The organism is Martelella endophytica, from assembly GCF_000960975.1.
Taxonomy (GTDB): Bacteria; Pseudomonadota; Alphaproteobacteria; order Rhizobiales; family Rhizobiaceae; genus Martelella; species Martelella endophytica.
In genome coordinates, this window is sequence record NZ_CP010803.1 from 2,800,916 (window position 1) to 3,024,419 (window position 223,504).

The following is a 223,504-nucleotide window of genomic DNA, read 5'->3' on the forward strand; positions in this document are numbered from 1 at the left end:
TCGCCTGGCTGGAGGCCTATCTGGCGCTCGTGACGGACGGCAATCTTGATCGCGATCTGGCACCGCGGCGGCCGCTGGTCAATTCCAAGCTCGGGGGAGACCTGACCCTGATCTACCGCAACAATCCGCGTATGCAGCCGGGTTGCTTTTCGGTTCGCAAGACGCCGTCGACAGACTAGACCGGGTTACGGGCAGCGGGCGAGCTGCTGCTCGTAGATCTGTGTCATCTTCTGGGCGCGGGCCGCGGCGCTCATGGCCACCGGCCGGCTCTTCCACACGCCGCGCGAGTAGCCGACATGACCGGAGTGATAGGCCAGATAGAGGTTGTAGGGGTCGTTGAGGGCGATGCCGTTACGGATATGGCTCTGGTAGTGGTACCAGGCGATGAAGTAGATGGCGTCGCCGAAATCGGTACGGCTTGCACCACGCTGGCCGGTGCGGGCCCTGTATTCGTCCCATGTGCCGTCAAGCGCCTGCGAATAGCCGAGCGCGCTGGACGCCCGCTTGCCGGGGATGAAGCCCAGGATTTTCTTGCGCGGCGGACGCGCATGGGAATCGAAGGAACTTTCGACGTAGATCGTCGCCATCAGCACGGAAACCGGCACGCCGTAATCGCGAGAGGCCTTCTGCGCTTCGCGGCGCCAGTTCTCGAAAAGACCGTCCTTCTGGGCAAAAATGGCACAACTGTTTCCGACGTTGCTGACCGTGGTCGAACAACCCGAAAGAAACGCGATGCAGAGCAGAGCTGCTATGGCGGACAGGCGCGAAATAGTCATGGGCAAACTGTCTAGAGGTTGGAGTTTAAGAAAAGGTTTTTAAAAATGGTTAACGGCGGCCGGCGTATTTGCCTCCGGTCCGTCGCGCGCATTGTGGCGGCTTCGGTTTGCAGCGCATTTTTGCCTTTGACAGACGGGCTGCAGGACGATAAGGGGACCGCCTTAGAAGAGGCGCGGAATGCGCCCGGCATGCCAGCCATCAACCGAAACATGAGAGGGTTTGATCGTGGCGAAAGCGGATCTTGGCACCAAAAGAACATGTCCCGATACGGGCAAGAAATTCTATGACCTGAACAAGGACCCGGTGGTTTCTCCCTACTCCGGTAATTCCTGGCCGCTATCCTATTTCGAGGACACGGCCTCGATCGCCGCCGTCGAGCGGGAGGAAGAGGAAAGCGAAGTCGCGGAAGTCGATTCCGAGAACAATGAAGCCGAAGTTGTTTCGCTTGAAGCCTCCGACGACGACAGTCCCTCCGACAACATGCCGGATGTCGACAGCAACGATGATGATGACGACGTCGACCTTTCCGACGATGACGACGACACCTTCCTCGAGGAAGATGACGATGATGATGACGACGTCTCGGGCATCATCGGCGTATCCGACGACGACGAGGAAAACTGAGTTTCGCGTCTTCCGATAGGCGTAGATCCGACCGAAAACCGCCGACGTCCGCGTCTGGCGGTTTTTTGTTGTGCGCCATGCCAAGGGACTGGAAAGGCGGCCGTTTCGAGCGCGGCCCGTGATTCCCCGGAGGGCCGCATTGTCGGCACAACTGCTGCCGTGAGCGGCAAAAACGGAGGCCGGCGATCTCCGATCTCGGACCATTAAAGCTGCACGACGCCCGGTTTTCCGGGACCGCGTCACTTTTTTTTTAAACAGCGCTTTTTCGGGCTTGCATCCACCCGGAAACCACAGTAACAAGCCGCCACCCGACGGAAACACCGTCGCTTCGAACCGGCCCAGAACGGTTCAAAGGATGGGGCTATAGCTCAGCTGGGAGAGCGCCTGCATGGCATGCAGGAGGTCAGCGGTTCGATCCCGCTTAGCTCCACCAAGTCTTTTCTTCTCTTCCCGCAAAACCCGTTTCCTTTACAAGCCCGTCTTCTGCGATGTAGTGATCTTGGTATTGCCGTCGCGATGGGGAGAGGACGCCCGTACGCGGGTGGGGGAGACACATGGAAAAGCCTGATTACAAAAATGCCGGCCTGAGCATTGAGGTACGTATCTCGGATTTGCTGAAGCGGATGACGGTCGAGGAGAAGATCGCCCAGCTTCATGCCGCCTGGTTGGTTCTGTCCGAGGATGGCGAGCACCGCGCACGCGCCGATGCGTTCACCGGTTCGGCCGACCCCGAGACGCTGCGGACCATGCTCTCTAGCGGCCTTGGCCAGATCACCCGCCCGCTCGGCACACGCAGCATCGACGCCGCGCACGGTGTGAGGGCGCTGAACAGGCTGCAGAAATTCATGCTCGAAGAGACCCGGCTCGGCATACCGGTGATGTCGCACGAGGAATGCCTTTCCGGGCTGATGGCGAAGGGCGCGACGCTGTTTCCCTCGTCACTTGCCTATGGCGCCACGTTCGATCCGGCGTTGATCGAGCGCGTCGGCAAGGCGATCGGCGAGGAGGCACGGGCGGTCGGCTGTCACCAGGGCCTCGCTCCTGTGCTGGATGTCGCACGGGACGCTCGCTGGGGGCGTACGGAGGAGAGTTTTGGAGAGGATCCCTATCTCGCGGGCATTCTGGCGACGGCCTATGTGAAGGGCCTGCAGGGCGAAAGGCGCGAACTGCTGGCAACGCTCAAACACTATGCCGGCCACTCGGCCAGCGAAGGCGGCCGCAATCACGCCCCGGTTCACATGGGCTGGCGCGAATTGAACGACGTGTTCCTTCTGCCTTTCGAAATGGCGGTCAAGCTCGCCAACGCCGGCTCGGTGATGCCGGCCTATCACGATATCGACGGCGAGCCCGTCCATGCCTCCTATCATTTGCTGACCAGGGTCCTGCGCGAAGACTGGGGTTTCGACGGGCTCATCGTTGCCGACTATGTCGGTATCAGTCTGCTCTACCAGCATCACGGCGTTGCCGCAGACAGGGCATCGGCAGCGGCGCAGGCCTTCAATGCCGGGCTCGATATCGAACTGCCGGGCGACGATTGCGCAAGGGACCTGAAGCAGGCGCTGGAGCGGGGGCTGATCTCGCAGGACAAGCTCGACGAGATCGTCCGCCGGATTTTGGCCGAGAAATTCCGCATCGGTCTGTTCGAGAAGCCCTATGCGGACGAGGGCGCGATCGTGCTGCAATCGGCGGAGGCTGTCGCGGCCGCCCGCACTGTGGCCGAGCAATCAGTGACGATCCTCGACAATGACGGTATCCTGCCGCTCGCGCCTGGCCGGAAGGTCGCCGTCATCGGCCCGACTGCGGATGACCCGCTGGCGCTTCTCGGCGACTATGCCTTTCCGGTGCACCTCATCCTGTCATCCGAGGAGGAGGCCGTCGAGAACGTCGTCACCCCGCTCGCGGGTTTGCGGGCGGCGCTTGGAGAGGCGCAGGTGACCTATGCGCGGGGCTGCAATATCCTTGATGAGCGCAAGGCCGGTGCCCCCGTCTTTCCGGGCGATGTCGACGACAGCACCTCGCTCGAGCAAGCCTCGGCCTTGTCTACCCGGACGGACATGATCGGCGAGGCGGTCGAGACCGCGCGCAAGGCCGATGTGGCAATCGTCTGCGTCGGCGATCTTTCCGGTGTGTTCCAGACCGGCACGGTGGGGGAGGGGTCGGATGTCGACACGCTCGACCTGCCAGGCGTGCAGCAGCTGCTGCTGGATGCCGTGCTTGAGACCGGCACGCCGGTGATCGTGGTGCTGTCTTCGGGGCGGCCCTACAATCTTGGCGGCGCGGAAAACCGGCTTGCCGCGCAGGTCATGACCTATTTCGGCGGCCAGGAAGGCGGCACGGCGCTCGCCGCCGTTCTGACCGGCGCCGTCGAACCGTCTGGCCGGCTGACGATCTCGGTGCCACACAATGCCGGCGCCTCGCCCTACTACTATAATCATAGCCTGAAGAGTTCCGGGACGCCGATCGCCCGTCATTTCGGCAGTCGCTATCCCTTTGGCCACGGTCTTTCCTACACAAGCTTCGAATATGCCGATGCCGCTCTCGAAAGCGAAAGCGTCGATATCGAGGCCGGCCTGGTGAGCCTTTCCTTCACGGTCACGAATACCGGAAAGCGAGCCGGCATTGCCGTGCCGCAGCTTTATGTGCGCGACGAACTCGCCACGGTCGTCCGGCCTGTCAAGGAGCTGAAGGCGTTCGGCCGGGTGAGCCTCGCGGCCGGAGAGACGCGCCGCTGCCGCTTCGCCGTGCCCACCGACATGCTCAACTTCACCGGACATGAGGGCCGCCGCATTGTCGAGCCGGGTTTCTTCACGCTGATGGTCGGCGCTTCGAGCGGCGATACCAAACTGACGCAACGGGTCAGGCTGACGGGCGCCTGCCGCACGCTGCCGCATGATTGGCGAATGACCAGCGGCTTTGCCGGCTGAGGGATCGTTGGCAAGGCCTTTTGCCTGATTTCTGTGGCTTCCGCGCAAGCCCTGGAACCTGCATTTTCGAATATGACGAAAATCAGGCAATTTATCTTGACAGAAATAATCATGTTTTCTAACGATCGGGCACAAGCCGGCCGCTAGGGCCGGGGAAACAATCTTGCCCAGCCAGCCAGTTCGTCCCGGTAACACCGCGCGCCAGCCAGCCAGGTTCTCCATGAACAAAGGGATATGGTCATGCGTATGGGGTCCTCGCGGACGATTCTTCTGGCGTCGTGCACGGCGCTGATGTCGGCGGCATTTGCGAATGTTGCGCTCGCCCAGGAAGCTGCAACAGACGGTGCAACGACGGTTCTGGCGCCCGTCAGCGTCACGACGGTCGATGGTCGCGATAACAGCGGTGTCGCCGATACGCCGCTCTCCACCGAAGTCACAGAGCAGGAGCTCGACCAGAACATGGTTCAGTCGGTCGACGACCTGAGCCGCATGCTGGTTCCGGGCGTTGCCATGACGGGCGGAGACGGCGGTTCGATCAACATCCGCGGCCTGCAGGGCCCGCGTGTGCTGACCACGATCGACGGCGTTCCGATTCCCTTCCTGGATCCCGGTGCACGCAGCGGTTCTGAAGGCGGCAGCGCCGGCGGCGGTGTTGATTCGTTCGACTTCAATTCCTTTGCCACCATCGACATCGTCCGCGGCGCTGATTCGAGCCGTGCCGGCGGCGGCGCCATGGGTGGCGCTTTCCTGATCAATACGCTGAACCCGGAAGACCTTATCGAACCGGGCAAGATGTATGGCGGCCGCGTGCGCGCACTCTATAACAGCGCCGATGAAAGCATCACCGGCGATGCCGCCTTTGCCGTGCAGTCGAAGAGCGGCACTTCGGCCTTGTTCCAGGGCATCTACACCAATGGTCACGAGACCGAGACCAATGGCGATGTCGGCGGGATCGGCTCGGCGCGCACCGAGGCCAACCCGGCGAACTATGACGAGGACAACTTCCTGTTCAAGCTGCAGCAGCAGATCGATGATGCCACCAGGCTGGGACTGACCATCGAGCGCTACGACTTCGACAAGGACATCAACCTGATGACCGCGAAGGGCGCGACCTACGATCCGAACGACTGGAACGGCATCGAGGACAAGCACCGCGACCGCGTCTCGCTCGACTATACCTACAACGCGTTCTCGACCGATGGCTGGGTCGATGCCGCCTGGGCCACTGTCTACTGGCAGCGGAATCAGCGCGTCTCCGGTACCGATGGCAACCGCCTGACGTCGCCAAAGGGCTCCTACGGCCGCGTATCCAAGATCACGCAGGAGGATTACGGCTTCACCGGCTGGGCCTCGAACACCTTCTTCACCGGCGGCCTCGAGCATACCGTGACGATCGGTGGATCGTTCGACTATGCCACGTTCAACCAGTACAATTCCGGCCACGACAGCTGCGACGTCACCTATTCCTACGCCTGCAATTTCTATCACAACAATCAGGCGGACACGCCCGAGGTGAACTCCTATGACCTCGGCCTCTACATCCAGGACGAGATCGTTTTCGGCGATAGTGGCTTTGCGCTGACGCCCGGCATCCGCCTCGACGCCTATTCGCGCGATCCGCAGGATACGGCGGGCTACGAGAACAACCCGATGTACGCGGCCTATGGTCTGCCACAGTCGCAGGACGGCGTGCACGTCTCGCCGAAGATCCTGGCGACCTACGACCTCACCGATGACATCGAGCTCTTCGGCCAGTTCTCGACATCGTTCCGTGCGCCGACCGCGCCGGAGCTCTACCTCGCTTACGGTGCCCCGGGCAGCTATCTTTCGATCGGCAACCCGGATCTCGATCCGGAATCAGGCTGGGGCTTCGAGCTAGGTTCGAACTTCGGTGATACCGAAAACGGCGCTCGCGTCGCGGCCTTCTACAATCGCTATTACGATTTCATCGATACCCGCAACCTGACCGATGCGGAAATCACTGCGATCGGTCTCGATCCCGCCGACTACATGTTCGTTTCGCAGAACGTGAATATCGCCAATGTCCAGATCGCCGGCATCGAACTTTCCGGTCAGCGGACGTTCGACAATGATTTCAGCGTCCGCGGCTCGCTTGCCTTTGCCCGCGGTTGGAACATGGATGATGGCGACAGCTTCCTGGCATCGGTGGCCCCGCTGAAGGCCATTCTGGGCGGCGGCTACAACAAGGAGACCTGGGGCGTGAACGCCAACTGGGTTCTCTCTGCGGCCGTTTCCGACAAGACCGATGTTGGCGGCAGCCAGGCCTATCAGTGGCCGGGTTACGGCATTGTCGACATGACCGCCTGGTGGGAGCCGGAGCAGCTCAACGGCTTCCGGGTTCAGGCTGGCGTCTTCAACATCTTCGACCAGACCTATTACGAAGCGCTCGACAACCAGGTCTCCTCGATCAGCCAGCCGGAGGAGTACTACTCCCAGCCGGGTCGCTCGTTCCGCATCTCGCTGACACAGCGCTTCTGATCCACTTACCAGACCACAAAAAAAGCCGGGCGGAGACGCCCGGCTTTTCTATTTCAGTGCTGTTGCGACGGTCAGACGCCGGAGCGGCCGTCCATGCCGATATAGGCGATGCGCAGCATGTTGGTGGCGCCCGGCGTGCCGAGCGGAACACCGGCGGAGATGATCACCCGGTCACCCGGCTTGCCGAAGCCCTCATCGACCACGATGCGGCAGGCGCCGTCGACCATGGTGTCGAGGTCGGTCGGCTCATCGGCGACGACGCAGTGCAGGCCCCAGACCACCGAAAGCCGGCGGGCGGTCTTGACGACCGGCGACAGCGCGATGATCGGAACATTCGGCCGCTCGCGGGCGGCGCGAAGTCCGGTGGTGCCCGATGCGGTGTAGCAGACCATCGCCGTCAGCTTCAGCGTTTCGGCGATCTCGCGCGAGGCGAGCGAAATCGCGTCGGCGCCAGTCGCTTCCGGCTGCGGGCGCTGGGCGTACAGGATCGTCGGGTAAAGCTTTTCCTGCTCGATGGTGCGCGCGATGGAGGCCATCGTGGACACCGCTTCGACCGGATACTGGCCGGCAGCCGATTCGGCCGAAAGCATGACGGCGTCGGCGCCTTCGAAGACTGCGGTGGCGACGTCGGAGACTTCCGCGCGGGTCGGAACCGGCGAGGTGATCATCGATTCCAGCATCTGGGTGGCGACGACGACGGGCTTGCCGGCGGCGCGGCACAGGCGAATCAGCTTCTTCTGAAGGCCCGGAACCGTTTCGAGCGGCATTTCGACGCCGAGGTCACCACGAGCAACCATCAGCGCGTCGCTCATCTCGATGATTTCCTCGATGCGCTCGATGGCCTGCGGCTTCTCGATCTTCGACATCAGGCCGACCTGGCCACGGGCGATCTTGCGCACTTCGGCAAGGTCGTCCGGACGCTGGACGAAGGAAAGCGCAACCCAGTCGGCATCGCCGGTTTCCAGAACGGCGTCGAGGTCGGCACGGTCCTTCTCGGTCAGCGCGCCGACGCCGAGCAGCGTATCGGGGAGGGAAACGCCCTTGCGGTCGGAGATCGTGGTGCCGGCGATCACCGTGCACTCGATGCTCTTGCCGTCGCACTTTTCGGCCCGCAGCTGCAGCTTGCCATCGTCGATGAGCAGGCGATGGCCGGGCTGAACGGCCTGCAGGATTTCCGGATGCGGCAGGAATACGCGCTTTTCATTGCCGGGCTCGTCCCGGTCGTCGAGCGTGAAGGTCTGGCCGATTTCGAGTTCGACCTTGCCGTCAAGGAACTTGCCGACGCGCAGCTTGGGGCCCTGCAGGTCGCAGAGAATGCCGATCGGGCGGCCCGAGCGGGCCTCGACGTTGCGGATGCGCTTGATGAGCGTGCGCATCAGGTCGTGGCTGGCATGGCTCATATTGATGCGGAAGAGATCGGCTCCGGCTTCGTGGAGCTTCTCGATCTGCTCTTCTTCCGATGATGCCGGGCCGAGCGTAGCAAGGATTTTTACTTTTCTAAGACGTCTCATCAGTTCTGACTCTCTTGGGTGCTGGGCGTGTCGGAAAGCTGAACGGTCCAGCTCTCCTCCCGCCCTGTGTCATATTCGCTAAAACCCATCTGCTGATAGCCACGCGCGAAACAGTCCTGGACTCCGACGATCTCGAATTCCTCTTCGGCGACGCACATATTGGTGTATCCGGTCCAGCGTCCGCTGCCGGACGCGTCTTCGGCGTAGAGATAGTAGTAGCGAGATTTGAGGGGGCCGGGCACGACGGTTGCACAGGTGGTGGCCGGGAGTTGCCACCATCCTTCCGATGTCCAGCCTTCCTGGGCGCGATAGCCGACGGCGACGCCGACCAGATTAGCCGTGTCGTTGCAGACACGGAATTCCGCATGCGCCTGATGCGGTGAAACGAAACCCGCTATAACAAAGCCGCCGAAAACGGCGGCTGCACCGGCCAGAGCGGCGCGGTTTTTGCGGGACGAGGTGCGGCGAAAGCCGGACGCGAATTTTGTCGGTTTCAAAAACATGTGTGCCATATCTTGTTCTGCCGCAGGCAATATCGGAATGCCGGCAAGCATTCAATCGATTTACAGCCTCTACCATATCGCCCCGCGACAGGCGAGGCAAATGGATGATGGTTACGGCTTGCCGAAGGAACCCAAGCTATGCCATCACCCACATTATTGTTAATTCTGCGGCGGATATCCATGCCGAACGTCAACGCATTCGAGATATTAGACGGCGAATATGACAGAGGCTTGGTGCTTCTGGCGGACCATGCCACGGCGAGAGTGCCTGAAAGCTATGGTAATCTAGGCCTCGACCCGTCGGTTTTTACCCGTCACATTGCCTACGATATCGGCGTCGAAATGCTGACGAGAAAGTTGGCGGAAACGCTGTCCTGCCCGGCGGTGATGAGCACGTTCTCGCGGCTTTTGATCGATCCGAACCGCGGCGAGGACGATCCGACGCTGGTGATGAAGATCTCCGATGGCGCCATCATTCCGGCCAACCATCCGCTCTCCGAAGAAGAGCGCCACTACCGGCTCGATCATTTCCACAGGCCTTATCACACGGCGGTCGGGGGCGTTCTGGAGCGGGTGGCGCGCCAAAGCGGCAGGGTGCCGCTGGTGCTGTCGATACACTCCTTCACCCATGCATGGAAGGGCGTCGCCCGACCCTGGCATGCCGGGGTTCTTTGGGATGGCGACCCGCGCATCGCCCGGCCGCTCATCGACCGGCTTGCCGCAATCGAGGGCGTGGTCGTCGGCGACAACGAGCCCTATGACGGCGCGCTGAAGGGCGACACCATGAACCGCCATTGCATGGAGACGGGTATTCCGCACGCGCTTCTTGAGGTGCGCCAGGATTTGATTGGCGACGAGGCCGGCGTTAACCTGTGGGCGAAGCGGCTGGCGCCGATCTTTGCCGACCTGAACGACGATCCGGCGCTGCACGTGATTCGCCGTTACCCGTCACGCACCTGACCCGAGGGACCCGATGTCCGACCTGACAGACGAGCAGAAACGCGATTTCGAAGCCGCCGCCTTTCGCAGGCTGGTCGAGCACCTGCGCGAGCGCAGCGATGTCCAGAACATCGACCTGATGAACCTTGCGGGCTTCTGCCGCAACTGCCTCTCCAACTGGTACCGTGATGCTGCCGAGGCCGACGGTGTCGGCTTGAGCAAGGATGCCGCGCGCGAAATCGTCTACGGCATGCCCTATGACGAATGGAAGGCGCGCCATCAGGGCGCGGCATCCGATGCCCAAAAGGCCGCATTTGACGTGAACAAACCGCGCGATTGACCGGCGACATAAAAACGCCGCTTGACCTTGCCCCCGCTTCACGGCAGGCAGGGCCCGTGATTTTTTCTGGCTAACAGGAGTTGACCATGTCCGACGCACACTCTGTTGCGCGCGATCATTTGCGTTCGTTCGTTGAGCGGATCGAGCGCCTTGAGGAAGAAAAGAAGACCATCGCGGACGATATCAAGGATGTCTATGCGGAGGCCAAGGGCACCGGTTTCGACACCAAGGCCCTGAAGCGCATCATCGCGCTGCGCAAGAAGGACGAGCAGGAGCGCATGGAAGAAGAGGCCGTGCTCGACACCTACATGATCGCGCTCGGCATGATGGCGGCGCCGGAGGACGAATAGTCCTCCCCCTCACAGCCCGTCGAGGACCAGCTTCAGGCCGGTGAGAAACGCCATGACGTACATGAACGGATAGAACACCTCCATCCGCATGCGCTTGACGATCATGCCGCCGCCGATTGTGGCAACGATCGCGAAGGGCACCAGCGTCGCCGAGGCGACGAGGTTCGATATCGCGAGCTCGCCCAGCAGATAATAGGGGACGAGCTTGACGATATTGACGATCGCAAAGAAGCGGACGCTGGCGCCGGTATAGGATTTCGGATCGAGCTGCAGCGGCAGGGTGTAGATCTGGTAGGGCGGGCCGCCCGAATGCGAAATGAAACTGGTATAGCCCGCGATCGTACCCCAGAATGCCCCCGCGATCGGCCGCTGCCCGGCCGGTGGTTTCGGCGCCCGCAGGCCCGGCCGCCAGCGATCGAAGAAATATTTCGCAGCAAACAGCACCACCGCAAGACCGATCAGCAGCCTGATCAAAGCGAATGGAACAACGCTGAAGGTAAACCAGCCGAGCACGATGCCGATCATGGCGCCGGGAAGCAGGCTTTTCAGCGTCGGCCAGTGATTGTGCTTGCGCCAGGTCCACAGCGCCACAACATCCATCATGATCAGGATCGGCAGCATGATCGCCGCTGCCGTTGCGGGATCGACGACGAAGGACAGGATCGGAACGCCGAGCAGCGCCAGAGCGCCGCCCATTCCGCCCTTTGTCAGGCCGACAAGGACCACGGCGGGGATTGCCGCAGCATAAAAGATGGGATCGGGTAGCATGAATACGAAGCACCTGTTGAAACTCCGCTCTAACGGATTTATCCGGAAATGGCGAGTAGGCGGCCGCTTCTCGCGTCAGGATTTGCCGGTGGCCGATGGGCGCCGGATTTAGGGAGCGAGCATGGAAATCGAACAGGAACGTTGTCGTCTGGTGCTGGTCGTGCCGCGCTTCGAAGAGCTGAAGACCGAGGAGAAGCTGCTGGGGGATGCGCTTCGGGGCGGTGATGTCGCCTCCGTCATCCTGCCGCAATATGACGAAGGCTTTGATGCCTTTCAGACGCGGGCCGAACGGCTGGTGCCGATCATTCAGGATTATGGCGCTGCCGCGCTGATCTCCGGCGATACCCGTGTCGCCGGCCGCGCCAGGGCTGATGGTGTTCACGTGGCGGGAAGTGCCGCGGAGCTTGGCGATGCGATCGAGCGTTTCACGCCGCGTATGATTGTCGGTGGCGGCAATCCGAAGGACCGCCATCAGGCCCTTGAACTCGGCGAACTCAATCCGGACTACGTCTTCTTCGGCAAGCTCGATGGCGACACCCACGCCGCTGCCCATCCGAAGAACCTCGAGCTCGGCGAGTGGTGGGCGTCGATGGTCGAGATTCCCTGCGTCGTCATGGCCGGCAGCGATCCGGCAAGCGTCGTCGCGGCGGCGCTGACCTGGGCGGAATTCGTGGCCGTCGGCAAGGCGGTGTTCGAGGCTCCGGGCGGTCCTGCCGCCATGGTCGCGCAAATCAATGCCGTTCTTGACGAAAAAGCGCCACGGTTCGACTATTGATTGGATCCATGAACGCCGTCGCTCGTCTCACGCTCATCGCTGCCTGCCTGGCGGCCAATCCGCTTGTCATTGCCAGCCGGGCAGGGGCTGAACCCGCTCCTGCATCCGCAACAGTGGCCGATGACGCCGGTGTCGCCAGTCCCAAGAGCGGCCGGCTGGTCGCGCCCGGCAAGCTGGAACAGCATTCGGGCCTCGAACTCTATAGCCGCATGGGCGCCGACCTGCCGCCGCTTCCGCCGGAAAAGGCCTATGACGGGCCGGTCGATCTCGCCTACGGTGCCTATCAGCGCGGCCATTTCGAGGCAGCCTATGAAGCCGCGCTCGAGCGCTCGCAAAAGGGCGATCCGGATGCCGAGACGCTGATCGCCGTCATGGTCGACAAGAATCTGATCGGCGCCGACCGGGCCGGACCGGCTTCCGCATGGTATCGGATGGCGGCCGACAGCGGCGAACCGGCAGCGCTCAACCGCTACGGCATGTATCTCCTGCAGAACGGCAAGGACGACGCCGAGAAGAAAGAGGGGCGCGAGCTCCTGGTCAAGGCGGCGGAAGCCGGCGATCCGCTGGCGGCGTTCAACTATGCCAGCCTGCTGGTGGCCGAAAACCCGGGCAAGGAGGGCTTGCAGCAGGCCCTGCCGTGGTTCGAGGAGTCGGCCGACGGCAATGTCGCCGATGCTCAATATGCGCTTTCGCGGCTCTACCGCGTCCTCGACGTGCCGGAAGCGAAGCAGCGAAGCGTGATCGTCTGGCTCGAGCGGGCCGCAGAGGGCGGCCACGATACCGCGGAACTGGAACTTGGCCTTGCCTTCATCAACGGCGATGGCGTGCCGCGCGACATCCCCTCGGGCATCCGCTGGCTGAACCGCTCGGCGCTCCAGGGCAATCCCGCCGCTGCCAGCAAGCTTGCCTATATCTACATGAAGGGGATCGGCGTCCCTGCTGATGCCGAAACGGCGGCTGCCTTCTATCTCAGCGCCCGGGCTGTCGGGCTCAAGGAGCCCGAAATGGAGACGTTTCTGGCCTCCCTTTCTCCCGCAGTGCGGGAAAACGCCGAAACGCGCTCGCGTTCGATAGTAAAGAACTACTGACTCAAGCTCTTTCCGCTATTCTTTCTGTCCTAATGTGTGTATTTTTTTCCCGGAGAGACGAGGAAACAGCAACAGGATCGCGCGCCTCCAGAGGCCGGTTTTCCGGGGATTGATTGTTCTTGCAGCAACTTGAGTTCATAGGGGAGCTGGTGACAAGTTTCGGCTTGGGGGCCCTGATTGTCATTGGCTATGGCTTGGTATTGCGGCATCTGCGCGGCCATGGGATGGAAAGATATGCTAGCGCTATCTTGTTTTCTTGTGGTGCAATCGCGGCAATGATGAACCCTGTTACTTTGAACAGCGGCTACGTCTTCGATGCGCGGGCTGTATTCATAGCGCTCGCCGGCCCCTTCGGCGGCGCCATTGCCGGGGTGATCACGGGTGTGGCCGCCGGTCTGACGCGCTTCCTGATCGGTGGCAGCGGTACTTTCGCCGGCATAGCCGGCATCGCCGTTGCCATGGCCGCGGGCGTCATCTTCGCCCGCTTCGGGCCGCGGCGCCAGACGCTCCGCAGCCTCGCCATTCTTGGCCTTGGCACGGCGACAATGGTGTTCTCGCTGCTACTGACCGATATCGACACGGCCGGTTCCCTGTTCCGCCGCGTCGGCTTGCCGCTCACGCTCGTCAATATCCTCGGCGTTATGCTGCTCGGCTATGTGCTGGAGGGGACGAGACGCGGGACGGATCATCTGAGGGTGGTGGAATTCAATGCCGACCGGGATCCGCTGACCAACCTCTTCAACCGCCGGGCGCTCGCCCAGTTTGCGCAGAACCTCCGCCGACAGGAGACCGGTGATACCGCGCACGGCTGCGTCGTGCTGTTCGACATCGATCGCTTCAAGTCCGTCAACGATCGCTATGGTCATGCGCGCGGCGACGTCGTGTTGCGCACCGTCGCCGATACCATCACCCACCGTGTCCGCCGTTCCGATGTTGCCGTGCGTTACGGCGGTGAGGAAATCGCCGTCATCCTCATCGGCACGGCCATCGACGACGCTCGACGCGTTGCCGAGCAGATCCGCGGTGTGGTGGAGGAACTGGTCTTCGAGCACGAGAACCAGCATTTCAGCGTCACTGTAAGCGCCGGCATTTCGGCCTTCGATGCCGATGGGACGCAGCTTGAACATGCGCTCGACTTTGCCGACCGGGCGCTCTACAGAGCCAAGAATGCCGGTCGCAACCGAACCGAAACGCTTCTCGTTCCGGGTCTCGAAGTGGTTTCGACGGGCTCTACCGCGTCATAACCCTTGAATTTCCTCCTGTTCTGTGGTCATGAACCGCCGATACCGCAATGTGCGCCGGCGAGATGGCGTCTATATCCGGAAAACGTCGAGGATTTCAGCTCATGGCTCGTTCAGCCCTTCTCAATGTCATGGTCCAGGCCGCTCTCAAGGCAGGCCGGTCGCTGACGCGTGATTTCGGAGAGGTGCAGAACCTGCAGGTTTCGGTGAAGGGACCGAGCGACTTCGTGTCGCAGGCCGACCTCAAGGCCGAAAAGATTGTCCGCACCGAGCTGATGCGCGCACGTCCCACCTACGGCTTCCTCGGCGAGGAAGGCGGCGAGGAAGAGGGCACCGACGGTCAGCACCGCTGGATCGTCGATCCGCTCGACGGCACCACCAACTTCTTGCACGGCATCCCGCAGTTCGCCGTCTCGGTCGCGCTGGAGCGTTCCGGCGAGATCGTCGCGGGCGTCATCTTCAATCCGGCGCTGGATGAACTGTTCGTCGCCGAAAAGGGTGGCGGCGCATTCTGCAACGACCGTCGTATCCGCGTTTCGGCGCGCCGCAACCTTTCCGATGCCGTCATCGGCTGTGGTGTTCCCCATCTCGGCCGCGGCCATCACGGCAAGTTCCTGGTCGAGCTTCGCCACGTGATGGGCGAAGTGGCCGGCATTCGTCGCATGGGTGCCGCCTCGCTCGATCTCGCCTATGTCGCTGCCGGCAGGCTCGATGGTTTCTGGGAAGAAGGCCTTGCCCCCTGGGACATGGCCGCAGGCCTGATCATGGTCCGCGAGGCCGGTGGTTTCGTTTCCGACATGAAGGGCGGGCAGCAGTCGCTGGCCACCGGCAGCGTCGTTGCCGGCAACGAAATGATGCGGATCGCCCTCTACGACCAGTTGCAGCGACGTCTCGAAAAGTAAGCCTTGATAGGGCCCGCTTTTCCGCGCTTCGCTCTTCAAATCGCCGGCATTTTCGAATAGAGCTTGGTGGCCGTCGCCTCGGCGGCTTCTAGGACGATTGCGCGCGCCCAGCCGGGCGACGAGCGGAGGAAATGGCGAATGTCGGATTTCGAACTCGATCACAACGAACCGCGCGACCTGCCGCGGCGCGGATTTGCGCAGAAGATGTCGAGCCCGATGACATTCGTCTGGACGATGGTGATCTTCCTGATCCTCATCGGCTTCTGCGTCGCCATCCTGTTCCGCCAGGCGCATGCTGCCTTCATGACCAATCCGGGCCTCAACGGCCTCATTCTCGGCGTGCTGCTCATCGGCGTGCTGATGGTGTTTGCGCAGGTTCTGGCGCTCCGGCGCGAGGTGAGCTGGCTGAACTCTTTCCGCGCCGCCGGCAGCGCCGATCGTGTCGGCGTGGAGCCCAAGCTGCTCGCCCCGATGCGCTCGCTGATCGGCAGCCGCCAGACCATGGCGCTGTCGACCTCGTCGCTGCGTTCGATCCTCGATTCCATCGCCACCCGCCTTGACGAGCAGCGCGACACCTCGCGCTACCTTGTCGGCCTTCTTGTCTTCCTCGGCCTGCTCGGCACCTTCTGGGGCCTGCTCGGCACGATCGGTTCGATCGGCGACATCATCCAGAACCTCGATCCCAATTCCGGCGATTCCGGTGATGTGCTCGAAGCGCTGAAGTCCGGTCTGTCCGGCCCGCTTTCCGGCATGGGCACGGCCTTTTCCTCGTCGCTGCTCGGCCTTTCCGGCTCGCTGATCCTCGGCTTCCTCGACCTGCAGGCGGGCCGCGCCCAGAACCGCTTCTACATGGAGCTCGAAAACTGGCTGTCGACGATGACGGATGTGACCTCTGACCTCGTGCCCGCACTCGAAAGTGCGGCCGGCGGTTCCAGCGAACAGTTCGAGGTCCTTGCAACCGAGCTTCGCCGCATCGCCGAGGCCAGCGGTTCGGGCGGTTCTGTTCCGGCCATGGCCCAGCTTGCCGAAGGCATTCAGGGCGTCGTCAAGAACATGCGCAACGAGCAGCAGATGCTGCGTGACTGGATCGAGGCGCAGCAGGATGAATCGCGCGAGATGCGCCGCACGCTGCAGAAACTGACCGACAAGCTCGAGGGGCGCTGACCATGGCGCTCGCCCGCAACCGCCGCTCCAACCGCGGGGTCGATTACTGGCCGGGCTTCGTCGATGCCCTGTCGACGCTGCTGCTCGCCATCATGTTCCTGCTGACGGTCTTCGTCATTGCCCAGTTCGTGCTGACCCGCGAGATTTCGGGCAAGGACGAGGTGTTGAACCGGCTGAACAGCCAGATTGCCGAGTTGACGCAGCTGCTGGCGCTTGAGAAAAGCAACAGTCAGGATGCCAACGATCTGATTGCTTCGCTGCAGGCCTCACTGGCCACTGCCGAAGAGGCGAAGTCGCGGCTGCAGGCCCTGCTCGATCAGGGCTCCGGCGCAAGCGAAGCGGCCAATGCCCAGATCGGCTCGCTGACCCAGGACCTTGAGGAAGAACGCCAGCTTTCCGCCAAGGCGCAGAACCAGATCGCGTTGCTGAACCAGCAGATTTCTGCCCTGCGCGCCCAGCTTGCCGCCGTCGAGGAGGCGCTGCAGATTTCCGAGGCCAAGGACGACGCCTCGCAGGCACGTATCGCCGATCTCGGCCGCCGCCTCAATGTCGCGCTGGCCCAGAAGGTGCAGGAACTCAACCGCTACCGCTCAGACTTCTTCGGGCGCCTGCGGCAGATCCTTTCCGACCGGGAGAATATCCGCATCGTCGGCGACCGCTTCGTGTTCCAGTCGGAAGTGCTGTTTCCCTCGGGCTCCGACGAGTTGAACGACGCCGGCAAGACGGAGCTTTCCAAGCTTGCTGATGCGCTGCTGGAGATCGTTCCTGAAATCCCGGATGACATCAACTGGGTGCTGCGTGTCGACGGCCACACCGACAATGTGCCGATCCGTTCCGGCGGTCAGTTTGCCGACAACTGGGAACTGTCATCGGCTCGTGCCGATGCCGTGGTGCGCTACCTGGTTTCCGAGGGCGTCCCCCCCAATCGCCTGGTCGCTGCCGGCTTTGCCGAATACCAGCCGATTGCCGAGGGCGACAGCCCCGAAGCCCGCGCCCAGAACCGCCGTATCGAGTTCAAGCTCACCGAGCGGTGAGGGCGGGTTATCGCGACGAGGCCGCCCGCCCGTCGGAGGGCGGTGCCCTCCCATATGGCTCTCCGCAAAGCTCCAAAAAGCCTTCTCTCCCGCAGGCGGGAGAGAGCAACTGGAGCAAGCGGCAAGATCCATAGGCGATGACGCGACGTCGGAGAAAGACGCGGGCAAAGGCACGGCTGCAGGTTCCGCCGTCGCCCCCCCCTTGCCATTCCATCGCGCTTTTCCTATCCTGCGGGCTCCGCAAGGGTGGCGTGGCTTTGCCCCTACCACCGCGCCGGTGAGGCGCTGTTCTTCCTGACAAGCGGACGAGGGCACCTCCAGGAAGCATCAAACATCGAACGGATGCTGTTCCAGGAGAGTACCATGTCTGTCGACTTATCGTCGATCAGGACGCGCTGGCGTCCTGATTCCCGCTTCATTGCAATCCTGCTGATGATTGCGGGCGTTGCCGCCTTCACCTTCGTCGATACGATCTCGAAATCGCTGACGGCGCGGTATCCGCCGGTGATGCTGATGTTCCTGCAATATGGGCTCGCGGCGGCCATCATGCTGCCGGTGGCGATGAGGCTCGGGGTTTCCGGTTTCCGCCTGCGGGCGCCGCGGCTCCTGCTGATGCGCAGTATCCTCGGCGTGTTGGTCACATTCCTGATCGTCACCGCGCTGTCGATGCTGCCCTTTACCGTTGCAGCCGCCCTGTTCCAGCTCGAGACCTTTTTCTTCATCCCGATGGCGATGATCTTGCTGAAGGAAAAAGCCGACTGGCGCCGCTGGGTCGCGGTCTGTTTCGGCCTTGCCGGCGCCTTTCTGATCCTTCGACCAGGAACGGAAGCCTTCCAGGCCGCCGGTCTTGTCGCGATCGGCGCGGCCATAGCGCTCGCTGCGAAGAATGTGGTGCTGAAGCGGGTGGCGATGAGCGAGGCGACGGTTCCGGCGCTTTTCTGGATGTACACGCTGATGACGGCGATCGCGGCGATACCGGCTATGCTGCAATGGACGCCGCTGACGCTTGCCGATTTCGGCCTGTTCCTGCTCTCGGCCTTCCTGGTGAATGCCAGCAATTACTGCATGCTGAAGGCGTTTGCGATGGCCGATGCGGTGCAACTGACGCCGGCCTTCCACACCGGCCTGCCGATCGCGGTGCTGGTCGGTCTCGTCGTCTTCGGCGAATGGCCGCAGCCGATTGTCTGGGCCGGTATCGGCCTCATCTTCCTTGCGACCTTCATGCCCTCAGGCAAGCGCGCCTGAGGCGACATCGGTGTTGAACTGCAGGCGGGCAAGGCGGGCGTAGAGCCCGTTCTCCGCGACCAGCGTTTCATGCGTGCCTTCCTCGACGATCCGCCCTTCATCCATGACGACGATGCGATCGGCCGAGAGCACGGTGGCGAGGCGGTGGGCGATGACCAGCGTCGTGCGGCCGGTCATCAGCGTGCCGAGCGCCTGCTGCACCAGCGTTTCGCTTTCGGCATCGAGCGCCGAGGTCGCCTCGTCCAGAAGCAGGACCGGCGCATCGCGCAGCACGGCGCGGGCAATCGCGATCCGCTGTCGCTGGCCGCCGGAAAGGGTGATGCCGCGCTCGCCGGCCAGCGTGTCATAGCCGCTTTCGAGTTTTTCGATGAAGCCGTCGGCTTGCGCTGCGATCGCCGCGGCGCGGACCTCTTCTCGCGTTGCATCCGGTCTCCCGAGCGCGATGTTATCGTGAATGCTGGCGGCGAAGATCGCGACATCCTGCGGCACCAGCGCGAAACGGCGCCTGAGCGCCTCCGGATCGGCATCGCGAAGGTCGACACCGTCGAGGCGGATTGTGCCCGCGTCGGGGTCATAGAAGCGCAGGAGCAGCGAAAACAGCGTGCTCTTGCCGGCGCCGGATGGGCCGACCACGGCGACGGTTTCGCCCGCATTGACTGTCAGCGATATGCCGTTGAGCGCGCCGGCCTTGGTGCCGCCGGTCGGATAGCGGAAGGCGAGAGTGTCGATAGCGATCGCGCCACGCGGTGGCTCGGGCAGGGCGGCCGGGTGCGAAGGCGCGGCGATGCCGAGGGGTTCCTCCAGCAGTTCGGAGAGCCGTTCGGCGGCACCCGCGGCTAGCGAAAGCTCGCCCCAGACTTCCGAGAGCTGGCCAAGCGCACCAGCGGCCAGCACCGAATAGAGGAGGAACTGGCCAAGCGTGCCACCGGACATCGAGCTCGAAAGGACATTGCGTGCGCCGAACCAGAGGATGGCGGTGATGCTGCAGAAGACGAGGCTGATGGCGACGGCGGTCAGCCCGGCGCGGGCACGAAGGGCCGAGCGGGTGGCATTGAAGGCCTTTTCCACCGCACCGGCATAGCGCGTGCCGGCCATTGCCTCGGCGGTGAAGGCCTGCAGCGTGCGCGTCGAGGAGATGGCCTCGCCGGCAAAGGCCGTGGCATCGGCGAGCTCGTCCTGCGCCTTGCGCGAACGGCCGCGCACATTGCGGCCCGCGGCAATCATCGGCAGCACGATGATCGGGATCGCGATGATCACCATCACCGAAAGGCGCGGCGAGGTGTAGATCATCATTCCGAGAGCGCCGAGCCCCATGATCAGGTTACGCAGCGCAATCGACGCGGAGGCGCCGAAGGCGGACTTGATCTGCACCGTATCCGCCGTCAGCCGCGAGACGATCTCGCCCGATTGGTTGACGTCGAAGAAGGCCGGCGAAAGCCGGATCACATGGGCGAAGACGTCGCGGCGCAGATCGGCGACCACTCGTTCGCCCAGAATCATCACGAAAAAATAGCGGAGCGCGCTTGCGACGCCGAGCGCCAGCGCCATGACGCCGAGCACGAGGAAGTAATTGTTGACGAGCGTGGCGTCATCTGCGGAAAAGCCGTGGTCAATCACCCGGCGCACGGCCACCGGCAGCGTCAGCGTCACCGCAGAGGCGATGAGAAGGAAGGCAAGAGCGCCGGCCACGAGGCCTTTATAGGAGGCGAAATAGGGCAGGATGGCTGCAAGCGGGCGGAGCTGCGAGGCCCTTCCACGCTTCGTTTTTTCGTTCCGGCTCAAGGGGATTTCCTTCGGTATCGGCAGGCCGTCATAATGGTGGCGGCGGCTCTTGTTATTCCTGCCACGTTCCTGTATAGCGACCGCAACCTTTTGGGATAGCCGTGGCCCGTAATCTGGTTTCACGGCTTTGTTTATTCAATAGGTCCGGCCGGCGCAATGGCTGCCAGGCGAGACCAAGCGCGCAGGAACAGAGTTATGAAGGCTGATATCCATCCCGATTATCACACCATCAAGGTCGTCATGACCGATGGCACCGAATACGAGACCCGCTCCACCTGGGGCAAGGAAGGCGATGTCCTGAACCTCGACATCGACCCCACCTCCCACCCGGCATGGACCGGCGGCTCGCAGCAGCTGATGGACCGCGGCGGTCGCGTCTCGAAGTTCAACAAGCGCTTCGGCGGCCTCGGCATCTGATATTTTGCGTTTTTGCGCAACGCGAAAAACCCGGCCTTGCGCCGGGTTTTTTGTTGCTTGAAAGCGAAAGCCGGAGCGCATGGGGCTCCGGCGTGGCTCTAGTTCAGATCTGAAGAGGGGACGGACTCAGCGGCGGCCGAAAGCGGTCTGAAGCAGGTCGATCTGGGCGATGACCTGGTTGCCGGCGCCGGCCTCGGGCAGGAGATTGTCGCGCATCAGGCTCTCGTCAAGCTTGCGGATGCGCACCTCCAGGCGGCGGGCCTGTTCCAGCAGTTCGCGGAATGCGGCCGGAAGCTCGGCGAAATCCGCTGCCGAAGGCGCGCTGCGGCTTTCCTGGCCAAGCGCAAGCTTGCGGCGCTCCTGCATCACCTGTTCGCGCGACATCTCGCCCGTATTGAGCGAGCGCTGCAGCAAAAGCCAGGAGGCGAGCTGCATCAGCCGGGTGGTGAGCGCCAGGGATTCACCGGCATAGAGCGCTGCCGCGGGTGCGCGGAGCTTGCGGGCAGCACTGCGGCCCGGCCCATCAAGATAGGCGGCGGTGGTCTCCACCAGCGACATGCCTTCGGAATAAAGCGCATCGAACTGCGGCGAATTGGCCGCGTGGCCAGCAAAGCTGATGGTTTTCGCCCCGGACGTGGTGGTCATTGACACTCTCTGAATTCATCCGACTGTGCCGCTCTCGTTCGCCTCGTTGTCAAACGAATGCGACCGATTGATGAACGGCTCTATACTGCGCTCAACAAATATACCTGTAGCTGAGTTCCGCAAGCGGTTTCTTAACGAAAGGTTAATACCCACTGCCGAATGCAGGAAGACAAAAAAAGAGCCGCATTTTGGGCGGCTCATAGTCAAAGGGTGATGAAGGGAACGAGAGAATGTGTTCCCATGTCCGCTGAACGGATGCCCTATAACACCTTGGAAAGGTTAATATAGGGTTAACGCAGTCTACTTGCGGAAGAAGCTCTCCGCGGCGCTGCGGCCCTTGCCCTTGCGGGCGATCGCCTCTTCGACGCGTTCGATCTCGCGGCGTAGGTCACCGACGAAGCTGTTCAGCGCCTCCACGGAGTGTTCCTCGAGGTCTGCGCCGATGATGTATTGGCCCTTCGGCGGCTTCCTGTCTTCTTCTTCGTCACGCGGCATTGTCATCCCTCCTTTCGCGCTGTTCGTTCTCGACGGACTGGGCTTCGCGGTTGCCGGCCTGGAAGTGGACGCCCTCGGGCGTCGAAACCGGGGTGGAAGCATCGGGCATTGCGGTGAAGCTTTCGCGCTCATCGACGGGCACGGCCGCACGCATCCGCGAACGGATGATGGCATAGCTGAGGATCAGGACATGGGCTGTCGCGGTGATCACGAACAGCGCATAGGGGCCGAAGGCGGACATGACGGGACCACCGACCGTCGGCCCGATGATGGTGCCGATGCCGAACAGGAACAGCAGGCCGCTCGAAACTTTCACATAGTCCTCGGGTCTTGCGAAGTCGTTGGCGTGAGAGGCCGTGATCGGATAGAGCACGTTGGCAGTGGCGCCATAGACGGCAATCAGTGCGATCAGCGTGTGGCTGCCCGGCCGCAGCACAAGGATGATCAGCGCTGCCGTCGCCGCGATGCCGGCGAGTGCGGCGATTACATAGCGCCTGTCGGTCATGTCGGAGATCCGGCCGAACGGGACCTGGGCAATCGCGCCGGCGAGGATAGCGGCCGTCACCAGGAAGGCGACCTCGCTGTCGGGCAGTCCGGCGCGGGCGGCAAACACGGCAACCAGCGTACCGAAAGCGCCATTGGCGATGCCCGTCAGCAGAACCCCGAAGAAGGCGACGGGCGAGTTGCGGAACAAGAGCTTGAGATCGATGCGCACCGCCTGCAGTGGGCGCGGGGAGGCCGCGTTGGAGACCGTCGTCGGCAACATGGCAATGCAGTAGACGATGCCCGCGACCATGAACAGGATCGGCGTATTCGGGTTGCCGAAGCCGACGGTCAGCTGGCCGAGGACCACACCGGATAGCGTGATGCCGGTATAGGTCGTGAACACGACGCCGCGGCTTGCATTGTCGACGCGTTCGTTCAGCCAGCTTTCGATGATCATCTGCGTGCCGGCCATTGCGAAACCGGTCGCGGCGCGTAGCGCGATCCAGGCGTATTCGTCGACGAAGATGCCGGTGATCAGCGCCACCATGCAGATCATCGCGATGAAGCTCGAGAAGGCGCGGACATGACCGATGCGCATGATCAGGCGCGGCGCGAAGATACAGCCGAGCACGAAGCCGGATGCCCAGGAGGTGCCGATGAAGCCGAGTGCGGTGTCGCTATAACCCTCCGCCGTGCCTCGCAGCGGCAGCAGAAGACCGTGCAGGCCGTTGCCGAAAAAAAGGAAAAGCGTGCCGAGCAGCAGGGCAAAGACCGGAAGAAGATTGCGTCTCATCAAAAAGCCTTGGTGAATTTCAGTCGCTTGGAAGGTTAAGGCTCAACGCCGCGGCATCGCGGTATGTTCCGCCAATTCTATCACGCTCCGATTAAAAATCTGCTGCCAATTTCAATCCTTTCGCGTGGGGTGACGCGAACGGCGCATCATTGTAAAGGTGGAGCGGGATCAGGATCGGAGAACCATGTCCAAGCTCATCGCCTTTCTGTTCATCGTCGCCATGGGCGTCCAGATCGTCAAGCCGCTCGGCCTGCCGGGCCTGAAGCGGCGCATGGATTTCTGGAAGATAGCAGTGGCGGCGCTTGCGGCGACGATCATCGTGCTGATGCTCCGGCCCTCCTGAGGCGCAGAAAAAAGGGGCAGCCGCCGCCGCCCCTGATGCTTCCGGCGGACCGACCGGACTTACTTTTCCAGAATCGCGACGCCCGGCAGGACCTTGCCTTCCATCCACTCGAGGAAGGCGCCACCGGCGGTCGAGACGTAGGTGAAGTCGTCCTTCACACCCGCGTGGTTCAGCGCCGAGACCGTATCACCGCCACCGGCGACCGATGTCAGCTTGCCGGCCTTGGTCTGTTCGGCGGCGAACTTGGCAGCGGATACCGTTGCGGCATCGAAGGGCTGGATTTCGAAGGCGCCGAGCGGGCCGTTCCAGACCAGCGTCTCGGCCTTGCCGATCCATTCGTTGACGACCTTGACCGATTGCGGGCCGACATCGAGCATCATCGCATCAGCCGGAATGGCATCGATGGCGACGGTCTCGTTTGCGGCGTTTGCCTTGAACTCGCGGGCAACGACGCCGTCGACGGGCAGCACGATGCTGCAGCCGGTCGTCTCGGCCTTCGCCATGATGGCGCGGGCGGTGTCTGCAAGGTCGTGCTCGCAGAGCGATTTGCCGACATCGATGCCCTTGGCGGCGATGAAGGTGTTGGCCATGCCGCCGCCGATGACCAGCGCGTCGACCTTCTCGATGAGGTTCTGCAGCAGGTCGATCTTGGTCGAGACCTTGGCGCCGCCGACGATGGCGACCACCGGGCGCTTCGGTTCACCGAGGCCCTTCTCCAGCGCTTCAAGTTCGGCCTGCATGGTGCGGCCGGCATAGGCGGGCATGTGATGGCCGAGACCTTCGGTGGACGCATGGGCACGGTGGGCGGCTGAGAAGGCGTCGTTGACCCAGATATCGCCGTTCTTGGCGAGTGCCGCGACGAAATTGGGCTCGTTCTTTTCCTCGCCCTTGTGGAAGCGGGTGTTTTCGAGCAGCAGGATATCGCCGTCATGCATGGCGGCAATCGCCTTGGCGGCGGCATCGCCGATGCAGTCATCGGCGAAGGCGACGGCATGGTCGAGCACTTCCTCGACGGCGGGAACGATCTGCTTCAGCGACATGTCGGCGACGACTTCGCCCTTCGGCCGACCGAAGTGAGCCAGCAGGATGACCTTGGCGCCGTCGCCGGCAAGCTCCAGAATGGTCGGGGCAACACGTTCGATGCGGGTGGTGTCGGTCACCTTGCCATCGCTCATCGGCACGTTGAGGTCGACGCGGACCAGAACGCGCTTGCCGGCGATGTCGTTGAGGTCGTCGAGGGTCTTGAAGGCAGCCATGGAACTCTTCCTCTTATGTTGATGCCGCAGGCGGCGCGGGCGGCCGGATGGCAGCCTCTCGGGGGACGAGAACCCTGCATCCGCGCTTCTTGAAATCGGTTTCGGCGCTTCGGTCCGGGTGGGCGTCCGGCCGGCGCTGACGATTCCTATTCAAAAACACCGGTTCCGGCAATGACAGAGGTCAGAAAAGCTGCGGTGGTATCGCTTCGCCTGCAACTATCAGCCGGTCCGCTTGTGCCTCCGGTTCGCGCGGCGCGTGAGCGCCCGGCGTATCGGATCGAAAAGCGGCGGCTTCGGGTCGCCGTCCGGGTTCTTCCAGATGCCGACGGAAACGATGTTGTTGTCGTCGTCGATATCGCGGACGATCAGCGACAGGCTGCCGATATGCAGCCGATCGGCGACCACAGCGCGGCCGCCAAGCTCGCGTTTCATGTAGTCGGCGATCGGCGTTTCGGCCTCGCCGGGCGGGATCTCGATGCTCTCGTCAATGCCGATGAGTTCCTTCAGAGGGCGCTCCGGCACAAGGACATGGCTTCCCAGCAGAACCCCGCCGCTGTCATCGCCGCCATCGCCGGAGAAAATCCGGTCGAGCAGGTAGGACATGCCAGGTGCGACAAATAGATAGAGATAGTCGCCCGCCTTCAGGCTGCCGGCATAGAAGTAGCGCATAGACCGTCCGTCGCGGACGACGAGCGAGGGGATCGCCCAACGCGGAATGCGGGCGCCCTCAAGCACCGGCGCGCCCTCGCCGAGACGGTAGACCACCAGTTCGTGCTTGGCATTGCCGGCAAGATCGATCTCGACGCTCTCCAGCGTACCGCCATGTTTGTGCTGCACCAGACTCAGGAAGCGGGCCACCGGCGCCAGCGTCCAGCCCTGCAGCATCAGCGACATCAGAACCATGATGAAGACGATGTTGAAATAGATGCCGGCATTCTCCAGCCCGTAGAGGCGTGGAAGAATGGCAAGCAGGATGGAGGCCGCCCCGCGCAGGCCGATCCACGAGATGAACCCCTTTTCACTCAGCGTGTACTTGAACGGCCAGAGACAAAGCCAGACCGCGATCGGGCGTGCCACGAAAACCAGAAACAGTGCGAGCGCCAGCGCTGGCGCGGCGATCTCGGGGAAGTTTCGCGGCGTTGCGAGCAGGCCGAGCAGCAGGAACATCACGATCTGCGCCAGCCATGTCATGCCCTCCTGGAAGTGCCGGATCGAGCCGGAATAGCGCACGCGCCGGTTGCCGGCCAGCAGTCCCGCGACATAGACCGCCATGAAGCCGCTGCCACCGGCAGCCCCGGTCGCCGAGAAGATCAGTAGCGCCATGGTCAGCACCAGGATCGGCGCGAGGCCGCGATTGCGGCCGAAGTGATTGGCGACCAGCACTGTCAGGACGCCACCCAGCAGGCCGAAGACGATGCCGAAACCGATCTCGCGCAGAAAGTGGAGCGTGAGCGAGATCGCGCCTTCATCCGTCGGCCCGTCCGCCGAGAGGATGGTGACGAGAGTGATCGTCAGGAAGATCGCCATCGGGTCGTTGATGCCGGATTCGACCTCGAGCGTCGAACTCACCCGTTCGAGGACCTTGATGCCACCGATCCGCATCAGGAAGAACACCGCCGCCGCATCGGTCGAGGCAACGATCGCGCCGAGCAGCAGGCCCTGCAGGGGATCGAAATCCAGGATCACGGCCGCCGCCACCGCCACAAGCCCCGCCGTCATCGCCACGCCCAGCGTCGCGAGCAGCAATGAGGGGCCGGCGCTGGCGCGGAAGGTTTTCAGCGAGGTTCCGAAGCCGGAATCGAACAGGATCACCGCAAGCGCCAGCGAGCCGACGAAGAATGTCAGCGCATCATTGTCGAAGCGGATGCCGAAACCGGAAGAACCGGCGATGAGGCCGACCCCCAGGAACAGCAGCAGCAATGGTGCGCCGAAACGGTAGGCAAGTGCACTCGACAGCGCGGCAAGGAGGATCAGTGCCGAGAAGATGAGAACGGCCAGATAGAATGTCGTCAAACAGATATCCCTTTCGCACAATCGGAAGCGGCCGCCGACATGCGATTGTTTCGGACACTATAAATAAGCGGAAACAATTGCGAATTACATTCAAGATAGGATTCATCCGGGCCAATTCAATTCATGGCCGCTGGGGACGCTTGAGGGGATTGCAGAATGGCTGAGGGAGACCTCATTTCCGCCGCGCGACGGCCGGCGACCGTGTCGAGCCTTGCCGCCGAGCTTGCGGCTGCCGATATTGCAGCCGGAGATACGGTCATCGTTCATACGTCGCTGAAAGGCGTAGGCTGGATTGCCGGAGGGCCGCAGGCACTGATTGCAGCGATCCTGTCGGCGATCGGAACGGAGGGGACGCTGGTGATGCCGTCCTTCAGCGCGCATCTCACCGATCCGGCGTTCTGGGCCGCGCCACCGGTGCCGGCCGACTGGGTGCCGGTCATCGAGGCGGAGATGCCGGCCTTCGATCCCGCCCGCACGCCAACGCGCGACATGGGGGCAACGGCGGAGCTGTTTCGCACCTGGCCTGGCGTGCTGCGCAGCAACCATCCGACGAATTCCTTCGCGGCCTTCGGCCCGAAGGCTGCCGACATCCTCGGCGATCAGCAGCTTGAACATCCGATGGCGGCCGGATCGCCGCTGGAGAAGCTTTACGAGTTTGGCGCCACGACGCTGCTTCTCGGCATCGGCTTCCTGCGTTTCACCATGCTGCATCTGGCCGAAGCCCGCGCCTGGCCGCGCTGCCCGCGCGAAGCCCAGGCCTCACCGGTGATGGAAGAGGGGAAGCGCGTCTGGAAGCGCTATACGGTCGAACATGCCGGCGAGACCGGCCACTTCGTGCCGCTCGGCCAAAGCCTGGTCGAGGACGGTATTGCCCGCGAGTTCGCCTTCGGCGCGGGCGAGGGGATCGCAATCCCGTGCCGTGAGGCCGTCGATCGCGCGGTGGAACGCTGGCGCAAGGAATAGGGCCGGCCAAAAGCAAAGAGGCCGCACAAGGCGGCCTCTCGCTATGATCAGGATCGATCGAACGATCAGAGCAGCTTGCCCATGGCGACGGCGACGTCGGCCATACGGTTGGAGAAGCCCCATTCGTTGTCGTACCAGGACAGGACGCGCACGAGCTTGCCTTCCAGAACCTTGGTCTGCTTTGCAGCGAAGATCGAGGAATGCGGATCGTGGTTGAAGTCGCGCGAGACGAGCGGCTCCTCGGTATATTCGAGAACGCCCTTCAGCTTGCCTTCGGAAGCTTCCTTGATCGCGGCGTTGACCTCTTCTTCCGTGACGTCGCGCTTCGGCACGAACTTCAGGTCGACGACCGAGACGTTCGGGGTCGGGACGCGGATCGAGGAACCGTCGAGCTTGCCCTTCAGTTCCGGAACGACGAGGCCGATGGCCTTGGCAGCACCCGTGGACGTCGGGATGATCGAGAGCGCTGCCGCGCGGGCGCGGTAGAGGTCCTTGTGCATTGTGTCGAGCGTCGGCTGGTCGCCGGTGTAGGAGTGAATCGTGGTCATGTAGCCACGTTCGATGCCGAACTTCTCGTTCAGCACGTAGACGACCGGCGCCAGGCAGTTGGTGGTGCAGGAGCCATTGGAGACGATGATGTCGTCCTTGGTCAGCTTGTCGTCGTTGACGCCGAAGACGATGGTGGCATCGGCGCCGGCGGACGGAGCCGAAACAAGCACGCGCTTGGCGCCGCTGGCGAGCAGCATCTCGGCCTTTTCCTTGGCGGTGAAGATGCCGGTGCATTCCAACGCGATGTCGACGTCGCTCCAGGGCAGTTCCTTCGGATCGCGGATGGCGGTGACGCGCATCGGGCCGAGACCGGCATCGATGGTGTCGCCGTCGACCTTGACGTCATGCGGGAAGCGGCCGTGGACGGAATCGTATTTCAGCAGGTGAGCGTTGGTCTCGACCGGGCCCAGATCGTTGATGGCAACGACTTCGATGTCCTTGCGGCCGGATTCGAGAATGGCACGCAGCACGTTGCGGCCGATGCGGCCGAAACCGTTGATGGCAACCTTTACAGTCATGGTAGGAGCTCCCTATTCGCGAGTAGGATTCACAAAAGTCTCAAAGCCGCCGGATGGCTTCTGGAAGGCGCTTACTCCGCCTTGGGAGCGGAGGCAACGGCTGGCCATCTTTGCATCATGCAGGCAGCCCAGATATAGGCATTGTTTGCCGGATTTTCAGCACGTTCCGGGGAAGGTGACAGATCTTCCGGTGGTGGCCGCCCGGCGGGACCGGGCAGCCGAATTCATGTCGATCGGCCTCAGCCGCGCTTCTTTTCGACAGCGTCGACGATCGCGCCGGTAGTGATGCCGAAGTGCTCGAACAGCGCTTCGCCGTTGCCGGACGCGCCGAAGCCGGTCATGCCGATGAAGATGCCATCTGTGCCGATGAAGGCGTCCCAGCTCATGCGCACAGCGGCTTCAACGCCGACCTTGATCGGCGAATTGCCGATGATGGCCTTCTGATAGGCTTCCGGCTGGTCGAAGAACAGCTCCATGCAGGGCACGGAAACGACGCGGGTGGAAATGCCCTTGCCGTCCAGGATCTTCTGGGCTTCGACAGCAAGGTTCACTTCCGAACCCGAAGCGAAGATCGTCACTTCGGCGTCGTTTGCCGGAACGAGATCGTAGGCGCCGGCGCCGCAAAGGTTCTTCTCGGTATAGTCGAGACGAACGGCGGGCAGGTTCTGGCGGGTCAGCGCGATGCCCGACGGGCGATCCTTGCTTTCCAGCGCAAGCTGCCAGCATTCCGCTGTCTCCATGGCGTCCGCCGGGCGGAACATCAGGAGGTTCGGAATGGCCCGCAGCGATGCCATCTGCTCGACCGGCTCATGGGTCGGGCCATCTTCGCCGACGCCGATCGAATCGTGCGTCCAGACGTGGATGACGCGGATGCCCATGAGGGCCGCCAGACGCACCGAGGTGCGGCAATAGTCCGAGAAGATCAGGAAGCCGCCGGAATACGGGATCAGGCCGCCGTGCAGCGCGATACCGTTCATGGCGGCAGCCATCGCATGCTCGCGAATGCCCCAGTGCATGTAGCGGCCGGAGAAATCGTCAGGCGTGATCGACTTGGTCTGGCTGGTATTGGTGTTGTTGGAACCCGTCAGGTCGGCGGAGCCGCCGAAGGTTTCCGGAACAACGCCGTTGATGACCTCGAGCGCGTTCTGCGAGGACTTGCGCGATGCAAGCTTCGGCTTTTCGCTGGCCAGTTCCTGCTTGTACTTCTGGATCGCACGGTCGAAGGCGCCGGGCAGCTCGCCGGAGAAGCGGCGGTTGAACTCGGCCTTGGTTTCTGCAGGCGCTGCGTTCAGGCGCTCTTCCCATTCGACGCGGGCCTTGGTCGAGCGAAGACCGGCGACGCGCCAGCCGTCGAGAACGTCCTCGGGAACCTCGAATGCCGGATATTCCCAGCCAAGTGCCTTGCGGGTTTCGGCGATTTCCTCGTCGCCAAGCGGCGAGCCGTGGGCCTTGTTGGTGCCGGCTTTCTTGGGAGCGCCGTAGCCGATGGTCGTCTTGCAGGCGATCATCGTCGGCTTGTCGGACTTCTGGGCCTCTTCGATGGCGGCTGCGACCTGTTCCGGGTCGTGGCCGTCAATGTCGATCGTGTGCCAGTGGCAGGCGCGGAAGCGTGCATGCTGGTCCGTCGAATCGGCAAGCGAGACGGCGCCGTCGATGGTGATCGAGTTGTTGTCCCAGAACAGGATCAACTTGTTGAGCTTCAGGTGGCCGGCAAGCGAGATCGCTTCCTGGCTGATACCTTCCATCAGGCAACCATCACCGCAAAGTGCGTAGGTGTAGTGGTCCATCAGGTCGCTGCCGAACTCGTCGGAGAGCTTGCGCTCGGCGATCGCCATGCCGACGGCATTGCCAATGCCCTGGCCGAGCGGACCGGTGGTGGTCTCGATGCCCGAGGCATGGCCGTATTCCGGGTGACCGGCAGTCTTGGAGCCGAGCTGGCGGAACTGCTTGATATCCTCGATCGTCATGTCCTCGTAGCCGAGGAGATAGAGAAGCGAATAGAGCAGCATCGAGCCATGGCCCGCAGACAGCACGAAGCGGTCGCGGTTCGGCCAGTCGGGGTTCTTGGGATCGAAGGTCATGAACCGGGTGAAAAGGACCGTGGCGACATCGGCCGCGCCCATGGGCAGGCCCGGATGTCCGGAATTGGCTTTCTGCACGGCGTCCATGGAAAGGAAGCGGATCGCGTTGGCCATCCGGTTGTGTTTTTCAAGAGAAGTCATGTTTCCTTCGCTTTTCTTGAGTCTGTGGGATTGCATTAAACAGTCAGGATATCCGGACGTAGTGCCCGGGCGGCTCAGCTGCCGGCTAAATTACAATGTTGCCCGGCCGAATCAAGGCGCCGGATGGCGTAATCGGGTACAGGGCCTGAAGACGCGTGGAGCCTACACCATTTTATTTTTGCCTGCCACAGCTTAATCCTGCGCACCCAGAACCTCACGTTTCACCAGTGCCGCCGGCCTTTAACGCGCCTCCAAAGCCATGGCCAACCGCTTTCAAGCCTGCGATCTAAACGATTAATACGGCGTTTTGTCGCGGGCTTCATTGTTTTATGACAAGTCGGCTCAAGCCCGCCACAAATCGCACTGCCGCGATTGGCGCCTTGAACAGTGGCGAAATGGTCGAGGCCGCCCGCCGCTCTCACTTTCCTCTTGACAACGACTGCGCTCAGTTGACCCCGGCTCTTAACTCTTCCTAAGATCATGATGAAATCTGAAGCGTCTTGCCGATTCGCGTGTGTTTGCGCGGCCTTTCCAAGTAATGAGCCGGGCCACGCACGGAGCGCTGGGGAGTTGAACGGATGGCCTCTACATCAGACCGGCTTGGCAATGCCGTCAAGGCGCTGGAACAGGCGCTTGCAAGCCTGGAAAATGCCGTCGATGCGCGCAGCGAGCGGCTGCAGCATCGCGAGGAACTCGAAAACGAGGTGCGTCTCGTTCACGAGGACCGTGCCGGGCTTGCGCGCGAGCTCGATCAGGCGCAATTTCGGGCGAACCGGCTGGAAGAGGTCAACCGCGAGGTTTCTCGCCGGCTGGTGAACGCGATGGAAACCATCCGTTCGGTTCTCGCCCATGAAAAATAGGTCAGTGGCGCAACGGGCGGGACTTTCCGACGTTCGACCCGAGCCGACGGAAGGACGCTGAAAATGGCGCAAGTCACCGTCAACATCGATGGCAAGGCGTATCGCATGGCCTGCGAGGCGGGGCAGGAGGATCACCTGTTCTCGCTCGCGGCGAAATTCGATTCCTACATCTTCAACCTGCGCGAACAGTTCGGCGAGATCGGCGATCTGCGGCTGACGGTGATGGCCGGAATCATGATCATGGACGAATTGAGCGACCTGCAGGCCAAGCTCGATGCCGACAGCGCCGAGCTTACCCGGCTGAGGGGCGAGGCGGAAACGGCGGGCGAAACCCGCGCGGCCCACGACGACCAGGTCGCCGAAGCTCTCGAAAGCCTCGCCGGGCGGATTTCAACGCTCGCCAAGAAGGTTTCAGGCGCCGAGAAATGACGTCCTGAAAGGCGCAATCGGCGTTATGCACAGGCGTCCGGCAGCCGATTTCATTTTTGCCGTTGATTGCCTCTTTCAGGCGCTATCACGACGCTCTATATATGGGATCGGTCTGCGCTTCCCGACAGGAGTCATCGAATCCCCGGGGCCTTACTCGATCCTAAGGGAGCTGTCCCTGACCCGGCCCGTGGGCTGGGTTATATGGCGCCCACCTACTTCTGTAGGCGCCCAGGATCCAAACGACGCCATCGGTCGCCGTGGACCACCTTTCAGCGGAAGGAACTTTCTTGCCCGCTTTTCCCGATACCAAGCCCGAACTGCGCCAGCGGAGCCTCGCGCGACGCGATGCCCTGTCGGAAGATGCGCGCCGCGAAAAGAGCCTCGCCATTGCCACCCACGGTGCCGATGCGCTGTCGCACGGCATCGGCGGACTGACGGTCGCGGGCTACCATGCGATCCGCTCGGAGGCCGATGTCGGCTTTCTGCTCGGCCTTCTTGAACAGGCCGGCGCGCAACTTGCCCTGCCGGCGGTGCTCGACCGCGAAACCATCGTCTTCCGTTCCCATCTTCCCCACGTGCCGCTTGTCGCTGGCGGCTTCGGCACGATGGCGCCGGGCGAGGGGGCGGCGCTTGTCGAGCCGGACGTGCTGCTGATGCCGCTTTCGGTCTTCGACGAGAAGGGCAACCGCATCGGCTATGGCGCCGGCCACTACGACCGCGCAATCGACCGGCTGCATGCGATCGGTCGCAGACCCGTGCTCATTGGCGTCGCCTTCGACCTGCAGGAAGTGCCCTCGGTACCGGCCGAGCCGCATGATGTTCCCCTCGACGGTATTGTCACCGAAAGCGGCCTGCGCTGGTTTTCCGCGATACCCACATCTTTTGCCTGAAACAAAAGGGCGAGAAAACCATTTGCATGTCAGCCGTCCGGGGGTAAACGGAGGCGTGCGCGGCCTGCCGCATTCTGTCGCCCGCGCCTTGAGACAGATTGGATTTTTCATGCGTTTGCTATTTCTGGGGGATATGGTCGGCAAGACGGGCCGCAAGGCGGTGTGGGAGCGCCTGCCGGGCCTGATCAGCGATCTGAAGCTCGATTTCGTCATCGTCAACGGCGAGAACGCCGCCGGCGGCTTCGGCATCACCGAGACGATCTTCCTGGAAACCATCAATGCCGGCGCCGACGTGGTGACCACCGGCAACCATGTCTGGGACCAGAAGGACGCGATCATCTTCGCCGATCGCCACGAGCAGTTCCTGCGTCCCGCAAACTATCCGCCGGGCACGCCGGGCAGGGGATCGAGCATCCACTATGCCCGCAACGGCGCGCGGGTGCTCGTCGCCAACATCATGGGCCGGGTATTCATGCACCCCGAACTGGACGACCCCTTCAAGGCCGGCGAGACGATCCTCGAAGCCTGCCCGTTGAAGGAGCAGGTCGATGCCATCGTCTTCGATTTCCATGCGGAAGCCACCAGCGAGAAGCAATCCTTCGGCCATTTCGTCGATGGCCGCGCCAGCCTCGTCGTCGGCACCCATACCCATGTTCCGACCGCCGATTGCCAGATCCTCAACGGCGGCACGGGCTACATGTCGGACGCCGGCATGTGCGGCGATTACGATTCGTCGCTCGGCATGGAAAAGGAAGAGCCGCTCTCCCGCTTCGTTTCGAAGATGAACAAGTCCCGCTTCGAAGCCGCCAGCGGCCCCGCCACCATCTGCGGCCTCGGCATCGACATATCCGACCGCACCGGCCTCGCCGAAAACATCGCTCCGCTAAGGCTCGGGCCAAGGCTTGAGGAGACGGTGCCGGCGTTCTGGACGTAAGAGCTAGCTTCTGCCTGAAGGCTATGCCGTTGTCGGGGCGGGCCGCGGCGCCTGGTCCTGCCGAAGGGCTGCGACCTCGCTGCGCAATGCTCTGACTTCGTGCAAAAGCTCCTGCATTTCAGGCTCTCTTGCCTGCCGATCTTCCTCGCGCAGTTCCTCTTCATGTTCCTTCTGCATCGCCGAGACGATGATACCGATGAAGAGGTTGAGGACGGTGAAGGCGGTCGAGAGGATGAAGGGCACAAAGAACAGCCAGGCATTGGGATAGACTTCCATGACCGGCCGGACGATGCCCATCGACCAGCTTTCGAGCGTCATGATCTGGAACAGCGAGTAGATGGTCGCGCCAAGCGATCCGAACCATTCCGGAAAAGCCTCACCATAGAGCTTGGTAGCGATGACGGCGAAGATGTAGAAGACAAGCGCCATCAGAACGATGATCGAACCCATGCCCGGCAGCGCGGCGATCAGGCCGCCGATGACGCGCCGCAGCGACGGGATCATCGATAGCAGCCTGAGCGCACGGAGGATGCGCAATGCGCGCAACACCTGCAGCGGTCCGCTTGCCGGCAGAAGGCTGATCACCACGATGGTGAAATCGAAGATGCTCCAGGGATCCCGGAAGAAACGCAGACGATGGGCATAGATGCGGATCGCGATCTCGACGACGAAGATCACCAGGACGGCCCTGTCGAAGAGGCGGAGCGCGGGTCCAGCAAAACTCTGCATGATCGTTTCGGACGTCTCGAAACCCAGAGTGATCGCGTTGATGATGATGACAATGAGGATGAAACTTTCCCATTCGCGGGATTTCGTCAGAACCAGCATCTTCTCGCGCATGCATTCTCCGTCGGTTTTGGCTTGGGCGGTGTTGAGATGGGTCGCAAAGGCGTTCCATGCAAGGGTTCGCCGCCGCCGAATGGTCACTTCGCTTTCCATTGTGTTGCCATGGTCGCTGAAACCGGCTCACGAACGTGTGAACGCCTGGGGCGTTGGCGTGCATGGACCTTTCGCCACCCGTCCCGCATGCTGTCATCATCCGTAAAATCCGGAGGGAATGGCAGTGCTTCGTCTTTTCGCGATGCTCATCCCGGCAGTTCTTGTGTTTGCGACCTCCGGCGCGCAGGCGCAGTCTCGGCCGCCCGTCAGCCAGTGTCAGGCGATCGCGGAGCGGCTTCCCGATGTGAAATTCGCGAGCCTGGCGCCGGTTGCCTACGAGGCCCCGGAAGTGGCGATCACCTTCGTCGGGCACTCGACCTTCCTGATCGAGACGCCGGGCGGCCTGCGCATCGCGACCGACTATTCAGGCTTCAGCCTGCCGGGTGGGGCGGCCGATGTCGCGACCATGAACAAGGCGCATGAAAGCCATTTCACGCTCATGCCCGATCCCGAGATCGAGATCGTTTTGCACGGCTGGGGCGACACGCCGGGGCAACCGGCAGACCACGATCTCGTCGTCGAGGACACCTATATCCGCAATGTCACCACCGATATCCGTTCCTGGGCCAGCGATGACGGCTTCGAGCATGACGGCAACTCGATCTTCATCTTCGAGGTCGCCGATCTCTGCATCGGCCATCTCGGCCATCTGCATCACGAACTCACCGACAAGCATATTGCCGAGATCGGCCGGCTCGATATCGTCATGGTGCCGGTCGATGGCGGGCTGACGCTCGGCGCGGAAAGCATGCGCAACGTCATCGAGCGGCTGCATTCATCGCTGGTGCTGCCGATGCACCGCACCGGCCCCAGGGTGCGCGATTTCGCGGCGATGTTCGCGGATCAGTACGAGATCGTCTATTCGGAAGATCGAACGGTGCGCGTCTCGCTCTCCTCACTGCCGCGGCCTCCACGGATCCTGTTGCTTCAGGGCGTCTGGTAGCGCCGTGCCGTTTCGGCGCGTGCGGACTTGAACGAAAGGCCTCTCGCCCTTATAAGGCGCCCATTCTGACAAACAAAAACAGGGCGGGGCTCCATGGCTGGCCATTCACAGTTCAAAAACATCATGCACCGCAAGGGCCGGCAGGATGCGGTGCGGTCGAAAATGTTCTCCAAGCTGGCGCGTGAAATCACCGTCGCCGCCAAGATGGGCACGCCGGACCCGGACATGAACCCGCGTCTGCGCCTCGCCATCCAGAACGCCAAGGCGCAGTCGATGCCGAAGGACAACATCGAGCGCGCCGTGAAGAAGGCCGCCGGTGGCGATGCGGAGAACTATGACGAGGTCCGCTACGAAGGCTACGGCCCGGGCGGCGTCGCCGTCATCGTCGAGGCGCTGTCCGACAACCGCAACCGCACCGCCTCGAACGTCCGTTCGATCTTCGCAAAGGCTGGCGGCGCGCTCGGCGAAACCGGCTCGGTCGCCTTCTCCTTCGACCATGTCGGCGAGATCGTCTACAAGCCAGAAGCCGGCGATGCCGACACCATGATGGAAGCCGCCATCGAAGCCGGTGCCGAAGACGTTGTTACCGACGAGGATGGCCACACCATCTACTGCGCCTTCGAAGACATCAACGAAGTTTCCTCCACCCTCGAAAAGGCGCTCGGCGAGGCCGAAAGCGTCAAGGCCATCTGGAAGCCGCAGAACACCATTCCCGTCGACGAGGAGCGCGCCACCTCGCTGATGCGTCTGATCGAAAACCTTGAAGACGATGACGACGTCCAGAACGTCTATTCGAACTTCGAAGTCGACGACGAAGTGATGGCCAAGCTTTCCGCCTGATCTTTCGAGTAGTACACATTCCAAGGCCGCCGGTGTCGACGCTGGCGGCTTTTTGCATTTCAAGAGCCTGTGGCGCTCGGTGGTAGAGTGCTGCGTGTCTGGTGGCTGATCTTGCCAAGTAGCTTGAGCTTTTCCAGCTTTGTATTCTTCGCGAAAAAAAAGGTGGAGATGTGTGATGGTGGGCGTGTATCGTGAAATCGGCTTAAGTGCATTTTCTATATTAATTAATAAATGTAATTTAATATTTTAAATCTATTTTTCGGTTTATATCGAATTGGTGATATTTATAATTAATGTTTCTTTGTTTGATTTAATTATTAATAGTCTTCTCAGGGGTGTATTCATGAAATCGCATGAGTGAAATTATTCTGGGAGGAGTAGTGCATGCGGTTTTCACAATTGGCGCCGCTGACAACGGCGATATTGCTGCTTTTTGCGAGGGGCGCTGCGGCGCAGGACGATGGTGGGGCTGCGAGCGAGATCACGAAGAAGCTGGCCAATCCGGTTGCTTCCATGGTCGTCCTGCCGCTGGAAATGAACTACGACACCGGATACGGCCCAGAGGGTGGTGATCGGTTCGATCTCAAGTTCAAGCCAATCATTCCTTTCCGACTGAATGACGACTGGAATTTGATTACGCGAACAATCATTCCGCTGGTCTCGCAGAACGACGTTTTTGGTCCGTCCGGAGAGCAATTCGGCTTTGGCGACACGACCACGAGCCTGTTTCTATCCCCACGCGACAGCGGCATAAACGGGTTGATCTGGGGCGCCGGGCCGATATTCCTTCTGCCGACCGCAACCGATGACCTGCTTGGTGGCAGAAAGTGGGGTGCCGGGCCGACGGCCGTGATTGCCGATCAGACTGGACCGCTGACGGTTGGTTTTCTCGGCAGCCATATCTGGTCGTTTGCCGGCGACGATGACAGAAAGGATATCAGCTCGACATTTCTCCAGCCCTTTATGACCTACCGGTTCGCGCATGTCTGGAGCCTGGGGCTGACAACGGAAACGACCTATGACTGGAAGGGCGATATCTGGGCAGTTCCCGTTGAGCTGACGCTGAGCAAGCTGGTGAAATTTGGCGAACAACCCGTCAACCTGACTGCTGGCGTCCGGTACTGGGCGGCAAGGCCCGATGGGGGGCCGGACCGCTGGGGCGCTCGTCTCGGGGTAGCTTTCGTCTTTCCAAAGACCTGAATTGTGTCGGTCTATCGGGGCTTTTGCCCGATGCCAGCTGATTTTCAAGTGACTTCCGGAGAATTTCCGCTTGTAAAGGATTGCAACCGAAAGCTCTTTAAAGTTGAATCACTCTGAAGTTCGCTTGGGAGGATAAGATGCGAGTCTTTTTGGTAACGTGGTGTCTGGCTCAGGCGCTCGCAGTCGGTTCTGCGCTGGCTGACGAGCCTTCTTCGAAGGCGGCGCTCGCCAAGCAGCTGTCAAATCCGGTGGCGCCGCTGACGGTGCTGCCCTTCCAGTTCAACTATGATCGCGGCTATGGGCCGGACAAGGGCGACCAGCTTCAGCTCAATATCCAACCGATTGTCCCCTTCAAGCTGAATGAGGACTGGTATCTGATCACGAGGACGATCGTTCCGATCGAACAGCAGACCGATATCGCAGGGCCCTCGGGGAGCCAGTTCGGTATCGGCGATACGTTGATGTCGCTGTTTCTTTCGCCGGTCAATCCCGGCGTCAACGGGCTGATCTGGGGCGCCGGGCCGGTCTTCCTGTTCCCCACCGCGACGGATGATCTGCTCGGGTCCGAGAAATGGGGCGCCGGCCCGACCGGCGTCGTGGCGTTCGAGAACGGTCCGTGGACGACCGGGCTTCTTGCCAACCACGTCTGGTCCTTCGCCGGCGCGGATGACCGCACCCGCATCTCGACGACGATGACCCAGCCCTTTGTCTCGTACAACACGAAATCCGCCTGGACCTTCTCGCTGACGAGCGAGGCGGAATATGACTGGGTCGCAGACGACTGGATCGTGCCGATCGATTTCACCGTCGGCAAGCTGGTGATGGCCGGCAAACAGCCTGTGAGCCTGTCGCTCGGCGCGCGTTATTGGGCGACGGCGCCCGACAACGGCCCGGAGGGATGGGGTCTGCGGGCCGTGGTCAGTTTCGTGTTTCCGAAGTAACGGGTCTACGCCGCCTGCTTCAGCGCGCCGCGCATTTCGCCGAACATCGCGACCGATTTCAGCCGTGCTTCCACCGAATGAACCGGTACGGAGATGATCACCTCGTCGGCCTTGGTGTCGGCGACGAAGCGCTCCATCTTGGCCTTCGCCTTTTCCGGCCCGCCGACGATGGCGAACTGGAAGGTGTGCTCGATCGACATCTTCTCCATCTCGGTCCAGAGGCCATCCATGCTTTCGACAGGGCGGGGCGTCTTGCCGCGGGCATTGCGGCGCAGCGCGACGAAGCTCTGCAGCGCGGAGGTGAAGTGATAATCGGCTTCCTCATCCGTGTCAGCCAATGCCGCCATCACGCCGACGATCACATACGGCTTGTCGAGCTGGTTCGAGGGGCGGAAGTTGCTGCGATAGATGTGAAGCGCCTCGAACAGCATGTCGGGGGCGAAATGCGAGGCGAAGGCATAGGGCAGGCCGAGCATGGCGGCCAGATGCGCGCTGTAGGTGGATGAGCCGAGAATATAGATCGGCACATTGGCGCCGGCGCCTGGATTGGCGATCAGCCGCTGGCCTTCCTGCGGTTCGCTCATCAGCGTTTGCAGCTCGACGATGTCGTTGGGGAAGGTCTCGGCGCCTGCCTCGAGATTGCGACGAAGCGCGCGGGCGGTGTTCATGTCCGTGCCGGGCGCGCGGCCAAGGCCGAGATCGATGCGGCCCGGATAAAGCGCCTCCAGCGTGCCGAACTGCTCGGCGATCACCAGCGGCGAATGGTTGGGCAGCATGATGCCGCCGGAGCCGACGCGGATGGTCTTTGTGGCGCGCGCGGCTTCCGAAATCACCAGCGAGGTCGCCGCACTGGCAATGCCGGTCATGCCGTGGTGTTCTGCGAGCCAGAAGCGGGTGAAGCCGGAGGCCTCGGCCTGCCGCGCCATCTGCCGCGTGGCGTCAAGCGCTTCGGGAACCGTGCCGCCTTCAACCACCGGGCAGAGGTCGAGAATCGAAAAAGCCGTCATGGGAAAATCCTGTCTGAAACAAACCTGTTTTGCTTCAGTTAGGAATTGATCAGTTGATTTGCAAAACAAACCCTCCTCAGGAGGCCACTTTCCTGTCGGCGGCGGCGCGTTCGGCGGCGACGTGATCGATGAAGGCGCGCAGCGGCCGCGGCGTCAGTCGGCTGGAATAATAGAGGTAAGGCCCCTCGAAGGGCGGGCACCAGTCTTCCAGCAGCGGCACCAGCGCGCCGGATGTGAAATGCGGTTCGAGCCAGTTGCGGAAAGTGTAGATCAGGCCGTGTCCGGCAATGGCCAGTCGCAGGGCACCGTGCCAGCCGGTGGTGCCGACGATCAGCCGCGCCGTCGGATCGAGCCGCAGCGTCTCGCCCTCCTGCTCGAATTCCCACTCGGTCAGCGCGCCGGAGGCAAAGCGCATGCGGATGCATTCATGGGTCAGCACGTCACGCGGATGCGCGGGAACGCCGCGCCGGGCGAGATATTCGGGCGATGCGCCGAGCGCCACCCGTTGCGCGCGCGGGCCGATCGGAACCGCGATCATGTCCTGCGCCAGGTGCTCGCCATAGCGGATGCCGGCGTCGCAGCCTGTCGCGATCATGTCGGTGAAGCGGTCGTCGACGAGAATTTCGAGGCGCACTTCCGGATTCTTCTGCAGAAAACCGTCGATAATCGGCGGCAGGATGTCTTCCATCACCGCGCCGGGCACCTGGATCTTGAGCCGGCCGCGGACAACGCCTTCGCTGCTGGTCGCATCGGCGATCGCCGAACGGGTCTCGGAGATGACCGGCTCCAGCCGTTCGGCGAGTGCCCGGCCGGCTTCCGTCAGGTGGACGCTGCGGGTGGTGCGGATGATCAGCGGCACGCCAAGCTCGGCCTCGAGCCGCGTGATCGTCTCGCTGACGGTCGAGGGGGAGAGGCCGAGACGCCGGGCGGCGGCGCGGAAACCGCCGACACGCGAGATCACGATGAAGGTGAGCAGGTCGTCGAGCGACGGCAGGTAATTATTGTTCGGCATGGCGATCAGCGTATTCGAATTTGTGCGGATTATCAATCAGGCGTCGAGACCCTATCTTCCCGTCACCAACTCAGGAGAACCACCATGACCAGCACAACGCCCGCCTCCGCCGCAGGCCGTTTCACCTTTCCGGGTACCGATATCTCGGTCAACCGCATGGGCTTCGGTGCCATGCAGCTTGCCGGCCCGCATGTCTTCGGCGAACCGAAGGACCCGGAAGAATGCCGTGCCGTCCTCAGCGAGGCGATCGCACTCGGCATCGACCATATCGACACCAGCGACTTCTATGGCCCCTACGTCACCAACCGGCTGATTGCGGAGACGCTGCATCCCTATCCGGAAAACCTCACGCTCGTCACCAAGATCGGCGGCTGGCGCGATGACGAGGGGGGCTGGAACATGGATCACAGCCCCGCTTTCCTGCGCAAGTCCGTCGAGGACAATCTGGAGCGCCTGAAGCTCGATCAGGTCGCGATCGTCAATCTGCGCATGGGAAGCGCGACCGGTTTCAGCGATGACAGCGAGATCGAAGAACCGATGCTGGAAATGCGCCGGATGCAGGAGGAGGGGCTGATCGCCCATATCGGCCTGTCGACGGTGACCGAGGCGCAGATCAGGATCGCACAGGATATCGCGCCCATCGTCTGCGTGCAGAACCACTACAATCTGATCCATCGCGACGACGATGCGATGATCGACAGCCTGGCCGAACAGGGCATCGCCTACGTGCCGTATTTCCCTCTCGGCGGCTTCCTGCCCTATCAGGCAGAGGTGCTGGACAAGGTCGCCTCGGAGCTCGGCAGTTCGATCCAGAAGGTGTCGCTGGCCTGGTTGCTGCAGCGCAGCTCCAACATGCTCGTCATCCCCGGCACATCGTCACGCGCGCATCTTCGCGACAATATCGCCGCGGCCGAACTAACGCTCGGTGAGGATCACCTGAAGCGCCTGGACGCGATCGCCGCGAAGGGTTGACGCAATCAGGGCACGCGCCCGAACAGGGCGCGGCCCAGCGGGAACAGGAAGAACCGCCAGCCGAGGCGCAGGAGGCGCCAGCCGAAGAACGCAGCGCCGACAAGCCACAGCGCGAGCGAGACCGTCCAGCCGGCGGCCGCGATCAGATAGCCACCAAGCGTTACCGCGCCGGAGCCGAGCAGGAACAGGATGGCACGGAAGCGCTTGCCGAACCGGGTGGAGAGCTTGCTCATCTTGGCGAGGTCCGCTGGCGTGTCGGCGACCTTCAGCATCTCCGTGCCGGCCTTGAAGCCCTGCTTGCGCATCACCGTGCCGACATCGACTGCGGCATCCTGGAGCTTCACCAGCGGCTTGGTATCGAGCGAGGTGGCCAGTGTCCGGCGGGCGGCCGTCACATTGCCGCGCTTCAGTAGCGGCAGCGCCTCGCCAAGCGCCTTGCCGTTGACGGCGCTGCCGGTGAGGCGGATGAAGGAACGGCGCAGAGGCGCCGCGATCGCGCCAGCCTTGCCGGCTGCCTTCAGCGCGCTTGTCCCCATCTTGGCCGTGGTCGCCGAGCCGGCGGTGGCGATCACAGCGCCGGTAATGGCAAGACCGGCAACCGAAAGTCCGAGGATCAGCGGATCGTAGTCATCGCCGTCCAGATACGCGCCGCCCTCATTGATGATGTCACGGACATCGCCGACCGTGGTGAGGTCGGTCGCGATCGCGCCGATCAGACCGGCGGTGCTATCGGGATTGCCGCTGACGGCGCCTTCATAGAGTTCTGAAAGCTGATGGGTGAGGCTCGCTTCGCGGCTGACTGCCATCTCCACCTGTTCGCGCAGTGGTCCGCTGATCGCGACGCCACGGCTTTCTGCCAGCAGCATCAGGCTTTCGGCAAGCCCCGCATCGTCATCGGAAAGGGCTTCAGCGATGGCGCGGCGGTAATCGTCGGCGGTGAGCGCGCTCAGGCGGTAATCTGCGATGGCTACGGGATCGTTGCGTTCCGCGATCAGCCGGACGGATTCCAGTCCGCTGGGCACGACGAAGGGCGACGCGACGATCAGGGCAGCCGCGAGCAGAACGGTGCCGGCGCGCTTTGCACCGGCTCTGGAGAAGGCAGGTCGCTGCATCTCGATGTCTTCCAACAGATGGGCCTTTATACCAGAACGCGAAAAAAGCGCACCAGGGTGCGACCCCCGTGCGCTTTCTCGTTCTTCGCGGCGATGCAGCCGTGCGACCTAGAGCTGGCCGAGGATGGTTGCGGCAGCCGAGACCGTTGCCTGGCCCGAATTCTCCTCGACGTTCAGTTCCTTCACCACGCCGTTGTCGACCAGCATGGAGTAACGCTTTGAGCGCTCCCCGAGGCCACCGCCGGAGAGGTCGAGTTCCATGCCGAGTGCCTTGGTGAACGAACCGTCGGCGTCGGAAAGATAGCGGATCTTGCCTTCGCCGCCGGTGGCCTTGGCCCAGCCACCCATGACGAAGGCATCGTTGACCGCGACCACGGCGATCTCGTCGACGCCGCGCGAAAGAATGGCATCGCGGTTTTCGAGATAGGTCGGCAGATGGTTGATCGAGCAGGTCGGGGTGAAGGCGCCGGGTACGGCGAACAGCACCACCTTCTTGCCCTTGAAGATGTCGTCGGTCGAAACCTTCTCGGGTCCGTTTTCGGTCAGCTCCCTGAACGTCGCGGACGGCAGTGTGTCTCCCTTGGCAATCGACATGATCATTCTCCCTTGTTTGAAATATGATACGCGCCCGGACAGGCTGTTGCCCGATCTCGCATCAGACGCGCGTAAAGACAAAAGGGAAGTTAGGGCTGGCCTTGGTCAAAGACAAGCGGCGTTTCGAGCGTTCGTCCGCCGGATTTGGCGAGAAGCAGCCAATCGCCCTCGGCGGCATCCTGGCCTTCAGGGAGGCTCGAAAGCGGTATCGTCAGGCGATAGGCGTCGTCTTTCCAGTGTCCCTTCGGGGCTTCGACGATATAGCCTTCGCTGTTGGCAAGCGTGATTTCCGGATGGCTTTCAGTGCCACCGGGCATTGTCAGACCGAGGTCGAGGGCGTGGCTGGTGCGGCGCGCCGCGTCGATGCGGAAATCCGCGGTCGGCTCCTCCGGCAAGGTCGAGCGGGCGGCGGCGAGAATGGCGGCGTCGATCGGGCCGGTGGCCCAGGCCGCAGGGTCTGCGGGGATATCGAATGTGGCCTGGAAGGGGATGCAGATATCCTTGCACAGGCCGATGAAGGCACTGATTTCCAGCGACGGCAGCGTCCCCGGTTTCGACGAAAGCGTCAGCGGAAAGGTCACCGGCCCGTCATAGGCCATGTCGGTGTTGCCGGCGATGTCGATGCGTTTCGGCACGGGATAGGCGATGGTTTCCAGCGCGACGTCGTCGCTGCCCGATATCGTGATCTGCGGCGGGATACCGCTTTCGCCCGGCTCGCGCCAATAGGTGATGAAGCCGTCCTCCGGCTCCACCTGCAGCGCGGCCCTGATGGTGCCGTCCGCCTCCGGCGGCGTAACGATCACCCGCATGCGGCCACCGGGGTCTTCGGCCCAGCGGGTCGGCTCCGCATGGGCGGGAAGCGCTGTCAGCGCCAGGCAGGCAAGGATGAGTGCGGTCTTGATCATGCGCCACTCCATACCCCAGCCGAAGGCCCTTCGCCACGGGATGGTAATGAAAAACCGGACAATTTGAGTTGAACATGGCGTGACCTTGCTCCATGTTCAAAGCATGCCTACGATGAATTCTCGAAGCCGCGCCAAATCTTTGCAGGAGGCTGACTTGCTGGAGAAGCTTAAGGACGCACATGAGAGGGGGCCTTTCGACGGCCAGTTCCTGATCGCCATGCCGCAACTGGCAGAGAGCGATTTCGAACGAACCGTGATCTACATCTGTGCCCATTCGAATGAAGGCGCGATGGGCTTCATCATCAATCGTGCCCAGACGGTTTCGCTTCCCGATGTGCTGAAACAGCTCAACCTCGTGACCGATGAAACCGCGTCTGCAGACGATCTGGATGATTTCCCCGTCCTCTCCGGCGGCCCGGTGGAGCCGGGGCGGGGCTTTGTGCTGCATTCCGACGACTATCTGAGCGATTCCAGCATCCCGGTCAGCGATGACCTGCTTCTGACCGGCACACTCGATGTCCTGCGCTCCGTTGCCAAGGGCAGGGGGCCCGCCCGCGCGGCCCTGATCCTCGGCTATGCCGGCTGGGCACCGGGCCAGCTTGAGGCCGAGGTTGCCAACAACGACTGGCTGACCTCGCCCGCCGTCGAGGACCTCGTCTTCGATTGCGCTTTCGACAGCAAATACGACAGGGCACTGCTCGCCATGGGCGTACGCGCATCCTCGCTTTCGACGAATTTCGGGCACGCCTGAAACAAACATGCCGTCACAACCGTTTATGCGGCGCTGCCCGTCGTCGGCGGCCGGTCGAGGTTGTGCCGGAAACCGCGGGCTGCATGAACACATTGCATCGCCTGTCGCGATGCTGGAAAGGGCCAGATGCGTATCTTCGAATGCGACCATTGCGGTCAGACCATCTATTTCGACAACAGTGTCTGCGTGGCCTGCGGCCATCGCCTCGGCTTTGCGCCGGAGGATACTGCGATGTATGCGCTGGAAGACGAGAAAGACGGGATATGGCACAAGGCCGATGATCCCTCTCGGCGCTTCCGCCTTTGCGCAAATGCCGGGCTCGACGTCTGCAACTGGCTGGTGGACCCGGAGAGCGACGAGGAATTTTGCCTCTGCTGCCGGCACAACAACCTGATCCCCGATACCACCACCGACCAGGGCCTCAATCGCTTTCGCCGCATCGTCGGGGCGGAACGGCATCTGTTCTATTCGCTTCTGCGCTGGGGCATCGAGACGCCCACGCGCAAGGCCGATCCGGAAACCGGCCTGGTTTTCGATTTTCTCGAAGATACGGTCGATGCCAGCGGAAATGTCACGCCGGCCATGACCGGTCACGACAACGGCAAGATTTCGCTGCGCGTGGCCGAGGCCGACGATGTCACCCGCGAGATCGTCCGCGATCAGATGAACGAGCCCTACCGGACCCTTCTCGGCCATTTCCGCCACGAGGTCGGGCATTATGTCTGGGACCGGCTGGTGCGCGATGGCGGCAGGCTGGAAGCGTTCCGCACCATCTTCGGCGACGAGCGGCAGGACTATCAGGAAGCCCTGGAGCGGCATTACAAGAACGGCCCGCCGCCCGGCTGGCAGGACAGTTTCGTCAGCGCCTACGCCGCCACCCATCCGTGGGAGGATTTCGCCGAGAGTTTCGCGCATGCGCTCCACATCGTCGACACGCTGGAAACGGCGATGGCCTTCGGCCTGCTCGTCAGCGATGCCAACCTGCACGCGCTCGGCGATCCTTATCGCTGCTCGAGCGGCCAGCAGCTTGCCGATGCCTGGGTGCCGCTGACGCTTGCCATGAACGCGATCCACCGCAGCATGGGCCAGCGCGATTTCTATCCCTTCGTGCTGGCGCCGGCGATGATCGCCAAGCTGGATTTCGTCTTCACGCTGTTGAGCGGGGCGCGGGACAAGGCCGCGGCATAGGAGGCGGCCTCAGGCCGCCGCCGGACCGTTGGCGCGCAGCAGCCTGAGCGCTGCCGGCGCGCTGATCGACGGGCCGTAGAGCGGTCCCGTTGCATAGACGCAGCCGGCTTCCGCCAAAGCTGCCGTCTCGACCTCGCCCGTCACCTCCGTCACGCCGATGCGCACGCCATAGGTGGAGGTCAGCGCCGTGAAGGCCCTGACCGTTTCCGCTTGCGTTTCCTGGTTCTGCCGGAAGATCCCCGCGCTGATATAGGCCGCATCGAAACGGAAGTTGCGCAATAGCGTCAGCGAGCCATGACCGCTGCCGAATTCGGAAAGCGTCAGGCCGGCGCCGATCGAGCGCAGATGCTGAAGTGCGAGCTTCGCCTGCTCCGGCGCTTCGAGCACAACATTTTCCGGTATTGCGAACACCACCTGCCGGGGCGCGACCTCGGACTGACGGATGATGTTTTCGAGCTCGATCAGCGTGCTGGTCCGCAGCGTCTCCGTGGAGTTGAGCTGGATGCTGACGAAGGGACGCGCCTTCGGCAGCGCCTGCTGCCACGATACAAGGTCTTCCAGCGCCTGTCGGACGGTGTAGAGCACCAGATCGGCGGCCTTGCCGTTTTCCCGGCTCATCTCGATGATTTCGCCCGCCGGAACGTCGCCATGCTGGGGATGGCGCCAGTTCAGGAAGCAGGTGAAGCCGATGACGTCAAAACCCTCGATGCGTACGACAGGACGATAGAGAACCGACATCTCGCGGCGGTCGATGGCGCGGCTGAGGTCGGCGCGAAGCTGCCGGCGTTCGTCGCTGAGCATGCGCAGGGCAGGGCGGTAGGTTTCCACCGCATTGCCGCCCATGCGCTTGGCTCTCAGCGTTGCAAGCCGGGCGTCCTCCAGAAAAGCTTCGGCGGTTTCATGCTCCTCGTGCCACGAGGCGATGCCGATCGAGGCGGTGAGCGAAATCTCGCGGCTTTCGAAGGCGATCGGCATGTCGATGGCCGAGGCAAGCTGATCGGTAAAGTCCGCCACCTCGCCGGGATCGCTCTGCGACAGCAGAATGATGGCAAAGCTGTTGTCGGAAAGCCGCGACAGCGTGTCCTCCGGCTTCAGGAGCCGCTGGATGCGACGGGTGAGCGCGATGAGGATATTGTCGCCGGCGGCAAAACCGAGCGTCTCGTTGATGTCGCTGTAGCGGTCGATATCGGCGACGATCAGTGTCGGGCGGAAACCATTGCCGGCACGCGACTGGACGATCAGCGACTGCAGGCGGTCGAGGAAGATGGTGCGGTTCGGCAGGCCCGTCAGATTGTCGATCACCGCATCCTGCAACAGACGCTGGGTGCTGACCTTCTGATCGGTGAGATCGGAGAGCGTGCCGACGCAGCGGATCACCTCGCCATCGGTCGACAGTACCGGCCGGGCGCGGATCAGCATCCAGTGATAGTGGCCGTCATTGGCACGCATCCGGAATTCCATCTTCAGCCGTCCACGCCGCCATTCGAGGAACAGGTCGAGCGTGGAGCGGAAGCGGTCCCGATCGCCGGGGTGGATATAGCGCAGCCAGGTGCGCGCCGCCCCGTTCAGGGCGCCGGCGGAAAGGCCGATCTTTGGGGCGAAGTCGGGTTCGGTGACGATCCGGTCACGGCCGACATCCCAGTCCCAGACCGTGCCGTCGGTGCCCAGCAGCGCCAGCGCCTGGCGTTCGAGATCGGAGAACAGGCCCGGCTGATAGGCGCCACCGGAAAAGGAGTGCTGGATCACCGTGAAGCCGAGCAGCAGCACGATCAGCACTAGGCCGCCGTCGAGAGCCGGCTGGACGATGTCGTTGTCGAGCCGCCCCGACACCGTCATCCAGGCCGCAAACAGCCAGGCCGCGATCAGCGCCCAGGCCGGCATAAGCAGGATGGCGCGGTCGTAGCGGCGCAGGCTGAGGTAGAAGATCAGTCCCGTGCCGGCGGCCACGGTTGCCGCGAAGGAGAGGCGGGCGATGCCGGCGGCGGCCGGCGGGTCGAAGATCGCAAGCCCGAACAGACCCATCAGCGCCAGGCCCCAGGCGGCTGCGGCGTAGCCCAGTTGCGCATGCCATCGGGCGAGATTGAGATAGGTGAACAGGAACACGACAAGGCTGAAGGAAATCGCCACATCCGCGCTCGCCCGCCAGATCCGCAGGTCCGCGGCCGCAAGCGGGATAAGCTTGTCGAGGAAGCCGAAATCGATCGCGACATAGAGCAGCACCGACCAGGCAAGCATCGCGGTTGCCGGCAGCAGTGACGTTCCCTTCACCACGAAGAGAATGCTGAGGAAAACCGCTAGAAGCCCGGCAATGCCGAGCACGACGCCGTAGTAGAGCGTGAAGGCGTTTTGCGTGTCCTTGTAGGCCTCGGGTGACCAGAGATAGAGCTGTGGCAGTTCGGGGCCGCTGAGTTCGACAACGAAGGTAATGACGGCCCCGGGATTGAGCGTGATCGCGAAGACATCCGCGTCGTCGCTGTTTTGCCTGCTCAGCGCGAAGCCTTCGCTCGGCGTGATGGCCGCGATGCGCGAGGACCCAAGGTCCGGCCAGAACATGCCGGAGCCGGGAAGGCGGAAATGCGGAGCGACGATCAGGCGATCGAGCTGCTCGTCGGAGACGTTTGCAAGCGAGAAAACCGCCCAGTCGCCGCTGTGGGCGCCGTCGCTGGAACGCACCTCGATACGGCGTCGGATGCCATTGGAATCGGGCACGGTCGAAATCTGGAAGGTGTCGCCTTCATTGGGGTAGATGTCGACATGGCCGGTCAGATCGATCGCGATATCGCCACGCGAGACCTCGACCGGTTCCAGCGCGAGGGCCTGAACGGCGCTGGCGAAGAACGCAAGAACAAGAAGAAGCGGCAGGACCAGGTCCCGGTGAAGGCGGCTGGGAGCGGGTCGCATCTTTGGTTTTCAGGTCCTTTTGGCGTCATTTTCATCGTTCAGCAGGGCGTAGAGATGGTGATCCTGCCACACACCGTTGATGCGAAGGTACCGGCGCAACAGCCCCTCCCTGCTGAACCCGGCCTTTTGCAACAGCGAAGCGCTGCGTTCGTTGGTTGGGATACAGGCCGCCTCAATGCGGTGCAACCTCAGTTCATCGAAGATAAACGGAATAACCAGTTGAAGTGCGGCAAACATATGGCCCTTGCCGGCATATTCCTCGCCCATCCAGTAACCGAGCATGCACATCTGGGCGACACCGCGGCGGATGAGACCGATGGTGATGCCGCCGACCAGCGTGTCGCTCTGCCTCAAGAAGATGAAAAGCTGGATGCTCGTGCCAGCATCGTAGTCCAGATTGACGCGCCGGACCCTGCGGCGGAAGGCGCGCTCCGTCATGTCATCGACGCTCCAGAGCGGCTCCCACGGCTGCAGGAAGGCGCGGCTCCTGATTCGCAGCATCTTCCAGGCCTTGAAGTCCGAATTGCGCGGCAGGCGCAGCACATGCTCTTCGGACTGAAGGGAAAAGCGGCTTCGCTTCAACGCCTTGGGAGAGACGAGGTTGGCTATCAATGTCCCGCCTCCACTCAATCCGGCCTGGGGGCGGCCCTGGAAGGGGCCGCCTCACCGAAAGCGTGCGCAAAACCCGGCATGGTGCTCAGGAGCCCGCTTTCACGGCTTTGTGGACATTGAGCGAAAGCTCTTCGATAATGGCGTCAAGCGGCGAAAGCTGCTCGAGCGGACCGATCGCCGAAAGGGTCGGCATGGCATCGAAGAAAGTGCGCCCGGCAAGATCGGTGAGCCGCTTGGGCGTGATGTTCTCGATGCGCATCATCATTTCCTCGTTCGGGATCGGCCGGCCCCAGAGCATCACCTGCCGGGCGATCTGGCCGGCTCTCGCCGCAGCGCTTTCTTGCCCCATCAGAAGCTGGGCGCGGATCTGCGCGCGGGCGCGATCGATCTCGGTCACGTCGACGGTGTCGGCAGCGCGGTGCAGCTCGTCGATGATGACGGGAATGAGTTCGGGAAGCTGCTCGCCGCCAGTTGCCGCGTGCACTGCGAAGACGCCGGAGTCGGAAAAGCCCCAATGGAAGGAATAGACCGAGTAGCAGAGGCCGCGCACTTCGCGGACCTCCTGGAACAGGCGTGACGACATGCCGCCGCCGAGTACATTGGCGAGAATCTGCGAGCAGTAGAAATCCTGCGCGTGATAGGCCGGGCCCTCGAAGCCGAGGATGACCTGCGCGTCCGAAAGCTGCCGGGTCTCGCGCACCTCACCGCCGGTATAAGCGGCGGCCTCCATCATCGGCGGTGTTTCCGGTTTCAGGGGCAGGGCGGCAAACCGGTCCTCGACCATGCGCACGAACTCGTCGTGGCGCACCGCACCGGTGGCGACGATGAAGATGCGGTCTGTCGTGTAGTTGCGGGCGAGATAGCGGCGGATGTCATCGGGCGTGAAGGCCATCACCGTATCGGGCGTGCCGAGGATGGGGCGGCCGATCATCTGGTCGCGATAGGCGGCGCCGGCGAAATTGTCGAACACGACATCGTCGGGAATGTCATTCGCCGCGCCGATCTCCTGCATGATGACGTTCTTCTCGCGGGCCAGTTCCTCCTCGTCGAAACTCGAATTTGTGAGGATGTCGGCGAGAATGTCGACGGCAAGCGGCAGATGGTCCTTCAGCACGCGGGCATAATAGGACGTCGTCTCGGTGGACGTCGCGGCATTGACCTCGCCGCCGACGTTCTCGATCTCCTCCGCGATCTGGCGCGCCGTGCGGCGGCCGGTACCCTTGAACGCCATGTGCTCCAGAAGATGGGCAATACCGTGTTCATTCCTGAGTTCGTTGCGCGAACCGGACTTGATCCACGTGCCAATGGCCACGCTTTCGATATGCGGCATGTTCTGGGTAACGACTGTCAGCCCGGAAGGAAGCCGGGTGTACTCTACGGTCATGCGAACCTGCTTTCGTCCTTTTGATCAGCTTTCAGTGGTCAACCGCGCGCGGATGAAAGCCTGTAGTTCATCCAGATCGGGGGACAGGACACTGAAATGCTCCTCCTTGTCCATCAAATGAGCAAGCCATGATGGAAGCGTCGGGTCAATACCACTTGCCGATTTTACCGCGGCGGGGAACTTTGCCGGGTGCGCGGTCGAAAGCACGACCATCGGGTTTTGATCGTCCTGATGCTCGCGCGCCACCGACACGGCGACCGCGGTATGCGGGTCGATGAGGACACCGGTTTCCTCAAGCGTCCGGCCGATTTCGGCGGCAACTGCCGTCTCATCGGTACGACCGGCCGAGAAAGTCTCGCGGATATTTCCGAGCGTTTTGCCCTCAATATCGAAGGCGCCAGACTGCTTCAGCCCCGCCATGGCACGGCGGATATAGGCGGCGTCGCGGCCACTCGCCTCGAACAGAAGCCGTTCGAAGTTCGAGGAAATCTGGATATCCATTGATGGCGAGGTCGTCGCCTTGACGCCGCGCATCTCGTAACGGCCGGTCTCGAGCGTGCGGGCGAGAATGTCGTTTTCGTTGGTGGCGATCACCAGCCGGCCGATCGGAAGCCCGATCTGCTTGGCCACATAGCCGGCGAAGATATCGCCGAAATTGCCAGTCGGCACGGTGAAATCGATCTCGCGGTCCGGCGCGCCGAGCGACAGGCCGGCAGTGAAATAATAGACCACCTGCGCCATGATGCGCGCCCAGTTGATCGAATTCACGCCGGAAAGCTTCACCTCCCTGCGGAAGCCGGCATCGCCGAACATCGCCTTCACCAGGTTCTGGCAGTCGTCGAAATGGCCCTCGACGGCAATCGCGTGGACGTTCTTCGCGCCGATCGTGGTCATCTGGCGCTGCTGGACCGGCGAAACCTTGCCGTGCGGGAACAGGATGAAGATGTCGGTGCGGCTGCTCGCCGAAAAGGCGTCGATTGCCGCTCCGCCGGTGTCGCCCGACGTGGCGCCGACGATGGTGGCATGTTCGCCGCGTTCGGCAAGAACATGGTCCATCAGCCGCGCCAGAAGCTGCATCGCCACGTCCTTGAACGCGAGCGTCGAACCATGGAAGAGCTCGAGCGTGAACCGGTTCGGGCCGCTCTGGACGATCGGAGTCACGGCGGAATGGCGGAACGTGGCATAGGCCCCGTCAATCATCGCCTTCAGCCGGTCTTCAGCGATTTCTCCGCCGACGAATGGCGTGAGGATAGCGAGGGCGATCTCCTGATAGCTCTTGCCGCGCAATGCCCTGATGTCGTCCGCAGACATCTTCGGCCATTCGCGCGGAAGATAGAGGCCACCGTCCTCCGCAAGGCCTGCGAGCAGCGCATCGGAGAAACCAAGGGTCGGCGCATCGCCCCGCGTTGAGATGTAGTCCACGCCAAGCTCCCTTTCGTGCTTGCCAGCTTCCGGAAATTGTCTGGCGCCAGCCAACGCGACCGGTTATGACGTTCGCTCAGGGAAGCGTCGCAAGACAATCGATTTTTGCGTTGGCGCTGGTATAGACTAAAGCCAGAGGGATTGAAAAGCCCTGCAGAAACCGAAGGGTCGGGAAAGCGCCCGGGAAGAGACCCTGAGAGAGGAAAGGAAATCCAGCCGTGTCATTCCGTCAGACAAGCCGCCTCACAAGCCTATCCGCGATAGCGCTCATCGCCGTGCTTTCAGCCTGCTCGACCAGCAAGCCGGAACCAGAGCCCGCACCTGCGCTTCCGGTCACGCCCGGCATGAACCTCACGGCGATGATGCGGCTGTGCCCGCAGGCAATGCTGGACGATGACGACACCTTCAACCGCGTCTATTCGCCGGCCGGTGCCGAAAAGCCGGAAAACCTCGTCTATCAGACCTCGCTCACCGATTTCAGCCGCGCCTGCACCGTGGCGCCGACCCAGGATGGCCTGCTGGTGCAGCTCTCCGTCGCCGGCCGGCTCGTCGGCGGGCCGAAGGCCCGTCCCGGCGTCTACAAGGTTCCGGTCCGCGTCGAGGTGGTCAGTGGCTCCACGGCGCTCTACGATCAGGTCATCACCAAGGAAGTGACCCTTCCTGCCGATGGCCTTTCCACCCAGTTCCTGTTCGAGGCCTCGAATATCCCGGTCCCGGTGACCGCCGGCGAGAACACCCGCGTGCGGGTCGGGATCGCGAAGTAGGGGATCACCGGCGGCACAGGCATGCCATGTCGACCTCCTTCATCCCCTGCTTGAAGGCAGGGCAATTGCAGATAGCTTGAATTTCGCTCCACTTACTCTCTCCCGCTTGCGGGAGAGATGCCCAGAAAGGGGCAGTGAGGGTGAAGCAGCATTTCTGTTTGTGAGGGCGCCCGTGTAGATAAGCTCGCCCCTCACTGTCGCTGTCGCGACATCTCTCCCCGCCGGGGCGAGAAGGTTTGGGGGCTGTGCGGTAACGCCATATGCGATAGCGCTTCACTCAAGGGGTAGATTGGCCGATACTCACGGGAAGGGCTGATCGGGCCAGACGAGGGCGGCGTTGAGGAGGGTCATGTATTCCTCCTTGGGGATGTCGATCGCGCCCATCGTCTTCAGGTGTTCGGTGGTGAACTGCGTGTCGAGCAGCACGAAGCGGTTGGCCCTCAACCGCTCCACCAGGTGAACGAGGCAGATTTTCGAGGCGTTGGGGCGGCGGGAGAACATGCTCTCGCCGAAGAAGGCCGCTTTCAGGGAGACGCCATAAAGCCCGCCGACAAGTTCGCCATCCTCGTAGGCCTCGACACTGTGGGCGTGGCCCATCGCGTTGAGCGCCTTGTAGAGGTCGCGGATCTCGCTGTTGATCCATGTCTGCGGGCGATCGGGGGCAGGGGCCGCACAGGCGGCAATGGTGCCGTCGAAATCGTGGTTGAAGCGGATATCATAGGGATGCCTGCGCATGAACTTGCGCAGGCTGTGGGAGATGTGCAGCCCGTCCAGCGGTATGATGCCGCGGATTTCGGGCTCCACCCAGAACAGCTCCGTATCCTCGGCGGATTCGGACATGGGGAAAAGGCCGATGCTGTAGGCATTGAGAAGCAGTTCCGGCGTCACGCCACTGCTGCCTTTCGCGGCACCTTTCCCCATGGGGTCCTCAGCTGTTTGCCTTGTTTTCCAGATAGTGTTCCAGCCAGTGGATATCATAGTCGCCATTGGCGATATCCTGGTTGGCAATCAGATCCTGAAAAAGCGGCAGCGTCGTGTCAATCCCGTCGACGACGAACTCGTCAAGCGCCCGCTTCAGCCGCATCATGCATTCGACGCGGGTGCGCCCGTGAACGATGAGCTTGCCGATCAGGCTGTCGTAATAGGGCGGGATCTTGTAGCCCTGATAGACACCCGAATCGATGCGAACGCCAAGGCCGCCCGGTGCATGGAAATGCGTGATCGTGCCCGGGGAAGGCCGGAAGGTCGCGGCGTTTTCGGCGTTGATCCGGCATTCGATGGCGTGACCGGAGAAGGAGATATCCTTCTGCGACACGGAAAGCCCGGCGCCGGATGCGACGCGGATCTGCTCGTGGACGAGGTCGATGCCGGTAATCGCTTCGGTGATCGGGTGCTCCACCTGCAGGCGGGTGTTCATCTCGATGAAGTAGAACTCGCCGTTTTCATAGAGGAACTCGATGGTGCCGGCGCCGCGATATTTCATCTTGCGCATGGCCTCGGCGCAGATCTCGCCGATCTCGAGGCGCTGCTCGACATTGAGCGCCGGCGAATTAGCCTCTTCCCAGACCTTCTGGTGGCGGCGCTGCAGCGAGCAGTCGCGTTCGCCGAGGTGAATGGCAGCGCCTTCGCCGTCACCGAACACCTGCACCTCGATATGGCGGGGCTTGTCGAGATACTTTTCCATGTAGACGGAATCATTGCCGAAGGCTGCGGCGGCTTCGCCGCGCGCGGTGCTCCAGGCCTCGATCAGGTCGTCCCGGGTGCGGGCAAGCTTCATGCCGCGTCCGCCACCGCCGGCGGTGGCCTTGATCAGCACCGGATATCCGATCTCCTCGGCCGTGCGCACGGCGTCTTCCTCGGTGTCGACCGCGCCGCCCGAACCGGGCACGACTGGAATGCCGAGCGATTCGGCCGTCGTCTTGGCGGTGATCTTGTCGCCCATCATGCGAATGTGTTCGCTGGTCGGGCCGATGAAGGTGATGCCGTGGGCCTCGAGGATTTCGGCGAACTTGGCATTTTCCGACAGAAAGCCGTAGCCGGGATGCACCGCATCCGCGCCGGTGATCTCGCAGGCCGCGACGATCTGGTGAATGTTGAGATAGCTCTCGCGCGAAGACGGCGGGCCGATACACACGCTTTCGTCGGCGAGCCGCACATGCATCGCATTGGCGTCAGCCGTCGAATGGACGGCGACGGTGGCGATGCCGAGCTCCTTGCAGGCGCGCTGCACCCGAAGGGCGATTTCGCCGCGGTTGGCAATCAGGATTTTCGAAAACATCAGCTCTGTCACCCGTTATTCGATAACGACGAGCGGTTCATCAAACTCGACCGGCTGGGCATCATCGACAAGGATTTCCACGATCTTGCCGCTCTTCGGGGCAGGGATCTGGTTCATCGTCTTCATCGCCTCGATAATCAGAAGCGTCTGGCCTTCCTTGACGTTGGCGCCGACTTCAATGAACGGACGGGCGCCGGGAGCGGGCGCCAGGTAGACGGTGCCGACCATAGGGGCCTTGATCGCATTGTCGAAGTTGCGGGCCGGTGCTGCGGCCGGCGCGGGCGCGGCGGCTGCCGCCGGGGCAGGCGCTGCTGCTGCTGCGGGTGCCGGAGCGTAAGCAACGGTCTGCGGTGCAGCCATCAGCTCACGGGCAACGCGGATGCGCAGGCCGTCCTGCTCCACCTCGATTTCCGTCAGCTCGGTATCGTTCAGGATCACGGCAAGCTCGCGCACCAGCTTCGCGTCGATTGCCTTCTTTTGTTCTGCCATGGGTGGTGTTCCTTTGTTCTTGTTATTCCGTGAGGGTCTTGAGCGCACGAAGCGCGAGAAGGTAGCTGTCCAGTCCGAAACCACAGATAACCCCCTTTGCGACCGGCGCAATCATGCTTTTGTGCCGGAAGGCCTCACGGGCATGAATGTTGGAGATGTGAAGCTCGACGACCGGAACCTCGATGGCGCGGATCGCATCGTGAAGCGCAATCGAGGTATGGCCGTAGGCACCGGGATTGAGCGCGACGCCGGCGGCCTTCTCATTGGCTTCATGCAGCCAATCGACAAGGACGCCTTCGTGGTTGGTCTGGCGGAAGTCCAGCGCAAAGCCCAGTTCCTCACCGAGCGAGTGGCACTCCGCCTCGATGGAGGCCAGCGTCATGGCGCCGTAAATGCCAGGTTCGCGCTGCCCGAGCAGGTTGATATTGGGACCGTTGAGGACAAAAATTCCGCGTGCCATACGTCAATTCCAGTTTCGCATACACCTATAGACGCTCATGTCGTGGAGGAAAAGCCCCTACGACAAGCCGGTCCAAGGCCTTGAAACACTGTGGTTAAGGGTTACGAGCAAACGCTCTTGCCGCAGTCGCGGACATTGTCGATGGTCTCTTGCAGCACATCGGCGCCGACAGCGCCGGAAATCAGCCGATCGCCGATGATATAGGCCGGCGTGCCGTTGACGCCGATGGCGCTGGCGAGCGCGAAATGCGCGCTCAGCGCCTCTTCGGCCGGGAACTGCTCCATCGCCGCATCGATCGCCGCGTCGTCGACGCCCAGCGCATTGGCGACAGCGCGGGCGGAGGCGTCGTTTGCGCGCGTGCCCGACCCCATCAGCGCCCGGTGGAAGTCTTCATATTTCTCCGGCGCGATCTTCAGGAACGCGTAGGATACCTTTTCGGCGGCTTCGGAATCGGGGCCGAGGACCGGAATTTCCTTCAGCACGAAGCGGACATCCTCATTGGCGGCGATGATGTCGTCCATGTCGGAGAGCGCGCGGCGGCAGTAGCCGCAATTGTAGTCGAAGAACTCGACGACGGTGATGGCGCCTTCGGGGTTGCCGAATTCGGCATCAAAGGCGGGCTGGTAGAGCTTGTCCTGGTTCTCGGCAAGCGCGGCTGAGGCGGCCTGCTGCTGGCGCTCGGCCTGTTTCTGCTGCAGGGCCGTCTGGACGTCGAGCAGGGTTTCCGGGTTTGCCACCAGATAGTCGTGGACGCGCGTGCCGAACGTGTCGTCGCTTGCCGTCTCGACGGCCGCGTCGGTCTCAACCTGAGCCTGGCTCGAGGCCGGCGGGGCGAAGTGATAGATCGCCGCGGTCGTTGCAGCTGCGGTCGCGATGGCCGTCGCGAAAACGGCGCAGATTGCAAGCGTCAGTCCCTTCGAAGACATGTCATCCCCTTCCATCATCGATCGTCCGGTCGTCTAGGCACCAATTGTGCGCAAATGGCGGCATTGTCCATAGGCTGGCGGCAATTCCCGCCGCTTGCCAATCAAAAATCCGTTTTTTTGCCGCCCGGGATTGCGGCCGGGTCCCGGATGGTTCATCCCAAAGGCTGAGATTTGCCCGAAAAGAGACCAGCATGCCGCTTTCATCGAACCGCAGTGCGATTGATTCCTTCATCGCCATGGATGTCCTGGCCGAGGCCAACCGTCGCAAGAAGGCCGGTCGCCCGGTGATTTCGCTCGCCGTCGGCCAGCCCTCGCATCCCGCACCGGATGCCGCACTGGTCGCCGCGCGAAAGGCACTTGAACACGGCCACCTCGGCTATACGGATGCCTTCGGCCTGCAGAGCCTGCGCGAGGCAATCGCCGAGGACTATCGCGCCCGCATGGGCGTTGTCATCGACCCCGCGCGCATTGCGGTTACCACGGGGTCGTCGGCTGGCTTCAATCTTGCCTTTCTGGCGCTCTTCGATGCCGGCGACGTGGTGGCGATCGCAAGGCCCGGCTACCCGGCCTATCGCAATATACTGCGGGCGCTCGACCTCAAGGTCATCGAGGTCGAGGCCAATGCCGCCCACGAATTCACCCTGACGCCGGAAGCGCTCGAGGAGGCCGAGCGGGTGCATGGGGTGCGGCTGAAGGGCGTGCTGCTTGCAAGCCCTGCCAATCCCACAGGCACCGTAACGGGACGCGCAGCGCTGAAACGTCTTGCGGACTGGTGTGCTGCGCGCGACACCGAATTCATCTCCGACGAGATCTATCACGGGCTTGTCTTTTCCGGCGAGGAAGCGACCGCGCTCTCCTTTACCGACGAGGCGGTGGTGATCAATTCGTTCTCCAAATACTACTGCATGACCGGCTGGCGCATCGGGTGGATAGTGCTGCCGGAGAAGCTTGTGCGGGTCTTCGAGCAGCTGGCGCAGAACATCTATATCTGCGCACCCGAACTGTCGCAGATCGCAGCGGAAGCGGCCCTTGGCGCTCGCACGCAGCTCGACGGTTACCGCGATATCTACCGCGCCAACCGCGATTATCTGAACGACGCCCTGCCGAAGATCGGCCTGCCGGTGGTTTCGCCCATGGACGGCGCCTTTTACGCCTATGTGGATGTCAGTTCCCATTCCAACGACAGCGTGGCATTTTCGAAAAAGATGCTGAGCGAAATAGATATCGCGGCAACGCCCGGCAAGGATTTCGATCCGCTGACCGGCGGGCGCTACCTGCGGCTTTCCTATGCCGGCACGGAGGCCGAGATCAGGGAAGCGGTGGAGCGGATCGGCAACTGGCTGCCGTAGTTCGGATTGCAGGGGGGAGGGCGATGACGGTGAAGATGCTGACGGGTCGATGCCTTTGCGGGGAGGCGCGCTACCGCGTTGAAGATGCCTTCGCCTATGCCGCCAATTGTCACTGCCGCAACTGCCAGCGCGCCACGGGCTCCGCCTTCAAGCCCTTCGCCGGCATCGAATCCGAGAAGTTCGCGATCGAGGCCGACGCGCCGCTGTTCTTCTACGGCGATGCGACCACGCACGACGCCCATTGTTCCCGTTGCGGGTCGCTGCTTTACTCGCGGGTGCGCGAAGGCGCCTATATCCATGTCACCATGGGCACGCTGGACGAACCACCGTCTATCACGCCGAGTGAGCACATCTTCGTCACCTCCAAGGCGCCGTGGCACCAGATTTCCGACGACCTGCCGCAATATGCCGGCCATGTCTTCGAAGGGCCGCCGCTGAACCGGTGAGGCATCAGACCCGAACGGAAACGAAAACGCCGCCGTTCGAAAACGGCGGCGTCTGAAATCAGTCAGATGCTTGAGGCTCAGAAGAAGCCGCGACGGTTCCACCAGCCGCGCTTCGGCTTGGAGGGCTCTTCATCGGTTTCCTGCGCGCCATTCGAGGTCACGACCGGCTCGGAGTGCGAAACGTTCGAGGCGCGGTTGGCGCGCTTCGGCGTATCGGTCTGCTCGGCAGGGGCTGCCTCAACGGCCGGCTCTTCGGCAACGGCTGCGGCGTCATCGAGTTCCGTGGCTGCGGTTTCGACGGCCTCTGTTTCCGCGGCGGTCTCCGCTGTCACCGGCTCCTCGGGGCTTTCGACAGGTGCTTCCTCGGGGGCTTCTGCCTCTTCCTTGGGCTTGCGGCGACGGCGGCGCGGCTTGCGGCCTTCGATTTCAGCCATGGCCTCATCTTCGCCAACGACCACTTCGGCCTTGGGCTCTTCTTCGGCAGCCGGCTTGGCTTCCTCGGAAACGGCCTCAGTCGTGCCTGCCACGGCGGGAGCAGCTTCTGCCGGCTCCTGCGCGGGAGCCTCGGCTTCGTTCGCTGCTACCGTGTCTTCAGCATTGTCGGTCTCGCCGGCTTCGTCATTGCTGGCCTCCGAGCCGTTCGTCTGCTCGTCGTCGCCTTCGCTGCGATTGCGGCGGCCGCCACGCTTGCCACGGCGACGCTTGCGCTTGGACGGGCGCTCGTCGTCGGTGGCAGCATCCGCAATGGCGTTCTGCTGGGCATCGTCATCGCCGTCATCATCATCGGATGCATCGGCCTGCGAACCGTTTTCGGCGTCGGCAGACTGCTGGCCGTTGCCGCTCCGTCCGCCACGACGGCGGCGGCGCTTGCGGCGCGAGCGGCTCTGCTCTTCGCCACCATTGTTGCCATTATCGTTGTTCGACGTCGCTTCCTCGGCTTCATCCTCGTCCGGCGTTTCCTCGATGATGTCAGCGACATCGTCTTCCGGTTCTTCGGCGAAGTTGAACAGCGTTTCGATCTTCACCGGCTCGGCGACGGGCTCGCCACGGTCGATCTCGAAATGGGTGTTCTCCAAATCGGCATCCGACGAAATGATGATTTCGAGGCCGAAGCGGTTTTCATAGTCGACGATCGTGTTGCGCTTCTGGTTCAGCAGGTAGAGCGCAATGTCGGGCGTCGTGCGCACGGTGATGTTGTGCGTGGTGTTCTTCAGCAGGTATTCCTCGACGCCACGCAGGACGTGCAGGGCAACCGAAGACTGCGACAGGACGTGGCCGGTGCCGCCGCAATGGCTGCAGACCTGCGTGGTCGATTCCAGAACCGAGGCGCGGATGCGCTGGCGCGACATTTCCAGCAGGCCGAAATGCGAGATGCGGCCGACCTGGATGCGGGCGCGGTCGTTCTTCAGGCAATCCTTCAGCTTCTTCTCGACGGCGCGGTTGTTGCGCTTTTCTTCCATGTCGATGAAGTCGATGACGACGAGGCCGGCAAGGTCGCGCAGGCGAAGCTGGCGCGCGACTTCCTCGGCCGCCTCCAGGTTTGTCTGCAGCGCGGTGTCCTCGATCGAGTGTTCACGGGTCGAACGCCCGGAGTTCACGTCGATCGCCACCAGTGCTTCGGTCTGGTTGATGATCAGATAGCCGCCAGATTTCAGCGTCACCTGCGGCTGCAGCATGCGATCGAGCTGGGCTTCGATGCCGGAGCGCGAGTAGATCGGGTGGACGTCGCGATAGCGCTGAACCACCTTGGCGTGGCTCGGCATCAGCATCTTCATGAAGTCCTTCGCCTCGCGGTAACCCTCGTCGCCGGAAACGATGACTTCATTGATATCCTTGTTATAGAGGTCGCGGATGGAGCGCTTGATCAGGCTGCCTTCCTCGTAGACCAGACAGGGCGCTGTCGACGTCAGCGTCTTGGTGCGGACGTTTTCCCAAAGGCGCATCAGATATTCGAAGTCGCGCTTGACCTCGGCCTTGGTGCGGTTGGCGCCGGCTGTACGCAGGATCACGCCCATGCCCTGCGGCACTTCAAGGCCCTTGGCCACTTCCTTCAGCCGCTTGCGGTCAGCCGGATTGGTGATCTTGCGCGAAATGCCGCCGCCACGCGCCGTGTTCGGCATCAGCACCGAATAGCGGCCGGCAAGCGAGAGATAGGTCGTCAGGGCCGCGCCCTTGTTGCCGCGTTCTTCCTTGGCCACCTGCACCAGCAGGATCTGCCGGCGCTTGATGACTTCCTGGATGCGGTACTGCTTGCGCACGCGGCGGTGCTCGTGCTCCGGAACTTCTTCCATCGCATCTTCGGCGCCGACGGATTCAACCGTGTCGTCATCGTCGATGTCTTCGGAGATCGTGTCGGAATCGACTTTCGCGGCCATGCTGGTCGGCGAGCTGTCGTCATCGTCGTCGGATGCGTCGCTCGCGGTCTCGGCATTCTCGGCCTCGCCCTCGGCAGCCTTGGCCTTGGTGGTCCGGCGGCGACGGCGCGGCTTCGGCTTTTCGGCCTCGGTCGCTTCGGCAGTGGCCTCAGCGGGGGCTTCGGCAGCCTCGGCGGTGTTCTCTTCGCCGGCGGTTTCGCTCTTGTCCGCGTCGGCCGTCTTGCCGCGCGAGCGTGCCTTGCCGCGACGGGTGCGTGGCTTCGGCTGATTGGCGGCCTCGGCCGCGGCTTCGGCCGGCTCGCTCGTCGTTGGTTCGTCGTCGCCATCATCGGCGTCGGCAGCCGCTTCACGCAGCAACGCCTCGCGATCGGCGAGCGGGATCTGGTAGTAATCCGGATGGATTTCGGAGAAGGCGAGGAAGCCGTGGCGATTGCCGCCATAATCGACGAAGGCCGCCTGCAGGGAGGGCTCGACCCGGGTCACCTTCGCCAGATAGATATTGCCGCGCAGCTGTTTCTTATGCTGCGATTCGAAATCGAACTCCTCTATACGATTTCCGCGTACGACGACGACGCGCGTCTCCTCTTCGTGAGAGGCGTCGATAAGCATTTTGTCTGCCATGAAAGAAGTGCTCCTCGGCGCTGTCGCACGCCGCTTCCCAGGCTGACAAAAGTTCTGCTATGGAAACGGTCATCTGCGCACGCGCCGGATGAATGACTGTCCGACGGGCGCAGCGACACGAAAGCGAAGCCTTCGCGAATCAGCCGGGTGCCCATCTCGGGGCGGCCGGCTGTCGGAAGAAAATGTCGCTTCGTTCTCATGTTAGACCAGTCGGAACCAAGTTTGACTTGCCCCGTTGAAAGGGGGCGATGAATACGCTCTTCGGGTCGTCCCGCAAGCGTTTGACCCTTCTGCCGCCGCGCCGTTTTCATGGGCACAAATCGGCCAAGATATACTGTCCTTTGGGTGGATCGACGGCGGTTCGCTGCATCTGGCGCCGCGGTATTACGGCTGCCGTGGGCGCGCGTCTTACCGGTCGCAATCTCCACCTATCTCACATTACTATGTATTCCCCGCTACAATAGCAAGAAAAAACCAATCATCTGTCATATTCGTGAGACGCGCCGAATCAGATCGACTGTGGAGGTCGCGACCTTGCCAAATGGCTGCAACGCAGGCATTTCACAGGGCTGACGCATCGCTGCCATGCTTTTGCCACCGCCTGCCGCTTTTCTGAGAGTCGGGGAAAGCATCTTTAGGTTGCGATTTTCGGCTGGAAGGCAAATAGACGATATGGCAGAAGCTACAGGCATGGTGTTCCGATTGCTGTCATTCCGGCCTGTTGCCCTCCTTGCGCTCGTCTTTCTTCCGCTGCTGTGCCTGAGTTCAGCCCATGCCGAAGAAGAGGCGGCGCCGCTTGTCGCCTACAATGCGCTGCTCGTCGGCGATGACGCAAGGGCGCGCTTGGTGATCGATTTCGACCGCACGCCCACGTTCACCTATCATTACCTCACCCACCCGGCGCGTCTGGTGATAACGCTGCCGGCAACGGCCTTCGGCTTTCCGGACGATACGCTGGAGGCGCGCGGCATCATCAGCGATATCCGCTACGGCGCGACGGGGCCCGGCCAGTCGCGCATCGTGCTGACGGCGACCGAGTCGATCGCGCTGACGCTTGCGGAAGTGCGCGACGAAGATGGTTCCGCCGCCCGCCTGGTCATCGATCTTGCCATGACCGATGCGGCGAAATTCGACACGCTCGTCGCCACCCAGCGCGCCAAGCTGGCCGGCGAGGCCGAGGGCGCCCTGCCGGAGGCCGCCGGCGACACGGCGACCGGTGCCATCGACGGCGATGCCGAGAGCTTCGTGGTCGCCATCGATGCCGGCCATGGCGGCGTCGACACCGGCGCGGTCGGCGAGGATACGAAGACGCTGGAAAAGGACATCACGCTCGATTTTGCCCGCACCTTTGCTGCGCGGCTGCAGGCCGAACCGGGCTTCGAAAGCTATCTGACGCGCGATTCCGATGTCTACCTTTCGCTTTCGAAGCGGGTGGAGCTTGCCCGCCAGCATGGCGCCGACCTGTTCATTTCGTTGCACGCGGATTCGCTGCCGCAGACGGATATCTCCGGCGCCACGGTCTACACGCTCTCCGACCGGGCGTCGGACCGGGTTTCGGCAGCGCTTGCCAGGCGCGAGAATCTTTCGAACGAGATTGCCGGCATCGATACGACGGACGAGCCGGAGGAAGTGACCGACATTCTCCTCGATCTGACCCGGCGCGAGACCCAGAGCTTCTCGACCAGCCTTGCCGACCGGGTCGTCGCCGCGTTCAAGGGCCGCATCGGGCTGATCAACAATCCGCACCGCTCGGCGGGCTTCATGGTGCTGATGGCGCCGGATATCCCCTCGATCCTGCTCGAGATCGGCTTCCTGTCGAGTCCGGAAGACGAAAGGCGCATGCTCGACCCGGATTGGCGCGACAGGCTGATCGCCCGCCTTGTCGAGGCGGTGAAGCAATATCATGATCCGCTGGTGGCGAGCGGCGGGTGAGATGAAATAGCGACGCCGGCACCCAAACTGACGTTCGCGTCGCAAAATGCGCACATTCATTGTAAAAAGGTGCACGGGGTGTTTCCATTGCCGCGGTCCGGCGCTATTTCCGTCCCGGCGGTCGGCAGGACAGCATTACCCGACAACAATTGATGCAAGACGTTCCTCGCGCGAGATACAGGGTTCAATAAACGTGAATGTGATTAAGCTCATCGGATATCTGTTCGGTCTCGCCTGCGCGCTTTTCGTCGTCGTGGCGATCGGCGTTGGTGTCTATCTGAACAATGTCGCGAAGGACCTGCCCGACTACGAGGTGCTGGCGCAGTACGATCCGCCGGTTACCACGCGCGTCTATGCTGGCGACGGCGAACTGATGGCCGAATATGCGCATGAGCGCCGCCTGTTTCTGCCCATCGATGCCATCCCGATGCGGGTGCGCGGTGCGTTCCTCTCAGCCGAAGACAAGAATTTCTACACCCATCCCGGTATCGACGTGATGGGCCTGACCCGTGCGATCATCACCAACGTCAAGAACATGGGCACCGGCCGCCGCCCGGTCGGCGCCTCGACGATCACCCAGCAGGTGGCGAAGAACTTCCTGCTGAGTTCCGACCAGACCATTGAGCGCAAGGTCAAGGAAGCAATCCTGTCGTTCAGGATCGAACGCGCCTATTCGAAGGACAAGATCCTCGAGCTCTATCTGAACGAAGTCTATTACGGCATGAATGCCTATGGCATCGCCGACGCCGCGCTGACCTATTTCGACAAGCCGGTCTCCGACCTGACGATCGCCGAAAGCGCCTATCTCGCCGCCGTGCTGAAGGGCCCTGCAAACTACGATCCCTATCGTCACGCCGATGCCGCGATCGAACGCCGCAACTGGGTGATCGACCGCATGGCCGAGAATGGCTACATCACGCCCGAGGAGGCCGAGGTCGCCAAGGCCGAGCCGCTCGGCGTCGTTTCGACCCACCAGAACCAGCCGGTGGAAGGTGACGAATATTTTGCCGAGGCCGTCCGCCGCGAACTGAAGGACAAGTACGGCGAGGAAATGCTCTACGAAGGCGGGCTTTCGGTTCGCACCTCGCTCGATCCGCAGATGCAGCTCGATGCGCAGACGGCGCTGCGCCACGGTCTCGTCAACTACGATGAAGCTGTCGGCTACCGCGGCCCCGTCGACACGATCGATATCTCGGGCGACTGGGGCGTGCCTCTGTCGAAGCTGCCGCCGCTCTGGGATGTCCGTGACTGGAAACTCGCCGTGGTGCTGAGCGTCTCCGGCGATGGCGCCGAAATCGGCATCCGCCCGCCGCTTGATGCTGCCGGGCGTGTCGACGATGCGCGTGTGAAAGGATTCATCCCGGCCGAGCAGATGAAGTGGGCCTATCGCTTCGCCGAGAAGGGCAAGAAGAATGCGACGAGCCCGGAAGGCGTGCTGAACCCCGGCGACGTCGTCTATGTCGAAAAGACGGGCGACAACTATCGCCTGCGGCAGGTGCCGAAGGTCCAGGGCGGTCTCGTCGCCATGGACCCGCAGACCGGCCGCGTGCTGGCCATGGTTGGCGGCTTCGCCTTCTCAGAGAGCCAGTTCAACCGTGCCACCCAGGCCTATCGTCAGCCCGGCTCCTCGTTCAAACCCTTCGTCTATGCGGCCGCGCTCGACAATGGCTATACGCCGGCTTCGGTGATCATGGACGCGCCGATCGAGATCGAATCGGGCGGCGAGCTGTGGAAGCCGCAGAATTACGGCGGCGACTTCTCCGGCCCGCAGACCCTGCGCACCGGCATCGAGAAGTCCAAGAACCTGATGACCGTTCGGCTTGCCAACGACCTCGGCATGGACGTGGTCGCCGACTATGCCGAGCGCTTCGGCATTTACGACCACATGGACCCGGTTCTGGCCATGTCGCTCGGCTCGGGCGAGACGACCGTGATGCGGCTCGTCTCTGCCTATGCCGTCATCGCCAATGGCGGCAAGCAGGTGAACCCGACGCTGGTCGACCGCATTCAGGACCGCTACGGCAAGACCATCTTCCAGCACGAGGATCGCGTCTGCGAGAATTGCGACGCGCCGGAGTGGGATGGTCAGGCCGAGCCGATCCTCGTCGACACCCGCGAGCAGGTTCTCGATCCGATGACCTCCTACCAGATTACCTCTATGATGGAAGGCGTGGTCCAGCGCGGCACGGCTTCGCATGCCGTCAAGCTCGACCGCCCAGTCGCCGGCAAGACCGGCACCACCAATGACGAGAAGGATGCCTGGTTCGTCGGCTTCACGCCCAATCTGGTGGCTGGCCTCTACATCGGCTACGACCAGCCGACGCCGCTCGGCCGCCACGGAACCGGCGGTGGGCTAGCCGCACCGATCTTCAACGAGTTCATGCAGTCTGCGCTCAAGGAGCTGCCGGTCGAAAACTTCATCGAACCGGAAGGCATGACCAATGTGGCTGTCAACCGCTCGACGGGCATGCGCGCCTCGGGCTCCGGTTCCGGCGTGATCATGGAAGCCTTCAAACCGGGCACCGGTCCCGCCGAGGCGCTCGATATCATCGACATGAGCGGTTATGTGCCTCCGGAGCAGATCCTGAGGGATTCCTCGCAGGCCAACAAGGCGATCTCCACAGGTTCGAGCGGGCTCTACTGAGCCGCGACGACAGGGACCGAAAAGGCAGGGCGGGGTTTACATCCCGCCCTTCGCCGCTTATTGAGCGGCCTGTTCTAAAAATTGAATTTGCGCATCGTTATGGCCGGGAAGCACTCCCGCCCTGATGCGGCCACCGCTTAACCCGAGAGAGTGCAATGCGAGCGGAAATCGAAGGGATTGTCGATGAAACCAAGCAGGCTATCACCCTGCTGAGGAGGCATCTTTGACTGGGATCAGGCAATCAAACGGCTGGACTGGCTGAACAACAAGGCTGAAGATCCGGCGATCTGGAACGATGCGATGGAAGCACAGAAGCTGATGCGCGAGCGCCAGCTTCTCGAGGAGGGCATTTCCTCCGTGCGCCGCATCGAGAAGGAACTCGAAGACAATGTCGAGATGATCGAGCTCGGCGAAGAGGAAGGTGACGACGAGATCGTTGCCGAGGCCGAAGCCAATCTGAAGAAGCTTCTGGCCGATGCCGAACGCCAGCAGGTCGAGGCGATGCTGTCGGGCGAAGCGGATTCGAACGATAGCTATCTCGAAGTCCATTCCGGCGCCGGCGGTACGGAAAGCCAGGACTGGGCCAACATGCTGCTGCGCATGTACACCCGCTGGGCCGAGCGTCAGGGCTACAAGGTCGAGGTCATGGAAGTCCATGACGGCGAAGAGGCCGGCATCAAGTCGGCAACCATTCTCGTCAAGGGACACAATGCCTATGGCTGGCTGAAGACCGAATCGGGCGTTCATCGCCTTGTGCGGATTTCGCCCTATGACAGCAATGCGCGCCGCCATACCTCGTTCTCATCGATCTGGGTCTATCCCGTGGTCGACGATTCGATCGAGATCGACATCAACGAGAGCGACTGCCGCATCGATACCTATCGGTCGTCCGGTGCCGGCGGACAGCACGTCAACACCACCGACTCCGCTGTCCGCATCACCCATATTCCGACCGGCATCGTCGTGCAGTGCCAGCAGGAGCGCTCCCAGCACAAGAACCGCGCCAAGGCGTGGGACATGCTGCGCGCACGCCTCTACGAGGCCGAGCTGCAGAAGCGCGAGGAGGCCGCCAACCAGGAGGCGGCATCGAAGACCGATATCGGCTGGGGCCACCAGATCCGCTCCTACGTCCTGCAGCCCTATCAGCTCGTCAAGGACCTCAGGACCGGTGTCGAGAGCACTTCGCCCTCCGACGTCCTCGACGGCGATGTCAGCCGCTTCATGGAAGCAGCCCTTGCCCACCGCATCGAAGGCGGCGCGGGTGCCGCGGTCGAGGATATCGACTGACGCAGCTCTCCTGAGCGGCTTTCGCTGAAACTAAAAAGCCGCGCGGGTTATCCGGCGCGGCTTTTTGTTTGGGAATTTCGGGCCCAGCGCGTCAGTCGAGGTCGGACCATTCCAGAAGCGCGGTTGCGACGGCGGGCAGGTCCTCCATGCGGTGAATGACGGTCTCGGCGCCGGCGTCGGTCAGCCGGTCGGCGTGGGACGGGTAGGTGTGGGCACCGCCGGTGAAGCCGATAACGCGCATGCCGGCGGCCTTGGCGCCGGTAATGCCATGGACCGAATCCTCGATGACGAGCGTCTTCTTCGGGGCGGCCCCCATCTTTTCCGCACCGTGGAGAAAGACGTCCGGCTTCGGCTTCACGCGGTCGGGGCCGAGGCTTTCGGCGGAGAAGATATTCGGGCGGAAGAGATCGATGAGACCGACCTTGGTCAGCATCATGTCGATGCGCTCCTCGGTGGAATTCGAGCAGACGCAGCGCGGTTCGGAGAGCTGGGAGACGGCAGCGCGCACGCCTTCGATCGGCTGCAGTTCGCGCTTCAGCCGTTCGCCGAGCGCCTGGTAAGCCTGGTCGAAGAGGGCGGCCTGCAGCGGGATGGCGGCTTCCTTTTCAACGGCCAGCAGGATGTCGCGCCAGGTCATGCCGGCGAACCGTTCGCCGATTTCGCCGGCGGTGATCGGATAGCCGGCATCGCTCAGGAGCTTGGCCTCCACCTGGGCTGCGAGAATTTCCGAATCGACCAGAACACCGTCACAGTCGAAAATGATGAGGTCAAAACGGCTCATGGGTAAAATCCTTTGGGTCTGTCGCCCCGCTATTAGTGGCAAATCGCGGCGAGTTCAAATCCCGCGCGGCTGTTTCGCGACAAAGGTATCGACAAGTTGCCGGAGCGTCGCGTCGAAAAGCGGCATACCACCCGTGCGCCAGCCGAGGGCGTTCAGCCGCGCCGTCGTCATCGCGCTCACGGTTCCGAGGTCGGCGCGTGCGGGCAGGGGATGGGCCGAGGCAAGGGCGGCCTTCAGCGCGGCGAGGATGGTGTGGTTGTCGGTGACGATATCGGAGACGTGGAAGGCCTTGCCCGTGACGCGAGCGACCGGCGCGCGGATGACGGCGAGGACGGCGGCGGCAAGATCGCGGCCATGCACCTCGCTGCCCGCCCGTGGCGCAATGGTCTCGCCGGCGGCATAGCGCTCGAAAAGCGCGTCCCACTTGTTTGGCGTGAGATCGCCATAGATGCCGGTCGCGCGCAGCGACACGGGAACGAAACCGGGGGCGGAGAGCGCCGAAAGCGCCTGCTCGGCTTGCCATTTGACCCGGCCGTAAAGGCTCTGCGGCTTCGGCGGCAGGCTCTCTTCCAGTTCCGTTCCGGCAGGGTAGCCGTCAAACACCGCGCGGCTCGACAGAAACACGGCGTGGTGGACGCCGGCACGAGCCGCCGCCTCGAAGAGCGCAATGCTGCCATCGACGTTGCGACGCACGAAGCCGGAGGGATCATCGCCCTCGCCACCGCGGTAAAGGCCCGGCAGGTGATCGAAGGCGGCGTGGACGAAGGTATCGATGTCGGCGAAGAGTTCGGGCGTTGCCGCCTCGGGCTCGAGCGTCAGCGGACGAAAACCGACTGGCGCCGGAAACAGCCCGTCAGCCGGTGGGGTGCGGCCGGCGACCGTCACCCGCGCGCCCTCGGCCAGGCATGCCTCGACGATGTAGCGGCCGGCAAACCCGGTCCCGCCGCTGACGAGCACATGCTTCATGCGGTCTCGGCCGGGTTCTTCAGCGTCGCTATTTCCGGAATGTTGTCGCCGTCGAAATAGGCCCACCACAGGTCGATCAGCGGCTTGAGCTGTTCGGCGCGGGGATGATCCTCTTCCCACGGCTTCTCATACTGGTAGTGCAGCACGCCGATATCGGTCCAGTTCCAGAGCTCCGGCATGTTGAACCAGACATATTGCAGCATGTTCATGAACACCGGCAGGCCGTGCCAGTCGGGAAAGAACGTCTGCAGGAAGGTCTGGTCGGTACGCCGCCAGAAGGCATCCGGCGCATCGAGCGCCGCAAGCATGGTCTCGTAGGTCTCGATGTCGGGCCGCGCAACGAAGACGCCGGAGTTCAGCCGATGGAAATCGGCGATGCTTTCGTAGACGTTCGGCGCTGCGGAGAATTCCGGATAGAAGAACAGCTTGTCGATGTTCTTCAGCACGATGGCATCGGCATCGATGAACACCGCGGCATGGTACTCGGTAAGCTGCCAGAGCCTGAGCTTGCAGAAGTTGTCGAGCGGCGTGTGGAAGTCCGGCTTGCGGCCCTTGGTGAAGGGCGCATTGCCGTGAACCTCGCGGCGCGCATGGCGGGCGTTGAAGGCATCCGACAGCGGCAGATGGTCGACGCCGATCAGCCGGCAGCCAAGCTCGGCAAGCGGCTCCAGCGCCGCCTCAGGCGTGCCGCCGGTGTGGAGCACCACGACATCGGCCGGCGTTCCGGTCAGGAAGATCGACCGCGCCAGCGCCAGGGCGCCCATGGCGTAGTCGTTGTTGGTGACGAGCGTCACGAAGGCGAAGGGGGATTTGGCGTCCGTCTGTCGACGGACGCCCTCGTTCAGGCCATCAACCATGAGATCACGAAACCGACTTCAGCGATTTGCCCTCGGGATCGCGGTTGATCGTCTTGGCAATGTCCTTGGTCCAGGCCGAGACGGCCGGCACACGCTTGCGGTCGACGCGATAGGCATATTTTTTGCCGATCTCGACGATCTCCTCGAGCAGGCCTTCCTTCAGCGTGATCGGGTTCAGGCCGAGAGCCAGGAACTTGTCGTTCTTCACGATCAGGTCGTTCTCGGCCGCTTCCTTGCGCGGGTTGGGCAACCAGGCGATCTCGACGCCGGCCATTTCCGAAATCATCTTCGCCAGATCGCGGACCCGGTGGGTCTCGGTCATCTGGTTGAAGATCTCGACGCGGGAGTTGCGCGCCGGTGGATTGTTAAGCGCGAGCTCGATGCAGCGGACCGAATCCTGGATGTGGATGAAGGCGCGCGTCTGGCCGCCGACGCCATGGACAGTCAGCGGATAGCCGATCGCCGCCTGGATCAGGAAGCGGTTCAGCACCGTGCCGTAGTCGCCGTCATAGTCGAAGCGGTTGATGAGCTGCGCATGGCGACGGGTCTGTTCGGTATGGGTGCCCCAGACGATGCCCTGGTGCAGGTCGGTGATGCGAAGGCCGTCATTCTTGGCGTAGAAGGCGAAGAGCAGTTGATCGAGGCACTTCGTCATGTGGTAGATCGAACCGGGGTTCGACGGGTAGAGGATTTCCTGCGAAACCTTCTCGCCGGAATTGGCGGTGATATCGACCGGCAGGTAGCCTTCCGGAATGGCGGCGCCGACGGTCGAATAGCCGTAGACGCCCATCGTGCCGAGATGGACGACATGGGCGTCGAGATCGATCTCGACCAGCGCGTTCAGCAGGTTATGAGTCGCGTTCACGTTGTTGTCGACCGTGTAGTTCTTGTGACGGTCCGACTTCATCGAATAGGGGGCGGCGCGCTGTTCGGCGAAATGGATGATCGCGTCCGGGCGCTCTTCGGCCAGCCACTGCTTGAGGATTTCATAATCCTTGGCGAGGTCGATGAGGTGGAAATGAATACGGCGGCCGGTCTCGGCATGCCAGATGCGGGTGCGTTCCTGGATCGAATCCATCGGTGTCAGCGACTGCACGCCGAGCTCGGTATCGATCCAGCGCCGTGACAGATTGTCGATGATATGGATTTCGTGTCCCGCGTCCGACAGATGCAGCGACGTCGGCCACCCGATGAATCCGTCTCCGCCCATAACCGCAATTTTCATGGAGCCACTCCGCTCAGTTTCATGGAATAGAAGGTCGGTGTTAATCCTACTGACTATGACATAATTGCAAGAGTTTTGTTACGCCTGCGTAATTTCTTGCCAGGGAAACCAACCGGCTTTGCTGTTTTCGAGATGATCGACGCGCCGCGCGACTGTCTTGGGCCTGCCGATCCGATGGTTTTTTTAGACAGCCCCAACAAGAATTTGCATCTTGACCTAAATATGGCCAGAAAGAGTGTGTCGGACGGTGGGAGCGGACGCTTCGTCGCGCAGGAACTGACTTTTTGGGATATTCGATATGAGAAGAACTGTTTTATGTCTTCTGGCCGGCTCCGCCTTTTTCGGCGTGCAGACGGTCGCGCATGCCCAAGGATTTTCGTTGTTTCCCGGATCGCAGAAGGCCAGTGGCCAAAGCCAGGTGGTTCAGATCCAGGCAACCGATTCCGGGCGGATCATGCAGCTTGAGGAACAGGTGCGGAATCTGACGGGGCAGGTGGAAGACCTCTCCTTCCAGATGCTGCAGATGGAAGAGAAAATTCGCAAGATGCAGGAGGATATGGAGTTCCGCCTGCAGGATCTGGAGAGCGGTGGCGCCGGCGGTGGCTCGCGCGATACCGGCGCGGCTGATGGTGGCACCAGCGGCAGCAGTGACAGCGCCGCCAATATCACCACTCCGCCGCCAGCCGCATCCTCCAGCACGTCTCCCAGCGTCGACATCGCCCCGGACTTGCCCGAAGCCGCCGAAAGCGGTGGCGATGACGCCACCTTCTATCAGACTGCCTATGACCTCGTGCTCTCCGGCGATTATCCGCAGGCCGAACAGGCCTTCGGGGAATTCGTGCTGAGCTATCCCGATAGCCCGCTGATGCCCGATGCCAGCTTCTGGCTCGGCGAATCGATGCTGGCCCAGCAGAAGTACAGCGATGCCGCCAAGACGTTTCTGAACGCCTACAAGGCCTACGGGAATTCCGACAAGGCACCGGAAATGCTGCTGAAGCTCGGCCAGTCGCTCGCCGGCATGGACAACAAGGATGCCGCCTGCGCCACCTTCTCCGAGGTGCCCACCCGCTATCCGGATGCAGCCCAGGCTGTCCTGTCGAAGGCAAGCTCGGAGATGACGAAACTGGGATGCTGATGGCTGAAGACACCAGCCGTACCGGATCGGAAGGCAGCGCCGCCGCGCTGGAGGCCGCGCGCCGTTTTGTCGTAAGCCTGAAGACCGATTGTCACGTTCTGGTTGCCGTTTCCGGCGGTTCCGATTCGCTTGGCCTGCTTGTTGCCCTCGGTCTTGCCCGCCAGCAGGCGGGAAGGCCTGATATCCGCATTTCCGCTGCGACCGTCGACCATCGTCTGCGGCGCGGCTCGGCCCAGGAGGCCGCGGTCGTCGGTCATTTCTGCCATAGCCGCGGCCTCGATCACCAAACCCTCGTATGGAGCGGCGAAAAGCCGGAAGCCGGCATGATGGATGCCGCTCGGCGCGCGCGCTACGCGCTGCTTGCCGCCCATGCCTCGCAGATCGGCGCCGACGTGATCGCGGTCGGTCATACCCTAAACGATCAGGTCGAGACCTTTGTCATGCGCATGCACCGGAGCAGCGAGGCGGTGACAGCCGTCATGGCCGATCATACGCTGCTGATGGGGCAAAACTGGCTGGCCAGACCCTTTCTCGACGTCCGGCGCGATGCGATCCGGGCGCTCCTGGAAGAGCGCGGCATTGCCTGGAGCAACGACCCATCCAATGACGACATGCGCTATGAGCGCGTGAGGGTGCGCAAGGCACTTGCGGATGAGGCCGCTGTCGAGGCGCTATCGGCCCGCGTCGGCGCTCAGCTCGAAGAGCGCACCCGCCTTGCCTGCAAAGCACTGGACCTGTTTGAGGGCTCCTGCCGCATTTATGGCCGCACGGTCGCCGAGCTGGATGTCGGCGCGATGATGGCCAGCCGCGACGCCGCGCGTTATCTCGCCAACGTCATCATCCGCGTTTTTGGCGGCCGCCCGCACGGGCCGGGCACCGAGGTGCTTGAGGATGCCTTGGCGCTTGCCGCGGGGCCCTCCGGGGAGAGGATGACCGCGGGGCGCTGCCTGTTCGAGAAGCGCGGCAACAGCCTCTTTATTCTGCGCGAGAAGCGCGACCTTCCGGACCTTTTCGTGCCCGCGGGCGCTGTGGAGCTCTGGGACGGACGTTGGCAGGTCGATAACCGGTCGCTTGAGCCTGTCGTGGTGCGGCCGGCGTCTGTGAACGGGCCTGGTGACGTTCCGCATGTCTTTGCCGGACTTCCCGCCCGGATCGGCAACCTTGCCGCCGCCGTGCAGCCCTCGGCAAGCGGGCAGGGGGCGCTTTCGGCGGTTGGCCTCAGTCCCGCCTTCGCGCCGTTCGACCGGTTTCTGCCGGGTGTCGACGTCAGGCTTGCCAATGGCATTGCCAGTCGCTTCGGCCATCCCGGCTATGCCCTTCCGCTCAGGGTCTATTTGCGTTGAGAAAACGAAACTTGACGGCCGCTCGTCTTGGCAAGACATGGGACGAACCCTATGTTAGGCGTAATTCTGCGACGGTGTTTCCGTCGAACATATGATTTCGGGGAGTTTAATGAACCCAAACCTACGCAATATTGCGCTGTGGGCCATAATCGCGCTTCTGCTGGTCGCGCTGTTCAGCATGTTCCAGTCGACGCCGTCGCACAATGCTGCGACATCGGTGGCCTATTCGCAATTCGTCAGTGACGTTGATTCCGGCAAGGTCCGCGACGTGACGATTACCGGCAACAACATCACCGGCACCTATGGCGGCGGCAGTGGCTCGACTTTCCATACCTATGCCCCCGTCATCGACGATACGCTGCTGACCAAGCTGGAAAGCAATAACGTCCGCGTCACGGCCAAGCCGGTGAGCGATGGTTCCGGCGGCATTCTGAGCTATGTCGGCACGCTGTTGCCCATGCTGCTGATCCTTGGTGTCTGGCTGTTCTTCATGCGCCAGATGCAGGGTGGCTCTCGCGGTGCGATGGGCTTCGGCAAGTCGAAGGCCAAGCTTCTGACGGAAGCGCATGGTCGCGTCACCTTCGATGACGTTGCCGGTGTCGACGAAGCCAAGCAGGACCTTGAGGAGATCGTCGAATTCCTGCGCGACCCGCAGAAGTTCCAGCGCCTCGGCGGTCGCATTCCGCGTGGCGTGCTGCTGGTCGGCCCGCCCGGTACCGGTAAGACGCTTCTGGCGCGCTCCGTTGCCGGTGAGGCGAATGTGCCGTTCTTCACCATCTCGGGTTCCGACTTCGTTGAAATGTTCGTCGGTGTCGGTGCATCACGTGTGCGCGACATGTTCGAGCAGGCGAAGAAGAACGCACCCTGCATCATCTTCATCGACGAAATCGATGCGGTCGGTCGTCACCGCGGCGCCGGTCTCGGCGGCGGCAATGACGAACGCGAGCAGACGCTGAACCAGTTGCTGGTCGAGATGGACGGCTTCGAGGCCAATGAGGGCGTGATCCTGATTGCCGCGACCAACCGTCCCGACGTTCTCGACCCGGCACTGCTGCGTCCCGGCCGTTTCGACCGTCAGGTCGTGGTGCCGAACCCGGACATCGTCGGCCGCGAGCGCATCCTGAAGGTGCATGCCCGCAACACGCCGCTGGCGCCGAATGTCGACCTCAAGGTCGTCGCCCGCGGTACGCCCGGCTTCTCCGGTGCTGACCTGATGAACCTTGTCAACGAGGCCGCCCTGATGGCGGCCCGGCGCAACAAGCGTCTGGTTACCATGGCCGAATTCGAGGACGCCAAGGACAAGATCATGATGGGCGCCGAGCGGCGTTCCACCGCGATGACCGAGGCCGAGAAGAAGCTGACGGCCTATCACGAGGCGGGCCACGCCATCGTGGCGCTGAAGGTGCCGGTGGCGGACCCCGTCCACAAGGCGACCATCATTCCGCGTGGCCGTGCACTCGGCATGGTCATGCAGCTTCCCGAGGGCGATCGCTACTCGATGAGCTACAAGTGGATGATCTCGCGTCTGGCGATCATGATGGGCGGCCGCGTCGCCGAGGAGCTGACCTTCGGCAAGGACAACATCACCTCCGGTGCGTCCTCCGATATCGAGCAGGCGACCAAGCTTGCCCGCGCAATGGTGACGCAGTGGGGCTTCTCCGACGAGCTCGGCCATGTCTCCTATGGTGAGAACCAGCAGGAGGTGTTCCTGGGCCATTCGGTCTCGCAGTCGAAGAACGTCTCGGAAACGACGGCGCAGAAGATCGACAGCGAAATCCGCCGCCTGATCGACGAGGCCTACACCGAGGCTACCCGCATCCTGAAGGAAAACCACGACGGCTTCGTCGCGCTGGCGGAAGGCCTTCTCGAATACGAGACGCTGTCGGGCGACGAGATCAAGTCGATCCTGCAGGGCGAGAAGCCTTCGCGCGACCTCGGCGACGACACGCCGCCCTCGCGCGGCTCGGCGGTCCCTTCCATGGGCGCCAAGAAGGAGCCCGGCGGCGCCAAGCCCGCCGATCCTTCCGGCGAAGGCAAGGGCGACGGGTTCAAGCCGCAGCCAAACTGAGAACAAAAGGAACCGCCGGTCTCGACCGGCGGTTTTTTGTTGTCGAAGTCAGCCCTATACCTTGCCTCGTCATCCTCGAGCATGACCTTGAGACCCAAGCCGTGCGCGTGCTGAAGGGGCTTCCTGACCAATGCTCAGGTGGGCGCTCGGCTCAAGCTAAAGCGTGTGGCAGGCGGAGGGGCGAGGAGCATGGAGAAGCCGAAGGTCTGTGAGGCCATGGTCGCGAAGATCCAGGACTACATTCGCGCCAACTTCCCCAAGCTACTCCCGCCGAGGAGAAATACGACTAGCCAATGCGTCAATAAAAATGCGGCTGCCGCATGATGAGCGGCAACCGCATTTTTTCGTTATACCGGGCTCGTTGGACTGGCGAGGCCGCGAAGCTAGTCGGTGTTCAGGCCACGGTGCGGCGGATGATGCTGCCGGGCTCGACGTTCGACATCCGCACCGGGCCGTTTTCCATTCTCTCGACCAGCAGGTTAAGCGCCATGCCACCCTCGTGGACCGAGCGGGCGTAGTCGCAGAGCTTCTGGCTGCATGCCGGGTTCGCGCTCGACTCGGCCAGCAGCAGTTCGGAATAGCCGAGCACGGTTGTCAGCGAGGTACGGATTTCGGCGGAAGTATTGGGGGCGTCGATAGTGCTATGGGCGGGTGCTGACTGCTCCAGTCGAAGGGAGAGCGATGCGCATTTCTGTTCGAGCCTGCGCCGGGAAGCTGCGAGTTCGTTGATCTTTTGGCGCAGCCGCTCCTGTTCGGCCTGCAGGCGGTTCTGCTCGTCCTTGAAGCGGGTGATGTCGGTACCGACGGTAATGCGTTCGCCGCCATCGGTCTCGCTTTCGCAGAGCTGCAGCCAGGCGCCGTTCGGGCTCAGCACTTCGCTCAACTGGTCGGCCCCGGCCTGCGTGCGGCGCACAACCACCGATGCGGCCTCCCGCTCGCCTTCGATATCCTCGCGGCGGATGTTGCTGACACCGCCGTCGAGCGCATAGGCCTGCCGGAAGGCGCGGTTGGCGGCATCAAGCCGGCCATCCCTGTGCCAGAGCGCCAGCGCCTGCGGCAGCGCATCGATCGCCGCCTGCAGCCGGCCGGCGCGCTTCGTCGCCGCGTCAAGCGCATGGGCGTGACGGCCTGCAGCGCGGATGGCGGCGCCAGAGATGAACAGCTTGCCGCCCCGGAATGCGGCATGGGCACGGACATGGACCAGCGTGTGGCGGCCGTCCGCCGCCTTCAGGCGCAGGCTCGTTTCGATCACACCGTCATCGCTGGGGCGAAGGCTGCGGCCGAGGCCGGCGCGGTCGGCCGGATGGACCAGGCCCAGCAGAGCACGATAGGAGAGGGCGCGGCCTGCCGAACCGAAGCCGAGAACGGCGCTCGCCGAACCATCCAGAGCGACCGATTTTGTCCGCGCGTCGAAGGACCAGAGACCGGCATCGCCATTGGCAAGCATGGCATCGCGCAGGCGGCGTTCCTCACCCATCCGCCCGGTCACGCCGTCAGCCCGGTTGAGCTGGCCGTAATAGGCGTAGGTGACGACAAGAAGCAGCAGCGCCATCGCCGCAAACAGCGTGACGTTGAGGTTCACCTCCGCGCGCCATAGCGCGTTCATCCGGTTCATCGCGTGAAGCGCCACGACCATGCCGCCCTCGTCGCCGGCGAGATGCATGGACACCAGATAAGGAGCCCCGTCGATGCGCGTTTCGCTGACGGCGCCGGATGCTGTCCGGTGGGCGGAGATGAGGCCGGGAAACACGGAGGCGAGCGTTCTGCCGGCAAGGCTGTCGCTGGCGCCAGTGGCAGCAAGAACCTGCCCATCGGTATCGATGATCATCAGATCGGTATCAGGGTCGGCAAACGTGAGCGTCAGCAGGTCCTTCAGTGCCGCCTTCGCCGCCGGTGCGGCGGTGGGCGCAAACAGGGACGACTCGTCTTCCAGCGCCTTCAGCGCCATGGCGGCTGAAAGCGCTGTGGCCTGGTGCACGGCATCTTCCATGCGGGCGTGGGAGGAAATCAGCGAGAAGCCGCGGGCCAGCGCCACGGAGATGAGGAAGGCGATGATCAGGATGGGAATGGACTTCTTGAGGACCCGCTCGACAACCGGACGGTCGATGCCCGCCAGGTCATAAAGGCCCGGAAAGGCAGTGTCCTGCTCCCGCTCGGCCACCTGCGATACTCCGGATCCAGAGCGCAACTTCCCGTTGACTGCGGGCTTTCCCCACATGTCCGACTGTTTCATCTGCTTGTTCCCTCATGGTGATTCGCCAAATCGCCACTGCGAATCTGCCCTAATGAATCATTCGTGATTCGGCTTGTCCAGCACCCACCGGGAACCTTTTGTTAACCATATATCAAAAAAGGATTTTTTGTGTCGCGCGTGTGGCGAAAGGCGCGCGGCGGCGCGCCTTTCGTTCGGCTTCGGTTGTGTTGCGAGGACTCGAAACCGCTATTTTGGCAAGCCGGAATTCAGCTTTTCAACATCCGGTCAATAATGTCGCGCAGGTTGCGGGAAAGCGTCTCGTGACCCGCTATGCGTTCGAGCTCGGTACGTGCTTTCGCCTGCCGCCCGACCTCAAGCGCCTCAAACGAGCGCATCACCGTCATCAGCCGCGCGGTCAGGGTCGGGTTGCGCTTGTCGGCGTCGAGGATGAAATCGGCGAAGAAGCGATAGCCGGCGCCATCCGGGCGGTTGAAGCCTGTCGGATTGGACGAGGCGAAGGCGCCGACCAGGGCGCGCACACGGTTCGGATTTAGGGCATCGAAGGCTTCGTCCTGCATCAGGCGCTTGACCCGTTCGAGCGCCTCTTCGCCCGGGATGGTCGCCTGGGCGCCGAACCACTTGTCGAGCACCAGCGGTTCGCCGGCGAAGCGGTGGCGGAAATCGTCGAGCACCGCCGCGGTTTCCTCCGCATCCGGGAACTGATGGGCGAGAATCCGGAGCGCTGCGATCATGTCCGTCATGTTGGTGGCGGCATCATAGGCGGCGCGGGCGGCACCCGGCTCGTCGGTGGCGCTGGCGAGATAGGCGAGGGCGGTGTTGCGCAGCGCCCGCCGTCCCGCACTGTCAGCATTTGGGCTGAATTCCGTATCGCCGGAAAGTGCGTCCACCAGTTGCCGGAACCGCTCGGCGCCTTCGCGGGCCAGTGAACCGAACACCGTCCGCCGCGCCGCGTGGATCGCATCGGGGTCGATGTCGCGACCAAGCTCCCGGCCGATATCGAGCTCGCTCGGCAGCGTCAGGGCAAGTGCCCGGAAAGCGGGCTCCAGCGTCTCGTCTCCGGCGGTCTCGATCAGCGCCTCGGCCAGCGCGGGATCGACGGAGATCGGAGTGCCCGCCCTGACGGCGGCCGTCGCCTCCACCAGCGCCTGCAGCGCCAGCCCGTTGATCGCGTCCCAGCGGGCGACGAGATCGGTTTCGAAACGTGCGATCGCCATCCGGTCGTCGCGGCTCTGCTCGAAGTTGACCTTCACCGGCGCGGAGAAATCGCGGTTGACGGAGATTGCCGGCCTGGCGCCAATGCCCTTGAAGACGAAGGTCTGTTCCGCTTCGGTCAGATGAAGCACGTCCTCGGTACGCTCGCCGCCCGAAACCGCACTCGGCTCCATGCCGTCGCCATTCGGGCCGATGAGGCCGACGCGCAGCGGAATGTGGAGCGGCTTCTTCTCCTTCTGGCCCGGTGTCGGCGGGGTCTTCTGCTGCAGCGTCAGCGACAGCGTCGACGCCGCCTCGTCATAGGCGCTTTGGACGGAGATTACCGGCGTTCCGGCCTGATGGTACCAGAGCGCGAAATGGCTGAGATCGCGGCCGGTCGCATCCTCGAAGCACTTCAGATAGTCCTCGATGGTCACCGCGCCGCCGTCGTGGCGCTCGAAGAACAGGTCGAGGCCCCTGCGGAAATTGTCAGTGCCGAGCAGCGTCGCGATCATCCGCGAGACTTCCGAGCCCTTCTCGTAGACCGTCGTGGTGTAGAAATTGTCGATCTCCAGATACTGGGTCGGCCTGACGGGGTGGGCGAGCGGGCCGCCGTCTTCCGGAAACTGGTTGGCGCGCAGGAACTTCACCTCGTCGACGCGCACAACGGGCCGCGTGCGCTGGTCGGCGGTGAACTCGTGTTCGCGATAGACGGTCAGCCCTTCCTTAAGGCTGAGCTGGAACCAGTCCCGGCAGGTGATGCGGTTGCCGGTCCAGTTGTGGAAGTATTCGTGCGCGACAACGGCCTCGATCCGCAGATAGTCGTCGTCGGTCGCGGTCTCGGGATCGGCCAGGATCAGGCGGTCGTTGAAGATGTTGAGACCCTTGTTCTCCATCGCCCCCATGTTGAAGTCCGACACCGCGACGATCATGAAGATGTCGAGGTCGTACTCTCGGCCGAAGCGTTCCTCGTCCCAGCGCATGGCGCGCTTCAGCGAATCCATCGCATAGTCGGCGCGGTCGGCCTTGCCGTGCTCGACATAGATCCGCAGCGTCACCGCGCGGCCCGACATGGTGGTGAACTGGTCCTCGATCATTGCAAGGTCGCCCGCGACAAGGGCGAAGAGATAGGAGGGCTTGGGGAAGGGGTCGTGCCACTTCGCCATGTGGCGGCCATCCTCGAGGTTGCGTTCCTCGATCAGGTTGCCATTCGAGAGCAGCAGCGGGCAGCTTTCCTTGTCGGCGATGATCGTCACGGTGTAGACGGCGAGAACATCCGGCCGGTCGTAGAAATAGGTGATCCGGCGAAAGCCCTCGGCCTCGCACTGAGTCGAGAACAGGCCGGAGGTCCGATAGAGACCGAGAAGCTGGGTATTGGCGGAGGGATTGATGCGGGTTTTCACCGTAAGCGTGAAACTTCCGCTTTCCGGCAGACCGTGGACAGTGAGCCCGTCCGCGGCAGCTTCATAGCGCTCCGGTGCCAGCGGCTTGCCGTCGAGCGCAAGTCCCGCAAGTTCCAGGCTGTCGCCATCAAGCGTGAGCGGGGCGTCGGCTGGGCTGCCGGGGCGGCGGGAAAGGCGGATTTCGCTGCCGACCGTCGTCATCTCGGCGCCCAGTTCGAAAATCAGGTCGACCGTCTCGATGATGAAGTCGGTCGGGCGGTAATCCTTCAGGTAGACGGTCTTGTCGGCACTCATGGTATTCCTCTTGTGTGTTCCGGCCCGCATCGGGGCGTCCGGCCGCGCATAACAAAGCGCCGAATGCGTGCGATTGCAAATTGTTGTCGCCAATATCCGGTTGTCTTTGCCATCTTTGTCAAAACTGGCGTAAGGATGAGGCAAAACAATGCCGGGCCGAGGCACGGCGAACCCCGAGAAGCACGTTTCTGATGCCCTTCGATCCGAACGCCGATCCCGTCCGCGGTATCGTTCTGAAGCTCCTGTCCATCATCGCGTTTCTGGGCATGCAGACCTGCATAAAGCTTGCCGGCGACGGGCTGGCACCGGGACAAGTCACGTTCTTCCGCTCGCTCTTTGCCGTGATACCGATTCTCGCCTATCTCGCCTGGCGCCACGAACTGGCGGGGGCCTATCGCACCGAAAGGCCGTTCGGCCATTTCCTGCGAAGCATTATCGGCATCACCTCCATGGGCATGGGGTTTTACGGGGTGATGCATCTGCCGCTGCCGGAGGTCATCGCGCTTGGCTACGCAACGCCGCTGCTGTCGGTCGCCTTCGCGGCCCTTCTGCTTGGCGAGGTCGTGCGTGCCTATCGCTGGACGGCCGTCGGCGTCGGCCTGTTCGGGGTGATGATCATTTCCTGGCCGAAACTGACGCTGTTCCGCCAGGGTGGGCTCGGATCGGAGGAGGCGCTTGCCGTGGCGCTTGTGCTGGTCGGCGCCATAATCGGCGCATTGGCGATGATCCAGGTGCGTCGCCTGCTGGTGACCGAGAGAGGGCCGACCATCGTTTTGTATTTTTCGGTCTATGCGGCGCTTCTTTCGCTACTAACCATCCCGTTCGGCTGGGGCAGCATGTCCTGGACGGCCATCTTGATGCTGATCGGTTCCGGGCTGTTCGGTGGCGCGGGCCAGATCATGATGACCGAGTCCTATCGCTTTGCCGATGCCTCGACGATCGCGCCCTTTGACTACACCTCGATCATCTTCGGCATCATCATCTCCTATTTCGTCTTTGCCGAAATACCGACCGGAAGCACGCTCTTCGGCTCCGTCTTCGTGGTGGGGGCCGGGATCTTCATCATCTTCCGCGAACACAGGCTCGGGCTGGAGCGACGCCGGCTGCGTCGCGTCTCGAATTCTTCAGGAAACTGATCCTATTCCGCAGCGGGGCGGTGCTCGCTCGGCGGATCGAGGCTTGCCGCGGCGTCTTCCTCGTAGTCGACGGCGATGCTGCCGGCGGGATCGGTGCCGCGCATCGGCAGGGCGATCGCATGGAAGTCTGCACGTTCTTCCGGCGATACGGTCGGATTGCCGCGCTTGATGCGCCATGCCGCGTAGCCGGCATAGATCAGGAAGCCGGCAGCGAGATAAAGGGTGAGGCCCCTTGGTCCGAAAACCTCCATGGCGCCGCCGCCGATGAGCGGCCCCGCGACGGTCCCGAGGCCGTAAAGCACCATCAGCGAGCTCGAAATCATCACATATTCGCTCGGATCGGCGCGGTCGTTGGCATGGGCGACATTGAGGGCATAGATCGGGTAGAGCATCGAGCCGACGATGAATGCCGTGCCATAGAGCAGGTAGGGCGTCGCGGCACTCATCAGCGACATGGCAAGGGCCGCGACGACGCCGATGGCGCCGCAGGCGACCATGACATAGCGGCGGTCGGTCCTGTCCGATATCCGGCCGATCGGGATCTGGCCCAGCGCGCCACCGGCAAGCACAGCGGCAAGCAGGGTGGCACCCTCGGCGGTCGAGAAGCCGCTCCCGGTGGTGTAGACGCCGCCGAGGCTCGCCCAGGTTCCGGAGAGAATGCCCGCCAGGATGGCGCCGACGAAGGCCACCGGCGAGCGGCTATAGAGCCGCCCGAGGCCGAGCTGGACCTGCGCGATCGGTGCCGGCGACTGCGCCGTCGACAAGGCTGTCGGCAGGATGGAGATTGCGAACACCATGCCGCAGATGATGAAAAGCGTCGTCGTGTTGGGGTCACCCAGCGGCACGAGATACTGGCCGCCAATGGCACCGGCGAGCGTGACGATCATGTAGATCGAGAACACCGAGCCGCGCGTGTCGTTGGTCACCCGCTCGTTCAGCCAGCTCTCGATGACGAGGTAACAGCCGGCGACGGCAAAGCCTGCAACCGCGCGAAAGGCGATCCAGGCCTGCCATTCGACGATCAGCGAGCTCGCAAGGATGGAGACGGTCAACAGCGTCAGCAGCGCGCCGAACACGCGAATATGGCCGACGCGGAGCACCAGCTTCGGGGTCAGCAGGCAGGAAAGCGTGAAGCCCACCGTATAGCCTGTCGCCGTCATCGAGATCAGGAACGGCGTCCAACCTTCGGCCACCGAGCGCACCGGTACGAGGTAGTTCATCAACCCGTAGCCGACCATCATCAGAAGGGTGGAAAGCATCAGGCTGGCAATGGAAACAAGGCTGACTAGCATCGGCGCGACTCATTCTGTGTGGCCGGGACTGTGCGCGGTGGCGCGGCGCTCGGGCGCCCGAATTTGCACGGCCGTATAAAGACTTCGTTGATGCCCTTCAAGCACGGATTTGTCACGGCAGGATAAATGTGCATTGTCAGCCAGGCAAATGACAGCGATAAAGGGACTCCCCAGTGCGCAAACCGAGCTTCGCCGACCATTTCTGACATGCCTATTCCGATCGAAGCCATCGCCTCGCATCCCCATTATCTGTTGCTATTATCCGAGTACGGCAAGAAACTTGCCGCGCTTTACGACGAAAATCAGCGTCTCGGCGCCAATCTCGGCTTCCAGCGGCGGTGGTTGATGAGCCAGGCGGCCCTTGCACTCGCCTGGGACGGGGAGAACCGGCTCACGGTCTCGAACCTTGTTGAGGCGCTCGTTCCCTTCAAGGTGGCGAGCCCCAACACCATTCGCGATTTCGTCGACGAATCTGTGAAGTATGGCTTCATCGAGCCCGACCCCGCGCGCGCCTCCATCCGTCCGCGCTACTGGCGGCCGACCGGCCCCGTCGTGGAGACGGTGGCGCAGTGGCTCTATGCCAATCTCGCCATGCTCGACGCCCTCGATGGCGGTGACCGCAGGCTGCGGTTTGCTGAAGATCCTGGCATCGTGACGCGCTTGCAGCCGCGTTTTGCCTGGAATTCGCTCCGCGACCCGCGTTGGCGGGAGCCACCGGCACGGATCGGCCTGTTGCAGCGCTCGATTTCCGGCGGCCTGGTGATGGACACGATCATCATCGATGTCGGTGATCAGCCGCGCGGCACGGAGCGCTTTATCATTCCGGCGATCGATGCCCGCGAAATGGCCGGCCGCATCCTGATTTCGCGAACCCATCTGCAACGTGTCCTGCGCAAGGTCATCAGCGCGGGTGGTCTCGGCTGGACTGGTCGAGCATTCGACAGTGACATGTGGGTCGATAGCGCTTTCATCGATGAATATTGTGGCTGGCAGGCCGTCAAGTCGCACTATATCGATGAAGCCTTCGAGTGGGCGACGCGTCCATAATTGAGCCACCGCTATTGCCGATCTTCTGGGCCGGGAAAAGGACGTGACAAAAAACAACTGGTTTCGCGCGTAGATTTGTATTCCTGTCGCTTAAGATGCAGTTTACCTTGCAGGGCTAGGATGGCAGCTCGACGATGCGGCGTTGGGGGCCTTCTGTCTTGCGAAGCCATCGACTGAACACACGGATGAGCATGATGAATTCTGAAGCGCCGCAAAACGCTGATCGACAACCCGTCGTTCAGACCATCAATCAGGCACCCGAGGCGGTGCTGCTGGTCGATCTTGACGGCGTGATCGAGGTTGCCAATGCGGCGGCCGAAACGCTTTTCGACACCGAAGGTAGCGAGCTTTCCGGCTATGCGCTGAATTCGTGGTTCGCCGGGGAAGATGCTGCGCATGTCACTGAGGCCGTTGCCAGGGTGGTTGCGGACGATCCCGGCAGTCGCCTCGAAGAGGTGACAGCCGACATGGCTGGAGCGCCGTATCGCCGCGTCCGTCTCTCGATCGCGCGGATGCGCCACCGCAACGGCCTCTGCGTCGTTCTCAACCGCGTCGCAGGCGCGGCGCCGGTGCGTGCGAAGATGCCGCGTGTGGCAGAACCGAACTTTGAACCTGAACCGCCCATGGCGGCCGCGACGAAGCCGCAACTTGCTCCGCAGTCGACGATTTTTGCGCATGAGCCGAAGCCAGCCGAAACGATGAAGCCTGCTGCTACGCCCCGCGCTGAGGCGGCGCCCGAAGCCGATCCAGCCCATCACGCGCAGCGCCATTTTGACGCCGTGCCTGTTTCGCGCCCTGAGGGCCCGGCCGCCGCACCGTTCACGCCGCCGGTCGCTCCCGGTCGACGCGATATCTATGCAGAATTTGAATCGGTCCGCGATCGCCGCGAGCGCGAGCATGAAATCCCCGAGATCTCGCCGGCGAAGTGCCTGCAGGAGGCCCTGCGCCAGAACCGCCCGCTGGCGGATTCTGAAAGTGTCACCTTGAGCGCGGCGGTCGATGATGGTGGTGTCCGCGTGCCGCTCGATGAGGAAGCGCTGATGACGCTCTTCCGCACGCTGGTCGAACGGCAGATCGTGGTGACGCCGCTTTATTGCGATGCCGGGATCAGGCTCGAACCGGCGGGCAGCGGCTTCGTCGCGCGCTTCAGCGATATTGGGCGCGGGCTTTCGGAGCAGGAACTCGACAAGCTCTTCCGCCAGCCCGATCTGGCGCTGGGCATTTCGCATACCGGGCTCGTCGAGGCGCGCACGGCCGCTGGCAGGCTCGGCCTCGGCTTTGATGTGGAAACCGCCATCGAAGGTGGCACTGCGGTCGTCCTGCGCTACGAGCGATAGGACCGCTCCGCCTTCCGACCCCTTAGAGGCCGTTTCAGCTGTTTTCTTGAGGCATTTCCACGGAGGCCATCAGGCGCTCCGGCGGGGGTGTTTTCAGAATCAAAAAGCCCCGCGAAGACGCGGGGCATTCCAGCTTCACTCATTCGGCCCTTGCAGGAAGGGTCGCTGATCTTGCGGCGCGCTCTTCAAGCGAGCCTGCAGGCGTATCAGACGCCCATCGCACGCAGTGCGGGGCGAAGCGCGCTCGCATCGTGGTGGCGACCGGAGCGGCAGAAGCCCTTGGCCATTGCCCGGTCGATGCCGCGCTGGCCATGATAGCCGTTGGTCGAGCGTCCGAGTTCCAGAGAAAGGCGTGCGTTCTGCATCAGTGAAGCGTCCATGTCTTCGTAAGGTTTCATTTGCCTTGGTTCCGTTATCCGTATCCTCCCAAGACATGTACCGTTATCCCTGATTGGGCGGTCGCGGGCAATGCGGTTTGACGAAACACAGCTATGCGCGGTGTGCATGCCAAAGGCGCAGGCGTTAACGATGCGTAAATATTTGGCAGTCAGCCGAGCGCCTTGCGAAAGGCGAGAAGGTCCTGCCAGGCCAGCTTCTTGTTTGCGGGAGCGGCGAGCAACTCCGATGGCGCGAAGGAGACGAGCGCCGTGACCTCGCTGCCGCCGATCTGCAGCGTCTGCCACTGGCCCCTGAGATCGAACACCGTCTTCTGACGGTCGATCAGCATGCGGCTGGCGAAATTGCCGAGCACCAGCAACAGCTTGGGTTCGGCAAGCGCGATCTGCCGCTCCAGGAACGGCAGGCAGATATCGGTTTCGGATGGCGTCGGGGCGCGGTCGCCGGGCGTGCGCCAGGGAATGGCCGTGGTCACGCCGACCGCATCGCGGGAGAGATCGATGGCAGAGAGCATCAGTTCGAAGAGCCGGCCCGCCTTGCCGGACATTGCTTCGCCGGCACGGTCGTCATCGCCGGTCGGAAAACCGCAGACAGCCATGATCCCGGTCTCGGGCAGGCCCTCGAGCGCGATGGTGGAACGGGCGTTGTGTCGGAGATTGCAGCCGCCGAAGCCTTCGAGCACGGTCCTGAGTTCCGGGAGCGAACGGGCGCTCTCCGCTGCAAAGCGGGCATCCGAGACCGCCTTGTCGTCGGGAACCGTTGTCTGCGCGCCCGGCGCAGTGACGATGGAGGCAGCCGGTTGCGGCCTCTCACGCGGCGGCGCCTGACGGCTGGGTGCGGCGCGTTCCTGGCGCGGCGGTGCTGCATCGGCCATCTCTGCGGCGGCCATCAGGTTTGCCGCCTCGTCCTCCATCAGGCATTCCACGCCGGCATCGGCGAAGAAGGCGAGGAGGGCTGCTGCTTCCCTTGCTGTCAGATGGTCTGCGCTCATCATGTGCTGTTCTACCATGCCGGAGCCGCCGGGCGAAAGCCCGGCCTCACACCGTGCGCGTCGCTCCGCCGTCGCAACGGATCATGCCGCCGGTGACATAGCTTGCCTGCTTCGAGCACAGGAAGGCTGCGACGCTTGCAAATTCCTCGACGCGGCCAAGGCGACCTGCCGGGATCGAGGCGAGCGAAGCCTTGCGGACCTCCTCCAGGCTCTTGCCGGAACGCGTCGCATTGGCGTCGTCGAGTTCATCGATGCGGTCGGTGTGGATGCGTCCGGGCAGCAGCATGTTGGCGGTGATGCCGGAGGCGGCCACCTCGGTCGAAAGCGTCTTGTTCCAGCCGACGAGGGCCGAGCGCAACGTGTTGGAGAGCGCGAGGTTGGGGATCGGCTCAACGACGCCGCCGGAGGCGACGGTGAGGATGCGGCCCCAGCCCTTCTCCTTCATCTTCGGCACGACCCTGTTGGTCAGCGTGATCACCGGCAGCACCATGGAATTGAAGAAGGCGGTGAGTTTTTCCGGCGACATTTCGGCGACGCCGCCCGGCGTCGGGCCGCCGCAATTGTTGACCAGGATGTCGATGCCGCCGAGCTTTTCCTCGGCCGCGGCCAGAAGCGTTTCGACGAAATTGCCGTCGGAAAGGTCGGCGACCACGAAATCGGCCTTGCCTGGCGTGGTCTCGTTGATCGCCTTGCAATTGGCCTGCAGCCGGTCGGGCGTGCGCCCGCAAAGCAGAACATGTGCGCCTTCCTTGGCCAGCGCCTCGGCGATACCGGCGCCAAGCCCGCGCGAGGAGGCCAGCACGACGGCCTTCTTTCCGGAAATACCGAAATCCATGGGTTCACTCCTGTTTTCGCAATTCGCACCGCCGGGGAAGGAGAGGGGCGGTTGTTCCCGCTGAACATAGACGCCCGCGGTGTCGTTATTCAATCATTATCGGACGCCTGAGCGGAGGCGCGTCAGTTCGCCTTGTGGAAACTTGCTGCGAAAGACGCTAGAAAGGTCAACCAAATCGGGGGGCTTCCCCGGTCATCAGGAAAGGGACGTCATGGCCGAGCCGGAACGCGAAAGCATGGAATTCGATGTGGTGATTGTCGGGGCCGGCCCTGCGGGGCTCTCTGCCGCCATCCGCCTCAAGCAGCTCAATCCGGAGCTTTCGGTCGTGGTGCTCGAGAAGGGCGCCGAAGTGGGGGCTCACATCCTCTCCGGCGCGGTTGTCGATCCCGTCGGCATCGACAGGCTCTTGCCGGACTGGCAGGCCGATGACAGCCATCCGTTCAAGACGCCGGTGACAAAGGACCGCTTCCTGCTGCTCGGGCCGGCCGGTTCGCTTCCGCTGCCCAATGTCTTCATGCCGCCGCTGATGAACAATCACGGCGCCTATATCGTCTCGCTTGGCAATGTCTGTCGCTGGCTCGCCGGCAAGGCCGAAGAGCTCGGTGTCGAGATCTATCCGGGTTTTGCCGCAGCCGAGGTGCTCTATGACGATGCTGGCGCCGTCATCGGCGTCGCGACCGGCGACATGGGGGTCGAGCGCGATGGCACCCATGGTCCGAACTATACGCCCGGCATGGCGCTTCTCGGCAAGTATGTGCTGATCGGCGAGGGCGTCCGCGGATCGCTGGCCAAGCAACTGATCGCGAAGTTCTCCCTCGACGAAGGGCGCGAGCCGCAGAAATACGGCATCGGCCTCAAGGAGCTGTGGCAGGTGAAGCCGGAGCATCACAAGCCCGGTCTCGTCCAGCATTCCTTCGGTTGGCCGCTCGACAGCAAGACCGGTGGCGGTTCGTTCCTCTATCACCTCGAGGACAATCAGGTGGCGGTCGGTTTCGTCGTCCACCTGAACTACAAGAACCCCTATCTGTTTCCCTTCGAGGAATTCCAGCGGTTCAAGACGCACCCCGCGATTGCGCCAGTGTTCGAGGGTGCCAAGCGGCTTTCCTACGGTGCCCGCGCCATTTCCGAAGGCGGCTACCAGTCCGTGCCGAAGCTCGCCTTTCCGGGCGGCGCACTGATCGGATGTTCGGCCGGCTTCGTCAACGTGCCGCGCATCAAGGGTTCGCACAATGCCGTGCTCTCCGGCATGCTGGCGGCCGAACGCGTCGCCGAGGCCATCGCCGCCGGCCGGGCCAATGACGAGATTGCCGAAATCGAGACCGACTGGCGCGACAGCGCCATTGGTCAGGACCTGAGGAAGGTCCGCAACGTCAAGCCGCTCTGGTCGAAGCTCGGCACCTATGCCGGCATCGCCCTTGGCGGCCTCGATATGTGGACGAACACGCTGTTCGGCTTCTCGGTGTTCGGCACGCTTGGCCACGGCAAGACCGATGCGGAGGCACTTGAGCCTGCGGCCAAGCACAAGCCGATCGAATATCCGAAGCCAGACGGTGTGCTCACCTTCGACCGGCTCTCCTCGGTGTTCCTGTCCAACACCAATCACGAGGAAGACCAGCCGGTGCACCTCAAGGTGAAGGACATGGCGCTGCAGAAGACGTCCGAACTCGGCGTCTATGCCGGCCCCTCGGCACGCTACTGTCCCGCCGGCGTCTATGAATGGGTCGAGGAGGATGGCGAGAGGAAGTACGTCATCAACGCCCAGAACTGCGTGCACTGCAAGACCTGCGACATCAAGGATCCGAACCAGAACATCAACTGGGTGCCGCCGCAAGGCGGCGAAGGTCCGGTCTATCCGAACATGTGATCGCAGCTCGGTGCCGGTGGCGCGGGAACGCACCGCCGCCTCTGCGCGTTATCGAACGGGTATCATGACGATACCCGTTATTTTGAAATCGCGCCCGCATCGCCGGGCGCAGCGGCAGAGGGCCAGACATGCATCTCAAGGGCATTTTCAATCGCGACGGCGGGACGTTCAAGACCACCGATATGGATGCCTTTCATGAAATGGCCACTAGGATATTCACCGATGCCGGCCATCATTTCGACTGCGATATCGTCTCCGGCAACGAAGTCGAGGATGCCATTCGCTCGACGGCCGATGCCCGCAGCTTCGACGGCATGATCGTCGGCGGCGGCGATGGCACGGTCTCGCTGGCAACCGGCGTGCTCTACGGCCATGACAAGCTTCTGGGCGTCGTGCCGGCCGGAACGATGAACCTCTTTGCCCGCAGCATTGGCCTGCCGCTCGATATCGAGGATGCGCTTTCCGTTCTTGCCAATGGCAAGCCCGCCAAGGTCGATGTTGCCACGATGAACGGCCGGACGTTCATTCACCAGTTCTCCGCCGGCCTGCATGCGACCATGATCAGGAACCGCGAAGGCATCGAATATTCCTCGCGGTTCGGCAAGATTTCGGCGAGCACGCGCGCCTGGATTGATTCTCTGATGTCGGTGCCGGAAATGCATGTCCGGTACGAAAGTCCGGAGAGGAGCGGGGAGGGCGTATTTTCCCTTGTCGGCGTTTCCAACAACCGCATTCACAGCAATGCCCTTCCGTTCACCGACCGGCCGCAGGGCGGCGTGCTTGCGGTCTACCTGGTGAAGGCGGTTGAGCTCGATACGGTGGCTGGTCTGGTGATGGACTTTTTCGCGGGCCACCTCGAGAACAATGAGAACGTCATCATGTTCGAGACAGACCGCATCGACATCGAATTTCTCGAGGGCACCATCGACCAGTCGATCGACGGCGATCCGCTGGACGAAGTCCGCTCCGTCAGCCTCGAGCAGCATCCGCGCGCCATCAATGTGATCGTGCCGGCGGATAGTGAATTGTCCTGACGGGTTTTACCCCCGGCGCCTGGTTCCTCGGGTCAAGCCCGAGGATGGCGCCCGTAAGAGGGTGAGCCGGTAACGGCCGGTCTACCAAAACGAAAGGCGACGTCACGGGACGTCGCCTTTGTGGTTTTGGCCTTGAACGGTGCGGGCGATGCTCGAGCGGTCAGTGCAGGATCTGGCTGAGGAACAGCTTGGTGCGCTCATGCTGCGGGTTGTCGAAGAACTCGGCCGGCGAATTCTGTTCGACGATCTGGCCCTGGTCCATGAAGATCACGCGGTTGGCGACCTGGCGGGCGAAGCCCATTTCGTGGGTCACGCACAGCATGGTCATGCCTTCCTCGGCGAGCCCCACCATGGTGTCGAGCACTTCCTTGATCATTTCCGGGTCGAGAGCCGAGGTCGGCTCGTCGAACAACATGATCTTCGGGTTCATGCACAGCGAGCGGGCGATCGCCACGCGCTGCTGCTGGCCGCCGGACAGCTGGCCGGGATACTTGTCCGCCTGCTCGGGGATCTTCACCCGCGTCAGGTAGTGCATCGCGATTTCCTCTGCCTGCTTCTTCGGCATCTTGCGCACCCAGATCGGGGCGAGCGTGCAGTTTTCCAGGATCGTCAGATGCGGGAACAGGTTGAAGTGCTGGAACACCATGCCCACCTCGCGGCGGATCTCGTCGATCTTCTTCAGATCGTCGGTCAGCTCGATATTGTCGACGACGATGTTGCCCTTCTGGTGTTCCTCCAGCCGGTTGATGCAGCGGATCATCGTCGACTTGCCGGAGCCGGAAGGCCCGGCGATGACGATGCGTTCGCCCTTCATCACTTTCAGGTTGATGTCGCGCAGGACGTGGAAATCACCATACCACTTGTTGACGTGGACAAGCTCGACAGCGACCTCGGTGTCCGAGACGGTCATATGGGAAGTGTCAACGGTGTGTGCCGTGTCGACCATGGTTGGAACCCCTGTTCTAGTGTCTGTGTCCGGTGTCGAGATGGCGTTCCATGAAGCTGGAATAACGTGACATACCGAAGCAGAAAATGAAGAAGACGAAACCGGCGAAGATAAGGCCGGTGATCGGCGTGACCGGAGAAGCCCAGCTCGAATCGGTGAAGTTGAACTTGATGATGCCCAGCAGGTCGAACATGCCGATGATCGAGACCAGCGAGGTGTCCTTGAAGATCGAGATGAACTGGTTGACGATCGCCGGGATGACCAGCTTGATCGCCTGCGGCAGGATGATGAGCCGCATGGTCTGCCAGTAGCCGAGACCGAGCGAAGCTGCGCCCTCGAACTGTCCCTTCGGCATCGCCTGCAGGCCGCCGCGGATCGTTTCCGCCATATAGGCGGAGATGAACAGCGACACGCCGACGATGGCACGCAGGAACTTGTTGATCGTCATGCCTTCCGGCAGGAACAGCGGCAGCATAACGCTTGCCATGAACAGGATGGTGATCAGCGGCACGCCGCGGACCACCTCGATGAACATGATCGAAAGCGTCCGGATCACCGGCATTTTCGAGCGTCGCCCAAGCGCCAGGATGATGCCGAGCGGCAGCGATACGGCGATTGCGAAATAGGAGAGGATGAGGGTGACCATCAGCCCGCCCCAGTCCGAGGTATCCACGATCCGAAGGCCGAAACCGCCGTAAAGCAGGAAGAAGGAGACGATCGGCAGGGCGATGAACAGCGCAAATGCGTTCCAGCCCTTGTGCGGCGCCTTTGGCATCAGCATCGGGATCAGCAGCAGCGTGAAGACGATGGCGACGAGAATCGGCCGCCAGAGTTCGGAATCCGGATAGCGGCCGAAGAGGATCTGGTCGAACTTTGCGCCGATGAAAGCCCAGCAGGCACCACTCCAGCCATCCGGCCGGATGCCGCCCTGGGCAAGGGTAGCGCAGGCGGTACGGTCCGTGCCCGTCCATGCCGCGTCGAGGAACAGCCAATTCACCATCGGCGGTACGGCCCAGATCAGGAAGATGATGGCGAGGATGGTGAGGAAGGCATCCTTCGGCGTTGCGAAAAGATTTCCCCTCAGCCAGTGGACGAAGTTGCCTTCTTTTTCCGGAGCAGGCTGCTGCGCCTGCATTTCCTTGCGCACATAGGCGATGTCATGGGCCATATCAGCGCTCCACCAGTGCCATCTTGGCGTTGAACCAGTTCATGAAGATCGACGTCAGGATGCTGAGCGTCAGGTAGATGATCATCCAGATGATGACGACCTCGACGGCCTGTCCGGTCTGGTTGAGCACGGTCTTGCCGACGGCGACGATATCGGCATAGCCGATGGCGACGGCGAGCGAGGAGTTCTTTGTCAGGCTTAGATATTCACTGGTCATCGGCGGAATGATGATGCGCATGGCCTGCGGCACGACGACGAGCCGGGTGACCTTGCGCGGATGAAGGCCGAGTGCATTTGCAGCTTCGGTCTGGCCCTTCGGCACGCCGAGAATGCCGCCACGGATGATTTCAGCCATGAAGGCGGCCGTATAGAGCGACAGGGCGAGATAGAGCGACATGAATTCCGGGCCGAGAACGGCGCCGCCGGTCAAGTTGAACCGACCCTTTTCCGGAATGTCGAAGCTCACCGGCATGCCGGCAATGAAATAGGCAATGACGGGCAGGAGGATGATGATGGCGACGCTGGTGGTGAAAACCGGAAACTGCTGACCGGTTGCCATCTGGCGCCTGTGCGCCCAGATCGACAGCGCGACCACGGCAGCGATGGCGACGAGGAGGGCAACGCCGATCAGCCACGAGCCTGCCTCGAAGACCGGGCTCGGAAAGGCAAGCCCGCGATTGTTGAGATAGAAGTCGAGCGGCAGCGAAATCGAATCGCGCGCGGCCGGCAGCAGCGAGAGCACGCCGGTGTAGAAGAAGAAGATGACCAGCAGCGGCGGAATGTTGCGGAACACCTCGACATAGACCTGGCTCAGCTTGGCGACCAGCCAGTTCGAGGAGAGACGACCGACGCCGACGATAAAGCCGATGATCGTTGCGGTGATGATACCGGCAATGGAAACGATGATCGTGTTGATGATGCCGACGATGAGCGCGCGGCCATAGGTCATGTCGTTGTTGTAGTCGATCGGGGTCTGGGCAATGTCAAAGCCGGCGCGATTGTCCAGAAAGCCGAAGCCCGAGGCGATGCCGGCAGCATTGAGGTTCCGGATCGTATTATCCGCGACCCACCAGACAAAGCCGACGACCAAGATCACCGTCAACAGCTGGTAGAAAAAGCCTCTGACGGCAGGATTGTAGATAAGCGCAGCGAAACGCGACTCCTCAAAAGGAGCAGAGCTAGTGGATTCAGCCATGTTTTCCCCGGTTGCCGTACAGGCTTTTTATTGTGACCCGAGGCGCGCTCGGCGCGCCTCGGGCATTTCGGAGATATTCCGTCGTCGATCGCCTTAGCGGATCGGCGGGCCGTACTGCAGGCCGCCATTGGTCCACAGAGCGTTCAGGCCGCGCTCGATCTTGAGCGGGCTGCCGGCACCAACGTCCTTGTCGAAGATTTCGCCGTAGTTGCCGACGAGCTTGATGACATTGTAGGCCCACTTTTCGTCAAGACCAAGGTCAGCGCCGAGCTTGCTGTCGGTTTCCGTGCCGATCAGACGCTTGATGCCCGGGTTGTCGGAGGTTTCAACGAATTCGTCGATGTTTTCCGAGGTGATGCCGAATTCTTCAGCATTGAGCATCGCGTAGTGGACCCAGGAAATGATGTCGCCCCACTGGTCGTCGCCCTGGCGCCATGCCGGGCCAAGCGGCTCCTTGGAAATGATTTCCGGAAGGATGACGTAGTTGTCCGGGTCCGTCAGCGTCAGACGGATGGCATAAAGGCCCGACTGGTCGGTCGTGTAGACGTCGCAACGGCCCTGGTTGAAGGCGTTGTTGACGTCTTCAAGCGCTTCGAAGACGACCGGGTTGTAGTCCATGCCGTTGGCGCTGAAGTAGTCAGCGAGGTTCAGCTCGGTGGTGGTGCCGGACTGAACGCAAACGGCTGCACCGGAGAGTTCCTTGGCCGACGATACGCCGAGATCCTTCGGTACCATGAAGCCCTGGCCGTCATAGTAGTTGACGGTGCGGAAATCGAGACCCAGCGAGGTGTCGCGCGACAGCGTCCAGGTGGTGTTGCGGCTCAGCATGTCGACTTCGCCGGACTGCAGCGCCGGGAAACGGTCGGTTGCCGTCAGAGCGACGAAATTCACCTTGTCGGGATCGCCGAAGATCGCTGCGGCGACCGCGCGGCAATAATCGACGTCCAGACCGGACCAGTTCCCCTCATTGTCAGGCGCGGAAAAACCCTGCAGGCCAGTGCTGACGCCGCAGGTCAGAGATCCCTTTGACTTGACGTCCTCAAGTGTCGTGGCCGATGCGGCGTGAGCGCCGAGGCCGAAGACTACTGCGCCGCCGATCGCGGCCGACAGAAGCGTCTTTTTCATTTTCCCAACCTTTGTTTATCATTGAAAATCAAACCGCCATCCCCACGATCAGAAATCAGGCGCCAGCGGCCACTGCCCGCAAACCCCTCGGTGCGAGCGCGGTTATCACAGTCGTAATTTTCCAGATGGTCAATACTCGGTGCGGAAAAATGGTATGAATTGTGAAAAAACGTCCATTTTAGGTCAAAATTTGAGCATGATTTTAAAAACTAAGCATATTGATGCTGGAAAAGACGGCAGCTTTCCTTGCTAATAGTTCAGTCTTTTCAGAAGGCTGATCGGCCCGCCGCCAACGACTTGACCGATGCCCGCCGAGGGTCGAAAACGCTGACTCTGAGCTTCCTCCCACCAACGCGCGAATGGAACCAATGGCAAAGAAGATAGATGCATCCTCCGGTCTCGGGGACAACACCACGCTCGCCCATAGCGGCTTCGCGCCGGCCGGGTTTCACGGCTTCGTCAATCCGCCGGTCGTGCATGCGTCCACGGTCCTGTTTCCGGATGTGGAGACGGCGGTTTCCGGCACGCAGAAATACACCTATGGCACCCACGGAACGCCGACAACGGATGCGCTGTGCGAGGCCATGAACGTCATCGAGAATGCCGCCGGCACGCTGCTCTATCCCTCCGGGCTCGCCTCCATCACCCTTCCGTGGCTCGCTTTCCTGTCGCCCGGCGATCATGCGCTCATCGTTGATTCGGTCTATGATCCGGCCAGGCGCTTTGCCGACAACTTCCTGTCGCGCATGGGGATCGAGGTCGATTACTATCACCCCGAGATCGGCGCCGACATCGAAGGCATGTTCAAGCCCAACACCCGGCTTCTGCACACCGAGGCGCCGGGATCGCATACGTTCGAAATGCAGGATATCCGGCTGATGTCGGATATCGCGCATGCCCACGATGCCATCGTCTCGATGGACAATACCTGGGCAACGCCGCTCTATTTCAAGCCGCTCGACTTCGGCGTCGACCTGTCGCTGAATGCCGCCACCAAATATCCCTCCGGACACTCGGACGTACTCATGGGGACGGCGTCTGCGAACGAGAAATGTTTCAAGCAGCTCGAGCAGAACTACACCTATATGGGCGTCTGCGCGGCGCCCGACGACAGCTATCAGATCCTGCGCGGCCTGCGCACGATGGGCGTCAGGCTTGCCCATCAGGGCAAGGCGGCGCTGCAGATTGCCGAATGGCTGGAGGAGTGCCCCGAAGTCTCGCGTGTGCTGCATCCGGCGCTGCCGAGCTTTCCGGGGCATGCGATCTGGAAGCGGGACTTCAAGGGCGCAAGCGGCCTGTTTTCGATCGTGCTTGCCGCTGACGAGGGCGCCTTCAAGGCAAAGCAGCACGCCTTCCTCAACGCGCTGGAAATCTTCGGGATCGGCTATTCCTGGGGCGGCTACGAATCGCTTGCGGTGCCCTCGAACCTTGCAAGCCGTACGGTCGCCAAGGCGCCGGAAGATGGTCCGGTGATCCGCCTGCAGATCGGACTTGAAGACGTCGAGGACCTGATTGCGGACCTGGAAAAGGGGCTTGCCGCCGCAAGGGCTGCATGAAGGTCTGAAACTGATCGCTGAAACGAAAACCGGCGGCCTTTGGGCCGCCGGTTGTCTTTTGTCGTGCGCCGTTAGCGGCGTTCGTAGTGACGCTCGCCCATGGGCGGGCGACGGTCGGGGCCTGGCCGTCCCTCGAAGGGGCCGCAGCCAGGACGGCCCGGCATGCAATCGGCCCTGCCGTGCATCTGGGCAGGAGGCGGGCCGCCATGCCCTGGCGGAGGACCGCCGTGACCCGGAGGCGGACCGCCAGGCGGAGGGCCACCATGCCCTGGAGGCGGGCCACCGTGACCGGGTGGGGGACCACCGTGTCCTGGAGGTGGGCCGGGCGGTGGGCCGCCATGGTAAGGCGGCGGCGGACCCCATGATGGGCGATAACCGGGCGGGGGGCGCCAGCCGGGCGGAGGGCCGCCCCAGGAACCGGGCGGATGCCAGCCGGGTGGCGGCGCATAGGGGCGCGGCGGCGGCGGCGGCGGATAGCGGCGCCACTGATTGTACCAGGGATAGCCGCGGTAATAGTTGTTCCAGTAGGCCTCCGAGAAGGCCGTGACCGCGATACCCGTCGCGAAGGCGATGCCTGGCGTCAGCACCTGCCGGCTGCCCTGGTAGGCGACCTGCATGTAACGGGCGGCGAGCCAGCCGCGATAGTTCGCAAAGGAAACATCGCACCAGCTGTAGTCGGCCAGACAGCCGTTGTTGGTGATGCCGGCGCCTGCGGGCACCACCGTGATTGCCGGATAGGATGTCGAGGGGCCGGCTCTCAGATTGACATTGGTGGTGGCATAGGCAGCAACGGGGGCCGCCTCGGCCTGAAAGGCGAAGAGCATGGCTGCAATCGCTATGCCCGTTGATTTCAAGACTCCGCTCAGTCGCATGACTTTCCGTTCAATGGTCCGTAATAGGATGCTCCGAACTAACGCAAAGAATCGTGGCAGAAAGAAGTAGCGGCCATCCGCCCAATGCTGTGCCCCAAGGTTTTATTTTGGCGGCGCAGCTAGCGTGCAGGACTGGTCAGAGCCGATCGAGCCCGTAGGCTTCGTAACCGTAGAGCCAGTCGAGATCGCGGGCGAGGCTTGCCGGCGACTTGATGCCGAGAAGGAAGTCGCGGCCGAGCCTGAACGGGCCGCTGGCATGATAGGCGAAGCGATTGAGCGCGGTGCGCTTCTGCAACCGCTCCAGTCGCGGCAGGCGATGCGCGACGAACGCATCGAAAGCCTCGTCCACCGGCTTCTCCGAGAGGAAGGCGGCAAGCTCGAAGGCGTCCTCGATCGCCATGGAGGCGCCCTGCGCGGAAAACGGCATCATGGCATGAACGGCATCGCCGATGGCGATTGTATCGGTGCCGTTATGCCAGCGTCCCTGGCCGACCTCGTAAAGCGGCCAGAAGGTGGGGCGATCCATCGAAAAGAGGCGCTTGAGCGACGGGTCCCAGCCCCGGAAATGGCGGTCGAGCGCCGATTTCCAGCTGTTGTCGACCTCGGTGTGCCAGGCCTCGCCGGCGCTGGCGCCCGCGGCGATGGCGACCAGGTTGAAGCCGCCGACATCACGCAGGGGATAGGCGACGAGATGGGCGCTTGGCCCCATGAAGGCGGTGACCGATTGCCGGTCGAGTACGCTCGGGGCATCCTCGGACGAGATCACGAAGCGCCAGGCGATATTGCCGGAAAACCGCGCTTCGCCCGCACCCGGTATCTGCCGCCGGGAATGCGACCAGACCCCGTCGGCGCAGATGAGGATCTCGGCGGTCCGGGTCATGCGCGGCTGCAATGCCTGAAGCGTCGCCTTGTCGATGCGGCAATCGAGGTGGAGGGTCGCCAGCGGCTCCTCTTCAACAGCCTTTTTGAGCGCCGCCTGCAGCGTCGCGCGGTGCAGCGTGCCATAGGGTGCCTTCCAGCGCTGGCGGGCTTCGCCGACCGGGACATAGGCGACCTGCCGCAGCGTGCTGCCGGAGGCGAGCGCGACACGGGCGGGCTCGCGCCACTGGTTCTCGATGCGGGCAAGAACGCCGACGCGGTTCAGGCAACGCGAGGCGTTCGGCGAAACCTGCAATCCGGCGCCGACCTCGACAAGGTCGTCGGCCTGCTCGAAAATGTCGCTGGAAATGCCGTGCCGGGCCAGAGCCAATGCAGCCGTCAGGCCTGCAATGCCGGCGCCGACAATGGCTGCGTGGGCAATCGTCATCTCGTCCTCCCGGAACCGCCGACGCTGAACCCCTCAGGCGCCGGGTTCCGACATGTCAGGCCGCCGCGATGTGATAGGCACATCCGGGCGGGTTGGTGTCGTCGCCGCTGAGCGTGGGCGAATAGCGATAAAGCGTCGAACAGTAGGAGCAGACGGCCTCGTTGTCGTCGCCCATGTCGATGAAGATATGCGGATGGTCGAAGGGCGCGGAGGCGCCTACGCACATGAATTCCTTCACGCCGACCTCGATGGCCGGGTGGCCTTCGTCGTTCTTGAAGTGGGGGATGCCGTGGCCAGCCATATTTGTCTCCGGTTCCTTGTCCTTTTCGGCCGGACACTATAACTGTTCGGCGCAAATGTGTAGTACCCCGATGCCATCCGGAGGCGGTTTTGGTAACCGAAACGCTCCGGCAAGGAACAGCCGATGAACCTGAACCTTCCGTCTTTCTCAAGCTTCACCCATGACGGGCTCGACCTCGCCTATTTCGACGAGGGCGAGGGCACGCCCGTGCTGCTGATTCACGGCTTCGCGTCGACGGCGAGCGTCAACTGGGTGCATCCGGGCTGGCTGAAGACGCTTGGGGAGGCGGGCTACCGGGTGATCGCGCTCGACAATCGCGGCCACGGCCAGAGCGACAAGCCGCATGACGGCGAATACTATTATCCGGAACTCATGGCGGGCGATGCCGCCGCCCTGCTTGATCATCTCGGCATCGAGCGTGCCCATGTGATGGGCTATTCGATGGGTGCGCGGGTGTCCGCCAATCTGGCGCTTGCCCATCCGGAGAAGGTGCGCACGCTGGTCTTCGGCGGGCTTGGTATCGGTATCTGCGATGGTGTCGGCGACTGGGATCCGATCGCGGAAGCGCTGCGTGCGCCCTCGCTCGACGACGTGACCGACGAGAAGGGGCGGATGTTCCGCGCCTTTGCCGAACAGACGAAGAGCGACCGCATCGCGCTTGCCGCCTGCATCGAGACATCGCGACAGAACATTCCGCGCGCCGAGATCGGCCGTATCGCCGCACCGACGCTGATTGCTGTCGGCACCAAGGATGATCTCGCCGGCTCGCCGCAGACGCTCGCCGCCCAGATGCAGAACGCCATCGCGCTCGATATTCCGAACCGGGATCATATGCTGGCCGTCGGCGACAAGGTGTTCAAGTCGGCGGTGCTGGAGTTTTTCGCCCGCCACGATGATGACTGACACGAAAAACTGAAGCCTGCCGCATTTGTATTCGCGCCGCGCTGTTCTATATTCGCCCGAACAGGCGCTTTGAAGACAGGAGGCCGCAATGGCCGCACATCCCGACAAGAGCAGTCATGACGCCGGTCTGAAATCGGTCGACCCGATCTGGGCGAGCCTCAGGGCCGAAGCCGAGGAAGCGCTGGCGAAGGATCCGATCCTCGCCGCCTTCCTCTATTCCACCATTCTCAATCATGCCTCGCTGGAGGATTGCGTCGTCTATCGCATCTGCGAGCGGCTCGACCATGCCGACGTGCAGGCGATCCTGTTGCGCCAGACCTTCGACGAGATGCGTCGCGACTGGCCGGAATGGGGCGATATCCTGCGGGTCGACATCCAGGCGGTCTACGACCGCGACCCGGCCTGCAGCCGGTTCATGGAGCCGGTGCTCTATTTCAAGGGCTTCCACGCGATCCAGACCCACCGGCTGGCACACTGGCTGTGGAACAAGGGCCGCCGCGATTTCGCGCTCTATCTGCAGAGCCGGTCTTCCAGCGTGTTCCAGACCGACATCAACCCGGCGGCCAAGATGGGCAAGGGCATTTTCCTCGACCATGCCACGGGCGTGGTTGTCGGCATGACCGCGACCATCGGCGACGACGTTTCGATCCTCCAGGGCGTGACCCTTGGCGGCACGGGCAAGGAGACCGGCGACCGGCATCCGAAGATCGGCGACAGCGTGCTCATCGGCGCGGGCGCCAAGGTGCTCGGCAATATCCGCGTCGGCAATTGCTCGCGTGTCGCGGCCGGTTCGGTGGTGCTGAAGCCGGTGCCCGCCAATTCCACCGTCGCCGGCGTGCCGGCCAAAGTCATCGGCACGGCCGGTTGTTCCGATCCGGCGCGCGCGATGGACCAACTCATCATTTCGGACGACTGACGCATTTGCATTCTCGCAATGCGCGTGTCACAAGCGCCCGACCCCAAGAAGACAAGACGGAGTTCATCCCTTGAAGCCAGAAGAAATCAAGAAACTCGACGCCTATTTCAAGCGCATGTTCGGCCCGTCCTTCGCCGTCCGCGCCCGTCCGCGCAAGGACGATTCCTGCGAAGTCTATCGCAATGACGAGTTCGTCGGCGTCGTCTATCTCGACGACGAGGACGGCGATCGTTCGTTCAACTTCTCGATGGCGATCCTCGACGTCGATCTCGACGCCTGATGAGGCGTACATCTGCCGAATACGAAGAACCGGTCGCATTTCGCGGCCGGTTTTTTCGTTGGGCGATAAAAAAACCGACCCGCGAGGGGTCGGTCGAGCTAGGCGAAACAGATACAGGTCATAAAAATCAGAGCGAAAATACGTTTCCTGAAAAGTGCGGGCGCAATACGAAATACGATCGGAAATCATGCTGTCCGGCGGTCAAGCACAGGGTCTCCACCGCCATTTGCCCGCGCTTTCGAATAGTGTAAGAACATCACGCTTTGATGACATTTCGAAGGTCGATGTCGTGCCATTTCAGTTTTTCCTGATATGCGCGCCGGCTCCATTTGCGAGGAAAAGATGCCGCCAATCCATGAGATCGTCGAACTCGTCGCGCTGCTTGCCATTGCCGGTGCGATCGCCGGCTTTCTTGCCGGCCTGTTCGGCATCGGGGGCGGTGCCGTGCTGGTTCCGGTGTTCTACCAGGCCTTCGCCATGGCCGGCGTTGCCGACGACATCCGCATGAAGCTCTGTGTCGGGACCTCGCTTGCCATCATCATTCCGACTTCGCTGCGCTCCTTCCAGTCGCACTACAAGCGTGGTGCCGTGGACATGACGCTGCTCAGGAAGTGGATCATCGCCGTGCCCTTCGGCGCGGTCGCCTCGACCCTCGTGATCGCCTATGCGCCGGGCGCCTTGCTGCGCGGCGTCTTTGCGGTGCTGACGCTGCTGATCGGGCTGAAGATGCTCTACCCGAAATCGGCCGAATGGCGCCTCGGTGACGATCTGCCGGAGAACCCGGCTCTCTTCGGTTACGGCTGGTTCATCGGCCTGCTGTCGGGACTCATCGGCATTGGCGGCGGGACGCTCAACAACACCTTCATGACGCTGTTCAATCGGCCGATCCACCAGGCGGTGGCGACGTCTGCCGGGGTCGGCGTGCTGATCTCGCTGCCGAGCTTCATCGGCAATATTGTCGGTGGCTGGGCAAAGCCGGGGCTTCCGGCGCTTTCGACGGGCTATGTCAACTGGGTGGCCGTGGCGCTGATCATCCCGATCACCTTTGCCATCGCCCCGCTTGGCGTCAGGGCGGCGCATGCGTTGACCAAGCGTCAGTTGAGCTTCGGCTTCGGCATCTTCCTGCTGATCATCTCGGCCCGGTTCTTCTACTCGTTCTTCTAGTCCGTCAGCCGCAATTCGTCGGCGCGCATGTCGACCGATGTGAGGGTCGAAAGAAAGCTCATGCCGAGCAGGCTTTCGTCCAGACGTCCTTGCGAAACGACCATGGCAGGAACGTTTCGCCGACTTATGCCGCCGACGGAGACCTCGTCGAGGGTCACCGGTGCGGCCATCGCTGTGCCGTTCGCCGTCTGCACCATGATCGTGTAGCTGAGCGCATTGGTGGCGACACCGGCCCGCTTCGCATCCCGCTCCGTCAGCGTCACGCGGCTTGCGCCGGTATCGACCAGCATGTGAACCGTATCGCCGTCGATCCGCGCGTCCGCGGCGAAGTGGCCGTCGCGTCGTTTATGCAGGATCACCTGGCTTTGACCGTCTGCCGTGGTTGTGGTCATCGCCATGCCGGGTATGAGCCCGCCAAACAGCCGGCTGCCGATCGCCTGGAAATCGTAGCGGAAGATATAGACGGCCGAGACCACAAGCAGGATCGCCGCCCAGATCAGCAATGTCTGGAAGACGAAGCCGAGGTTGCGGCGGCTGTGCAGGAAACCTGCGGAGAAAAGGAGCAGGAGAGGCACCAGCCAGACGGCGCTTGCGAAATCATCGCTGTCGACGCCGAGCGTGCGCCCGCTTCCGCCTGTCACCATCAGCAGGATCATGCCGACGGAGACGATGGCGATCAGTATCCAGAACAGACGCAAGCCGACACTCCCTTTCGTTCGCGATATCAACGCAATATCGGGCCTCAGATCAAAATCGCAAGGGCCGCGAGAAATGCCGTCTCGCCAAGCTCCGCCGTTGCGCCCAGCGTATCTCCAGTGTGGCCCTCGATCTTGCGGCGGGCAAACCAGGTGAATGCGGCGGCGATGGCGGCAGCGCAGAGGCTGGCGCCAAGGGCCGGCCCGATGAGGCCTGCAGCGCCAGCAAGGCCGGCGACAATCACGAGCGCGGTGAGGATGGCAACGGCCATGGGGCGGATGCCCGGCCGGCCGAGGCTTGCCGCCGCACCGTCAGGACGGGCGGGTGGCAGCAGGTGCCAGTGGGCTACCATGACGGCGCGGCCAGCGGCGGCGGCGGCCACGAACATCAGCGGCGCTCCGCCCGTGGCCGCGATATCGGCAAGGCTCACGGCCTTGATGGCGGTCACGAAGATCAGCGCCAGCGCCCCGTGACTGCCGATCCGGCTGTCTTTCATGATCTCCAGCGCACGCTCCTTCGTACGCGCGCCGAAGAGGCCGTCGGCGGCGTCGGCGAGCCCGTCCTGATGCAGACCGCCGGTGATGAGCACATAGACCGCGAGTGCGACCGGGACGGCGAGCAGGGGCGTCGCACCTGCCATCATCAGCCCTGCCAGAATCAGCGCCGGTACGGCGGCCGCAATTCCGCCGGCCAGCGGAAAGGCCCAGGCCGCCCGGGCGCCTGCGGGCTCAGCGCTGAACAGCAAGCCGGGCAGGGGATAGCGTGTCAGAAAGGCGAGCGCCTCGGCAAACTGGCCGATCGGCGGCGGAATTTTCATCGGCTTCGGTCCCGTTGTCGAAGGCGGCAGTTGTTGAGAGGCTTATTGCACTTTAAGAAGCGGGGCAAACATGTTCGCCGCGCTCCCTGCGCGAGGAAGGAATGACGATGACCGCGAATCCCTTTGACGATTTCCGTGCCTTGCTGGAAGGCCTGCCCGGCGCCGATACGCCGGCGCTCGCCGCCGCCCGCAAGCGCAACAGCCAGCTCACCAAGCCGGAAGGCGCACTTGGCAGGCTTGAGGAAATTGCGATGTGGCTTGCGGCATGGAGCGGGCGCACGCCCGCCGTTCACCGCCCGATGGTCGCCGTCTTCGCCGGCAATCACGGTATCGCGGCGAAGGGCGTCTCGCCCTATCCGGCAACAGTGACGAAGCAGATGGTCGACAACTTCGCCAAGGGTGGCGCCGCCATCAACCAGATCTGCGCGACGGTCGACCTCAGCCTGAAGATCTTCGATCTCGCCCTCGACTATCCGACGGGCGACATCACCGTCGAACCGGCACTGTCGGAGCGCGATTGCGCTGCGACGATGGCCTATGGAATGGAAGCCGTGGCCGGCGGCGTCGACCTGCTCTGCCTTGGCGAGATGGGCATCGGCAACACCACCATAGCTGCCGCCATCTGCCATGGCCTCTATGGCGGTGAAGCCGCCGATTGGGTCGGGCCGGGCACCGGTTCTGAGGGCGATATGCTGGAGCGCAAGATTGCCGCCGTTGCCGATGCCGTCGCCTTTCATCGCGATCACCTTTCCGATCCGCTGGAGCTGCTGCGCCGCCTTGGCGGGCGCGAGCTCGCCGCCATTGCCGGCGCGATCATCGCCGCGCGCATGCAGAAGGTGCCGGTGCTGCTCGACGGCTATGTCGTCACGGCGGCGGCCGCTGTGCTGAAAGCCGCCAATCCGTCGGCGCTTGATCATTGCATGATTGCCCATGTCTCGGCCGAGCCCGGGCATTTGAAGCTCATCCAGAAGCTCGGCAAGACGCCGCTTCTGGCGCTCGGCATGCGGCTTGGCGAGGGAACGGGCGCGGCACTTGCCGCAAGCCTGGTCAAATCGGCGGCCGCCTGTCACACGGGCATGGCGACATTTGCGGAGGCTGGCGTCTCCGGTCGCGACAGCTGAGGCAATTCGGAAATTGCTTCAAGGGTTTGCCTTGTCGCTTTTCTGTAACACACCGATGGCAGATTGCGCCGCATCGTGTCATCGGGGAGACATATGGCTGACGCCCCCATCGAAAAGGAAAAGGGCTTACGCCATCTCCTGGCGGCCGGCCGCTATTCGCTGCAGGGTTTCGTGCGCCTGTTGCAGGAGGAGGCGTTCCGTCACGAGTTGATCGGCTTCGTCGTCGGCCTTCTCGTGTTCTGGTTTGCCAGCGCGACCGGGGTCCAGTTCATGATCTTCGTGATCCTTATGTTCGCCCTGTTTGCCGCCGAATCGCTCAACACCGCGGTCGAGGAAATCATCGACCGCGTTTCGCCGGAGCGCTCGGTGGAAGGAAAGCATGCCAAGGATCTCGGCTCCTTCGCCACCTTCTGCCTGATCTGCTGCAACGTCATCTACGCGGTCTACGTGGTCTTCTTCTGAGGCTGATAAGCTCCAAAAACAACCGGCTTACGTTTACGCGTGGAACTCTGAAGGCAGGCCGCGCGTTTCTCCTGCAACCCAACCGAATGTTCAGGAGTCTTTCGATGTTTAAGGGAAAAATTTTCGCCGCCGCCGCTGCCATCATCGCGCTTGGCACCTTCCTCACCTCGTGCGGCAACACGATCGAGGGCATGGGGCAGGATACGGCAAACGCCATTGATGCGACACAGGATGCCGGTCGCAGCGTCGACAACGCCGCCAGCTACTGATTTCAGACAATCCGCTTCGGCAGAAAAGCGCCCGGGCCCCGCCCGGGCGTTTTGCTGTTTTCAGAAGGCTTTCTGCCAGCCGTTGTAGAAGGGGTGATCGGCCATGATCGGCAGCGCCACGGCGCTGTAGGTCTTGGCAGACCAGTAGCAGGCGGTGGCGAAATCAAGGCTCTGGCGGGCATCGGCAAGGGTCACCGGCAGCGGCGTCTTGTTGCAGATCGCCCGGTGAAAGTCCTGCATCTGTCCGGCAAAGCCGAGCGGCGGCGGGGTGAAGTCGGCCAGGGCCTTTTCGATCTCCTCAGCCACCGCATCATTGGCCGGCGTGAACCGCCAGTCGGCAGCACCCGGCCTGCAATAAGGGCGGCTATCGCTTTCGATGGTGACGTTCTCGAAGCAGAGACGAATGCGGCTCACCTCGTCGATCGAACCGGTCGTCGCCGTGACGGCGGCAATCGCGCCGCAGGTGAGTTCGACGCTGACGCTCGCGCAATCCTCCACCTCGATGCGGTTCACCCGTGTCGCGATGCGCGCAAACAGCGAGCGGACGGGGCCGAGCAGATAGAACAGCAGGTCATTGGTATGGATGGCGTGGTTCATCAGCGTGCCGCCCAGCGCATCCTCCCAATTGCCGCGCCACGGCTTTTCGTAATATTCCGAGGTGCGGTGCCAGTGGGTCTCGCAGGTGGCGAGATAGGGCTTGCCGGCGATGCCGAGTTCGATCAGCCGGCGCGCTTTCTGGACGCCCTCCTTGTAGCGATACTGCATGATCGGCATTACCCGGCCGGTGGAGCGCGATTCGGCATCGAGCATGTCGTCGATGTCGGCAAGCGAGCCGACCAGCGGCTTTTCGCAGATCACGTGCTTGCCGGCCTTCAGGGCGGCGAGAATCAGGTCTTTGTGCGTGCCGGGCGGGGTGCAGACATCGATGATGTCGATGTCTTCCATGCCCAGCAGGGCATCATATTCGGTGACAAGGTTGCCGATCGCGAATTCTTCGCCGCAGGCCTTCAGCCTGGCTTCGTCACGGTCGCAGAGGACCGCAACTTCAAAACGGTCCTTGTTGGGCAGGTAACCGTCAAGAATGTGGCTGCGGCCGACCCCGAGGCCGACGACCGCGACTTTCAATTTTCTTGTCATTCACAAATCCTGCAATTTCAGTGTGTCCATCGAAACGATGACGGATCAGCGCCACTGTGGCTGGTGGCCTTTAAGGAGTATGGCGCGCATCCGGCACGGACGCTGTGAGGCTTGTCAAATACGTATCGCAAAACCGAACCAATAAAAACCGGCGTGTGACCACAGACCTATTTTCGCGTGAACCTAGCGCATCGTCCTGGAAAGCGGAACCAATTTTCACATGCCGCGTGTGAGATGCGCCTGGACGTCAAACGCCGCATTGTCTGAGAAACCCGTCGACCATGCCGCGATAGCCCTCGCCGAAAAGCCGCAGATGCACGAGCGCCGGCCACAGGCTGTAGACCGCGCGCCGCTCCTGCGCACCCGGATCGAGCGGCGGGTAGGTCGCGTAGAAGTCCGGGCCCGGATTGCCGAAGAGGTGCAGCATGGCGAGGTCCACCTCGCCATGGCCGTGGTAGCAGGCAGGATCGATGAGCGCCGTGACCCGTCGCCCGTCATGCATGACATTGCCGGACCAGAGGTCGCCATGCAGAAGCGCCGCCGGTGGGGTGTCGGGGATGAGATCGCCAAGCCGCCCGGCAAGCGCTTCGAGCCGTCTTGCCACTGGCGAAGCGACATGCGGGACATTGTTGAGAAGGCGGTTGTCGCGCCAGAAGCCGACCCATGAAGGCGAGGGAGCGTTGCGGATGGCAACCTTGCCGAAGGCGTAGTCGGCGTCGAAGCCATAGGTGGAGCCCGTCGCACCGTGAAGCTTGCCGAGAACTTGTCCGAGGTCGCCGCCCGCTCGGCCGATCCCGCTTCCGCCCGGAACCTTCTCGATGACGAGAATTTCGGAACTGGTCGCGATGACGGCGGGAGCGGGCGCTCCTGTCGCCGCGATCCGTCGCAGCATCTCGCCCTCGACATCCGGTGCGGGGCCGCCCTTGGCGATGAAATGCCGTCCGTCCGGCGTCTCGACGCGCATGAGCGAGGAGAGGTCGCCGCTGGCGAAATGGGAGAGGCGGACGGTTTCGACGCCGAGCAGGTCGGCGATGGTGACGGAAATATCGGTCATGCTCGTTCTTGCTGATGCGTGAACACTTTACGCCGGCCCCTGTCGTCGCATAAAACGCCGCTTGCGCCCGGCCATTCAAGGCTAGGGCAAGACGGCAAGGGAGTGCAAGTTTTGGCGATCGAGGATGTGAAGAGCCGCCCGCGTGACAGCGAAGCGACGGCGAAGGTCATCGACCTTCTGAAGGAGCGGTTTTCCGACAGGGTCCAGACCGGCGAGGCCTTTCGCGCCCAGCACGCCCACACCACCACCTACCTGCCGCCGCAGCTTCCGGACGCCGTTTTCTTTGCCGAGAGCGTCGAGGATGTGAAAGCGGTGGTCAAGCTCTGCGCTGCGCACAAGGTGCCGATCATTCCCTTCGGAACGGGCTCTTCGCTCGAGGGCCAGATCAACGCGCCGGAGGGCGGCATTTCGCTTGACCTGTCGCGCATGGACAAGGTGCTGGAGGTCAACGCCGAGGATCTCGATTGTCGGGTCGAGCCGGGCGTAACCCGCGAGGCGCTGAACGAATATCTGCGCGACACCGGCCTGTTCTTTCCGATCGACCCGGGTGCCAATGCCTCGCTTGGCGGCATGGCCTCGACGCGGGCATCCGGCACCAATGCGGTGCGTTACGGCACGATGAAGGACGTGGTGCTGGCCGTGACGGCGGTTACTGCCGATGGTGAGGAAATCACCACCGCCCAGCGGGCCCGCAAGTCGTCGGCCGGCTACGACCTGACCCGGCTCTTTGTCGGTGCCGAAGGGACGCTTGGCGTCATCACCTCGATCACGCTGAAGCTTGCCGGTATTCCGGAGAAAATCGCCGGCGGCGTTTCGTCTTTCCAGACGCTCGAGGATGCCTGCAATGCGGTGATCATGACCATCCAGATGGGCATACCCGTTGCTCGTATCGAGCTTCTCGATGCCGTACAGGTGAAGGCCTGCAACGCCTATTCGGGGCTCTCCTTCCCCGAAATGCCGCTTCTATTGCTGGAATTTCACGGCAGCGAACAGTCGGTTGCCATGCAGTCGGAGCAGTTTGCCGAGATCGCGGCGGATTGCGGTGGTTCGGAGTTCGTCTGGACCGCCAATGCGGAAGAACGCGCGAAACTCTGGAAGGCCCGCCACAGCGCCTACTGGGCCGGCCGGGCGTTGGCGCCCGAGCTGTCGGGGCTTTCCACCGATGTCTGCGTTCCGATATCGCGGCTTGCCGAGTGCGTTGCCGAGACGCAGAAGGATGTCGAGCGCGAGGGCTTCCTGGCGCCGATCGTCGGCCATGCGGGCGACGGCAATTTCCATCTGCTGCTGATCTTCAACGACAAGGATCCCGGCGAAATCGCGCGCGTCGAAGATTTCACGGCGCGGCTTGCCCGGCGGGCGCTTGCCATGGGCGGCACCTGCACCGGCGAGCACGGCGTCGGGCAGGGCAAGAAAAGGCTGGTCGCCGAGGAAATGGGCGGCGCCATCGGCGTGATGCGGGCGGTCAAGAAGGCGCTCGATCCCGATGGTATCTTCAATCCCGGCAAGATTTTCTGATTTTGCGCATTGGGCGAAACCGGTGGGAGTGGCATGCTGGCGGCGAACTGGCCTCGCCTTGGGGGCCGTGCTAGGTTCGGGCGGGCCGGCTGACGCTGTCGCGCCCTGATGCGAATGAATTGAGGGAACCGCGAGATTGCTGGGACGGATACTTGTTTTCATCGGTGGGTTGCTGGTGCTCGTCCTGTTCGCGGCTCTCATCGTTCCCTATTTCATTGACTGGAGCAATTTCAGCCGCGAATTCGAAGCGCAGGCGAGCCGCGCGCTCGGCAAGAAGGTCGAGGTCACCGGTGACGTCGATGTGCGCATCCTGCCCTTTCCGTCGATCACCCTGCATGATGTCCGCGTCGGCCGCGATGCCGACGGCAAGCCGCTCGCGACGGCCGATGCCTTCTCGATGGATGCCGAGCTCGCGCCCTTCCTCAGCGGCGAGGTGCGGGTGTTCAAGATGGCGCTCGACAAGCCGGTGCTCAATCTCACCATAGATGAGGACGGCGTCCTGTCCTGGACCAATACCGGAGCCGCGGGCCTCGCCTCCCGCCGCGTCGTCTTCGAGGACGTCACGGTGCGCGATGGCGAATTACACCTCAACGACGTGCTCACCGGCAGGGTGCGCACGCTTTCCGATATCGATGCCTCGCTGTCGTCGAATGCGCTCGCGGGTCCGTGGCGGATGGAGGGAAGCGCCGCGCTTGACGACCATGCGGCGAATTTCGGGGTTCTGACCGGCAGGCCTGATCCCGAAACTGGCGCCATGCGGCTCAGGCTTTCGGTGACGCCGGAGGAGTGGCCGGTCGCGTCGACATTCGAGGGCGATGTCTCGCTGAAAGATGGCCGGCCGGTCTATGCAGGCACGTTCCGGCTGCAGGCGGATGAAAGCGAGACCGCGAATGCGGCCAATGACGCAGACGGTGATGCCGAGCAGGCTCCGCCGCCGCCGCGCGCGAGTGGCACGTTCGAGCTCACCAATGATTCCTTCAAGGTCTCCGAGTACCGGCTGGAGATCGGCAGCCGCGTCGACCCTTACGTGATTTCCGGAGAGGGCGATTTCGACACGCGCCCCGGCGGCTCGTTCCTGCTGACGGCGAACGGCCAGCAGTTCGACATCGAGCGGCTTTCCGACTACGGCGCCAACGAGAAGAAGGGGCGCGTCTCGTCTTCCAATGCCCGCCAGCGCCTCGATGCGCTGATCGGCTTCCTGCGGCAGGTGCCGATCCCGCAACTGCCCGGAAAGGTCACCTTCCGGCTGCCGGCACTGGTCGCCGGCGATACCACCATCCGCTCCGTGGTGCTCGATGCACGGCCGGACGGGGATGGCTGGCAGATCGAAAACGCCTCGGCCGAGCTTCCTGGGCGCACGCAGGTCGAGGCCTCCGGCAGGCTCGCGCTCGGCGAGGGTGACGCCACGGCCTTCGATGGCGCGCTGCTTGTCGCCTCGCGGCAACCGACCGGGTTGTCGCAATGGCTGACCGGCATGGTGGGCCCGGAAATCCGGGCGCTGAGCCGCGCCGGCTTTTCCGCCGATGTGTCACTCACCCGTGAATCGCAGGTGTTCGACAATCTGCAGGTCGTCGCCGGGGATGCGGTGCTGAACGGTTCGCTCGCCCGGCGTGACGATGGCTCGGCTACGCCGGAGCTCGATGTCGACCTTTCCGGTAATGTCATCGATCTTGCGGCGCTGAGGGCGCTGGCGGGCCTGATGATCGGCGGCGATGTCGATGCCGGCCTCAACCAGCACAAGATCACGGCTTCGATCAAGGCCGATACGCTGAATGCGTTCGACTTGACCGCCAAAGCCGTCGATGCCGCCTTCACCTATCAGGCAGGCTCCGTTGCCATCGACAATATCTCGATCGGCGACCTCGCCGGCGCGAAGCTCATGGTCACGGGGCAGGCGCAGACCGGTGACAGCCAGTCCGGCTCGGCGCGGGTCTCGCTGGCGGCTGCCGATATTTCCGCCTTTGTCGAGACGATCGAAGACCGGTTCGGCGACTATCCCGCCCTGACCATGCTGAAGGACAGTTCGCTCTGGTATCAGAACACCGACCTTTCCGCCGACCTTACCTTCGGCGATGACGGGAAGAGTGGGTCGGTCGTCTTCCGTGGTACATCGAACGGCAGCAAGATTGCCGGGTCATGGCGGCTCGACGGGCTTGCCGCCGATGCGGCGATGAGCGGACAGATCCAGGTGTCGAACACCGATGCTGCCGTCATCTTCGGCCAGGCGGGGCTTTCGCCCCTGCCGATCCCCGGCCCGGCAGGGGGGCAGTTCTCGCTGACGGTGGAACGGCCGGCCGGCGGTGCGCCGGCGACGCTCACCCTGCGTGCCAGCAGCGGCGATACCCGCCTGACGGCTTCGGGGGAGGGCAGCCTCGCGGCGGCGGATTTCCTGAGCGGCCATTACGATGTTTCGGTTTCGAGCCCGGACCTCGAGCCCTATCTGGCGATGAATGCGCTGGCGGTGCCCGGCACGGCTTTCGGCGTGCCGGTCTCGCTGAAATCGGCGCTCGATATCACTGCTGATGACTATCGCCTGACCGGCCTGACCGGAACTGTCGACAGCAACGGCGTTGCCGGCCAGCTGGCGCTTGCCCGGGGCACCCCCGTCACGCGCATCGACGGCCAGCTTTCGCTCGACAGCCTGGATCTCGCCTGGCTGATGGAAGCGATCTACGGTCCGAACTTCACCACGGATGCGGACGGGCTTTCCGGCGAACCATTTGGCGATGCCTATTTCGGTACGGCCGAGGCGCGCATCGACGTTCAGGCAGGCTCTTTCGATCCCGGCCTGTTCGGACCGATCACCGGCATGAGCGGAACCGTTGATTTCCGCGGCGGCGGCCTTTCGCTCGATAACCTCGCCGGCGGCTATCTCGGCGGAACGCTCGCGGGTGACATGCGGCTCGGCAACACCAATGGCGATGGCTATTTCCAAGCCCAGCTCAACATCGCCGATGCGGCGCTGCCGGACGCGGTCTGGAAGATCAACGGCACGCCGGTGGTGAAAGGCCGCTTCGATCTCGGCCTCGTTGCCGAATCGACGGCGAAATCGGCAGCAGGTCTTCTCGACAAGGTCAGCGGCTCCGGCATGCTGACGCTGAAGGATGCGACGGTGACGGGCCTCGATTTCGCCGTGGTCGAGCCGTTGCTGGAATGGGCCGACAAGCAGGGCACCGAGATCGATAATGAGGCGATCGAAGCCCAGATGCGCTCGCTGGTCTTCGATGGCAGCGCCTTCGATATCGCCTCCGTGGCTGTTCCCTTCTCGATGACCGATGGCGTGCTGTCGGCCCGCAACGTCTTCGTCGACCTGCCTGAGGCCCAGCTTTATGGCGCCTTGCGAAGCGACCTTGCCCAGAGGGACATCGACGCCACGCTGGAGGCGACGCTGAAGCTTGGCGACGAAGCGGAGGAAGGGGCGAGTGCCGGCTTCGTGCTGGGTTTCAACGGGCCGCTCGGCTCGCCGCTCCGCAGCTTCGACCTGACCGAAGTGAACAATTACCTGGCGCTGAGGGCCGTCGAAAGGGAACGCGCCCGGGTCGAACGGCTGCAGGCCGATATTCTTGAAAAGCAGCGTCTGCGCCGGGAAGCCTCCCTTTATCGCTATCGCGAGGAGCAGCGCCGCATCGAGGCCGAGCGCAAGGCGGCGGAGGAGGAAAGGCTGCGGCAGGAGGAAGAGGCGCGCCGGGCCGCGGAAGAAGCCGCCGAACAGGCCGACCGCGACACGCTGCTCGATTCCATCCTGAAGGGCGCGCAGGAATTCAAGGACGGCAATCCCAGTGCCCCTCCCGCCCCATAAATGCCCGTTTTTCCGGCAATATGCACCCGGAAAACGGCGCGATAGGCTGGGCATTCCGACCCGAATCGCGCGATGGAACTTGAGATGGAGGCAGTGAATTGCGGCGCATGATCTATCTGGCAATCGGCTGGCTGATGGTCGGGCTTGGTGTTGTCGGCGCTGTGCTGCCGATCATGCCGACCGTGCCCTTTCTTCTCGTTGCCGCCGCGGCATTTGCCCGTTCCTCGCCGGAACTTGAGGCGAAGCTGATGAGCCATCCGCGCTTCGGTGTTCATCTCAGGCAATGGCGGCATGAGGGTGCGATCGCGCTGCCCGCCAAGGTGCTCGCCGTCACGGCCATGGCGATCAGCTTCACCTCCGTCATGATCTTCGGCGCGGCCTATCTCTGGCTGCAGGCGACGATCGGCATGGTGCTTCTTGCCTCTGCCATCTTCGTCATCACCCGTCCCCAGCCGGCGCTGGTGCGCGAGAACGCCTGAGGCATCGCAGCCGGCCGTCAGTCGGTCGGCGTCAGCTTCGGCACCTTCGACCAGTCGGGCTTGCTGATGCTATGAAGGGGTCGCGAAGTCGGGTCCTCGATCCGCGCCAGCACGGCGCGGGCAAGCTCGCGTCCTGCCTGGCTGAAATCCTCGCTCATGGCAATGATCTCCGGGCTCACCCAATTCAGGAAGTCGGCGGGCTGCTTGGCGACGAGGTCGATATCCTTGCCGAGCCGCAAGCCGCAGGATTTGAGCGCCGCCATGATCGGGATCGCGCTGCTGCCGGAGCAGGCAATGATGCCGTCCGGAGGCGCGGCCGAGGTGAGGGCGGCAACGAAGCCGTTGCGGATATCCGCAAGCGGCGAATCCGTCGATATCGACGTCAGCGGCGTTTCCTGCAGGCCGAAACGGGCAAGACCGCGCTCGAAGCCGGTGCGGAAGTGGCGATAGTAGGTAAGGTGACCGGGCGGCTGCAGCGCCACCACGCGCTTGCGCCCGCGAGCAGCGAGTTTCTCCACCGCATCAAAGGCATAGGCGTCGTTGTCAAAGTCATGGAACGGGTAGTTGCTGCAATCTTCCGTGCGGCCGTGGGCGGCGAAGGGAAGATTGCGGTCGAGCATCAGCGCGATGCGGGCATCATCCGGCGCGATGCGTGAGATGATGACGCCATCGGCCGAGCCCGTGTCGAGAATGTAGCGGATCGGGGCCATCTGGTCGTGATGGATCGGCTGCGGCATCAGCACGAGGTGGTACGGCGTGTCGGCGAGCACGTCGGAAATGCCGAAGATCATCTGCCCCGACATGCCCATGATCTCTTCCTCGAGATTAAGCACGAGCGCGATCACGTTGGTCTTGCCGGTCCGCAGCCTGACGCCGGCGCGGTTCGGCATGTAGCCGAGCTGCTTGGCAACGAGGCGCACGCGCTCCTTGGTATGTTCGGCAATGTCCGGCGCATCCTTGAGCGCCCGCGACACGGTGGTCACGCCGAGGCCGGTCATGTAGGCAATCGTCTTCAGGGTCGGCCGCTCGCTGGCGGTTTCGCGTTTTCTGCCCGTCGTCGTCTTCATTGGCTGCAATCATCTCCCACGCCGCGCCCATTGCTGCGTGCGGCGACCCGGGCGCGGGCCCGTCTCCTCCATTGTGCCTGCAGGCAGGCTCCTCCCGTTGCCACGGAACGCAAAAGGGTTCACTCTGTGGCGCGCGCCGGCGACGCGAGGCCTCCACGGTCGAACCGGCCTTTGCAGTCTATAGGCAGACGGGCTGAAACGATACAGAAAAATTCAGATGCTTGCTGACGGTCGTTTCCGCTGAAGCGTTGCGCCGGGCGGAAAATGCTCCACGCGCTTCTGCTGCGCTTGCGAATAGTCTCTGGATGTAGCGCAAAATCAGCTAGATATAATAGTAATAACTTTTTCATTTCGTGTTTTTGCGACGCAGCATTTCGCGTTGTTCATCGATTGCCGTCTAGTTCGAAAGTATAAAACGCGGAAAAATGTCGATAAAAAGGTTGCGTGTATTTTAGCTTTCGCATACCGTTTTCCGGTAACGTTTCAGTTTATTGGGAGGATAGCATGAAACGCGTTTTACTCTCGGCTGCTCTTGCGGCCGGTGTTGCCATGCCTTTCACCGTCGCCAACGCAACCGATCTCGAAGTCACCCACTGGTGGACCTCGGGCGGCGAGGCGGCGGCGGTCAAGGTTCTGGCCGACAACTATGATGCGCTCGGCGATAACCACTGGGTCGACAGCGCCATTGCCGGTTCCGGCTCGACCGCAAATCCGATCATCATCAGCCGCATTCTCGGCGGCAATCCGATGGGCGCCACCCAGATGAACACCGGCCGCGATGCCGAGGAGCTCATCAAGGCGGGCCTTATGCTGGACCTGACCGATCTTGCCGAGGAAGAGGGCTGGCGCGATGTCATTCGTCCGGCGAAGCTTCTCGAAGCCTGCGAATACGAGGGGCATATCTACTGCGTGCCGATCAACATTCACTCCTGGCAGTGGATGTGGCTGAACCGCAAGGTGTTCGAAGACAACGGCATGGAGGTTCCCGCCAATTGGGACGAACTGGTCGCCGACGCGCCGAAGCTTCGTGAGGCCGGCGTCGTGCCGCTCGCCACCGGCCAGCCGTGGCAGGTCGACGGTATCCGCAACGTCATGCAGAGCGCCATTGGTGGCATCGACAACTATCTCGCCGTCAATGGCGACAAGGACCCCGAAGCCGTCATGAGCGACGAGAACCGGGCCATCTGGGAAGCCTTTGCCGAGGCTCGCGAGATGGTGGACGATGCCTATTCCGGCCGTGACTGGAATGTGGCCACCAACATGGTGATCCAGGGCGACGCCGCTGCCCAGATCATGGGCGACTGGGCCCAGGGCGAATTCGCCATGGCAGGCCAGGAGGCCGGTGTCGATTATGATTGCCTTCCCGGTCTCGGCATGAACCCGGTTCTCGATACCGGTGGTGATGCCTTCTATTTCCCGAAGACGGATGATCCGGCGATCACGGAGGCGCAGCTGCAGCTTGCCTCGATGCTGATCTCGCCGGAGACGCAGGTCGAGTTCAACCTCGTCAAGGGCTCGCTGCCGGTGCGCGGTGATGTCGATCTCGAGGCGGCCAATGCCTGCATGAAGAAGGGTCTCGACATCCTCGAGAACCCCGACAACGTCCTGCCGTCCACCGAGCAGTTGCTCGACTCCGACACGCAGGGCCAGATTACCGATCTCGCGCTTGAGTTCTTCTCCTCTGACATGTCGGTTGATGAAGCGATGGAGCGCCAGAAGGAAATCATCGAACAGGCCATGTAACAGCGGACCTGAAACGGGGAGGAGGCGGGCCGCGACGTCCGTGTCGCGTGGCCCGCCTTCTCTGTTCCGCCTGAAAACCAGAAACTGTTTGGGGAGCTGCAATGGCTACTGTCGCTCGCCGTCCATTCGCCCTGTTCAAGAATTTGAACGCGAAGATCGCGGCCATACCGATGATGCTCACCGCAGTGGTCATCTTCATCGGCTGCACCGCCTGGACGGTCATATACTCCTTCACCGACTCGCGCCTGTTGCCGAGCGAGAATTTCGTCGGCCTCGCCCAGTATGATCGCCTGTTCGGCACGACGCGCTGGAATGTCGCGATCATCAACCTGCTGATCTATGGCAGCCTCAGTCTTATCTTCTCGTTCGTGATCGGCTTCCTGCTGGCGACACTGCTCGACCAGAAGATCCGCTTCGAGAACACCTTTCGCACGATCTTTCTCTATCCCTTCGCGCTGTCCTTCATCGTCACTGGCCTCGTCTGGCAGTGGATTCTCGATCCGGGTCTCGGCCTGCCGAAATTCCTCGGCGAGCTCGGGCTGCCGGGCGGTGATTTCGCGTTGCTCGGCAACAAGCACACCGTCATCTACGCGCTGGTGCTTGCCGGTCTCTGGCAGGGCACGGGGCTCGTCATGGTGCTGATGCTTGCCGGTCTGCGCGGGATCGACAGCGAAATCTGGAAGGCGGCCAAGGTCGACGGCATACCGGCCTGGCGCACCTACATCTTCATCGTCATTCCGATGATGCGCGGCGTTTTCGTCACCACGCTGGTGATCGTCGCTTCCGGCATTGTCCGCGTCTACGACCTCGTCGTCGCGATGACGCAGGGCGGACCGGGCTTTGCCTCGGAAGTCCCTGCGAAATACGTCTACGACCTGATGTTCCAGCGCGGCAATATCGCCCAGGGGCTTGCGGCCTCGACTGTCATGCTCGTCACCGTCTTCATCATCATCGTGCCTTGGGCGCTGATGGAATTCAGGCAGAAAAGAAAGTGAGGAGGGCGTGATGGCTAACACAACCACGATCGAACCATCCGGACCGCGCCCGCAGCGCCGCTTCGCGCCATCCCGGATCATTCTCTATTCCATCCTCTTCGTTGCCGCGGTCTATTACCTGATCCCGCTCTACGTGATGGTCGTGACCTCGTTGAAAGGCATGCCGGAAATCCGCATGGGCAACATCTTCGCCCCGCCGGTCGAGATCACCTTCGAACCCTGGGTGAAAGCCTGGAGCCAGGCCTGTACCGGGCTTTACTGCGAAGGCATTCGCGTCGGCTTCTGGAATTCCGTGAAGATCACCATACCGGGCATCATCGTCTCGATCGCGGTCGCTTCGGTGAATGGCTATGCGCTTGCCAACTGGCGGTTCAAGGGCTCGGAATTCTTCTTCACCGTGCTCCTGTTCGGGGCGTTCATTCCCTATCAGGTCATGCTCTATCCGCTGGTGATCATCCTGCGCGAACTGCACATGTTCTCCACGCTGCCCGGCATCGTGCTGGTGCACACCATCTTCGGCATGCCGATCCTGACGCTCTTGTTCCGCAACTATTTCGCCTCGTTGCCCGAGGAGCTGTTCAAGGCGGCGCGTGTGGATGGGGCAGGCTTCTGGCAGATCTTCTTCCGGATCATGCTGCCGATGTCGCTGCCGATCTTCGTTGTCGGCATGATCATCCAGACGACCGGCATCTGGAACGACTTCCTGTTCGGCGTGATCTTCGCCGGCCAGCAGAACTATCCGATGACCGTCCAGCTCAACAACATCGTCAACGCGGTGCAGGGTGTGAAGGAATATAACGTCAACATGGCGGCAACCCTTCTGACCGGCCTTGTGCCGCTGATTGTCTATTTCGTCTCCGGACCGCTGTTCGTGCGCGGCATTGCCGCCGGCGCGGTGAAAGGGTGAATGATGAACACAAGTGTCTCCATCAAGGATCTGTCGCTGTCCTTCGGCGCCGTCGACGTCCTGAAAAATCTCGACCTCGACATTCAGGACGGCGAGTTTCTCGTGTTGCTTGGCTCGTCCGGCTGCGGCAAGTCGACATTGCTCAACTGCATTGCCGGCCTGCTCGATGTCACCGGCGGGCAGATCTTTATCAAGGACAAGAACGTCACCTGGCTCGAGCCCAAGGATCGCGGCATCGGCATGGTGTTCCAGTCCTATGCGCTCTATCCGCAGATGACGGTCGAGAAGAACCTTTCCTTCGGCCTGCAGGTGGCAAAAGTGCCGAAGGCGGAGATCGAGAAGCGCGTGAAGCGGGCGTCGGAGATCCTGCAGATCGAGCCGCTCCTGAAGCGCAAGCCGGCCGAGCTTTCGGGCGGCCAGCGTCAACGTGTGGCCATCGGCCGCGCTCTGGTGCGCGATGTCGATGTCTTCCTATTCGACGAGCCGCTCTCGAACCTTGATGCCAAGCTCCGTTCGGAGCTGCGCGTCGAGATCAAGCGTCTGCACCAGTCCCTTGAAAACACGATGATTTATGTGACTCACGACCAGATCGAGGCGATGACGCTCGCCGACCGGATCGCGATCATGCGCGGCGGGGTCATCCAGCAGCTCGACGAGCCGACGACGATCTACAACCGCCCGGTCAATCGTTATGTCGCGGGCTTCATCGGCTCGCCGCCGATGAATTTCCTGGAGGGCGAGCTCGGCATGAAGGACGGTGAACCGGTCTTTCACGCGGAGGATATCACCTTCTCGCTCAAGGGCTATGATGCCAACGGCACGCTGCCGGAAAGCGGCAAGGCCGTGCTCGGCGTGCGCCCAGAGCACATCATGATCGACAGGAACCTGACGGGAGGCCACAACGAGGTGCATGAGGCGGTCGTCGATCTCGAGGAGCCGATGGGCGCCGACAGCCTGCTCTGGCTCAAATACGGCAAGCATCTGATTACCGTCCGCGTCAACGGCAACACCCGTTACAAGGTCGGCCAGACGGTGCGGTTCGCGCTTGATATCCCGCTCGCCTCGGTGTTCGACGCCAAGTCCGAACTCAGGCTCTGAAACGGGGCGGCACGTGCTTTAAAAATGGCTCTGGAGGGGGCCGATCCCCTTCCGAAGCCGTTATGACAGATGTAAACAGGAACGAACGCCGGCGCCACCGAAGCGCCGGCTGTTCAGCGAAGGAACGGCAGCTAGGAACTGCCGGGAGGAAGACATGACCAAACTTGGATTTCAACTTTACAGCGCCCGCAACTACCAGCCCTTTTCCAAGATCTTCAAGAAGCTTGCCGCTGCCGGCTATGGCGAGGTGGAAGGTTACGGCGCGCTTTATGACGACCTTGATGAAGCCGGCCTGAAGCGTCTCGATGCCGACCTCAACGCCATCGGCCTCACCATGCCGACCGGCCATTTCGGCCTGGCGATGCTGGAAGACGAGCCGGACCGCGTGCTCGAAATCGCCCGCACGCTTAACATGGACAGCATCTTCTGCCCGCATCTGGCTGCAGACGATCGGCCGGATACGGCCCAGGGCTGGCATGAGTTCGGCGCGCGTCTCGACGCCGCCGGCAAGCCCTACCGCGATGCGGGCCTGATCTTCGGCTGGCACAACCACGACTTCGAGTTCAATTTCCTGCCGGACGGCACGGCGCCGATGCGCCACATCATGGAAGGCGGACCGTCGTTGGCCTGGGAGGCGGATATCGCCTGGGTCATTCGCGGCGACGCCGATCCCTACTTCTGGATCGAGTTCCTGAAGGAGCGGATTTCCTCCGTCCATGTCAAGGATATCGCCGAGGAAGGTGAGAACGAGGATGAGGACGGCTGGGCCGATGTGGGCTATGGCAAGGTCGACTGGAAGGGACTGATGACCGTCCTGAAGTCGATGCCGATCAAGCACTACATCGTCGAGCATGATAATCCGAATGACATCGAGCGGTTGATCGAGCGTTCGGTTGCATCCTTCCAGACCTATTGATTGGGGCCATCATGACCAGAGAACTGGGTGTCGGCATCCTCGGATGCGGCAATATTTCCGCGACCTATTTTTCGCTCGCGCCAATGTTCAGGGGCATCAAGGTGCTGGCCTGTGCCGACCTGAACCCGGCCGCGGCCGGAGCCCGCGCAGAGGAATATGGCGTCAGCGCACAAAGCGTCGACGCGCTTCTTGCCAATGACGAGATCGACGTCATCGTCAATCTCACCATACCGGCCGCGCATTATGAAATGTCGAAACGGGCGCTCGAGGCCGGCAAGCATGTCTATTCCGAAAAGCCGCTGGTGCTTTCCGTTGACGAGGGCAAGGAGCTTGGCCGGATCGCCAGGGAGAAGGGGCTTTCGGTCGGTTGCGCGCCGGATACCTTCCTTGGCGGCGCCCACCAGGCGGCGCGCAAGTACATCGATGAGGGCGGTATCGGCCGGGTCACCTCCGGCACTTGCCACGTGATGAGCGCGGGCATGGAGATGTGGCATCCGAACCCGGACTTCTTCTTCCTGCCGGGCGGCGGGCCGATCCTCGACCTCGGACCCTACTACATCGCCAACCTGATCAACCTGATCGGGCCGGTGAAACGGGTGGCGGCGCTGACCTCTATGGCCAACGAGACCCGCACGATCACCTCTCAGCCACGCAGCGGCGAGATCATTCCGGTGAAGACGCCGACCAATATCCACGCGCTGCTTGAATTCGCCAACGGCGCGACGATCTCGCTCGGTGCTAGCTGGGATGTCTGGGCGCACCGCCATTCCAACATGGAGCTTTATGGCACCGAGGGCTCGCTATTTGTGCCGGATCCGAACTTCTTCGGCGGCAAGGTCGAGGCGGCCGGCCGCGATGGCGCGCTGACCGATCTGAAGACGGACGACCATCCCTTCGGCAAGTCGAACCAGGATACGGCGAAGGGCGGACGGGCGAACTACCGCACGGCAGGCCTTGCCGACATGGCGCTCGCGCTGATCGAGGGGCGTGACGCGCGCTGCTCTCTGGAGCGCGCGCTCCACGGCGTCGATGTCATGGCGGCGATCCTGAAATCCGGCGAGACCGGCGCTTTCGTCACGTTGTCGACCACCTGCTCCCAGCCGGCGGCACTCGATGCCGAAGCGGCGGCGGCGCTGTTGCGGTAGGTCAAGGCATGGCGCGACCGTGCCGGGCATGGCACTGGTCGCAAGGTTCGCTTAAGCTAGTCGGAAGGGCGGCGTCGGCCGCCCTTTTCACGAATGCACTGTGCCGCCAGCGCGGCCGTTCCACAGGCGCCGTCCTTCCCGGCGCAACCAGAATGATCAGGATTTGAAACGATGAGTTGGATACCGTCCGATACACGCTACGACACCATGAAATACAATCGCTGCGGCGCTTCGGGGCTGAAGTTGCCGGCGATATCACTCGGCCTCTGGCACAATTTCGGCGATGATACCGAACGCCAGCGCAAGGTTGCGATCTGCCAGACCGCGTTCGATGCTGGCATCACCCATTTCGACCTTGCCAACAATTACGGCCCGCCGCCCGGTTCGGCAGAAATCGCCTTCGGCTCGATCCTGCGCAATGAATTCGCGGGGCTGCGCGATGAACTCATCATCTCGTCGAAGGCTGGCTACGGCATGTGGGCCGGGCCGTACGGCGAATGGGGCAGCCGCAAGAACCTGATCGCGTCCTGCGACCAGAGCCTGAAGCGACTCGGCCTCGACTATGTCGATATCTTCTATTCCCACCGCTTCGATCCCGATACGCCTCTGGAAGAGACCATGCAGGCGCTGGATCATATCGTGCGGTCGGGCAGGGCGCTCTATGTGGGAATTTCCTCCTACAATTCGCAGCGCACCCGCGAGGCCTACGCGATCCTGAAGGAGCTCAAGACGCCTTTCGTCATTCATCAGCCGAGCTATTCGATGATCAACCGCTGGGTCGAAGACGATGGACTTCTCGATACGCTTGAGGAACTCGGGCTCGGCTCGATCGTGTTCTCGCCGCTCGCCCAGGGCATGCTGACCTCGAAATATCTGATGGGCATTCCCGAAGACAGCCGCGCTGCCCAGGGCAAGTCGCTGCAGCAGGCGTTCCTCAAGGAGGAAACGATCGAGCATATCCGTGGACTGAACGCCATTGCCGAGCGGCGCGGCCAGACGCTGGCGCAAATGGCGCTGGCCTGGGTATTGCGCAAGGGCAGGGTGACCACGGCGCTGATCGGTGCAAGCCGGCCGGAGCAGGTGACCGATTGCGTCAGCGCGCTCGACAACCCGGATTTCACCGATGCCGAGCTTGCTGAAATCGACACGCTTGCGCTTGATGCCAACATCAACATCTGGGCGAAATCGGCCGAACGCAAAGGCCCCGAACGGAAGAAATAGGGGCGAGGAGACGACGAGCGGTGGCGCGACAGAAGCGCGAGCCACCACTGTTTTGCGAAAGCTTACAATGATTTAATCATTTGTTTTAGGCTGCGTTCAGCTTTGCCGCGTTAGTCTCGATGACAGTGCAGCAAACAAGGAGCTGATCGTGCGTAAACTGATCGTCGTCACCACACTTTCCCTCGGCCTCGGCCTGAGCCCGGCCGCCTTCGCCGCCGGCGGGCCGCCGCCCTGCGGAGGCAAGGGCCAGCCGGCCTGCAATCAGCCGCAGGGTGGCCCGGGTCAGCAGCACGGCCCTCAGGGCCAGCCGCAGCAGGGACACAACGGTGGCCAGCCCGGATCGCAGCAAGGGCATAACCAGCCTGCGCCGCAACCGCACGGCGGCGGCAATCAGCACCAGCCGCCGGGAAACCAGGCGCATCACGGCCCCAAGCCTGGCGACAAGCTGCCGCCCGGTGGTCGTGGTCATCCGGTGCCGCAGTCTGCCTATCAGCGCAATCACCTTCCGCCGCCGCCGCACGGCCAACAGTGGGTCCAGGTGGATGGTCAGTTCATTCTGATCAGCATCGCCACCGGCGTCATCTTCTCGGTGCTGGCAGGCAGCCGTTAAACACAAACGCCCGCGATACCTTTCGGTGTCGCGGGCGCTTTCAGGTCTGAAGCCGGTTACTGGGCTTCAAAGCATTCGACGAGCCCGTCGGCGAGGTTGTTCAGCAGCGTGAAATAGAGATCGGGTCCGTCCTGAAGGTCGGCGCCGATCGGATCCAGCGTGCCGACGTAGGTGTCGGTACCTTCGGCAATCGCGTCGATGACCTTAGGCGGAAACTGCGGTTCGGAAAAGACGCAGGCCGCGCCGAGCTCGGTGAGCTTGTCGTGGATCTCCTGGATGCGGTGGGCACTTGGCGGCGCCTCCGGATTGACCGTGACCGAGCCCGCGGCCTCGACGTCGAAACGATCTCCGAAATAGTGATAGGCATCGTGGAAAACGATGTAGGGTTTCGGAGAAACATCGGCGAGCCGCGCCTTGATGTCTGTGGTCAATGCGTCGAGAGCGCCGTCCAGCTTTTCAGCATTGGCATTGTAGATCGCGGCATTGTCCGGATCTTCGCTGGCAAGCGTTTCAGCCATGGCGCTTACGAAGGCCTTGGCGTTCATCGGATCGAGCCACATGTGCGGGTCGACCGGCCCGTGATGATGGCCTTCATGCTCGCCGTGCTCTTCGTCGTGGTCTTCGTCATCGTCCGGCTCGAAGGCACCGCCTTCGCGGGGCGAGAGCGTCTCCACGCCGGCAACGTCCTCAAGCTCGACAACATCGGCATTGCCGCCGAGTGCTTCGAGCGGCTTTTCCAGGAAGTGTTCAAGCGACGGCCCGATCCAGAAGACGATATCGGCCTCCTGCAGGGCGCGCGCTTCGGACGGCGCCATGCTGTAGGTGTGGGGTGAGGCCGCGCCCTTGACCAGAAGCGTCGTCTCGGCCGGCGTTCCTGCGGTGAGTGCCGTCGTCAGCGAATAGAGCGGCTTGATCGACGTGACGATCTTTGGGCCGTCTTCGGCCATGGCGGCATGGGCGCCGGAAGCGGCGACCGTCGTCAGCAGAAGCATACGCAGCGTTTTCATGAGAACCTCATCTTTCTATGCGGTATCCGGCAGGCGCTTGCCCGCCGTTTCGATTGCGGCGTCCCGAAGGCGGTTCGCCCGGGGCGAGGGCCGTCAGCCCAAGCCAATTCCTCTTGTGCTTTCGTGTAATGTTATTACATTCATTGCGTGATGCTATAACGTATGCCATAGAGGCGGGCAAGTTGGAGTCTGCAAAAAAATGCATGCCGAAAAACAGGAATTGCTGGTCTCGCTGAACAATGCCGGGATCTCGCGCAATGGCCGCTGGCTGGTGCGCGGCGTGAGCTTTGATGTTCGCCGCGGCGAAATCGTCTCGCTGATCGGGCCGAACGGCGCCGGCAAGTCGACCAGCGCCAAGATGGCGATCGGCGTCCACGAACCCGACGAGGGCAGTGTGGAGCGCGCCGCGGGTTTGCGGATCGGCTATGTGCCGCAGAAGCTCAATATCGATCATTCGCTGCCACTCACCGTGCGCCGGCTGATGACGATCACCGGTCCGCTGCCGCGCGGCGCGATCAGTGAAGCGCTTCAGGCCGTCGGCATGGCGCATATGGAGAAGGCCGAGGTCCAGACGCTGTCGGGCGGCGAATTCCAGCGCGCCCTCCTGGCCCGCGCCATCGCCCGCAAGCCCGACCTGCTGGTGCTCGACGAGCCGGTCCAGGGGGTCGATTACTCCGGGGAGATCGCGCTCTATGAACTGATCTCCGAAATTCGCGAGCGACAGGGCTGCGGCGTGCTGCTGATTTCCCACGACCTGCATGTCGTCATGGCGCGCACGGATACGGTCGTCTGCCTGAACGGTCATGTCTGCTGCACGGGTTCGCCCGAAGCGGTCAGCGGCAGCGACGCCTATCGCGCGCTGTTCGAGGGTCGGGCGGGCGATACGCTGGCGCTCTATCGCCACCATCACGATCACACCCACCTGCCGGACGGACGCGTGCGCCATGCCGATGGCAGCATCACCGAGGATAGCGGCCACCATCACGACCATGCGGCGGAAACGGATGAGGAGCGGCGGCATGCTTGACGACTTCTTCACCCGCGCGCTTCTCGCCGGCATTGGCGTGGCGATGATGGCGGGACCGCTCGGCTGCTTCATCGTCTGGCGAAAGATGGCCTATTTCGGCGACACCATGGCCCACTCCGCCCTGCTCGGCGTTGCCCTGTCGCTATTGTTCTCGGTCAATCTCACGCTGTCGGTCTTCATCGTTGCCGGCCTCGTCTCGGTGCTTCTCATCCTGCTGGAGCGCCGGCGGGCGCTGTCCGCCGACAGCCTGCTCGGCATCCTCGCCCATTCGACGCTCGCCGTCGGCCTGGTCATCGTTTCGTTCCTCACCTGGGTGCGGGTCGATCTCATCAGCTTCCTGTTCGGCGATATCCTGTCGGTGACGCGCTCGGACATAGCGGTGGTGTGGATCGGCGGCGCCTTTGTCGTGGCCGCCGTTGCAGCGCTCTGGCGGCCGCTCCTGGCGGCAACGCTGTCACCCGAAATCGCGCAGGCGGAAGGCATGCGGCCGGAGACTTCGCGGTTCATCTTCATGTTGCTGATGGCGCTGGTGATCGCGATCGCGATGAAGATCGTCGGCATCATGCTGATCACTTCGCTGCTGATTGTCCCGGCGGCAACGGCGCGACGTTTCGCCCGGACGCCGGAAATGATGGCCGTGCTGGCCTCGCTCATCGGCGCCTGCGCCGTGGTGGCGGGTCTGTTCGGTTCGCTTTACTATGATACGCCGTCCGGGCCCTCCATCGTCGTTGCCGCGATGGTGTTCTTCCTGGTCGGGCTATTGCCGCTCGCCACGCAGCGGCGTGTATGATGGGAGTTTGAAGTCATGTCCACAACCGCGGAAAAGCTCACCCGCAACCAGTCACTGGTGTTCGACTGCCTGTCGCACAGTGCCGGGCCGCTCAGCGCCTACACCATTCTCGACCAGCTTCGCGACCATGGCTTCAAGGCGCCGCTGCAGGTCTACCGGGCGCTCGACAAGCTCACCGATGCCGGGCTGGTTCACCGGCTGGAGAGTATGAACGCCTATGTTGCCTGCGCCCATCCCGACGAGGACTGCACCCATCATGGCATGACCGCGTTCGCGATCTGCGAAGGTTGCGGCGCGGTGATCGAATTCCATGCCCACGACATCGAGGAATCGCTGACGGCGCTGGCGCGTTCGCACAATTTCAAGCCGCAGCGGATGACCGTGGAAATGCGTGGCCTTTGCGCCGCCTGCCAGAACTGATTGCTGCTTGGCCTGTCGGTGCTGGCCGATCAGCCATTGTCCGCGATCGGCCGCAGGTCGCGCTGAAACCGTTGCCAGTTTCTGACGTAGTTTTCGGCTGACTGGCGCAGGCCCTCGATAGCGTCGTCGTCCAGCGTCCTGACGGCTCGGGCCGGCGAGCCGACAATGAGGCTGTTGTCGGGAAACGTCTTGCCTTCGGTGACGAGCGCATTAGCGCCGACAAGGCTGTTCCTGCCGATCACCGCGCCGTTCAGCACGGTCGCGCCCATGCCCACCAGACTGTTGTCGCCGATCGTGCAGCCATGGATGATCGCCTGGTGGCCGATCGTGCAGCCTTCCCCGATCACGGCGGGAAAGCCCATGTCGGTATGGACGGTCACGCCTTCCTGGATATTGCTGCGCCGGCCGACCCGGATCGGCTCGTTGTCGCCTCTCAGCACCGCACCGAACCAGATTCCGACGTCCTCACCGAGAATGACGCGACCGATGACGCTGGCGGTGGGCGCTATCCAGTAGCGCCCGGCAGGCGGCAGTTCCGGTTCGATATCGGCCAGCGCATAGAGCGGCATGGGCAATCTCCTCTGCGTTTCTCAGACCACCTTGAACGAAAGCTCGGCGATCCCCGCGATTGCGCAGTCGATCCGGTCGCCGCGCTCCACCGGCCCGACGCCGGCAGGGGTTCCGGTGAGGATGATATCGCCCGGTGCGAGCCGGACGGCACGCGAGAGTTCGGCAATGATCTCCGGCACCTTCCAGATCATCTGGTCGAGGTTGCCCTCCTGCACGAGCGTGTCGTTGCGCTTCAGTGTGATCGCGGCAGCGGTGGGGTGGCCGATATCGGCGGCCGTGACGATATGCGAGGCCGGGGCCGAATGTTCGAACGCCTTCGACATTTCCCAGGGCCTGCTTTTCGCCTTTGCCTCGTCCTGCAGATCGCGTCGCGTGAAATCCACAGCGACGCCGTAACCGTATACGGTATCGAGGGCGTTCTCGACGGCGATATCGCTGCCGCCGCCCTGCAACGCAATGAAGCACTCCACCTCGTGATGGACGGTTGCGGACAAGGACGGATAGGGAAACGCATTGTCGGACAAGAGAAGATTATCGGGATTTTTCTGGAAGAAGAACGGAGCTTCCCGGTTCGGATCGTGTCCCATCTCGACGGCATGGGCCGCATAGTTTCGGCCGACGCAATAAACCCGTCGCACCGGGAAGAGAGCGTCCGTGCCACGCACGGCAAGCGTCACACGGTGGGGAACGGGGACAACGGTATTTGACATGGTGGTGTCGCCTGATTTTCGATTTTGGATAACGATCTTGTCACAGATCAGGTGTTGTTATTCAAGCCGGAGTCGATATCGGAAGGGCTCAACATTTTGCTTGCCCTCCAGACCTGTGTAAAAGTAGCTACTCATATATGCTTTCAATTCCTGTTTCGGAGATGAGGCCATTGGTGCATGCCGACCCCAGCTCTGACGATCGCTCTTCCCAGCCGCTTTCAAAGTGTCTTGTCTCCGGGCGCGCCCGCAGGGAGTCATGATGGCTGAGAATTTCACGATCATCGTCGCACTGCTTGAGAAGATCGGGATCGCAGCACTGATCGTGCTCGCCTACCGGATGATCCGCCATTCCCGCCGCGACCTGTTGTGGACAGGACCTGCTGTCGGCATCATCTTTGCCTTCGGGGCGGCGATCACCATGATTGACCCGGTGGTGATCAGCCCCGGTGTCATCGTTGATATCCGGACGATCATGGTCGCCCTGGCAGCCCTTTTTGGGGGTATCTGGGCGGCGGTCATCGCCTCAGCGGCAACGATTGCGCTGCGCATCTTTATCGGCGGAGCGGGTGTCGTTCCGGGCGTCGTGAGCATTCTCATCGCTGCGGTCGTCAGCCTTGTCTATGCGCGCGTCACGGGCGGGCGCAGGGACCTTCTCGGACTGACGATCCTTGGCGGTCTCATCTCGCTCAACTTTCTGGCCATCTTGCTTTTGCCGCGCGAGGCGCTCGTCGCCAGTGGGTTCAGTACCATGCCTGCGCTTTTCGCCCGCAACCTCTTCGGAACGGTGGTGCTGGGCCACCTGCTGGCGATGGAGGATTCACGCGAGGCGGAGTTTGCGCGCTTCAAGAGGGAGGCCGAGCGCGATCCGCTGACTGGCCTCAGCAATCGTCGCGTGCTCGACATGCTGGAGCACGACAAGAGCAAGCGGGTCGGGTCATACTTCTCGATCATCCTCTTCGATATCGATCAGTTCAAGCGGCTGAACGACACCTACGGCCACGATTTCGGCGATCGTGTGCTGGCTGAGGTCGCCGCCATCATCGCCAACCGGATGCGCGGCGGCGATCTGGTGGTGCGCTACGGCGGCGAGGAGATCTGCGTGGTCGTCGCCGAGAGCTTGGCCCGCAATACCATCCGGGTGGCGGAGGATATCCGCCAGCAGATCGAGAGCGCCGACTTTGAGGTCAATGGCAGGCATGTGACGGTAACCGTCAGCGCCGGCGTGGCGGAATCAAGTGCCGGCATGCCGAGCGTCTACAACGTGCTCAGAAAGGCCGACGAGGCGCTTTACGAGGCCAAGGGCGCGGGCCGCAACAACGTGCAACTCTATGGCGCGCGCGATCATCTGCCGGACGCCGGCATGTAGGCCGGCGGAACACGTGTCTCGACATAAGCGACAAACGAAAACCCCGGCGCCAGGCGCCGGGGTTTTCTTATACGGTGACGTGCAGGTCGATCAGATCGCGCCGCTGCCCCAGGGACCGTGATGGATATCGAGGCCGTCGAGGCGGTCGAAACCATGGGCTCCGAAGAAGTCGCGCTGTGCCTGGATCAGGTTCGCCGTGCCGCGGGCCTGACGATAGGCGTCGAAATAGGTCAGCGCCGAGGCAAGGCCCGGAACCGGAAGGCCGGCGGCGGTCGCAGCCGAAACGATGCGGCGAAGCGACGGCAGGCACTCGTTCACCATGGCGGCGAAGGCCGGGGTGACGATCAGATTGGCGACATCCGGGGTTTCGCTGAAGGCCTTGGTGATTTCATCCAGGAACTGCGAGCGGATGATGCAGCCGGCGCGCCAGATGCGGGCGATTTCCGGCATCGGCAGGTTCCAGCCATATTCTTCCGAGGCACCGGCCATGACGTCGAAGCCCTGCGCATAGGCGCCGATCTTGGCGGCGAACAGAGCCAGTTCGAGATCACGGTTCAGCCACGGGCCGGGCGCGATGCGGAAGTCGAGGTCTTCATGGTTGAAGAGCTTGGACGCTTCGGCGCGCTCGCCACGCATGGAGGAGAGGCAACGGGCCGCAACGGCGGCTTCCATGACGGTGGCGGGTACGGCTAGCTGCTGGGCTTCGATGACCGACCAGCGGCCGGTACCCTTCTGGCCGGCGGCGTCGACGATGACGTCGGGCATGTGCTTGCCGGTTTCCGGGTCGGTTGCGAGCAGGACCTTGGCGGTGATCTCGATCAGGAACGAGTTCAGGCGGCCATGATTCCATTCCTTGAAGACATGGGCAATCTCGGGTGCGCTCATGCCGACGCCGTCACGCAGGATGCCGTAGATTTCTGCGATCATCTGCATGTCGGCATATTCGATGCCGTTGTGGATGGTCTTGACGAAGTGGCCGGCGCCGTCTTCGCCGAGCCATGCGCAGCACGGATCTTCGGCATATTTCGCGGAGATCGAGGTCAGCACCTTCTCGACGCGCTTGTAGCTGTCCTCGGTGCCGCCGACCATGATCGACGGTCCGTGGCGGGCACCTTCCTCACCACCGGAAACACCCATGCCGATAAAGGTCAGGCCGGTGCCTTCCAGCTCCTTGAAGCGGCGGCGGGTATCGTGGAAGTTGGCATTGCCGGCGTCGATGATGATGTCGCCTTTGCCGAGATAGGGACGGAGCTTTTCGATTTCCTGGTCAACCGGCTCGCCGGCCTTGATCATGATGATGATCGGACGCGGCGGGCGGATCGCCGCAACGAAATCGGAGAGGGTTTCGGTCGGGACAATGTTGCCCTGCAGCTCGCCGGCATTGGCGTAGAAGCTGCGGGTCTTGTCCACGGTTCTGTTGTAAACGGCGATCTTGTTGCCCTTTTCGGCGATGTTCAGGGCCAGGTTCGAGCCCATGACACCGAGACCGATCAGTCCAATTTCTGCCTTTTCCACGGGAATACCTCCGATGCTTGATGGTGGCGCCTTTTGTGGCACCGCAACAGCCAAACGGCAAGTGCCGCGGTCTGAAAACAGTCCGTTTTCAGTCCGATGAGCCAAAACATCGTCAATCTGTCATGGTCGGCAGCGCCGCCTCAGGCCTCCGGCCGGCGCGGGACGAGGCCCGCGAAGTCGAAGAGTTTCGGGTCCAGGAGGTGGGACGGATTGGCGTTTGCAAGCGCCCGCAGCATCACGTCCTTGCGGCCCGGCATGCGCGCCTCCATCTCGCCGATCATCGCCTTCATGGCATTGCGCTGCAGCCCGTCCTGCGAGCCGCAGAGGTCGCAGGGAATGATCGGGAAGGCCATCGCCTCGGCAAAGCGGGCAAGATCGTCCTCGGCCGCATAGGCGAGCGGCCGCAGCACCATCAGATCGCCTTCGTCGTTCAACAGCTTGGGCGGCATGGTCGCAAGCTTGCCGCCGTGGAAAAGGTTCATGAAGAAGGTTTCGAGAATATCCTCGCGGTGGTGGCCAAGCACCAGCGCGTCGCAGCCTTCCTCGCGGGCGATGCGATAGAGATGGCCGCGCCTCAGCCGCGAACAGAGCGAGCAATAGGTGGCGCCCGCCGGAACCTTGTCGGTGACGATCGAATAGGTGTCGCGGTATTCGATGCGATGCGGCACGCCGATCTTCGTCAGATATTCGGGCAGTACATGCTTCGGGAAATTCGGCTGGCCCTGATCGAGATTGCAGGCAATCAGCTCCACCGGCAGCAGGCCGCGCCATTTCAGCTCCAGCAGGATGGCGAGCAGGCCATAGCTGTCCTTGCCGCCCGAAAGCGCCACCAGCCAGCGTTTCTGACCATCGAGCATCGAAAAATCGGCCATCGCCTGGCGCACCTGCCGCAGCAGCCGCTTGCGCAGCTTCTGGAACGACACGGAGGAGGGGGCGTCGGAGTACAGGGCGCGGAAGGGGCCATCCTCGGTGTCGAATTCGTCGGCAATGGTTTCGTTGAGGCTCATCGGCATCTCCAGAGGGGTCTCGGCAGTGCAATGCCGGTTCCGGTGGCGGGAATCAAGACCCTCATGGCCCGAATACCGACCAGCCCGTGCGGGTTGCCAGCATTTCGAGCGCTTCGGCGCCCAGCAGCGAATTGCCGATCTCGTTGAGCCCCGGCGACCAGACCGCGATCGAAGCCTTGCCCGGCGCGATCGCCAGAATGCCGCCGCCGACGCCGGACTTGCCCGGCAGGCCGACATGAAAGGCAAAATCGCCGGAGCCGTCATAATGTCCGCAGGTCAGCATCAGCGCATTGATGCGGCGGGAGCGGCGCGGCGAGACCACGGAGAAGCCGGTCAGCGGATTGGTGCCGCGATTGGCGAGGTAGATCCCGGCTCTGGAAAGCTGCGCGCAGCTCATCGACAGCGAGCACTGGTGGAAATAGACGCCCAGCACATGGTCGACGGGGTGCTTGATGTTGCGGAAGCCGCGCATGAAGTTGCCGAGCGCGTAGTTGCGGAAACCCGTCTCCTGCTCCGAACGGGCGACCTTCTCATCGATGTGGATCGAATTGTCGTCGGCGAGAAAGCGCATGAAGTGCACGAATTCACCGATTGCTTCCCGCGGCTTGTGGCCGGCAAGCACGATGTCGGTGACCACGATGGCGCCGGCATTGATGAAGGGGTTGCGCGGGATGCCGTGTTCGTGTTCGAGCTGGACGATCGAGTTGAAGGCCGAACCCGACGGTTCGCGCCCGACCCGGCGCCAGATGCCTTCGCCGATCTTGCCGAGCGCCAGCGTCAGCATGAAGACCTTGGAGATGCTCTGGATCGAAAAGCCGGTCTCCGCATCGCCGCTCGTGTAGGTCTTGCCGTTGACCGTCGTGATCGCGATGCCGAGCTGGTTCGGATCGACCTTGGCAAGTTCCGGAATATAGTCCGCGACCTTGCCCTCGCCACGCCGCGGCTCAAGCTCGCTGACGATACCATCGATGATTGCCTGCAGGTCCATGTGTCATCCTCGGTTGGCGGCATCATTGCAGCAAGTGCTTTGCGGTTCAAAGGTCGAATGTCGGAGCCCTCGGAAATACAAAAAGCCGCCCCAAGAGGCGGCTTTTCGCAAAGTCGATGGTCCGAACGATTAGCGCGAATAGAATTCGACGACCAGGTTCGGTTCCATGATGACCGGGTAGGGGATGTCGGCGAGAGCCGGGACCCGAACGTAGGTGGCGGTCATCTTGTTGTGGTCGGCTTCGATGTATTCTGGAACGTCGCGCTCGGCGAGCTGGGTCGCTTCGAGGACGCTGGCGAGCTGCTTGGAGCGCTCGCGGACTTCGATCACATCGCCTGCCTTGCAGAGGTAGGAGCCAATGTTGACCTTCACACCGTTGACCGTGACGTGGCCGTGGTTGACGAACTGACGCGCAGCGAAGACGGTCGGAACGAACTTGGCGCGGTAGACGATCGCGTCGAGGCGGCTTTCCAGCAGGCCGACCAGGTTTTCACCGGTGTCGCCCTTGCGGCGGTTGGCTTCCTCGAAGATCGCCAGGAACTGCTTTTCGCGCAGCTCGCCGTAATAGCCCTTCAGCTTCTGCTTGGCGCGCAGCTGCACACCGAAGTCGGAAAGCTTGCCCTTGCGGCGCTGACCGTGCTGGCCGGGGCCGTATTCGCGGCGGTTGACCGGGGACTTCGGACGGCCCCAGATGTTTTCGCCCATACGGCGGTCAATTTTATGCTTGGACGATTCGCGCTTGCTCATCGTATTTCCTTATAACAAACAAACATGAACCGGCTTGCGCCGGCCCGAAGGAAACACGCCCTCCTCTGGCTCCCTCCGAAGAGAGGCCTGACAGGTTTTCGCGGAAAAAAGCGCCCGGAAAACCACGGGACATGTCGGTGAAACACCAATCACTGTCAGTGTTGGCGCGGGGAATAGTCGGCTTTTTCCGAAAAGTCAACGGCTGTCGTGCTTTTGGCGACCCAGCCATGGACCTCGGCGGGGCCGCGTGGTTAAACCGTCCACGACGCTATTTCTCATGGGAGCCCCGCCAATGTCCATCACCCCCGAAACCATCGACGCCATTGCCGACATGATGCGGGAGGCTGCCCGCGTCGAGATCCTGCCGCGCTTCCGCCGGCTCGATGATGCTGATGTCGCGGAAAAGACCGAAGCGAGCGATCTGGTGACGGTGGCCGATACCGGGGCGGAGCGGATGCTCAAGGCGGGTATCGAGAAACTGCTGCCCGATGCGCTGTTCGTCGGCGAGGAGGGCGTGGCCGCCGACCCGTCGCTGCTGTCGAAGCTCAAGGACGCCGACCTCGCCGTCATCGTCGATCCGATCGACGGCACCTTCAATTTCGCCCACGGCATCTCCGCCTATGGCGTGATGGCCGCCGTGGTGAAGGGCGGGGAGACCGTCGCCGGGCTGATCTACGATCCGATGGGGGATGATTTCATGATCGCGGAGAAGGGGGCCGGTGCCTTTCTGAAGCGTGCCGATGGCTCATCGAGCCGGATGACCGTTGCCGCGCCCGTTCCGCTTGCCGAAATGCTCGGAACGGCATCGGTCGCCTTCATGCCGCAGCAGCACCGCGCCGAGCTTCTCGCCAACACTGCAAAGGTCCGCTACGCCGCGAGCTATCGTTGCGCCGCCGTCGAATACCGCGCCTTCGCCGCCGGCGGCCTGCATTTCTTCACCTATTTCAAGCTGATGCCCTGGGACCATCTGGCGGGCGTGCTGATCGGTCAGGAAGCGGGCGGCCACATCGCCCGCTACGACGGCTCGCCCTACCGGCCGCAGCACCTCGACGGCGGCATCCTCGGTGCGCCGGACAAGGAAAGCTGGGAGGAACTGAGGGCGAAGGTCTTCACGATCTGACCGTCCCAGGCGCGCTGACCGCTTCAAGATAGGATCGGCACATCAGCACCAGTTGCCCGCGCAATGCCATGGTCGCGTCGTCGTCGAGATTGCGCTCGAAAGCGTTGCGAACCGCACCGAAAACCATGGTGACGAGGGTGAGGTTGACGCTGGCGATATCTTCGAAGTCTGCGTCGCAGGCGCTGGCCAGCATCGCCGTGGTGGCTGCGTCCGCCCTTGCGGCAAAATCGGCAAGCAGCCCTTCATTGTCGAGTTCGACGACCGACCGGTAGAGGGCGCGGGTGACGTCCGCACGTTCGGTCTTGGCCCGCCAGTAGGTGTCGATCAGCGCTTCGGCCATGTCGCCGATGGTAGCGCCGTGCCGTGACCGGCAGCTTGCCTCGATCTTTTCCGCGAGCGTTTCCAGATAGCGAGCGTTGAGGGCATAGATCAGCGCCTGCTTGTGCGGAAAATACTGGTACATGGTCCCGACCGATACGCCGGCGCGCTCTGCCACGCGCGTGGTCGTCAGCCGGTGTGGACCGTCGCGCAGCAAAAGCTGAATGGTGGCCTCGAAAATCGCATCCACCGTCGCTTCGGCGCGTGCCTGACGTGGTGTTTTTCGGGGTGCGAGAGCGGATGGCGTGGGCGTGGGCAAATGCGAATCCTAAAACTGAATGATCCTTCATATATTTGCTGAAAGCCGAACAGCAAAGAAAGGATTTTCAGTCATGGACAAGAATCGCATCGCACTGGTGACGGGTGCCAACAAGGGTATAGGTCTGGAGATCGCCCGCCAGCTCGGAGCGGCCGGCATCGTCGTCATCCTCGGCGCCAGGGATGCAAGGCGGGGGCAGACGGCCGTTGATGAACTCATTGCGCAAGGTCTGTCGGTCAGCTTCGTGCAGCTCGACCTGAATGATCTGGCCAGTGTGGAGCGGGCAGCGCAGGCGATCGCGGACAGGCACGGCCGGCTCGATATTCTGGTGAACAATGCCGGTATTTTCGATCCCATCGACGGCCCGCCCGGCAGCGCTTCGCTTGAGGCCGTGCGCCGGGTGATGGAGACGAATTTCATCGGAACGCTTGCCGTAACCCAGGCGATGCTGCCGCTGTTGCGGGCTGCCCCGTCTGCCAGGATCATCAACCTTTCGAGTTCGCTGGGCTCGCTTGCGCTCAATGGCGATCCTTCCTCGCCGTATTACTCGGCTCGGTATATCGGCTACAATGCCTCCAAGGCCGCGCTCAACATGCTGACGGTTCAGCTGAATGAGGAACTGCGCGGAACGGGGATCGCGGTGAACTCGGTCAGCCCCGGCTTCGTCAAGACCGACCTCACCGGCTATGGAACGATGACGCCGGAGGAGGGGGCGCGGCTGCCGGTTCACTATGCGCTCGATGGAACTGGCTCGGGACGCTTTGTCGAGCCGGATGGCGTCACGCCCTGGTAGCCGGCGGGCTTGCTCCGAGGTCGCCAGCAATCCTCCGGTCGGGGGCTTGTCATTTACGTTGATATCAACTTAAATGGTCAGCGAAACCTGGAGGAGCAGACCATGACCGAAGAACTTGTCCCCGCCGCAGATCTTGTCGCCCGCAACAAGGCACAGTTTCCGAATGAGAGCGATGCCTATCGCGCTGCTCGCAACGCGCTTCTTCAAAAGGAGATCGAGTTGCGACGGCAGATCGAGGCGGTGGCCGGGATGCGCCGCAGCCTGCCCCCAGGAGGGGCGGTGGAGCGTGCGTACCGGTTCGTCGGACCTGAGGGACCGGTGACGCTTGCAGACCTCTTCGGCGACAAGGATACGCTTGTCATCTACTCCTTCATGTACGGTCCGCAGCGCAAGGCGCCGTTCCCTATGTGCACGTCGATGATCGGCACATGGGAGGGCAAGATCGAGGATATGCGGCAGCGTGTTGCCGTGGCGGTGACGGCCCGTTCGCCCATCGAGCGGCTTCTGCAGTGGAAGATCGATCGCGGCTGGAAGCAGATTCCTTTCTACTCCGATAGCGATGGCAATTTCACCCGCGATTATGTCAGCGCCGAAGACGCCGACATGCCGGGCTATACCGTCTTCACCCGAAAGGACGGCGTCATCCGCCATTTCTGGAGCGAGGAGATCGGCTTCGACATGGCAGATCCGGGGCAGGATCCGCGTGGCGCCGTCGAGCAGGATGCGCTGTGGCTGCTGCTCGATACCACCCCGGACGGCCGCGGCACGGACTGGTATCCGAGCCTGCACTACGACAAGTGAGCGCCGCTTTAAACGGTTGAAGCGAAGCTGGCCTTGCAAATATCGGATTTCATTCATCTTCAGGCTTTACAGCGCCGGTGTTCCTGTCGCATCTCTGTCGCAGAGTTCATGCACAGTTTCGCTCTGTCGATGAAAGGGATCCGATGTCGCATCAAAAGGTCGCAATGCTCACCGCAGGGGGCCTCGCGCCCTGCCTGTCCTCCGCTGTCGGCGGGCTCATCGAGCGCTATTCGGATATCGCCCCCTATACCGAAATCATCGCCTACCGCTCCGGCTATGCCGGTCTCCTGACCGGCGACAGCATCGCCATCACGCCGGCCATCCGTGAAAAGGCCTCGCTGCTGCACAAGTTCGGCGGCTCGCCGATCGGCAACAGCCGGGTGAAACTCACCAACCGGGCTGACGCCGAAAAGCGTGGGCTGGTGAAGCCCGGCGAGGACCCGCTGAAGGTCGCTGCCGAGCAGCTGACGAAGGACGGCATCACCATCCTGCACACGATTGGCGGCGACGATACCAACACCACCGCGGCCGATCTCGCGGCCTATCTGAAGAACAATGGCTATGACCTCACCGTCGTCGGCCTGCCGAAGACTGTCGACAACGACGTGAAGCCGATCCGCCAGACGCTCGGCGCCTGGACAGCCGCCGAATATGGCGCCGCCTTCTTCGACAATATCTCAAACGAGCAGTCGGCGGCGCCGCGCACGCTGATCATCCATGAGGTGATGGGGCGCAATTGCGGCTGGCTGACGGCCGCCACCGCGCGCGCCTATCTCGCCCGTATCAAGCCGATCGAATATGTCGAAGGCATGCTGATGAATCCGGAGTTGAAGACGATCGACGGCGTCTACCTGCCGGAAATGGCCTTCGACCTCGAAGCCGAATCGGCGCGGCTGAAAGAGGTGATGGACACGAATGGCTCCGTGTCGCTGTTCGTCTCCGAGGGGGCCTGCCTGAACGCGATCGTCGCCGAACGCGAGGCCGCCGGTGCCGAGATCGCTCGCGATGCTTTCGGCCACGTCAAGCTTGACACGATCAATGTGGGCAACTGGTTTGCCAAGCAGTTTGCCGACCTGCTCGGTGCCGAGCGCGCCATGGTGCAGAAGTCGGGCTATTATGCCCGCTCGGCGCCGGCGAATGGCGATGACCTGCGCCTCATCCACTCGATGGTCGACCTTGCCGTCGAAAGCGCGCTTGACGGCGTCTCCGGTGTGACCGGCCACGATGTCGAGCGCAACGGCCAGCTTCGCACGATCGAGTTCGATCGCATCAAGGGCGGCGGTCATTTCGACCTTTCCACGCCGTGGTTTGCGACGGTGATGGAGGAAATCGGCCAGCAATTCTCCGCCGCCGATTGACCTTTGCCGCCGCTAGCGCTTTTAATAGCGGATGCGGATGGAGGAAAAAGCGTGACAATCGAAACAGCAGCGGCTTATGCCGCGCTGGTTTTTTTCGTGTTTTCAATGCCTTCGGAGCGAATGCTGGAGTTTTCCGCGTGGCGGTTCCAGAAGGGCTTCGGGGCGAGCCTTGCTCTGGGCCTGTCGATTTTCGTGGTCCGGGCGGCGTTTTTCGGGCTCGCGCTCGCCGCAGCGATGTTCTTCGTCCGCGCCATGCCTGACGGGCTGGCCCTGGCGCGGGGCGCTGCGATGGTGTTCCTGGCTCTGACCTTGCTGCGGCAGGCCCTGCGCCTGCGCCAGCCGTTTCGGCTTGCCGACAACGACAACCTGCCCGGCAACACTTTCGCAACCCGTTTCTGGCACGGCCTGCGGTCGCATTTCCGCCCGTCCTTCGAGCTTGCGCTCGCCGCGGCGATGGTGATCTTCTTTGTCTCGCCTTCGGCGGTGACGGTATTTGCCGCCGAGCAACTGGCGATCGCACATGGTGCGGCGAGCCTGCTTTCGCTTCTCGTCTATGCCGTCTTCTCGCGCCCGGTGCTCGCAAGGCTAGACCGGCGGCTCGGGACGGCACGGCGGGCCCGTGTGGCGCGGCTTCTCTCTTCGGGCCTGCCGCGGGTTTCAGCGCGTTTTCGCCAGGATGCTGCCTGAAACTGCCTGTGAATTGCCACGCTCCCGTCATCAAAATTTAGCAGAATGCCTTTAACGCAGGGGTTCAACAGACGCGGCAATGCGCCGCAGAAGGGGCCCCGGATGAGCGCGATCGCAGAGCAGAATGGCGGAAACCGGCTGAAGACAGCCTTGCTGCAGCACCGGGCGCTGACGAAGGAGGGATTGTCCGAACGGCTGTTCGGCCTGATGTTCTCCGGCCTCGTCTATCCGCAGATCTGGGAGGACCCGGATGTCGATATGGCCGCGATGGAGCTTGGTCCCGGCCACAGCGTGGTCACCATCGGTTCCGGCGGCTGCAACGTTCTCGCCTATCTGACGCGGGCACCCGAACATATCGATGTCGTCGACCTCAATACCCATCACATTGCGCTCAACAGGCTCAAGCTTGCCGCCTTCCGTCATCTGCCCGATCACGCAGCCGTCCTGCGATTGTTTGGCAATGGCGAGAAGGGCGCGACGAGCGATTACGACCGGCTGATCGCGCCTCACCTAGACACGGAAACCCGCCGCTACTGGGAGGGGCGCGACAGCCTCGGCCGCCGGCGCATCACCGTGTTCGAGCGCAATATCTACCGCACCGGCCTTCTCGGCCATTTCATCGGCGCCGGTCACATGGTGGCGCGCCTGCATGGGGTCAATATCTCCGAGCTCACCGAAGCGAAGTCGCTGCGCGAGCAGCGCCACTTCTTCGAGGAGAAGATCGCGCCGCTGTTCGACAAGCCGCTGATCCGCTGGACGACATCCCGCAAGTCCTCGCTCTTCGGACTCGGCATTCCGCCACGCCAATATGACGAACTGGCGAGCGCCAGCGAGGATGGCACTCTGGCATCGGTGCTGCGCCAGCGGCTTGAAAAGCTTGCCTGTCACTTTCCGCTGAAGGACAATTACTTTGCCTGGCAGGCCTTTGCCCGCGCCTATCCGGACGATGGACCGGTGCCGACCTATCTGCAGGCCGAAGCTTTCCCGCTGATCCGCGACAATGCCAAGCGGGCGACGGTGCATCACGCGAGCTTCACCGAGCTGCTCTCAGGCAAGGATGACGAGAGCGTCGATCGCTACGTGTTGCTCGATGCCCAGGACTGGATGAATGATGACCAGCTCAACGCGCTGTGGAGCGAAATGACCCGCACGGCCCGTGAGGGCGCCCGCGTCATCTTCCGAACGGCGGCGGAGGGGAGCGTCGTCGAGGGGCGCCTGCAGGCCGAAACGGCCGGGGGCTGGCGCTATCTCGCCGACACCTCACGCGAGCTCGGCCTGCTCGATCGCTCGGCCATCTATGGCGGCTTCCACATCTATGAACGGCTCTGACATGACGGATGCCCATGCTGACGCCATGGACGCGATGTACCGCTACCAACGGCATATCTATGACCTGACCCGCAAATACTATCTGTTCGGCCGCGACGGACTGATTGCGGGGCTCGACGTTCCACCCGGTGGCTCGCTGCTCGAGGTCGCCTGCGGTACCGGGCGGAACCTGAAGAAGGCGGAAGCGCTCTATCCGGAAGCGCGGCTCTACGGCTTTGACATTTCCGAAGAAATGCTGGCGTCGGCGCGCGGCAATTTTCGCAATGACGCTGCCAGTTTCATCGCCGCCGATGCCTGCCGCTTCAAGGCCTCCGATTTCGGCGCCGAAGGCTTCGACCGCATCATGATTTCCTATGCGCTCTCGATGATCCCCGATTGGCGTCGGGCCGTTGTCGCCGCGCTCGATGCGCTCCTGCCGGAGGGGCAGTTGCATGTCGTGGACTTCGGACAGCAGGAAAAGCTGCCACGCGCCTTCCGCGTCGTCCTGCGCGCCTGGCTCGCGCGGTTCCACGTTCATCCCCGGGCGGAGATGATGGCGGTTCTGGCGGAAGAGGCCGGCGCCCGCGGCATGACGCTGGCCTTCCACTCCGTCGGCGGCGGCTATGCCTGGTACGCGGTTCTGCGGCGGCAATAGTTCGGGCCGGCACATGCAGAAATGAAAAAGGCGCCCCGCGAGGCGCCTTTCGTGTTTCAGACCTCGGGATTGTGAGGCTGGAACAGCTTTCCCTTCTCCGCGATCAATGTGAGGCCGAGGGCGACCACGGCGAAGATGAAGAAGCCGGTGATCATCGGCGTTGTCGTGCCGTTGAAGGAGAGGCCGATCGTGGCGCCGAGAAGGGCGGAGCCGGCGGTGCTGGCAAAGCCGAGGATCGAGGATGCTGCGCCTGCGACATGGCCGAGCGGCTCCATCGCCAGCGCGTTGAAGTTCGGGCCGATCCAGCCGAACTGGAACCAGGCGATCAGAAACAGGCCATAGAACACCCAGAACGGCATGATGCCGTTGGTGGCAAGGTCGATGACCAGCCAGATACCGTTGGTCACGGTGAAGCCGATCAGTGCGCCGTGCGACAGTCGTCGCATGCCGATCCTTCCGACGATCCGCGAATTGATCAGCGAGGAGCAGGCCATGATGATGCCGACGCCGGCGAAGGCGACCGGAAACAGCGTTCCGAGATTGAAAACCTCGACGTACACCTGCTGGGCAGAGGTCACGAAGCCGAAGATGCAGGCCATGATGAAAGTGGTGCCGAGCGTGTAGAACAGCGCCAGGCGGTTGCTCAGGACAACATGGAACGAGTGAACGATCGCCTTCGGCGTCAGCTCGACACGGTCTTCGGAATGCTGGGTTTCCGGCAGACGGAAGATGACCCAGAAGAAATTGCAGAATGCTGCAAGCCCGAGGAAGGCGAAGACGAGATGCCATTCGCCGGCCAGCATGATGGTCTGGCCGATGGAGGGTGCGATCACCGGAATGATCATGAACACCATCATGATCAGCGACATGATCTCGGCCATCTTGCGGCCACCGTAAAGGTCGCGCACGATCGCGACAGAGATGACCCGGGTCGCAGCAGCGCCGAGGCCCTGGAAGAACCGCACCGCCAGCATCAGCGTGAAGCTGGGCACGAAGACGCAACAGACGGCGCCGATGAAATAGATGACGAGACCCACCAACAGCGGCTTCTTGCGGCCGTAGCGGTCCGCAATCGGGCCATAGGCGAGCTGCGCGATGCCGAAGCCCAGCACGTAGGACGTGATGATGAACTGGTGTTCGTTATCCGACTGGACACCAAGGCTTGCCCCGATCTCCTTGAGCCCCGGCAGCATGATGTCGATGGCGAGAGCATTCAGCGCCATCAGCGCCGCCATCATCGCCACCAGCTCCCACTTTCCGGGAGCGCGGCGGACGAGCGGCGCCGTCGTGTGTAATGTATCTGTCACAATTTAAATCCTGAAAGCAAAAGAAGGCGCTGCAATGCAGCGCCTGTGTCCCACCTTAACGGTATCGTCATCTGGCGGGCGCATATGGCGCGCCCGACCCCAAAACTGCTGTCGGTTTCCGGAAGGGCCTTAAGCCGCGCCGCGCACCGTCACGCCTTTTGCGGTGAGATGATCCTGCAGTTCGCCCGCCTGGAACATCTCGCGCACGATGTCGCAACCGCCCACGAATTCGCCCTTCACATAAAGCTGCGGGATCGTCGGCCAGTTGGAAAAGTCCTTGATGCCCTGGCGCAGGTCCGCGTCGGCAAGCACGTTGACGCCTTTGTATTCGACGCCGAGATAATCGAGAATCTGAACCACCTGGCCGGAGAAACCGCACTGCGGAAACTGCGGGGTGCCCTTCATGAAGAGAACGACATCGTTGTTGTCGACTTCGTTCTGGATCGAGGTATGAGCATCAGTCATGTGCAATCCTTTCACATACGGGTCAAGGCCGTAGCGTTATTTGCATTCAGCATATAATTGATCGTTTGACATACGCCAAGCCCTCTTGGCGCATGAATTGCCTTTCGGCCTATTGCGGAACCGAGGTCTGCAGGGCGAGCGCGTGGAGCACACCGCCCATATTGCCCTTCAGCGCATCATAGACCATCTGGTGCTGCTGCACCCGGGTTTTTCCGCGAAAGCTTTCCGAGACGACTTCGGCGGCAAAGTGATCGCCGTCGCCGGCCAGATCCCTGATCTTGACCGTGGCATCCGGGATGGCGGCCTTGATCATGTCTTCGATTTCGCCAGCATTCATCGCCATGTTCAGTGCTCCTCGCTTGCTGCCGGTTCTTTTGCCGGTTGGCCGGATGCGGCCATGTATTCAGGGAACCACATTTCGTGGGCGGTACGCAACTCCTCAACGGAAACGCTGACGAGCGCGTCGATCACAAGCGTGTCACCCGCAACCTTGCCGAGCCGGCGGAACGGGATGCCGAAGCCCTCGGCCGAGGCGCACACGAAGTTGCCGTACTCGGCCGGCACGGTGATGACATAGCGCGCCTGATCCTCGCCGAAGAGAAGTGCGTGCGGCAGGCCGCGGGCGGGCTCGAGGCTGAGGTTCATGCCCGCGCCGGCAGACATGCACATTTCCGCGAGCGCGACGATGAGACCGCCACCGGAAATGTCGTGGCAGGCGGTCACCTGGCCATTGGTGATTGCCGAGCGGATGAAATTGCCGTTGCGGCGCTCGACATAGAGGTCCACCGCCGGGGCGGGGCCATCGAGGCTGCCGAGCACTTCGCGCATATAAACCGAGGCGCCGAGATGGTCGCCGTCATTGCCGATCAGAATCACGTGGTCGCCTTTGGAGAAGGAGCCGATGCGGGCCATCTTCCGCCAGTCGGAAATCAGGCCGACACCGCCGATCGTGGGCGTCGGCAGGATCGCCTCGCCATTGGTCTCGTTATAGAGCGAGACATTGCCCGAGACGATCGGGAAATCGAGCGCGCGGCAGGCTTCGCCAATACCCTCGATCGCCTTGACGAACTGGCCCATGATGTCCGGCTTTTCCGGATTGCCGAAATTGAGGTTGTCGGTCGCTGCCAGCGGCTCGGCGCCGGTCGCGATGATATTGCGCCAGCACTCGGCCACCGCCTGCTTGCCACCCTCGAACGGGTCGGCCTCGACATAATGCGGGGTAACATCGCAGGAGAAGGCCAGCGCCTTGGTCGGATGCCCCTCGACCCGGATGACGCCGGCATCGCCGCCTGGCCGCTGCAGCGAATTGCCCTGGATGATCGTGTCGTACTGCTCGTAGACCCAGCGGCGGCTCGAATGATTCGGCCCGCCAAGTATGGCAAGCAGCGCCGCCTTGTAGTCCTCGGGCGCCGCGATCAGGTGCGAGGGGAGCTCGCCGCGCGTGTCCGGCTCGCGCCAGGGGCGGTCATATTCCGGCGCCTGGTCGCCGAGGTCCTTGATCGGCAGGTCTGCGACTTCCTCGTTGTTGTGGAAGACGCGGAAGCGCAGGTCGTCGGTGGTCTTGCCGACGATCGCGAAATCGAGGCCCCATTTGCGGAAGATCGCCTCGGCGACCTCTTCCTTCTCGGGGTCGAGCACCATCAGCATGCGTTCCTGGCTTTCCGAGAGCATCATCTCGTAGGCCGTCATGTTTTCTTCGCGCACCGGTACCTTGTTGAGGTCGAGTTCGATGCCGAGGTCACCCTTGGCGCCCATTTCGACGGCCGAGCAGGTGAGGCCGGCAGCACCCATGTCCTGGATCGCGATCACAGCGCCGGTTTTCATCAACTCCATGCAGGCTTCGAGCAGGCATTTCTCGGTGAAGGGGTCGCCGACCTGCACGGTCGGGCGCTTCTCCTCGATGTCCTCGTCGAATTCGGCGGATGCCATGGTGGCGCCGCCGACGCCATCGCGGCCGGTCTTGGCGCCAAGATAGACGACCGGCAGGCCAACGCCCTGGGCCTCGGAATAGAAGATCGCATCACTGCGGGCGATGCCCGCGGCAAAGGCGTTGACCAGATTGTTGCCGTTGTAGCGGGCGTCGAATTCGACCTCGCCGCCGACGGTCGGGACGCCGAAGGAGTTGCCGTAGCCGCCGACGCCGGCAACGACGCCGGAGACGAGGTGGCGGGTCTTCGGATGATCCGGGGCGCCGAAACGCAGCGCATTCATCGCGGCGACGGGCCGTGCGCCCATGGTGAAGATATCGCGCAAAATGCCGCCGACACCGGTCGCGGCGCCCTGATAGGGCTCGATGTAGGACGGATGGTTGTGGCTTTCCATCTTGAAGACGACGCAGTCGCCATCGTCGATATCAACGACACCGGCGTTTTCGCCAGGACCCTGGATAACCCGGCGCCCCGTGGTCGGCAGCGTTCTCAGCCAGCGCTTGGAGGATTTGTAGGAGCAGTGTTCGTTCCACATCGCCGAGAAGATGCCGAGCTCGGTGAAGCTCGGCTCGCGGCCGATGAGCGACAGAATCCGCTCGTATTCATCCGGCTTCAGCCCGTGGGCCGCGACGAGTTCGGGGGTTATGGCCTGGCTGTTGGAAAGGGTCATGAGACGTGAGCATCCCGCTTTGGTTTCAGACGATCTTCGCGTTTTGCGCCTTCATTAGCCGAAGTTGCAATGCGAAGCGACAATGTTTTTACCGTTTTCCCGTGCCGGCGGTGGCCTTAGCCACGCCAGTACATCGGCATCAGGATCACGACGATGGTGAGGATTTCCAGTCGGCCGAGCAGCATCATCAGCGACAGCAGATAGAGCTCGGGGTCCGCGAAGGACGAAAAATTGCCTGCCGGACCGATGATGTCTCCAAGACCAGGGCCGACATTCGAAAGCGCCGTCAGCACAGCCGTCGTGGCGGTGACGATGTCATAGCCAAGGGCGGCGAGGGCGACGCTGCCGACAGCCCAGAGCAGGATATAGGCGCTGAAGAACATCGACACGGCACGCTGGGTCTCCGGATCGACGGTGAGCTGGCCGTAGCGGATCGAATAGACGGCATTCGGATAGATCAGTTTCTTCATGCCTGTCTTCAACATGTTGAACAGGATGAGGAAACGATAGGCCTTGATGCCGCCCGCCGTCGAACCCGAGCAGCCACCCATGAAGGTGAGAAAGAACACCAGGACAACGGCAAAGCTGCCCCAGAGCGTGTAGTCGGTGCTGGCATAGCCGGTCGTCGACAGGATCGACGAGACGTTGAAGAAGGATTCCGACAGCGCCATCGGGAACGTCATCTCGCCATTGAGGCTGATGTAGAGCGCAAGCGCGAAGACGGCGATGCCGAGGTAGCCGAGAAACAGCATGATCTGCGGATCGCGCAGTGTGTCGAGGCGGCCGCGAACGATGAACAGGATCAGGATCGAGAAGGGCAAGCTGCAGATGGTCATGAAGAAGCCGGCGATCCACAGCAGCCGCGTGTCGTGAAAGTAGCCGAACGACGCATCATGGGTGGAAAAGCCGCCGGTCGCGACCGTTGTCAGTGCATGGTTGACCGCATCGAAATGCGACATGCCGCTGGTGCCGTAGCCGATGGCGCAGAGCACGGTGATGCCGACATAGATCGCCAGGAAGGCGCGCGTGAAGCTTGCCATGCGCGCGAACGGCTTGTCGCCGGTATCGGATGATTCCATCTTGAAGAACGCCATGCCGCCGATCCTGAGGAACGGCAGGATGAACAGGCCGAGAGCGACAATGCCGATGCCGCCCATCCATTGCAGCAGCGAACGCCAGATCAGCAGGCCGGGGGCGGCGTGATCGAGGCCGGTCAGCACCGTTGAGCCGGTCGTGGTGATCGCCGAGACGCTTTCGAACAGCGCCTGCGCGAAGGAAAGGTCGGCCCGTGCGAGATAGATCGGAACAGCGCCGACGACCGCGAAGGTGACCCACAGCAGGTTGACCAGGAAGAAGCCGAGGCGGCGGCTGAAGGGCGGAGGATTGCCGCGCATGGCAACCGCGGTGACGCCGCTGATGCCGCCCACCATGATGCCGCAGACGGCAAAAACTTCCCAGTCCTTGTTGTTGTAATAGAGGTCTGCCATCGCCGGAACGAACATGGCGGCGGCAAGATAGAGCCCGCAAATTGCCGCTATATAGAAGGCAGATCGCAGAAGCGTGGCGTTCAAAGGGCAGGTTCCCTGTCAGATTCTTTCAGGCATCCGGGCTTTTTCACCACCCGCTTGATATGCCATAGCGGTGATGTCCGACAAACTCAATGGGAAGCATGAGAATGGATGAGGCCGTAAGACGATCCGAGGTGGCGCTCCGGGACCTGTTCGAGCCGACGCCGCTGCAGCGCAACGTGCATCTGAGCACGCTCTTCGACGCCGATATCTATCTGAAGCGGGAAGATCTGACGCCGGTGCGCTCCTACAAGCTGCGCGGCGCCTTCAATTTCATGCGCAAGCATCTGGAAACGGGCGGCCGCGACAAGGTTTTCGCCTGCGCATCCGCCGGCAACCACGCGCAGGGCTTTGCCTTCTGCTGCAAGCACTTCGGCGTTGAGGGCGTGGTCTTCATGCCGGTGACGACGCCGCAGCAGAAGATCGACAAGACCCGCACCTTCGGCGAAGGTCATATCCGCATCGAGCTCGTCGGCGACATCTTTGATGTCTGCTACGACGCTGCCCGCCGCTTCGTGGCGGAAAACGGCGGCGTCATGGTGCCGCCCTTCGATCATGTGGACATCATCGAGGGGCAGGCGACGATCGCCGCCGAGATCGAGGCCGCCTGGCCGGAGCCGGGGGAGCTGCCGGACATGGTGGTTCTGCCGGTCGGCGGCGGCGGCCTTGCGGCCGGTATCACCGGTTATTTCGCCGGGCGGATGCCGGATGACGCCTTCATCTTTGCCGAACCCGCCGGCGCGCCGAGCCTGAAGCGCTCGCTGGAAGCGGGGCAGGTGGTGACCCTCGACGAGGTCGACAATTTCGTCGATGGCGCCGCAGTCGCCAGGATCGGCGACGCGAATTTCGCCGCTCTTGAGCGCTTTCCGGCCGAGCAGGTGATTCTGGTCAAGGAAAACGCCCTCTGCGTGACGATGACGGAGATGCTCAATGTCGAGGGCGTGGTGCTGGAGCCGGCCGGCGCGCTGGCGCTCACCGCGCTGCGGGGGCTGCCCGCGACATCGATACGCGGCAAGAAGATCGTGATCCTGGTGTCCGGCGGCAATTTCGATTTCGACCGCCTGCCGGATGTCAAGGAACGGGCAATGCGGCATCTGGGGCTCAAGAAGTATCTCATCCTGCGGCTGCCGCAGCGGCCGGGCGCGCTGAAGGATTTCCTCGGGCTTCTCGGTCCGGAGGACGATATCGCGCGGTTCGAATATCTGAAGAAGTCGGCGCGCAACTTCGGCTCCATTCTGATCGGCATCGAGACGGCGCGGCCTGAAAATTTCAACACGCTGTTCGACAAGATCAATGCAGGCGGGCTGAAATACCAGGACATTACCGAAAACGAGATTCTCGCGAATCTGATCATCTGAGGCCCGGAACGCGGTTCGAGCGTTTGAGGGCCGGTGTCCGGAGGCTGGCGTGCGCGCTGGCGATCGGATAAGAAGGACAAAAAGGGAGTTTATTCACATGGCATCGTTTTTCTCGAAGATCGGTTCACTGTTTTCCGGCGGCGGCAACGCGGCCGGCCAGGAAAACGAACAGGCCGTGCAATCGATCGTGCATGAGGAATGCATCATCTTCGCCGAGCCGGTGAAGGAGGGCACGCAGTATCGTCTGCAGGGCCGGATCGAGAAGGAAGTCGACGGCGAAACGATGACCCGCACCTTCATCCGCGCCGACCTGTTCGCATCCCAGGACGAAGCGATCGAATGGAGCCTGAAGAAGGGCAAGCAGATCATCGACCAGAACGGTCGCTCGCTGTTTTCTGACGGTGAGAAGAACCGTACGGCCTGAGCGCGGGCCGGGCGTCGAGCAGAGGGCCGCTTACGGGCGGTCTTCGCCGGTGCCTGTGCTAACGGGGTCAGGAAAAGCGGGAAAGAGGCCCTGCCGGCGCGAGAGCGCCGTTGATATCTGCCTCGCTGTCGTTGCGCGTCAGTAATAGAACACGAGCAGGTAGCTGGTCAGGATCGCGATTCCGACCAGGGATATCCAGACGGGCATGTTGTAGGGCGTCGCCGCTGCGGCAGGACGGTTGTCAGGCTTGTCTTCGCTAGCGCTATCATGTGTTTCAAGTGCCGAAAGACTATAGCTGCCGCATCGCCGGCAGACCACGCCGGTTCGCTGGATGTATTGGCATGCAATACACTTGTAGTGCGTCATAACAATTCTCCCCTTGACGCGAAGGTTACGCGCGAATCGGGGGACAATCAAGACTGACGGGGATGGCGGCGCTGCAGATTGGCCTGGCGGCGAGGTTTTTGCAGTTTTGGGGAAGAATGGTGGGCGATGAGAGGCTCGAACTCCCGACATCCTCGGTGTAAACGAGGCGCTCTACCAACTGAGCTAATCGCCCGCCCTGTCGGTGGTGGGTGAAATATGCGGATCGGACGGAAACCGCAAGAGGGTATTCGCCGATTTTCGAATTTTTTTTGACGGCTTCGGGAGAGGTGGGCAGGGGAGACTCGGTTTCTCTGCCGCATTGCCGAAATGCGCGCCCGGTCGCGAAGCCAACGTCCGTCGCAGGCTGAATGCGCAAAGAGGGTGAGGCAACCTCCTCTTATAGGGTGGTTCACAGTGCTCTTATTAAGAGGGGGCATCAGCGTATGGGAGGGCAGGCGGCTCGGTGGAGAGTCGGCTGCTGTTGCATATTGGGCTGCATCTGGTCGCCCGGCTGCGGTCGTCCTCTGCTGTGGGTGGAGTGAAAGGGAAGGGGCCGAGGTGTGGATTGTCCGTGTTTGCTGGGGTGCGGAGAGAGGGTGCTCCAAAAAAATCAGAAATGCGCGATATGCTGCTTGACAGTAGCGGGAGACCCCCTTAAACAGCCGCTCACGCCAGACAGACAAGCGCTCACGAAAACAAGCGCTTGCCCCTGAAACGGCCAAATGCGCGGGTGTAGCTCAGCTGGTTAGAGTGCCGGCCTGTCACGCCGGAGGTCGCGGGTTCGAGCCCCGTCACTCGCGCCATTTTCTCTCACGAAATCTTGATGTTGTCAGGCAGAGCTCAAGTGCCGTCTCGGGCGCTGAGTCGGATGACATTCTTGCCTGCCGAGGTGCGGTTGAGCCGCTGTGCGACGATCACGCGCGCGCCCTTCCTTGGCTGTGGGCATTGTCTCAGGCTCGCCAGATCTGACTTTCGCCATATGGCGGTCGTGCTTCGCCCGGCAATTGATGCATGATGGGGGTGGTGCCGCGACATGCGAAACCGCCTGGATGCGGTCATCGATCTCCGTGAAAGTTTGATGCAGCGCCACGAAATGAGGTGTGAATCTCTTGCGCGAGCGCGCCGGCTGCGCTAGTCACGACCCCGACATCTATCAATTTTCGGTCTCGCGGTTTATCCTCTGCGTGCGCTGACCCGGGCGCCTCCAAACGGCAAGGGTGATTTTTATGGCTGAGTTGCTCAGTTCCTACGTTCCAATCGTCATCTTCATCGCAATCTGTCTCATCATCGGGCTTGCCCTGATGATCGCGCCATTCGCGCTGGCCTTCAAAGCCCCCGATGCGGAAAAGCTTTCCGCCTATGAGTGCGGCTTCAACGCCTTTGACGATGCGCGCATGAAGTTCGACATCCGGTTCTATCTTGTGGCGATTCTCTTCATCATCTTCGATCTCGAAGTCGCTTTCCTGTTTCCATGGGCGGCGTCATTCGGCGATATCGGCTGGTTCGGTTTCTGGTCGATGATGGTATTCCTGGCCGTGCTGACCATCGGCTTCGTCTATGAATGGAAGAAAGGAGCACTGGAATGGGAGTGAGCACCAACGAGACCCTGGTTGCCCCCGTACCCCAGGGCATCGTCGATCCGCGGACCAACAAGCCTGTTGGCGCGGATGACCGATTCTTCGGAGAAATCAACAACGAGCTGGCCGACAAGGGCTTTCTGGTTACGTCGTCCGCCGCACTCATCAACTGGGCACGTACCGGTTCGCTGATGTGGATGCAGTTCGGCCTGGCCTGTTGCGCCGTCGAGATGATGCAGATGTCGATGCCGCGCTACGACTGTGAGCGCTTCGGCTTCGCCCCGCGTGCCTCGCCGCGCCAGTCGGATGTGATGATCGTCGCCGGCACGCTGACCAACAAGATGGCGCCGGCGCTGCGCAAGGTCTATGACCAGATGCCGGAGCCACGTTACGTCATCTCGATGGGCTCTTGTGCCAATGGTGGCGGCTATTACCACTATTCCTATTCGGTGGTGCGTGGCTGTGACCGAGTCGTCCCTGTCGATATCTATGTGCCGGGCTGTCCCCCGACGGCCGAGGCGCTGCTCTACGGCGTCCTGCTTCTGCAGAAGAAGATCCGCCGCACGGGCACGATCGAGCGATAGGGCGGGAGAGGAAAATGAGTGAAGTCTTGATCGAACTCGGCGCCCATATCCGGGAGGCCTGCGCAGGCGTCGAAGATGCCAGCGTCGAGCATGGTGAACTGACCGTGGTGACGACGCCGGAATCGGTGGTCGAGGTCGCCAAGTTCCTGCGTGATGACGGCCAGTGCGCCTTCGTCTGCATCATCGATGTATGCGGTGTCGACTGGCCGGCGCGCGAGAAGCGATTCGACGTGGTCTACCACCTGCTGTCGCCGACCCAGAACCTGCGCGTTCGCGTCAAGCTCGAGGCCGGCGAAGACGAGGTCGTTCCCTCGATCACACCGATCTTTCCCGGCGCCGACTGGTTCGAGCGCGAGACCTGGGACATGTACGGCATCCCGTTCAGCGGTCACCCCGACCTGCGTCGCATCCTCACCGATTACGGCTTCGAGGGGCATCCGCTCCGCAAGGATTTTCCGGTGACCGGCTTCGTCGAGCTGCGCTATGACGAGGAGGCAAAGCGGGTGATCTATGAGCCGGTCGAACTTCGCCAGGAGTTCCGCAGCTTCGACTTCCTCAGCCCCTGGGAAGGGCCGGAATACGTGCTGCCGGGCGACGAAAAGGCGAACGGCTGAGCCACCAACGAATTCAATGAGCGCGGAGCGCCTCGACCATGACTGAACACAACGTCCGCAACTTCACGATCAACTTCGGGCCTGAACACCCTTCGGCTCATGGTGTGTTGCGACTGGTGCTGGAACTCGACGGCGAAATCGTCGAGCGTGTCGACCCGCATATCGGTCTGCTTCACCGCGGAACCGAGAAGCTGATCGAAACCAAGACCTATCTTCAGGCCGTGCCTTATTTCGACCGGCTCGACTATGTTGCGCCGATGAATCAGGAGCACGCCTTCGCGCTTGCCGTGGAAAAGCTTCTCGATGTCGAGATCCCGATTCGCGGCCAGCTCATCCGGGTGCTGTTTTCCGAAATCGGCCGTGTCCTCAACCATCTTCTGAACGCCACCACGGCCGCCATGGACGTCGGCGCGCTGACGCCGCCGCTCTGGGGCTTCGAAGAGCGCGAGAAGCTGATGGTGTTCTACGAACGGGCCTGCGGCGCGCGCATGCATGCTGCCTATGTCCGGCCCGGCGGTGTTCATCAGGATCTTCCCCCAGAGCTGGTCGAGGATATCGGCAAGTGGTGTGAGCAGTTTCCTGCGAAGCTTGACGATATTGAGGCACTTCTGGCGGGTAACCGCATTTTCAAGCAGCGCAATGTCGATATCGGCGTGATCTCGCTCGAAGACGCCTTTGCCTGGGGTTTTTCCGGCGTGATGGTTCGCGGTTCGGGCGCTGCCTGGGATCTGCGTCGCGCGCAGCCCTATGAATGTTACTCCGACCTCGATTTCGATGTCGTCGTCGGCAAGAACGGCGATTGCTACGACCGCTGGGTCGTGCGCATCAACGAGATGCGCGAATCGGTGAAGATCATGAAGCAGTGCGTCGAGCGGCTGCTGGGCGATGCCAAGGTCGGCCCGTTCAATTCCATGGACGGCAAGGTCGTGCCGCCGAAGCGGGCGCAGATGAAGCGCTCGATGGAAGCGCTGATCCACCACTTCAAGCTCTATACCGAAGGTTACCACGTTCCCGAGGGTGAGGTTTACGCCTCCGTCGAGGCGCCCAAGGGCGAGTTCGGCGTCTATCTCGTGTCCGATGGCACCAACAAGCCTTATCGCTGCAAGATCCGCGCCCCGGGCTTTGCGCATCTTTCGGCGATGGACTTCATGTCGAAGGGCCATCAATTGGCCGACGTCACCGCCATCATCGGTACGCTCGACATCGTGTTCGGCGAGGTGGACCGGTGATAGCTGGCGTCCGAAAAATAGCAGAAATGGTTTCCGACTGTCGCGAGCCGGCTGAAGGCCGGCAGCGGGATGTTTCGGAAATCGTGATGACAACCTCCGAAGAGGTGTGAGAGAGCATGTCCGTTCGTCGATTAGCCGATGAGAATGTCCAGCCGGCCGCGTTTGCGTTTTCCGATGAGAACGCCCGCTGGGCCGAAGCCACGATCCGGAAATACCCCGAAGGGCGTCAGCAGTCCGCAGTCATTCCGCTTCTGATGCGGGCGCAGGACCAGGACGGCTGGGTGACGCGCGCGGCGATCGAGAAGGTTGCCGAGATGCTGTCGATGCCGCTCATCCGCGTGCTCGAGATCGCGACCTTCTATACCCAGTTCCAGCTGAAGCCGGTCGGCACGCGTGCCCATATTCAGGTCTGCGGCACGACGCCCTGTATGCTGCGCGGCGCTGGCGATCTCATCAATGTCTGCAAGAAGAAGATCAATGCCAAGGCGCATGAGACCAATGCGGATGGAACGATGTCGTGGGAAGAGGTCGAGTGCCTCGGCGCCTGCGCCAACGCACCAATGGTGATGATCTTCAAGGATACCTATGAAGACCTGACGCCGGAGCGGATGGAAGAGATCATCGACGCGTTCGAGGCCGGTCGCGGTGACGAGGTCAAGGCCGGCCCGCAGATCGATCGCTGGTACTCGGCTCCTGAAGGCGGCTTTACCGCGCTCAAGGAAGAGGGCGAGGGTGCGCTCGAAAGCGACGACGACGAGACCGACGAAGGCGCAGGCTCCAGAGAGGCCATTGACGGCGCCAAGGGCGACCGCCCGCCGGCGGCCGATCAGAAGCCCGAAGACGCCGACGATCTGACGCTGATGGCTGGCGTCGGCCCGAAGATTGCGGGTCTCCTCAATGAGATCGGCATCTACAAATTCGAGCAGATTGCAGCCTGGACGCCGGGTGAATGCGCCTGGGTCAACGATTCGCTGAAACTCGGTGGCCGCATTCAGCGCGACGAGTGGGTGCGCCAGGCCGGCGTTCTCGCCAAGGGCGGCATCGAGGAATACGAAAAAGTGTTCGGCAGAACAGCGCGCTAGGAGTGAAGCATGTTAAAGGATAAGGATCGCATCTTCACCAATCTCTATGGCCACAGGGACAAGTCCCTGAAGGGCGCCATGTCGCGTGGCCTGTGGGACAATACCAAGGGGATCATCGACAAGGGCCGCGACTGGATCGTGCAGGAGATGAAGGATTCGGGTCTGCGCGGCCGCGGCGGCGCAGGCTTCCCGACGGGCCTCAAGTGGTCGTTCATGCCCAAGGATGACCGGCCTCACTATCTGGTTGTCAATGCTGATGAATCCGAGCCCGGCACCTGCAAGGACCGCGAGATCCTGCGCCACGATCCGCATCACCTGATCGAAGGCTGCGTGCTCGCCGGCTGCGCCATGGGCGCCCACACGGCCTATATCTATGTACGCGGCGAGTTCGTGCGCGAACGAGAAGCGCTGCAGGCGGCGATCGACGAGTGCTACGACGCCGGTCTTCTCGGCAAGGACAACAAGTGCGGCTGGGACATGGACATCATCGTCCACCACGGCGCCGGCGCTTATATCTGCGGCGAGGAAACCGCGCTGCTGGAAAGCCTGGAAGGCAAGAAGGGCCAGCCGCGCCTGAAGCCGCCATTCCCGGCCAATATGGGCCTTTACGGACTGCCGACGACGGTCAACAACGTCGAATCGGTCGCTGTTGCGCCGACCATCCTGCGCCGTGGCGCAAGCTGGTTCTCGTCCTTCGGTCGTCCGAACAATGTCGGCACCAAGCTGTTCATGGTCTCCGGCCATGTGAACCGGCCCTGCGTGGTCGAGGAGACGATGGGCATCACATTCCGTGAGCTGATCGAGACCCATTGCGGCGGCATTCGCGGCGGCTGGGACAATCTGCTGGCGGTGATCCCCGGCGGCGCGTCGTGCCCGGTCGTGAAGGCCGAGGACATGATGGACGTGCAGCTCGATTTCGATGGCCTGCGCGGCGTGAAGTCGTCCTTCGGCACGGGCGGCGCGATCGTGATGGACAAATCGACCGACATCATCAAGGCGATCGCAAGGCTTGCCGAGTTCTTCAAGCACGAAAGCTGCGGCCAGTGCACGCCGTGCCGCGAGGGCACCGGCTGGATGTGGCGCGTGATGGAACGCATGGTCGAAGGCCGCGCCCAGAAGCGCGAGATCGACATGCTGTTCGAAGTCACCAAGCAGGTGGAAGGCCACACGATCTGCGCGCTCGGCGATGCCGCGGCGTGGCCGATCCAGGGCCTGATCCGCAATTTCCGTCCGGAAATCGAAAAGCGGATCGACCAGTACACGGCCAACGCCACGTCGGAAGGCGCGGTGATGGAAGCGGCCGAATAAATTCTTGCGCGTCCCGGTCGGGCGGGGCGGGCTGCAAAACCTTGAGAGCCGGTTTTGAAAGCTGGCGAAGCGGGAAAGACGGATATGGTAAATCTGATTGTAGACGGCAAGGAAATCGAGGTTCCCGACCATTACACGCTGCTGCAGGCGGCGGAGGCGGCGGGCGCTGAAATCCCGCGCTTCTGCTTTCACGAGCGGCTGTCGATTGCCGGCAACTGCCGCATGTGCCTCATTCAGGTGAAGGGCGGACCGCCGAAGCCGGCGGCCTCCTGCGCCATGGGCGTGCGCGACATTCGCGGCGGGCCGGACGGTTCGCTGCCGGAAATCTATACCAAGACGCCGATGGTCAAGAAGGCGCGCGAAGGGGTGATGGAGTTCCTGCTCATCAACCACCCGCTCGATTGCCCGATCTGCGACCAGGGTGGCGAATGCGACCTGCAGGACCAGGCGATGGCCTTCGGCATCGACGCCTCGCGTTATCAGGAAGACAAGCGCGCCGTCGAGGACAAGTATATCGGCCCGCTGGTGAAGACGGTGATGAACCGCTGCATCCACTGCACGCGCTGCGTCCGTTTCACCACGGAAGTCGCCGGCATTTCCGAGCTCGGCCTGATCGGTCGCGGCGAGGATGCCGAGATCACCACCTATCTCGAACACGCCATGACGTCGGAGCTGCAGGGCAACGTTGTCGACCTCTGCCCGGTCGGCGCGCTGACCTCCAAGCCCTTCGCCTTTACCGCACGTCCGTGGGAGCTGAACAAGACAGAGAGCATCGACGTGATGGATGCTGTCGGTTCGGCGATCCGTGTCGACACCCGCGGCCGCGAAGTGATGCGCATCCTGCCGCGCGTCAACGAGCAGGTGAACGAGGAGTGGATTTCCGACAAGACGCGGTTCATCTGGGACGGTCTGCGCACCCAGCGCATCGACAAGCCCTATATCCGTGCCAATGGCCGGCTGCAGCCGGCGACCTGGAACGAAGCCTTCGCTGCCATCGGCGCAAAGGTGGCCGCCACCAAGGCGGACAAGGTCGGTGCGATTGCCGGTGATCTGGCAACCGTTGAGGAAATGTACGCGCTCAAGGGCCTGATGACGGCGCTCGGCTCGGCCAATACCGACTGTCGTCAGGACGGTTCGGCGCTTGATCCGTCGCTCGGCCGTGCAGGCTACCTCTTCAACCCGACCATCGAAGGCATCGAGGATGCAGACGCTCTGCTGATCATCGGCGCCAACCCGCGCTTCGAGGCTTCGGTCCTGAATGCCCGCATCCGCAAGCGTTTCCGCAAGGGCGGCTTCCCGATCGGCGTGATCGGCGAGAATGCCGACCTGCGTTATGATTACGAATATCTCGGCGCCGGCCCGCAGTCGCTTTCCGACCTCGCTTCCGGTTCGCTCGGCTTCCTCGACGTCCTGAAGAACGCCAAGCGTCCGATCGTTCTGGTCGGCCCCGGTGCTGTTGCACGCGCTGATGGCATGGCGGTTCTGTCCGCCGCGGCGAAGCTTGCCAAGGATGTCGGCGCAACGGCCGAAAACTGGAACGGCTTTGCCGTGCTGCACACCGCAGCGTCCCGTGTCGGTGGCCTCGATATCGGCTTTGTGCCGGGCGAGGGCGGCAAGGATGTTGCCGGCATGCTCTCCGACATGGACGTTTTGTTCCTGCTCGGTGCTGACGAACTCGATTTCACCGCCAAGAAGGCAGGCTTCACCGTCTATTTCGGTAGCCATGGCGATGCCGGCGCGATGAACGCCGACGTGGTTCTGCCGGCGGCGACCTACACCGAAAAGTCGGGCACCTACGTCAATATCGAGGGTCGACCGCAGATGACCAACCGCGCTGGCTTTGCCCCCGGCGAGGCGCGCGAGGACTGGGCGATCATCCGGGCGCTTTCGGCGGTTCTCGGCAAGACGCTGCCGTTTGATTCCCTTGCGGCGCTGCGCATGAAGCTTTATGCCGACCATCCACACCTTGCCGCGCTCGACGAGGTGACGGCAGCGGACACCTATGGCATTGAGGCGCTGTCGGCAAAGGGCGGCGATCTGGGCGAGGGCGGTTTCGTCTCCCCGATCACCGACTTCTACCTGACCAACCCGATTGCCCGCGCTTCGGCCGTCATGGCCGAGTGCTCGGCGCTGGCGCGCAACAACTTCAAGGCGGCGGCGGAGTAAGGACGGAACAATGGATTTTTTCTCTACCTATCTTCTGCCCGCCCTGATCATGATCGGCCAGTCGCTGCTGCTGCTGGTGCTGCTTCTGGTCGGCATCGCCTTCATCCTGCTCGCCGACCGCAAGATCTGGGCGGCGGTGCAGATGCGCCGCGGCCCGAACGTCGTCGGTCCCTTCGGTCTGATGCAGTCGTTTGCCGACCTTTTGAAGTTCGTCTTCAAGGAACCGGTCATTCCGGCGAGCTCGGACAAGGTCGTGTTCCTGCTGGCGCCGCTGATCTCGGTGACGCTCGCGCTTGCGACCTGGGCGGTGATTCCCTTCGCCGATGGCTGGGTGATCGCCAACATCAATATCGGCATCCTCTACATCTTCGCGATTTCCTCGCTTGAAGTGTATGGCGTGATCATGGGTGGTTGGGCGTCGAACTCGAAATACGCCTTCCTTGGCTCCCTGCGCTCCGCTGCGCAGATGGTGTCCTACGAAGTCTCGATCGGTCTCGTCATCGTCACCGTGCTGCTGACGGTCGGTTCGCTCAACCTTTCGGATATCGTCTTCGCCCAGACGACCGGTCTCGGCACGATGCTGGGCCTGCCCAACTCGTTCCTCGACTGGAACTGGCTGGCGCTGTTCCCGATGTTCATCGTGTTCTTCATTTCGGCGCTGGCCGAAACAAACCGCCCGCCCTTCGACCTTCCGGAAGCGGAATCGGAGCTGGTTGCGGGCTTCATGGTCGAATACGGCTCGACCCCGTACATGATGTTCATGCTCGGCGAGTATGCGGCCATCGTTCTGATGTGCGCGCTGACGACGACGCTGTTCCTTGGCGGCTGGCTGCCGATCCTGGATGTTCCGGTGCTCAACTGGATCCCCGGTGTCATCTGGTTCCTGATCAAGGTCTGCCTGTGCTTCTTCATGTTCGCCATGGTGAAGGCTTTCGTGCCGCGCTACCGTTATGACCAGCTGATGCGTCTTGGCTGGAAGGTCTTCCTTCCGCTGTCGCTCGTCATGGTCGTCGTCGTCGCTTTCGTCGTCAAACTGACCGGCTGGGTGGGCTGATGCAGGTGCTCTTCAAAGTACCGGATTGGAGATTTTGAAAATGGGTTCTGTTGCTCAGGCGTTCAACGCCATCTTCCTGAAGGAGTTCGTGGCTGCGTTCTTTCTGACGATGCGCTACTTCTTCGGGCAGAAATCGACGGTCAACTATCCCTTCGAGAAGGGGCCGGTGAGCCCGCGTTTCCGTGGTGAGCATGCGCTGCGCCGCTATCCGAACGGCGAGGAACGCTGCATCGCCTGCAAGCTCTGCGAAGCGATCTGTCCCGCCCAGGCGATCACCATCGAAGCCGGCCCGCGCCGCAATGACGGCACCCGCCGCACGGTGCGTTACGACATCGACATGGTGAAGTGCATCTATTGCGGTTTCTGCCAGGAAGCCTGCCCGGTGGAAGCGATCGTCGAGGGACCGAACTTCGAATTCGCGACGGAAACGCGCGAGGAGCTTTACTACGACAAGGAACGTCTGCTCGCCAATGGCGACCGGTGGGAGCGCGAGATTGCGCGCAACATCGCGATGGATGCGCCTTACCGGTAGGGACTGCGAGAGGGATCGGCCGGCATTCGTCGGCCGGGGGACAAATCTGAGGACGGAAGACCTGCCGCCAACGGCCGGTTTTTCATAAAAACTGCGCTTGCGGGTTTTCCGTGGCGTTCACGGAGAGAAGGCACCAAACATGGGTCTGCACGCTCTATTTTTCTATCTGTTCGCGTTTATTGCCGTGGCGTCGGCGCTCATGGTGATCACGGCCCGGAATCCGGTCCATTCGGTCCTGTTCCTGATTGTCGTGTTCGTCAATGCGGCGGCCCTGTTCATCATGGCGGGCGCGGAATATCTGGGTCTCCTGCTGCTGGTGGTCTATGTCGGCGCGGTCGCGGTGCTCTTCCTCTTCGTGGTGATGATGCTCGACATCGACTTTACCGCTTTGCGCTCGGGCATCCTGCGCTATGCGCCGGTCGGTGTTCTGATCGGCATCGCGCTGCTCGCCGAACTGGTGATTGTCGCCTGGGGCAGCTTCGTCACGCCGGAAATCACCGCCAACACAGCGATGCCGATGCCGCCGATTGCGGAGCGTTCCAGCGTGCAGGCGATGGGCGACGTGATCTACACGCATTACGCCTATTTCTTCCAGGTGGCCGGCCTGATCCTGCTGGTGGCAATGATCGGCGCGATCGTGCTGACGCTGAAGCACCGCACGGACGTGAAGCGCCAGGACATCGGCAAGCAGGTCGCCCGCACGCCGGAGACGGCGCACGAAACGGTCAAGGTTAAGCCTGGCCAGGGTATTTGAAATAAGAACGAGAATTCTCGCGGGAATACGGGATCGAAGGACAAGACCATGGAAATCGGACTTTCCCACTACCTGACGGTCAGTGCCATACTCTTCACGATCGGCGTTTTCGGGATCTTCCTGAACCGGAAAAACGTCATCATCATTCTGATGTCCATTGAGCTGATCCTGCTCTCGGTCAATCTCAACATGGTGGCGTTCTCGTCCTTTCTGAACGACATGGTCGGGCAGGTGTTTGCGCTGTTCATCCTCACGGTGGCGGCTGCTGAAGCTGCCATCGGACTGGCGATCCTCGTGGTGTTCTACAGAAACCGCGGTTCGATTGCGGTCGAAGACGTCAATATGATGAAGGGCTGATCTTCCGATGATTTACAAACTCATCATTTTCCTGCCGCTGATCGGCTTTCTCATCGCGGGCCTGTTCGGCAACCGCATCGGCGCCAAGGCGACCGAGTGGTTGACGATCACCCTGATGGCGATTGCTGCCGTCCTGTCCTGGTATGTGTTCATCTCTGTCGGCTTCCTGCAGCATGAAGAAGGCTACGTGCTGCATGTGCCGGTGATGCAGTGGATCAATTCCGGCGGCATCAACGCCACATGGTCGTTGCGCATTGACACGCTGACAGCGGTCATGCTGGTGGTGGTCAACACCGTCTCCTGCCTCGTCCACCTCTACTCGGTGGGCTACATGCATCACGATCCGCATCGCCCGCGCTTCTTTGCCTATCTCTCGTTCTTTACCTTTGCGATGCTGTCGCTGGTCACCGCAGACAACCTGCTGCAGATGTTCTTCGGCTGGGAAGGCGTCGGTCTTGCGTCCTACCTGCTGATCGGCTTCTGGTACAAGAAGCCGTCGGCCTGCGCTGCCGCGATGAAGGCCTTTATCGTCAACCGCGTTGGCGACTTCGGCTTCCTGCTCGGCATTGCCGGCCTGTTCTTCCTGGCACACACCATCGAATTCGATCCGATCTTCGAGGCTGCGCGCAACCTTGCCGATAACCACGAGGCTGCTGTGGCGGCCACCGGCCAGGGCACCGTGCTACATTTCCTCGGCATGAACCTCGACGTGATGCAGGCGACCACCGCGATCTGCCTGCTTCTGTTCATGGGCGCGATGGGCAAGTCGGCGCAGTTCCTGCTGCACACCTGGCTTCCCGACGCCATGGAAGGCCCGACCCCGGTCTCGGCCCTCATCCATGCTGCGACCATGGTGACCGCCGGCGTCTTCCTCGTTGCCCGCATGTCGCCGGTCTTCGAACTGTCGCCGACGGCGCTGACCTTCATCACCCTGGTGGGCTCGATCACCGCCTTCTTTGCGGCAACGGTCGGCCTGGTGCAGAACGACATCAAGCGCGTGATTGCCTATTCGACCTGTTCGCAGCTCGGCTACATGTTTGCCGCGCTCGGAGCAGGAGCCTTTGGCGCCGGTGTCTTCCACCTTTTCACCCATGCCTTCTTCAAGGCGCTTCTGTTCCTTTGCGCCGGCTCGGTTATCCATGCCGTGTCGGATGAACAGGACATGCGCCGCATGGGCGGGTTGCGGAAGCATATCCCCGTCACCTTCTGGGCGATGGTCATCGGCACGCTCGCCATCACCGGCGTTGGGATCCCCTTCACCGAGATCGGTGCTGCCGGCTTCTTCTCCAAGGACGCGATCATCGAGTCGGCCTATGTTTCGGCCAGCCCGCTTGCTTCCTTCTCCTTCTGGATGCTGGTGATCGCCGCAGCCTTCACCGCCTTCTATTCCTGGCGTCTGATCTTCATGACCTTCTTCGGCAAGCCGCGGGCGTCGTCCGACGTGATGCACCACGTGCATGAAAGCCCGTGGATCATGCTGACGCCGCTGGTCATCCTCTCGGTCGGCGCGCTGTTCGCCGGTGTTGTCTTCCTGCCCTATTTCTTCGGGCATGATTACAGCGAATTCTGGAAGGGCGCCCTGTTTACCGGTCCTCACAACGAGGTTCTGGACGAGCATCACCACGTTCCGGCCTGGGTCAAGCTGTCGCCGTTCATCGCGATGCTGCTCGGCACGGTCACGGCGATCTACATGTACCTTATCAATCCGTCTTCGGCGCCCAAGCTCGCCCAGACGTTCCCGCGGCTTTACGCCTTCCTGCTCAACAAGTGGTACTTCGACGAACTCTACGACTTCCTGTTCGTCCGCCCATCCAAGCGGCTCGGCTACTTCCTCTGGCAGAAGGGTGATGTCGGCTTTATCGACCGGTATGGACCGAACGGGATTGCCTCGCTTGTGTCCGACATTACCGACCGTGTCGTGAAGCTGCAGTCCGGATATGTTTACCACTACGCGTTTGCAATGCTGATCGGCCTGGCCGCGCTTGTAACCTGGATGATGCTCGGAGGGGCGCTGTAATGAGCGACTGGCCAATTCTTTCAACGGTCCTTTTTCTGCCGCTCGTCGGCGTGGTGCTGATCCTGTTCACCCGCGACGACAACGAGGCCGGGCTTAGAAACATCCGCAATGTCGCGCTGCTGACCACGGTCTTCACCTTCCTGGTGTCGCTGCTGATCTGGGTGAAGTTCGATCCCACGAATCCCGGTTTCCAGATGCTTGAGGATCATCCCTGGCTTGGGACCGGCATCGGCTATCACCTCGGCGTCGATGGCATCTCGATGATGTTCATTCTGCTGACCACGGTGCTGATGCCGCTTTGCATCCTCGCCTCCTGGGAAGCGATCACCTATCGGGTGAAGGCCTATATGATCGCCTTCCTGATCCTCGAAACGCTGATCATCGGCGTGTTCGTGTCGCTCGATATCGTGATGTTCTACGTGTTCTTCGAGGCGGGCCTGGTCCCGATGTACCTGATCATCGGCATCTGGGGCCACGAGCGCCGCGTCTATGCATCGCTGAAGTTCTTCCTCTACACCTTCGCCGGTTCGATCTTCATGCTGCTGTCGATCATGGCGATGTACTGGGTGACGGGCACGACCAGCGTGCCGGTGCTGTTGAACTACACCTTCCCGGAACACTTACAATATTGGCTCTTCCTCGGCTTCTTCGCCTCGTTCGCGGTGAAGATGCCGATGTGGCCGGTGCACACATGGCTGCCGGATGCCCACGTCGAGGCGCCGACGGCGGCCTCGGGCGTGCTGGCGGGCGTGTTGCTCAAGCTCGGCGGCTTCGGTGTGCTGCGCTACTCGATGCCCATGTTCCCGGATGCGTCCTACTATTTCGCACCGCTGATCTTCACGTTGTCGATCATCGCCATCGTTTATGCCTCTTTCGTGGCGCTGATGCAGACCGACATGAAGAAGTTGATCGCCTATTCCTCGATCGCCCATATGGGCTTCGTCACGATGGGCATGTTCTCAGCGACGGTCGAGGGTATCGAAGGTTCGATCTTCCTCATGCTTTCGCACGGTATCGTCTCGGGCGCCCTGTTCTTCTGCGTCGGCATCATCTACGACCGGATGCACACCCGCGATATCGCGGCCTTCGGCGGGCTGGTGAACAACATGCCACGGTTCGCAGTGGCCTTCCTGATCTTCGCCATGGCGAATGTCGGCCTGCCAGGAACCTCCGGGTTTATCGGTGAATTTCTGACAATCATCGGTGTCTATCAAGTGAGCACCTGGACAGCCGTGTTTGCGGCCACCGGTGTCATTCTCTCAGCGATGTACACGCTGTGGCTCTACCGTCGCGTGGTCTTCGGTGCGCTGGAGAAGGACAGCCTGAAGGCGTTGCTCGACCTTACGACGCGGGAAAAGTTCGTGCTTTACCCGCTCATCGGACTGACGATCTTCTTCGGTATCTATCCGCAGCCGATCTTTGGGGTGATCCATGGTTCGGTAGAGCAGATTGTCCAGCACTATGCCGCGGTGCTGCAATCGACGCAGAACATCGTGCTGCCGGTTAATTGAGACAGGATCTTTTGGACATGACATCGGAACTTCTTCTTTCAAGTCTGAAACTGATCATGCCGGAACTGGTGCTGTCGCTCGGTGCCATGGTCCTGTTGATGATCGGCGCCTTTGCCGGGCGTCGCAGCGGCCCGACCATTCTCGGGCTCGCGGTTGCGCTGCTCGTGGCAGCAGGCGTATTGCTGTTTCTGGCTGGTAATGGTCTTGCCTTCGGCGGCTCGCTTGCCTTCGACGCCTTCACCCGCTTCATGCAGGTGCTGGTGCTGATCGGTGCGGCGCTGTCGATGATCCTGTCGGTCGGCCACGAGGAACCGGAATACCTCGACCGTTTCGAATTCCCGGTGCTGATGCTGCTTTCGACCACCGGCATGCTGCTGATGGTTTCGGCCAACGACATGCTCGCCTTCTACATGGGCCTCGAGCTGATGTCGCTGCCGCTCTACGTGATTGCCGCGATCAACCGCGATAGCCTGCGTTCGACGGAGGCAGGTCTGAAGTACTTTGTGCTTGGCTCGCTGTCTTCCGGCATGCTGCTCTACGGCATCTCGCTGATCTACGGTTTCACCGGCAATATCGGTTTCGAGGCTGTCGCCCAGCAGATCAGCGCCGGCAATACCGGTCTTGGCTTTATCTTCGGTATGGTCTTCGTGCTGGCCGGCATCACCTTCAAGATTTCGGCCGTGCCGTTCCACATGTGGACGCCGGATGTCTATGAAGGTGCGCCTACACCGGTAACGGCCTTCTTCGCCTCGGCACCAAAGGTTGCGGCGATGGCGATCATCGTGCGCCTCCTGATTGAGGCCTTCGGCCCTGCCATGTCCGAATGGCGTCAGGTCACGGTGTTCATCGCGATTGCCTCGATGGCACTCGGTGCCTTCGCCGCGATCGGCCAGCGGAACATCAAGCGTCTGATGGCCTACTCGTCGATCACCCATATGGGCTATGCCCTTGTGGCGATTTCGGCGGGCACCGAAATGGGCGTCTCCGGTGTCGCGATCTACATGGCGATCTACCTGTTCACCACGCTTGGTGCGTTTGCCATCATCATGGCCATGCGTCTGAAGGAAGGCGGCAACGTCGAGAATATCGATGATCTCGCCGGTCTTTCAAAGACCCGGCCTGTCATGGCCGTCGTTTTGACCATCTTGATGTTCTCGCTTGCCGGTGTGCCACCGGTGGCGGGCTTCTTCGGCAAGTATTTCGTCTTCCTTGCCGCCATTGAAGCGCATCTCTATGTGTTGGCCATTATTGGTGTCACGACCTCGGTCGTTGCCTGCTTCTACTACCTGCGGGTGGTCAAGGTGATGTGGTTCGACGAGCCGACGGTCGAATTTGCCCGCACGCCCGGCGAACTGCGCTTCGTCTACGGTCTGAGCGGCCTGTTCGCGATCGGCTACCTGCTGATCGGCGGGTCCATCAATGCCGCGGCGCAGGCCGCTGCCGCAGCGCTGTTCTAGGATGGCGGGACAAAATCCCGCCGCCCGCTACCGTCACGAAGCTCTCGATACGGTCGGCTCGACCAATTCGGAGGCTCTGGAGCGGGCGCGGGCCGGCGATCCGGGCCGGCTGTGGCTGACGGCGGAACGTCAGGTCGGCGGACGTGGCCGGCGTGGACGCAACTGGGTTTCGGAGCGAGGCAATCTCTATGCCTCGCTTCTGCTTGTTGATCCGGCCCCGCAGGTGGTGGCAAGCTCACTGCCTCTGGTTGCCGCGGTAGCGGTGGAGCGGGCGATTTCGGAGATGCTCGCTGGCCATACCGGTGAAGTTGCCATCAAATGGCCGAACGACGTCCTCATTGACCGGAAGAAAGTTTGCGGCATTCTGCTGGAAGCCGAACATCTGGCGGATGGCCGGTTTGCCGTGGTGATCGGGATCGGCGTGAATGTCGGTTTCCGGCCCGATGACGTACCCTATGAGGTCGCGCGCATTGCCGATTATGTGGCGGGCGCGGATCCGTCCGTGCTTTTTGCCCATCTGTTCCAGACGATGGCCGATGAGATCGAAATCTGGCGCGAGGGCGCAGGGCTTGCCGAAACCATGCGACGCTGGCGGCGAGCGGCCTGTGGCCTCAACGAGCGCATCATTGTAAACCTCGCCCGCGAGCAGGTCTCGGGGCGTTTCGCCGGTATCGACGATGCCGGCATGTTGATAGTTGAAACCGAAAAAGGCACGCGCACATTTGCTGCCGGCGATGTCTTTTTCGACACCTGAATTGGATAACGCTGAAATGGCGGACAATAACGCTGAACTGGTCTTTCTCCCGCTCGGAGGCCTTGGCGAAATCGGCATGAACCTCGCGCTTTACGGCTACGGCCCGGCGAAGAAGCGCGAATGGATCATGGTCGATTGCGGGGTGACCTTTCCCGGCCCGGAACTGCCGGGCGTCGACCTGATCCTGCCTGATATCGAATTCGTGCGCGAGCAGCGTGCCAATCTCAAGGCGATGATCATCACCCACGCGCACGAGGATCACTTCGGCGCGATCTCCGATCTGTGGCCGGGCCTCAATGTGCCGATCTATGCCTCGCCGTTTACGGCCGGCCTGCTGGAAGCCAAGCGCGAATACGAAGCCTCGATGGGCGAAATCCCGGTCACGATTTTCCGTGCCGGCGATCGCATCAATGCCGGGCCGTTCGAAGTCGAGGCCGTGGCGGTCAACCACTCCATCCCGGAGCCGATGGCGCTCTGCATCCGCACGCCGCTCGGCAACGTCGTCCATACCGGCGACTGGAAGATCGACCACGCGCCGTCACTTGGTCCGAAGACCGACGAGAACCGGTTCCGCGAACTCGGTGACGAGGGCATTCTGGCGCTGATGTGCGATTCGACGAACGCTCTGCGCGATGGCGTTTCTCCGTCTGAGGAGGAAGTTTCCGAAAGCCTGCGAAAGGTGATCGAAAATGCCGAGGGCCGGGTGGCTCTGACGAGCTTCTCCTCCAATATCGGCCGCATCCGCTCGATTGCGCGGGCGGCGGAGGAGGCGGGCCGCGAGGTGCTGCTGCTGGGCTCGTCGCTGAAGCGCGCCGTTGCGGTCGCCCGTGACATCGGGCTGATGGAAGGCGTCAAGCCGTTCATCGACGAGGACGAATTCGGCTACATTCCACGCGAGAAAGTCGTTGCGATCCTCACCGGTTCGCAGGGCGAAAGCCGCGCGGCACTGGCCAAGCTCTCGCGCGACGAGATGCGCAATGTGGCGCTTGCCGCCGGCGATCTGGTGGTGTTCTCCTCGCGCGCCATTCCCGGCAATGAGAAGGCGATCCAGGAGGTCAAGAACGGCCTGATCGAGCAGGGCGTCCATATTCTGACGGATAACGAGGCGCTGGTGCATGTTTCCGGCCACCCGCGCCGCAATGAGCTGAAGCAGATGTATGAGTGGGTCCGCCCCGAGGTTCTGGTGCCGGTGCATGGCGAGGCCGCGCACCTGACGGCGCAGAAGGAGCTCGGCGAGCAGAGCGGTATCCGGCATGTGCCGAAGGTGCGAAACGGCGACATGCTGCGCGTCGCGCCGGGCGAGCCTGAGGTCATCGGCCAGGTCGAGGCCGGCCGTATCTTCAAGGATGGCAAGCTCATCGGCGGTTTCGACGAGATGGGTATCGGCGAGCGCCGCAAGCTCTCCTTCGTCGGCCACGTCGCCGTCAATCTGGTGCTGAATTCCAAGCTCGAATTCGCCGGCGACCCGGAAGTCGTGCCGATCGGCCTGCCGGGCTTTGATGACGATGACGAGAAGATGGAAGATGTGCTCTTCGACGCCGTGCTCGGCGCCGTCGAGAGCATTCCGCGCTCCCGTCGCAAGGACCTTGCCATGATCAAGGAGGCCGTGCGCCGCTCGGTACGGGCGGCTGCCAACGAATGCTGGGGCAAGAAGCCTGTCGTGACGGTGTTCGCGACGAAGGCGGGCTGAGGTTCAGGCCGCCGCCTTCAGGATATCGTTTCCGGCATTGTCGAGATCGGTCTGCACAAGGCCGGTCAGCAGACGCGCCAGTTCGCCCGGTCCGTTGGCAAGCCGTGAAAGCGCCTTGGGAGCGGGATCCAGGCCGAGGTTTTCGGCGGCCTTGGCGGCGCGGCTGTCGACGAACGGGTAGAGTTCGTCCCATGCGGTCTGCACCTCGCGCAGGAAGATATCTGCGCCGACATCGCCGATGCCCTTGAATTCCTTCAGGAGCTTGCGTTCGGCCTCGGGGTCGTGCCCGGCCTCCTCGCGCAGCTTGCGCAGGTCGCCGCCGTAATCTTCCTTCAGCTTTGCCGTGGTGTCGGCAATGTAGCGCGCCGTGCTTTCGTCATAACGGGCATAGCCGTTCTTGTTCAGCACCTTCACCCTCTCGTCCCAGTTGGTCTTTGCCATCTTGTCCGGTGTGGTGAAGCCAGCAGTAAACAGGGCGCCGGCGGCGCGCTGTGCCTGGCTGGCGCTGATGCGGGCGCTCATCAGCAGCGCGCAATTGAGCCATTGAAACAGCGGTGCGGGCGTGTTCTTGGCGAGGTCGATGCCGAGCATCTCGGAGTAACTCTCGGGATAGCGTTCGAGAACCGCCTTGGCGATGGCTTTCTGCTTGTCGGTTTTCATGGCGTACCTCCATATTCGCGGGCCGAAACGGCCCTTTCGGAGGTAACGTACCACCGAACGAAGCGGTTCCTTGCCGCGCTTGCATGCCGTGCGCGAACCGGCTTAACTGCACACGCCGATATTCACCTCTTGCACGGAGCAATCGATTGTCGCTGTTTTCCGCATTTGCCGTTTATTTCGTCATCTGGTGGGTGACGCTGTTTGCGGTGCTGCCGTTCGGATTGCGGACGCAGGACGAGGAGGGCGACGTCGTTCCCGGCACCACAGAGAGCGCACCTTCGCGCTTCCGTCCCTGGCGGGTCGTGCTGTGGACCTCGCTGGTGTCGGCGGTGGTGTTTGCGCTCTGGTGGGTGGTTGCCGTGGTGATCGGCCTTGGTCTGGAAGACCTGGCGGCGTTGTTTGAGTGGTGACGCGACCACGTGGGTCTCGCCCCTGAGGGACGAAGCAACGCTTAAGTGGAAAAAATGAAAGGCAAAAAAAAACAAGGCCTCAGGCCTTGTTTTTCAAGTATCGCGTGATCCGTTCCGTTTCCGGGGCAGCGACAAGCGCGCCAGGACCGATCCTCCCAAGACTTGACCGCGAATAAAAGGCAAGAATTTAAGCTCCCTGCCTGTTTTATGGGCTCAACCTAGCCTACGGATTGGGCTTTGTCACCCTTTATTTTGCAAATTTACGACACTGGATGCACTTTTTCAGTTTGACAATTGAGTGTGCACAATCTGCAACGTTTCAAGACCTTGACACTTGTCAAACCGCATGTCTGCAGGCCTGCGACACAGTTTTTCCGGCTGATTTTCACGACTTTAATTCCTCAAAGGAAGCCGCTACAAGGGGTGCCGGAGAAACCCAAGGTTAAACACGATTCCCGGCAATCCGGGACTGCCACAGAAAGCGGCTCCTCATGCGCCTTTCCCGTTACTTTCTGCCGATCCTGAAGGAAAACCCCAAGGAGGCGGAGATTGTTTCGCACCGTTTCATGCTGCGTTCCGGCATGGTCCGCCAGAACTCGCAGGGCATCTATACCTGGCTGCCGCTGGGCAAGCGCGTGCTCGACAAGGTGAACGCCATCATCCGCGAGGAGCAGAACCGTTCGGGCGCCATCGAGCTGCTGATGCCAACCATGCAGTCCGCCGATCTTTGGATCGAGAGCGGTCGCTATGAGGCCTATGGCAAGGAGATGCTGCGCATCACCGACCGGCAGGAACGCGCAATGCTGTTCGGCCCCACCAATGAGGAAGTGATCACCGATATCTTCCGCAGCTATGTGCGGTCCTACAAGCAGCTCCCGCTCAATCTCTACCACATCCAGTGGAAGTTCCGCGACGAGATCCGTCCGCGTTTCGGCACGATGCGCTCCCGCGAGTTCATGATGAAGGATGCCTATTCCTTCGATCTGACGCGGGAAGGGGCTGAGCATTCCTACAAGAAGATGTTCACCGCCTATCTCAGGACCTTCGACCGGCTCGGCCTGCGCGCCATTCCCATGCGCGCCGATACCGGCCCGATCGGCGGCGACCTCAGCCACGAATTCATCATTCTCGCCGAGACCGGTGAATCGGAGGTGTTCTGCCACCGCGATTTCGTGAACTTCGACATTCCGCCGGAAGATGTCGATTTCGACAGCGCCGAGGCGATGCAGGACGTTTTCGCCAAGTGGACCTCGGTCTATGCCGCCACCGACGAGATGCATGATGCGGCGGTTTTCGATGCGCTGCCGGAAGGCGAGCGGCTTTCCGCGCGCGGTATCGAGGTCGGCCACATCTTCTATTTCGGCACCAAGTATTCCGAGCCGCTGAACGCCAAGGTTCAGGGCCCCGACGGCAAGGAGCATACCGTTCACATGGGCTCCTACGGTATCGGCCCGACGCGCCTTGTTCCCGCCATCATCGAAGCATCCCATGACGAGAACGGAATCATCTGGCCGCGTTCGGTCGCACCGTTCGAGACGATCATCGTCAACATGAAGGCGGGTGACGCCGCCTGCGACGGGGTTGCCGAGCGCCTTTACGAGGCCCTGACCAATGCCGGCCAGGACGTGCTCTATGACGATACCGATGAGCGCGCCGGCGCCAAGTTCGCGACCGCTGACCTCATCGGCGCGCCGTTCCAGATCATCGTCGGCCCGCGTGGCGTCGCCAATGGCGAAGTCGAGGTCAAGGACCGCAAGACCGGTGCCCGCGAAACGATGACGGTCGAGGCGGCGCTCGCAAGGGTGGCCTGAGCGCGCGAGCCGGCAGGTCCGGCACGCGACACATGAAACAGGGCGGCTTCGCGTGGTGCGGGGCCCTGAGGGAGATAGGCCTGAATGGCGGCTGCAGACGAGACAATCGAGGACATCCGGCGCGCTTCGGCCAAGCCGTTTTCCGTTTTCGAACGCATGGTCGCCTGGCGCTATCTGCGGGCCAGGCGCAAGGAAGCCTTCATCTCGGTCATTGCCGGTTTCTCCTTTGTCGGCATCATGCTCGGCGTTGCCACGCTGATCATCGTGATGGCGGTGATGAACGGTTTTCGTAGTGAGCTCGTCAGCCGCATCCTCGGCATCAACGGCCACGTCGTGGTGCTTCCGGCCGGCGAGCCCTTCAACGACTATCAGGCCCTCACCGAGCGGCTGCAGGGCGTCGAGGGCGTGAAGCTCGCTTTCCCGCTGGTGGAAGGCCAGGCACTGGTTTCCGGCGCGCAAGGGGCTGGCAGTGGCGCGCTGGTGCGCGGTATCCGGCCGGATGACCTCTTGAAACTGACGACGGTTTCCGATCACCTCATCGAGGGCGACATGGTGGGCTATACCGCTGGCGACAGCGTGCTGATCGGTTCGCGCATGGCGACCTCGCTCGGCCTGTTCTCCGGTGACAAGATCACGCTGATCTCGCCGGAAGGCGATGTCACCCCCTTCGGCGTCAATCCGCGGGTCAAGGGCTATCCTGTCTCGGGCATCTTCGAGATCGGCATGTCGGAATACGACGCCTCGATCCTGTTCATGCCGCTGAAGCAGGCGCAGGCCTATTTCAATGCGGGCGATACGGTGCAGAGCATCGAGGTGTTTCTCGATCACCCCGATGATGTCGATGCGGTCATCCCGAGGATCAGGGAAGCCGCCGGCGAGAACGTGCTGATTTCCGACTGGCGGCAGAACAACCGCACCTTCTTCTCCGCGCTTGAGGTGGAGCGCAACGTGATGTTCATGATCCTGACGCTGATCGTCATCGTGGCGGCGCTGAACATCATTTCCGGCCTGATCATGCTCGTGAAGGACAAGGGGCCGGATATCGCGATCCTGCGCACCATGGGCGCCTCTTCCGGCGCGGTGATGCGCATCTTCTTCATGACCGGGGCCGCCATCGGCCTGACCGGCACACTGGCCGGCCTCGTTCTCGGCGTCGTGGTGTGCCTCAACATCGAATCCATCCGCGAGTTCTTCTCGTGGATTTCCGGCACGGTGATCTTCGACCCGCAGGTCTATTTCCTGAGCACCCTGCCGGCCGAGATGAGCTTCGGCGAAACGGCGACCGTCGTGCTGATGGCGCTCGGCCTGTCCTTCCTGGCCACCATCTTTCCGGCCTGGCGCGCCTCGCGCCTCGATCCGGTCCAGGCACTGCGTTACGAGTAGGAGAGAGCAGCGTGGCGACACCGGCACTTGAACTGAAATCGATCGAGCGGGAATACGGGCAGGGCGATTCCGTGCTTAAGGTTCTGCGCGGCGCTTCGATGACCATCAATCCCGGCGAGATGGTGGCGCTTGTCGCGCCATCCGGCACGGGCAAGTCGACGCTGCTGCAGATCGCAGGCCTGCTGGAGAAGCCGACCGCGGGGGAGGTGTTCATCGCCGGCCGCGCGGCGACGAGCCTCGATGATGCCGCCCGCACGGCGCTGCGCCGCAACGATATCGGCTTCGTCTACCAGTTCCACCATCTGCTTCCGGAATTCTCCGCCCGTGAGAACATCATGCTGCCGCAGCTGATTGCGGGGTTGACGCCCGCCGAGGCGCGCGAGCGGGCCGAGCAGATGCTCGATTACCTGAAGATCGCCCATCGCGGCGAGCACCGGCCGGCCGAACTCTCCGGCGGCGAGCAGCAGCGCGTCGCCATTGCCCGCGCCGTCGCCAATGCGCCGAGCCTGCTGCTGGCCGACGAGCCGACCGGCAATCTCGATCCGGAGACCGCCGGCTATGTCTTCGAGGCGCTTGAGGCGTTGGTGCGCCAGTCCGGCCTTGCCGCGCTGATCGCGACCCACAATCTCCATCTCGCCGCCCGCATGGATCGCCGGGTGACGCTTTCCGACGGTCACGTCGTTGATGCGGATGCTGTGAGCAACCCGGCGGCGGGCTGAGCTACAGCTTCGCTTGCCCGCAGGCGGAAGGCGCAAATTGCCTTCGCTTGCCGCTTTCCCGCCCAGCTCTTCCCCAAAAGCCTCTCTCCCCCTCGGGACGAAAAAGAGAGGCTTTTCCCTCAACCACATGCGACGATCATACTGCCTGCTCCTGGAGCGCCCGTTGAAATCGGCACCCGGTCATGCCCGTTGCGGCGGTCCTGAGGGCTGATGCCCGCGCAGGGACGCCATGCACCCGATCCCTCCCGCCTGTCCTTCCTGCCTTGCCGATGACGAACCCGTTCGAAATCGCGAAAGCCGGGTGCCAACGACTATTCCCACTTGTCAAATAGGAATAATTTCCTATTATTGAGGTAACAACCGGAGCGGGAATATCTGGAGGGAATGTATCGTCCGTAAAATCCATCGTAAGGCGCGGCGTCTCACTTTGAAGAAAAAAACTTAATTTTCCGGACAAGTGATGAATATCCATTCGTTATTTATTCGCATATTACATTCAAAATATAAGTATAAAATCAATACGTCACATGTATAAATATAATATATATCGAATATATACACGTAAAAAATCACAACATGCAGAACATTTACTTAAGGTTGACTTTGGATATAATTGCAACCGGCCGCGCGTTCACAAGGTTCAACACAGTCCAATCAGGAGAAGGGCGCAAACATGTCGCAGGGAGATACAGGAGATAACAGTCAGAAGTTCGCGCGTTCTGACGAGGAGCGAGAGGCGTGGAACCGCTATATGCGCAACTTCCGCCGTGGTTTCAAGCAGAGGGGGCTGACCAGTCTGTCGACGGTCATCACCGTCGAACATGCTGATTTCATTGATCAGTATGGTCGGGCGAGGGGGTGTCAGTCGAAGCGGGAGGCGCTGATGATGATCATCGACGACGTCAAGAAACGCTTCGAGACCGAAGGAGATCAGGACGCATGATCGGCCCGCCCGAAGACGGGCGGAAAGCCCTATCCGGAGGCGGAAAACGCGCATTGCCGCGGCAAGCCCATATCCGCCTCCGGAGGTTGTTCCGCCAACGTGGAACCTGCGTCAGGGGTCCAAGATAAGAATTTCTTCCTATTTTCCCCTCGCCGTGATGGCGCGCCTGCAGCCCCGATGGCAATCACCTTCGTCTGCCTCGTCATTCCGGCTTGCATCCCCATTGTCTCTCGCCTAGAAGGGCGTGGATATTCGACGCAATGGCTTTTTGCTTCGCTCGATGCGCGTGTGGCGGAATTGGTAGACGCAGCAGGTTTAGGTCCTGCCGCCGCAAGGTGTGGGGGTTCGAGTCCCTCCACGCGCACCAACATTCAAGAGCTTTTTTCGCTCTAACCTATTGAAAATAAAATATTTTATTTTTGTTTAATTTTCAGGTCTTGCCTGATCTGTGCTTTTTGTGTATGTAGCGTGACGCGCGGTTTTGCAATTTTGACAGCTGGTTTTGCAGCAGCACAATTACATAAATTGCCGGAAGTGGCTATCTTTGACCTGTTGTTTCGGTCCATCTCTGACATGAAACATGCTCTTCGCCCCGAGAGTAATAGTGGCACTTCCCGTTATTTTTACATCCCCACTCGGGTTCACTCAAAAAGTTAGGGTTGGCCAGCAAATCTCGGCAGAGCCCGATGTGGACGTTCGATGGTAACTCTTTCCTTTTCGGGAAAATTCTTCCTGACATAATAAACTGCTGGTCTGGGAAATGACTTGCCACTGATAGGCCGTCTGCGAAGCGCTCCGAAATGATTTCTTCTCTGCTAGGATATATAAGTCTCTTATCAATATTGTAGAACCCGGAGGATAAGTCGACCAAGTCAAACCCCGTGCCGACTATGTCAGTCAAAAAAACTTCGCGGCCATGAGAGTCAAAATTTGGTTCTCCGCTTCGAAGTGAAATACGGATCGAAGTCTCACTGCCCATCGATCTGAGCCGAGCGGACTGAACTGCCAGCCATTCAAGTACTTTCTCCGCTTTGGCGTAGATCCTTTTGTCCACTAATAAGCCAAGAAGATAGCCATGCGCGGCATGGATTTGGATATGCTCAAAGCCTTGATCTAAGGCCATAGCTGAAGCCAATTCAAAGGAACTGAGGATTTTTTCGACCGAACTATCGTCGATCGCATTTACGAGATCGCGAGAGGCCCTAATAACTTCACGAGCATCTTTAGCGACAAACTTCCTGGCACCTTTATATCCTGACCAAGTCGTCGAAAGCTGGATGCCAGGACGAGTACCCCTGGCCTTAACCGCTTTGGCAAGATCAGGCCATATGCGATCACGGGTTAGAACCGGTGTAGCCGAATTGGTGCCGTAGCCATCTGGAACCACAACGTTGCCAATAATTGCGCAGTACAAATCTTTCGAGCTTCGAAGTTCATAAAATTCAACATATCTCTTGTCGGGCATGCCAGACGTAAGGAGCCCCGTGTTTATACCAACGAAAAAGACTCGTTTATCCTTGGAGATACTCATATCTTCGGCCATTGGCCCTCATCTTTTCAAGAACATCTTTCTCGAGATCGCCGCCTAAAATCACCGATAAACGCATGATATAAATCGTCGCATCGGCGAGTTCTTCGCGAAGCATAACAGCTTCGTCCTCTAGAGAGGGGCCCCTGTACTTGACGTTGTCTAGAGCCAGTCCGACTTTCTTGAGCCTATTGGCGAATTCTCCGACTTCTCCGATTAGGCCAACGGTGTCTTTCATCAACTGGTCGCGTCTTGCCCGATCTGAAGAGAACTCAACCGAGAATCCTCTTTGGCGATCCGCATCAATCTGAATTTTTACAATCTCGGAGAGTTCCAATTTATTTCTCCTTAATTCTATTAACTAGGGTTAAAAACAAGCTGATAAGAACAGTAGAAATTAGATTCACTAATACCGCAGAAAAATTACTCATAAGTCCCGTGCCGGCCAAAAAGAGCGCCGTAGCGTTGATGGCGATCGCTACGCCAAGACCGATGATGGTGCAAATGCGGAAAAATTCGAGGTCACGAATAACTGTCCGAGTTGCCTGGGGTAGCAAAGCGAAAGCCTCCTCCTTCTCAACAGAAACTCGTTCATCGCCCTTCACCTCATTGTATTCTTTCTGAAGGTGGTCTTTCAAAGGCCAAATGCCGGCCTGGAACCCGTGCTGACCGACGTAGGGTTTTGTTGAGGGCGACAATAATTTGCTGAACTCAGCTTTTGCGATAGGCTCTCCCGGAGGCAACTCGATATATTTGTCTCCGATGTTCATCGTCACTAGGCCGAGGTTTCCCTGAAACCCAGGATCTGCATAGGTTGCGACAGGGCTTAGGCCAATGCTGAAAAGTGCTCCTTTGCTGATCACTCTGACTATAATATCGTCCGGTATCAGAAGCCTTTCCGCGGTAATAAGCACCACACGATGCCCGGGCTTTATTAGAACTCGCTGTCCTGGTTTCAGTTGAATTCGTTTGGCATCCTCAGAAAGGTCGTAATACACGTTCCCCATTCGTAGTTGATAGGAAGCGGCTTCCACCATCTCCGCATCGGCATTTAGTATCAGTTGGCCAGCTTCAATAGCCGCTTCAATTTCGTTATTGCTAAGAGTAGGCACTATATCCCCGCATCAATTGCCAAAATTCTCCGTGATATGAACAATATTACGCACTCCAGGACAAGATTTTATTGGAAATTAGCACCTCCTTCACGCCCTTCCCATTCCTCTCCGAGATCGAATAGGTGCAATCGACCTCCTCGATCGCGAACCGTGAGAAGGTTTCGAAGACGCCTTGAACGGCGTTCAAGGACAGGATGAAGGCTCCTTGAAGGCCCTCTAAGGCCTCCGCCATCGCCTCGAAATCCTCCCGGCCGAAGACGCCCGCGCCATAATCGGCCTCGTTTCCCCAATAGGGCGGGTCGAGATAGAACAGCATGCCCGGCCGGTCGTAGCGGCGGATGAAGTCTTGCCAGGGCAGGCATTCGATGACGACGCCGGCGAGGCGCTCGTGGATGTCCTCCAACGTCGAGGCGAGTTTGACCAGGTTGAAGCGGGCGCCGGTGGTCTTGCTGACGCCGAAGTTCCGGCCCGACACCTTCCCCCCGAAGGCGAGGCGCTGGAGGTAGAGGAAGCGGGCGGCGCGTTCGAGATCGGTCAGCGTCGTGGGATCGGTCTTCATCAGCCGCTCGAACTCCCGCCTTCCGGAGATCTGGAAGCGGAGCGTATCCATGAACTGCGGGAAGTGCCGCTGCAGGATGCGGAAGAAGTTGGCGACGTCGCCGCTGATATCGTTGATCACCTCCGTCCTCGGCTGGCGATCGCGGCGCAGGAACACGCCGCCCATTCCGACGAAGGGTTCGGCATAGCCATCATGCGGGGTCGCGTTGATTTTGCGGATAACGGTCTTCGACAGGATGCGCTTGCCGCCGATATAACCGGCTGCGGGAACGACCGGGGCGACCGGGCGCTGATTTACCATTTCAAATATCTCACGACTCAGCCACAAATTGTGTTGCCCCTTCCGGGGCACGGGTGTGGCAGTTATCGTATGTTGCTGCCCGGCGGGTCGATCCGCAATAATTGATCCCGCCGTGCCATGGCCGTGAGGCCATGGCCACCCGCTTGCTACTCTTCGTCCATGCCGGCAAAGGCCGCGTCGACCTCGGCTTGGTTTGAGACAGTGCCGGCGTCGATTGCGGCATAGACGTCCGCACGCCGGTCGAAGGTCCATTGCACGAATTCGCCGACCCGTTCTGCGATGGCGATCGCTTCGACCGCCGTGAGCGAAAGAACAGCCGTCCCATCCCCATGCGCATCGAAGGAGAATGTTCGGTCGGCATCCCGTTCGGCCAGTGCCGCCATACCGTTGATCAGGCCGATCGCTTCGCCGTCGCATTTAATACGGACGCCATTGATCAAAGGCCCCTCGATACGGGTTTCCCATGACTTCCGTGCCGCATATGCAGACAACTCTGCCTTGGTGGGCGGTATAAACGGCTTTTCGGCAACAAGGCCGCGGACGGCGGGAGCGCCGATGAAGTCGATCTCGACCGGGTTCGCTTCATCGTCGAACCATGTTTGTCCGCGATGATCCGGTCTCAAAGACCATGCCCCCTCCGCGAAGACCGCGACCTCGCCATCGGCCGCCGTTGGCGGCTCGAGGTCAGTGGCATAGGCTGGGATCAGAAATCGATGAGGTTCAAGAGGGTCAAGACGCGCAACCGAGCCGGATACGAGTTCGCCGGTTTCCGGCGCATAATGGAAAATATTCATGATCCACCTCCGTCTCAGTATTTGATGATGAACATGGGAGCGATATTGCGTGGCCGCGTGACCGCGTACCACGAGTTCATGTTGGCGAACACGACGGTCGGGTCCGAACTGCCGTAAACGGTGACTGTTTGCGTGTATTGCCCCGGATAGACCGGGTCCGCGCCGATCTCCGCGCCCTCACTTTTTCCCTGGACGATAGACCCGTTCGCGCCATCAACATTGTCATCGTAACCACCGACCAGGGTCCCCTTCTGGAAAGAGCCGAATGCACGGCCAGCGTCAACGCCGCGACCGTGATCCCATCCGCGCAGAAACTCACCGCGAAGATCCGGAAGCTTGAATGTCGTGGCGCCGTCACCGCCGCCGAAGGTTGTCCCGATCGCGGCGAACAGTCCAGCATATGCCGTTCGCGATATCAGGGCGCCGTCACATTCGAGCCAACCGGCTGGAGGTTCGTTGGTGTACCAGGTGGATCCGGTACCCGGTGGAACGGTGTTGCGGATCATCTCGGCAATCGCTTTCGAAAGCTGCGTCAGGTCGCCATCGTCGGGAAGTTGGCCAGACTGAACGATCACGTTCAGCAGCTCTTCTTGAACACTGTTCAGCCACTTGGCCGTAACCACAGTGCCTTCCTGGCTGCCGCCTCCGGTCGACAGTATCTGATCCTGAAACCCTCGTTTGCCGTTGCCCAAATCGACGACGGCCGTGCCTGTAATCCGGTCCATCTAAGCTCCCGAATACTGGAAAATGAGGCGCGTATGCGCCGGTTTTATGAGCAAAAAATACGCCTCGGCCGAACCGTTCACCTGAAATGCCGCAAGCGAATGCCCGGCCCGGTTCGCACCCGCGCGAAAGGCGGTCACCTCCACGGCCGGCATCGAAACCAGCCAGGTGAACTGTTCGCCCTCGGCAATCAGAGGCGTACCGGCACGCAGCACACCGGCCCGTGACGGCCAGAACTCGGTGATTGTGATGTCGAGGTTGAGCACTTCGCCGATGCCGAGAAAATAGGGCACGGACTGGCCTCCCTTGGCAGTCCAGCGCTGGTGGGCCAGCCTTCTTCGTTCGTCGATGCCGGCGAGCTGCAGGTCGCGCTTTGCCGGATCAGGCCCGAGCACGCGCTCGAAATCGGCAAGGCAGGCATCGGCCGTGCGCGGGTCGATCTCGTCCATCATGGCGGCGGCGACCCGCTCGCCTTCCTGTATCTCGCCGGCGAAGGCTGCAAAGAGCGCATCCATGAAGCCGCCCGCCCTTGGCCGGGCAAAGCCGAGCGGCCAATGGGCGCGAAGCGAGCGGACGATATCGGCGATTCGTCTCATTCCGCCTCCGCGAAGCTGATCGCGCCCGTGACCGGGAACTGATAGGCGCCAAGCGTGTAGGTCTCGGCCGGCACGATCAGGTCATGGGCATATTCGCCATTGGCGGCCGAGATCTCCTCCGAGAGGCGGGAGACTTCGATCGTCGCGCCGATCGGCGTGTCGTTGCCGGTGTCGTCGTCATCGCCAAGTGTCGCGATGAACCGTCCGAAGGCCTCCTCGATCGCGGCGCGTACCACCGGCGTGTCCGGCCTGATCCTGACGGTGAGCGGCACGGCGACGATCTCGGCGGCGTGGACGCTGACATAGGCGGTGACCGGGCGAACGCCCTCCGGCGTCAGCGGCCGGCCGAGATGGGCAAGCATCGCGGCGCGCTCATCATCGCTCGGCGCCCGGCCAATGCCGTCTTCGTCCTTCATGGCGACCACGACGCCGACGGAGCCACGGCCGACGACATCGGGAATGATCCGCACCGCCTTGATCGCGAATTTGTCGTCGAGCCAGTCGGAATAATCGTAGCCGGCGCCGCCCTGCGGTGGCTTGCGAATATGGGCGATGGTCGCCGACTGAAGCTCGGCGACCGGCATCTCGTCGGCGCCGCCGGAAAAGGCGACGGCGATGGTGATCGTGTCGATCTCCGGCCAGGGCTCGACCGTTGAAAGCTGAATGCCGGCTTCGTAGTTGCCGGCGGTCCCGGCGGCTGCCGCCGTCGCGGGCGCCGTCACCGTGCCATCCGCGCCGATCGTGGTCTCAACATCGAGGGCGAAGACGCGGCCTTCCGACGAGGTCATCTGAAGATCGGCCGGCAGCACCGTGCCGGGTTCGCCGGTGATCGCCACGGAGCCGACCGCATAGGTCGCGCCGCGCTGCTTGACGCCCCAGATCGAGGCGTGGCGCAGGACGAACTCATCCTCGGCCGTATCCACGAAATATTGCCGGCCCCACCAGGCCACATGGCTATGGATGGAGCGGAGCTCCAGCGAGACCGACCGCAAGATCCAGGCAAGCAGGCCGCGCGAGGAGCGAACCGCAAACGAGATCGCTTTCGGTGTGTAGGAAATAGCCTTTGCGTCGAGCACCCCGGCAAGGCCGGCCTCCAGCGTTGCCGCCATGCGGGCCGCGATCGTCTTGGCGGAGGGAACGGGCCAGCTCATTGGTCGACCCTCTTGGTGATCTCGATTGCCTCGCCGGAAACCGAGCACCGCAGCCGCAGAAGATTGCGGGCATGCCACCAGGCTTCGACCTCGGCCGTCTCGCCGGTCATATCCTCGGCCCAGAACAGGCTTTCGGCGGCGAAGTATTCGGCGAGAAGCCGGGTCTCCTCGGTCTGCTTGTTCCGGGAAAGCTCCCAGAGCCTAGAGCCGGAAAAGCGGCCGTCGATATCGAGCGCGTCTCCGGCGCTGCCGCGGCGTTCGAGGAAGGAGGAGGGATTGGCCGACCATTGCGAGCGGCCATCCGGCAGCGTGTCGCCGGCAAGCGCGCGGGCGTCGAGCCCGATCGACATCAGCATCGGCGTCGCGGGCGTGGTGTCGATCACAAGATCGCCATCGGCGCCGAGTGAGATATCGCAGGCGCGGGCATCCTGATCGAGAATGAGGGCAACATCGCAAAACATGGGCGCGAGCATGACACGCGCGCGCGTGAGCCGATCATGCCCGCCGTTGCGGGCATCAGGTCATTTGCGGAGTGGGTGGGGGACCGCCGGGATGGCCATGGCCGTTATACTGCTCGCGCATTTCCTGCATCGAGCCGTTCTTGTCGGTCACATTGCCGCTCGCCTCGATGTCGCCTTCGACCTTCAGGATTTGCGCGGTGATGAACACACCGGCATCGGTCTTGATCGTGATCTGCGCGCCGGTCTTGATGTCGAGCGTGCCGTCGGCCTTGAGCACCATACGATCGCCGCCGCTGTTGTAAAGGCCGACCTCGTTCTCCTTCAGCCCGCCCATGCGCGCGGAGGGATTGGCGACAGGCAGCACGACCAGGTCGCCCTCATCGCCGCCGACGGCAAGCACGATCGCCAGCGCGCCGTCTTCCGGCACATGGGCGGCGAAGCCATAGGGCTGCATCACCTCGACATCGTGGCGCCAGACGCCATCGGCGACCTCGACGGAGGCCGTCTGCACGGCGCCGTTGTCTTTCACATTCTTCAGAACGGAGCGGCGGATCATGCCGCGATTGGTCTCTGTCATTTTATTCCTTCCGCGCGTTGCGAACGGAAAAGTCTGCAACTTTTCCTGCCCGCGCTCATAGTCTCTCCGCCGTCGTGTCGAGCGCCTTCTTCTGCTTGGCCACCTTGTTCTTGCGCTGCTTCTTCTTGGGCTCGCCCTTCTCGAAGCTCTCCGGCGAGATGACGCCGAGGCTGGTGATTTGGCCGTCGTCATTGTTCTGGATGAAGGTCACCTTCGAGATCAGCATGTCGCGGTTGATGTCGTTGAACGCATCCGAGACCGGCACGATCGTGTTCGGCCGCCAGAGCTTGCCTTCCACCGAATGCCCGCGCCGGATATAGGTGACCTCGGCGGCCGCACCCCGCGCTGTGTTGCGCCGCCACTCCGCCTCGGCCCTGGCGCTGTCGTGATCGGCCTTGGTGCGGGCGAGATAGACCTTCGGCCGGTAGCGCCCGATCTCCTCATCCTCGGCAATGCCGGTGACGGCCGTACCCGCTCGCTCGGTTCTCGTGGCGCTGCCATCGCCGGCGGCGCGATCGGCCGGCAGAAGCGGCTCGGCCGTGGTGTCGAGGCTTGCCTTGCCGCGCTTCTTGCCGGCACGCTCGCTGGTGCCGCGCACGATCGTCTTCGAATAGCTTTGCTCGTCGCTCTCATCGATCGAGGCCTTCAGCACATTGCCTGGCAGCGTGATCGCGTCGGCAGCGCGGGTGCCGCCGGAGCGGGTGATCACCACATTGCCGATACCATCGGAGAGAACCCGCGCCTGGCGCTGGCGGGCGCCTTTCTCGATCGCGGTGAACGGGCTTTCGTCGAGATCGATGCTGTAGCGGGGAAACGGCGCGCCGGTGTCGATCTCTGTACGCACGCCGATGCCATAGGGTTTGATGATCCGCGCGACCGCATCCTCCAGTTTCACATTGTGCATCTCGGCCGGCGTGTCATCGACGAGGGCGGTGCAGTCGACGAGGTCGCCAAGCTTGCAACGGCCCTCGACGGTGATATCGGCGAAGGCGGCCTCGATATTGGACGAGCGCTTCTCGATCCGGCCGTTCAGCACGGTGACGCCATCAACCTTGATCGACACGGCCGCGCGGCGCTGCAGACGTTTGTTCTTGGCGCTGTGGACATGGGCGAGCGCCGCCGCCGAGGCCTCCTGGTCGTGGCAATAGAGCGAGAAGCGCGCGGAGAACTCCTTCATGTCGAGTTCGACCTCCGCGCCGGTCCAGCCTTCGAATAGTGCGCCGTCGATCGTCACCTCAATCATGGCATTGTCCCTGCGCATGCCCGGACGGAAAACCGGTATCCACTTTTCCTGGTCATGCTTTCAGCACCTTGATGCTTCCGGCTGGAAGCTGCGCCGGATGACGCGGCCGGTTGCGCGCAACGATGTCGGCCCAGACCGCCTCGATCGCCGCCGGGTTCTCGCCTGCGATATGGGTGGCGATCATCCAGGCGTCGGTCGGCCCGGCAAGCGTGAGCGTCAGCGTTTCCGGCAACTGCCCGATGATCTCATTCAGCGCGCCGGTCACCTCGGCCTTCAACCCCTCAAGTGCGGAGACCAGTCCATCGACCTCGCCGTCATAGCGGCCGGAGGAGAGCTGGCCGACCGACTCGATCAGGCGATCGGCCGCAGCATGCATGCGGGCGCGGGACGCAAGCGCGGTCTCGGCGCTGTCGAAATCGGAGTAGGGGACCTGCGCCACCGCCTGCGACAGGCAGTGCGCCGAGGCGGCAGCAATCAGCGCCCGGTCGGGATCGGACGGCGCTGCCGCGATCGCGCCGGCAAGCGATGAGGCGAGCGAAACGCCGATCGCGGTCAGCGCCGCCGGCGTCGCCGCGACCTCCGGAACCGCCTCGGCCGCGGCCGCGACGAACGGGGTTTGGGAGGCTTCCCCGAAGCGGCTGGCGAGATCCGCGACCTCGGCGTCGAACGCTTCGGGCGTCGTCGGCGCGAGCTGTGCCGTTGCGTCTTGCAGGCGCGGCAGAAACCGGGCGGAACCGTTGACGGGCTGGAGCACACCCGCCGCATCCTGCACGACGCCCGCGCTGCGGTTGACCGCCCGCGTGCGCGCCGCCGAGATCGATCGGGTCGAGACCGCGCTCGCCAGCAGCGAGGCCGCCGAGGCGACGAGCGCCACGGCCGTAAGCACGCCTGAAAGCCCGTTTGAAAGGCTCGTGAAGCCGGTTTGAACCTTCCTGAATTTCGCGGAAAAGCGGACGGCGCGCAGCTCGCGCGAGGCAAGCGAGATCGTGGCGGGCTCGGTGAGGATCACCTGCATCGGCCCCTGCCAGGGATGGATCAGCATCGCCGGGCCGGACTGGTTGAACGCCGCCTCAAGCGCGACCGCCTGCGCCTGGTAGAAGTCGCCGATGATCACGCCGTTAATCGAAACCTCGGCCGCGGCTCGGCCGAAGTCGTCATAGGCCGCGTCGTCAACGCCGGGAAACAGATATTCGACCAGGCGCCGGCCGGCCTTGGTGGTGGTGTCGGGCACATCGAAGGCGATGCCGCGATAATAGCCGGTGACAAGGCCGGGAAGCGTTGCCATCAGGGCATCCCCACGGCGCGGCCGGTGTTAAGCTTGACGTCGCCGCTCGTTTTCGCCGACGAATGCGTCACGGCCGTTCCGGGCTCGGCCTTCACCGTGATCTCGCCGTTGAAATTGCCGTTGGCGGCAACGGGCGCGGCCTGCTGAGCGGTGGCGCCGCCCGTGCCACCCATCCACTTTGGACGGTTCTCCCAGCTCGGCCAGCTGATCAGCGAAGAGATGTCGATGCTGCCGATCGCCGAGAGAATACGGCTGCCGATATTGCCGAACCAACTCACCAACTCGTCGATCGTGCCCTTGACCGCGTCGACCATTGCCTGGGCGGCACGCGCTCCGCTATCACGAAAACCGGCCTCCATCTCGTCGGAATAGTCCTTCATGGTGAAGACCGACTTGATGCTGCCCCAGAGATCGAGACCAGAGAACCAGCCGGTGAGCTCGTTCCACCAGCCCTCTACCACGGCCCGCGCCTCGGCGAGCTCGGACGAGATGGCGGCCGTATCGACACCGAAGAAGGCAGCGAGATCGACGACCTGACCGCCGACCCAGCCGGCAAAGTCGGAAAGCGCCCCCATCACGTCGCCGACGGCGTCCCAGATGACCGAGGCAAACCCAGCAATGAAATTCGAGATCGGCTCCCAGTAATGCCAGACGGCCACGCCGATGGCGGCGACCGCGGCAACGATGGCTGCAATCAGCGCCCATATCGGCGCGGTGATGCCGGCAAGCGCGCCGCCTATTGCGGCCATCACGGCCATCAGGCCCTCAAACAGGAAAGATAGGCCGGGGATGGCAAACAATATGCCGCGAAATCCCGTCGCAAGACGGCCAAGCCACGAAAGCTTCATGCCATTCATGCCGGCGAGCGACGATTGTAGGCCGATTGATCCGGCTGCGGCGCGGTAGAAATAGAGGGCGAGCCGCAAGGCCCCTTTGCCGGCAAGCCAGAGGGGCGAAAGGATGAGCCGCAACCCGGCAATGACCGGCGGCAGCACGAAACCGATGACGCCGAGCGCGCCCCCGAGCAGAACGCCGGCCCCGCCAAGCCTCAGAGCCTCGCGCCCGCCGCCATTGGTTTCTTCGTTCCAGGCGCGTAGCTGGTCGAGCCCGGCCTTCAGATGCGTGTTGATCGCGGGCAGCCATTCGCCGAAAGCCATGCCCACTTCGCGGACGGCCTGCGTACCGATCTCCCGGAAGGTGATGAGCTGGCGGTTGAGGCCCTGCATCTGCGTGTCGAAATCGGCGTCGATGATCGAGCCGTCGGCCTCGGCCATCTTGTCGCGGATCGCCTTGTACTCATCGACGTTCGCCATGAACGGGATCAGGAAATCCATCACCTGCTGATCCTGGAACAACTCGCCGAGACCGCCGGCGCCGGCGATCTGGACGAGCTGCTCGCGCACAGCATCGAGCGCTTCGGCGCCTTCGAGCCCGTTCGCTTTTGCGGCTTCCATCATGTCGGCGATCTGGTTTTCGGAAACGCCGGTCAGTTTCATGACCTTCTGCAGCACCGCCTCGATCGGGTTAATGCCCTTGGTCGCGGCGTCCTGCATGACCGCCTGGATATCGACGCCCATATCCTTGAAGTTCTTCACCGTCGCGGGTGCCAGGATCTTCGACAGGAAGTTCTTGAGGTTGTTGGCCGCCTCGGCCGGATCGGACGTGCCCTTGCGGGCGATCTGCAGGGCGGCGCCGAGAAAGCCGACGGCTTCCTGTCCCTTGACGCCGAACTTCGCCACCTGGCTGGTCAGCGATGGGAAGTAGCGCGCCATGTCCTTCAGCTCGAAGGCGCCGAGCTTGCCGGATGTGACCAGCATCGCCAGAACCTTCTCGATCTGATCGGCCGGCACGCCGAGCGTCATCATCGACGAGGTGGCGACCGCGGCGATGTCGTCCGTCGAGGCATTGGCCGCCGTCGCAACCCTGGCAATGTCGTCGATCGCGCCGTCGATCAGCGCACCGTCGAGACCCGCGGCAAACATGTTGGCAACCGCCGAGGCGATGCCATCGGAGGTCTGTCCGGTCGCAAGCGCGAGATCCTCGAACCGCGCCTTCTGCTGTTCGGTAAACTTGAAGGCGGCAGCGCCCGTCAGCTCGGCCGTGCCCGCCATGTCCAACAGCTTTTGCTGGAAATCGGCAGCGCCCGCGATCGGCGCCATGAAGGAGATGCCGGCGACGGCCGCGCCGATAATGCCGATGCGGCCGGCAAGGCCGGTGAAGCCACGCACCGCGCCGGAAAGCCGGCGGAGCGGCCCGCTCATCAGGTCGCGTAGACGGACGAGAACGTCCAGCGTCATCTGCCCCGATCCGGCCACCTCAGCTCTCCTTCATTTCCTTGCGCGCATGCATGATGGCATTCCACCAGAAGATCAGCTCACGGCCGTTCATGGCGAGGATCTCGGCGGCGCCGAAACCCGAGTGCTCGGCGAGAAAGCCGGTCAGGACGCCCGCGTTTTCGGGCCACTCGTCAAAAAATGGTTGAGCACCCGGCCGCCGCCGGCAATGTCGGTGGCGTCAAGCTTGTCCCAGACCGCGTTCATCACCGCCTGATTGAGGCGGCAGGAACGCGCGAAGGTGACGATGTTCTGCAGGTTGTCGGGCGCCTCGGAAATCACGCGGGTGTCGAGGCCGGTCAGACGATGGAAAGTCAGGCTTTCGAACACCTTCTCCTTGATCTTGCCCGACGCCCGGACCTTGATCCTGACGGTCTCGTAGAGCGGCAGCGTGATCGTGCCATCGGCGTTGCGGATCGCATGCGACGGCAGCTTGTCGAGCGGATCGGTCGCATCCTCGTCGACGATATCGTCGTCGGCCTTCTGAACGGACACACCGGTGTCTTCATCGACGATGGTTTCGTCAACAACGGTTTCCTCGTCGTCGAGGTCGATTGCGGCAATGGTCTTCGTCGTCATCCGATGATCTCCTGCGCCTCTCCGGCAGCCCATTTGAGTTCGATCTGGCCATCCGTCGCGCCCGTCGTCTCGGGGCGGTCGCCCTCAAGAAAAGCGTCCTCGAAGACGTAGGTCTGGCCGGTGTCGCACACGACCTGCAGCTCGCCTTCCTCATGGTCGAGAAGGTCGACGAGCGACTGTCCCTTTTCGAGGTTGGTGGTCGCGGTGATTTCGGAGCCCTGAAACTCCTGAAAGCGGCCGACGCCGCGCCCATAGGCCGTGGCGGTGTTCTTGATGCCGCCGAGCCGGAGCTTGGCCCCGGTTTTGACGGGGATCGTCCGTCCCTTCCAGACGATATCGATGATGCCAAGTGTCTGCATGGTCGGCTCCTATCAGACGAGGAATTCGAGGCTGGAGGCGAACACCATCTGGTTGCCGACGATCTGGACGATCTGCCGGGCATTGGTGCGGTTACGGTCGTTCGGATCGCGCTCGAAGGTGGAGGCCTCGATCGTCGCCTCGGCGTTCTCGATCCAGACGAGGCCGGCATAGCGCTGGCAGCGCGCCGCCCAGGTGCCCTTGATCCGGCCGGGCGAAACCACGGCGGAACCGGCGGCCTTGTCGCCCTCGGCGCGGCGCGTCTGAAACTGCTTGCCGTCGTCGACCAGCTTGGCGCGCGGATAGAGCGTGTTGAAATAGGCCGACCAGTCGTAGCGGATCCGCGACATGGTCGCCGGCACCATGATGTCCATCCAGGCATCGTCGAGCACGCCGAGCGACGTCTTCTTGTAGGTGGTCACCATGCGGTTGATCACGGTCGAGCCGTCGTCGAGGTGGAGATAGGTCGACACACCGTGCTGCAGCAGAAGATTGCGCTCCTCCCACGAAAACTGGTCCTCGATGTCGGGTGCTTCGACGCCGTTCACGACCAGGCTCTTCAGCTGGCGCGCCGGATCGTTGGAAAGGTGGAAGGCGGCAAGCGCGCAGTCGGCCGCCGCATGCACCCAGGACGAGGTCGGCGAGCGCGACAGGCAGGACAGCGACAGGAAGGCGCAGTTGGTGAGATCGCCGAGCGTCACCGCCTGGGCATAGGTCGCCCGCTTGCCGGTGAAGCCATGGCAATCGAGCTTGGCCGTCGCCACGTAGCGCGCGTTCAGCCATTCGGCGAAGAGCTGGACATTGGTGACATCGGACCAGGGATGCTGGAGCTTGGTGAACCAGGCATTCTCGATCAGGTCGAGCACGTCCTGCAGGTCCGGATTGCCGGCGCCGCCCGCCATGTCGGCAACCGCGATCGTCAGCCCCTCGGGCACCGGCTGGGCGGTCACGTCGACGCGCAGGTCGATATCGTTGCCGACCTCGCCGCCGTTCTTCGCGGTCACGGTCACGACGCCGGCGGCGGCGGCGGCCGTCACAACGATATCGGGTTCCGCCGTGATCGCCGCGGCAAGTTTGGTGGCGAGCGCGGCGACGTTATCGGTCGCAAGCGCCGAGACGCGGATCCGCACGCCTGCGATCTTGAAGCGAAGCACGGTCGACTGCGAAGGCGCGCCCGTAAAAGTGATGGTGCCGGTGGCCTTCACCGCATCGTCGGCATCAGCAAGCGTCGTCACATAAAGCGGCGTGGTCTTGTTGACCTTGCGGAAGGCGGCGACCTGCTCGGCGCCGATCGAGCCCCGGCCGAAATAGGCGGTCGCCTCGTCGCCGCGCGTGATCTGGCGGATCTGGCCGGGCTCAAGTGTGCCGGCGGCAAGCTTGTGGCCGGCGATCAGAACCTTTTCCGGCCAGGCGTAAATGCCCTTCTGGCTGTAGTTCGGCTTGACCTCGATAAAGATGGCGGGGTCGTACCAGGTCATCGGGATTTCGTCGAAGTCCATCGATCAGTCCTCGCTCTTTTCCGTGGTGGTTTTCTTCGTTGCGGGCGCGCTGGCCTCGACCAGGTCGCCGTCGCGCAGGCGCCTTCGGACAAACAGCGTGTCGTCGACTTCGACGCCCGCTGCCGGCACGATCGCGCCGCCCGGCAGGGCAACGCCCGGAACCGTCTTCTCGGCATTCGCCGCGTCCCGGATCGTCAGCGTCCGGCCTTCGCCCGGCTTTACAAATTTCCGATGGCCCATCGTCAGGCTCCCGTCTCGATTTCGTCTTGAGGTTCGATGTCGCCGCCAAGCGACCAGGTCACGCCGAGGGCGGCGAGATCGTCGGCCGTCTCCAGCTCGAGCTCGGCCGTCGCGGTGACGAAGGAAAAGCTGAAGTCGACCTGGGCAAGCGCGATATTGTCGTCGGCGAAACCATCGGCGACGATCGCGGCAGCACCCGTGACGGTGAGGCTGCCCATATCGGCAAAGCTCACGCCGTTGAGCAGGACCGCCGCGACATCGACCATGGCATCGAGCCCGACGCCGCGCGTGTCGCCCTTGAAGCGGGCTTCCAGTCCGGAGGACACGGCGCAGACCAGGAACAGCCGCCATTGCATCGTGCCGGAAAGCAGCCTCGCGTCGTTGCCCGGCTTCATGCCCTGCCAGGCGAGGCCGAGGAAAGGTGCAAGCCTTGCGATGCGGCGAAACTCGGTGATCGACATCGCCGTCGGCACGCGCTCGAAGCCGAATGTCTTTTCCGGAAAGGCGATGCGCAGCCGCTCTTCGATCAGCGGGCCCTGGCGAGCGATGATGGCAAGCGCCGGATTGATTCCCATCTCACGCGCCCCTCAACGTGTCATAGGTGAAGTCGCGCGGGCGATCGGAATAGCGCGGGCCGGAGCCGACCTTCGCGCCGGTGGCGCCCTCGGCAAGCGGCGCATCGAGATGCACCCGGCGGGCGGCGATATCGCGCAGCCACTTCAGCACGTCGTCGCGGCCCTTCGACATCTCCTCGGACGGTGAGACATGCTCGCCCTGGGCCAGCTCATAACGGGCCAGAATGGAGGCGGCGCGGACGAGGTCGACCGGCGGAGCGGTGACCGGCACGGCGTAGTAGCCGCGCAGATAGCCCTCGATCTCGGCCGTGGCGTCCGACAGCGCGCGCTCGACACGCGCCACATCGACGGCCTCGGCCGTGCGGTCCTCCGGATTGGAGAGCCTCAGAATGTGCGTCTCGCCGAAGCGGGCAATCATGTCGTTGACTGTGGCGTACATGGTCGGTTTCCGGTGCTGTCGGGAGTGGGGGCGGCATTCGCGCCGCCCCCGGCCGGGCGCAGGCTTCGGGAGGCTATTTCTTGGCCGGTGTCTTGGCGGCCGCCTTGGCTGCCTCTTCCAGCGCGGCAATCTTGGTGGCGGCGGTCGCAAGCTCGGCCTTCAGTGCGGTAATCTCCGTGTCGCGCTCCTCGAGTTTGGCCTCGGCGGTTTCGTGCGCGCCCTTGAGCCGTTCGATTTCGGTGTTGGCCGTGGCAAGCGCCTCGGCCTTCGTCTTCGCCTCGGCTTCCGCCGTGCGTAACGCGCTGACGGTGGTCGCGGCCGGCGCCTCGCCATCGACCACCTCGAAAGCGGGATCGGCGCGGAAGGCGGCGAGTTCCGTCTTGGTGAACTTGTCGGCGGCATAGGTCGCGGACGCCGGATGCTTGATGCCGGCGCGGCGCATGCCGGGATTGCGGCAGATGATGGTGATCTGGTCAGCCATAGGGTTTCTCCTTCAAGGGCTTTGCGGAAGCCGCCGGGCTCGGCGGTTTGCGCAAGGCCCCGCGCGGGCTGTACCGCGCCGGGTGATTGCGATCAGGCGAGGTAGGGGACCACCTCGACCTTCGCCGTATTGCGCCAGATATTGGTGGCACCGGCGTCGTTGCGCTCCGCTTCGAGGATGGCGCGCGCGGTGCCTTCAAGCGCCGGCGGCACGATCAGCTTGGAGGGGCGGAGGTTGATGACGCTGCCGTTCTTCTTGCGGATCGTCTGCATGGCGACGCGCGCGGCCGAGAAGCTTTCAGCCGTCAGCACCGCCTTCGACTTGTGCGCGGTCTGCCACATGCCGTAGCCGGCATTGCAACGGCCGGACGTGCCCCACAGGAACTCGTCATTGAGGAAGACGTTGGCGTCCTTCTCGTCCTGGAACGAGACGAAGTTGAACGGCCGGCGCTTCTGGTAGACGAGCGGCTTGACCACCTGGGTGTCGTCGACCAGGTACCAGGCCGGCCCGGCGCCGGCGGTATAGTTGGCAACCGAGATCTCGTTGCCCTGCTCGTTGAAGCCGGGATGATCGGTGTCGAAGAAATACTGGCCGTCATAGCAAAGCGCGGTTTCGCCGGCGGCAAAGAGGGGCCAGCAGAGCTGGTCGGGAAACTCGGCCGCGTGCTGGCCGATCTGTCCGGCGACCGGCACGAAAACGCCGATCTGATCGTCCTCGATCTGGTCGCGCAGGATCCCGACCGTCTCTTCGAACTTGCGGTTCTTGATGGTGTAGGTCTGGGCGCCGAGGCGCACGACCTGCCGCTCGCCGATCCATTCGCGGATGCCCGGCAACTCGTCGAGGCGCGGATATTCGTTCTGCGCCGTCGTCGAATTGACCTCCATCGCGATCAGGCCGTAGCTCGTCGGCGTCGAGGTGAAGCGGGCATTGAAGGCCGTCGAAAGGCCGGTATAGATGCCGCGCAGGCTGGAAGCATTGATATCCATTTTGAAGTCCTTTCGAGACCCTTTGAGGCGGCCCTTAAAGCGCCTTCAGCCAGACGCCGTCTTCGTCGACGAAGCCGATCGTGCCCGCCTGAAGTTCGTCGCTGACATTGGTGAGCTGGTAGGTTGCGTCGTCGGCCGCATAGACCGGGTCGCCGGTATTGGCGGCGGTCGCGGCGGCAAGCGGAATGCGCAGCATCTCCTTGGAGACATCGACGCGGATGGCGCCATCGCCACCGGCCGAATTGTCGGCCCGCTCGCGTGCCCAGCCGACGATCGCGACGGCGTCGGCATGGTCGGGCTTGACGGCAAGGCCTGCCGCGGTGACGGCCACCTGGGTGCCGCCATAGATCAGCGTCGCGGCCTTGACCGGGAAAGCGGCCCTGCGGCCATCGCGCGTGACGCGCTCGATATCGTTGGTCGCGGCCATTTACTTCGTCTCCCGTTCGCGCTGTTTGGTGAAGTCCTCGGCGCCGAGCCCCATCAGCGCCATGACCTGTTCGTCCTCGGCGGTGATGTCGGGGTTGCCGGTCTCCGGCGGCTTGCGCCGGCCAAGACCGCCGGAATGGATCGAGGGCAGAAGCTTCAGCTCCGCCTCGACGCCTTCCGCGTCCTTCTGATGGCGGGCGATGTAGTGGTCGCGCAGCGCCGGAATGACCTTGCCGCCCGAAATCGCGGCATCGATCACGGCCTCGGCCTTTTCCTTCGCCTGGTCCGCCTGAAGCGTGGTGAGCTTGGAATTGAGATCGGCCACCGTTGCGTGGAGGCTTTTGATTTCCTCAGCCTGGCCGCCGGTGTTGGCCTGAAGCCGGCCCTGCAGCGCGGTGACCACGGTCTCCTCGTCGCCCTCGGTTCCGGCGATCGTGCCAAGCTTCGCGACAAGCGCGGTATGGGTGCCGGCTTTCGTATGGGCGGCTTTGACGGCGGCGAGCACATCGGCCTCGCTTGCCGTTTCTGAGAGGCCGAGCGCCTCCCGCAACTCTTCGAGCATAGGATTGTCCTCTTTCGAATTGAGGGATTTCAGGAAGGGGAGATTGGGATCGTTGGTCAGCGCCACGCGCTCGACCGAGCCGATCCGGTAGGGCTTGGTGCGCGAATGGAGGAACACCGGGGAGATGAAGCCATAGGCCTTGTCTTCCATCAGTGCCCGGCCCGAGGCCGTCCATTCGACGCGGCCATAAAGCCCATCCTCGCGCGCCTGCAGTTCGACGATCCAGCCGCGCGCCGGTGCGGGATGTCCGGCCTTGCCGGCCAGATCGGTCGCGTGGTTTTCGTCGATCGGGAGCTTGCGGCCGGCCGTGTGGAAGGCGGCAACCAGGCTTGCCAGATCCGGCGCGGCATAAGGACCGCGTCCGTCGACGCCGGTGAACTCGGCGGCCGGCAGAAGCTGCAGCCATTCCGGAACGCCGGCGGCGTTGAGAGCAATCGAGAGTGAGGCGCGTGTCGTTTCCATGCGTCGATTGCTAGCATCGGCGCATAGGCGCGGGTCATGCCCGCCGCCGGAGGCGTGCGTGCAAATTTGAAATCAGCGGGAGCGGGAAAAGCGGAGGATGAAGCCTTCGATCGTGTGGCGGATCATCGTCTCGTCGTCCTCGGAGATACCAAGGAAAGGCCGCGCCGGCAAGATAACCCGGTCGGCAACGATCAACCGGCCGCCGATCCGGAAATAGAGATGGTCGGCATGAACCGGCACGATCTCGGCGCCTTCCTGGTGCGGTCGCGCATAGATGACATTGGTGCCGACCTGGGCGTAGTCGTTGCCGGCGAAATGGGTGATGCTGTCGCGCAGCCGGCCGCTCTCGGTGAGGATACGCGTGTTGCGCTTGTCGGCGCCATAGTCCTTGTTGACCGGTGTCCAGGCTTGCCCTTCCGGATCGGTCTGGGTGATGAAGCGCTGGACGGTCGAGGCGACCAGGCCGACGCCGATCACGTTCATCATCGGCTGGGTGTTGCGGGTCATCAGCATCAGCCCGCCGAGGCCCTTCATCAGCGCTTTGTCGCGGATCTCGGTGACGATCGACACGCCGGCCATGATTTGCCTTTCCGGCCTGTGAGGCCTATATTTTCGAGAGGACGCGCCGAGCAGGAAGCGCCCGCTTCAGCGGGATTGGGACAAGGCGACTTCTGGCCCCCCGGCGCGTTCCTCTCACGTCAGCTTCTTCATCTTCCGCGCCGTCGTCCGTCTGAGCGACGTCAGATATATTTCCTCGCGACCGTCTTTCTTCACCACCTTGAGGCCTGCGTGATAATTGGCGCCGTCATGTTCGCCGACATAGGCCCAGCGGCCGTTTCCACCCTGGGCGAGCCTGCCGTTCTTCCTCAACCAGTTCGGCAGCACCGCATAGGCGTCCGGCGTGATCCGGTCGTGCTTGGCATGGCTGCGGATGGTATCGGACGAAAGCCTGACTTCCGTCCCGGCCTTAACGCCGAGCTTTTCCGCATCCGCCTTGCCAGCCGTCGCGACCGGCTGCCAGGTTCCATCCGGCCACTTGCCGCGTTGGACCGCCCGCACGAATTTCGCGACCTGCGTCTGGCTCGCCGTTACCGCCTTCGGTCCCGGCGCGGTGCGCGATAGCCAGGCAGCGCCAGGATTATAGTCAAAGGACGGATCAACGCCGCGCGGCTGATCGGTTCCGAGCTGGTCGAGATCCGGTGTGCTGTCAAAGCCCTTTGCCTCGACGAGCGCCGCGGGCACCGGCGTGACGAAGCAGCCGCAACCGAAACCGTTCGGCGGATAGATCGATTGCCATACCGGATCGTCGGCCGCCCAGACCTTGCCGTCCCAGGCGAGGTGATCGCGGCGCGGATGCTTGTTGCCGGAGTGATTGTAGCGCCAGCCGGGAAAGGCCTCGCGGATCTCGGGACTGTTGAGCTGAGCAAAGCGGCCGGCGGCATAGGCCGTCCTCAGATTGGTCTCGAAGATCACCCGCGTGCGCCAGCCGCGATCGCCGTGATAGGACCAGCCATGTGTTTTAACGGTCGCGTCGAAGTCCTTACGGAAGTCCTCCAGCGTGGTCCCGTCCTTCAGCGCCCGCTCGATCGCGCCCTGAAAGTCCGCGACCAGGGCTTCCGTCTGCGCGCCGGCGACCATGAACATCTTGGAGTGCGCCGCATCGAAGACATCGCGCCAGCTCCGGGTCGGAACGCCGACCTTCTGGCGGAGGAAATCGATCGCTTCCTGGAAGGGCAATTGCAGAGGATCGGTTGTTTCCGTCATCAGCGCCGGTCGAATGCTGGACAGGATCGATTTCGAAGCCCTTTCAAAGCCCCTGGGCGCGTTTTCCGGGAAAAGACGACTGATCATGCGTCCCGACCCGGCCTCGCGTGTCTGTGGGGCTTTATTTTCGATCATCGTCGAGCGCGTCCAGAAGCGCCGCCTGGCCGGAAAGATGCGCGACCATCATCGCGGAGGCCATCGCCTTCGCCAGCGCTTCCTCTTCAAGGTCGAGTGCCGCCAGCCGGCGCGCCGCATCCTGAAGGCTGGTCGCCTGGTCGAGCGCCGCACGGATCGCATCGATCTGGCCGTCGAGAATATCCGCGGCATCTTCCTCAAGCCGATCGGCGATGAGCTCTGCCTCGTCGCGGGCATCCGCCCTGACATGCGCCGAGCGTTCGAACAGCCGGTCGAGCGACTGGCGCGCGGTGAGACGCTCAGGCTGCGGCTTTCCGCCGGAGCTTTCGCCCGTCGGCGGCTCAAGAGCTGTAGTGGCGGGTCGCCCGCCGACCGTCAGCTCATCGCCCTTCGGAGGCGGAGCGCCAAGACGGTTGTAAAGGTAGGAGGCCGGGACCTGCAGACCGTGACGGGCGAACACGTCGAAGGCCGTCGCGAACTCACCGAGCGGCACCTCGTCCGGTCGGCCGATCGACAGCGTCGGATAGTGCTCCTGCGGGCCGAACCGGAAGGCGATGATGTTGCGCACGAGCTGAAGATTGATCGTCGTCGTCAGGTCGAGTGCGTCGGAGCGTTCGATATCTTCCTGAACCTCGCGGTGTTCCTTCGAGACTGCGTGACCGCCCGAGATCGCGTCGGTCGTCGTCGTCTGGCCCAGAACGAGCTTGGAAATCTGGCGGTCGTACCAGTCGGCCCGCCGCTCGAACATATCGGTCGAGGCCGATTTCGAGCCGACCTCCTGAAACTCGATCTCCATCGTGGTGGGAATGATCGCGGCGCAATCGCCGGCGATCTGGCTGACCGCCTTCCAGAGAACGCTCTTCTCTTCCTCGGTGGCGTTGTTGTCGTATCGGCCAAGCCGGATCGGCTGCCCGAAATTCTGGCAGAAGATCGCCCAATCCTTGATGGTGAAGCTTTTGAACATCCAGCCCCAGGCCGCGACGCGGGCGATGCCGGAGCGGACCGTGAGGCCGGACTTCGCCTTGGAGCGGTGGACCACGAAGTTGACGGGATCGAGGTCGACCAGGCTTGCCGCCTCGCGCAGCATCACCGTCTCGCCATCCTCGCGATCGAAATCGAAATGCGTTGGCGATCGCCAGATCAGCTCGCGCGGCGTCCAGGCATTCGTCGTCGTCTTCCAGTCGATCTCCATGACCGAAAGGCCCTTGCCGATGGCATCAAGCATGTCGAAGAGGCAGGCGCGCAGAACGCCGTCATCGACCCAGCTCTGCAGATATTGCGCGTGCTTCTTGTGGTCGGCTGCGTCGGAGGCTGCCTTCACGGTGATCGGAAGCTGGCCGACCGAGCGCTTGCGGGTGGCGAGCACCGCCAGATAATGCGGGTCGCGCTCCTCCATGTTTTCGGCAAGCTCGAAATAGGAGAGGGGATCGCCATTGGCGGCCGAGCGCAGAATGCGCGCCATCCTGACCGGCGTCATGCCGTCGGCCTGATCGGTGGCGAAGGGATCGCGGACGGTCCCGACCTTCGGCGCGGCAACGTCGCCGGTCAGCCGGCTTGCCGGAATGAGGCGGTTCAGAAAATCTCTCAAGGCCATGGTCAAAGTCTCCCGCGCAGGCCGAAACCGGCAGCGCCATCGTCGTCATCATCGGTCGCGGCAGGAAAGGCGGTGCGCTCGGCATGCGATGCCGCCGATTGATAGCCATAGGCCATGCGTGCGCCGCCGGCGGCGTTGATGCCGAGAAACGCCGCCCAGGTGCGGTCGGCGTGATCATCGTCGCGTTCGGCGACGAAGCGCGGCGCGCCGGTGGCCGAGGCGACCTTCCGCAGTTTGTGGAGATCGGAACGCAGCGGCACATTGCCTTCCGGAATGCGAACCTTGCGATCCTCGAACCGCTCCTTGCCGGCCGTCGCCATGATCAGCTTGTTGGAGGTGGTAAACAGCACGCCCTCGACGCGGCTTCCGTAGCGGCGTTGCGCGTCCTCGGTCACCTTCTCGCCCATGCCGGTCTGGTCGATGCACGCGCGCGCCACTCGGTAGCGCGTCATCACATCGTCGAAGGCCATGTCCATCTCGGCGAAGGTCGCCCGCTTCTGCTCGATGATCTCGCGGCACCAGAGCACGTCGCCGATTTCTTCCCAGACCCAGATGACATGCAGGTCATTGCGTCGGCCGATATCGCGGCCGACATAGCAGGGCCCGCCCTGATAGCCATCGGGAATGCCGGCGGCGTCATCCTCGACCGAGGAAATCAGGTCGTAGGAAAGCCAGGCGCTGGCCTCGTCCAGATATTTGAGCTCGTATTCCTGCTCCCAGGCGTCGTCATCGGCGATGCCGGCGCGCAGCTCCTCGATGTCACGCGGCAGACCATCGGCGACCGCCTGATAGATATCGACGACATGCCGCGACCAGGCGTTGTCGTCCGCCGTGTCCAGTTCATAGAACTTGCCGCTCTTGCCGTTCGGCGTCGAGGTGACGCGCAGCTTCCAGCCGGCGGATATGACGGGGAAGAGCGCCTTCCAGATGGCGTTGCTGTCCTTATGGAAGGCGAACTCGTCGAGAAACACATTGGCCGAAAAGCCGCGCGCGGTATCCGGATTGGCGGGTAGCGCGGTGATCTTCGAGCCGTGCGGCAGCTCGACCTCGAGCGCGCGATAGGAGCCCTCGGCGCCTAGCCAGTCATATTCGTTCATCTCAAAGCCGAGCTTGTAGGCCTGGGCGTGGAGCTTGATGCCTTCATTCATCGCCTCGCGCGCCTGGCGCTCGCCGCGCGACAGGATCACCCAGCGCGCGCGCTTCTGCTCGATCGCATGCTCGAAGCAGTCGTCGACCACTTCGAGCGTCGTGGTGAAGGTCTTGCCCGTCTGCCGAGCGAACTTGCCGAGCTTGAAGCGCGACCTGTCCATAAACCAGCGCCGCTGATAACCGAAGAGAGGAACGGCGGGCGCGCTCATTTGAAGATCCCGTAAATGTCTTCACGGATCCGGCGGAGCGCCTCCTTGCCGTCGGGCGTGAGCTTGTCCTCCTGGTCCTCGATAGCGTCCATCGCCTGGCCGACCTTGGCTTTGAACTCAGCCTCGACCTTATGTCGGCGCGAGGTCGAAACGCCCTGCGCTTGCGTCGCTGAGCGGAGGGCGGCGGCGAGCTGCATCGCGCCCTTCGGATCGATCCCGCTCTCGCCGCCAGCCGTCAACAATTCGAAGACCAGCGTCTTGATCGCCTCGGCCGCAATGAGCGTCAGCTCGTCGGAGGCCTCGGCATCCATGCGCTCGGATATCGTGCGGGCGATCTCGCGGGTCTGCTCGAGCCGGCGGGTCATCTGGGCGAGCTTGACCGAGTAGCGGTTAAACGCAGTGAAGGAGGGAATATCGAAGGCGACGCCATACTCGCCCTGAATGGCGAGCAGCTTTTCGCAAAACTCCGGATAGATATCGGTTTGTGTCCGGTCGCGGTTCGCCAGCTCCTGCGCCGCCCAGGCAACGACGTCGTCGCATTCGGCCGGCAGAAGGTCGATCTTGGAAAGCCTGCCTCGTCCACGACCCATGATCAGGCTCCTGGCGACGGACGGTCGACGCCCTCGATCACCGAGCGCCTTTCCACATGATCGACGCCGGCGCGCGTGATCGAGGCGATCAGGACGGAGCCCGCTTCCGTGACCGTCACGGCGCCGAGCTCCTCGAGCTTGCGAATCTGGGTGCGGACATAGTCGCGGCTGCGGTTATGGCCGAAGGTGCGCAACAGCGCGGTCAGCAGCGTTTCGTTCAACGCGCCATCCACTTCTCTCGCCAGTCCCTTCAACATGATCAGCCGCGCGTCACGGGCCGAGAATTCCTCGAAGTTCATGCGCCTTCCCCTCGTTTACGCAGATAGTTGTCGATCCGGTCGACCGTCATCGACACGCGGCTGACGATCTGGCCGGTGGCCGAGACCGCGCCATCCAGTTTGGTGAGCGACAGTTCGAGCCGGTTCAGCTCGTCCTTGCCCGGAAGTTGCTTGATCTCCGCCTCGACCTTCAGCATCCGCCGGTCGATCCCGTCGACATTCTTCTCCAGCGTCTCAAGTTTGGCGCTGTTACCCTTCGCCCGCGCGGTCAAAACCGAGTGGATGAAGGAGCCGATCGAGATCAGCAGGGAAAGGGCCGTCAGGAGCGGCAGGAACGCGCCAACTTCAATCACCATCGGTCGTCTCCCCGGTCGCGCTGTCGACGGCGGCGACGGCTGCGGCGCGACGGGTCTCGCAGACATTGAGCGCCGAGCGATCGGCGCCCCAGAGCGATACGACCTCCGCCTGGCTGAGACCGCCCTTGGCCGGCAAAGTTGAAGGCTTCGCGCAGGGGCGGCGCGCCTCGGCCGGAAGCTCCGGCTTGATCATTGTCCGCAGCACGATGGGCTCCTGCTTATTGGGGGAGAAGGTGCACGCGCTCAGGCTCAAGGCCGCAAGCGTCACCGCGAGGCAATGCCGCATTGTCTCTCTCCATCTGTTCGAGTTTGTCGTTGGCGTCGGTCTCGGCCGCCCGGATCTGACGATCGGCGACCATGATGGCGCGAAGCTGGGCGGCCACCGCGTCCGCCTTTTCCGCATTCGCTTTGGCGATCTCGCCCGACCAGAAGGCATCGCGCTCGGCGATAGCGTTCTGCCGCGCATCCCGCACCATGGCGGAAAGCTCGCGTGCCGCCAGAAACGACAGGCCCCCGCCGATCGCGATCAGCAGGGCGGCGAGCAGCAAGGGCATGGTGTATTTTCCGAGGAGGGCTGCCATCAGCTCTCCTTCGCCGGCTGGTCGCGGCCATAGCGCGCGATCGTGTGCATATCGACGGAGCCGAGGCCGCGATGGATGCCGAGAAGGGCGAGGATCATCCCGGCCATCAGCGGTACAACGGTCGGCGCCAGCGCCAGCGCACCGGCCGAGCCAGCGCTCGCCGCCGCCACGACAACGAAAATCACCAGCCAGGCGAAGGCATGGGAGATGCTCATGAAGCGCTTTGAGCTGCGATAGGTGGGCTTTTCCATTTGCGGCCTCACGCGGCCAGGACGCGATAGGACGGCAGGCCCTTCAGCGCCCGCTCCATCTCGTCACGCGTCTGCGGCCCGACGACGCCGTCATCGACGATGCCGCGCATCTGCTGGAACCAGATCGTCACCAGTTCGACGGTATGGTCGAAGGCGTCGGTGGGCTGCACCGGCCAGCGATGGCCGATCTTCCGGCGATAGGCGGCAAGCGCGTCGACCCAGGCGGCGACGGCCGGGCCGTGATCGCCGCGCCGCAGGATTGCGTCCTCGATCGACGCGACCTGATCCATGCCGGGGAAGAGGTGGGCATATTCGGCGCGGGCGTCGAAGCAGGGGCAATCCTTGCCCTTGTCGTAATCGTGATGGCCGCTGATCTTGCCGATGCCGAAACGGTCGCGAAGTGCGACGATTTCGGTCACGAGCGCTGTCTTCTGCGCGGGCGTGCGCGTATCGGCCGAGGCGGTCATGTCCCGCGTCATGCCGCCCACATAGACGACGCCGACCGTGCCGGTGTTGTGGCCCGCGACATGCGCGCCGATCTTTTCGATCGGACGTCCGTCCTCGCGCTGTCCGTCGAGGTGAACCACGCGATGATAACCGATGCCCGACCAGCCGCGCGCCAGATGCCATTCGTTGATCTCTGCGACGCTGACCGGACGGCCTTCGGGCGTCGCGGTGCAATGGATGATGATTTCGTTGATAGGGCGCATGGGAGCCTCCGGATTTGGAGGCAAGATAGGCGGCAAGCCGCTTGCCTGATCATGCTAGCCACCGGAGGCGAGCCTCAAAAGAGGTCCATCTGATTGCTGGGTTTCCGGGGCTTTGGTTCGCGAGGGGCGGAACGCAGAAGCTTGTAGACGCCGCTTTCGCTCATGCCAAGACGCCGCGCGATATCGGCGTGGGAGAGCCCGCGAAGCCGATATTGATCGGCTCGCCACCGGCGCGCAAGAGGAACCTTGATATACTCGCCGGGATAAGCGTTGGAGAGCGGCGCGAGAATGTCGTCGCCGAGCCCTTCCTTGTCCGCCGAACGTGCCGGATCGTGCGGGACATAGAAGCGGATGCCTCCGACCTTTTCGACAAACTGCATGAAGCCTTCGTCGCCGAGCATAGCGCGAAGCTCCATTTCCATATCCCGACGATCGTCATCGAACATGGCGACCTCCGGGATATTGGATGGTCTCGCGGCGGATCAGTTCCGTGGTGACGATCGAGAGCTCGTGGGTCAAGCCGACCCGCTTATGGCTGCGCGGCGGCAAGGCTTGAAGACGCTTCAAGAGCGCGACGCGGCGCTCCTCAAGCCTCCTCAAGGTTTCGCGGTTTTCGACCGACCGGAAAAGGGGGAGGGCGCTATTGGTCATCGCTCGCCCTTTCCCGGTGTACGCGGCAACCAGTGTCGCGAATTGCAGGTCACGACGGCATCGCCGCGCAGGATGAACCGCATGCCATCCGCAACCACGGCCGAGGCGCCGTAGCGCACGCCCGCCTCGCAGCGATTGGCGATGATCAGCCGAATGGCGTCGGTGTCGATCCCGTGGACGTGCTCGATGAAACGCAGAACCGCGTGATCGGTGACGATCGGCACGCTGAGGCCGGTTTCCGGCATCTTGTTGTTGCGCCCCGTCATCGCGCTTCCGCCTTCATGGCGCGCACCCTTTCGCCAAGGGTGTTCATAACCCTGATCCACTCCGCGCGGGTCAAATCGCGGACGCCCGGATCGGTGTCCGAGAGCATCGGCACAACGGTCCAGAAATCGTTCGGGTCCTGCTGAAGCGCCGCCCATTGCGCGACGGCGATCTTGTAGCCCTCGGCCTGGCGCCAGAGCGGCATGGTGCGATGGACACGCCAATCCACGCCGGCCTCGCGCGCCATCCAGGCCTTCAGCGCTTCGATCGCCTTGGCGGCGTCGTCGGCGTAGTAGAGGAACCGCGTGTGATCGATACCGGTCTGCCGCTTGACGAAGGCGAGCAACGCCTTGTCGTCGCGGTTACCGACAATCCCGAGGTTCCAGGCGCCGATCCATAGTGCCTGGAGTTTTGCTGAGAACGGGCCGGTGAGCTTTTTGCGGCCGTCCGGGCGTCGGGCGCCACCAAGCCGCCGAAACTCGGCGGCAACGGCCTCCCTCTCCGTTTCAGTCATCACCGTGAGCGTCGGCTTTCCGGTGACGCGCTCATAAACCGCACGGCGGGCCTCATCGTCTAGGCCTATCCTATTCGCAAAGGCGTGGATGGTACGATGTGCAGTCATTGCGCCAATCCCTCAGATGGCCGAAAGTACCTTTCGGATAGGGCGGCCGAGGGGTCAAACGGATGAATGAGTGCATTTGGAAGAAGATCTTGGGGGCGGCGGGAGTGGCCGTTTTCGCGGCGCTCGCTGTGCCTGCAATGTTCGGCGGAAAGCAAGACCTCTGGGGCCGCTTTATTTACGACTATCAAACTCTGATCAGCGGGATTGCCGCAGTGATTGCCGCTGTTCTGACGATTCGCCAAATGCAACGAAGCGACCGAGCCGCGCTTACCCATCACCTTGAAACAATAGCTATTCAGACTTTGCCTTACGCCCGACGAGTAGCTGCGCTCCACCTCAAGGTCACGCCCATTTTCGGTAACATCACAGAGAGCGGCATTTTTTCCGAAGTCCCTCCGACCCTCACACAAATAACCTCCGTTGAGGAAATCGACGCGCTCTTTTCGTGGCTTCGCCGCACCGACCTCGCCCTTGGCAAAGCGATCAGCTGTCTTGACGATAAAGCATGGGAAGAAGCGCAAGAGGCGATACCCGCCCTTCTTTGGGCGCGCCGGCAAACGGCCAGATCCACGGCTCATAAATTGAGGAAATGGCTTCCGGACACAGCCAAAGAGACTGTCTCTATTCCTCCATCCGATGTTCTCGCGACAACCTCCGCTCTCTTTATGCTGGGAACGCCGGATTGCTATGAGATTTTGAAGTATGACCCTGAGCCCTGGAAAGGTTTTTCCCGCGATCTTGTTGAGATCAATGCAGACTTGGAACGGCTTAGAGGGGTATATAAAAACACCCATATATAAATTGCTTTCTTGGGCCAGATGTTTCGATAGAAGAGCAGGTCGTACAACGGAAACCGAGTTAGTCATCATTCACCCGCCCTCGCCAGATCGATCGTGATCGCCTGCCACCGGTCCTCGACCGAGCGCCGGTGATAGAACCGGACATACTGCTTCGAACCCGTCACCCGCATCGCGTCGCGGATCGCGCTCATGGCGCGCTGCCAGCGGGCGTCCTCGATGTTGTGGCGGAGTAGGCCGAAGATTTCGGCCCGGTTGATCTGCCCCTCCTTGTCGGTGTTGAAGGCGCGGGTGACGATCGCCTGGATTTCCGGGCGGCTTTCCGCCGACCATTCGTTCAGGCATTCGTCGATCAGCCCCTTGGCGATCTGCAGCTCCGGGCCGAAGTCGATCCGCTCGGCGACCTGCACCTGGATCTTCAGGAGCCCGTCATAGGACTGATAGGTCCGGTTGCCTTTCTTGCCACCCTTGGTGACCTCGTATTCCTGCGCCAGCAGTTCGTCGAAGCCGTCGAGGTCCATCATCGTGTGTTCGAGGAACCGGCCGATCTGGGCGGAAAGATCGAAGGCGAAAGCGATGACTTTGCGCACCACCTCGTCCTCCAGTTTGTGCTGCGGCTTCACCAGATCGAGCGGCACCAGCCGGTCGCTGGCATCGGTCATGAAATCCCGGCCATTGACCAGCGTGACACCGGATCCGATCTCGCGCACCTGCGCCTGGTGGAGCGCCTCCGGCACGAACCGGCCGCGCACGTCCTCGACATAGCGCTCGCCGCCGATCTCGGCGACGCGGGCCTGCCGCGCCTGATCTTCGAGAATGCATGCTTCCATCGCGTTCATGCCGCGTCGCCTCCGTTGTCGTCGCCATTAGAAATCAGGGTGAAGCGAGGCGACAGGCGCCGCGCCTTGTTGCGGAGGCAAAGCTCTTCCTCCAGTTCTGCCGTCAGCGCGATGCCGGTGTTCAGCCGCGTGACCATGCCTTCGAGTTCGTTGACCGTTGGGCGCTTCTGCATGCGGATGAAAAGCCGCATCTCGTCGCGCAGGCCGCCCAGATATTCGGATGGCTGAATGTTCATTTCCGCCCTCCCGTGAAATCCGGCCGGACGATCTTGCCCTCCGGGTCGGCGATGAGCTGGCCGAACTTCCGGCTCGCCTCGATGTCGAGGATGGCGCCGCGCGCGCGGCTTTCCTCGGCGAGGCGATGCACTGCCAGCTCCTGTTCGATATTGCGAGCGCACTTGCGCATGGCCGTGAGGCTTTTGACGAAGCGCGTGGTCTCCGCCGGAGACATCGTGCAGCCGGTGTGCGTGCATTCGGCAAACTGCATCGCATAGGCCGAAAGCGTGTCGCTGAGTGTCGTGTCGAGGTGGCGCATCAGGCGATGTCCTCCACGTCGCGGTTCTTCCAGGCGGTCTCGACATGACGGGCATTGATCGGCTCGTCATTCGCCATCGCCAGCATCGCCGCAAGCTTCAGCGTCTTGTCGATCTGGCCAAGCGCGCCGCCCTTCAGCCCCATGCCAATCAGCGTTTTGACCGCGACCGGATCGGTCACGCCCCAGGCGTCGATAAAGGCTTCGAGATCCTGCCGAAGCGGCTGGCGGCGATTGAGCCGCTTGCCGATGCGCCGGCGAAGCTGGGCATAGGACCGGCCCTCGCTCTTGCTGGCAAACCGTCCATAGACCTCGTCATTGCCGACGAGAGCGACGCCGCAGCCATAGATGTCGACGAAATGCCGGAGCTGGTTGATCGCGTCGTCGACGAGGTTCTGCGCCTCGTCGATGATCAGCAGCGTGCCGCCGCCGATCCGCTCCAGCTTCTTGCCGATCGCCCGCGTCAGCTTGGCCGGATTGTGCTCCTGGACGTTCAGTTCGGCCGCAAGCTCGATCAGCATCGCATGCACATTCTTGGTGTGCGGGCTGACGGTCGCGAGATAGGCATTCGGACGCGTGGCGCAGTAATGCCTGCAGGCCATGGTCTTGCCCATGCCGGCCGCGAGCGTGATGATCACGAAATCCGAGGTGACCTGCGCCCAATTGAGCGTTTCCAGCACCTCATGCGCCATGCGGGTCTTGAGGAAGGTCGGCGATTGCGGGATTTTGGCGGCGAACGCCGCTTGGTCCTCGACGTCGTCGAGCCATTGGCGCACCGTCTGGTTCTGCTTGTCCAGGCGGCCGTTATATTTGCCGGAGACCCATTGCGAGAATGTGCCGTCGGCCATGCCGCAGCGGCGTGCCACCTCGGCCTTGGTCCAGCCGTTGGCGTTGGCGACCTCGATCGTGCGGTCGATCAGCGACCACCACTGGTCGATGTCGTCTTGGCTGCGGTTTGCGGAAAGCTCCGGTCCCGCGACGGGGCGTTCCCAGAGTGTCTTAGTTTGGCTTGTGCCGGAATAAATATTCATTTATGGTTCCTTTGCTTTACACTTGACGGGCGGGGACAACCCCGCCCTCTTTTTTTGGAACCGTACGCACTACATTTCGGTTGTCCGCCGGACATGACTAAGCGTCCGACGCCTTCCCTTTCGGGAACTTGATCACCCCGCCATCGCCCCGGATCATGGACATGGCGCGGGAGAAACTCTCTTCGAAATCGATCTCGTCTTCCTGCTGCTGCGGCTTCATCTGCGGCACGGTTGCTATGCGCGTGACGGCCGGGCGCTGCGGTTCGACAGGCGAGGGGGCTTCGGGCTTTTCGCCGCGATAGATGATCTCGCCGAGCTCGCGCGCGGTGAGCTTCTTCTTGGCGGCAAGCGCTGCCTTCTGGGCCTTCAGGTAAGCGCTGCGGTTCTTGCCGTGCTCGCGGGCCTTGGCTATGTCGCCGAAGCCGGTGTCATCAAGGCACTCGGCCGCGCAGATCAGCCTGTCGTCGAGATCGTAGACCTTCACCGGCTGGTGGAGATTGTCCGGGTCGAAACGAACCGTGATCTTCTTACCGGCATACTGCGTGAGCTCCGGCGACCAGTAGCGGTTCTTCTGAAAATGGATCATGCCATTGCCCTTGGCGGCCTTGATCGCCTCCGAGGCGAGCAGCCAGAGGGAGCGTTGCGCCGCCGTCGGCCAGCGCACGATGCTGGTCGGCTTGGCCAGGCTCTCCTCGAACGTCTCGTCGAAGCTGCGGCCATTGCAGGTCTCCGAACGCCGTCCCGGCTGGGCATTGTGCTCGGCAACCTGCGCCGCCACATGCATCCTGAACTCCTCCAGCGGGATCGCCCGCGCGGCGTAGTTCTCCGGCTTTTCCTCGGTGTTCCGGCCGGTATAGGCACCGGAGCAGAAGGGATGCTTGCCGATCGCCTCGGCAAGATCGCGCCAGGCGCGTTCAATCGGCTTGGACTGGCCGGAATAGGGCTGCGAGAAATGCAGATTGATGCCGAGCGTCGTCACCAGCCCGCGCGGATCCTCGTCGCGGATCTTGAAACGGAAGCGCGTGCGGCTCTGGCCGGAAATCCATTTGCTGGCAAAGGCCCGGCCATTGTCGAGCACCATGTCATCGGGAATGCCGAATGCCTCGACCATGTCGCCAATGACGAGCCGGACCGTTTCCCAGGTCTCCGCCTCGGAAAGACGCCAGGCGACGATCTTGCCGGAATAGACGTCCTGAATGCCGAGCAGATACATGCGCGTCGGCTTTTCCGACCAGGGCACGCGGACAAACACATCGATCTTGTGCCCGTCCATGTTCACCGCCTGCATGGCGTGCAGGCTGACCTTGCTCCGGCGCTGCGCCGGATAAAGCGCCTTCGCCTTGTCGCCGCCTTCGCGGGCAATCACCTGCTCGGCGTGCGGCACTTCCGCCTCAAGGCGACGGCGCAGGGCGCGCTCGCCTGGGACTGGCGACCAGCCGTTCTGCTCGGCGGCCTTGATCATGCGTCGGTAGCAGGCCGAAAAGGCTGGACGCTCCGGGCGCAGATAGTCGGAAATCAGAAACCGCCATGCTTCCTCATGGCATTCAGCCGCTCGTGTCGCGGAGGAAAACGAGGGGGCGAGGGCGGCCAGCCAATCGGCGCGCGGCGCTTTGTCGGCAAGCGACTGCCAGTAATAGAGCACGCGCTGGCTAACGCCCTCCATCTTCGAAACGACCTCGAAGGCGGTGCGCGCGGTCACGCCAGCGTCGATCATTTCACGGACCTTCAAAAGTGCCTTCAAACGCCTTTCACAGGCCTCCTTATGGGGCTTTGAAAGGGCCTCATATTTCGCCCAAAGCTGCTTGCGGGCAGCAGCGGCTTCGCGGTCCTGCTTATGCTCGGCCTCGAAATGCCCGACTTTCAGCCGCGCCTGGGCGGCGTTCGGCAGAAGCGAGATGTGATATTCAAACCCGCCGCCGCGCCCCGCGCGCTTGCGAACATGGGCGCTGGCCCGCCAGCCCTGGCGTTCGCCGAATTGCTCGATGCCCCGGCGCGTGCCCGGCATGTCGGGCAGCTTCGCCTCGGCGAGCTCGGTGGAGGTAAACCACTCCTTCATGACCGCCCCCGCCGAATGTTCACGGGGCGCGCCGTCAGCGTCTTCAGCTCGGCGGTCAACCTGCGCCGCTCCTGCTCAAGCCGGGCGATCTCGGCAAGCCGCGCCTCATCGCCTTCCAGCAACAGCAGCCCGTCATCGGAAACGATCTCGTCCCAAAGCCACACCGCGCCGGTGGCCCGCACGAATGCCTTGAACCGCGCGAGGCTGATATCGTGGCCGTTCTTGCTTTCCGCCGTATAGGCATCGAGCGTGGCCTTGGAGATGCTGGCGAGGCCGAGATAGAGCGCCATCCGCGCCGCGATCGTGGGGCGGTCATAAGGGCACTCGCGGATCGCCCGCGCCATTGCCCGCTTCACCCGCGCCCGGAAGCGCTCAAGGTCGATGGATTGCGCGGCCTCGCGCACCGGAAACAGCGGCGCGGCAAAGAAATCGAGCTGATCGGGATCGGGCTTCATGCCGCATCCTCCCGGCCGATTTCAGCCAGAAACGCCTTGCGCGTTGCGTCATCGGCGTGGCGCCAGATATCAAGCAGCGCCTTAAGCATGCCGTCACGCTTCGCCTCTGGCTTTTCCGAGGTACGGACGGCCTTCACATGGCCGAGCGCCTTCTTCAGATCACCGCCCTCGGCACGAAGCGCGATCGCCGCGCGCCGCTGCTCCTGCGGCTCCATCTTGGCAAGCTTCAGCAGCGCCGCCTGGTTATCGGCCACCGGCGTGCCGCGCACGGCGGCGCGAAGATCGGCGTGGAGGCGTTGGGCTATGCGATTGAGACGGAAGTACGACCGCTTTGAAAGTCCCATTCTGTCCGCCACGTGGCCGGAAAACCCTTGCGTGCCCTCGTCTTCGATTAATTGTGCCAAGTTGGCACAATTTCCGGGGCGGCCTGGTTCAACCTTGCCGAACTTGCTCTCCCAGACATCGCGATAGGTCTGAACGAATACCGCGCGGTCGATAACCGAAAGCTCATTGCGAAAGAGGTTTTCGGTGATCTCCAGAAGCACAGACTCCTGCTGATCCGCATCGACGACAACCGCGTCGATTTCCATCTCGTCCAGCAGTTCCATGGCGCGCAGCCGGTGCGCGCCAGCCACCAGCGTGTAGGCTCCGCCCTTGGCGGCCGGCGTGGCGCGCACCGTCACCGGGTTCAAAAGCCCGTGCTCGACAATGGAAGCCGAGATTGCCAGCGCGTGGTCTTCCTCGACCGCGCGAAGCCGCTCCGGCACATGGATTTTGGCAATGGGAATGATCTTGGAAACAGCCATCACGCCGCCTCCTCAAAGATCGAGAGCAGCGCCGCGTCGGCGCGCTCCGCCATGGCGGCGTAGTAGGCCAGGAACACCGGGTTTTCGCAGCGATCGTCGATGATGCGCAGAGCCCGGTATACGGACTCGCGGGATCTTTCCTGCATCCGCGCCACGCGCCGTTTCGGCACGTTGAACTTGCGGATCAGCATGTGCAGCGCGATCTGGCGCGCCAGCGCCGCGTCGAACATTTCATGTGGTGGGTCAATGATCTCGCCGACCGTCAGATAGGGAAACCCCTCCCGCACCGCCATCACGCAGGCATGGTAAAGCGCGTGTTCGCGTTCCTGGGCGCTGTGGAGATTGAAGGACATGCGTCTCTCCGGCATGTCTAATTCGCCGTGACGATTAGACTTGTGGTTGCAGCAAAAAACGGAAAAAATGTGAGTCGTGGAGCGGACGGAAAGCGCGCGTCGGCCGGGGGCTCGAGTGTCTCGACAGAGATGAGCCTCTCCGAAGAACCGGAGAAACTGGCCAGAACCGGCTGATCCTCCCGCTCCACGTTCATCAGGCGGCGTCCTTCGTGGTCTTCTCGCCTGTGGACTCTGCCGCGTATTCGCGCGACAGAATGGTGTTCGACCGTTTGGGATAGCGGCCGGGAAAGAGCTGCTCGACGGGAACCTCGAGAAAGCGGGCGATCGCGCGTTCAACCTTGCGGTTGGGCCGCGCCCATACCGCGCGGAAGGTTCCGGGATTGAGTTTGCTGATCTCCGCGAGCTTCGTCAGCGTCATGCCGCGACGATGAAGCTCCGCCTTGATCGCGAACTGATCCCAAGTTCTGGGCTTATCCGGCATCTGTCTCTCCGGTCAGGGCTGTTGGCGCAGCCCTTATTTTTGGTTCAAACAATGCGCATTTGCCGTCAGCGAGTGCGCTACAGATGTAGGGATAAGACATATTCCGGACTTTGTAAACCCGGATTTTATGTTTTAGGGATTGCGTGGCACGCCAAGAGATTTTTAAAACCGAGCTCGGTCGACGCCTCCGGGAAATCCGAACAGCAATCGGTGACCAGCAACGCGATGAATTCTCGAATGTTTTAGGAATACACAGTCGCAGTGTCGCCAATTACGAGAGAGGCGACAATCAGCCCAACAGCGACGTGCTCTTGGCCTACCGCGAGAAATTCGGGGTCAATGTCCATTGGATTTTGACCGGTGAAGGTCAGATGTTCGATGGCGGCGCTACGCCAAAGTCTGAAAAGACCCTTATCACCTTACCTTACTTCGCTGCCGAAGCCGCCGCGGGCTTCGGCCGAATTGCCTTGGAAGAACTCCCGGAAGGCGCGATAGCATTCGATCGGGCTTTCCTTCGCAACCAAGGCGGCTCGCCGGAAAACTGCTTCGTCATGACCGCCCGCGGCGACAGTATGCAGCCGACCTTGCCGGACGGCTCACTCCTCATCGTGGACAAAAGCCAGAACGAAGACATCGCCCACGGCTGCATCTACGTCTTCCGCTTCGGCGAAGTCCTCTTGGTCAAACGCGCCCGCTGGCGCATCGACGGCAAACTGGAGCTCGTCTCCGACAACACCGTCTACCCCACCGAAACCCTCGACCGCACCCACGCTCATGAGCTGAGCGTGCTGGGGAGGGTGATTTACTTCTGCAGGGCGCCTTGAGGGCTTACACATGTCGCCAAGTTTAGGGTTTAGATTTGATGCTGATGCTTATCGCTATAGCAAGTCCGTTGATATCCTTAAGGATACACTCTCAGCGGCGCTGAGGGGGCTCCGGGATCAGAGAGCTACTCTTCAAGAAGAGTATAACCAATACGAAGAAGGCGGAGTGCGAATTGGAGAGTGGGAAGACGACGGTGTGAAGCTTTGGGATCAGGCGGACGTGTACGCTTTCCAAATCGACGCTACGGATGAGGCAATTGCTAACTTGTACAAGCCCTATGTGATCGCGTTCTATCACAACTGGGAACGTAATCTCGCGAGACGGGCAAACCTCAAAGACAAACCGAATCATACTGTGCTGCGGGACGCTTTGTCGAAGATGGGGGTCACTCTTCCTGACCGCCTTGACGCCGTGCGTGACCTGACAAATGCGCTAAAACACAACAGCGACTATTTTGGCAGAAAGCTCTTGAAGTCATGGGAGGAGCTGCTTCCGATGAACTTTTCCCCGAGGAAGGAAGAAAACTTGACCGATTGGTACGAGCTTATCAACATCAGCGGCAACCAAATGCTTGAGATCATTGCCACTGTCCGCAAAGCATACCCCGACGTCTCGACATAGAGGCGACATAAAAACAACAAAACCCACGCAACACACATTCTACGATCCCCCGACAACTCCCTCCTCGTCGTAGACCAATGCCAAATTGAAAAATCGAACACGGCTGCATCTACGTCTTCGGGGTAGGGGAGGTCCCTGGGCAGGGTCGTGTATTTTTGCCGGGTGCCTTAGCGCAAACCTTGAGTGTTGTGTTTCTGTTCTCTTCAAAGCTGCAGAAGCCGAATTGCGCTTTATGTTAGTGAGGTAATGAATTCCCGTAGATCATTGAGGCGATGATCCCAGAAAAGATATACGCCTTTATCGTTCTGAACAGTCTCGCAATTCGAAACGCTGAAAACGCCACTCAATACGGCACTGGCTAGGACATTCGCGCGGCCAAGCTGGTCGTGCCAGATTGTTGCCTTTCCACCCGTGTCATGGACAATGCGCTTATAGGAGTTCACCTTTGAATTCGAGACCTTGCATTCGATCGCCATGATGCGTCCGCTTGGCACTGTCGCCACCACATCAGCTTTTGCGCCCGCAAGCGGGGTTTCACCCATGAATTCGCCAACTGCAGGAGCTGCCGATGCGTTCAGGATATCCCTCTTAGGAATCTCGGTGTAGCCCAAGCTGCGGAGCAGCTCTTTGACCTTTTCTTCTTGCCGATCTTTCGCATCGTTGCGTCGAAAGGTTTCGACCTTTTTTGCTGACACTAAAGCGGCCGAGGCGATGATCGCCGCCGAGCGTTCATGCGGATCAGGATCCCGCCCTTCTTTCACCCAAGGAAAACGATGTGGGTCCAAAATGCGGAAAATGATGCCCCGCAGTTTTTCAGCGCTATCTGGGTGTTCTTCAAGCCTCGTCGGAGCAATAGATGCCTCAACGAGCGTTTTGAGATCGTCTTCTGATATTGGCGGAGCGGTGAGATAGCAAAAAGCTCGACGGCTATCATCGTTGCGCATCAAATCTGCGATTACGGAGGCATCAACCTTCGGATTCCTCAGTTCTGGAATTCGATCAACCAAAGCGCCAAAAATCTTGCTGAAATTCTGAAAATGCTCCGAATATAACTCTAGCGGTTCGTCCATCCGTTCATGTCTGAACGTAGTCTCTGCCTCTCTGCAGTCTTCTTCCAGCTCGGTTCTTGTCCATCTCTTCGGTAATTTCATGCAAGCTCTCTAGCCGAGGTATGGCAATGCGCTCCAGTTCTTTCGGCTCAAACTTAATGAGTCCGCCTGCATAGATACGCCCGCCATCAGTTGTAGCTCCATCGTGCAAGAGTCGGACAATTGAGTCTAGTGTTTTTGCGGGAATATGCTCGCGCGGATATAGGCCGTGAGCAATGTTAATATGGCGGGCCTTTGCCGCGTTTCTTACAAAATGAGGGGCGCGTCGTGCCATATAGGTGCAGAGGATGGCCGCAGGATCTTTATAGCCCACGCTCCACCACGCTCGCCTATGCTTCGCAATATATGACATATCAGCGTCATGCTCCCGTGCCCATTTAAGGTACGCTTCGACCATTCTTTGCTCCGCGGACGTCAGATCAGAAAGTTCCACGGGAAGGTTCACGACGCGCCGCAGGTTATCGGCGGAACGCAGCACTGATGAGACTGCTAGCAGCTCTCTTGCTCGCGTAACTGCCGGAAGCAAAAACCGCTCAGGAAGTGGTGGCGCATGATCGCCATGAACCCACACGTGATTGCCGCCAGTCACTTGTCCTCTATGTACGCGAAACAGCTCGCCAAGCTCCATGAAGCCGGGTGACGGCTTAGGAGTAGTGCGGATCAGCATTGACCATTTTTGCGCACCATTAAGATCGTCCCAGGAGACGCGGCGCCCGTCGGCAAGGCTTGAAAGCTCGCTCACATGATCGACACTGCGCATAGTGAACTCATCGGGCCGATGGTCGACCTGAAAGCAAGTGATCGCGCCAGTAGTTAAGGCATCCGCGAAGGGCATCGCTTTTGGGGAAATTAGATGCACCGATGTGCCGCCCAAGCCATCAGCAAGCATGTCACGCAAAAGGCGACCGTAATTTACATCAAGCCATTCGGCCGCTGTTATGAACGCGCCGTAATCTCCCCGCCGCCCGATCATGCGAGTTTTCAAAAAGAAATGGACGTGCAGCCCGGCAAGTTTGCTGGCTTTGAAGCCGACTTTCGCGGCCTCTACTGCTAGCCAAGTTTTCCATTTTTGCGATATGTCATGATGACGCACGTATGGCGGATTTCCGATGAACAGAGTCGGTCCAATGACCTTGGGTAGGGTGAGTTGCCGATAGTCCATGAGTTTAACGTTAAGCCGATCAGCAAATCCCAAAACGCTCGCATTCGCACGAAGCATTAGAACTGCTAAAGGATCGGTCTCAACGGCAATTAGTGGCACATTTGGGAATTGTTTTGCGGCGGCCATAGTGAAACGGCCTGAGCCGGCTCCTGCGTCGACAATGCGTACGGGTGCGATTGGCCTTGCGGTTGCCCATGCGATCATGGCGTCGACAATCACGCGTGGTGTGTACGTAGCTCCATTTTCGCGGCGTACGCCTACGGAGCGGATTCGTCCGAAAATATCACCAAGCGGATCTTCGCCAGCCTGGATCAAAAGGCGGGTGCTCTCGACAACCGAAGAATGTATATATTCTCGTGCTTCCACTTTCCGCTCTGCAGCGGTCAGAAATCTCTTATCAGATATCAACGCGAGGGAGAGAGCGGCTAGTTCCACTTCACTCCGGATCATGATGAAGCCTTTTGCCGCCGTTCTTGGTAGTCAATCCACATCTCTTCAAAGAGCTTTCGCAATGACAGGTCCCGCGAAGCCGCCTCCGTTTTCACGGCGCGCGCCATTTCCGGTGAGAGGCTGAAGCCAACAATCTGCCGGTTAGCTTTTAGGTCTTTGGTTGATTCACTCATGTCACGATAGTGTCGACAAGTCGACATTTCGTCAAGTGGTTAATCCTCTATAACGCCATAAGTGTGGTATTGGTTTGCTCCGGCTAATGGTCGAGTTTGCGATGCGGCGCAGACGCAGTTAATCGTGAACCGAATCGCTTCAATCCAACCCTCACGCGGAAGTAATCCTCGTTCAGTTGAGACTAGCCGATCGATGCCTGAAGCTGGGCGCCCCGATATTCTAATTCACGTCGACGCAACTCGATGGCATCTGATATCGTAGCCTCGCGTTTGTAAGCGTTAATCTGCTGCTCCATAGCTTCTAGCTTCGATAGCATGCGACTGAGGATTTTACATGCGGTGATATCGGCAAACGCTCTTTGCTCGACGTCATTCCACCATTGTTCAAGAGCCTCTACACCCATGTCGAGCAAACTTACGACGACTACATCAGCTACTGCCAGTCGCGAGACGGCTTCAAATACTTTTAATCGATCCCCTGGACGGGGATTATCTTGCTTTACAGCTTCGATATAGGTCCGAGCAAAATCAAAACGCTCTTGCGTTAGCTTTTGAAAGAAGTTTTGTTCAAGACGTGCGCGTCTCATCTTCGCTGAGATGCGCTCAACCGCCTCAATAGCTAGGTCCGCAATGCGCCTTTGGTCTCCGCGCAACCTCGCGGTCTTAATCAGTTCATAGTTAGCTTTAAGATGGGCGGAGAGGGCAATGTCTCGGCCGGTTTCAGTGGACATACGTGTGCGAGTGAATTCGCGGAGGCCGATCCAATCCTCTAGTGCCGTCTTCGCCTCTATGGTGTTAGGCAGCAATTCCGGCTTTGTGCTACCCAATTTGACCGCGCGTTCTAGTTCGCGGTCCGCGTCGCGATGCTTGGGAGGCCTTGTGCGAAGATAGGCCGCCCCGAGGATACTAGCCGCATCACCGTTATCCGTAAACTTTTTGCTTAAATCCTGCGCAACGATCAAAGCCTCGCCAAATTGCCTGTCGGCCCACATCCTCGCAATTGCTCTAATTCCGGCACCAATTTGTTTCTCCTGACTACCGCTTTTCTCATGAGCGCGCGCTACAGCGGTCTCAACGGTCTGTGAGGTGAGGCCGAGCTGATCCCTAATAAGGTCGACCACGGCCCCCAGCTCGTCGGGTACGCTTATCGCAGCGTCGCTGTGCGTGTGGGTGACTGTGGAAATTAGATGATAGGCCTGTAGTTCCGTCACCTGATCGCGAACCCTTCGCTCAGGTAGGTCTAGTACCTCAGCGATATCTTTCAGCGTCGTTTCACCAAGCAAAATCACCGCGTAAAGGACGCGAGACGCCATAGGGCTGAGGCGAGCTAGCTCTCGTTGAAAGGCGAAACTGCGTACTTCCTCACCGTCGGCGCCTCTCCATTTTTGAACGACCTCGCGACGATTCTCGCCAAGCTTAATCAACCTAGCGATTGAAGCAGCGAAGAGCGGTGAGCCCGACGACGCCTCGAATACCTCTTCAAGGCCCTGCCCAGTAAAGAGCGGAATTCCGAAAAGTGAACACAGATTGTTTAAGTGAGCTTGGAAGGCCTGTCGTTCTAGTCCTCGGATTTTTACAATAGAGGTCGGAGGCAACCCTTGATCTATTCGCGAAGTCATAAGCACTCGCGAAGGGGGCAACTCTCGTCCGACTGTTCGCAAGGCCAAGCTGTTTAAAGCGGCTACTGTTTCTTTCTGTTCATCCGGCAGGAGTGTGTCGAGGTCATCGACGATGATTAATGAGGGGATGTGCATTAGTCCTTCCACCAGTCGATCCGCGATCTCAACGAAGCTCGGGTCCTCCTCCGAGATTGGGAAGTCGTAGCGAAGAATTTTTAAAATCGCTAAGTAAAGCGTGCTTAGATCGGAAAAGTCGACTCGTGAAGTTGGGACCATTCGCCCGCGAAGTGCTGAGAAGGTTTGTTTCTTTGCAGTGAGCCAGATTACTGCCTCGACCTGGCCCGCTCCGGTTTCAGTTATTTCTTCGGCAAAATGGTAAGCAAGCGTTGTTTTGCCCAGACCGCCAATTCCTGTGATTAAGCGCACCGGGCTGCGCGAATCTCCGATCCATTGGCGAAGGCTTGCCAGTTGCTGGTCTCTTCCTACGAACTCAATGAGGTCGTCATCACGTGCAGGTAAGTGTGACTGAATTTGAACCGGGCCGGATGTTGGAATTTCCTCTGGTGGAAGTCGATTCGAATGCAAAAATTTCCAGTCTTCGTGCGTGTTCGTAGCAGGGCGGCATTCATCGCGTATGCGCACATAAACTTCTTCTTGGAAGCAGGGTTTCTCGTTAGCCTTCTTCGGCCCCTTGCGAACCATCCGAACCGGCGGAGCGTGCTCGGAGCGACGTGGAATCAATAACAGGCCCAACGTTAACGGCGCTTTGCGCGACGGAGGTTGATAGTCAAGATTTGTGTAAAGACATTCGATACTTGTTCCAGTATAGCTATGCACGGAGCGATTGAAGTCTGAGCAATTGAAAATTTCGTTAAAACCGATAAGACGGTTTCTGCCCTTATCACTTACGCCGAACAAGATATAACCACCAAAGGCATTATGAAAGGCGACAGCATCTTTTACGAGTTCGCCAATTGCCAGGCGATGAGCCAGCTTGTCTTCTTCGTTGGGAGATATATCTAGTACCGGGGCCTTGACCTTATAGTCCCAAAGTTGTCCCTCTGAGTCATAGGGTTTTCCATGAGGAAGTAGTAAGTCTAATATTTCTTTGGTTAGTTTCCTATTCTCGACCGCGACCTTGAGGCTGTCGAACATGTTTTCTGTGCTCATCGGCTCCCCGCGAATCTTTATCCTGTTCCTCTTCCGAAAAGGTAATTGCTTCCTTGCACTTGTAAAAGAAGAAATTATCAGTCCTCAGATAAAAGATGTAGCTCGGCGAGCACTCTCCAGGAGCAGTGTTTTCTGCAAAAAAAGGTTGGAAAGGCAGTACCCTTCAGGCCAGGCGTTTTCTAACGAAGCCAGCTTTGAAGACTACCCACCGACTATCAATGTGCTTGCCACTGGCAGTCGCTTAAGCACGCTTCCAAGTTTCCTAAAGGAAAAATTCTGGTTAAATTACTAAAATTATTCGTTAAATTCAAAATATGGCAGCTATTTCCATATTTGAATTGAGATTTGCCCGCTCTGCGGCATGTAGGAGGCGCAGTTCGAGGGACATTTGTCGCCCACTAAAGGGCTTTTCAAGCCCGACCGTGAAAATGCCCTCAAAACCATGAAGCCTTATATCTCGGGCGCTTGGCGGGGAGGGAGCTCTTCAGTTCCATAAGGGACCTTATGACGCATCCACTGCGGATGCTTCTGTTTTCAAGCTTTTTGAAGAGGTTGGCTGCCACTGGGCTGCGCTCAGGCTAGATGATGAACTTTGAAGACCTGAGCTGTCAAAGGCAATTCCTGACGTCGCCGCCCATCATATCGGCAGATCGCTTGAGGTACAAAGCATTCGCGCCGGTTCCCGTCTGTTTTCGCCAGTTCCCGGATATTGCAACTTCATCTGACAAACAACAGTGTAGCGAATTGTGTATCAAAATGTGCTACAGAGTGCTCAAATGGCTTCCAACGGACGAGAAAATCCTGATCGTTTTCTGCAGCGCCGTTCAGGCATCTACGCCTATGTAAGAAGGGTACCGGCGAAGCTTGCAGCTGTTGATGAGCGTTCGCCCGCCGTGAGAATTTCACTGGGCACGCGCGATCTTTCGGAAGCCCGGGTTAAGAGAGATATTCATGAGGAGGCCGACAACGCGCTTTGGGCGTCCATGTTGGCCGGTGGTGACCGCGAGCAGGCCAATGCCCGCTACAAAGCGGCCGTCGCTAGGGCGCATGCGCTCGGCTTCTCCTATCGGACCGCTATGGAAATTCTTGCCAGCGAAACAGGGTCGATGATTCATGACCGGCTGATGGCGCTTTCCCGGCTTCCAGTCGGAGGCCATGACGCTTCGGCTGTCGTAGGGCTTGAAAAGCATCCGCGCGTGCCGGTTTCCGAAGCTTTTTCTGTTTACACTGACGAAATCGCTGCGCCGGAACTAACAGGCAAGAGCGATTTCCAGAGGTTTTCATGGCTGAAAGTGAAGCGGCGGGCGCTCAACAATTTTATCGAGGTTGTTGGCGATAAGCCGATCGATGAAATTACGAGGCAGGACGCCACGAAATTCTATAACTTTTGGCTGACGCGCATTGCCCCAAAGGATGGTCGTGCAACGCACACCGCTTCGTCGGGCAACCGCGATGTCGGCAATATGCGGAAACTCTTCGCTGACTACCATCGCTACCGCGGCCTTGACGATGTGAAAAATCCCTTCGCCGGACTTTCTTTTTCCCAGAAGGTTAAGACAACCCGCCCGCCTTTCCCTACCGAGTGGATATCCAAGCGGATCCTTAGGGCCGGGGCACTTGCTGGGCTTAATGACGAGGCGAGGGCGATCTTGCTGGCGCTGATTGAGACCGGGGCTCGGCCGTCAGAGATCTGTAACCTTACCCATGGCATGATCGACCTTAACGCGGATGTGCCGCATATCTTGATCGAGCCACGTTCAGATCCCGATGACCGGCGCGAGATCAAAACGGCTTCTTCTATCCGCGCCGTGCCGCTGGTAGGGGTTGCACTTGCCGCCATGCGTGCGCATCCGGACGGCTTCCCGCGCTATAAGAACAAGGAAAACGGACTTTCGGCGACGCTCAATAAATTCTTCCGGGAGAATAAGCTGTTCCCGTCATCACGCCACAAGATCTATTCTCTCCGTCATTCCTTCGAGGATCGAATGAAGGAGGCTGGCGTCGATACCGAACTTCGGATGATGATCATGGGACACACGATCGATCGTCCGCAATATGGCGCGGGCGGCTCGCTTTCCTGGAAGCGGGATGCGCTGGAGAAGATCAAGTTGGATTTTGATGAGGCGATTTTGTGAGGGGTGCTGTCAACTAACGTGGTTATAGGTGAACCTGGTCCGGCAGGCGGCAGCTGTGCATCAGCTCATAATTCAGTCTGATTGACCATTGTTGATGGACCAGAAGGAGGCGACTCAGACCCCACTGAGCCCTTTAGTTTCGTTAACGCTCGCTGCCTGTCCGGCTGTCTTCATCTGCGCCACGCGCGCTCGCGCCGCTTCGAAGATCGACCTGTTCTGGAGGCGTTTTTCGATCTGCCCCTCCACCCAAGCGTAAAGCTCGAGAAGTGGAGTGGCGTCGTCTCCCCGGGCGACGATCTCCTGGGCGAGGCGGTCCCGCCCCTTCTCGATGTCGGCGAGCGGTACATGGAGCGGAATATCAGATGGCTGCGACGTCATCCTCTCCGCCTCCATACTTCAAAATCCTTGACCATTTCGCGCCAGCGGGCAGCAGCCTCTGGGTCTGTGTTCAGCTGGCTCCGGCTGGTGATCGCCATCACCGACCGCACGCGCGTCGCGGCCATCTTGTCGGTCGCCGGATGCGGCAGGTCATGCCGCTCGATCAGAAACCGCATGAAGGCCGGCTCGGTGCACTTCATGGCGCATTCTGCGGCATAGTCTTTCGCAGGCTTTCCACCCTGCGCTTCAAGCGCCTGCTTGAGCTTCTCGATCTCACGGCGCCGCTCGGCGTCACGTCTGGCGGCGGCATCCAGCATGCCGATCAGATCGGCCGGGATCTCTATATGCCGTCGTATCAGTTCGCGATTGTCGGCAGGGCAGGTGGCGGGAAGCGAGCAGATGACCTCCGGTTCGTCAGGACCTGTGACCTCCAGATGCATGCCGGCGGTGTCGGCCATAACGTGGATGAGTGGAACAGCCCGGGAGATCAGCGCACGATAGCTGTCGAGCCGTTCCCGTGCGGGTAGGCGATCAGCCATGGCTGGATACCGCGCCTGTAGGTCCGCTTGCGATGCTTTCGTGCCGCGTCATGGTCATACCCCCGAGGCTGCTGCAAGCGCGGCCTCGAAGGTCGCAAGCGCGTGGATGGTGAGGAGGAGGAGAAGGACACCGCCAAGAACGACCACCGGCAGGGTGATCCGGCGCAGCAAGGCGCAGTCGGCCAAAGTGAGGGGGTGCCTATGAGCGGAAAGGCGGACGATCATGCATCACCGCCATTCTGCCCATCCACGGCTGCGAAGATGCGCGAGACGAGCCCATGCTTGGCGAGGGTGTCGTCAAAGCGGCGCCATCGGAGGCAATCAGGCTCGGTCAGGGCGTAGAAGGTCACTTCCGACGGATCGAGGTCTGGCGGCAGGTATCCGCCATTGGGTAGCGCGGGCTCATCGGGGCTGTGGGTGTCATCGGAAACGCGCGGCTCGATCCCTACTTCGGAAAACAATCCGCCGGGACTGAGTTTGGCGAATTCGAAGTCCGAGGGTTCGGCCACTTCGTCGACAACATCCCAGATCTGATCGAGATTGCCCCAGACGATGCCGTGCAGTTGTTTGGTGTCTGCTGACCTCACCAGATAGACGTTCATTGCATCCTCCGTTCCTCTGCGTTCGTCGGTGAAAGATGACGAACAAGTGAGAGCGGCCTATCGATAGGAATAAACCTATTGCGTCGTCAATAGGGAAAATAGGAATATGCCTATTGGTGTGGGAAAAATAAAACCCGCTTGCGGCGGGTTCTGATATTCAGATGGTGATTACGACCGAAATCGCGGGGCTTCAGCCGCGCCACTGGAAAACGGCAATGACCCTGCCATAGACCTCGACGTCTGTTCTGAGCAACTCGTAATCCGGGTAGCGACTATTGTCGGAAATGACCCGCACCTTGTCTGATCTCGGCACCAGGGCAATGCGCTTTACCATCAGGCCGTCGCCGTAGTTGATCGCGTAGATATCTTCTGGGACAGGCGTTGTATGCCCTGTGTCGATGAACACAAAAGAGCCACTTGTGATCGTCGGGTCCATGCTGTCGCCGATGACCGGAAGAGCATACGTGTTTCCCATGCTTCGCCAGAGGTTTTTGACGCTTTCGGGAAACGACCAGAAGCCATCTGTATGTTCGGGATCACTGATTTTGCCGGCTTCGTCGACGGCGATATGTAGCAGGCCGCCGTTTCCGGCTCCGGAATGTATGGTCAAGTTGGGAACGTCTCCCGCTGGCGCGCGGGTAGCCTTTTTCTGTTGTGGTCCGCCGATATCCTCTTCGGGGATATCGAGGAGCTCCGCCAATTGAGATCGCGTTCGCTCTCGGAGTGTGGAGGGCACACCGCGTTCAACGTATTGCTGCATATAAGCGTGATTCTTCCCCAAAGCCAGAGAAACCTGCTTGTAGGTCAGCCCCCTCTCTTCGATTCGTTTCGCGATAAGTTTTCTGATTTTGTCCATGAAGAAAATCATCTCATAGGAATTGACCTGGGCAAAATAGGAATATACCTATCTGTGATAGGAATAAGCCGATTTGCTTATCCGAAGCGCGTGAGGTCACCCGCCAATGAGCGAAGCTATCCAACTTCACAGCATGCTGGAAAGGTCTCTGATCGTGGTGAAGCCCTGTCCAACGGGTTTCGCATTCAGGCCTATCCCGGATCATGCTGCTGCCAATGGGGTCACCTGCTGATGGTTTTTACCCAAACGGTCGTTCTTGATGCCGTCACTGACCCATCGTTCTCATGTCCGTCCCGGCTGCACCCGCCCTAGGCGCTCCTTTCGACTGACCTGACCCTAAACCGCGATCCACCGTCCCGCCATGGGAAACGACGCCGGGCCTTTCCCGGCGCGCATGGCTTTTGTTGTTTTCGAAAGGGAGAGACATGGCCGAAGAGCCCTCCATCGATCCGTTCATCCTCACCATCCGCTGCGCCCAGCGTGACCTGATCAAAAGGGCAGGGGGGATCGAGCGCGTTGCCCTGATCACCAACCGCTCGACCAGTGCCGTCGGCCGCTGGAACGGCAAGCGCGATACCGACATCATGCCGATCCCGGTGGTCAGGATCCTGGAAGAGGATACCGATGCACCGCTGGTGACCGAAGCCATGGCAGCCGCTGCCGGACGCAGGCTGACGGAATCGGATGAGCGCAGCAGGACGGCACTGTCGCTGATCCAGTGCATGGCGGGCGATCAGGCGAGCGAAGGCGAGCTGATGAGCACGATCCTCGAGGCGCTGGCCGACGGTCATGTGACGCCGACCGAGGCGCAGCTCTGCCTGCAGAAGCTCTCCGACAAGGAAATCAGCGAGGATCGGCTGAAGCGCTGCCTGATCGGCGCGATTGCCGGCGGCGGTCTTTCGGTGATCGACGGAAAAGCCGGCCGATGACGGGCACAGATCTTTCGCCCCGCATCTCCTGCCATCTCGTCTCRGTGGCAGGGTTCAGCTTTTGCCGCTGCGGCTGGAGCGATCATCCGATGATCGAGGCGCCCTGCGCCGATGCACAGGAGGAGGCCGAAGATGCGGCCATCCGCAGGATGATCGAAAGCGGTACCGACTGGCGACCGCGTGAACACTTT

223 protein-coding genes, 4 tRNA genes and 1 other RNA gene (2 of these 228 cut by a window edge) are annotated in these 223,504 nt (G+C 61.9%); 106 read left to right on the plus strand and 122 right to left on the minus strand.

Features of this window, described 5'->3' with window-relative positions:
• Together TM49_RS12715 and TM49_RS23660 are read left to right on the plus strand one after the other, a co-directional pair.
• Window positions 1–33, plus strand: partial view of an alginate lyase family protein gene (locus tag TM49_RS12715; RefSeq protein WP_045681737.1) — the final stretch only. 483 nt of this gene lie to the left of the window's left edge; only the last 33 of its 516 coding nucleotides appear in the window; the start codon falls outside the window, past its left edge; the stop codon is at window positions 31–33.
• Window positions 30–179, plus strand: a complete 150-nt coding sequence (locus TM49_RS23660) for a hypothetical protein (protein ID WP_158498631.1) — start codon at window positions 30–32, stop codon at window positions 177–179. The genes TM49_RS12715 and TM49_RS23660 overlap by 4 nt, the downstream gene beginning before the upstream one ends.
• Window positions 180–185: 6 nt before the next feature.
• Here TM49_RS23660 and TM49_RS12720 read toward each other — a convergent pair whose 3' ends face one another.
• A complete protein-coding gene (locus tag TM49_RS12720; RefSeq protein ID WP_483127880.1) occupies window positions 186–761 on the minus strand; it encodes a transglycosylase SLT domain-containing protein in 576 nt (191 codons plus the stop codon).
• Window positions 762–1,002: 241 nt separating this feature from the next.
• Between TM49_RS12720 and TM49_RS12725 the strand changes: the two genes are divergently transcribed.
• From TM49_RS12725 to TM49_RS12740, 4 genes are all read left to right on the plus strand, one after another.
• Window positions 1,003–1,401, plus strand: a complete 399-nt coding sequence (locus TM49_RS12725) for a TIGR02300 family protein (RefSeq protein ID WP_045685201.1) — start codon at window positions 1,003–1,005, stop codon at window positions 1,399–1,401.
• A gap of 357 nt (window positions 1,402–1,758) precedes the next feature.
• Window positions 1,759–1,834, plus strand: a tRNA-Ala gene (locus tag TM49_RS12730).
• 121 nt (window positions 1,835–1,955) lie between these two features.
• Window positions 1,956–4,325, plus strand: coding sequence for a glycoside hydrolase family 3 N-terminal domain-containing protein (locus tag TM49_RS12735; protein WP_045681742.1), 2,370 nt, complete (start codon window positions 1,956–1,958; stop codon window positions 4,323–4,325).
• 240 nt (window positions 4,326–4,565) lie between these two features.
• Window positions 4,566–6,824, plus strand: a complete 2,259-nt coding sequence (locus tag TM49_RS12740) for a TonB-dependent hemoglobin/transferrin/lactoferrin family receptor (RefSeq protein ID WP_244464720.1) — start codon at window positions 4,566–4,568, stop codon at window positions 6,822–6,824.
• Between the two features lie 71 nt (window positions 6,825–6,895).
• Here TM49_RS12740 and pyk read toward each other — a convergent pair whose 3' ends face one another.
• Both pyk and TM49_RS12750 read right to left on the minus strand, forming a co-directional pair.
• Entirely contained in the window at window positions 6,896–8,335 is a 1,440-nt protein-coding gene (gene pyk / locus TM49_RS12745; protein ID WP_045681744.1) for a pyruvate kinase, read from the minus strand.
• Window positions 8,335–8,889, minus strand: coding sequence for a DUF1036 domain-containing protein (locus tag TM49_RS12750; protein WP_244464721.1), 555 nt, complete (start codon window positions 8,887–8,889; stop codon window positions 8,335–8,337). The genes pyk and TM49_RS12750 overlap by 1 nt, the downstream gene beginning before the upstream one ends.
• A 129-nt stretch (window positions 8,890–9,018) precedes the next feature.
• On the opposite strand from TM49_RS12750, the gene TM49_RS12755 reads away from it, so the two are divergent.
• From TM49_RS12755 to TM49_RS12765, 3 genes are all read left to right on the plus strand, one after another.
• Window positions 9,019–9,798, plus strand: a complete 780-nt coding sequence (locus TM49_RS12755) for an N-formylglutamate amidohydrolase (protein ID WP_045681746.1) — start codon at window positions 9,019–9,021, stop codon at window positions 9,796–9,798.
• 13 nt (window positions 9,799–9,811) lie between these two features.
• Entirely contained in the window at window positions 9,812–10,117 is a 306-nt protein-coding gene (locus TM49_RS12760; protein WP_045681748.1) for a DUF1244 domain-containing protein, read from the plus strand.
• 86 nt (window positions 10,118–10,203) lie between these two features.
• Window positions 10,204–10,467: a DUF2312 domain-containing protein gene (locus tag TM49_RS12765; RefSeq protein WP_045681750.1), complete on the plus strand. Its 264-nt coding sequence runs from the start codon at window positions 10,204–10,206 to the stop codon at window positions 10,465–10,467.
• Between the two features lie 9 nt (window positions 10,468–10,476).
• Here the strand turns inward: TM49_RS12765 and TM49_RS12770 are convergent, their stop codons facing one another.
• Entirely contained in the window at window positions 10,477–11,235 is a 759-nt protein-coding gene (locus TM49_RS12770; RefSeq protein ID WP_045681752.1) for a sulfite exporter TauE/SafE family protein, read from the minus strand.
• A 121-nt stretch (window positions 11,236–11,356) separates the two neighbouring features.
• Here TM49_RS12770 and TM49_RS12775 point away from each other — a divergent pair, with 121 nt between their 5' ends.
• The 7 genes from TM49_RS12775 to TM49_RS12805 all read left to right on the plus strand — a co-directional run bounded on the left by TM49_RS12775 (window position 11,357) and on the right by TM49_RS12805 (window position 18,684).
• On the plus strand, window positions 11,357–12,010 hold the full coding sequence (locus TM49_RS12775) for a thiamine phosphate synthase (protein ID WP_045681753.1): 654 nt from the start codon (window positions 11,357–11,359) through the stop codon (window positions 12,008–12,010).
• An 8-nt stretch (window positions 12,011–12,018) separates the two neighbouring features.
• Entirely contained in the window at window positions 12,019–13,098 is a 1,080-nt protein-coding gene (locus TM49_RS12780; RefSeq protein ID WP_045681754.1) for a tetratricopeptide repeat protein, read from the plus strand.
• A gap of 224 nt (window positions 13,099–13,322) precedes the next feature.
• Window positions 13,323–14,342 (plus strand): GGDEF domain-containing protein, encoded by a 1,020-nt coding sequence (locus TM49_RS12785; protein ID WP_082074731.1) that lies wholly within the window; start codon window positions 13,323–13,325, stop codon window positions 14,340–14,342.
• 101 nt (window positions 14,343–14,443) lie between these two features.
• Window positions 14,444–15,241 carry an inositol monophosphatase family protein gene (locus TM49_RS12790; RefSeq protein ID WP_045681756.1) on the plus strand — a complete coding sequence of 266 codons (798 nt, stop codon included), beginning with the start codon at window positions 14,444–14,446 and terminating at the stop codon, window positions 15,239–15,241.
• A 138-nt stretch (window positions 15,242–15,379) separates the two neighbouring features.
• Complete coding sequence (locus TM49_RS12795) at window positions 15,380–16,405, plus strand: hypothetical protein (RefSeq protein ID WP_045681759.1); 1,026 nt, start codon at window positions 15,380–15,382, stop codon at window positions 16,403–16,405.
• A 2-nt stretch (window positions 16,406–16,407) separates the two neighbouring features.
• Window positions 16,408–17,439: a peptidoglycan -binding protein gene (locus TM49_RS12800; RefSeq protein ID WP_045681761.1), complete on the plus strand. Its 1,032-nt coding sequence runs from the start codon at window positions 16,408–16,410 to the stop codon at window positions 17,437–17,439.
• Between the two features lie 363 nt (window positions 17,440–17,802).
• The gene (locus tag TM49_RS12805; protein ID WP_158498632.1) at window positions 17,803–18,684 is read left to right on the plus strand and encodes a DMT family transporter; all 882 of its coding nucleotides are present in this window, start codon (window positions 17,803–17,805) and stop codon (window positions 18,682–18,684) included.
• Here TM49_RS12805 and TM49_RS12810 read toward each other — a convergent pair.
• Window positions 18,667–20,466, minus strand: coding sequence for an ABC transporter transmembrane domain-containing protein (locus TM49_RS12810; protein WP_045681765.1), 1,800 nt, complete (start codon window positions 20,464–20,466; stop codon window positions 18,667–18,669). The two genes, TM49_RS12805 and TM49_RS12810, sit on opposite strands and share 18 nt — an antisense overlap.
• A 195-nt stretch (window positions 20,467–20,661) precedes the next feature.
• Between TM49_RS12810 and rpmE the strand changes: the two genes are divergently transcribed.
• Entirely contained in the window at window positions 20,662–20,883 is a 222-nt protein-coding gene (gene rpmE, locus TM49_RS12815) for a 50S ribosomal protein L31 (RefSeq protein WP_045681768.1), read from the plus strand.
• A gap of 126 nt (window positions 20,884–21,009) precedes the next feature.
• On the opposite strand, the gene rcdA is transcribed toward rpmE, so the two are convergent.
• The 3 genes from rcdA to TM49_RS12830 form a co-directional block, all read right to left on the minus strand.
• The gene (gene rcdA / locus TM49_RS12820) at window positions 21,010–21,528 is read right to left on the minus strand and encodes a protease adaptor protein RcdA (protein WP_045681770.1); all 519 of its coding nucleotides are present in this window, start codon (window positions 21,526–21,528) and stop codon (window positions 21,010–21,012) included.
• A gap of 300 nt (window positions 21,529–21,828) precedes the next feature.
• The gene (locus tag TM49_RS12825) at window positions 21,829–22,023 is read right to left on the minus strand and encodes a DUF1192 domain-containing protein (protein ID WP_045681773.1); all 195 of its coding nucleotides are present in this window, start codon (window positions 22,021–22,023) and stop codon (window positions 21,829–21,831) included.
• Entirely contained in the window at window positions 22,013–23,302 is a 1,290-nt protein-coding gene (locus tag TM49_RS12830; RefSeq protein WP_045681775.1) for an MFS transporter, read from the minus strand. Before TM49_RS12830 ends, TM49_RS12825 begins: the two co-directional genes overlap by 11 nt.
• Before the next feature lie 184 nt (window positions 23,303–23,486).
• Here TM49_RS12830 and TM49_RS23735 point away from each other — a divergent pair, with 184 nt between their 5' ends.
• Window positions 23,487–23,645: a hypothetical protein gene (locus TM49_RS23735; protein ID WP_169749068.1), complete on the plus strand. Its 159-nt coding sequence runs from the start codon at window positions 23,487–23,489 to the stop codon at window positions 23,643–23,645.
• 59 nt (window positions 23,646–23,704) lie between these two features.
• On the opposite strand, the gene TM49_RS12835 is transcribed toward TM49_RS23735, so the two are convergent.
• A complete protein-coding gene (locus TM49_RS12835; RefSeq protein WP_045681778.1) occupies window positions 23,705–24,901 on the minus strand; it encodes a phosphoglycerate kinase in 1,197 nt (398 codons plus the stop codon).
• Between the two features lie 219 nt (window positions 24,902–25,120).
• On the minus strand, window positions 25,121–26,914 hold the full coding sequence (locus TM49_RS12840; RefSeq protein WP_052699833.1) for a potassium/proton antiporter: 1,794 nt from the start codon (window positions 26,912–26,914) through the stop codon (window positions 25,121–25,123).
• 156 nt (window positions 26,915–27,070) lie between these two features.
• On the opposite strand from TM49_RS12840, the gene TM49_RS12845 reads away from it, so the two are divergent.
• On the plus strand, window positions 27,071–27,877 hold the full coding sequence (locus TM49_RS12845; RefSeq protein WP_045681780.1) for an AAC(3) family N-acetyltransferase: 807 nt from the start codon (window positions 27,071–27,073) through the stop codon (window positions 27,875–27,877).
• Between the two features lie 65 nt (window positions 27,878–27,942).
• On the opposite strand, the gene gap is transcribed toward TM49_RS12845, so the two are convergent.
• On the minus strand, window positions 27,943–28,944 hold the full coding sequence (gene gap / locus TM49_RS12850; RefSeq protein ID WP_045681782.1) for a type I glyceraldehyde-3-phosphate dehydrogenase: 1,002 nt from the start codon (window positions 28,942–28,944) through the stop codon (window positions 27,943–27,945).
• Between the two features lie 239 nt (window positions 28,945–29,183).
• Entirely contained in the window at window positions 29,184–31,166 is a 1,983-nt protein-coding gene (tkt, locus tag TM49_RS12855; protein WP_045685204.1) for a transketolase, read from the minus strand.
• Window positions 31,167–31,744: 578 nt separating this feature from the next.
• Between tkt and TM49_RS12860 the strand changes: the two genes are divergently transcribed.
• From TM49_RS12860 to TM49_RS12875, 5 genes are all read left to right on the plus strand, one after another.
• A complete protein-coding gene (locus tag TM49_RS12860; protein WP_045681783.1) occupies window positions 31,745–32,026 on the plus strand; it encodes a DUF4164 domain-containing protein in 282 nt (93 codons plus the stop codon).
• 63 nt (window positions 32,027–32,089) lie between these two features.
• Window positions 32,090–32,455 carry a cell division protein ZapA gene (locus tag TM49_RS12865; RefSeq protein WP_045681784.1) on the plus strand — a complete coding sequence of 122 codons (366 nt, stop codon included), beginning with the start codon at window positions 32,090–32,092 and terminating at the stop codon, window positions 32,453–32,455.
• 106 nt (window positions 32,456–32,561) lie between these two features.
• A non-coding RNA gene (ssrS, locus tag TM49_RS23060) (6S RNA) lies at window positions 32,562–32,723 on the plus strand.
• Window positions 32,724–32,742: 19 nt separating this feature from the next.
• A complete protein-coding gene (locus TM49_RS12870) occupies window positions 32,743–33,345 on the plus strand; it encodes a 5-formyltetrahydrofolate cyclo-ligase (protein ID WP_045681785.1) in 603 nt (200 codons plus the stop codon).
• Window positions 33,346–33,454: 109 nt separating this feature from the next.
• On the plus strand, window positions 33,455–34,279 hold the full coding sequence (locus tag TM49_RS12875; protein ID WP_045681786.1) for a TIGR00282 family metallophosphoesterase: 825 nt from the start codon (window positions 33,455–33,457) through the stop codon (window positions 34,277–34,279).
• A 21-nt stretch (window positions 34,280–34,300) separates the two neighbouring features.
• Here TM49_RS12875 and TM49_RS12880 read toward each other — a convergent pair whose 3' ends face one another.
• On the minus strand, window positions 34,301–35,119 hold the full coding sequence (locus TM49_RS12880; RefSeq protein WP_045685205.1) for an ion transporter: 819 nt from the start codon (window positions 35,117–35,119) through the stop codon (window positions 34,301–34,303).
• A gap of 217 nt (window positions 35,120–35,336) precedes the next feature.
• Between TM49_RS12880 and TM49_RS12885 the strand changes: the two genes are divergently transcribed.
• The 4 genes from TM49_RS12885 to TM49_RS12900 all read left to right on the plus strand — a co-directional run bounded on the left by TM49_RS12885 (window position 35,337) and on the right by TM49_RS12900 (window position 39,142).
• Complete coding sequence (locus TM49_RS12885) at window positions 35,337–36,161, plus strand: MBL fold metallo-hydrolase (RefSeq protein ID WP_045681788.1); 825 nt, start codon at window positions 35,337–35,339, stop codon at window positions 36,159–36,161.
• A gap of 93 nt (window positions 36,162–36,254) precedes the next feature.
• The gene (locus TM49_RS12890) at window positions 36,255–37,001 is read left to right on the plus strand and encodes a YebC/PmpR family DNA-binding transcriptional regulator (RefSeq protein ID WP_045681790.1); all 747 of its coding nucleotides are present in this window, start codon (window positions 36,255–36,257) and stop codon (window positions 36,999–37,001) included.
• Window positions 37,002–37,385: 384 nt separating this feature from the next.
• Entirely contained in the window at window positions 37,386–38,201 is an 816-nt protein-coding gene (locus TM49_RS12895; RefSeq protein ID WP_045681792.1) for a hypothetical protein, read from the plus strand.
• Between the two features lie 137 nt (window positions 38,202–38,338).
• On the plus strand, window positions 38,339–39,142 hold the full coding sequence (locus TM49_RS12900) for a hypothetical protein (protein WP_045681794.1): 804 nt from the start codon (window positions 38,339–38,341) through the stop codon (window positions 39,140–39,142).
• A 5-nt stretch (window positions 39,143–39,147) separates the two neighbouring features.
• Here the strand turns inward: TM49_RS12900 and TM49_RS12905 are convergent, their stop codons facing one another.
• Window positions 39,148–40,149, minus strand: coding sequence for an LLM class flavin-dependent oxidoreductase (locus TM49_RS12905; RefSeq protein ID WP_045681796.1), 1,002 nt, complete (start codon window positions 40,147–40,149; stop codon window positions 39,148–39,150).
• 76 nt (window positions 40,150–40,225) lie between these two features.
• A complete protein-coding gene (locus TM49_RS12910) occupies window positions 40,226–41,161 on the minus strand; it encodes a LysR family transcriptional regulator (RefSeq protein ID WP_082074909.1) in 936 nt (311 codons plus the stop codon).
• Between the two features lie 84 nt (window positions 41,162–41,245).
• On the opposite strand from TM49_RS12910, the gene TM49_RS12915 reads away from it, so the two are divergent.
• Window positions 41,246–42,133 (plus strand): oxidoreductase, encoded by an 888-nt coding sequence (locus TM49_RS12915; RefSeq protein WP_045681797.1) that lies wholly within the window; start codon window positions 41,246–41,248, stop codon window positions 42,131–42,133.
• Between the two features lie 5 nt (window positions 42,134–42,138).
• Here TM49_RS12915 and TM49_RS12920 read toward each other — a convergent pair whose 3' ends face one another.
• From TM49_RS12920 to TM49_RS12930, 3 genes are all read right to left on the minus strand, one after another.
• Complete coding sequence (locus TM49_RS12920; protein ID WP_144409555.1) at window positions 42,139–43,245, minus strand: hypothetical protein; 1,107 nt, start codon at window positions 43,243–43,245, stop codon at window positions 42,139–42,141.
• 108 nt (window positions 43,246–43,353) lie between these two features.
• Window positions 43,354–43,839, minus strand: coding sequence for a peroxiredoxin (locus TM49_RS12925; RefSeq protein ID WP_045685207.1), 486 nt, complete (start codon window positions 43,837–43,839; stop codon window positions 43,354–43,356).
• 89 nt (window positions 43,840–43,928) lie between these two features.
• The gene (locus tag TM49_RS12930) at window positions 43,929–44,744 is read right to left on the minus strand and encodes a protein-disulfide reductase DsbD domain-containing protein (RefSeq protein ID WP_045685209.1); all 816 of its coding nucleotides are present in this window, start codon (window positions 44,742–44,744) and stop codon (window positions 43,929–43,931) included.
• A 112-nt stretch (window positions 44,745–44,856) separates the two neighbouring features.
• Between TM49_RS12930 and TM49_RS12935 the strand changes: the two genes are divergently transcribed.
• A complete protein-coding gene (locus tag TM49_RS12935) occupies window positions 44,857–45,495 on the plus strand; it encodes a YqgE/AlgH family protein (protein WP_045681800.1) in 639 nt (212 codons plus the stop codon).
• A gap of 126 nt (window positions 45,496–45,621) precedes the next feature.
• A complete protein-coding gene (locus TM49_RS12940; RefSeq protein ID WP_045681802.1) occupies window positions 45,622–46,683 on the plus strand; it encodes a zinc-binding metallopeptidase family protein in 1,062 nt (353 codons plus the stop codon).
• A 9-nt stretch (window positions 46,684–46,692) separates the two neighbouring features.
• Here TM49_RS12940 and TM49_RS12945 read toward each other — a convergent pair whose 3' ends face one another.
• From TM49_RS12945 to thrC, 4 genes are all read right to left on the minus strand, one after another.
• Window positions 46,693–49,584, minus strand: a complete 2,892-nt coding sequence (locus tag TM49_RS12945) for an EAL domain-containing protein (RefSeq protein WP_045681804.1) — start codon at window positions 49,582–49,584, stop codon at window positions 46,693–46,695.
• Between the two features lie 9 nt (window positions 49,585–49,593).
• Window positions 49,594–50,085, minus strand: a complete 492-nt coding sequence (locus TM49_RS12950) for a GNAT family N-acetyltransferase (RefSeq protein ID WP_425283291.1) — start codon at window positions 50,083–50,085, stop codon at window positions 49,594–49,596.
• A 196-nt stretch (window positions 50,086–50,281) separates the two neighbouring features.
• The gene (locus TM49_RS12955) at window positions 50,282–51,580 is read right to left on the minus strand and encodes a M16 family metallopeptidase (protein ID WP_045681806.1); all 1,299 of its coding nucleotides are present in this window, start codon (window positions 51,578–51,580) and stop codon (window positions 50,282–50,284) included.
• 24 nt (window positions 51,581–51,604) lie between these two features.
• Window positions 51,605–53,002 carry a threonine synthase gene (thrC, locus tag TM49_RS12960; RefSeq protein WP_045681810.1) on the minus strand — a complete coding sequence of 466 codons (1,398 nt, stop codon included), beginning with the start codon at window positions 53,000–53,002 and terminating at the stop codon, window positions 51,605–51,607.
• A gap of 218 nt (window positions 53,003–53,220) precedes the next feature.
• Here thrC and TM49_RS12965 point away from each other — a divergent pair, with 218 nt between their 5' ends.
• Complete coding sequence (locus TM49_RS12965; protein ID WP_144409556.1) at window positions 53,221–53,766, plus strand: hypothetical protein; 546 nt, start codon at window positions 53,221–53,223, stop codon at window positions 53,764–53,766.
• Between the two features lie 300 nt (window positions 53,767–54,066).
• On the opposite strand, the gene aat is transcribed toward TM49_RS12965, so the two are convergent.
• The 5 genes from aat to TM49_RS12990 form a co-directional block, all read right to left on the minus strand.
• A complete protein-coding gene (gene aat, locus TM49_RS12970) occupies window positions 54,067–54,687 on the minus strand; it encodes a leucyl/phenylalanyl-tRNA--protein transferase (RefSeq protein ID WP_045681814.1) in 621 nt (206 codons plus the stop codon).
• A 7-nt stretch (window positions 54,688–54,694) separates the two neighbouring features.
• Window positions 54,695–56,044, minus strand: coding sequence for an acetyl-CoA carboxylase biotin carboxylase subunit (accC, locus tag TM49_RS12975; protein WP_045681815.1), 1,350 nt, complete (start codon window positions 56,042–56,044; stop codon window positions 54,695–54,697).
• A 15-nt stretch (window positions 56,045–56,059) separates the two neighbouring features.
• The gene (accB, locus tag TM49_RS12980; protein ID WP_045681817.1) at window positions 56,060–56,533 is read right to left on the minus strand and encodes an acetyl-CoA carboxylase biotin carboxyl carrier protein; all 474 of its coding nucleotides are present in this window, start codon (window positions 56,531–56,533) and stop codon (window positions 56,060–56,062) included.
• 22 nt (window positions 56,534–56,555) lie between these two features.
• Entirely contained in the window at window positions 56,556–56,993 is a 438-nt protein-coding gene (gene aroQ / locus TM49_RS12985) for a type II 3-dehydroquinate dehydratase (RefSeq protein ID WP_045681819.1), read from the minus strand.
• 101 nt (window positions 56,994–57,094) lie between these two features.
• Complete coding sequence (locus TM49_RS12990; RefSeq protein ID WP_082074911.1) at window positions 57,095–57,919, minus strand: DsbA family protein; 825 nt, start codon at window positions 57,917–57,919, stop codon at window positions 57,095–57,097.
• Between the two features lie 191 nt (window positions 57,920–58,110).
• Here TM49_RS12990 and TM49_RS12995 point away from each other — a divergent pair, with 191 nt between their 5' ends.
• Window positions 58,111–59,268 carry a pyridoxal phosphate-dependent aminotransferase gene (locus TM49_RS12995; RefSeq protein ID WP_045681821.1) on the plus strand — a complete coding sequence of 386 codons (1,158 nt, stop codon included), beginning with the start codon at window positions 58,111–58,113 and terminating at the stop codon, window positions 59,266–59,268.
• A gap of 23 nt (window positions 59,269–59,291) precedes the next feature.
• On the plus strand, window positions 59,292–59,714 hold the full coding sequence (locus TM49_RS13000) for a GFA family protein (RefSeq protein ID WP_045681823.1): 423 nt from the start codon (window positions 59,292–59,294) through the stop codon (window positions 59,712–59,714).
• A 77-nt stretch (window positions 59,715–59,791) separates the two neighbouring features.
• Here the strand turns inward: TM49_RS13000 and TM49_RS13005 are convergent, their stop codons facing one another.
• Entirely contained in the window at window positions 59,792–62,710 is a 2,919-nt protein-coding gene (locus TM49_RS13005) for an Rne/Rng family ribonuclease (protein WP_045681825.1), read from the minus strand.
• 672 nt (window positions 62,711–63,382) lie between these two features.
• Between TM49_RS13005 and TM49_RS13010 the strand changes: the two genes are divergently transcribed.
• The 3 genes from TM49_RS13010 to prfB all read left to right on the plus strand — a co-directional run bounded on the left by TM49_RS13010 (window position 63,383) and on the right by prfB (window position 68,573).
• Window positions 63,383–64,642: an N-acetylmuramoyl-L-alanine amidase gene (locus TM49_RS13010; protein ID WP_244464723.1), complete on the plus strand. Its 1,260-nt coding sequence runs from the start codon at window positions 63,383–63,385 to the stop codon at window positions 64,640–64,642.
• Window positions 64,643–64,841: 199 nt separating this feature from the next.
• Window positions 64,842–67,286, plus strand: coding sequence for a penicillin-binding protein 1A (locus TM49_RS13015; RefSeq protein WP_045685213.1), 2,445 nt, complete (start codon window positions 64,842–64,844; stop codon window positions 67,284–67,286).
• 155 nt (window positions 67,287–67,441) lie between these two features.
• A protein-coding gene (gene prfB, locus TM49_RS13020) for a peptide chain release factor 2 (RefSeq protein ID WP_162484890.1) occupies window positions 67,442–68,573 on the plus strand; the annotation gives its coding sequence in 2 pieces (ribosomal slippage) (window positions 67,442–67,510 and window positions 67,512–68,573; 1,131 coding nt in all).
• A gap of 91 nt (window positions 68,574–68,664) precedes the next feature.
• Here prfB and TM49_RS13025 read toward each other — a convergent pair.
• The 4 genes from TM49_RS13025 to TM49_RS13040 are packed head-to-tail and all read right to left on the minus strand — an operon-like array spanning window position 68,665 to window position 72,402.
• Window positions 68,665–69,354, minus strand: a complete 690-nt coding sequence (locus TM49_RS13025; protein WP_045681829.1) for an HAD family hydrolase — start codon at window positions 69,352–69,354, stop codon at window positions 68,665–68,667.
• A gap of 54 nt (window positions 69,355–69,408) precedes the next feature.
• Window positions 69,409–70,320: an NAD-dependent epimerase/dehydratase family protein gene (locus tag TM49_RS13030; protein ID WP_045681831.1), complete on the minus strand. Its 912-nt coding sequence runs from the start codon at window positions 70,318–70,320 to the stop codon at window positions 69,409–69,411.
• The gene (locus TM49_RS13035; protein WP_045681833.1) at window positions 70,317–71,177 is read right to left on the minus strand and encodes a glycosyltransferase; all 861 of its coding nucleotides are present in this window, start codon (window positions 71,175–71,177) and stop codon (window positions 70,317–70,319) included. The genes TM49_RS13030 and TM49_RS13035 overlap by 4 nt, the downstream gene beginning before the upstream one ends.
• A 4-nt stretch (window positions 71,178–71,181) precedes the next feature.
• Window positions 71,182–72,402: an NAD-dependent epimerase/dehydratase family protein gene (locus TM49_RS13040; RefSeq protein ID WP_045681835.1), complete on the minus strand. Its 1,221-nt coding sequence runs from the start codon at window positions 72,400–72,402 to the stop codon at window positions 71,182–71,184.
• Between the two features lie 298 nt (window positions 72,403–72,700).
• Here TM49_RS13040 and ybgF point away from each other — a divergent pair, with 298 nt between their 5' ends.
• From ybgF to ftsH, 3 genes are all read left to right on the plus strand, one after another.
• The gene (gene ybgF, locus TM49_RS13045) at window positions 72,701–73,537 is read left to right on the plus strand and encodes a tol-pal system protein YbgF (RefSeq protein WP_045681837.1); all 837 of its coding nucleotides are present in this window, start codon (window positions 72,701–72,703) and stop codon (window positions 73,535–73,537) included.
• Entirely contained in the window at window positions 73,537–74,880 is a 1,344-nt protein-coding gene (tilS, locus tag TM49_RS13050; RefSeq protein WP_045685215.1) for a tRNA lysidine(34) synthetase TilS, read from the plus strand. The genes ybgF and tilS overlap by 1 nt, the downstream gene beginning before the upstream one ends.
• 109 nt (window positions 74,881–74,989) lie before the next feature.
• On the plus strand, window positions 74,990–76,948 hold the full coding sequence (gene ftsH, locus TM49_RS13055; protein ID WP_045681838.1) for an ATP-dependent zinc metalloprotease FtsH: 1,959 nt from the start codon (window positions 74,990–74,992) through the stop codon (window positions 76,946–76,948).
• A gap of 394 nt (window positions 76,949–77,342) precedes the next feature.
• Here the strand turns inward: ftsH and TM49_RS13065 are convergent, their stop codons facing one another.
• Window positions 77,343–79,109: a nitrogen regulation protein NR(II) gene (locus tag TM49_RS13065; protein ID WP_045681840.1), complete on the minus strand. Its 1,767-nt coding sequence runs from the start codon at window positions 79,107–79,109 to the stop codon at window positions 77,343–77,345.
• Window positions 79,110–79,408: 299 nt separating this feature from the next.
• Window positions 79,409–82,051 (minus strand): aminopeptidase N, encoded by a 2,643-nt coding sequence (gene pepN, locus TM49_RS13070; RefSeq protein WP_045685216.1) that lies wholly within the window; start codon window positions 82,049–82,051, stop codon window positions 79,409–79,411.
• A gap of 191 nt (window positions 82,052–82,242) precedes the next feature.
• Between pepN and TM49_RS13075 the strand changes: the two genes are divergently transcribed.
• The gene (locus TM49_RS13075; protein ID WP_045681841.1) at window positions 82,243–83,187 is read left to right on the plus strand and encodes a DMT family transporter; all 945 of its coding nucleotides are present in this window, start codon (window positions 82,243–82,245) and stop codon (window positions 83,185–83,187) included.
• Between the two features lie 2 nt (window positions 83,188–83,189).
• Here the strand turns inward: TM49_RS13075 and TM49_RS13080 are convergent, their stop codons facing one another.
• Window positions 83,190–84,479 carry an MFS transporter gene (locus tag TM49_RS13080; RefSeq protein ID WP_045681842.1) on the minus strand — a complete coding sequence of 430 codons (1,290 nt, stop codon included), beginning with the start codon at window positions 84,477–84,479 and terminating at the stop codon, window positions 83,190–83,192.
• A gap of 207 nt (window positions 84,480–84,686) precedes the next feature.
• Here TM49_RS13080 and TM49_RS13085 point away from each other — a divergent pair, with 207 nt between their 5' ends.
• Together TM49_RS13085 and TM49_RS13090 are read left to right on the plus strand one after the other, a co-directional pair.
• The gene (locus TM49_RS13085) at window positions 84,687–85,526 is read left to right on the plus strand and encodes a hypothetical protein (RefSeq protein ID WP_052699837.1); all 840 of its coding nucleotides are present in this window, start codon (window positions 84,687–84,689) and stop codon (window positions 85,524–85,526) included.
• 194 nt (window positions 85,527–85,720) lie between these two features.
• Window positions 85,721–86,863, plus strand: a complete 1,143-nt coding sequence (locus TM49_RS13090) for a PAS domain-containing protein (RefSeq protein WP_158498633.1) — start codon at window positions 85,721–85,723, stop codon at window positions 86,861–86,863.
• 206 nt (window positions 86,864–87,069) lie between these two features.
• Here the strand turns inward: TM49_RS13090 and TM49_RS13095 are convergent, their stop codons facing one another.
• From TM49_RS13095 to TM49_RS13105, 3 genes are all read right to left on the minus strand, one after another.
• Window positions 87,070–87,261, minus strand: coding sequence for a hypothetical protein (locus tag TM49_RS13095; protein WP_045681844.1), 192 nt, complete (start codon window positions 87,259–87,261; stop codon window positions 87,070–87,072).
• Between the two features lie 149 nt (window positions 87,262–87,410).
• Window positions 87,411–88,253: a uracil-DNA glycosylase gene (locus TM49_RS13100; protein ID WP_045681846.1), complete on the minus strand. Its 843-nt coding sequence runs from the start codon at window positions 88,251–88,253 to the stop codon at window positions 87,411–87,413.
• Between the two features lie 43 nt (window positions 88,254–88,296).
• Window positions 88,297–89,085 carry an SDR family oxidoreductase gene (locus tag TM49_RS13105; RefSeq protein ID WP_045681848.1) on the minus strand — a complete coding sequence of 263 codons (789 nt, stop codon included), beginning with the start codon at window positions 89,083–89,085 and terminating at the stop codon, window positions 88,297–88,299.
• Window positions 89,086–89,296: 211 nt separating this feature from the next.
• On the opposite strand from TM49_RS13105, the gene TM49_RS13110 reads away from it, so the two are divergent.
• On the plus strand, window positions 89,297–90,949 hold the full coding sequence (locus tag TM49_RS13110; RefSeq protein ID WP_045681849.1) for an electron transfer flavoprotein-ubiquinone oxidoreductase: 1,653 nt from the start codon (window positions 89,297–89,299) through the stop codon (window positions 90,947–90,949).
• Window positions 90,950–91,077: 128 nt separating this feature from the next.
• Window positions 91,078–91,983 (plus strand): diacylglycerol/lipid kinase family protein, encoded by a 906-nt coding sequence (locus TM49_RS13115; protein WP_045681851.1) that lies wholly within the window; start codon window positions 91,078–91,080, stop codon window positions 91,981–91,983.
• Between the two features lie 160 nt (window positions 91,984–92,143).
• Here TM49_RS13115 and TM49_RS13120 read toward each other — a convergent pair whose 3' ends face one another.
• From TM49_RS13120 to TM49_RS13135, 4 genes are all read right to left on the minus strand, one after another.
• Window positions 92,144–92,929 carry an amino acid ABC transporter ATP-binding protein gene (locus tag TM49_RS13120; RefSeq protein ID WP_045681852.1) on the minus strand — a complete coding sequence of 262 codons (786 nt, stop codon included), beginning with the start codon at window positions 92,927–92,929 and terminating at the stop codon, window positions 92,144–92,146.
• 16 nt (window positions 92,930–92,945) lie between these two features.
• Window positions 92,946–94,097 (minus strand): amino acid ABC transporter permease, encoded by a 1,152-nt coding sequence (locus TM49_RS13125; protein WP_045681854.1) that lies wholly within the window; start codon window positions 94,095–94,097, stop codon window positions 92,946–92,948.
• Between the two features lies 1 nt (window position 94,098).
• A complete protein-coding gene (locus TM49_RS13130; protein ID WP_045681855.1) occupies window positions 94,099–95,292 on the minus strand; it encodes an amino acid ABC transporter permease in 1,194 nt (397 codons plus the stop codon).
• A 93-nt stretch (window positions 95,293–95,385) separates the two neighbouring features.
• Window positions 95,386–96,417 carry an amino acid ABC transporter substrate-binding protein gene (locus TM49_RS13135; RefSeq protein WP_045681856.1) on the minus strand — a complete coding sequence of 344 codons (1,032 nt, stop codon included), beginning with the start codon at window positions 96,415–96,417 and terminating at the stop codon, window positions 95,386–95,388.
• A gap of 368 nt (window positions 96,418–96,785) precedes the next feature.
• Here TM49_RS13135 and TM49_RS13140 point away from each other — a divergent pair, with 368 nt between their 5' ends.
• Window positions 96,786–97,973: a cystathionine beta-lyase gene (locus tag TM49_RS13140; protein ID WP_045681857.1), complete on the plus strand. Its 1,188-nt coding sequence runs from the start codon at window positions 96,786–96,788 to the stop codon at window positions 97,971–97,973.
• A gap of 71 nt (window positions 97,974–98,044) precedes the next feature.
• Here TM49_RS13140 and TM49_RS23800 read toward each other — a convergent pair whose 3' ends face one another.
• The 3 genes from TM49_RS23800 to TM49_RS13155 form a co-directional block, all read right to left on the minus strand.
• On the minus strand, window positions 98,045–98,827 hold the full coding sequence (locus TM49_RS23800) for an SH3 domain-containing protein (protein WP_244464724.1): 783 nt from the start codon (window positions 98,825–98,827) through the stop codon (window positions 98,045–98,047).
• 154 nt (window positions 98,828–98,981) lie between these two features.
• Window positions 98,982–100,151 carry an FAD-dependent monooxygenase gene (locus tag TM49_RS13150; RefSeq protein ID WP_045681868.1) on the minus strand — a complete coding sequence of 390 codons (1,170 nt, stop codon included), beginning with the start codon at window positions 100,149–100,151 and terminating at the stop codon, window positions 98,982–98,984.
• A gap of 55 nt (window positions 100,152–100,206) precedes the next feature.
• Window positions 100,207–100,452 (minus strand): zinc-finger domain-containing protein, encoded by a 246-nt coding sequence (locus TM49_RS13155; protein WP_045681870.1) that lies wholly within the window; start codon window positions 100,450–100,452, stop codon window positions 100,207–100,209.
• A gap of 123 nt (window positions 100,453–100,575) precedes the next feature.
• On the opposite strand from TM49_RS13155, the gene TM49_RS13160 reads away from it, so the two are divergent.
• The 4 genes from TM49_RS13160 (at window position 100,576) to TM49_RS13175 (ending at window position 103,715) form a co-directional block, all read left to right on the plus strand.
• Window positions 100,576–101,355, plus strand: coding sequence for an alpha/beta fold hydrolase (locus tag TM49_RS13160; RefSeq protein WP_045681872.1), 780 nt, complete (start codon window positions 100,576–100,578; stop codon window positions 101,353–101,355).
• A gap of 88 nt (window positions 101,356–101,443) precedes the next feature.
• Window positions 101,444–102,271 (plus strand): serine O-acetyltransferase, encoded by an 828-nt coding sequence (gene cysE, locus TM49_RS13165; RefSeq protein WP_045681874.1) that lies wholly within the window; start codon window positions 101,444–101,446, stop codon window positions 102,269–102,271.
• 70 nt (window positions 102,272–102,341) lie between these two features.
• Window positions 102,342–102,551, plus strand: coding sequence for a DUF3126 family protein (locus TM49_RS13170; protein ID WP_045681876.1), 210 nt, complete (start codon window positions 102,342–102,344; stop codon window positions 102,549–102,551).
• 342 nt (window positions 102,552–102,893) lie between these two features.
• Window positions 102,894–103,715 (plus strand): sulfite exporter TauE/SafE family protein, encoded by an 822-nt coding sequence (locus tag TM49_RS13175; RefSeq protein ID WP_045685218.1) that lies wholly within the window; start codon window positions 102,894–102,896, stop codon window positions 103,713–103,715.
• Here TM49_RS13175 and TM49_RS13180 read toward each other — a convergent pair.
• Window positions 103,712–104,413 carry a retropepsin-like aspartic protease family protein gene (locus TM49_RS13180; protein ID WP_144409559.1) on the minus strand — a complete coding sequence of 234 codons (702 nt, stop codon included), beginning with the start codon at window positions 104,411–104,413 and terminating at the stop codon, window positions 103,712–103,714. The two genes, TM49_RS13175 and TM49_RS13180, sit on opposite strands and share 4 nt — an antisense overlap.
• Window positions 104,414–104,457: 44 nt before the next feature.
• On the minus strand, window positions 104,458–105,228 hold the full coding sequence (gene cobS, locus TM49_RS13185) for an adenosylcobinamide-GDP ribazoletransferase (protein ID WP_045681878.1): 771 nt from the start codon (window positions 105,226–105,228) through the stop codon (window positions 104,458–104,460).
• 101 nt (window positions 105,229–105,329) lie between these two features.
• On the opposite strand from cobS, the gene cobT reads away from it, so the two are divergent.
• The 3 genes from cobT (at window position 105,330) to TM49_RS13200 (ending at window position 107,080) form a co-directional block, all read left to right on the plus strand.
• Window positions 105,330–106,349 (plus strand): nicotinate-nucleotide--dimethylbenzimidazole phosphoribosyltransferase, encoded by a 1,020-nt coding sequence (gene cobT, locus TM49_RS13190; RefSeq protein ID WP_045681880.1) that lies wholly within the window; start codon window positions 105,330–105,332, stop codon window positions 106,347–106,349.
• A gap of 93 nt (window positions 106,350–106,442) precedes the next feature.
• On the plus strand, window positions 106,443–106,811 hold the full coding sequence (locus TM49_RS13195; protein ID WP_045681882.1) for a diacylglycerol kinase: 369 nt from the start codon (window positions 106,443–106,445) through the stop codon (window positions 106,809–106,811).
• Window positions 106,812–106,915: 104 nt separating this feature from the next.
• Complete coding sequence (locus tag TM49_RS13200) at window positions 106,916–107,080, plus strand: entericidin domain-containing protein (RefSeq protein WP_045685220.1); 165 nt, start codon at window positions 106,916–106,918, stop codon at window positions 107,078–107,080.
• 60 nt (window positions 107,081–107,140) lie between these two features.
• Here TM49_RS13200 and TM49_RS13205 read toward each other — a convergent pair whose 3' ends face one another.
• A complete protein-coding gene (locus TM49_RS13205; RefSeq protein ID WP_045681884.1) occupies window positions 107,141–108,217 on the minus strand; it encodes a Gfo/Idh/MocA family protein in 1,077 nt (358 codons plus the stop codon).
• Window positions 108,218–108,464: 247 nt separating this feature from the next.
• Complete coding sequence (locus tag TM49_RS13210) at window positions 108,465–109,271, minus strand: fructosamine kinase family protein (protein WP_045681886.1); 807 nt, start codon at window positions 109,269–109,271, stop codon at window positions 108,465–108,467.
• A gap of 168 nt (window positions 109,272–109,439) precedes the next feature.
• On the opposite strand from TM49_RS13210, the gene TM49_RS13215 reads away from it, so the two are divergent.
• The 3 genes from TM49_RS13215 to TM49_RS13225 all read left to right on the plus strand — a co-directional run bounded on the left by TM49_RS13215 (window position 109,440) and on the right by TM49_RS13225 (window position 115,064).
• On the plus strand, window positions 109,440–110,786 hold the full coding sequence (locus TM49_RS13215) for an FAD-binding oxidoreductase (protein ID WP_425283292.1): 1,347 nt from the start codon (window positions 109,440–109,442) through the stop codon (window positions 110,784–110,786).
• Window positions 110,787–110,922: 136 nt separating this feature from the next.
• Window positions 110,923–114,585: an AsmA family protein gene (locus TM49_RS13220; RefSeq protein WP_045681890.1), complete on the plus strand. Its 3,663-nt coding sequence runs from the start codon at window positions 110,923–110,925 to the stop codon at window positions 114,583–114,585.
• Between the two features lie 107 nt (window positions 114,586–114,692).
• Complete coding sequence (locus TM49_RS13225) at window positions 114,693–115,064, plus strand: YbaN family protein (RefSeq protein ID WP_045681892.1); 372 nt, start codon at window positions 114,693–114,695, stop codon at window positions 115,062–115,064.
• Window positions 115,065–115,081: 17 nt separating this feature from the next.
• Here the strand turns inward: TM49_RS13225 and TM49_RS13230 are convergent, their stop codons facing one another.
• Window positions 115,082–116,131, minus strand: coding sequence for a LacI family transcriptional regulator (locus TM49_RS13230; protein ID WP_045681894.1), 1,050 nt, complete (start codon window positions 116,129–116,131; stop codon window positions 115,082–115,084).
• Window positions 116,132–116,635: 504 nt separating this feature from the next.
• On the opposite strand from TM49_RS13230, the gene TM49_RS13235 reads away from it, so the two are divergent.
• The 8 genes from TM49_RS13235 to TM49_RS23930 all read left to right on the plus strand — a co-directional run bounded on the left by TM49_RS13235 (window position 116,636) and on the right by TM49_RS23930 (window position 124,766).
• Window positions 116,636–117,874, plus strand: coding sequence for an ABC transporter substrate-binding protein (locus TM49_RS13235; protein WP_045681896.1), 1,239 nt, complete (start codon window positions 116,636–116,638; stop codon window positions 117,872–117,874).
• Between the two features lie 101 nt (window positions 117,875–117,975).
• On the plus strand, window positions 117,976–118,869 hold the full coding sequence (locus TM49_RS13240; protein WP_045681898.1) for a carbohydrate ABC transporter permease: 894 nt from the start codon (window positions 117,976–117,978) through the stop codon (window positions 118,867–118,869).
• Between the two features lie 10 nt (window positions 118,870–118,879).
• Complete coding sequence (locus TM49_RS13245; protein ID WP_045681901.1) at window positions 118,880–119,776, plus strand: carbohydrate ABC transporter permease; 897 nt, start codon at window positions 118,880–118,882, stop codon at window positions 119,774–119,776.
• A gap of 3 nt (window positions 119,777–119,779) precedes the next feature.
• Window positions 119,780–120,874, plus strand: a complete 1,095-nt coding sequence (locus TM49_RS13250; protein ID WP_045685221.1) for an ABC transporter ATP-binding protein — start codon at window positions 119,780–119,782, stop codon at window positions 120,872–120,874.
• A gap of 154 nt (window positions 120,875–121,028) precedes the next feature.
• Window positions 121,029–121,790, plus strand: coding sequence for a sugar phosphate isomerase/epimerase family protein (locus TM49_RS13255; protein WP_045681903.1), 762 nt, complete (start codon window positions 121,029–121,031; stop codon window positions 121,788–121,790).
• Window positions 121,791–121,801: 11 nt separating this feature from the next.
• Window positions 121,802–122,935 carry a Gfo/Idh/MocA family protein gene (locus tag TM49_RS13260; protein WP_045685222.1) on the plus strand — a complete coding sequence of 378 codons (1,134 nt, stop codon included), beginning with the start codon at window positions 121,802–121,804 and terminating at the stop codon, window positions 122,933–122,935.
• 171 nt (window positions 122,936–123,106) lie between these two features.
• Window positions 123,107–124,156 (plus strand): L-glyceraldehyde 3-phosphate reductase, encoded by a 1,050-nt coding sequence (gene mgrA / locus TM49_RS13265; RefSeq protein WP_045681904.1) that lies wholly within the window; start codon window positions 123,107–123,109, stop codon window positions 124,154–124,156.
• 148 nt (window positions 124,157–124,304) lie between these two features.
• Entirely contained in the window at window positions 124,305–124,766 is a 462-nt protein-coding gene (locus TM49_RS23930; protein ID WP_045681906.1) for an RcnB family protein, read from the plus strand.
• Window positions 124,767–124,822: 56 nt separating this feature from the next.
• Here the strand turns inward: TM49_RS23930 and TM49_RS13275 are convergent, their stop codons facing one another.
• Entirely contained in the window at window positions 124,823–125,773 is a 951-nt protein-coding gene (locus tag TM49_RS13275; RefSeq protein ID WP_201777002.1) for a zinc ABC transporter substrate-binding protein, read from the minus strand.
• Window positions 125,774–125,972: 199 nt separating this feature from the next.
• Here TM49_RS13275 and TM49_RS13280 point away from each other — a divergent pair, with 199 nt between their 5' ends.
• The 3 genes from TM49_RS13280 to TM49_RS13290 are packed head-to-tail and all read left to right on the plus strand — an operon-like array spanning window position 125,973 to window position 128,010.
• Complete coding sequence (locus TM49_RS13280) at window positions 125,973–126,800, plus strand: ATP-binding cassette domain-containing protein (protein ID WP_045681907.1); 828 nt, start codon at window positions 125,973–125,975, stop codon at window positions 126,798–126,800.
• Window positions 126,793–127,590, plus strand: coding sequence for a metal ABC transporter permease (locus TM49_RS13285; RefSeq protein ID WP_045685224.1), 798 nt, complete (start codon window positions 126,793–126,795; stop codon window positions 127,588–127,590). Before TM49_RS13280 ends, TM49_RS13285 begins: the two co-directional genes overlap by 8 nt.
• Window positions 127,591–127,605: 15 nt before the next feature.
• Entirely contained in the window at window positions 127,606–128,010 is a 405-nt protein-coding gene (locus TM49_RS13290) for a Fur family transcriptional regulator (protein ID WP_045681909.1), read from the plus strand.
• 29 nt (window positions 128,011–128,039) lie between these two features.
• On the opposite strand, the gene TM49_RS13295 is transcribed toward TM49_RS13290, so the two are convergent.
• Both TM49_RS13295 and TM49_RS13300 read right to left on the minus strand, forming a co-directional pair.
• Window positions 128,040–128,579 carry a gamma carbonic anhydrase family protein gene (locus TM49_RS13295; protein ID WP_045681911.1) on the minus strand — a complete coding sequence of 180 codons (540 nt, stop codon included), beginning with the start codon at window positions 128,577–128,579 and terminating at the stop codon, window positions 128,040–128,042.
• 21 nt (window positions 128,580–128,600) lie between these two features.
• Window positions 128,601–129,290: a fumarylacetoacetate hydrolase family protein gene (locus TM49_RS13300; RefSeq protein WP_045681913.1), complete on the minus strand. Its 690-nt coding sequence runs from the start codon at window positions 129,288–129,290 to the stop codon at window positions 128,601–128,603.
• Window positions 129,291–129,549: 259 nt separating this feature from the next.
• On the opposite strand from TM49_RS13300, the gene TM49_RS13305 reads away from it, so the two are divergent.
• The gene (locus tag TM49_RS13305) at window positions 129,550–130,656 is read left to right on the plus strand and encodes a diguanylate cyclase (protein ID WP_158498634.1); all 1,107 of its coding nucleotides are present in this window, start codon (window positions 129,550–129,552) and stop codon (window positions 130,654–130,656) included.
• Window positions 130,657–130,746: 90 nt separating this feature from the next.
• On the opposite strand, the gene gndA is transcribed toward TM49_RS13305, so the two are convergent.
• The 4 genes from gndA to rpsD form a co-directional block, all read right to left on the minus strand.
• Window positions 130,747–132,171 carry an NADP-dependent phosphogluconate dehydrogenase gene (gndA, locus tag TM49_RS13310; protein WP_045681917.1) on the minus strand — a complete coding sequence of 475 codons (1,425 nt, stop codon included), beginning with the start codon at window positions 132,169–132,171 and terminating at the stop codon, window positions 130,747–130,749.
• A 140-nt stretch (window positions 132,172–132,311) separates the two neighbouring features.
• Entirely contained in the window at window positions 132,312–133,178 is an 867-nt protein-coding gene (gene ttcA, locus TM49_RS13315) for a tRNA 2-thiocytidine(32) synthetase TtcA (protein ID WP_045685225.1), read from the minus strand.
• 61 nt (window positions 133,179–133,239) lie between these two features.
• Window positions 133,240–134,166: a glutaminase gene (locus TM49_RS13320; RefSeq protein WP_045681919.1), complete on the minus strand. Its 927-nt coding sequence runs from the start codon at window positions 134,164–134,166 to the stop codon at window positions 133,240–133,242.
• Window positions 134,167–134,295: 129 nt separating this feature from the next.
• Window positions 134,296–134,913, minus strand: a complete 618-nt coding sequence (gene rpsD / locus TM49_RS13325; RefSeq protein WP_045681921.1) for a 30S ribosomal protein S4 — start codon at window positions 134,911–134,913, stop codon at window positions 134,296–134,298.
• A 292-nt stretch (window positions 134,914–135,205) separates the two neighbouring features.
• Here rpsD and TM49_RS13330 point away from each other — a divergent pair, with 292 nt between their 5' ends.
• Window positions 135,206–136,033 carry an inositol monophosphatase family protein gene (locus tag TM49_RS13330; RefSeq protein WP_045681923.1) on the plus strand — a complete coding sequence of 276 codons (828 nt, stop codon included), beginning with the start codon at window positions 135,206–135,208 and terminating at the stop codon, window positions 136,031–136,033.
• On the opposite strand, the gene TM49_RS13335 is transcribed toward TM49_RS13330, so the two are convergent.
• Window positions 136,023–136,601 carry a TetR/AcrR family transcriptional regulator gene (locus tag TM49_RS13335; RefSeq protein ID WP_244464725.1) on the minus strand — a complete coding sequence of 193 codons (579 nt, stop codon included), beginning with the start codon at window positions 136,599–136,601 and terminating at the stop codon, window positions 136,023–136,025. The genes TM49_RS13330 and TM49_RS13335 overlap by 11 nt on opposite strands.
• 142 nt (window positions 136,602–136,743) lie before the next feature.
• On the opposite strand from TM49_RS13335, the gene TM49_RS13340 reads away from it, so the two are divergent.
• The 6 genes from TM49_RS13340 (at window position 136,744) to TM49_RS13365 (ending at window position 142,272) form a co-directional block, all read left to right on the plus strand.
• On the plus strand, window positions 136,744–137,463 hold the full coding sequence (locus TM49_RS13340) for an SDR family oxidoreductase (RefSeq protein ID WP_045681927.1): 720 nt from the start codon (window positions 136,744–136,746) through the stop codon (window positions 137,461–137,463).
• A gap of 102 nt (window positions 137,464–137,565) precedes the next feature.
• The gene (locus TM49_RS13345; protein WP_045681929.1) at window positions 137,566–138,264 is read left to right on the plus strand and encodes a DUF899 family protein; all 699 of its coding nucleotides are present in this window, start codon (window positions 137,566–137,568) and stop codon (window positions 138,262–138,264) included.
• A gap of 143 nt (window positions 138,265–138,407) precedes the next feature.
• Window positions 138,408–139,622, plus strand: a complete 1,215-nt coding sequence (locus TM49_RS13350) for a pyrophosphate--fructose-6-phosphate 1-phosphotransferase (RefSeq protein ID WP_045681931.1) — start codon at window positions 138,408–138,410, stop codon at window positions 139,620–139,622.
• Window positions 139,623–139,673: 51 nt separating this feature from the next.
• Window positions 139,674–140,309: a hypothetical protein gene (locus TM49_RS13355; protein ID WP_045681933.1), complete on the plus strand. Its 636-nt coding sequence runs from the start codon at window positions 139,674–139,676 to the stop codon at window positions 140,307–140,309.
• A gap of 102 nt (window positions 140,310–140,411) precedes the next feature.
• Entirely contained in the window at window positions 140,412–141,638 is a 1,227-nt protein-coding gene (locus TM49_RS13360) for a BtaA family protein (protein ID WP_045681935.1), read from the plus strand.
• A gap of 1 nt (window position 141,639) precedes the next feature.
• Complete coding sequence (locus TM49_RS13365; protein ID WP_244464726.1) at window positions 141,640–142,272, plus strand: class I SAM-dependent methyltransferase; 633 nt, start codon at window positions 141,640–141,642, stop codon at window positions 142,270–142,272.
• Between the two features lie 56 nt (window positions 142,273–142,328).
• Here the strand turns inward: TM49_RS13365 and TM49_RS13370 are convergent, their stop codons facing one another.
• The 5 genes from TM49_RS13370 to TM49_RS13390 form a co-directional block, all read right to left on the minus strand.
• A complete protein-coding gene (locus tag TM49_RS13370) occupies window positions 142,329–143,510 on the minus strand; it encodes a multidrug effflux MFS transporter (protein ID WP_144409690.1) in 1,182 nt (393 codons plus the stop codon).
• A gap of 198 nt (window positions 143,511–143,708) precedes the next feature.
• Window positions 143,709–144,044 (minus strand): Grx4 family monothiol glutaredoxin, encoded by a 336-nt coding sequence (gene grxD, locus TM49_RS13375; RefSeq protein WP_045681941.1) that lies wholly within the window; start codon window positions 144,042–144,044, stop codon window positions 143,709–143,711.
• Between the two features lie 109 nt (window positions 144,045–144,153).
• Window positions 144,154–144,387: a BolA/IbaG family iron-sulfur metabolism protein gene (locus TM49_RS13380; protein ID WP_045681944.1), complete on the minus strand. Its 234-nt coding sequence runs from the start codon at window positions 144,385–144,387 to the stop codon at window positions 144,154–144,156.
• Between the two features lie 2 nt (window positions 144,388–144,389).
• Complete coding sequence (gene purL / locus TM49_RS13385) at window positions 144,390–146,642, minus strand: phosphoribosylformylglycinamidine synthase subunit PurL (protein WP_045681945.1); 2,253 nt, start codon at window positions 146,640–146,642, stop codon at window positions 144,390–144,392.
• Between the two features lie 116 nt (window positions 146,643–146,758).
• Entirely contained in the window at window positions 146,759–148,213 is a 1,455-nt protein-coding gene (locus TM49_RS13390; protein WP_045681947.1) for a TrkH family potassium uptake protein, read from the minus strand.
• 104 nt (window positions 148,214–148,317) lie between these two features.
• Between TM49_RS13390 and ilvA the strand changes: the two genes are divergently transcribed.
• Both ilvA and TM49_RS13400 read left to right on the plus strand, forming a co-directional pair.
• Window positions 148,318–149,568 carry a threonine ammonia-lyase gene (gene ilvA / locus TM49_RS13395; protein WP_045681949.1) on the plus strand — a complete coding sequence of 417 codons (1,251 nt, stop codon included), beginning with the start codon at window positions 148,318–148,320 and terminating at the stop codon, window positions 149,566–149,568.
• Between the two features lie 97 nt (window positions 149,569–149,665).
• Window positions 149,666–149,992 carry an HlyU family transcriptional regulator gene (locus tag TM49_RS13400; RefSeq protein WP_045681952.1) on the plus strand — a complete coding sequence of 109 codons (327 nt, stop codon included), beginning with the start codon at window positions 149,666–149,668 and terminating at the stop codon, window positions 149,990–149,992.
• 138 nt (window positions 149,993–150,130) lie between these two features.
• Here TM49_RS13400 and TM49_RS13405 read toward each other — a convergent pair whose 3' ends face one another.
• On the minus strand, window positions 150,131–150,358 hold the full coding sequence (locus tag TM49_RS13405) for a hypothetical protein (protein ID WP_045681954.1): 228 nt from the start codon (window positions 150,356–150,358) through the stop codon (window positions 150,131–150,133).
• A 117-nt stretch (window positions 150,359–150,475) separates the two neighbouring features.
• Window positions 150,476–150,551, minus strand: a tRNA-Val gene (locus TM49_RS13410).
• A 533-nt stretch (window positions 150,552–151,084) separates the two neighbouring features.
• Between TM49_RS13410 and TM49_RS13415 the strand changes: the two genes are divergently transcribed.
• From TM49_RS13415 to TM49_RS13495, 17 genes are all read left to right on the plus strand, one after another.
• Window positions 151,085–151,161 (plus strand) — tRNA-Asp (locus TM49_RS13415).
• A gap of 423 nt (window positions 151,162–151,584) precedes the next feature.
• Window positions 151,585–151,950, plus strand: coding sequence for an NADH-quinone oxidoreductase subunit A (locus TM49_RS13420; protein WP_045681956.1), 366 nt, complete (start codon window positions 151,585–151,587; stop codon window positions 151,948–151,950).
• Entirely contained in the window at window positions 151,941–152,519 is a 579-nt protein-coding gene (locus TM49_RS13425) for a NuoB/complex I 20 kDa subunit family protein (RefSeq protein ID WP_045681958.1), read from the plus strand. Before TM49_RS13420 ends, TM49_RS13425 begins: the two co-directional genes overlap by 10 nt.
• A 14-nt stretch (window positions 152,520–152,533) precedes the next feature.
• Entirely contained in the window at window positions 152,534–153,133 is a 600-nt protein-coding gene (locus TM49_RS13430) for an NADH-quinone oxidoreductase subunit C (protein WP_045681960.1), read from the plus strand.
• Between the two features lie 38 nt (window positions 153,134–153,171).
• Window positions 153,172–154,362, plus strand: coding sequence for an NADH-quinone oxidoreductase subunit D (locus tag TM49_RS13435; RefSeq protein WP_045681962.1), 1,191 nt, complete (start codon window positions 153,172–153,174; stop codon window positions 154,360–154,362).
• Window positions 154,363–154,478: 116 nt separating this feature from the next.
• Complete coding sequence (gene nuoE / locus TM49_RS13440) at window positions 154,479–155,444, plus strand: NADH-quinone oxidoreductase subunit NuoE (RefSeq protein ID WP_045681963.1); 966 nt, start codon at window positions 154,479–154,481, stop codon at window positions 155,442–155,444.
• 9 nt (window positions 155,445–155,453) lie between these two features.
• Window positions 155,454–156,752 (plus strand): NADH-quinone oxidoreductase subunit NuoF, encoded by a 1,299-nt coding sequence (gene nuoF, locus TM49_RS13445; protein WP_045681966.1) that lies wholly within the window; start codon window positions 155,454–155,456, stop codon window positions 156,750–156,752.
• A gap of 84 nt (window positions 156,753–156,836) precedes the next feature.
• Window positions 156,837–158,918: an NADH-quinone oxidoreductase subunit NuoG gene (gene nuoG, locus TM49_RS13450; protein ID WP_045681967.1), complete on the plus strand. Its 2,082-nt coding sequence runs from the start codon at window positions 156,837–156,839 to the stop codon at window positions 158,916–158,918.
• 10 nt (window positions 158,919–158,928) lie between these two features.
• Complete coding sequence (nuoH, locus tag TM49_RS13455) at window positions 158,929–159,972, plus strand: NADH-quinone oxidoreductase subunit NuoH (RefSeq protein WP_045681968.1); 1,044 nt, start codon at window positions 158,929–158,931, stop codon at window positions 159,970–159,972.
• A gap of 40 nt (window positions 159,973–160,012) precedes the next feature.
• Complete coding sequence (gene nuoI / locus TM49_RS13460; RefSeq protein ID WP_045681969.1) at window positions 160,013–160,504, plus strand: NADH-quinone oxidoreductase subunit NuoI; 492 nt, start codon at window positions 160,013–160,015, stop codon at window positions 160,502–160,504.
• Between the two features lie 139 nt (window positions 160,505–160,643).
• Window positions 160,644–161,258, plus strand: coding sequence for an NADH-quinone oxidoreductase subunit J (locus tag TM49_RS13465; protein WP_045681971.1), 615 nt, complete (start codon window positions 160,644–160,646; stop codon window positions 161,256–161,258).
• Window positions 161,259–161,306: 48 nt separating this feature from the next.
• Complete coding sequence (gene nuoK, locus TM49_RS13470) at window positions 161,307–161,615, plus strand: NADH-quinone oxidoreductase subunit NuoK (protein WP_045681979.1); 309 nt, start codon at window positions 161,307–161,309, stop codon at window positions 161,613–161,615.
• Between the two features lie 7 nt (window positions 161,616–161,622).
• A complete protein-coding gene (nuoL, locus tag TM49_RS13475; protein WP_045681980.1) occupies window positions 161,623–163,632 on the plus strand; it encodes an NADH-quinone oxidoreductase subunit L in 2,010 nt (669 codons plus the stop codon).
• The gene (locus TM49_RS13480; protein WP_045681981.1) at window positions 163,632–165,143 is read left to right on the plus strand and encodes an NADH-quinone oxidoreductase subunit M; all 1,512 of its coding nucleotides are present in this window, start codon (window positions 163,632–163,634) and stop codon (window positions 165,141–165,143) included. Before nuoL ends, TM49_RS13480 begins: the two co-directional genes overlap by 1 nt.
• A gap of 17 nt (window positions 165,144–165,160) precedes the next feature.
• Window positions 165,161–166,600 carry an NADH-quinone oxidoreductase subunit NuoN gene (nuoN, locus tag TM49_RS13485; RefSeq protein WP_045685226.1) on the plus strand — a complete coding sequence of 480 codons (1,440 nt, stop codon included), beginning with the start codon at window positions 165,161–165,163 and terminating at the stop codon, window positions 166,598–166,600.
• Window position 166,601: 1 nt separating this feature from the next.
• Entirely contained in the window at window positions 166,602–167,354 is a 753-nt protein-coding gene (locus TM49_RS13490; protein ID WP_045681982.1) for a biotin--[acetyl-CoA-carboxylase] ligase, read from the plus strand.
• A gap of 16 nt (window positions 167,355–167,370) precedes the next feature.
• Window positions 167,371–169,044: a ribonuclease J gene (locus TM49_RS13495; RefSeq protein ID WP_045681983.1), complete on the plus strand. Its 1,674-nt coding sequence runs from the start codon at window positions 167,371–167,373 to the stop codon at window positions 169,042–169,044.
• A 3-nt stretch (window positions 169,045–169,047) separates the two neighbouring features.
• On the opposite strand, the gene TM49_RS13500 is transcribed toward TM49_RS13495, so the two are convergent.
• Entirely contained in the window at window positions 169,048–169,704 is a 657-nt protein-coding gene (locus TM49_RS13500) for an HhH-GDP family DNA glycosylase (protein ID WP_045681985.1), read from the minus strand.
• A gap of 146 nt (window positions 169,705–169,850) precedes the next feature.
• On the opposite strand from TM49_RS13500, the gene TM49_RS13505 reads away from it, so the two are divergent.
• The 6 genes from TM49_RS13505 to TM49_RS13530 all read left to right on the plus strand — a co-directional run bounded on the left by TM49_RS13505 (window position 169,851) and on the right by TM49_RS13530 (window position 175,337).
• Window positions 169,851–170,114 carry a DUF1467 family protein gene (locus TM49_RS13505; protein ID WP_082074737.1) on the plus strand — a complete coding sequence of 88 codons (264 nt, stop codon included), beginning with the start codon at window positions 169,851–169,853 and terminating at the stop codon, window positions 170,112–170,114.
• A gap of 491 nt (window positions 170,115–170,605) precedes the next feature.
• On the plus strand, window positions 170,606–171,925 hold the full coding sequence (gene proS, locus TM49_RS13510; protein WP_045681989.1) for a proline--tRNA ligase: 1,320 nt from the start codon (window positions 170,606–170,608) through the stop codon (window positions 171,923–171,925).
• 84 nt (window positions 171,926–172,009) lie between these two features.
• Window positions 172,010–173,308: a lipoprotein-releasing ABC transporter permease subunit gene (locus tag TM49_RS13515; protein WP_045681991.1), complete on the plus strand. Its 1,299-nt coding sequence runs from the start codon at window positions 172,010–172,012 to the stop codon at window positions 173,306–173,308.
• Between the two features lie 11 nt (window positions 173,309–173,319).
• Window positions 173,320–174,027 carry an ABC transporter ATP-binding protein gene (locus TM49_RS13520; RefSeq protein ID WP_045681994.1) on the plus strand — a complete coding sequence of 236 codons (708 nt, stop codon included), beginning with the start codon at window positions 173,320–173,322 and terminating at the stop codon, window positions 174,025–174,027.
• 673 nt (window positions 174,028–174,700) lie between these two features.
• Window positions 174,701–174,970 carry a hypothetical protein gene (locus TM49_RS13525; RefSeq protein ID WP_045681996.1) on the plus strand — a complete coding sequence of 90 codons (270 nt, stop codon included), beginning with the start codon at window positions 174,701–174,703 and terminating at the stop codon, window positions 174,968–174,970.
• 282 nt (window positions 174,971–175,252) lie between these two features.
• Window positions 175,253–175,337, plus strand: a tRNA-Leu gene (locus TM49_RS13530).
• Window positions 175,338–175,508: 171 nt separating this feature from the next.
• Here the strand turns inward: TM49_RS13530 and TM49_RS23470 are convergent.
• The 38 genes from TM49_RS23470 to TM49_RS13715 form a co-directional block, all read right to left on the minus strand.
• Window positions 175,509–176,513 carry an oxidoreductase gene (locus TM49_RS23470; RefSeq protein WP_144409560.1) on the minus strand — a complete coding sequence of 335 codons (1,005 nt, stop codon included), beginning with the start codon at window positions 176,511–176,513 and terminating at the stop codon, window positions 175,509–175,511.
• The gene (locus TM49_RS13535; protein WP_045681997.1) at window positions 176,482–176,835 is read right to left on the minus strand and encodes a hypothetical protein; all 354 of its coding nucleotides are present in this window, start codon (window positions 176,833–176,835) and stop codon (window positions 176,482–176,484) included. Before TM49_RS13535 ends, TM49_RS23470 begins: the two co-directional genes overlap by 32 nt.
• 1 nt (window position 176,836) lies before the next feature.
• Window positions 176,837–177,610, minus strand: coding sequence for a dCTP deaminase domain-containing protein (locus tag TM49_RS13540; protein ID WP_045681998.1), 774 nt, complete (start codon window positions 177,608–177,610; stop codon window positions 176,837–176,839).
• A gap of 46 nt (window positions 177,611–177,656) precedes the next feature.
• Window positions 177,657–178,472 (minus strand): DNA adenine methylase, encoded by an 816-nt coding sequence (locus tag TM49_RS13545; protein ID WP_045682000.1) that lies wholly within the window; start codon window positions 178,470–178,472, stop codon window positions 177,657–177,659.
• Between the two features lie 146 nt (window positions 178,473–178,618).
• Window positions 178,619–179,266, minus strand: coding sequence for a DUF4376 domain-containing protein (locus TM49_RS13550; protein ID WP_045682002.1), 648 nt, complete (start codon window positions 179,264–179,266; stop codon window positions 178,619–178,621).
• Window positions 179,267–179,280: 14 nt separating this feature from the next.
• Window positions 179,281–179,991: a phage tail protein gene (locus tag TM49_RS13555; protein ID WP_052699841.1), complete on the minus strand. Its 711-nt coding sequence runs from the start codon at window positions 179,989–179,991 to the stop codon at window positions 179,281–179,283.
• A complete protein-coding gene (locus TM49_RS13560) occupies window positions 179,992–180,585 on the minus strand; it encodes a putative phage tail protein (protein ID WP_045682004.1) in 594 nt (197 codons plus the stop codon). It lies immediately after the preceding gene.
• Complete coding sequence (locus TM49_RS13565) at window positions 180,582–181,736, minus strand: baseplate J/gp47 family protein (protein WP_045682006.1); 1,155 nt, start codon at window positions 181,734–181,736, stop codon at window positions 180,582–180,584. Before TM49_RS13565 ends, TM49_RS13560 begins: the two co-directional genes overlap by 4 nt.
• The gene (locus TM49_RS13570; protein WP_244464727.1) at window positions 181,733–182,209 is read right to left on the minus strand and encodes a phage GP46 family protein; all 477 of its coding nucleotides are present in this window, start codon (window positions 182,207–182,209) and stop codon (window positions 181,733–181,735) included. The genes TM49_RS13565 and TM49_RS13570 overlap by 4 nt, the downstream gene beginning before the upstream one ends.
• A gap of 43 nt (window positions 182,210–182,252) precedes the next feature.
• The gene (locus TM49_RS13575) at window positions 182,253–182,774 is read right to left on the minus strand and encodes a phage baseplate assembly protein V (protein WP_082074738.1); all 522 of its coding nucleotides are present in this window, start codon (window positions 182,772–182,774) and stop codon (window positions 182,253–182,255) included.
• Between the two features lie 55 nt (window positions 182,775–182,829).
• The gene (locus TM49_RS13580) at window positions 182,830–184,017 is read right to left on the minus strand and encodes a phage baseplate assembly protein (protein ID WP_045685230.1); all 1,188 of its coding nucleotides are present in this window, start codon (window positions 184,015–184,017) and stop codon (window positions 182,830–182,832) included.
• A gap of 52 nt (window positions 184,018–184,069) precedes the next feature.
• Complete coding sequence (locus TM49_RS13585) at window positions 184,070–185,302, minus strand: DNA circularization N-terminal domain-containing protein (protein WP_045682008.1); 1,233 nt, start codon at window positions 185,300–185,302, stop codon at window positions 184,070–184,072.
• Window positions 185,302–187,617 carry a phage tail tape measure protein gene (locus tag TM49_RS13590; protein WP_144409561.1) on the minus strand — a complete coding sequence of 772 codons (2,316 nt, stop codon included), beginning with the start codon at window positions 187,615–187,617 and terminating at the stop codon, window positions 185,302–185,304. Before TM49_RS13590 ends, TM49_RS13585 begins: the two co-directional genes overlap by 1 nt.
• 123 nt (window positions 187,618–187,740) lie before the next feature.
• A complete protein-coding gene (locus tag TM49_RS13595) occupies window positions 187,741–188,214 on the minus strand; it encodes a hypothetical protein (RefSeq protein ID WP_045682011.1) in 474 nt (157 codons plus the stop codon).
• Complete coding sequence (locus TM49_RS13600) at window positions 188,211–188,573, minus strand: phage tail tube protein (protein ID WP_045682012.1); 363 nt, start codon at window positions 188,571–188,573, stop codon at window positions 188,211–188,213. Before TM49_RS13600 ends, TM49_RS13595 begins: the two co-directional genes overlap by 4 nt.
• 12 nt (window positions 188,574–188,585) lie before the next feature.
• A complete protein-coding gene (locus TM49_RS13605) occupies window positions 188,586–190,070 on the minus strand; it encodes a phage tail sheath subtilisin-like domain-containing protein (RefSeq protein WP_045682013.1) in 1,485 nt (494 codons plus the stop codon).
• A gap of 3 nt (window positions 190,071–190,073) precedes the next feature.
• Window positions 190,074–190,310 (minus strand): DUF2635 domain-containing protein, encoded by a 237-nt coding sequence (locus TM49_RS13610; RefSeq protein WP_045682015.1) that lies wholly within the window; start codon window positions 190,308–190,310, stop codon window positions 190,074–190,076.
• A gap of 2 nt (window positions 190,311–190,312) precedes the next feature.
• Window positions 190,313–190,885, minus strand: a complete 573-nt coding sequence (locus TM49_RS13615; RefSeq protein ID WP_052699842.1) for a hypothetical protein — start codon at window positions 190,883–190,885, stop codon at window positions 190,313–190,315.
• Between the two features lies 1 nt (window position 190,886).
• Complete coding sequence (locus tag TM49_RS13620; RefSeq protein WP_045682016.1) at window positions 190,887–191,324, minus strand: gp436 family protein; 438 nt, start codon at window positions 191,322–191,324, stop codon at window positions 190,887–190,889.
• A gap of 73 nt (window positions 191,325–191,397) precedes the next feature.
• Window positions 191,398–191,805, minus strand: a complete 408-nt coding sequence (locus TM49_RS13625; protein ID WP_045682018.1) for an HI1506-related protein — start codon at window positions 191,803–191,805, stop codon at window positions 191,398–191,400.
• A 92-nt stretch (window positions 191,806–191,897) separates the two neighbouring features.
• Window positions 191,898–192,791, minus strand: a complete 894-nt coding sequence (locus TM49_RS13630; RefSeq protein ID WP_045682020.1) for a Mu-like prophage major head subunit gpT family protein — start codon at window positions 192,789–192,791, stop codon at window positions 191,898–191,900.
• Window positions 192,792–192,825: 34 nt separating this feature from the next.
• A complete protein-coding gene (locus tag TM49_RS13635) occupies window positions 192,826–193,218 on the minus strand; it encodes a hypothetical protein (RefSeq protein WP_045682029.1) in 393 nt (130 codons plus the stop codon).
• Window positions 193,219–194,241 (minus strand): phage protease, encoded by a 1,023-nt coding sequence (locus TM49_RS13640; protein ID WP_045682031.1) that lies wholly within the window; start codon window positions 194,239–194,241, stop codon window positions 193,219–193,221. It abuts the gene before it with no gap.
• Window positions 194,242–194,313: 72 nt separating this feature from the next.
• A complete protein-coding gene (locus tag TM49_RS13645; protein WP_045682033.1) occupies window positions 194,314–194,820 on the minus strand; it encodes a phage virion morphogenesis protein in 507 nt (168 codons plus the stop codon).
• Between the two features lie 114 nt (window positions 194,821–194,934).
• Window positions 194,935–196,092, minus strand: coding sequence for a phage head morphogenesis protein (locus TM49_RS13650; protein WP_144409562.1), 1,158 nt, complete (start codon window positions 196,090–196,092; stop codon window positions 194,935–194,937).
• Window positions 196,093–196,126: 34 nt separating this feature from the next.
• Entirely contained in the window at window positions 196,127–197,734 is a 1,608-nt protein-coding gene (locus tag TM49_RS13655) for a DUF935 domain-containing protein (RefSeq protein WP_045682038.1), read from the minus strand.
• Between the two features lie 2 nt (window positions 197,735–197,736).
• Window positions 197,737–199,044, minus strand: coding sequence for a terminase large subunit domain-containing protein (locus tag TM49_RS13660; protein ID WP_244464728.1), 1,308 nt, complete (start codon window positions 199,042–199,044; stop codon window positions 197,737–197,739).
• A gap of 44 nt (window positions 199,045–199,088) precedes the next feature.
• On the minus strand, window positions 199,089–199,682 hold the full coding sequence (locus TM49_RS13665; RefSeq protein ID WP_045682040.1) for a DUF3486 family protein: 594 nt from the start codon (window positions 199,680–199,682) through the stop codon (window positions 199,089–199,091).
• 2 nt (window positions 199,683–199,684) lie between these two features.
• Window positions 199,685–199,981: a VpaChn25_0724 family phage protein gene (locus TM49_RS13670; RefSeq protein WP_045682041.1), complete on the minus strand. Its 297-nt coding sequence runs from the start codon at window positions 199,979–199,981 to the stop codon at window positions 199,685–199,687.
• On the minus strand, window positions 199,978–200,316 hold the full coding sequence (locus TM49_RS13675; protein ID WP_052699843.1) for a DUF2730 family protein: 339 nt from the start codon (window positions 200,314–200,316) through the stop codon (window positions 199,978–199,980). Before TM49_RS13675 ends, TM49_RS13670 begins: the two co-directional genes overlap by 4 nt.
• A complete protein-coding gene (locus TM49_RS13680; protein WP_244464729.1) occupies window positions 200,306–200,521 on the minus strand; it encodes a hypothetical protein in 216 nt (71 codons plus the stop codon). Before TM49_RS13680 ends, TM49_RS13675 begins: the two co-directional genes overlap by 11 nt.
• A gap of 13 nt (window positions 200,522–200,534) precedes the next feature.
• Window positions 200,535–200,897: a hypothetical protein gene (locus TM49_RS13685; protein WP_045682045.1), complete on the minus strand. Its 363-nt coding sequence runs from the start codon at window positions 200,895–200,897 to the stop codon at window positions 200,535–200,537.
• Window positions 200,897–201,148: a hypothetical protein gene (locus TM49_RS13690; RefSeq protein WP_045682047.1), complete on the minus strand. Its 252-nt coding sequence runs from the start codon at window positions 201,146–201,148 to the stop codon at window positions 200,897–200,899. Before TM49_RS13690 ends, TM49_RS13685 begins: the two co-directional genes overlap by 1 nt.
• A gap of 8 nt (window positions 201,149–201,156) precedes the next feature.
• Window positions 201,157–201,858, minus strand: a complete 702-nt coding sequence (locus TM49_RS13695; RefSeq protein WP_045682049.1) for a peptidoglycan recognition protein family protein — start codon at window positions 201,856–201,858, stop codon at window positions 201,157–201,159.
• A 74-nt stretch (window positions 201,859–201,932) separates the two neighbouring features.
• Window positions 201,933–202,304 (minus strand): hypothetical protein, encoded by a 372-nt coding sequence (locus TM49_RS13700; RefSeq protein ID WP_045682051.1) that lies wholly within the window; start codon window positions 202,302–202,304, stop codon window positions 201,933–201,935.
• Window positions 202,294–202,509: a hypothetical protein gene (locus TM49_RS13705; protein WP_045682057.1), complete on the minus strand. Its 216-nt coding sequence runs from the start codon at window positions 202,507–202,509 to the stop codon at window positions 202,294–202,296. Before TM49_RS13705 ends, TM49_RS13700 begins: the two co-directional genes overlap by 11 nt.
• A complete protein-coding gene (locus tag TM49_RS13710) occupies window positions 202,506–202,775 on the minus strand; it encodes a hypothetical protein (protein WP_201777003.1) in 270 nt (89 codons plus the stop codon). Before TM49_RS13710 ends, TM49_RS13705 begins: the two co-directional genes overlap by 4 nt.
• Window positions 202,772–203,395 (minus strand): regulatory protein GemA, encoded by a 624-nt coding sequence (locus tag TM49_RS13715; protein ID WP_045682059.1) that lies wholly within the window; start codon window positions 203,393–203,395, stop codon window positions 202,772–202,774. Before TM49_RS13715 ends, TM49_RS13710 begins: the two co-directional genes overlap by 4 nt.
• Before the next feature lie 62 nt (window positions 203,396–203,457).
• Between TM49_RS13715 and TM49_RS13720 the strand changes: the two genes are divergently transcribed.
• Entirely contained in the window at window positions 203,458–204,195 is a 738-nt protein-coding gene (locus TM49_RS13720; protein ID WP_045682061.1) for a hypothetical protein, read from the plus strand.
• A gap of 65 nt (window positions 204,196–204,260) precedes the next feature.
• On the opposite strand, the gene TM49_RS13725 is transcribed toward TM49_RS13720, so the two are convergent.
• The 9 genes from TM49_RS13725 to TM49_RS13765 all read right to left on the minus strand — a co-directional run bounded on the left by TM49_RS13725 (window position 204,261) and on the right by TM49_RS13765 (window position 210,745).
• A complete protein-coding gene (locus TM49_RS13725; protein WP_201777062.1) occupies window positions 204,261–204,854 on the minus strand; it encodes a DUF3164 family protein in 594 nt (197 codons plus the stop codon).
• A 173-nt stretch (window positions 204,855–205,027) separates the two neighbouring features.
• Complete coding sequence (locus tag TM49_RS13730) at window positions 205,028–205,267, minus strand: hypothetical protein (RefSeq protein WP_045682063.1); 240 nt, start codon at window positions 205,265–205,267, stop codon at window positions 205,028–205,030.
• Entirely contained in the window at window positions 205,264–205,566 is a 303-nt protein-coding gene (locus TM49_RS13735) for a hypothetical protein (RefSeq protein ID WP_045682065.1), read from the minus strand. Before TM49_RS13735 ends, TM49_RS13730 begins: the two co-directional genes overlap by 4 nt.
• Entirely contained in the window at window positions 205,566–206,594 is a 1,029-nt protein-coding gene (locus TM49_RS13740; RefSeq protein ID WP_045682066.1) for an AAA family ATPase, read from the minus strand. The genes TM49_RS13735 and TM49_RS13740 overlap by 1 nt, the downstream gene beginning before the upstream one ends.
• Window positions 206,595–206,691: 97 nt before the next feature.
• Window positions 206,692–208,650: a transposase domain-containing protein gene (locus TM49_RS13745; protein ID WP_045682068.1), complete on the minus strand. Its 1,959-nt coding sequence runs from the start codon at window positions 208,648–208,650 to the stop codon at window positions 206,692–206,694.
• Window positions 208,647–209,105: a hypothetical protein gene (locus TM49_RS13750; RefSeq protein ID WP_045682070.1), complete on the minus strand. Its 459-nt coding sequence runs from the start codon at window positions 209,103–209,105 to the stop codon at window positions 208,647–208,649. The genes TM49_RS13745 and TM49_RS13750 overlap by 4 nt, the downstream gene beginning before the upstream one ends.
• The gene (locus TM49_RS13755) at window positions 209,102–209,911 is read right to left on the minus strand and encodes a ParB N-terminal domain-containing protein (RefSeq protein WP_045682072.1); all 810 of its coding nucleotides are present in this window, start codon (window positions 209,909–209,911) and stop codon (window positions 209,102–209,104) included. The genes TM49_RS13750 and TM49_RS13755 overlap by 4 nt, the downstream gene beginning before the upstream one ends.
• Complete coding sequence (locus TM49_RS13760) at window positions 209,911–210,264, minus strand: hypothetical protein (protein ID WP_052699844.1); 354 nt, start codon at window positions 210,262–210,264, stop codon at window positions 209,911–209,913. Before TM49_RS13760 ends, TM49_RS13755 begins: the two co-directional genes overlap by 1 nt.
• 193 nt (window positions 210,265–210,457) lie before the next feature.
• The gene (locus TM49_RS13765; RefSeq protein WP_045682074.1) at window positions 210,458–210,745 is read right to left on the minus strand and encodes a helix-turn-helix domain-containing protein; all 288 of its coding nucleotides are present in this window, start codon (window positions 210,743–210,745) and stop codon (window positions 210,458–210,460) included.
• A gap of 143 nt (window positions 210,746–210,888) precedes the next feature.
• Here TM49_RS13765 and TM49_RS13770 point away from each other — a divergent pair, with 143 nt between their 5' ends.
• Entirely contained in the window at window positions 210,889–211,569 is a 681-nt protein-coding gene (locus TM49_RS13770; protein ID WP_052699845.1) for an XRE family transcriptional regulator, read from the plus strand.
• A gap of 10 nt (window positions 211,570–211,579) precedes the next feature.
• Window positions 211,580–212,191, plus strand: coding sequence for a hypothetical protein (locus tag TM49_RS13775; protein WP_045682076.1), 612 nt, complete (start codon window positions 211,580–211,582; stop codon window positions 212,189–212,191).
• A 230-nt stretch (window positions 212,192–212,421) separates the two neighbouring features.
• Here the strand turns inward: TM49_RS13775 and TM49_RS13780 are convergent, their stop codons facing one another.
• The 4 genes from TM49_RS13780 to TM49_RS13790 form a co-directional block, all read right to left on the minus strand.
• Window positions 212,422–213,261 (minus strand): XamI family restriction endonuclease, encoded by an 840-nt coding sequence (locus TM49_RS13780; protein WP_158498635.1) that lies wholly within the window; start codon window positions 213,259–213,261, stop codon window positions 212,422–212,424.
• Between the two features lie 4 nt (window positions 213,262–213,265).
• Window positions 213,266–214,912 carry an Eco57I restriction-modification methylase domain-containing protein gene (locus TM49_RS13785; RefSeq protein WP_201777004.1) on the minus strand — a complete coding sequence of 549 codons (1,647 nt, stop codon included), beginning with the start codon at window positions 214,910–214,912 and terminating at the stop codon, window positions 213,266–213,268.
• The gene (locus tag TM49_RS23665; RefSeq protein ID WP_158498636.1) at window positions 214,909–215,085 is read right to left on the minus strand and encodes a hypothetical protein; all 177 of its coding nucleotides are present in this window, start codon (window positions 215,083–215,085) and stop codon (window positions 214,909–214,911) included. The genes TM49_RS13785 and TM49_RS23665 overlap by 4 nt, the downstream gene beginning before the upstream one ends.
• A 182-nt stretch (window positions 215,086–215,267) precedes the next feature.
• A complete protein-coding gene (locus TM49_RS13790) occupies window positions 215,268–217,874 on the minus strand; it encodes an AAA family ATPase (protein ID WP_082074742.1) in 2,607 nt (868 codons plus the stop codon).
• A 776-nt stretch (window positions 217,875–218,650) separates the two neighbouring features.
• Here TM49_RS13790 and TM49_RS13795 point away from each other — a divergent pair.
• A complete protein-coding gene (locus TM49_RS13795) occupies window positions 218,651–220,009 on the plus strand; it encodes a DUF6538 domain-containing protein (protein ID WP_045682082.1) in 1,359 nt (452 codons plus the stop codon).
• 114 nt (window positions 220,010–220,123) lie between these two features.
• On the opposite strand, the gene TM49_RS13800 is transcribed toward TM49_RS13795, so the two are convergent.
• From TM49_RS13800 to TM49_RS13815, 5 genes are all read right to left on the minus strand, one after another.
• On the minus strand, window positions 220,124–220,387 hold the full coding sequence (locus tag TM49_RS13800; RefSeq protein ID WP_144409564.1) for a hypothetical protein: 264 nt from the start codon (window positions 220,385–220,387) through the stop codon (window positions 220,124–220,126).
• Window positions 220,384–220,926 carry a hypothetical protein gene (locus TM49_RS13805; RefSeq protein WP_144409565.1) on the minus strand — a complete coding sequence of 181 codons (543 nt, stop codon included), beginning with the start codon at window positions 220,924–220,926 and terminating at the stop codon, window positions 220,384–220,386. Before TM49_RS13805 ends, TM49_RS13800 begins: the two co-directional genes overlap by 4 nt.
• A 54-nt stretch (window positions 220,927–220,980) precedes the next feature.
• The gene (locus TM49_RS23990) at window positions 220,981–221,112 is read right to left on the minus strand and encodes a hypothetical protein (protein ID WP_280136241.1); all 132 of its coding nucleotides are present in this window, start codon (window positions 221,110–221,112) and stop codon (window positions 220,981–220,983) included.
• 35 nt (window positions 221,113–221,147) lie between these two features.
• The gene (locus tag TM49_RS13810; RefSeq protein WP_045682089.1) at window positions 221,148–221,528 is read right to left on the minus strand and encodes a hypothetical protein; all 381 of its coding nucleotides are present in this window, start codon (window positions 221,526–221,528) and stop codon (window positions 221,148–221,150) included.
• A gap of 190 nt (window positions 221,529–221,718) precedes the next feature.
• Window positions 221,719–222,384 carry a S24 family peptidase gene (locus TM49_RS13815; RefSeq protein WP_158498637.1) on the minus strand — a complete coding sequence of 222 codons (666 nt, stop codon included), beginning with the start codon at window positions 222,382–222,384 and terminating at the stop codon, window positions 221,719–221,721.
• 425 nt (window positions 222,385–222,809) lie between these two features.
• Between TM49_RS13815 and TM49_RS13820 the strand changes: the two genes are divergently transcribed.
• Both TM49_RS13820 and TM49_RS13825 read left to right on the plus strand, forming a co-directional pair.
• The gene (locus TM49_RS13820) at window positions 222,810–223,313 is read left to right on the plus strand and encodes a hypothetical protein (RefSeq protein ID WP_045682092.1); all 504 of its coding nucleotides are present in this window, start codon (window positions 222,810–222,812) and stop codon (window positions 223,311–223,313) included.
• Window positions 223,310–223,504, plus strand: partial view of a hypothetical protein gene (locus tag TM49_RS13825; protein ID WP_045682094.1) — the 5' portion only. It continues 51 nt past the right edge of the window; 195 of the gene's 246 nt are visible here — the first part of the coding sequence; the start codon lies at window positions 223,310–223,312; the stop codon falls past the right edge of the window. The genes TM49_RS13820 and TM49_RS13825 overlap by 4 nt, the downstream gene beginning before the upstream one ends.

What these genes read in the sequence shown, in the direction of transcription:
- TM49_RS13120 (WP_045681852.1), bottom strand. Translation starts at nt 92,929, where the DNA reads ATGGTCGACACGGCACACACCGTTGACACTTCCCATATGACCGTCTCG.
- TM49_RS13570 (WP_244464727.1), bottom strand. Translation starts at nt 182,209, where the DNA reads ATGCTCGCGCCCATGTTTTGCGATGTTGCCCTCATTCTCGATCAGGAT.
- TM49_RS13750 (WP_045682070.1), bottom strand. Translation starts at nt 209,105, where the DNA reads ATGAAGCCCGATCCCGATCAGCTCGATTTCTTTGCCGCGCCGCTGTTT.
- TM49_RS13275 (WP_201777002.1), bottom strand. Translation starts at nt 125,773, where the DNA reads ATGAAAACGCTGCGTATGCTTCTGCTGACGACGGTCGCCGCTTCCGGC.
- TM49_RS13580 (WP_045685230.1), bottom strand. Translation starts at nt 184,017, where the DNA reads ATGATTGAGGTGACGATCGACGGCGCACTATTCGAAGGCTGGACCGGC.
- TM49_RS13290 (WP_045681909.1), top strand. Translation starts at nt 127,606, where the DNA reads ATGTCCACAACCGCGGAAAAGCTCACCCGCAACCAGTCACTGGTGTTC.
- TM49_RS13730 (WP_045682063.1), bottom strand. Translation starts at nt 205,267, where the DNA reads ATGAACATTCAGCCATCCGAATATCTGGGCGGCCTGCGCGACGAGATG.
- TM49_RS13560 (WP_045682004.1), bottom strand. Translation starts at nt 180,585, where the DNA reads ATGAGACGAATCGCCGATATCGTCCGCTCGCTTCGCGCCCATTGGCCG.
- TM49_RS12940 (WP_045681802.1), top strand. Translation starts at nt 45,622, where the DNA reads ATGCGTATCTTCGAATGCGACCATTGCGGTCAGACCATCTATTTCGAC.
- TM49_RS12885 (WP_045681788.1), top strand. Translation starts at nt 35,337, where the DNA reads ATGGCAGTGCTTCGTCTTTTCGCGATGCTCATCCCGGCAGTTCTTGTG.
- grxD (WP_045681941.1), bottom strand. Translation starts at nt 144,044, where the DNA reads ATGACTGATGCTCATACCTCGATCCAGAACGAAGTCGACAACAACGAT.
- TM49_RS12795 (WP_045681759.1), top strand. Translation starts at nt 15,380, where the DNA reads ATGTCGGATTTCGAACTCGATCACAACGAACCGCGCGACCTGCCGCGG.
- TM49_RS13495 (WP_045681983.1), top strand. Translation starts at nt 167,371, where the DNA reads ATGGCGGACAATAACGCTGAACTGGTCTTTCTCCCGCTCGGAGGCCTT.
- TM49_RS12765 (WP_045681750.1), top strand. Translation starts at nt 10,204, where the DNA reads ATGTCCGACGCACACTCTGTTGCGCGCGATCATTTGCGTTCGTTCGTT.
- pepN (WP_045685216.1), bottom strand. Translation starts at nt 82,051, where the DNA reads ATGAGTGCCGACAAGACCGTCTACCTGAAGGATTACCGCCCGACCGAC.
- TM49_RS13525 (WP_045681996.1), top strand. Translation starts at nt 174,701, where the DNA reads ATGTCGCAGGGAGATACAGGAGATAACAGTCAGAAGTTCGCGCGTTCT.
- TM49_RS13235 (WP_045681896.1), top strand. Translation starts at nt 116,636, where the DNA reads ATGAAACGCGTTTTACTCTCGGCTGCTCTTGCGGCCGGTGTTGCCATG.
- TM49_RS13285 (WP_045685224.1), top strand. Translation starts at nt 126,793, where the DNA reads ATGCTTGACGACTTCTTCACCCGCGCGCTTCTCGCCGGCATTGGCGTG.
- rpsD (WP_045681921.1), bottom strand. Translation starts at nt 134,913, where the DNA reads ATGAGCAAGCGCGAATCGTCCAAGCATAAAATTGACCGCCGTATGGGC.
- TM49_RS23470 (WP_144409560.1), bottom strand. Translation starts at nt 176,513, where the DNA reads ATGGCCGAAGATATGAGTATCTCCAAGGATAAACGAGTCTTTTTCGTT.
- TM49_RS13250 (WP_045685221.1), top strand. Translation starts at nt 119,780, where the DNA reads ATGAACACAAGTGTCTCCATCAAGGATCTGTCGCTGTCCTTCGGCGCC.
- purL (WP_045681945.1), bottom strand. Translation starts at nt 146,642, where the DNA reads ATGACCCTTTCCAACAGCCAGGCCATAACCCCCGAACTCGTCGCGGCC.
- TM49_RS13210 (WP_045681886.1), bottom strand. Translation starts at nt 109,271, where the DNA reads ATGACCGATATTTCCGTCACCATCGCCGACCTGCTCGGCGTCGAAACC.
- TM49_RS13200 (WP_045685220.1), top strand. Translation starts at nt 106,916, where the DNA reads ATGTTTAAGGGAAAAATTTTCGCCGCCGCCGCTGCCATCATCGCGCTT.
- TM49_RS12790 (WP_045681756.1), top strand. Translation starts at nt 14,444, where the DNA reads ATGGCTCGTTCAGCCCTTCTCAATGTCATGGTCCAGGCCGCTCTCAAG.
- TM49_RS13765 (WP_045682074.1), bottom strand. Translation starts at nt 210,745, where the DNA reads ATGCCGGATAAGCCCAGAACTTGGGATCAGTTCGCGATCAAGGCGGAG.
- TM49_RS13075 (WP_045681841.1), top strand. Translation starts at nt 82,243, where the DNA reads ATGCCCTTCGATCCGAACGCCGATCCCGTCCGCGGTATCGTTCTGAAG.
- pyk (WP_045681744.1), bottom strand. Translation starts at nt 8,335, where the DNA reads ATGAGACGTCTTAGAAAAGTAAAAATCCTTGCTACGCTCGGCCCGGCA.
- ybgF (WP_045681837.1), top strand. Translation starts at nt 72,701, where the DNA reads ATGAGAAGAACTGTTTTATGTCTTCTGGCCGGCTCCGCCTTTTTCGGC.
- TM49_RS13380 (WP_045681944.1), bottom strand. Translation starts at nt 144,387, where the DNA reads ATGGCGATGAATGCTGGCGAAATCGAAGACATGATCAAGGCCGCCATC.
- TM49_RS12740 (WP_244464720.1), top strand. Translation starts at nt 4,566, where the DNA reads ATGCGTATGGGGTCCTCGCGGACGATTCTTCTGGCGTCGTGCACGGCG.
- TM49_RS13795 (WP_045682082.1), top strand. Translation starts at nt 218,651, where the DNA reads ATGGCTTCCAACGGACGAGAAAATCCTGATCGTTTTCTGCAGCGCCGT.
- TM49_RS13350 (WP_045681931.1), top strand. Translation starts at nt 138,408, where the DNA reads ATGTCGCATCAAAAGGTCGCAATGCTCACCGCAGGGGGCCTCGCGCCC.
- TM49_RS12780 (WP_045681754.1), top strand. Translation starts at nt 12,019, where the DNA reads ATGAACGCCGTCGCTCGTCTCACGCTCATCGCTGCCTGCCTGGCGGCC.
- TM49_RS12800 (WP_045681761.1), top strand. Translation starts at nt 16,408, where the DNA reads ATGGCGCTCGCCCGCAACCGCCGCTCCAACCGCGGGGTCGATTACTGG.
- TM49_RS13635 (WP_045682029.1), bottom strand. Translation starts at nt 193,218, where the DNA reads ATGGCCGCGACCAACGATATCGAGCGCGTCACGCGCGATGGCCGCAGG.
- TM49_RS12760 (WP_045681748.1), top strand. Translation starts at nt 9,812, where the DNA reads ATGTCCGACCTGACAGACGAGCAGAAACGCGATTTCGAAGCCGCCGCC.
- nuoL (WP_045681980.1), top strand. Translation starts at nt 161,623, where the DNA reads ATGATTTACAAACTCATCATTTTCCTGCCGCTGATCGGCTTTCTCATC.
- TM49_RS13480 (WP_045681981.1), top strand. Translation starts at nt 163,632, where the DNA reads ATGAGCGACTGGCCAATTCTTTCAACGGTCCTTTTTCTGCCGCTCGTC.
- nuoN (WP_045685226.1), top strand. Translation starts at nt 165,161, where the DNA reads ATGACATCGGAACTTCTTCTTTCAAGTCTGAAACTGATCATGCCGGAA.
- TM49_RS13630 (WP_045682020.1), bottom strand. Translation starts at nt 192,791, where the DNA reads ATGGATATCAATGCTTCCAGCCTGCGCGGCATCTATACCGGCCTTTCG.
- TM49_RS13775 (WP_045682076.1), top strand. Translation starts at nt 211,580, where the DNA reads ATGTCGCCAAGTTTAGGGTTTAGATTTGATGCTGATGCTTATCGCTAT.
- TM49_RS13500 (WP_045681985.1), bottom strand. Translation starts at nt 169,704, where the DNA reads ATGAAAACCGACAAGCAGAAAGCCATCGCCAAGGCGGTTCTCGAACGC.
- TM49_RS13575 (WP_082074738.1), bottom strand. Translation starts at nt 182,774, where the DNA reads ATGACAGAGACCAATCGCGGCATGATCCGCCGCTCCGTTCTGAAGAAT.
- TM49_RS13105 (WP_045681848.1), bottom strand. Translation starts at nt 89,085, where the DNA reads ATGGATTTCGGTATTTCCGGAAAGAAGGCCGTCGTGCTGGCCTCCTCG.
- TM49_RS13745 (WP_045682068.1), bottom strand. Translation starts at nt 208,650, where the DNA reads ATGAAGGAGTGGTTTACCTCCACCGAGCTCGCCGAGGCGAAGCTGCCC.
- TM49_RS13810 (WP_045682089.1), bottom strand. Translation starts at nt 221,528, where the DNA reads ATGAACGTCTATCTGGTGAGGTCAGCAGACACCAAACAACTGCACGGC.
- TM49_RS13255 (WP_045681903.1), top strand. Translation starts at nt 121,029, where the DNA reads ATGACCAAACTTGGATTTCAACTTTACAGCGCCCGCAACTACCAGCCC.
- TM49_RS13025 (WP_045681829.1), bottom strand. Translation starts at nt 69,354, where the DNA reads ATGAGCCGTTTTGACCTCATCATTTTCGACTGTGACGGTGTTCTGGTC.
- nuoH (WP_045681968.1), top strand. Translation starts at nt 158,929, where the DNA reads ATGGATTTTTTCTCTACCTATCTTCTGCCCGCCCTGATCATGATCGGC.
- TM49_RS12930 (WP_045685209.1), bottom strand. Translation starts at nt 44,744, where the DNA reads ATGATCAAGACCGCACTCATCCTTGCCTGCCTGGCGCTGACAGCGCTT.
- TM49_RS13040 (WP_045681835.1), bottom strand. Translation starts at nt 72,402, where the DNA reads ATGAAAATTGCGGTTATGGGCGGAGACGGATTCATCGGGTGGCCGACG.
- TM49_RS13515 (WP_045681991.1), top strand. Translation starts at nt 172,010, where the DNA reads ATGGCGGCTGCAGACGAGACAATCGAGGACATCCGGCGCGCTTCGGCC.
- TM49_RS13785 (WP_201777004.1), bottom strand. Translation starts at nt 214,912, where the DNA reads ATGATCCGGAGTGAAGTGGAACTAGCCGCTCTCTCCCTCGCGTTGATA.
- TM49_RS12950 (WP_425283291.1), bottom strand. Translation starts at nt 50,085, where the DNA reads ATGCTGCGAATCAGGAGCCGCGCCTTCCTGCAGCCGTGGGAGCCGCTC.
- TM49_RS12830 (WP_045681775.1), bottom strand. Translation starts at nt 23,302, where the DNA reads ATGAGACGCAATCTTCTTCCGGTCTTTGCCCTGCTGCTCGGCACGCTT.
- accC (WP_045681815.1), bottom strand. Translation starts at nt 56,044, where the DNA reads ATGTTTTCGAAAATCCTGATTGCCAACCGCGGCGAAATCGCCCTTCGG.
- TM49_RS13110 (WP_045681849.1), top strand. Translation starts at nt 89,297, where the DNA reads ATGGCCGAGCCGGAACGCGAAAGCATGGAATTCGATGTGGTGATTGTC.
- TM49_RS13260 (WP_045685222.1), top strand. Translation starts at nt 121,802, where the DNA reads ATGACCAGAGAACTGGGTGTCGGCATCCTCGGATGCGGCAATATTTCC.
- TM49_RS13090 (WP_158498633.1), top strand. Translation starts at nt 85,721, where the DNA reads ATGAATTCTGAAGCGCCGCAAAACGCTGATCGACAACCCGTCGTTCAG.
- aat (WP_045681814.1), bottom strand. Translation starts at nt 54,687, where the DNA reads ATGGGGAAAGGTGCCGCGAAAGGCAGCAGTGGCGTGACGCCGGAACTG.
- TM49_RS13230 (WP_045681894.1), bottom strand. Translation starts at nt 116,131, where the DNA reads ATGAAGACGACGACGGGCAGAAAACGCGAAACCGCCAGCGAGCGGCCG.
- TM49_RS12785 (WP_082074731.1), top strand. Translation starts at nt 13,323, where the DNA reads ATGGAAAGATATGCTAGCGCTATCTTGTTTTCTTGTGGTGCAATCGCG.
- TM49_RS13625 (WP_045682018.1), bottom strand. Translation starts at nt 191,805, where the DNA reads ATGGCTGACCAGATCACCATCATCTGCCGCAATCCCGGCATGCGCCGC.
- ilvA (WP_045681949.1), top strand. Translation starts at nt 148,318, where the DNA reads ATGGATGAGGCCGTAAGACGATCCGAGGTGGCGCTCCGGGACCTGTTC.
- TM49_RS12905 (WP_045681796.1), bottom strand. Translation starts at nt 40,149, where the DNA reads ATGACGGCTTTTTCGATTCTCGACCTCTGCCCGGTGGTTGAAGGCGGC.
- TM49_RS12825 (WP_045681773.1), bottom strand. Translation starts at nt 22,023, where the DNA reads ATGCCGCGTGACGAAGAAGAAGACAGGAAGCCGCCGAAGGGCCAATAC.
- TM49_RS13645 (WP_045682033.1), bottom strand. Translation starts at nt 194,820, where the DNA reads ATGGCCGGCGTGTCGATCGTCACCGAGATCCGCGACAAAGCGCTGATG.
- TM49_RS13405 (WP_045681954.1), bottom strand. Translation starts at nt 150,358, where the DNA reads ATGACGCACTACAAGTGTATTGCATGCCAATACATCCAGCGAACCGGC.
- TM49_RS13205 (WP_045681884.1), bottom strand. Translation starts at nt 108,217, where the DNA reads ATGACAAGAAAATTGAAAGTCGCGGTCGTCGGCCTCGGGGTCGGCCGC.
- TM49_RS13420 (WP_045681956.1), top strand. Translation starts at nt 151,585, where the DNA reads ATGGCTGAGTTGCTCAGTTCCTACGTTCCAATCGTCATCTTCATCGCA.
- TM49_RS13790 (WP_082074742.1), bottom strand. Translation starts at nt 217,874, where the DNA reads ATGAGCACAGAAAACATGTTCGACAGCCTCAAGGTCGCGGTCGAGAAT.
- TM49_RS12990 (WP_082074911.1), bottom strand. Translation starts at nt 57,919, where the DNA reads ATGTCTTCGAAGGGACTGACGCTTGCAATCTGCGCCGTTTTCGCGACG.
- TM49_RS13155 (WP_045681870.1), bottom strand. Translation starts at nt 100,452, where the DNA reads ATGGCTGGCCACGGCATCCCCCACTTCAAGAACGACGAAGGCCACCCG.
- TM49_RS13695 (WP_045682049.1), bottom strand. Translation starts at nt 201,858, where the DNA reads ATGCGCCCTATCAACGAAATCATCATCCATTGCACCGCGACGCCCGAA.
- TM49_RS12895 (WP_045681792.1), top strand. Translation starts at nt 37,386, where the DNA reads ATGCGGTTTTCACAATTGGCGCCGCTGACAACGGCGATATTGCTGCTT.
- TM49_RS13340 (WP_045681927.1), top strand. Translation starts at nt 136,744, where the DNA reads ATGGACAAGAATCGCATCGCACTGGTGACGGGTGCCAACAAGGGTATA.
- TM49_RS13585 (WP_045682008.1), bottom strand. Translation starts at nt 185,302, where the DNA reads ATGGCAACGCTTCCCGGCCTTGTCACCGGCTATTATCGCGGCATCGCC.
- aroQ (WP_045681819.1), bottom strand. Translation starts at nt 56,993, where the DNA reads ATGGCACGCGGAATTTTTGTCCTCAACGGTCCCAATATCAACCTGCTC.
- accB (WP_045681817.1), bottom strand. Translation starts at nt 56,533, where the DNA reads ATGGCAGAACAAAAGAAGGCAATCGACGCGAAGCTGGTGCGCGAGCTT.
- TM49_RS13620 (WP_045682016.1), bottom strand. Translation starts at nt 191,324, where the DNA reads ATGTACGCCACAGTCAACGACATGATTGCCCGCTTCGGCGAGACGCAC.
- TM49_RS13805 (WP_144409565.1), bottom strand. Translation starts at nt 220,926, where the DNA reads ATGGCTGATCGCCTACCCGCACGGGAACGGCTCGACAGCTATCGTGCG.
- TM49_RS13435 (WP_045681962.1), top strand. Translation starts at nt 153,172, where the DNA reads ATGACTGAACACAACGTCCGCAACTTCACGATCAACTTCGGGCCTGAA.
- nuoF (WP_045681966.1), top strand. Translation starts at nt 155,454, where the DNA reads ATGTTAAAGGATAAGGATCGCATCTTCACCAATCTCTATGGCCACAGG.
- TM49_RS13305 (WP_158498634.1), top strand. Translation starts at nt 129,550, where the DNA reads ATGGCTGAGAATTTCACGATCATCGTCGCACTGCTTGAGAAGATCGGG.
- TM49_RS13665 (WP_045682040.1), bottom strand. Translation starts at nt 199,682, where the DNA reads ATGGGTCGTGGACGAGGCAGGCTTTCCAAGATCGACCTTCTGCCGGCC.
- TM49_RS12935 (WP_045681800.1), top strand. Translation starts at nt 44,857, where the DNA reads ATGAATTCTCGAAGCCGCGCCAAATCTTTGCAGGAGGCTGACTTGCTG.
- TM49_RS13800 (WP_144409564.1), bottom strand. Translation starts at nt 220,387, where the DNA reads ATGACGTCGCAGCCATCTGATATTCCGCTCCATGTACCGCTCGCCGAC.
- nuoG (WP_045681967.1), top strand. Translation starts at nt 156,837, where the DNA reads ATGGTAAATCTGATTGTAGACGGCAAGGAAATCGAGGTTCCCGACCAT.
- TM49_RS13345 (WP_045681929.1), top strand. Translation starts at nt 137,566, where the DNA reads ATGACCGAAGAACTTGTCCCCGCCGCAGATCTTGTCGCCCGCAACAAG.
- TM49_RS12775 (WP_045681753.1), top strand. Translation starts at nt 11,357, where the DNA reads ATGGAAATCGAACAGGAACGTTGTCGTCTGGTGCTGGTCGTGCCGCGC.
- TM49_RS13610 (WP_045682015.1), bottom strand. Translation starts at nt 190,310, where the DNA reads ATGGGCCATCGGAAATTTGTAAAGCCGGGCGAAGGCCGGACGCTGACG.
- nuoK (WP_045681979.1), top strand. Translation starts at nt 161,307, where the DNA reads ATGGAAATCGGACTTTCCCACTACCTGACGGTCAGTGCCATACTCTTC.
- TM49_RS23735 (WP_169749068.1), top strand. Translation starts at nt 23,487, where the DNA reads ATGTCCAAGCTCATCGCCTTTCTGTTCATCGTCGCCATGGGCGTCCAG.
- TM49_RS13010 (WP_244464723.1), top strand. Translation starts at nt 63,383, where the DNA reads ATGGCAGAAGCTACAGGCATGGTGTTCCGATTGCTGTCATTCCGGCCT.
- TM49_RS13140 (WP_045681857.1), top strand. Translation starts at nt 96,786, where the DNA reads ATGGCAAAGAAGATAGATGCATCCTCCGGTCTCGGGGACAACACCACG.
- TM49_RS13740 (WP_045682066.1), bottom strand. Translation starts at nt 206,594, where the DNA reads ATGAATATTTATTCCGGCACAAGCCAAACTAAGACACTCTGGGAACGC.
- TM49_RS13815 (WP_158498637.1), bottom strand. Translation starts at nt 222,384, where the DNA reads ATGGACAAAATCAGAAAACTTATCGCGAAACGAATCGAAGAGAGGGGG.
- TM49_RS13100 (WP_045681846.1), bottom strand. Translation starts at nt 88,253, where the DNA reads ATGATGAGCGCAGACCATCTGACAGCAAGGGAAGCAGCAGCCCTCCTC.
- TM49_RS13615 (WP_052699842.1), bottom strand. Translation starts at nt 190,885, where the DNA reads ATGGGAATCAATCCGGCGCTTGCCATCATCGCTCGCCAGGGCCCGCTG.
- cobT (WP_045681880.1), top strand. Translation starts at nt 105,330, where the DNA reads ATGACGATGACCGCGAATCCCTTTGACGATTTCCGTGCCTTGCTGGAA.
- TM49_RS13365 (WP_244464726.1), top strand. Translation starts at nt 141,640, where the DNA reads ATGACGGATGCCCATGCTGACGCCATGGACGCGATGTACCGCTACCAA.
- TM49_RS12865 (WP_045681784.1), top strand. Translation starts at nt 32,090, where the DNA reads ATGGCGCAAGTCACCGTCAACATCGATGGCAAGGCGTATCGCATGGCC.
- TM49_RS13760 (WP_052699844.1), bottom strand. Translation starts at nt 210,264, where the DNA reads ATGTCCTTCAATCTCCACAGCGCCCAGGAACGCGAACACGCGCTTTAC.
- cysE (WP_045681874.1), top strand. Translation starts at nt 101,444, where the DNA reads ATGGCCGCACATCCCGACAAGAGCAGTCATGACGCCGGTCTGAAATCG.
- tkt (WP_045685204.1), bottom strand. Translation starts at nt 31,166, where the DNA reads ATGACTTCTCTTGAAAAACACAACCGGATGGCCAACGCGATCCGCTTC.
- TM49_RS13735 (WP_045682065.1), bottom strand. Translation starts at nt 205,566, where the DNA reads ATGCGCCACCTCGACACGACACTCAGCGACACGCTTTCGGCCTATGCG.
- TM49_RS13670 (WP_045682041.1), bottom strand. Translation starts at nt 199,981, where the DNA reads ATGAACTTCGAGGAATTCTCGGCCCGTGACGCGCGGCTGATCATGTTG.
- TM49_RS13685 (WP_045682045.1), bottom strand. Translation starts at nt 200,897, where the DNA reads ATGGCAGCCCTCCTCGGAAAATACACCATGCCCTTGCTGCTCGCCGCC.
- TM49_RS13300 (WP_045681913.1), bottom strand. Translation starts at nt 129,290, where the DNA reads ATGTCAAATACCGTTGTCCCCGTTCCCCACCGTGTGACGCTTGCCGTG.
- TM49_RS12845 (WP_045681780.1), top strand. Translation starts at nt 27,071, where the DNA reads ATGGCTGAGGGAGACCTCATTTCCGCCGCGCGACGGCCGGCGACCGTG.
- TM49_RS13705 (WP_045682057.1), bottom strand. Translation starts at nt 202,509, where the DNA reads ATGACCAATAGCGCCCTCCCCCTTTTCCGGTCGGTCGAAAACCGCGAA.
- rpmE (WP_045681768.1), top strand. Translation starts at nt 20,662, where the DNA reads ATGAAGGCTGATATCCATCCCGATTATCACACCATCAAGGTCGTCATG.
- TM49_RS13820 (WP_045682092.1), top strand. Translation starts at nt 222,810, where the DNA reads ATGGCCGAAGAGCCCTCCATCGATCCGTTCATCCTCACCATCCGCTGC.
- TM49_RS13600 (WP_045682012.1), bottom strand. Translation starts at nt 188,573, where the DNA reads ATGCAGACACTTGGCATCATCGATATCGTCTGGAAGGGACGGACGATC.
- TM49_RS13725 (WP_201777062.1), bottom strand. Translation starts at nt 204,854, where the DNA reads ATGACCGATGCCAGCGACCGGCTGGTGCCGCTCGATCTGGTGAAGCCG.
- TM49_RS12835 (WP_045681778.1), bottom strand. Translation starts at nt 24,901, where the DNA reads ATGGCTGCCTTCAAGACCCTCGACGACCTCAACGACATCGCCGGCAAG.
- nuoI (WP_045681969.1), top strand. Translation starts at nt 160,013, where the DNA reads ATGGGTTCTGTTGCTCAGGCGTTCAACGCCATCTTCCTGAAGGAGTTC.
- TM49_RS12955 (WP_045681806.1), bottom strand. Translation starts at nt 51,580, where the DNA reads ATGACCGTAGAGTACACCCGGCTTCCTTCCGGGCTGACAGTCGTTACC.
- ftsH (WP_045681838.1), top strand. Translation starts at nt 74,990, where the DNA reads ATGAACCCAAACCTACGCAATATTGCGCTGTGGGCCATAATCGCGCTT.
- nuoE (WP_045681963.1), top strand. Translation starts at nt 154,479, where the DNA reads ATGTCCGTTCGTCGATTAGCCGATGAGAATGTCCAGCCGGCCGCGTTT.
- TM49_RS13710 (WP_201777003.1), bottom strand. Translation starts at nt 202,775, where the DNA reads ATGACGGGGCGCAACAACAAGATGCCGGAAACCGGCCTCAGCGTGCCG.
- TM49_RS13490 (WP_045681982.1), top strand. Translation starts at nt 166,602, where the DNA reads ATGGCGGGACAAAATCCCGCCGCCCGCTACCGTCACGAAGCTCTCGAT.
- gap (WP_045681782.1), bottom strand. Translation starts at nt 28,944, where the DNA reads ATGACTGTAAAGGTTGCCATCAACGGTTTCGGCCGCATCGGCCGCAAC.
- ttcA (WP_045685225.1), bottom strand. Translation starts at nt 133,178, where the DNA reads ATGAGCCTCAACGAAACCATTGCCGACGAATTCGACACCGAGGATGGC.
- TM49_RS13640 (WP_045682031.1), bottom strand. Translation starts at nt 194,241, where the DNA reads ATGGAAACGACACGCGCCTCACTCTCGATTGCTCTCAACGCCGCCGGC.
- TM49_RS13240 (WP_045681898.1), top strand. Translation starts at nt 117,976, where the DNA reads ATGGCTACTGTCGCTCGCCGTCCATTCGCCCTGTTCAAGAATTTGAAC.
- TM49_RS13675 (WP_052699843.1), bottom strand. Translation starts at nt 200,316, where the DNA reads ATGGTGATTGAAGTTGGCGCGTTCCTGCCGCTCCTGACGGCCCTTTCC.
- TM49_RS13690 (WP_045682047.1), bottom strand. Translation starts at nt 201,148, where the DNA reads ATGGAAAAGCCCACCTATCGCAGCTCAAAGCGCTTCATGAGCATCTCC.
- cobS (WP_045681878.1), bottom strand. Translation starts at nt 105,228, where the DNA reads ATGAAAATTCCGCCGCCGATCGGCCAGTTTGCCGAGGCGCTCGCCTTT.
- TM49_RS13295 (WP_045681911.1), bottom strand. Translation starts at nt 128,579, where the DNA reads ATGCCGCTCTATGCGCTGGCCGATATCGAACCGGAACTGCCGCCTGCC.
- TM49_RS13175 (WP_045685218.1), top strand. Translation starts at nt 102,894, where the DNA reads ATGCCGCCAATCCATGAGATCGTCGAACTCGTCGCGCTGCTTGCCATT.
- TM49_RS13085 (WP_052699837.1), top strand. Translation starts at nt 84,687, where the DNA reads ATGCCTATTCCGATCGAAGCCATCGCCTCGCATCCCCATTATCTGTTG.
- TM49_RS13720 (WP_045682061.1), top strand. Translation starts at nt 203,458, where the DNA reads ATGAATGAGTGCATTTGGAAGAAGATCTTGGGGGCGGCGGGAGTGGCC.
- TM49_RS13280 (WP_045681907.1), top strand. Translation starts at nt 125,973, where the DNA reads ATGCATGCCGAAAAACAGGAATTGCTGGTCTCGCTGAACAATGCCGGG.
- TM49_RS13135 (WP_045681856.1), bottom strand. Translation starts at nt 96,417, where the DNA reads ATGAAAAAGACGCTTCTGTCGGCCGCGATCGGCGGCGCAGTAGTCTTC.
- TM49_RS13320 (WP_045681919.1), bottom strand. Translation starts at nt 134,166, where the DNA reads ATGGACCTGCAGGCAATCATCGATGGTATCGTCAGCGAGCTTGAGCCG.
- mgrA (WP_045681904.1), top strand. Translation starts at nt 123,107, where the DNA reads ATGAGTTGGATACCGTCCGATACACGCTACGACACCATGAAATACAAT.
- TM49_RS13715 (WP_045682059.1), bottom strand. Translation starts at nt 203,395, where the DNA reads ATGACTGCACATCGTACCATCCACGCCTTTGCGAATAGGATAGGCCTA.
- TM49_RS13000 (WP_045681823.1), top strand. Translation starts at nt 59,292, where the DNA reads ATGACGGTGAAGATGCTGACGGGTCGATGCCTTTGCGGGGAGGCGCGC.
- TM49_RS13160 (WP_045681872.1), top strand. Translation starts at nt 100,576, where the DNA reads ATGAACCTGAACCTTCCGTCTTTCTCAAGCTTCACCCATGACGGGCTC.
- TM49_RS23665 (WP_158498636.1), bottom strand. Translation starts at nt 215,085, where the DNA reads ATGAGTGAATCAACCAAAGACCTAAAAGCTAACCGGCAGATTGTTGGC.
- rcdA (WP_045681770.1), bottom strand. Translation starts at nt 21,528, where the DNA reads ATGACCACCACGTCCGGGGCGAAAACCATCAGCTTTGCTGGCCACGCG.
- TM49_RS12735 (WP_045681742.1), top strand. Translation starts at nt 1,956, where the DNA reads ATGGAAAAGCCTGATTACAAAAATGCCGGCCTGAGCATTGAGGTACGT.
- TM49_RS13095 (WP_045681844.1), bottom strand. Translation starts at nt 87,261, where the DNA reads ATGAAACCTTACGAAGACATGGACGCTTCACTGATGCAGAACGCACGC.
- TM49_RS13465 (WP_045681971.1), top strand. Translation starts at nt 160,644, where the DNA reads ATGGGTCTGCACGCTCTATTTTTCTATCTGTTCGCGTTTATTGCCGTG.
- TM49_RS13650 (WP_144409562.1), bottom strand. Translation starts at nt 196,092, where the DNA reads ATGATCAGTCGTCTTTTCCCGGAAAACGCGCCCAGGGGCTTTGAAAGG.
- TM49_RS12900 (WP_045681794.1), top strand. Translation starts at nt 38,339, where the DNA reads ATGCGAGTCTTTTTGGTAACGTGGTGTCTGGCTCAGGCGCTCGCAGTC.
- TM49_RS13080 (WP_045681842.1), bottom strand. Translation starts at nt 84,479, where the DNA reads ATGCTAGTCAGCCTTGTTTCCATTGCCAGCCTGATGCTTTCCACCCTT.
- TM49_RS13005 (WP_045681825.1), bottom strand. Translation starts at nt 62,710, where the DNA reads ATGGCAGACAAAATGCTTATCGACGCCTCTCACGAAGAGGAGACGCGC.
- TM49_RS13115 (WP_045681851.1), top strand. Translation starts at nt 91,078, where the DNA reads ATGCATCTCAAGGGCATTTTCAATCGCGACGGCGGGACGTTCAAGACC.
- tilS (WP_045685215.1), top strand. Translation starts at nt 73,537, where the DNA reads ATGGCTGAAGACACCAGCCGTACCGGATCGGAAGGCAGCGCCGCCGCG.
- TM49_RS13755 (WP_045682072.1), bottom strand. Translation starts at nt 209,911, where the DNA reads ATGGCTGTTTCCAAGATCATTCCCATTGCCAAAATCCATGTGCCGGAG.
- TM49_RS13030 (WP_045681831.1), bottom strand. Translation starts at nt 70,320, where the DNA reads ATGAAGCATGTGCTCGTCAGCGGCGGGACCGGGTTTGCCGGCCGCTAC.
- TM49_RS12860 (WP_045681783.1), top strand. Translation starts at nt 31,745, where the DNA reads ATGGCCTCTACATCAGACCGGCTTGGCAATGCCGTCAAGGCGCTGGAA.
- TM49_RS12995 (WP_045681821.1), top strand. Translation starts at nt 58,111, where the DNA reads ATGCCGCTTTCATCGAACCGCAGTGCGATTGATTCCTTCATCGCCATG.
- TM49_RS13700 (WP_045682051.1), bottom strand. Translation starts at nt 202,304, where the DNA reads ATGTTCGATGACGATCGTCGGGATATGGAAATGGAGCTTCGCGCTATG.
- TM49_RS12755 (WP_045681746.1), top strand. Translation starts at nt 9,019, where the DNA reads ATGCCGAACGTCAACGCATTCGAGATATTAGACGGCGAATATGACAGA.
- TM49_RS12875 (WP_045681786.1), top strand. Translation starts at nt 33,455, where the DNA reads ATGCGTTTGCTATTTCTGGGGGATATGGTCGGCAAGACGGGCCGCAAG.
- TM49_RS13195 (WP_045681882.1), top strand. Translation starts at nt 106,443, where the DNA reads ATGGCTGACGCCCCCATCGAAAAGGAAAAGGGCTTACGCCATCTCCTG.
- TM49_RS12890 (WP_045681790.1), top strand. Translation starts at nt 36,255, where the DNA reads ATGGCTGGCCATTCACAGTTCAAAAACATCATGCACCGCAAGGGCCGG.
- TM49_RS13565 (WP_045682006.1), bottom strand. Translation starts at nt 181,736, where the DNA reads ATGAGCTGGCCCGTTCCCTCCGCCAAGACGATCGCGGCCCGCATGGCG.
- TM49_RS12750 (WP_244464721.1), bottom strand. Translation starts at nt 8,889, where the DNA reads ATGCTTGCCGGCATTCCGATATTGCCTGCGGCAGAACAAGATATGGCA.
- TM49_RS13660 (WP_244464728.1), bottom strand. Translation starts at nt 199,044, where the DNA reads ATGGACAGGTCGCGCTTCAAGCTCGGCAAGTTCGCTCGGCAGACGGGC.
- TM49_RS13545 (WP_045682000.1), bottom strand. Translation starts at nt 178,472, where the DNA reads ATGGTAAATCAGCGCCCGGTCGCCCCGGTCGTTCCCGCAGCCGGTTAT.
- TM49_RS13360 (WP_045681935.1), top strand. Translation starts at nt 140,412, where the DNA reads ATGAGCGCGATCGCAGAGCAGAATGGCGGAAACCGGCTGAAGACAGCC.
- TM49_RS13780 (WP_158498635.1), bottom strand. Translation starts at nt 213,261, where the DNA reads ATGGACGAACCGCTAGAGTTATATTCGGAGCATTTTCAGAATTTCAGC.
- TM49_RS12920 (WP_144409555.1), bottom strand. Translation starts at nt 43,245, where the DNA reads ATGCAGCGACCTGCCTTCTCCAGAGCCGGTGCAAAGCGCGCCGGCACC.
- TM49_RS13430 (WP_045681960.1), top strand. Translation starts at nt 152,534, where the DNA reads ATGAGTGAAGTCTTGATCGAACTCGGCGCCCATATCCGGGAGGCCTGC.
- TM49_RS13035 (WP_045681833.1), bottom strand. Translation starts at nt 71,177, where the DNA reads ATGGTTGATGGCCTGAACGAGGGCGTCCGTCGACAGACGGACGCCAAA.
- TM49_RS13555 (WP_052699841.1), bottom strand. Translation starts at nt 179,991, where the DNA reads ATGGACCGGATTACAGGCACGGCCGTCGTCGATTTGGGCAACGGCAAA.
- TM49_RS12945 (WP_045681804.1), bottom strand. Translation starts at nt 49,584, where the DNA reads ATGCGACCCGCTCCCAGCCGCCTTCACCGGGACCTGGTCCTGCCGCTT.
- TM49_RS13130 (WP_045681855.1), bottom strand. Translation starts at nt 95,292, where the DNA reads ATGGCTGAATCCACTAGCTCTGCTCCTTTTGAGGAGTCGCGTTTCGCT.
- TM49_RS12770 (WP_045681752.1), bottom strand. Translation starts at nt 11,235, where the DNA reads ATGCTACCCGATCCCATCTTTTATGCTGCGGCAATCCCCGCCGTGGTC.
- TM49_RS13425 (WP_045681958.1), top strand. Translation starts at nt 151,941, where the DNA reads ATGGGAGTGAGCACCAACGAGACCCTGGTTGCCCCCGTACCCCAGGGC.
- TM49_RS13595 (WP_045682011.1), bottom strand. Translation starts at nt 188,214, where the DNA reads ATGACGACGAAGACCATTGCCGCAATCGACCTCGACGACGAGGAAACC.
- proS (WP_045681989.1), top strand. Translation starts at nt 170,606, where the DNA reads ATGCGCCTTTCCCGTTACTTTCTGCCGATCCTGAAGGAAAACCCCAAG.
- TM49_RS12915 (WP_045681797.1), top strand. Translation starts at nt 41,246, where the DNA reads ATGACCAGCACAACGCCCGCCTCCGCCGCAGGCCGTTTCACCTTTCCG.
- TM49_RS12910 (WP_082074909.1), bottom strand. Translation starts at nt 41,161, where the DNA reads ATGCCGAACAATAATTACCTGCCGTCGCTCGACGACCTGCTCACCTTC.
- TM49_RS12805 (WP_158498632.1), top strand. Translation starts at nt 17,803, where the DNA reads ATGTCTGTCGACTTATCGTCGATCAGGACGCGCTGGCGTCCTGATTCC.
- TM49_RS13125 (WP_045681854.1), bottom strand. Translation starts at nt 94,097, where the DNA reads ATGGCCCATGACATCGCCTATGTGCGCAAGGAAATGCAGGCGCAGCAG.
- TM49_RS13370 (WP_144409690.1), bottom strand. Translation starts at nt 143,510, where the DNA reads ATGATGGCGGCGCTGATGGCGCTGAATGCTCTCGCCATCGACATCATG.
- TM49_RS13225 (WP_045681892.1), top strand. Translation starts at nt 114,693, where the DNA reads ATGATCTATCTGGCAATCGGCTGGCTGATGGTCGGGCTTGGTGTTGTC.
- TM49_RS13550 (WP_045682002.1), bottom strand. Translation starts at nt 179,266, where the DNA reads ATGAATATTTTCCATTATGCGCCGGAAACCGGCGAACTCGTATCCGGC.
- TM49_RS12925 (WP_045685207.1), bottom strand. Translation starts at nt 43,839, where the DNA reads ATGTCGATTGCCAAGGGAGACACACTGCCGTCCGCGACGTTCAGGGAG.
- TM49_RS13400 (WP_045681952.1), top strand. Translation starts at nt 149,666, where the DNA reads ATGGCATCGTTTTTCTCGAAGATCGGTTCACTGTTTTCCGGCGGCGGC.
- TM49_RS13655 (WP_045682038.1), bottom strand. Translation starts at nt 197,734, where the DNA reads ATGGCCTTGAGAGATTTTCTGAACCGCCTCATTCCGGCAAGCCGGCTG.
- TM49_RS13605 (WP_045682013.1), bottom strand. Translation starts at nt 190,070, where the DNA reads ATGGACTTCGACGAAATCCCGATGACCTGGTACGACCCCGCCATCTTT.
- TM49_RS12880 (WP_045685205.1), bottom strand. Translation starts at nt 35,119, where the DNA reads ATGCGCGAGAAGATGCTGGTTCTGACGAAATCCCGCGAATGGGAAAGT.
- TM49_RS13330 (WP_045681923.1), top strand. Translation starts at nt 135,206, where the DNA reads ATGTCCATCACCCCCGAAACCATCGACGCCATTGCCGACATGATGCGG.
- TM49_RS13245 (WP_045681901.1), top strand. Translation starts at nt 118,880, where the DNA reads ATGGCTAACACAACCACGATCGAACCATCCGGACCGCGCCCGCAGCGC.
- TM49_RS13150 (WP_045681868.1), bottom strand. Translation starts at nt 100,151, where the DNA reads ATGACGATTGCCCACGCAGCCATTGTCGGCGCCGGCATTGCAGGCCTG.